The following is a 206,415-nucleotide window of genomic DNA, read 5'->3' on the forward strand; positions in this document are numbered from 1 at the left end:
GCCCCTTCGACACCGCACTCGCCACCGCCGCCGATTACGAATGGATGCTGCGGGCCATCGAGGTTCACCGCGCCCGCCTCAACCACATTCCGCTGGTGATGGTCGACATGGCGATGGGCGGGCGCAGCACCGCCAGCCTCTCGGCGCATGTGCGGCACAATCTGGAGGCCCTGGCGGCGCGGCGCCGCTGGCTGAGGGCCGGCCTCGTCGACTGGGCACTGGTGGCCAAGCCCGCCTCGAAGCTCCGCCAGTTCGCGGGCGTGGGGCGCAGGCCGCGATGACGGTTGTCCTTCCCTATTCCCTCGCCGGCAAGCGCGTCTGGGTGGCGGGCGAGCATGGCATGGTGGGGTCTGCCCTGATCCGCCGCCTGGCGGAGGAGCGCTGCGACCTGCTGCGCCTGCCGCGCCGCGCCATCGACTTCCGCGACCAGGCGGCCACCACGTCGTGGATCAAGGCCAACCGGCCCGACGCCGTGTTCCTCGCCGCCGCCCGGGTCGGCGGCATCGCCGCCAATGCGGCAAGCCCCGCATCGTTTCTCTATGACAACCTGATGATCGCCGCCAACATCATCCATGCCGCACATGAGGCGGAGGTGGAACGTCTGGTGTTCCTCGGGTCGACCTGCATCTATCCGAAACATGCGCCACAGCCCATTGCAGAGGAAGCACTCCTCACCGGGCCGCTGGAGGAAACCAATGAGTGGTATGCCATCGCCAAGATTGCCGGCCTGAAGCTCTGCCAGGCCTACCGGCGGCAACATGGCCGCAGCTACATCGCCTGCCAGCCGACCAACCTCTATGGCCCCGGCGACAACTACGACCTCGAGACATCGCACGTGTTGCCGGCCCTGCTGCGCAAGGCGCACGAGGCGAAGCTGGCACAGGCGCCGCGCATGACGGTGTGGGGGTCCGGGCGCCCGCTGCGCGAGTTCCTGCACGTCGACGATCTCGCCGACGCCGCGGTGTTCCTCGCGCGCCACTATGACGGCGAGACAGCCATCAACATCGGCTCGGGAGAAGAGGTGTCGATCGGCGATCTGGCACGGCTCGTCTGCCGCACCGTGGGCTTCCGCGGCGAACTCGCCTTCGATTCCAGCCGCCCCGACGGCACCCCACGAAAACTGTCCGACACCAGCCGCCTGCGCGCACTTGGGTGGAACCGCGCCCGGCCCCTGGCCGAAGGCCTGGCGGAAACCTATGCCGGCTGGCTGGCCAGCCCGCAACGCGGCGGCTGACGCTTGGAAGTCCCCTTGTAATCCTTTGCAAACAGCCCTCGGCTCGTCTATTGCTCAATCTTGAGCATGGAAAGCATCAAGGGCCCCGCCCAACCAGAGAGTTCCGCCGCGGCTGGGCCTTTTGCGCAGCGCTGCGGCCGCTTTGGAATGAGCACGGCCGGTTACTGATGGCCAGTCGGCGCCCCATCCTGCGCGAGGACGTGACCTTGAGGGCCCTTCGCCTCATCGACGAGAACCCCCGCATCAGCCAGCGCGACCTGGCCTCGCGGGTGGGGATCAGCGTCGGCGCGGCGCATTACTGCCTGACCGCCCTGGCGGAAAAGGGCCTGATCAAGCTGGGAAATTTTTCCGCATCGCGCAACAAGCGCGGCTACATTTACCTTCTCACGCCCGACGGCATCGCCACCAAGGCGCAGCTGACCGTGACCTTCCTCAAGCGCAAGCTGGCCGAGTTCGAAAGCCTGAAGGCCGAGATCGCCGACCTGAAGCGTGAGGTCAGCCCATCCGGCCGCATGGGCGCGACGGACGTCGACGCGTGACGCAGGCACCGGCACAGGCTCCGGCTGCCATGGAAGCCCCGGGCGGGATGTCGGTGCAGGAGGCCTTCCGCAAGCTCTACCACACCATCTCGCCGCGGCGCAGGCGGCTGTTCCTGCCGATGCTGGGGCTGATGCTGGCCGGGGCGCTTGCCGAAGTCATGACACTGGGCGCCCTCCTGCCCTTCCTCGCCGTCATCGCAGATCCCGGCGGCGCCTTCCTGTCACGGCTCAAGCCCGTTCTCGACAGCATCGGTCTCGGGTCGTTCCCGGTGATCTACGTGCTGACGGCGGCCTTCGCGCTGTCGGCCATCGTTTCCGCCACCCTGCGCCTGGCGCTGCTGTGGGCCAACAACGCCTTCGTCAACGGCATCTCCTACGAGCTCTCGACCAAGCTCTACGACACTGCCCTGCATGATCCCTACATCCTGCACACGCGGCGCAACACTAGCGAAACCATCGCCACCATCAACAAGGTGGAGCTGCTGAGCTGGAGCGTGCTGGGCCCTGTCGCCAACGGCATCGTGTCACTCGTCATTGCGGTCTTCATGGTGGCGGGGCTGATCTACATCAATCCCGCGGTGGCGCTGTCCTCGGGTCTTGGCCTGGCGGCGATCTACTTCGCTGCGACCATGACGTGCCGGCGCCAGATGCAGGTCAACAGCCGGGTGATCTCGGCCGCCCAGGGCCGCGCGGTGAAGTCGATGCAGGAGGGCCTCGGCGGCATCCGCGACGTGCTGATCGATCATTCCCAGCCGGTGTTCCTTGCCGCCTACGAGAATGCGCTCGCCGGGCTGCGCGATGCACGCACCCGCAACACCTTCTTCGCCGGGGCGCCGCGCTTCTTCGTCGAGGCACTGGGCATGGTGCTGATCGCGGGCGTGGCGGTGGTCGTCACCGGCCAGCCGGGAAGCCTGACCACGGCCATTCCGGTGCTCGGCACGCTGGCGCTCGGCGCGCAGCGGCTGCTGCCGCTGCTGCAGCAGATCTATCATGCCTGGGCCCAGGTCACTGGCAACCGCCAGGTCATCATCGATGTTGCCGAACAGGTCAGCCAATCGGTGCCCAAGGACGAGGGGGCCGTCACCGCCCTGCCCTTCGAAACCGCGATCCGGCTCGACGGCCTGTCCTTCACCTATCCCGGCGCCAGCCTGCCCGCGCTGGCCGGCATCGACGACGTCATTCCGAAGGGCGCCCGCGTCGGCGTGATCGGCAGAACCGGCAGCGGCAAGTCCACGCTGATGGACCTGCTGCTCGGGCTTCTCGAGCCGAGCGAGGGACGCATCCTCGTCGATGGCGTGACGCTCGACGATGCAAACCGGCGCGCCTGGCAGAAGAACATCGCCCATGTGCCACAGGCCATCTTCCTCGCCGATGCCAGCATCGCGGAAAACATCGCCTTCGGTGTGGAGCGCCACAACATCGACCGCGACCGCGTGGCCAGCGCCGCCCGCCAGGCCGAACTGACCGACGTCATCGCCAACCTGCCGCAGGGCTTCGATACGCGGGTGGGCGAGCGCGGCATCCAGCTCTCCGGCGGCCAGCGCCAGCGCATCGGCATCGCCCGCGCCCTCTACAAGCAGGCCAGCGTGCTGATCTTCGACGAGGCCACGAGCGCGCTCGACAGCGAGACGGAATCCGCCGTGATGGCGGCCATCAAGACGCTCGACCGGCGGCTGACCATCCTCATCATCGCGCACCGCCTGTCGACGCTCGAGGACTGCAACATGATCATCCAGCTCGAGGCCGGCCGCCTGCTCGACCGCCGGCACCTGCCACGCGAACTGCAGCAGGCCCCATGAGGAACCGCCTCGACATGCCGGTGCAACACCAGCGCCTGATGCCGGCGGACAGGCGCATGGCACCGCCCCCGCGCGCGCGGCCCGCCCCGCCACAGCCCCGCAGCCGCCGCGCACCGGCCCTGCTGTGGGCCTATCTGCCGCTTCTGCTCGCCCTGGCGCTGCGCCTGGCGTCAGAGGAAACGGCCGACATCAGCTACCTCGTGCTGGCTGTCTATGCGCTCACCGGGCGCGCCCAGGCCATCCGGGCGCTGGCGATGCTGTGGCTGCTCTCCATGCTCAACCCCGAACTAGCGCCGACGGCAAGCGCGGCCGGCATCGGGCGCTACGCCGTGCTGCTGGGCGCCGGCGCCTCGGCCATGCTGCGCAGCCGGCTGCTGCGCGCCCCGGCCAGGCCCTTCACCATGGCAACCATGCTGCTGGGTGTTTTCATCGCCATTCATGCGCTGCTGTTCAGCGCCATCCCCGACGTGTCGATCCTCAAGGCCGTTTCCTGGACCCTGGCAATGGCCTCGCTGATCTCGCATTGGTGCGGTCTTTCGCCCGCACAGCGGCAGGGCATTGCCGGAGAACTGTTCCTGCTGCTGGTGGCCGTCCTCGCCGCCAGCCTGCCGCTGATCGCCTCGCCGGCCATCGGCTTCAAGGTCAATGGCACCGGCTTCCAGGGCATCCTCAACCACCCGCAGGTGTTCGGTTCGGCAATGGGCCTGCTGGCGGCCTGGGCGACGGCGCGCCTCCTCGGCCTGTCGCGGCCGCCCTACTGGCTGCTCGGCGTCGCCGGTCTGGCATTGCTTGCGGTGCTGATGTCGGAGGCCCGGACGGCCGGTCTTGCCATGGCGGCGAGCATGGTGCTGGGTATTCTCTTCGGCCCCCGGCTGGCCCGCCGTCCTCTGTTCAAGATGCTGCCGGGTCTGCGCAGCGGGCGGCTGTGGACGATGTTCAGCGCGGTCCTGCTGGCAAGCATCGTTGCAGCACCGCTGATCGCCGACAGGTTCCAGACCTACATCACAAAGTCGAACCGGGTGGAGGTGACGGGCATCGTCGAGGCCTTCAACAATTCCCGCGGCGGCCTGATGGCGTCGATGCTCGAGAATATCTACGAGCACCCGTGGTTCGGCATCGGCTTCGGCATCGGCTCGGAACCGGAGATCATGGTCATCGAACGCGATTCGGTGTTCGGCCTGCCGACGAGCGCCGTCGTCGAGAAGGGTGTGACGCCCATCGCCGTGGTGGAGGAGATGGGCGTCTTCGGCGCCCTTCTGTTCGGCATCTGGCTGTTGCAGCTGTTGCGGTCCGCCGCCCGCGGCGGCTTCGAGCCGCTCACCGTTTCGCTGACCATCGTCATGCTCAACTTCGGCGAGGCCACCCTGTTCTCGCCAGGTGGAACAGGGCTTCTCTCGCTGATCCTGCTGGGGTGGGCCTTCTCGTCCGGCGTCACCCGCACCGAGGGCCGCCGTGGCTGAGCCGGTGTGGTTCTGGCAGCGCATCATCACGCCCCACATGGCGGGCCTTGCCAGCGCCATGGCGAAGGCCGGGCATGATGTCACCTATGTCGCCCAGCAGGAGATGTCGGCCGACCGGGCCAGCCAGGGCTGGCAGGTGCCGGCGCTTGGCGGCGCAAAGCTGCTCATGGCTCCGACGCGGGACGCGGTGAAGGCGGCGGCCAGCGCTGCCCCCGCGGGCGCCGTCCACATCTGCCAGGGCCTGCGCGGCAATGGCCTGGTCGGGGCGGCACAGGCAGTCCTGGCGCAGCGTGGCGCCCGGCAATGGATCATCCTCGAGACCATCGATGACCCGGGCCTTGCGGGCATGGCCAAACGGGCGCTCTACCGCCTCCTGATCAATCGCCGGAAGCGCCACATCGAGGGCATGCTCGCCATCGGCCATGACACGCCGCGCTGGATGGCGGCGCGCGGCATGGCACCCGAACGGATCTATCCCTTCGCCTATTTCCTGGCCGACCAGCCGGAGCCGGATGAAGCTGCTGCCGTGGGCGGAGACGTGTTCCGCTTCATGTTCGTCGGATCCTTCATCGACCTCAAGCGCGTGGGTCTTCTGATCGAGGCCTTGAGCCTCATCGCCGAGCGTCCCTTCAGCCTCACGCTGGTCGGGTCGGGGCCGCTCGAGGCCACGCTGAGGGCACAGGCGGCACGGCTGCTTCCGGGCCGTGCGCAGTGGCTGGGGCGCCAGTCCATCGACCGCATCCCGGCCTTGATGGCCAGTGCTGACTGCCTGGTTCTTCCCAGCCGCTACGATGGCTGGGGCGCGGTCGTGTCCGAGGCCCTGATGGCCGGCACGCCGGTCATCTGCTCCGATGCCTGCGGATCGGCCGCCGCCGTGCTGGCAAGCGGAGAGGGCGGGGTATTCGCCGCAGACGACCTCGGCTCGCTTGCCTCTGAACTCGCCCGCGCGCTCGCTGCCGGCCGTCAGACCGCGGCCCGCCGCGCCGCGCTTGCCGGCTGGGCGCGGAAGCTCGGCGCCACGCAGGGTGCTGCCTATCTCTCGGCCATCCTGGCCCATGCCGCAGGCCGCGGCCCTCGCCCGCGGGAGCCATGGTCTGCCGGAGCCTCCGCATGAGGTCCATCCAGACCGTGGCGCATCTCGACACCGAGGCCTCCGGCGTGGCCTACGTGGTTCCCCGGCTTGCCCGCTCCCTTGCCGGCGCTGGCTGCCGAACAGAGGTGTTCGCACTGGCGGGAGAACGCACGATCGACTTTTCCGGTGCTGCGGTTTCCACTTTCGCCGCCGATCGGCTGCCGCTGCGTGGTCTGCGCAAGCTGGGGCGCTCGACCGCCATGCGCGACGCGCTGCTGAGGGCGCCAGCGGAGGTCTACCACGCGCACGGCCTGTGGATGATGCCCAATGTCTATCCGGCCGATGCGGCACGCGCGGCCGGCCGGCCCTTCATTCTGTCGCCGCACGGCATGCTGGGTGCCGAGGCGTTGCAATTTTCGCGGCTGCCCAAGCGCGTGTTCTGGCTGCTGTGGCAAAAGCGGGCGCTGGCCGGGGCGGCCTGCCTCCATGCCACTTCGCAGGCCGAGTACGAAGATATCCGGCGTTTCGGGCTGAAGCAGCCGGTGGCCATCATTCCGAACGGCATCGATCTCCCCGACCTCCGTCCGGTGGCCCAAGGCATTCCCGCTCGCCGGCCCTATGTGCTTTCGCTCGGGCGCCTCCATCCGAAGAAGGCGCTCGACCGGCTGGTCTCGGCCTTCGCCCAGGTGGCTGGTACCTCTCGCGATTGGCAACTCCGTATCGTTGGCCCGGATGACGGACGCACCGGTGCACGGCTTCTGGAGCAAGTGAACGCCTTGGGGCTGGTGGACCGCGTGTCGATCGAAGGGCCGGTATTCGGCGAGGCAAAGCTCGCGTTGATGCGGGAGGCGGAGGTCTTCGCGCTCTCGTCCCTCAACGAGAACTTCTGCATGACGGTGGCCGAGAGCCTGGCCGCTGGCACGCCGGTGATTTCGACACGCGGCGCACCGTGGCCCGACGTCGTCACGCACCGCTGCGGCTGGTGGATCGACCATGGCCCCGACGCCATGGCGGCAGCCTTGGCCGAAGCCATGGCCATGGCCCCGGACGAGCGCCTTGCGATGGGCGCACGCGGAAGGGAGTGGATGGAGCGGGATTTCGACTGGAGGTCGATCGGCAAACGAATGTGCGATGTCTATGAATGGGCGCTGGGGCGGCAAGTAAGGCCGGACTTCGTCATCGGCGGACCTGGCCCCGGAAGCGGATCGCAATGAACCTGTTCGTCATCAACCTCGAAAGATCCGCCACCCGCCGCAGCTTCATGGCAGCCCAGCTGCAGCGGCAGGGACTTGCCCACAGCTTCTTCCCTGCCGTCGACGGTCGTGCGCGGCACGCGGAGTTTGCCCATCATTATGATGATGAGCGTTGCCTGAAATCATGGCGCCGCCCGATGACCCGCGGCGAGGTGGGATGCTTTGCCAGCCACTATCTGCTGTGGGAACGCTGTGTGCAGGTTGGCGCCCCGATCGTGGTGATGGAGGACGACGTCATCCTTGCAGACGGCATCGGCGAGGCAGTGGAGATCGCGCAGCAACTGGTGGCGAACCACGACTTCCTGCGGCTCAGCGGTGTGGTGGACGTTCCACGTGTCACGCTGGCTGCCGATCTTGCGCCGCCGTGGCGGCTCGTCAGGTTCCTTGCCGGCCCACTCGGAACCCAGTGCTATGTCATCGCGCCGCGCGCTGCGCAGGCGCTGCTCGACAAGGCAACGCAATGGCTTATGCCGGTCGACAACTATATCGATGCCTTCTGGCTCCATGGCGTCATTTCGAAAGGCCTCGAACCCTTCCGCGCACGCCATGATGACAGCCAGCAGTCGGAAATCTCCGACACCATGCTCAGCCCCTCGCAGGTGATGAGGGACAAGGTGCCGCGCGTGAAGCGCTTCAGCCGCCGCATGTATGACGAGTTTCGCCGTCATGCCTTCAACTTCCTCCATCAACCACCTTCGGGAGGTGTGAGATGATGCGGCGCTGGCTGTGCAACAGGTTCGTCGGGCTTCTTCCGCCGACGCGCTTCTACCGGCAGAAGGCGGCGCTGTGGCGCCTCGCGGGGGTCGACGCCGCGGCTGACGCCCGGCTGACGTCGAGTGTCGAGATCTGGACCAATGGCCGGGTCAGCATCGGGTCGGACAGTTTCGTCGGCCACCAGACACTTCTCATCGGCGGCATGGCGGAGATCGCCATCGGCGCGCGCTGCGATATCGGCCCCCGCGTCACGCTGGTGACAGGCACGCACGAGGATGGCGGTAAGGAGCGGGCCGCCGGTGAAGGCAAGAGCCTGCCGATCACCATTGGGGACGGCGTGTGGATCGGGGCCAATGCCACCGTTCTCGGCGGCGTGGAGATCGGCGAGGGCACCATCATCGGCGCAGGGAGCCTGGTGAACCGCAGCATTCCGCCCTACTCCGTGGCGGCGGGTATTCCCTGCCGGGTGATCCGCCAGCGTGCCGTTGCCCATGCGTGACGCCGTCGAAACCAGTTCACCCGAAGCCTTCCGCAACGCGCTCGACCGGTTGCTGGAGACGCTCCTTCCTTCAGTGCACGGACAGCCATGGGCCCTGCTCGACTGGCCCGGGCACACCAATGTCGGCGACAGTGCGATCTGGCTCGGCGCACTCGCCGCGCTGGAACGGCGCTTCGGGCGCCCGCCCGCCTTCCTGTCGCGCAGCGCCGAGTTCCCGCATGGCCTGGACGACGCCATGCCGGAGGGCATCGTCTTCCTCCTCGGCGGCGGAAACTTCGGCGACCTGTGGAAATCGGTCCACGAAAGCCGCCTCCGGGTGCTCCAGGGCTTCCGGCATCGCAGGATCATACAGCTTCCCCAGTCCATCCACTTCCAGTCACAGGCCTCCCTTGAGGCAACCCGCAAGGCGGTGGAGCAGCACCCGGACTTCACGCTTCTGGTGCGCGACAAGGCAAGCTTCGCCTTCGCCGAGACTCAGTTCTCCTGCCCGGCATTGCTCGGCCCCGACATGGCCTATGGCCTCGGCAGCCTCGCCCCTCCGGCGCCGGCCGACACCGACGTCTTCTCGCTGCTCCGCACCGACCTCGAGCGCCAGGAAGGCAGCCCGGAGCGGCGTGAGCTGGCACGGTTCGGCCCCTGCGAGGACTGGACGCTGCGGCGCGCGCCGGGCCTGCATCGGGCCGTGGATGCCATGGTCCTCGATCTCTCACCCAGGTCTCCGGCCCTCATGAGGCTGCGCGAGCGCGCCTACCGGCGCTATGCCCGCAAGGAAGTGCTGCGGGGTGCGCGCCTGCTGGCGCGTGGCCGGCTGGTGGTGACCGACCGGCTCCATGCCCACATCCTCTGCCATCTGATGGGCCGCCCGCACGTCGTGCTCGACAACAGTTATGGCAAGATCTTCGGCTTCATCGAAACCTGGCCGCGCGATGGAAACACCTTCATGGCAAAAGGGCTGAAGGACATCGAGGCCATCATCGGATCGCGCAGCAGGCCGGTTCCGGCATCAGGGGGGATGACGCGATGAAGAAGCAGCGCCTGCCCATCGACGGCGGTCCCACCTTCAGCCTCTCGCACCGGCTCTACCGGCTCGGCTGGAACACCACGTGGTTTCTCCTGGCATCTTGGACGCCACCCTTCATGCGCGGCTGGCGCTGCATGCTGCTGCGGCTCTTCGGCGCGAAGATCGGCGCGGGCTGCGACGTGCGGGCAAGCGCGCGCGTCTGGTATCCGCGCAACCTCGTGATGGAGGCGCGCACCACCATGGCCGATGGCGTCATCTGCTACAACGTCGATACCGTCACCCTGCAGCAGGGAGCCCTCGTCTCGCAGCGGGCCTATCTCTGCACCGCCTCGCATGCCATCGACGATCCGAAATTTCCGCTCACCCACCGGCCCATCCGGCTCGAACGCCTGTCATGGATCGCCTCCGATGCCTTTGTCGGCCCGGGCGTGACGGCAGGCGAAGGCAGCGTGCTCGGCGCCCGCGGGGTTGCCTTCGCCGATCTCGAGGCCTGGCAGGTTTATCGCGGGAACCCAGCCCAGCCGCTGCGGCGGCGCAAGAAGATCGGCTAGATGAAACAGCCTGCGCCAAGGGCCGGTGCCCCGAACCTCACCGTCATCATCCTGACGCGGGACGAGGAACTGCATATCGAGCGCGCCCTCGCGTCGGTCAGCGATATCGCCAGCCGCTGCATCGTCGTCGACAGCGGTTCGACCGACCGCACCCTCGCCCTGGCCAAGGCGGCGGGCGCGGAGGTCTGGCATCACGACTGGCTCAACCACGCCGCCCAGTTCAACTGGGCCCTTGCGGAACTTCCTCCTGGCACGGGCTGGGTCCTCCGCCTCGACGCCGACGAGACCGTCACCCCTGCACTGGCCACCGAAATCCGCCAGCATCTCGCCGCACTCGATGGCGCCGTGACGGGTGTCGTGGTGGGCCGCCGCATGACCTTCCTCGGCCGCCCCATTCGCTGGGGCGGGCTGTTTCCCGTCCCGGTGCTCCGGCTCATCCGGCACGGGCACGGGCGCTGCGAAAGCAGGTGGATGGACGAGCACCTGGTGACCGACGGCAGGACCGCGAGCTTCGCGGGCGAGATCATCGACGACAACCGCAAGCCCCTCGGCTGGTGGATCGACAAGCACAACGGCTATGCCGCGCGCGAAGTGGTGGACATCCTCAGCCGCGAACATGGCCTTGGCCCGCAGGACAACCGCGGCGAACTCGAGGGTCACGCACGGGGCAAGCGCTGGATGAAGACCGCCGTCTATGCCCGCCTCCCGTCGGGGGCGCGTGCCGTCCTGTATTTCCTCTATCGCTACGTGCTGCGCCTCGGCTTTCTCGATGGCTACGAGGGCCTCGCATTCCATGCGCTGCAGGGCTTCTGGTATCGCTTCCTCGTTGATGCCAAGCTGTTCGAGGTGCGTGCCTACATGGCGCGGACCGGCGCGCCGCCTGCCGATGCCATCAGAGCCGTTCTGGGAATCGATCTGGCCAAGCGGGGTTGACGCCCCCGCGCTAGAGGCACTCCAGCACGGTGCGGGCGATGCGCGCAGGCGCCAGTTCGCGCAGCAGCTCGTCCCGGATCCGGGCCAGGCCGAACGCCTTCCTGTCCCTGTCGAAATCGAGGCCCCGCAGCCGGTCGGCCAATTGCCGAGGTCCGTCATAGGCCAGCGCGTCGAGGCCGTAGCGGCCTGCCAGCTCCATGTAGGCCGGCGTTGTGGAGGGCAGCGGCACCAGACCCCGCACGATCGACGTCACCATCTTGTTCGGCGACTTGATGATGGTGTTGAGGCTTCCATCGTAGCAGAAGTGGCTGAGCAGCGCATAGCTGAAGGCCTGTGCCCTGACATAGAAGCTGTCCGGATCGAAGTCCTGGTGCGCGACCCCGGGAAGCAGCTGCGATGACGGCGCCGTGATGATGCCGAACCGGCCAGGATCGAACGCCGCCTGCGCGAAGGCGGCGGGCAGAAGGTGGCACATCGACTTGCGGAAGGATTCCGGATAGCCGAACCACAGCAGCCGGTTGGCGTTGCTCACCTCGCTGGCCTGCGGCCCGGGCGGCAGGGCGATGGGATCGACCGCCTCCGGCACATGGAATACCGGCGTCTGCACCGCCGACTGAATGACGTCACGGTGCCAGCGGGTGGGGGCAAGAAACACGTCCACGAACGCGGCGAGCTTCACATAGTCATCGATGCCGTAGACATCGGAGGCAAAGCACACGGCCTTGCACGCCATTCGCCTGCGGGCCTCACGCGCCAGCTCGGCGGAGCGCCGCTCATTGTAGAGAAAGAAGACGTGGCTGGCCCCCTCCAATGCCTGCAGCTGGGCCGCGGCCGTGCCGGTTGCATGCGGGAAGGCGCGCCGCAACAGCCGCGCGGACCGGTTCAGCGGCGGCAGCGTCACCATCGCGGCGTCCTGACCGAGTTCACGCAGTCCCTGCAGCAGCGGAATGGTCTGCAGCCTCGCCAGCGCATGCTGGACGCCATCGCCCGTCTTCAGGATGACGCTGCGCATGCACTCTCCTGCATGAAGCCAACGTCGGGCGCCGCGGCCCTCATGTCCACCTGGCCTTGATGGCAGTCCAGTAATAGCGCCACAGCCGCGCGCAGCGCACGGCGCGCCGCGGCGCCGACATCCGTGCGGCGCGGTCCTCGTCATGATATGCCGACCACACCGGAAATCCGCTGTGGAGGCGCGACGACAGGGGGTCCCACGGTTTCAGGCCGCCGGAAAAATGCAGGATGGAACGCCCGCGTTCGATGCCTGAGAGATCCGAAGTCGGCCACAGCCGCACATTGAAGCGCGGATCGAGTTCGAGGATGTCACGCCACAGCAAGGCATTGAACACGGTTTGATCCGCAGTTCTGAGGCTCTCCGCGTGGCTGGCCGCAAAGCGCAAGGCGCGCTCGGTGAGCCCCTGCCGGCGCCAGGCAGCGGCGTTGAACAGCAAGACGCCCGCGTTGTAGTAGTTCGCGTCGGCGGCAACTCCGGTGCCGATCAGGAACCTGCCTTCGATACTGTCCCCGATGCGCGCCTCCTTCACGGCGGCGAGCGGAGCCTGCGCCATCGGCGTATTCCACAATTCCCAGACATCGGTGTCGGTGATGGTGTCGGTGTCGAGATAGAGGATCCGGTCGGCGCCGATCAGGTCGGGGATCAGCAGCTTGCTGTAGGCGAACCGGTTGCCCACCAGCGGGCACCAGCCTTCGAACAGCCGGGTGTCGACATCGTAATGGCGAATTTCAGCGCGCTTGCCGAAAGCGGCCGTGAACCGCTGTCGCGAGATGCCGCTGCGCAGGTCCGTGAGGATATGCAGCGTGACGGGCCGGCTGCTGTGATTGAGCAATGATCTTGCCGCGGCGAAGAGTCCAACCTCGACATCCGCATCGCCGCAGAAGGCGACGTGAAGCTCACTGCCTGAACCTGGACTCACCACACGACCGCCGGCCTCAATTGCAACCACAGAGATGGACGCGGTATATCGGACTGCGCCGACGCCAGCCAGTGGCCATATTTGGTCGTCGCCTGAAATCATGCGTTGTGATTGCGCTCACGCCGCAGCATGCAAGCATTGCTTCCGGAGTGCCCCGGCACGGCGCTAATATCCCCAAGTTCGAAGAGAGATCGCATGAGCTTCACGAAATGACGGCCTGCCACACGGCGCCCGGACTTGAACGGCGGATCGCTGGACGCGAGGCGCGGATCGGCATCATCGGCCTCGGCTATATCGGCCTGCCGCTGGCTGTCGCCTTTGCACAGGGCGGGTTTCGCGTCACCGGGTTCGATATCGACCCCGGCAAGATCAGCGCGCTTGGCGATGGCCGGTCCTATGTCGACAACGTAAGCTCGGAGGATGTGGCACAGTGCCGGAGCAGCCATCGCCTCGCTGCCACGGGCGACTTCACCCGGCTTGCCGATTGCGATGTCATCGTCATCTGCGTTCCCACACCGCTGTCGCGCCACCGCGAGCCTGACCTGAGGTTTGTCACCGGAACGGCGGAAACCATTGCCGCCCATCTGCGGCCGGGCCAGCTCGTCATCCTCGAATCGACGACCTATCCGGGCACGACCGAGGATGTGGTGAAGCCGATCCTGGAACGTGGCGGCCTCAGGAGCGGAACCGACTTCTATCTCGGCTTTTCACCCGAGCGGGAGGATCCGGGCAACGCTGCGTTCCGCACGGTGTCGATCCCCAAGGTGGCGGCCGGCGACGGGCCACTGGCCACCACGCTGGTCGAGGCCTTCTACCGCACCGTGTTCGCGCGGGTGGTGATGGTCTCCTCACCCGCCGCGGCCGAGGCCGTGAAGATCACCGAGAATGTATTCCGTGCCGTCAACATCGCGCTCGTCAATGAACTGAAGCTCATCTACGGCGCCATGGGCATCGACGTGTGGGAGGTGATCGACGCGGCCGCGACAAAGCCATTCGGATACATGCCGTTCTATCCGGGCCCAGGTCTGGGCGGGCACTGCATTCCCATCGATCCCTTCTACCTCACCTGGAAAGCCCGCGAGTTCGGCCTCTCCACGCGCTTCGTGGAGCTGGCCGGCGAGATCAACGTGGCCATGCCGAGGTTCGTCATCGACAGCCTCGAGCAGCAGCTCGACCGGCGCCAGCGAAAGTCGCTCGGGTCTGCGCGGGTTCTCATCCTCGGCCTCGCCTACAAGAAGAACGTCTCCGACATTCGTGAGAGCCCGACCTTCCGCCTGATGGACATCCTGGCGCAGAGGGGCGCCGCCGTCGATTTTCACGATCCGCTGGTGCCGGTGATTCCGCCCACGCGGGATCATGCGGCCTATGCCGGCATCCGCTCCGTCGCGCTCGGCGCCGAGAGTCTTGCCGCCTATGATGCGGTGATCGTCTCGACCGACCACGATGCAATCGACTACCATCTCGTGGCTCGGGAGGCGAAGCTGATCATCGACACGCGCAACGCCTTCGCCCGCCGCAACATCGCTTCCGCTGCCGTCGTCAAGGCATGATGTGGCTGACGTGGCGGATCAGGGGTTTCGGCTGAAGCGGCAGTCGAAATAGAGTTCGGCCCCGGCGCCATAGCTGTGCTTGTTGGCCGCGCGATTGGGGCTGTTCGCGCCATTCATGTCGAACCACCGCAGGCCTCGCGCATGGGCCCTGCGAATGGCCTGCCACGTCACCCAGGAGGACAGCCCGGACCTCGCATGCGCGTCGCTGGTGGAGCTGAAGATGTTGTTCGCCGTGCCTGCGCCGTCAACGACGATGACGGCCGCTTCCGCCGCTTCGGACCCGTCTGGATGATAGCCCGTGATCGTTCCCGCGCCCGATTGCGCAAGGGCAATCATCCGGCGCAATGCCACATGGCGCCCGGGCGTGATCTGGCCTCCGGTGCGCCGCAGCGTCTGATCATGGAGTTCGATGATGCGCTCCACAGGCACGCGCCCGGACTCGGCCGGCGGTGACATCGACCACTGCGCGATGGCGCGGCGCCGGTCACCGCTCATGCCCTTCAGCAGCGAGGCTTCGTCGGGGTGCCGGGCAAGGTCAATGCGGGCCGAATAACGCGGTGTGATCTCGAAGCCCTTCTCGCCCGGATGATCGAAATTCCACCACGACAGGACGCGCACATCCATCAGTCCCAGCGGCAGCGAAAAGGAGAAGCTGGCGTGTGCGCCGGTCACCGCCTCCACCATGGCACGGAAACTGCCCGTGTAGGCGTTCCATGCGCGGGCCGAGCACATGTTCACCCGAATGTCGCTGAGAAACAGGGGCCCCACATAATAGGTGAAGGGCGGCGGCCCGATGTCCCCGCCGCGCTGCTGCCGGATCAGGGGCCAGGCAGCGATGAGCCTGTTGCCGCGCCGCACGCCCCACCAGTCCACCTCCGCGGCAATGAGCTCGAGATTGGCCGGGCAGGTGAAGGCCGATGCTTCAGTCGAGGCAGACCAGACGTCACGGGCTTCCCCCGGAGTGATGCGAGCAGCCTGGAATGTCATGCCGGTGCTTGCTGTCATTGGTTTTCAGGGCCGACCGGAGCCGGCCGGAGCGTGGCGCTGCTGGTCAGGCCGGTACGCGCTGCACTGAGGCCTTCCGGATAGGAGGAAAAATCGAGCCAGTGCGTGAGGCCCCGCGCCATGCCGCCGAGTTGCAGGCGCTCCGCCGTTGCCAGCAGCCGGGGCGCCATGGCCAGCTTGGCGTTTCGCCGCCAGGCGAAGCCGCCGCGCTCCTCCGGGTCTTCGGGGCCGGGGCGTCCATGCAGCGCGAGCGCGTATCCCGAGAGGTCTTCGAGCTCGTCGGCCAGCCGCAGTGTCACCACGTCGGCCTGCGCCAGCGGACTGTCTTCCAGCCAGCCCCCCGAGGAGTCATCCTCGAGGATCGTATAACGGTGCACGATGTCGTCCACGGCCGCGCCGAAGCGGTCGCTGATCACCAGCCGGCGCGCTGCGGGCGCGAGGCCATTCTCGAAGGGCACGCGGCGCTGGTAGAGCGCATGCAGCATGGCGCCGATCACCCAGTCCTCCGGCTTTCCCGACGCAAGGACCAGGCTGGCCGTGCCGACGAGATGCGCAATGAAGGGCTTGCCCGAACCGCGCACCAGCGAATGCACCTGCCGCAGGGCAAGGTGATGGGCCTCGTTGAGCCGTGCCAGGCTACCGCCACGCCAGCCCATGGCGAGGGCCTGCGCACAGAGCTCGAGGTTGGTCTGGGCGGGAAACAGGAAATGGTCTCTCATTGGCGGTAGATCCGGTCGGCCTCGCGCGGGCTCAGGCAGAGGTCGCCCGAGGCGGCGAAGATCGCGTTGAGATTGGCGAGGTCCGCCTCCGTGTCGACGGCGAAGCTGGGGCAGGCATAGGTTCCAGCGTCTGACGGCACATGGCGGATGTGGAATGCCGCAGGCCTGTCATAGAAGGCAGTGGTGATGTGTTCCTGCTGCGCAGCACTCACGCCGCCTTGCAGGATCTGCTTCAGGCTGCGGGTGCGGACGACCTCGGTGGTGAGGCCGGGGGGAGCGCCCGGCATCGGCAGGGACGTGACGAGGTCCGGCGCTGGCAGGGACTGCAGCATGGCGGCAACGGCAGCCTCCATGGTGTCCAGTGGAAACAGCGGCCGGTCGCCGCACAGGCGCACGAAGCAGTCGAGGCCGAAGGCCTCGGCGGCGAGCACCGCCCGCTCCATGACCTTTGCCTCCGAACCGCGGAACACGCCGGCACCGAGGCCCTCGGCCAGGGCCGCCAGCGGGTCATCGGCGGCCTTCCGGGTGGTCGCGACATAGACCGGCCAGGGCGTGGTTTGCGCCCGCCGGATGACGCGGGCCAGCAGGGCCATGCCGCCCACCTCGCGCAGGGCCTTGCCGGGAAGCCTGCGCGAGTCATGCCGCGCGAAGACGATGATGCCGAGCACTGCGGTCACGTCGCCAGAACTCCCGCCGCCGCCAGCACCTCGAGATCGGGCAGGAAGGCCCAGATCGGACGGTTGCAGCGCTCGGCGATGTCGAGAAGGCGCGTCCTGCCGTCGGCATGCGAGATCAGGTCGAGCCGGTCGCGCACCGGCGCGCTGCTGCCCTTCCGGCTGAGCGGCGGATAGAGGCCACGCCGTCCAAGCTGCGGTTCGCCGAGAACCAGCGCCTGCGGCATGCAGTCTGCCTCGAGGCTTGCCACCAGCGTCTGGTGAAGCGCCAGCGACTGCGCCAGGCCACGCGCCGTGACGACGCGGCCCGGCGTATCCAGCGAGGTGTGGTATTCCGGATAGGTGCCGTATTTCGATCGCATGATCGACACCATGGGGATGTCGATGCCGGGGGCGCAATACATGCTCTCGTCGCTGCCGCGGTCATGCCAGCCATAGGCGTCGAAGCGCCCGACCGCATGGCCAAGGACGTGCCGCGCCATGCGGTCGGCATAGCTGTCGCCGCGGCGCGAGGGCAGGAAGGACCAGGTCCGCTCGTCGCCCACGCAGGTGAGGTTGAAGGCGGCGACGACGTGCGACTGCAGGTGCCGGCGATGCTCCGCCAGCACCGCTGCGGCGCCGATCATTTCCGGACCGAACACGAAGCGGTAGGTATGCCGGCGGCGCGCAAGGCCCGACAGCCAGCGCGCCAGCGCCACCGCCAGTACCGGCCCCGACAATTCGTTGTTGGCCATGGCCGGGTGGCAGCAATAGGTGGAGAACAGGATTTCCTCCTGCGTGTCGCCCGGCAAAACGCACTGCCCGTAGTCCAGCCGTCCTGCGGTGTGGGTGGCGGCGATGTGAACCCGGTAGCGTCCGGGCTCCAGCATCTGCCGCTGCCGTTCGGACAGGCAGAACCCCCAGGTCCGCTCGTAGTAGGAGGTGACATAGGGAATGGCGTCGGGCTGGTCAGGCAGGGAATGCAGCCGCGGCTGCAGGTCCTCGAGCGTCAGTTCGGCATCGATGGCCGTGCTGTAGCCGACGACGTGGAGCATGTTGTCCGCAACGTCGCAGATGCGCCGGCCATCGGGCGTTTCGATATAGGCACTGTCGAGGCGCCACTCGTCGGGAACGATCCAGTCGAGCACCAGCTGGCCCGTCGCCGCACTGCCCAGGCTGAAGCCCGCCATCTCGTCGCCCAGCATGCGAAGCGTCTCGCGGATGCCGGGCCCCATGAGCGAGCGATGCACCGGCCACAGGCGCTGCAGCAGCGCCATCATCCATGCGCCGGCCTCGGCGTCAGGCGCAAGGGGAAGCTGACCGGCCACGCTCATGCAGCCCCTCCGCCGCCGCGCCCGGCCAGCAGGTAGAGCCTGTTGCCGGACGGTCGGATGGCATCGAAATCCAGATGCAGGTCCTTGCCGAAGCGCTCCGCCACACGGGCCATGCAGCCATCTGGCCAGCCGGTGAAATGCTGGATGGCGAGCGGCGCGTCCATGCCGTCGAGGATGATGGCGGCACTTTGCGTTCGCGCCAACAGGTCAGCCAGGAATGCACCCGGCTCTCGCAGATGGTCGAGATACTGGAACAGCCCCACCACGTCGTGGCGCGTGACGCTCGACCAGGAAGCAGCGGCAATGCGCCGGTCTTCCAGCAGCCGTGACAGGCAGTGCGTTCCCTCCTGCCGGCAACCATCACCCCAGTAGTTCGGCTCCTCGCGCCTGAGGAAGACGGCCGGTACCCCCAGCTTCGCCGCATGGGGCAGCAGGCCCCACAGCGGGCAGCCGACCTCGGCATAGCTGCCGATCGGGCCGGCGCGCTCCGCGAGATAGTCCCAGAGCTCGCCCGACCCGAAGCCGGAAAAGCGCTTGAACGCGGCAGGTGCACCGATCGATGACCGGATCGCCGGCATGATGTGGCCGAAGCGCGCAACGTCACGCAGCGTGATGGCGGCAACCGCATCGCCGGGCGCGAAGCCGGACGGCGCGACGATCGAATCCATGATCGACAAGAGTTCACGCTCGCCGCGTCGCACGCCCGGTTCGAAACCTGTGGCGACGGCGTTTGCCCACTGTTGCGCCGAGGCATCGAGACCCGCGGCGGAGAAGCGCCCGGGCACCGTGTCCCAGCCGCGCGGGTGCCGTGCCACGGCGCCGCCGAAAAGAGCCCGCAACGCGGGTGCCGCAAACCACTCACGCTTGTAGATGAGCCCGCAGCCGCTGCATTGCCAGTTGGCATGGCGTGCCAGCAGCTGCGCCTCGCCGGCCTCGAGAAGTTCGGCCAGCTTCTCGGAATAGAGGTTGGGTTCGGGCTCAGACTGGCGGACAGCATCGGCACCGCCGCACAGCGGGCAGTGCGCGACGTGAAGCGTCATCCCCGGCCTCACGCGATCCACTCCCAGTCCAGCGGCTCGTGTGCCGGCAGGGCGCGGGCGGCGCGGCGGCCGACAAGGGCATCATAGTCGCGGGCATCGATGCCCTGGTTGGGCCGCAGCACGCAGAGATTTTCCGGTCCCAGCACCTCGCCCGCGGCAATGTCGCGCGAGGGATAGACGGCACGGCGGAACGAGCGGGGATGGCCATGTTCGCGCTCGATGGCAAGCACCTGCTTGACCGGCGAGCCCTTGAGGCTGCGGATCTCGTCCAGAGCCCTGATGAGATCAAGCAGGTCCGTGGCTTCGAGGGACAGCTGGTGGTCGCGGAAGCTGCGCCCCTCCTTGCGGTCGGTGAAGTGGAACTCCAGCACCTCCGCACCCATGGCGGCCGCCACCTCGAGGGCGCGGCTGCCCAGCGTGTGGTCGGAATAACCGATGCTGACACCAAGCCCGCGGAAGCTGTCCATGACGGCGAGGTTGGCATCACTCATGGCGATGGGATACATGCTGGTGCATTGCAGGACGGCCAGCATGTCGCGTGCCGCGTAGGCCTGGTGGCAGGCGCGGATCTGGTCCACCGCCCATGCGACCTCGGCTGCATCGCTCAGTCCGGTTGACAGGATCAGCGGGCGGCCGGTGCGCGCCGCGGCCCGCAGCAGCGGAAGCGCGGTCAGGTCGCCACTGCCGATCTTGTAGGCGGAGATGACGGGATCGAGCCAGCTGAAGGCCTCCACGTCCCACACCGAAGCGACATAGGCGCGGCCTGCCTCCCGCACCCGGCGGGCGAGCGCCAGGTGCTGGTCGGGACTGAGCTCGAAGCGGCGGAAGTGCCGGTTGCGATCGGGGTCGGCACGCCGCGACACCAGCGTGTCGCCCCAATAGACCTGGAACTTGACGGCATCGGCCCCCGCATCGATGGCAAGATCGGCGAGGCGCATGGCATCATCGAAGCTGCCTTCGTGGTTGCCGCCGATCTCGGCAATGAGCCAGGGCCCGTGGGAACCATGGAACAGGCTCATCCGCCAAGGCTCCCCGGCCTGGGGGCAAGGCCTGCGCGCAGCCGCAACAGGGCGGCGCGGCAGGTGAAGGCGAGGCGCACCGGCGGCGGCAGCGGATCATCCGCCGGCAGGCGCCGGCCGAGGAAGCGGCCCCGCTGGTAGGACTCAGGTTGATAGTGGCGGTAGGGCTCCCCCTGGGTGAGAAGCCAGTAGCCATAGGGCAGGCAGTTCTCCCGCGGCTTGGCGGCGACGGTCGGATCCGCGAGCAGCCGGTCGAGTTCGGCGGGCGAGGAGGGCTCATGGACGCAGTCGAGGCCGCGATAGGCGGCATCGCCCACCAGGATCGAGACCTTGCCCAGGTAGCTCGCCTCGATGCCCATGGTCGAATGGAAGGTCACCACCCTGTCGGCGCTGGCGGCCAGCGCATAGGAATCAATGCTGCTCGCCGCCTCCAGCAGCGTGACGTGGGGGCCCTCGAGGCCGCGCCAGCGCGCCAGCTCGGCTGCAGCCACTTTGCGCAGCCTGGGATGCAGTCGGATGACGAGTTCCGTCCCGGGCCGCGCGCGCACCCAGTCGACCAGCCAGGTGACGGCAGCGAACTGGTCCTCGAACGCCACCGGCGCGAGCCCCTCCTCCACCGCCGCGAATTCATCGATGCTCGAGGCGAAATAGACGATGCGGAACCGCCCGCTGGCAGGCAGGCAATGGCCTTCCTGCTGGGCCGCGAGATAGGGTGCATGCAGGGGCATCACGGCGCCCCGCCCGCGCGAGAAGAAGCCGTGCCCGACCTCCGCCCGGCCGTCGGGCGCCTGCGCCCATGCCGCCTGCAGCATGGCGCGCGCATGCTGCTGGTTGTGAACCGAATGCGGTTCGCAATAGTAGCGCGCATGCGACTTGCTGACCTCATGATACAGCAGGTCGACGCCCGCCAGCCGCGCCGCCTCGGTGATGCCCTTCGAATAGGCAAGGCGGCCGTTGAACACCAGGATGCTGCGCGGCCGCAGCTCGCCGATCAGCTGCCGCGTGGCGGTGAAGGCGCGTTGCGCGGAGACGAGCAGGCGGTCCACCAGGTTGCGGTGGCTTGCCACGTCGGGCGCCGTATCCATGAGGAAGGAGACGAGCGAGGACACGACGCCGACCCCGAGGGCCGCCTCATCCATGCGATAGGCGCGCAGCGCCTCCAGTGTATTGAGCCCAAGCTCGCTTGATCCGCGAGGCGCAGCAGCGGCCTCTGGCCCGGGCGCGATGACGGTCACGCCATGCGCGGCGAGGATCCTTTCCACCGCCCGCACGCGCTTGAGGCGATGCGCGCGGATCAGCCTGTCCATCATGGGACGAGGGTGGATCACCGCGAGATCGAGGAAGACGAAGGCGACGCGCCGCCCGCGCCCTGCTTCGCGCAGGCAGATTTCCGTCGCCGTCTCGAGATGCGGCGTGGTGCTTCGCACCTCCACCGCAAGCAGGTCGAAGCCATGCTCAGGCCGCATCGGCGTCCGCCGACAGGCGCGCCCGCGCCATGAGCGCGGCGAATTCGAGGTCAAGCGCTGTGCGAATGGTGAAGCCCGCCGCTTGGTCCAGCAGAACATGCGACCGGCGTGCCGCTTCGCCGGCAAGCGGGGCAGGCTGGGTCCGCAGCAGCGTCAGGCCGGGGCATTGGCGGTAGAGTTCGTCTTCCTCGCGGCGAACCGACGCCCCGTCGCGCAAGGACTGCAGGCCGGTCCCGTCATGGCGCAGCAAGACGCCATCCTCACGCTGCACGGCCAGCACCTCGCCGGCCTCGAAAAGCTGCATGGCATGGATGGCCTGCTGCATCAGGCCACGGGACAGGAAGGGCGACCGCACATCGAGCTGCAGCACCGCATCGAAGCCTGCGGCAGCCTGTGCCGGTGCTTGCGAACTCTCGCCCGCCTCGACCTGCACCGCCGCGCCATAGCGGCGCGCCGCATGGCGCTGGACCTCGACCTCGGAGGTGCGCAGAACGACCGCGTCAAGGCCTGCGCAGCCCAGGGCCTCGTCGAGGCACCACTCGATCAGCGGCTTGCCCGCAAGCGGCGTGAGTGGCGCCACGGGTGAAGAGGAAGCCCAATCGGCCATCACCACGGCCTTCACGCGGGGCCGCACCAGGCCACGCTTGGCCACGTGCTTGGCAAGGATTTTGCCGCGGGCCGCCATGAGGGCCGCCGTTCCCCGGCTCAGATTGCCAGCGTGCTGGCGGTAATGGACGAGAGGCTCATTCACGGTGAGAACGCGATCCTCGGGCCCGACATGAAGCCACAGGTCAAGGCCGTCTTGGCAGGGAATGGCTTCGTCATAGCCACCCATGCGGTCGAGGAAACGCCGGCGCACCATCACGCAGGCGCCATGCGGCGGGAGATCGGGCGCCGTAGCGCTCCCGGCTCTCGGCCGCGGCAGGAAACTGCCGAGGCTGACGCCCTTCACATCGACCGCGACGTGGCCGCAACAGGCGAGTGCAGCGCCCGGTTCTCGAAGCATCGCGCCCGCCAGCACCTCGATGGCACGGGGTGCGAGGAAATCATCGGCGTCCAGCCGCATCACCAGGCGTCCGTGCGATTCCCGGATGGCGGCGTTGCAGCACGCGGTCAGGCCACGCACCCGGTCATTGCGCAGGATGCGGATGCGCGGATGAGACTCGAAGGCTGCAAGCACGGCCGCGCTTTCATCCTCCGAGGCATCGTCGACCACCACGATCTCGAGCCCCGCATGGGACTGCACAAGAACGCTTTCGATGGCCTGCCGCAGGAACCGGCCATAGTTCCTGTTGACGATGTAAACAGTCACCTCAGCGGCATCCGCCGGCTGAATGTCGCAACCCATCAAAGCTCGCCCCACAACTCCGCGCCAGCCACACGGGCGGCGGCGCAACCCCTTCTAAACTTAAAGGATTTGAGATGCCCGCGAAAATCGTGAGAAATCCCTTTCGCCACGGGGTTTTTCAGCATGACGCAAGGGCCGGGCGCGACAATCGTGCAACTTATGACTGCAAGTACAGCCACAATGTCATCGCTGCTTGGCTCGCGAGCCGCGAGGATGACGGCAAAGCTTCGAGGTGCGTGTGACACTCACCGGGCGAAGCCCCGATCCCGATGAATGATTCAGCGGGTTCCGGAAAGGCCAGCGGTGGGCTACAGCGTTGCTGTCTGAAGGGGAGCAACGCAAGCGATGGGGGCCGATCTGCTTCCGGTGAACATGTTCTGGATGGGCCCGCGGCTCTCCATGCTGGAAACCGGCTGCATGCTGTCGGCCCTGCGGGCGGGGCATGCCGTCACTGTCTTTTCCTACGAGAAGCCCTCCAATCTTCCCGCCGGCATCCAGTGGGAGGATGCCGCCGGCGTGCTGCCGCGCGAAAACTTCGTCCTCTATCGCGGTCAGGGAGCAGCACTTGGTTCCAACCTGTTTCGCTACAGGCTGATGGAGCAGCAGCGCGGGCTGTGGCTCGACACCGACATGCTGGTGCTGAAGCCAATCATCGGAGACGGCACGGAAATCTTCGGCTGGCAGAACCAGGTGCTCATCAATTCTGCCGTCCTCTTTCTCCCGCCGCACAGCTCGGTGCTGCGCGACCTCCTCGCCTTCACCTCCGATCTCCATCCTCGGCCCCCCTTCCTCGACCGGCGCGACCGGCTGAAGATCGGGCTGCGGCGGGCCATCGGCCTTCCCATGCATGTGTCCCGCATGCCCTGGGGCGTGTGGGGACCGAATGCCCTGACGCATTTCATCCGGCGCAATGGCTGCGAAGGCCGGGCACAGCCCTGCGATGTCTTCTATCCCGTGCCCTTCGAGCAATGCGAAACGCTGATCCGTGCGGGCACGGCAGTGGAAGACCGCATCACCCCTGCCACCCGCGCCATCCACCTGTGGAACGAGGGTCTCCGCCGGAGTCCCGGCCGGCAGGCGCGGATCACGGAGCCGGGCGCCGGAATCGATCCGGACAGTTTCGTCGGACGATACTTCATCCGCGAACTCGGAATGGCACGATGGTGAGCGGCGGCACGTCCCATGATGGCGCTCGTCCCGCGTCGATTCACCTGCCGGCCTTCGGCAACGTGGCGCCGCGCCATGGCGGGGTGCGGCGCAGCAGCCAGCTGTGTGAAATGATGTCGGATGCGGGCAGCGAGGTCCTGCCGCCACCCTCGCGCAGCACCGTGCTGAAAGCCCTGCTCGGCTCCCCGCTTTCGCTGCTGATCGTCCTGCCGGCGGCACTGGGCCTCGCCGTCCGCATGACGAGCCTCCGCGGCAGCCTCGCGGCCCTTGTCTACGGGGCCTGGCTGCACGCCGAACTGAAACGCCGCGGCTGGCCGAGGCCGGGACTCGAAATCACGCCCGGGCGCCAGCTGGTGCTGGCGAACATGCTGGTGTCGCTCGGCATCCCGTTCTCGGCCTTCCCGCACAATGTCGAATTCCTGGTGCCGGGCCAGGGCCATCCGCTGCTGCGCTCGCATGCCGCCGGCTTCGCGGCGGAGGCTCGGGCCTATCGCCATGCGCTGGCGGTCCACGCCATCAGCCGCTTCGATGCGGGCGTGATCCGCGCCCTCGGCGCCGCCGATGTCGATGTGATCGCCTATCGGCCCAGCGCCGCGGACCGCGCGGATCTCGCCGCCATCCGCGCCCGCCGCGGCGAGGCAAGGGGCGGCTTCATCCTCATCCTGGGGACCGCTGGCAATCCGCCCACCCGCCGCGGCATGGAGCGCCTGCTCGGCCTCATTGCCCGCGATGCCTCCGGGCGGCGCTACGTGCTCGCCGGATTCGATACCGAGTGCTTCGCCGGCAAGGCACCTCCCAGCGTCGAGGTGCGCGGCGCCGTCCACGGGCAGGACTTCGAGCAGCTGCTGGTGGACTGCCGGGCGCTGCTCGTCTACCAGCCGCCAACCTCCGGCATGCTCACCCGACTGGTCGATGCCGGCTGCGCCGGCATCCCGGCCTATGTCATGGGCGGATACTCCCAGGCCGCCGAACTGGCCAGCGAAGGTGTCAGCTCCATCGATGCTCTCGACGCATTGCCCGCAGCGCCATGACAGGTCCCCTCGTCCATATCTCCTCGACCAGCGGCCATCATCCGAGCTACCAGCAGCTGTTCGTTGGCCTGTGGCGCGGCGCACCGTCCACCGGCTCCATCTGGAGCAGCCGCTTCTGGCGCCTTGTCGCAGCGCCGCAGGTGTTCTTCTGCACCATCGATGCCGACTATGCGGGGTTCATCGCCGTGGCCCTGCTTCGCGCGCTGCGCCGCAGGCCGACGGCGGGCCTCTTCCTCCGGCCGATGCAGTGTTTCGAAACCCGCCGCCCGATCATGTTCCCGCTGAAGCGCCGCGTCTTCCGCTGGCTCTGCGCGGTGCCGGGCCTCACCATCCTCTCGATCATCCCGCATGACATCTACCCCAAGCTGCGCGAGGTGAGTCATGACTGGATCTATGATCCACAGATGTGGGACCTGTGGATCGACGGCCCTCCGGTGCTGCCGGACACGGCCCTGTCACGCCGGGTCGCGGCCGAAAGGGGCGCGCGCCGCGTGCTGATCTTCATCGGCACCGGCAACGCCATCAAGGGCTTTGCCGATTTCGCGGCGCATGCCGCGCAGAACCGCGAGGAGCTGCTGTCCGTCGTCGCCGGCCGGGTCGGGCCGGAATACGGCGCCGAACTGGCGCAGCTCCGTTCGCTTGGCATGATCGTGGAGGACCGGCTCGTCACCGATGACGAGATCCTGAGCCTCTACAAGGTCGCCGATCTCGCCTGGTGCCGCTATGCACCGGATTATGACCAGGCCTCCGGCGTTTTCGGGCGCGCCCTGCAGACGGGCGTCACGCCCATCCTGCGCAGCGGCAGCCTGCTCGACCACATCTTCGCGAAGTTCAGCCCGGAAGATGACAAGGCCGGACCGCCCCCGGCAACGGCCCTGGCCTGGCGCGACCGCAGCCTGGCGGAGCTGAGGAAGTCGCTGCCCGGCGCCTGACCGGCGAGCGGAACCTGTCAGTCCGCCCCGTCCCCGTACCAGGCGCGCGGCAGCACGATGTCAGGCCTGCCGGCAACATTGGCCCGGTCGAGCGGATGGGGAAACGACGTGACGGGCGTCTTGCCCTGCAGCCTGTCCTTGCGCAGGAAGGTGAATTCCATGACCGGCGGAATGACCATGCCATCATGCACTGCCGGCTCGCAGCAATTGTTGGGGTGGATGTGCACCACCTCGAAATCCTGGCGCAGCTTGCGGAAGGCGATGTGGATCAGCTGCTGGCCGAACGGATCGAACAGCCGGTCCAGCCCATGGAACTCGATCACCATGATGCGGAACCGGCGCAGCAGGGCGCGGCTGGTTTCGCAGATCACGCCATATTCCGAGCCCTCGATGTCCATCTGCAGGATCATCTCGGAATCGTCACGCCACTTCCTGTCCACCCAGTCGGCGAGCGACACGGCATTCTGCGCGGCACCCGGACCGATGAAGAGCTTCTCGAAATCGAACAGTGCATTGTCCAGCGCGGGTCGCTCCACCGCATGATCGGCGAGGAAGCTGCGGATGCCACGCTGCGCCAGATCGGCCTCGAAGTCCGACACGCTGGATACGCCGGGCGAGAAGCAGGCACGAATCCCGGCGAGATCATCGGGCACCAGGTAGCCGCCATCGCCATCGCCCCCGATGCGGATGAGTGGCACGCCCGCATCGCAGGGGCGCGCCAGATCGAGCACGGCGTCCAGCACGTCGCGCCCCCCGGTGCGGAACACCATGACGCCGGCGCCGAGTGCGGCCTTCTTCGTCCAGGCCGTTGCCCTGCTCATCGTCTCTCCCCTTGTTCCAGCGCGGTCATGATGGCCTCCAGCTGCCGTGACAGCTGTGGCGTCAGTGCCGGGTTGATGAAATCGTCATGCTCCCCGAACAGCGGATGGAAGCTCACCCCTCCCGCGGCATGCGGTTGCCACACCGCCTTGAGCACGGCGCGGCCACGCGGCGGGCCGATCACATGGGCATGGAGCGGCAGACGCGGCGGCCGGTAGGTGCGCAGCAGGCGGACGAAGAGGTCGCTCTGCTCGGCATCATCCGCCGGGCTGGCGGAGGTGCGGTTCCACACGCGGCGGTGGAGGCGCGACAGCACGCCGCCGGCATAGCGCAGCCGCCCCTCGGCAGCGCCTCCCGCCGCAATGGCCTCCGCGTGGATGCGCGCCCGCTCCAGCCGCTTCAGCATGTTGACGCGCAGCGCCACGGCCGGGTCGATGTCGAGGGCGATGCCGCGCACGTCCAGCATCGCGAACATGCCGATGCGCCCGCCCCGCTTCAGCAGGGCATCGGCAACGGCGTGGGCATACCAGCCGCCGGCGGAATAGCCGGCGATGTGGATCGTGCTGTCACCGCGCGCGAGGATCTGCTCGGCATAGCCTGCAGCCAGTGCCTCGACGCTGGGACGCTCCACGCAGCGAACCTCCTCCACGTCGCAGCCGATTCCGAACACCGGACGGAGCGGGTCGATGTGCAACTCGATGCCGTTGAAATGCGAGATGAAGCCGCCCCAGCCGTGGATGAGGAAGAGCGGCGTCCTCGAGCCCTGCGCCCGCAGGGGGATGATGTTGCCACTGCGCGGGCGCGCGCCCGTTGCATGCGGGGAGCCCCGCCCCAGTTCGGCGGCGAGCTGCTTCAGGTCGGCGGCCTCATAGATCTGCCGCAGGCTCGGCAACACGCCGATGTTCTCCTCGATGCGCAGGATGAGCCGCATCGCCTGCAGCGAGTCGCCACCCAGCGTCTGGAAGAAATTGTCGTGGCGGCCCACGCTCTCCCGGCCGAGCACCTCGCACCAGAGCTGGGCCAGCCTCTCCTCCATGTCGCCCTTGGGTGCTTCATGAATGGCCTGCCCGGCGAGCGGAAGACCGGCGAGTGCGCGCACCGCGGCGCGGTCGATCTTGCCATTGGCCAGCAGCGGGAAGCGGTCGCACAGGATGAACTGCTCCGGCACCATCTGGACGGGAAGAGCCTCGAGCATGTGCCGGCGCAGGTCCGCCACGCCGGGCGCCGTCACCCCGCCAGCCAGCAGGATGCGGGCGGCAAGGCTGCCGGTGGCGCTCGCCGAAACCACGGCGGCCTCGATGGCGGGATGGCGGATGAGCGCTGCCTCCACCTCCGCCGGCTCGATGCGCACGCCGCGGATCTTGATCTGGTGGTCGATGCGGCCGAGGAATTCGATCACGCCGTCCGCCCGCATGCGTGCCAGGTCGCCGGTGCGGTAGAGGCGGGCCCCCGGCTCGGACGAAAACGGATTGGCGACGAACACCCGCGCCGTCTCGGCAGGGTCGTTGAGGTAGCCGAGCCCCACGCAGGCACCGCCAAGGCACAGTTCACCGGGCATGCCGAAGGGCACGAGGCGCATGCCATCGAGCACGTAGGCCTGGACATTGGCAAAGGGCCGGCCGAGCGGAACGGGGTCGACAGGCTCCAGCGGCAGGTCGCAGCGGATGACGCCGATCGAGGTCTCCGTCGGGCCATAGGTGTTGACGATCCGGCACTGCGGCACGATCTCGCGGAAGGCATAGGCGTCGCTCGCCCGCATCGCCTCGCCGCCGACCAGCAGCAGGCGCAGCCGCGGCCAGCCGGGCACGCCGCTGCCGCGCAGCGCATTCACCACATCGGTGAACAGCGAGGGAACGAAGTCGAGAACCGAGATGCCCGCACGGGCCACCAGCGGAAACAGCCGTGCCGGCGTGACGATCACCTCGCGCGGGGCGACGACCACGCGTCCGCCAAAGCACAGCGCCCAGAAGAATTGCCAGACATGGGTATCGACCGTGACCGGCGCCGTCACCAGCACCGCGTCCTCCGCCGGGTCGCCGAAGGCGGTGTTCATCGCGAACAGCCGGTTGACCACGCCGCGATGGGCATTGACGGCGCCCTTGGGAAGGCCGGTGGAGCCCGACGTGAAGATGCAGTAGATCGGGTCGTCGAGGCGTGAGTGCACGTCGGGCGCTCCCGGATCGTCACCCGCCGCCAGCAACGGCAGCACGCAGAACGTGCCAGGCGCATCGTGCTCGGCAAGGATCAGCGGCGCGCCGCCGATGCGCTGCGCCAGCGCCGTCAGCCTCGCCTCCGGCCATTCGGTGCCCACCGGCACGAAGGCGGCGCCGCACTTCATCACCGCCAGTTCCGCCGCGATCATCGCCAGCGACGGGTTCATCCGCAGCATGACGAAATTGCCGGGCGCAACACCCCTCTTTCGCAGCGCCGCGGCGATGCGATTGGCGGCGGCGTCGAGTTCGCGGTAGGTCCAGTCGCGCTGCGGATCGCTGACGGCGACGGCCTGCGGCGTGCGCCGGGCCTGCGCTTCGACCAGCCGGTGCAGCGGTGCCATGGCGGGATAGGCAATGGCCGTCTCATTCCAGGCGAGGATCCGGCCCCGCTCCTCCGCGGACATGGCATCGAATTCCGCCACCGGGCGGTCGGGGTGAGCGAGGGCCGCCTCCAGCAACAGGCAGAACTGCCGGTGAAGCTGTTCGGCGGCCTCATGAGTGATGACCGGAGCGCGGCCGAGGTAGCTCAGCTCGAAACCCTCGTCCACCGCCTGGAAATAGACTGCCAGGTCGCGCTCCGCGAGCGGCAGGAACACCCGCCGCTCGCGGAGCGCCAGCCCCGCCACGTCGACACGCAGCCGCGACGGCAGCCGGGTGAAGGACACCGCCGTCAGCGGATTGCGGGAATAATCCGGACGCGCCGCAAGCTCGCGCGCGGCCACCCGCATCGGCAGCGCTTCGTGCGCCAGCAGACCTTCAAGCTCCTCCTGCACATCGGCCAGCACGCTGCGCAGCGACGCCGCTCCGGCTATGGCGAGGCGCAGGATGCCGGTATGGGCGAAGAAGCCGATCATGTTTCGGCTCATCTCCGTCGGCCGGCCCGATACCGTGGTCGCCAGCACCACCTCCTCGCGCCGCGCGATGCGGGCAAGCAGGGCGGCGAAACCCGCCATGGCAAGGCGGAAGGGCGTGGTGCGCAGCTCGGCCGCAGCCTGGCGAAGGCGCGCCGACAGCGCCTCGCCAAGGGCGAATTGCCCGACCGAGACCGAAGCCCTGGCACTGCCCGGCCCCGTGGCAGGATGCGGCAATTCCCATGGGCCCGACAGGGACCCCAGCAGATTGCGCCAGAAGCTGCGGGCGTCCTCGCCGCTGCGGCCCGCCAGCAGGCGCTCCTGCGCCGCGACATGGCTGAAATAGTCGGCTTCCACCGCGGGCGGTTCTCCGCCCCCCAGCAGCACGGCCAGCTCCGCCGCAAATTTCGGCCACGACACCCCATCGATGACGAGATGATGGAAGCCACACAGCAGCTCATGCGACTGGTCGGTGCGCCGCACCAGGGCGAAACGATAGAGCGGCCCGTGCGCAAGGTCGAAGGGTGCCATGGCGAAGGCCGTGGCGTCGAAGGGTTCATCGACCACCGCAAGCGCCACCGCACCGGCGGGCATGATGCGCACGCCAAGCCGGTCGCCTTGCCAGTGGAACACCGACCGCAGAACGGCATGCCGCGCCACGACGCGGTCGAGTGCCGCGGCAAGCCTCCGTGCAGCAAGCGGCCCATCGAGGCTGATGGTCCACAGGAGATTGCAGTTGCTGGGGTCCTCCGCCGCGTGCGGCGACAGCCACATGCCTTCCTGCAGGATCGATGCGCTGGCCGCGCCAGCATCACTCACCATCGTTCCACTCATTGCGCGCCAGTCAAACCTCAAGCAGCATGCCGTCAGCCCCGCCCTTGGAGGAGGCCATGTACCAGCTATAGCCCGGTCCCTGCCGCCGAACGAGATATCCTTCCCCGTGCAGGGTGCAATTGCAGATTGCCGATACCCTGCGCCACCCGCGGTTGACCTTCGCACCGCGCTGGGCGAACCTTCCCGCCATCTTGCTGCATCTCACGAAAATCGCCGCCGTGTTCGCCACGCCACTGGGCGTTGGCCTGGTCGTGGCGCTGCTCGGCCTGCTGCTCGCCTGGCGCGGCTGGCGGCGCCTCGGCCACAGCTGCATTCTCGTCGCATTGCTCGGCCTGTGGGCGGCGGCCATGCCGCTCACGGCACGCCTCGCGCTCGGTGCCCTCGAGGCGGCCTATCCGGCCCTGCCGCCTGGCCAGTCACCTGCTGCCGATGTGGCCATCGTGCTGGGGGGCGCGGTGCGCGGCGCGCTGCCGCCGCGGCCCGGTCCTGACCTGGCAGAAGCCTCTGACAGGGTGCTCTATGCCGCCGAACTGTTCAGGGCCGGCAAGGTGGCGAAGGTGGTGGTGACGGGCGGCAACCTGCCCTGGGAGAACGCCTCCCGGCCGGAGGCCGAGGTGATCGCCTCGCTGCTCCAGTCCTGGGGCGTGCCGGCCTCCCGCATCGTCAGCCTGGGCAGCAGCCGCACCACGGCGGAAAACGCCGCCGAGGTGAAGGCCGCATGGCCCTCGCTGGGTGCATCTTCCGCCCTTCTCGTCACCTCCGCCGCGCACATGCCGCGGGCCCTCGCCACCTTCCGCAGCGCGGGGCTGCCCGTCACTCCTGCCGCCACCGATGTGCGGATCGTCCGGCAGCCGACGAACCTGCTGGACGTGCTGCCCTCGGCGGATGCGCTGCTGCAGACCAGCGACGCGGCGAAGGAGGCAATCGGCTATTTTGTTTACTGGCTGCGGGGCGATATATGACAGGGCTGACAAGCGCTGCCACATGCCGCGCCACTTTCTTGAAGGACACGGGCTCCAGATGATTCGCAGGATTTCTCTCGCCACCGATCTCTCGCAGGAGGGTGCGCCGGCCTTTCGCGCGGCTCTCGCCCTCGCCGTGGCCTGCAAGTCGCGGCTCGACATCCTGCATGTGAGCAGCCGGGGCGAGCAGCCCGCCTGGGAAAATTTCCCGCAGGTGCGCAGCACGCTGGAAGCCTGGGGCCTGCTGCCGCCGGGCTCGCGCCAGGAAGACGTGGAACCGCTGCTCGGCGTGGGCATCACCAAGGTCACCATTCATGGCCGCGACCCCGCCTCGGGCATTGCCGACTTCGTGGCCAAGCACACGCCTGACCTGCTGGTGGCTGCCAGCCACGGCCGGGCTGAAACCGGCTGGTGGAGCGGCGGATCGGTTGCGATGGAGGCGATGCGCCTGGCGGACCTGCCTTCGCTGCTGTTCGGCCCGCTTGCCCGCGACATGGCCGACCCCGCGACCGGGGCGCTGGCGCTGCGCAGCGTGCTGATGCCGGTCACCGACACGCCGCCGCCGCGCGCCGCGCTCGGCAGGCTGCACCTGCTGCTTGACCCGCGCCCGCTCGACCTGCACCCGGTGCATGTGGCGGCATCCGCCCGCACCGAGGACGAGGTGCGCGCCGTGTTCCCCGAGGCTGCCCGCCTCGAGGGCGAGGTCGTGCCAGCCCTGCTGCAGGCGGCAGACCGCGTGGCACCCGACCTCATCGCCATGCCGACGGCACGCCACAAGGGCCTGCTCGGCGCCCTGCGCGGCAGCACCACCGAAAAGGTGCTGCGCGCCGCCCCCTGTGCGGTGCTGGCGCTTCCGTCCTGAGCGGCGGCAACCGCGGGAGCACCTGCCGGTGACCGTAAATAGACGGGGCTGCTGACTGTCCGTTCACCAGCTGGCAGTGAAAGCAGATTTTTTTATATTTGTGATTCAGTGATTTAACATGCCTGCGCGGGTTACCTAGGTACAAACCCAGGGGCTGCCGGGTGAATCCTACTTATAGCAGAATTATGCCCTGCGCCCTTGATGGCGGGTCCGAGGCCAATCCGGCTGCGGCAATCAGAGTGAGGCAGCACATCATGACCGTCGCCCGCATCATCAAGGACAAGGTCGGCAAGGTGATCACCGCAGCACCGGATGACAGCATCCTGTCGCTCGCGGGCCGTCTGGCGCGCCACCACATCGGCGCCCTCGTCGTGCAGGACAGGGCGGGGGCCATTGCCGGCATGATCGCGGAGGGCGACGTGATCCGCGCCGTGGCCAGCGGGCAGGCCTGCGATGCGGGCGTCACCGCGCAGGACATCATGCGCCCCTGCGTTCTCACCTGCACGCCGGACACCACGGAGTCGGAACTCCTCGACATCATGACCGACAATCACGTCCATCATCTTCCGGTGATCAGCAATGGCCGGCTGGCCGGCATCGTGTCGCTGGGCGACGTGGTGCGCCTGCGCCGCGAGAAGATCCGCGAGATGCTCGCCGATCTCGAGCGCCTTGCCGATGAGGGCCGCTTCACCGCCAACCTGAAGCACCACCGCACCGCGAAGGCGCCATCGCTGCTGGCACGCGCAATCTAGCGCATCGGTGTTTTGGCCGAGGCGGCGGGCCCTGCCCGGTGTTGCCAGTGCGGCCCGGTCCGTGCATCTATGCCCGCAGGATTGGATGACGGGCGGCGGCGGCATGATCAGGCTGGTGATGATACTCCTGTGGGCGGTGCTCACGGCGGGAACGGCAGCGGCGGACGGGCCGTGGAGCGGCGAATGGGAAATCACCTGGGGCAATGGCGGGGCCATCGTCCGGCTCGAGCAGGACGGCGCTGCCGTTGGCGGCAGCTTCGGCAGCGGCCAGATCCAGGGCACGCTGCGTGACGGGCGCTTCGACGGCCAGATCCTGTACAATGGCGACGTCGAGACCGTCACCGCCACGCTGAGCGCCGACCAGCAGAGCTTTGCCGGCACCACCGAATCGGGCGACTGGCTGAACGGCCTGCGCATCGCCCCCGGGGACCCTCATGCCGCCGCGGTAGAGGCTGATCTCGCCAACCCGCGGGCGGCGCTGCGCAGCTTCCTCATGGCGGCCAATCTTGCACAGGCCGACAAGCCCTATGCATTGAATGCCGCAATCGATTCGATCGACTTCGGCAGCGATGCCGGCTGGGCCTCCCGCGAAGCGCGCTTCTCCGGCGCCCGCCAGCTTTTCGACCTGATCGACCGCGCCACCTTCAACCTTGCCGCCATTCCCGACGACACGGCGGAGCAGCGGCTGAGCCTGCAATTGCCCGAGGCCGGCTCGAAGTCGGTGGTCAACATCGACATGCAGCGCGGGGCGGATGGCAAGTGGCGCATCGTCATGCCGCCGCCGGCCAGTCTGCGCGCCGAACTCGACGCCGGCCCATCGCAGACCGCCGATGGTTTCCGCCAGCTGCAGAGCCCGCGCGACACGCTGCGCGCCTTCCTCGACGGCATGCTGCACTGGAACAGCGGCGGCGAGGCGCAGGCCATCGACACCATCGACCTGTCCCGCGTGCCCGAGGTGCTGCGCAAGGCCGAGGGCGCGCTGGTGGCGCAATACCTGGTGCGCATCATCGACAGGGTGGGCCACCACACGCTGCAGAACGTGCCCAACTCCGGCGAGAGCCGGGAGCCCTTCGTCTATTTCGAGCTTCCCGCCGGCCGCATCGCCATCGAGCCCGTGGGCACGGGCAAGGACACGCGCTGGAAATTCTCCGCCGAGACGGCGGCCAACATCCGCAGCCTCTACAGCTCCGCCGAACAGCTGCCGGACAACCACGCGCTGGACCCGGGCTTCATTCCCGCCTCATCCATGTTCGCGCTCCGCGACCAGGTGAAGCGTTATGCGCCGGCCCTGCTGCGCGGCCTGCCGGGCCCTGCCCATGTCGAATACTGGCAGCTCCTCGCAAGCCTCGTCGCGCTGCTGGCGATCGTGCTTCTCACCCTCATCCTGCGCGCCGCCCTGCTCTGGCTGATGAGCCGCAACGCCGTCCGCCGCCATGTCGTCAACCCGCGCCGCCTGGCGCTGGGTCTTGCCATGGGCATTTCCTTCATCATCGGCTCGCGCTTCGTTGCCACCGTCGGGCTGCCGGCGGCGGCGCGGCAATACACCGTGCCGGTGCTGGGCACCCTGCTCATCGTCATCATCGCCTATGCGCTGTGGCAGCTCGTCGTCTTCGTGCTCTCCGTGCTGCAGGAACTGGCCGAGAAGACCGAGACCGCGGTCGACAACATCCTCATCACCTTCGCCGCGGGCGTGGCCAAGCTGTCGATCGTGCTCGGTGCGGTGCTGATCCTCAGCTACCTGTGGTCGCTGCCGACCAGCGGGCTCATCGCCGGCCTCGGCATCAGCGGCCTCGCGGTGGCCTTCGCCTCGAAGGAGACGCTGTCCAACATCTTCGGGGCCGGCATCCTGCTGGGCGACCGGCCCTTCGGCAAGGGCGACCGCATCATCGCGGGCGACGTCAACGGCTGGGTGGAATCGGTGGGCCTGCGCTCCACCCGCGTGCGCACGCTTTACGACAGCGTGCTGGTGGTGCCCAACGGCAAGCTCGCCGACATGGTGGTGAACAATCTCGGCGCGCGGCGCAAGCGCAGCCTGTCGACCACCGTCATCGTCACGTCCGGCGCCACGCCGGCGCGCATGGAGGCCTTCACCCGCGACATCCGCCAGCGCATCGCCGACGATCCGATCTTCGAGGGCAAGTGGGCGGAGGTGAACATCTCGCGCATGTGGTCGGAAGGCATCGACGTCGAGATCTCGTCGATGGTCGAGACCCGCAGCGGGCGTGCCTCGCGCGAGGCGACCCACAAGCTCTACCTGGACATCATGCGCATTGCCGAGGCCAATGGCCTGACGCTCGCCCACGCCACCGACCCGGCCGCCGCGGAGGGCGAGGCCGCCGCAGCGAAGGCGTGAGGCTCAGCGGTCGTAGTCGGGCGGCTCGCGGTCCCAGGCGGCCGGCGTCTGGCCCATCTGGTAGCCGCGCTCGTAGAGCGCCTTCATGTAGGCGGTGTCGAACTCGCTCTTCGCCTTCATGGTGAAGTCATTGGGAATCGAGCTGAGGTAGAAGGCGACGTCGTCCTTCTGCGCCTGGGCATACATCCGGTAGGCATCACCGATCGACTGGTTCTTGATCAGCGTCGAGATCGAGCGCGCGGCGATGGCGAGCGTCTTTGTCTCGGTCTTCTCCGCCTGCGGCGCGAAGGAGCCGTTCATGATGATGTAGAGGCTGCGCTTCCTCGGAAACTTCAGCGCCTTGTCGACGTCCTTCAGCGAATTCTGTGCCGAGACGAGGAAGGCCTGGGTGGTGGTGCCGCCATCGACGTGCAGCTCCTCGTAGAGCTTGCCGTCCGCCGTCACCTTGATGAGCTGCGGCGGGAACACGCCGGGAATGGCCGCGCTGGCCACCAGCACGTCGCGGAACAGCGACAACCGGTCCGGGTTGCTGCTGGCGGCAATCGCCGTCATGTCCCACACCACCGGGCGCTGGGCATCGAGGTTGGTGGTGCCCACCAGCAGGCGCCGCCCCTTGCCATGTTCGACAGCGATCTTGTCGAGCAGCTCCTGCGTCACGTGCCTTGCCACCAGCGCCTTCAGCGGGCTGTTGTCGGTCATCGACGAGCCGAAGACGCCGCTGATGGCGCCCTTCTTCTTCATCACGTCCTTGTCGTTGATGGTGGTGTAGATCTGCTTCAGCTCATCGTCATAGTCGGAGCCGAGGAAGGCATAGGGCGCCGACAGCGCGCCGGTGCTGATGCCGGTCACCACCTCGAACTTCGGCCGTGTGCCGGCCTTGGTCCAGCCATTGAGGATACCGGCGCCGAAGGCACCATCGCCGCCGCCGCCGGAAATCGCCAGGTAATAGGCGTGGTCGAGGGGGATCGAGGGGTCCGCCTTGTGCGCCGCCTTCAGCTCCTCGAGGCGCTGGGCCGAGGCCTCGTTCAGCTTCTTGAGCTCGGCATCGCCCCAGTAGCGGATGCCCTTGTAGCCCACCGGCGTGGCATAGCTGTTGACCGGCGCATCATCGAGGCGCGGAACATTGCTGCCGCAGGCGGCAAGCGTAAGCAGCAATGCGGCGGCGAAAAGTGACCTGAGGATCGAAATGGACATGCGGCCAGTCGTTTGTTGAAGCTTGTGCCGCTTGTCAACCGGCATCGCCAGGTGGCCGGGCGAGGCAGGCCAGCGGCTCAGCGCCGGTTGCGCAGGGTCGAAATGTCGGTGACGTCGCCCCCGCCCCCCTCCGGCTCATCGCCACCTTGCGGGTCCGCCGGGGCGTCTGCCGGCAATAGCGCAAGCTCCTCGTCGAGGCGGTGCAGCTCGCCATGCAGGGCCACCAGCTTGCCGCGCAGGTCGTGGTTCTGGTTGGACATCGTCTCGACGATGCGGTCCATCTGGCGGATGCGCTCATCCTGGACAGTGGCCTCGCTGCGGTAGGTGAGTTCCTCTGCCTCTGCCTGCGCACGCAGTTGTGAAAGCCGGGATTCCGCAACCGAGGCGAGACCCTCGGCCCCCAGTGCCATCACCACGCAGGCCACGCTCATGCCGATTGTCAGCGGCGACACGCCGGTCTGCGCCCACAGATAGCCGGTCAGCGGCAGGGTGACGAGCAGGCCGAACTTGAACAAGAGCCTCAGGCTGCGGCGCGGGTCCGCCATGGCTTTCCCCCTCCCCGGGGTACGAGTGTCGACCCTGCGGCGGCGCAACCCTACAGCCGCCCGGGTTGGTGTGGAGGAATAGGCCCTTCACCCTTGCTTGGCGAGAAAAATAAAAATGCAACGGCAGATGCATGAGTCAAAACAGAAGCAAAAACAACCCTTGATACGCTCAAGCTGATGAACCTCGGCGCAGCGGATACGATTCTTATACGGGTTTTACTTATGTTCGAAACACGTAACGCGGCCTACAAGGCCACCGTCAGGTTTCACCTCGCAATTCCGGAGAAGTTCCGCCGTGATCCGCTACCTTGCCGGCCTCTGCGCCGCCCTTCTGTTCAGCATTGCAGCACCGCTGTCCGGCCAGGCGGCACCCAATGCGGCCTATGCCATCTGCACCAACCAGACCTATGCGCTGTGCGCCGCCGCCTCCGCCTTCGTCTACCAGGAGGTGAGCTATGCCAAGTGCATCATCAAGAACGGCAACTCGATCAGCGCCCCGCCGCTGCGCTACCGCTCCGGCAACCAGATCAAGGACATCTGCGACGTCAACGCCATGGGTGCCAACAACGGCTACATGATGAGCACCTTCAGCCTGCCCGAAGAGGTGAAGAAGGGCGGCAACAAGGCGCTCTACACCTGCCCCGGCGGTTCGACCGGGTCCTACGCCCAGTGCGACGGCGGCACCTGCTTCCGCAGCTCCAGCGGCCAGGTCTTCCCCGGCGTCGGCAAGGTTGCGGCCAACGAGATCATCTGCTCCTGCCCCATCACCAAGTCCGGCACGTCCAACGCGCCCTTCGGCTATCAGTTCATCGGTGCCTATCCCTGCCAGCAGAAGGCCTTCGACGTCTGCGACCAGGAAGCCCACAATGGTGACATCATCCCCGTGGGCTCGCCGCCCGGCGCAGGCCGCGTGCTGACCGAGGCGCTCTACGGCCGCAACTACGAAATCAACGAGTGCAAGCCCAACTGAGCACCTGCACAATACCCTGACCCACACCGCTCGCGAGCCTGCCAACTGCAATGGCGGGCTCGCGATTTTCGTTCTTATGGTGCCTGCCTCCGGTGCCACGATCCTGCGGCGCATGCTGCATTGCCAAACTGCACGCCCGGCGACAGCAAAGTCGTTGATTGCATGCGCTTGCAGCCTGCCTTATCATCCGACCGTTACCGAGGCCGTCCCCACAGCAAGATGAGGCGGCCCGACAGGGTTGGGATGGCTGACGATCAGGATGAGGACGGCGGCATGGCTTCCGTGAAGCCTGACTTTCTCTCGGGCGAAGATGCCGGGGCGGGTGGTGGATTTCTGCCGCCGCTTGAGATCACCGTCGACGTTCCGGATTTCCGCTATGCCAAGCTCAGCCGCATCGTCGCGGAGCACGTGCTGCCGCAGCTGGTGGCGCTGCACGAGCCCCAGCCTCCCGTTCAGCCTGCCGCCGTGCTGCGGACCAGCGAGATTGCCGAACTCGCCCGGCTGGTGATGGGCGCCGACAACGACGATGCCACCAACTACGTCCTGAAGCTCAAGGACGGCGGCGTGTCGCTCGATGATCTCCATGTCGAACTGCTGGAGCCCACCGCCCGCCTGCTGGGCGACCTGTGGAACGAGGACAAGGCGGATTTCCTCGACGTCACCATCGGGGTCTCGCGCCTGCAGCGGCTGGTGCATGTGTTCGAGGGGCTCGGCCAGATTCCGGACTATGACGAAAAGCGCCGAGTGCTGCTGGCCGCAGCACCGGGCGAGCAGCACAGCCTGGGCAGCACCATCGTGCAGAAATTCCTGCGCGCCGGCGGCTGGCACGTGTGGAGCTGCGCATCGCCCGATGCCGGCGAGCCGGCGGAGATAGCGGCCAGGGAATGGTTTGCCGTCGTCGGCTTCTCGCTCGGCTCCGACGTTCACCTGGGGCTCCTGAAAGATGCCATCGCCCTGGTGCGGGCCCGGTCACTGAACCCCAGGGTGGGCATCATGATCGGCGGTTCCGCCGTGTCACGCGATCCGGACCTCGTGCGGAAGGTCGGCGCCGACGGCACGGCCGCCAATGGCCCCGCCGCGGTGGTGCTGGCCAAGAAGCTGCTGGCGGAAGCGCTGGTCTGACCTTGCATCCGCCACGCGCTGCGGCATGCTTGCGCCCATGACGACGCATCGCTTCACGCCCTCCACGCTCCACAACACGCTTGGCAGCCACGCGCCCGCCCTGGCGATTGCCAGCGGCGACACGGTCATTGCCGCCACTGCCGACGCCCACGGTGTCGATTTCCGCGGCGAGAAGATCGGCGACAGGCCGAACCCGATGACCGGGCCCTTCTTCATCGAAGGTGCTGAACCCGGTGACGCCCTGCTGATCGCGATCCGCGACATCCGCATGACGCGCGCCACCGGCTGGACCTTCGACGTGCTGAGCCCCAACGTGGTGGACCCCAACGCGGTGCTGCGCTTGCGCGAAAGGCGCAGGGTGGAATGGCTGATCGATGCGGCGGCGGGCCGCGTGCGGCTGGCGGAGCCGCCGCCCGCGCTTGCGAACTGGTCGGTCGCGGTGGAGCCAATGATCGGCTGTTTCGGGGTGGCGCCTGACCTGTGCCAGGCGATCTCGACGGCCACCAGCGGCCGCCATGGCGGCAACATGGATTACCGCGGCTTCAAGGCCGGGGTGGAGGTGATGTTTCCCGTCTCCGTTCCCGGTGCGCTGTTCTTCTTGGGCGACGTGCATGCCCAGCAATGCGACGGCGAGATCGTGGGCACCGGCATCGAAACAGCCGCCGAGGTGACCTTCACCGCACGCGTGCTGAAGGGCCAGAAGATCGGCTGGCCGCGCGGGCTGAACGAGACGGAGATCTTCACCATCGGCAATGCCAGGCCGCTGGACCAGGCGCTGCAGCATGCGACGACCGAGATGCTCGACTGGCTGGTGGCGGATTACGGCCTCGATGAAGTGGCGGCGAGCCACGTGATGGGGCAGTGCGTGAGATACGACGTGGCCAATGTGTTCAACCCCGCCTATTCGGTAGTGTGCCGCGTGGCGCGCGCGGCGCTGCCGTGAGCCACATCTCATAAAGCCGTCACCCCAGCGAAAGCTGGGGTGACAAGCTTAAGGGTTTCAGGATTTCGCCACCCCCATCAGCCCCTTCAGCGTCTCCAGCGTATCCGCCTCCTCCGCCGGCTTGTCCCAGCGGATGCGCGACACGCGGGGGAAGCGCATGGCGATCCCGGACTTGTGGCGGGAGGATTGCTGGATCGCGTCGAAGGCGATTTCCAGCACCAGCTTCGGAGTCACCGAGCGCACCGGGCCGAAGCGGTCGATGGTGTTCTGGCGCACGAAGCGGTCCAGCGCCGCGAGTTCCTCGTCGGTGAAGCCCGAATAGGCCTTGCCGACGGGCACGAGGAAGGGTTTCCCCTCCTTCTCCGTCCAGGCGCCGAAGGTGTAATCCGAATAGAAGGACGAGCGCTTGCCGCTGCCCTTCTGCGCATAGAGCAGCACGCAGTCGGCGGTCAGGGCCGCGCGCTTCCACTTGTACCAGTGGCCCTTGGGGCGGCCGGCGAGATAGGGGCTACTCTTGCGCTTGAGCATGAGGCCCTCGATGCCCTCCTCGCGGGTCGCCTCCCAGCGCGTCTTCAGCTCCTCCTTGCTGGCAAAGCTCAGCACCTCGGAGAGATCGCTGTACGCGGGGCCGTATTGGCGGTGCCAGGCCTCGAGCCTTTCGCGCCGCGCGGTGAAGGCAAGGCCGCGCAGGTCCTCACCGCCGATCTCGAGCGCATCGTAAAAGCGCACGTGAGCGGGATACTTGGTGACCATGGCACGCGTGACGGTCTTGCGGTTGAGGCGCTGCTGCAGGTCGCCGAAGGGCGCCACCTCGCCATTGCGCACCACCAGCAATTCGCCATCGAGCACGGCGTCGAACTTGAAATGGTCGACGAGTTCGGGGAAGGCCTGGCCGATGTCATCCCCCGTGCGCGAGAACAGCCGCGTGGCGCCCCCCTTGGCGGCGACCTGGATGCGGATGCCGTCCCATTTCCATTCGGCGGCGAAGTCATCGAGCGCCATCGCCTGCCAGTCCGCCTCCTCCAGCGCATGGGCCAGCATGAGCGGGCGGAAGATGGGCGTGGCGGAGAGCGAAGGGCGCTCGGCCCTCTGCTCCAGCCAGTCGAAGAGCTCCGTGTACGGAGGAGAAATGCCATGCCACAGCTCCTCGATGTCATCGACCGATCTTCCGAAGGCGTTCGCCACCGCCTGCTTGGCGAGACGCGCCGAGACGCCGACGCGCGGCGCGCCGCTGAGGAACTTGAGGAGCGCCCAGCGCCCCGTGGCATCGAGCCGGTCGAGCCATTGCGTGAGGAGTGCCGCATGCCCGCCGCGGCCCGCCCTGGAGAGTGCTGCGACGATCTCGGAGAGGCGCGGCGCATCGCCCTCTGCTTCGGTGACGGGCCAGATGAGCGCCACCGTTTCCGCCGTGTCGCCCACGTCGTCACGCGACATGCGGAAGAGTTCGGGGTCGAAGCGGCTCTCGCCGATCTCCGCCAGCACGCGGCGCAGCGGGAAGTCGATGGGGACACCGTCGGTCAGGGCCGCCAGCGCATAGCCGCGGTCGGGGTCCGGCGTTGCGCGGAAGTAATTGCGCATCAGCATCAGCTTGGCATTGCGCGCCGGCGTATAGGTGAGGCGGTCGAGGAGCTGCGAGAAGGCCTTCATTCGCTGTCATCCTCGCGACCGACGAGGCGCAGCGCGCGCGCCGTGATCTGGCGCTTCGAGAGTTCATGCACCAGCGCCTCCTCGCGGCCATGGGTGACCCAGACCTCGCGCGCACCCGTCTCGGTGACGGTGCGGATCAGCTCCGGCCAATCGCAATGGTCCGAGATGATGAGCGGGAGTTCCACGCCGCGCTGGCGCACGCGGCCGCGGATGCGCATCCAGCCCGAGGCGAAGCCGGCGAGCGGATCGGCGAAGCGGCGCGACCAGCGGTCACCCAGGGCAGAGGGCGGCGACAGCACGATCTCGCCCGCGAGCTTGTCGGTGGCGTCCATCGCATTCGGCACCGCGCCAAGGTCGAGGCCGCGCGCGACATAGTAATCCGTCATCGACCGCAGCGCGCCGTGGAGCCAGATGGGGCGGTCATAACCCGCCTGGCGGATGAGCTTGATGAGGCGCTGGCATTTGCCCAGCCCATAGACACCGACCTGGTGCGTGCGCTCGGGAAAGTCGCGCAGCGAGGCGAGGAGCTTCTGCACCTCCGCCATGTCGGGTTCGTGGCGATAGACGGGCAGGCCGAAGGTGGCCTCGGTGACGAAGAGATCGCAGGGCACGAGTTCGAAGGGATCGCAGGTCGGGTCCGCGTGGCGCTTGTAGTCGCCCGAGATCACGGCGCGCTGGCCCTGATAGTCGATGACGACCTGCGCCGAGCCGAGGATGTGGCCGGCGGGCACGAGTGTCACCGTCACGTCCTTCACGGTGAGCGGTTCGCCATAGGCCAGTGCCTGGGTCTGGCCGAGTTCGCCCAGCCTGAGGCGCATGATGGCGAGCGTGTCGGCGGTGGCCAGCACTGCCGCGTGGCCCGGCCTGGCGTGGTCCGAGTGGCCATGCGTGATGATGGCGCGCGGCACGGGGCCTGCGGGATCGATGTGGAAATCGCCCGGCGCGCAATAGAGGCCCGCAGGGCCGGGCCGAAGCCAGCTTTCGAAGGGAGGAGACGCCATGACGTTACAATGTCATGTGCGGGCCCGGGTTTCGCAATGGCGGAAATGGGTGCGGGGGGCCGGACTGCGGGCCCCCCGCAAAACACTGGCACCGGGTACGCAGTACATGATCCCGGATCGCCGTGGCACCGGGACTGCAAAAGTCTCCCTGGCCATGACTCCATCATGGGGCGTTGCGGTTTCCAAACGGTTTAGAGGGTGCGAAGAAAGGCTTAACGCGCGGCGCCCGGGCGTCTCAGCCCGGCACAGGCTCAGGCCAGCCACTGGTCGAGGAAGCGCGAAAGCCAGTCCTTCACCGGCGCATCATGCATCAGGTTGCCCTCGAGATGGGCAGCGGATCCTTGCGCATTGGGCAGCACGAAACGGTGCGCACCGATCACCCCCCAGCGGTGCATGGTGAGCCTCGTAACCTCCGGGTGGAACTGGATGCCAAAGGCCTTGCCGTTGACGCGGAAGGCCTGGTTCTCGAAGGTCTCGCCCGTGGCGAGCCTCACGGCATCCTTCGGCAGGGTGAGGCCCTCGCGGTGCCAGTGATAGACCTTCTGCGGCCAGGGGCCGTGGGCGCTGCCCTCCTCCGTCGGGATGAGGTCGTAGTAGCCGATCTCGACCAGGCCATCGGCATGGGGCCCGACGGTGCCGCCGAGGTGCTTCGACAGCATCTGCGCGCCAAGGCAGACGCCGAGGAAGGGCTTCTGCTCCTTCAGCGGCACGCCGATCCAGTCGATCTCGCGGGCGATCCAGTCATCGCTGTCATTGGCGCTCATCGGGCCGCCGAAGACGATGGCTCCGGCGTGCTGCTCCAGCGTCCGGGGCAGCGGATCGCCCAGGGCATGGCGGCGGATGTCGAGGCGGTAGCCCTTCTGCTCCAGCATGTGGCCGATGCGCCCCGGGGTCGAGGTCTCGGTGTGGAGCACGATCAGGACATCGCGCATCGCGTCAGAGTTCCGCCGGGGCGGCCACCGGCTGGCGGGCGCGGCCTTCGAGCAGGATGATGGCAAGGCCCGAGGCCATGATCAGCGCCATGCCGCCGATCGCCAGCGCATTGGGGAACTGGCCGAAGACCAGGATGCCGGAGAGGCCGGCCCAGATCATGACCGAATAGCTGAAGGGCGCCACCACGCGGGCCGCGGTGCGGCTGTAGGCCATGAAGACGAAGGAATGGCCGCACATCAGGAAGAAGCCGGCGATGAACATGAGCCAGGCATGCTGGAAGGTGGGCATGACCTGCTGCTCGAAGGCCAGCGACAGCACGAGGGCCCCCAGCATCACGACCAGCAAGGTGGAGAAGGTGACGGCGAGAGCCGGGGTGCGCGGCGGCACCTTGCGCGAGAGAATGTCGCGGCCCGCAACCCCCACCGCCGTGAGGAAGCCGAAAATGGCGAAGGGCGAGGCCGCCACCCCGCCGGGCTGCGCCACCAGCAGCGCACCCGTGACGCCGAAGCCGATGAGCAGCAGGCGCAGCCACCCCACCTTCTCGCCGAAGATGAGCCACATGCCGAGCAGCACGACGAGCGGCGAGATCTGGGTGATGGCCGTCAGATCGGCGATCGGCATGTGGGCGAGCGCCGTGATGAAGCACAGGATGGCGAGGAGCTCGCTCGTCGAGCGCAGCACGACCCAGGGGTTGAAGGCCTTGGGGACATGGCGGATCAGCCCCAGAAAAAAGATCACCGGCAGGCACCAGATGATGGCGGCGATGCCGCGCATGACGAGCACCTGGAAGGGCGGCGCATCGGCCAGTGCCAGCTTCATGCAGGTGTCATTGGCGACGAAGCTGCCGGTGGCCACGACGATGGCGGCGATGCCGCGGAGATTGGGAGACAGGGCCATTTGGTCCAGGCGGGTTGACTGATTCGGGCGAGGATAGAGCAGAACGGCGGCGCGGGGTGCCCGCATTTTCCGCAAGTCTCGCCCCCGGTGGCGGCGGGCGATCACTCCGCCACATGAGCCGTCACCCCGGCGTAGGCCGGGGTCCCGCTTCGGGCATCGGCCACGCGGAAAGCTGGATCCCGGCCTTCGCCGGGATGACGGCTTTGAGGGGGAGATCTGAATTAGCAAGTCCTATATTAGGTAAATAGTCCTTGACAGCGCGCGCTCGTTGTGCTATGAAGGAGCATGCTTCCGAAATGGGTCTCCGGACCGCCATCACCAGCGTCATCATCCCCGGGCTTGTCCCGGGGATCTTTTTTGGGGGGCGCGGAGAGGATCGCCGGGACAAGCCCGGCGAAGATGAATTGGTTGCAGGGATGACGAGAGGATGAGGTTGGAGACCAGGACTCGTGGGATGAGTGGCTGAAAACGCGGCCTCAGTTCGGAAGGGTGATCGGCACCCGCAGGTAGTGCACGCCGTTGGCATCCGCCGGCGGCAGCTTTCCTGCGCGCATGTTGACCTGGATCGAGGGCATGAGCAGCGTGGGGGCGGAGAGGGTGGCGTCCCTGGTGGTGCGCATCTTCACGAAGTCGTCCTCGGAGACGCCGTCATGGACGTGGATGTTGTGGGCGAGTTCATCCCCCACCGTCGTCTCCCAGGCGAAGTGCTTGCGGCCATCCTTAGGGAGGTAGTCATGGCACATGAAGAGGCGGGTGTCCTTCGGCAGCGCCATCAGGCGCCTGATGGAGCGGTAGAGGATGCGGGCGTCGCCGCCGGGGAAGTCGGCGCGCGCGGTGCCGTAATCCGGCATGAACAGCGTGTCGCCGACGAAGACCGCGTCCTCGATCTTGAAGGAGACGCAGGCCGGCGTATGGCCGGGCGTGGCCAGCACCTCGCCCGCGAGCTTGCCGATGGCAAAGCGGTCGCCATCCTTGAACAGGATGTCGAACTCGGAGCCATCGCCCGACACATCGATTGCATTGAAGACCGGGCGGAAGATCTTCTGCACCTCCTTGATGCGCTCGCCGATCGCCACCTTCGCACCGGTCCTGATCTTGAGGTAGGGCGCTCCGGACAGGTGGTCGGCATGCACGTGGGTCTCGAGGATGAGGGTGATGGTGAAGCCCTCCTCCTTCGCCCGGCCGAGGATGGCATCGGCGGACGTTACGTTGGCCTTGCCGGACTTGTGGTCATAGTCGAGCACGGGGTCGATGACCGCGGCCTCTCGCGTTTCGGGGTCGCCGACGAGGTAGCTCACCGTGTTGGTGGGCTCGTCGAAAAAGGCGTGGATGATGGGCTTCGGCATGACCGGCATCTCCCTCGGACACGAATTTCCTTGACAGTATATTAGACAATTCTAAATTAGCAAGCATCGAAATGGAGGTGCCCATGGGCACGCTTGAACTCGACCGCTCGCTCGAGGGGTTCGAGGAAAAGGCCACCGAAGCCGCACAGATGCTGAAGGCGCTGAGCAACGAGAAGCGCCTGATGATCCTGTGCAAGCTGCTGGAACACGGCGAGATGAGCGTCAACGCGCTGATCGGCCATGTCGGGCTGTCGCAGTCCGCCCTGTCGCAGCACCTCGCCCGCATGAGGGAGGAGAAGATCGTCGACACGCGGCGTGACGCGCAGCAAATCTTCTACCGCGTGGCCGACCCCCGCGTGCGCGATATCCTCGGTACACTGAAGAACACTTTCTGTTGAGGGACTGACATGACGCTGAAGCACATCAATGCGGCGGAAGCCAAGAAGCTCGTGGACGGCGGCGCCCTTCTCGTCGACGTGCGCGAGGTGAACGAATACCTGGGCGAGAACATCCCCGGTGCGAAGAATGCACCGCTCTCCGGCATGGGGCGCGGCAAGATCGAAGGCGCGCCGGCCGTGGTGTTCCACTGCAAGTCGGGGGCCCGCACGCGGATGAATGCGGCAGCACTCGCGCAGTGCACGGACGCCGAGGTCTATATCCTCGATGGCGGCATCGAGGCGTGGAAGGCGGCGGGATACCCGGTGAAGCGGGGATAGGTCTTCTCGCACTTCCTTTCTGTCGTCATCATCGCCGGACTCGATCCGGCGAAGTTCTTTTGAGGCAACTCCTCGCGTCCGTCACCCCGGCGAAAGCCGGGGCTCAGCTTTGGTTCAGCATGTACGGAAAGAAAGCGGGGTCCCGGCTTTCGCCGGGATGACGAGCCTTGGGGGATCACAGAGCGCGCGTCAGGAACACGCTGTTGGGGTCCGGCCTGTAATCGCCAAACGGCGGGCATTCCGCGAAGCCGTGGGCCTTGTAGAGCGCAACGGCCGGTTCGAAATAGCCGAAGGAACCCGTCTCCAGGCTGAGACGGGTGAGGCCCCTGCTGCGGGATGTCTCGATGATGTGAGCCAACAAGGCGCCGCCCACACCGCGCCGCCTTGCGGCTTCCACGGTATGCATCGACTTCACTTCGCCGTGGCGTTCGTCGAGCGGCTTCATGGCGCCGACGCCCAGCAGCGTGTCGCCCTCCCAGGCGGCCCAGAAATCGATGCCGGGCGCTTTCAGCTTTTCGAGGGTGAAAACATGGGCGCTGCACTTGGGCGTCACCTCATGGCACTTGTCATAGTGGTGGCTGAGGAGTGCCACGATGCGGGTGTCGGTGAGGTCGCCACGGAGGATGTTCATTGTCACACCATGAAGAGGTGGTAGCGCGCGCCGCTGTTGGCGGGCGTTTCGAACAGGCTCTCGCCATGCAGGCGATAGCGCAGGCAGTCGCCCGCCGCGAGGCGGTGGCGGATGCCGTCCACGGTGAGGCTCAGCGCACCGTCGAGCATGACGAGGTGATGTTCGAGGCCGGGGCGCGGCGGCCGGTCATAGGCGATGCGGGTGCCGGGCTTCAGCGTGCTTTCCACCACCTCGCCCGAAAGGCCGGGGGCGGGCGGCGAGACGGCGCGGCGCTGGTAGCCGGTTTCGGGGTCCGCCCAGACCAGCTGGCCGTCGCGCGGCAGGAAGGGCGCGAAGCCCTCCTCGACGAGGACCATGAGGCGTGACAGGGTGAGTTCGAAGGCACCGCAGATCTTGCACAGCACCGCGGCGGTGGGGCTGACCTCGCCGTTCTCGATGCGCGAGAGGGTGGCGCGGGAGACGCCGCTGCGCTGGCTGAGCTCCTCCAGCGGCCACTGGCGCTCGGTGCGGAGCGAGCGGATGCGCTGGGCGATGCGGCGCTCGATGCTGTCGCTGAAAAGGTCGACTTGTTCCATATGTGGGAGAATATCCCACTTGTGAGAGCAGTCAATGGCGAAATTTTATTGCTGATTTTTGGGCTGGCTGATTCCTATCTTGCGCTACGCCCCTCAATCTGGCATACAGAGATAGGACAGTGACCCTGTCCTATCGTGGCAATTCAAGGCATGTGGACCCCCGGATGATCCGGAATACGACCACCAGGACCCTGAAAACGACGGCCAAACCGGCCGGCGATGCCGCCCGGCTGCCCCGCGCTACGCTCCGCAAAACCATCTGAGGGCGAGCACTTGGGGCAAGGATGCCCAGGAGTTCGATCGCCCCGAAGGGTCCGGCGCCACCCGAAGGCCCCGCCCCCAAGGCCCAGGATCGACACCCCTGCGTATCACACGAATGAGACCTTCCGGGTTCATGACGGACCCGGCAGGAGGGATGGGACGCGAGAGGCAAGGAGTTGGCCATGAACATTCAATATCGGCCAGAAGGTCTTCCCGAGGCGCATGGTCTTTATGACCCGCGCAATGAGCATGATGCCTGCGGCATCGGCCTCATCGCCAATATCCACAATGTCAAAAGCCACCGCATGGTGGCCGATGGCCTGTCCATCCTGAAGAACCTCGAGCATCGCGGCGCCGTGGGTGCCGACCCCAAGGCGGGCGACGGCGCGGGCCTGATGCTGCAGATCCCCCATTCCTTCTTCGCGGAGGAGGCCAAGCGCCTCGGCTTCGAGCTGCCCGCCGCAGGCCATTACGGCGTCGCCCAGCTCTTCATGCCGCGCGAGCCCATCTACCGCCAGGACGTGGAGCGCATCTGGTGGGAGACGACGCGCGAAGAGGGCCTGAAGGTCCTGGGCTGGCGCGACGTGCCGGTCGATTCCTCCGTGCTCGGATATTCGGTGAAGGGCACCGAGCCCTTCCACCGCCAGCTCTTCATCGGCCGCGGGCCCCTGATCCGCGACGAGGCGCATTTCGAGAGGAAGCTCTTCGTCTGCCGCAAGGTGGTGTCGAACCGTGTGCTGGAAGTGCTGGGCCAGAAGGCCAAGACCTATTACCCCGTCTCCGTCTCCGCCCGCACGCTGGTCTACAAGGGCCTCGTGCTGGGTGCCGAGCTTGGCGCCTATTACCGCGACCTCGAGGACCCGCGCCTCGAGAGTGCCTTCGCCATGGTGCACCAGCGCTTCTCGACCAACACCTTCCCCAGCTGGCCGCTGGCGCACCCCTACCGCTTCATCTGCCACAATGGCGAGATCAACACGGTGCGCGGCAACTACAACTGGATGGCCGCGCGCCAGGCCAACATGCGCTCCGACATCTTAGGGGAAGACCTCTCCAAGCTCTGGCCCATCTCCTATGAAGGCCAGTCGGATACTGCCTGCTTCGACAATGCGCTCGAATTCCTGACCATGGGCGGCTATTCGCTGCCGCATGCCATGATGATGCTGATCCCCGAGGCCTGGGCGGGCAACCCGCTGATGGACGAGGACCGCCGCGCCTTCTACGAATATCACGCGGCCCTGATGGAGCCGTGGGACGGCCCAGCCGCCATGGTCTTCACCGACGGCAAGATGATCGGCGCGACGCTGGACCGCAACGGCTTGCGGCCGTCGCGCTACATGACGAGCGATGACGGGCACATCCTGCTCGCCTCCGAAATGGGCTGCCTGCAATTCGCCGAAGAGCACATCACCCACAAGTGGCGCCTGCAGCCGGGCAAGATGCTGCTCATCGACCTCGAGCAGAAGCGCATCATTGCGGACGAGGAGCTGAAGAAGCAGCTTTCCACCGCCAACCCCTACAAGGACTGGCTGAAGCGCACCCAGATCGTGCTGAAGGACCTGCCCGCCTCGAAGACGAAGCGGGCGAAGTCCACCGTGCCGCTGCTCGATCGCCAGCAGGCCTTCGGCTATACCCAGGAAGACCTGAAGGTGCTGATGGCGCCGATGGCCCAGACCGGCCAGGAGGCCGTGGGCTCGATGGGCAATGACGCGCCGATCTCGGCACTCTCCGACCGGCCGAAGACTCTCGACACCTATTTCAAGCAGAACTTCGCGCAGGTGACGAACCCGCCCATCGACCCGATCCGCGAGGAGCTGGTGATGTCGCTCGTCTCCTTCATCGGGCCGCGCCCCAATCTGCTCGACCTCAAGGGCACGTCCGCCCACATGCGGCTCGAGGTTGCCCAGCCGATCCTGACCAACGAGGACCTGGAGCGCGTGCGCACCATCGGGGCTGTTTCCGACAACCCGTTCCGCACCGCGACCATCGACATCACCTATGACGTGGCGAACGGCCACCATTACATGGAGGCCGCCCTCGACTCGGTCTGCGCGCTGGCCGAGCGCGCGGTGAAGGATGGCTACAACATCATCATCCTGTCCGACCGTGCGGTCTCGGCCGAGCGCGTGCCGATCCCTGCCCTGCTGGCGACGTCTGCCACGCATCACCACCTGATCCGCAAGGGCCTGCGCACGCAGGTTGGCCTCGTGGTCGAGACGGGCGAGGCGCGCGAGGTGCACCAGTTCTGTGCGCTCGCGGGCTATGGCGCGGAAGCGATCAACCCCTATCTCGCCTTCGAGACGCTGGAGGACATGCTCCCCACGCTGGAAGAGAAGATCACGGCCTACGAAGCGGTGAAGCGCTACATCAAGGCTGTCGACAAGGGCATCCTGAAGGTGATGTCCAAGATGGGCATCTCCACGTACCAGTCCTATTGCGGCGCGCAGATCTTCGATGCGGTGGGCCTCTCCTCCGACTTCGTGAAGAAGTATTTCACCGGCACGGCGACGCAGATCGAGGGCGTGGGCCTGACCGAGATCGCGGAAGAAGCCTTCCGCCGGCACGAGAATGCCTTCGGCGAGAACCCGGTGTTCCGCGCGGCCCTCGATGTGGGCGGCGATTATGCCCAGCGCATCCGCGGCGAGGCGCATGTGTGGAATTCGGAGACGATCTCCAACCTGCAGCACGCGGTGCGCGGCAATGCCAAGGACAAGTACCAGGCCTTCGCCAAGGCGGTGAACGAGCAGTCCGAGAAGCTGAAAACCATGCGCGGCCTGTTCCGCATCAAGACGGCTGAGGAGAAGGGCCGCAAGCCCATCGACATCTCCGAGGTGGAACCCGCGGCGAACATCGTCAGGCGCTTCTCGACGGGCGCCATGTCCTTCGGCTCGATCAGCCGCGAGGCGCATACGACGCTGGCCATTGCCATGAACCGCATCGGCGGAAAGTCCAACACCGGCGAGGGTGGCGAGGAGGCGGACCGCTTCAAGCCGCTGCCCAATGGCGACTCCATGCGCTCGGCGATCAAGCAGGTGGCGTCGGGCCGCTTCGGCGTGACGGCGGAATATCTCGTCAACTCCGACATGATGCAGATCAAGATGGCGCAGGGCGCAAAGCCCGGCGAGGGCGGCCAACTGCCCGGCCACAAGGTGGATGCCACCATCGCCAAGGTGCGCCACTCCACACCGGGCGTGGGCCTCATCTCGCCGCCGCCGCACCATGACATCTATTCGATCGAGGACCTGGCGCAGCTGATCTTCGACCTGAAGAACGTGAACCCGGCGGGCCAGGTGTCGGTCAAGCTCGTGTCCGAAGTGGGCGTGGGCACGGTGGCCGCGGGCGTGTCCAAGGCGCATGCCGACCATGTGACGATCTCGGGCTATGAGGGCGGCACGGGTGCCTCTCCCCTCACCTCGATCAAGCATGCGGGCCTGCCCTGGGAGATCGGGCTTGCCGAAACGCAGCAGACGCTGGTCGCCAATGACCTGCGCGGCCGCATCGCGGTGCAGGCCGATGGCGGCATCCGCACCGGGCGCGACGTGCTGATCGCGGCACTGCTCGGAGCCGACGAGATCGGCTTCGCCACGGCCCCGCTGATCGCGGCGGGCTGCATCATGATGCGCAAGTGCCACCTCAACACCTGCCCGGTGGGCGTGGCGACACAAGACCCCGAGCTGCGCAAGCGCTTCAAGGGCCAGCCGGAGCATGTGATCAACTACTTCTTCTTCGTCGCCGAGGAACTGCGCGAGCTGATGGCGGCGATGGGGGTCAAGAGCTTCGACGAGCTCGTGGGCGAGACATCCTGGCTCGACCAGACCACGGCCATTGCCCACTGGAAGGCGAAGGGCCTCGACTTCTCGAAGATCTTCGCGCGTCCGGACGTCAACGGCCCGATCGCCACCAAGAAGGTGAGCAGCCAGGACCATGGCATCGACAAGATCCTCGACCGCAAGCTGATTGCGGAGGCGAAGCCTGCGCTCGAGAACGGCACGCCGGTGGTGATCAAGTCTGCGATCCACAATTACGACCGCACGGCGGGCGCCATGCTCTCCGGCGAGGTCGCCAAGCGCTATGGCCATGCCGGGCTGCCGGAGGACACCATCACGGTGAAGTTCGACGGCATCGCAGGCCAGAGCTTCGGCGCCTGGGCGGCGAAGGGCGTCACGCTCGAGTTGACCGGCGAAGGCAATGACTATGTCGGCAAGGGTCTCTCGGGCGGCAAGCTGATCGTGCGGCCCAAGGAGAAGATCGGCTTCGTGCCGGAGAAGTCCATCATCGTCGGCAACACGGTGCTCTATGGCGCCATCACCGGCGAATGCTACTTCCGCGGTGTTGCGGGCGAACGCTTTGCCGTGCGCAACTCCGGTGCCGTCGCCGTCGTCGAGGGTGTGGGTGACCACGGCTGCGAATACATGACGGGCGGCGTGGTTCTCGTCATTGGCGAGACGGGGCGCAACTTCGCGGCCGGCATGTCGGGCGGTGTCGCCTATGTGCTGGATGAAGCCGGCGACTTCGCCAAGCGCTGCAACCTCGCCATGGTCGACCTGCAGCCCGTTCCAGCGGAGGAGAAGGCCACCGAGAAGCTGCTGCACGCCACGGGCGACCTGCACAACCATGGCCTGGTCGATGTCACCTCGCACATGGACCGCATGGATGCCGAGCGCGTGCGCGAGCTGCTGGCGCGGCACATGAAGTATACGGGCTCGAGCCGGGCCCGCGACATTCTCGACAACTGGGGCCAGTATTTGCCGAAGTTCGTGAAGGTGATGCCCGTCGAATATGCCCGCGCGCTGCGCGAGCTCGAGGCGGCACAGAAGGACAGCGATGGCACGACGATCGGCGTGAAGAGGAGCGCATAAGATGGGAAAGATCACGGGTTTCCTCGAGATCGAGCGGCAGGACCGGAAGTACACGCCGGCCGCCGACCGGGTGCGCCACTATAACGAGTTCGTCATTCCGCTCTCGGCGGAGGCGGTGAAGAACCAGGCGGCGCGCTGCATGAATTGCGGCATTCCGTTCTGTCACAATGGCTGCCCGGTCAACAACCAGATCCCGGACTGGAACGACCTCGTCTATCTGGGCAACTGGGAAGAAGCCTCGCGCAATCTTCACTCGACCAACAACTTCCCCGAATTCACCGGTAGGGTTTGCCCCGCCCCCTGCGAGGCATCCTGCACGCTGAACCTCGAGGACACGCCGGTCACCATCAAGACCATCGAATGCGCCATCGTCGACCGCGCCTGGGAGAACGGCTGGCTGAAGCCCGAGAGCTTCCGCGAGAAGACCGGCAAGAAGGTGGCGATCATCGGCTCCGGCCCCGCCGGCCTTGCCGCGGCACAGCAGCTGGCGCGCGTGGGGCACAATGTCCATGTCTTCGAGAAGAATGCCAGGGCCGGTGGCCTGCTGCGCTACGGCATCCCTGACTTCAAGATGGAGAAGCACCTGATCGACCGCCGCATCGCGCAGATGGAGGCGGAGGGTGTCACCTTCCATTATGGCGCCCACATCGGCGTCACCCAGGATGCCCAGCAGCTGGTGGACAGCTTCGACGCGGTGATCCTGGCGGGCGGCTCCGAGAAGCCGCGTGACCTGCCCGTGCCGGGGCGCGAGCTCGGCGGCATCCATTTCGCCATGGAGTTCCTGCCGCAGCAGAACCGCCGCGTGGGCAAGGAGCCGCAGCTCGACAACCGCCCGATCACGGCGGAAGGAAAGCATGTCGTCGTCATCGGCGGCGGCGACACGGGGTCTGACTGCATCGGCACCTCGGTGCGCCAGGGTGCGCTTTCGGTGGAGCAGCTGGAAGTGATGCCGAAGCCGCCGGAAAAGGAGAACAAGCTGCTTACCTGGCCGAACTGGCCGCTGAAGCTGCGCACGTCCTCCTCGCACATGGAGGGAGCCGACCGCGAGTTCTCGGTGCTCACCAAGTCCTTCTCGGGCGAGAACGGGCAGGTGAAGAAGCTCCATTGCGTGCGCGTCGACGGCAGCATGAAGGAGATCCCCGGCTCCGAGTTCGAGCTCAAGGCCGATCTCGTGCTGCTCGCCATGGGCTTCGTCAGCCCCGTTCATGAGGGCATGCTGAAGGCGCTCGACGTGAAGATGGACGGCCGCGGCAATGTCGACGCCAATGTGATGAACTACAAGACGTCCATTCCGAAGGTGTTCTCGGCGGGCGACATGCGCCGGGGCCAGTCGCTGGTGGTCTGGGCCATCCGCGAGGGCCGCCAGGCAGCGCACGCGGTGGACCAGTTCCTGATGGGATCGACGACGCTGCCGCGGTGAGATGCCGTTCCCCGCACCTTCCCCTCATCATGGCCGGGCTCGTCCCGGCCATCTTTTTTGCCGACAGCAGAGGATGCCCGGGACGAGCCCGGGCATGATGAGCGAGAGTGGATGGCTTGGCCGAGCGCCCCAGGCCCTAGGGCGCCGGCGCCGTGAAGTCATCCGGCCGCCCGGCCGGCGCTGCCTCCGGGCTTCCCAGCTTGAACAGGCTTTCGGCGCCGCTTCCCGTTGGCGCGATGTCGCGCAGGGTCTTGAGCGCCGCTTCCGGCCCCAGGTCACCCGCCGCCAGCAGGATGGCGTTGGCGGTGACGCCTTCGGGCTGGACGGTATAGGGCTCGGCATCCATCACCGCCTGGCCGAACAAGGGCACGGCCCCCGGCAGGGCCTCGGAATCGGTCTTGCTGGCCTCCGGCACGTCGAGGCGCGAGGTCTTTTCCGCAGCCGGCGCCTCGACCGGCTTCTCACCTTCCTTGATGGCGGCGAGCAGCTTCTCGCCCATCAGGTTGTTGCCGGCCTTGAAGAACGAGATGCCGTCGCGCCCGCGCAGCTTGATGATGTTGGCGGCGCCATCGGTGGTCGAGTCGGTGTAGGTGCCGTCAGGATTGGTGAAGTCCTTGCGCAGGTCGAGGAAGGTCATGCCGCGGGCTTCGACCAAGCCCTTCTGCAGCCCGGCGATGGTCTGCATCGCGGCATCATAGTCGGGGTCGCGCATGGGTGGCGGCGCCACCCAGATGACGCGGGCCCCGGAGGTGGCAAGCTGGTCCAGCAGCTGGTTGGCCCTTGCCGTGTAGGTGGCGGTCCATTCCGGCGTGCCGAAGTCATAGCGCTTGTCGCCATCGCGGATGGTCTGGCGGTCATTGGCGCCGAGCATCACCACGATCACGCCATAGGCATTGCCTTCGAGGATCTTCGGAACCGTGGCGGCCCAGTCATAGACCTCGGGCCGCGCCAGGCCCGATTCCTCGTTGAAGCGGATCGACACGTCATATTCGCCGCCAGGCTCTGTGACGCGGGCCAGACCGGCACCCAGGCCGCCGCCGATGGCATCGCCGATCGTCAGGACTTCCGTGACCTGCTTTTCATCCCCCGCAGGTGCCGGCGGGGCGGCCTCCCCGCTTGCGGCGGACGAGCCCATGACCGGCATGTCCGGGGTCTGCGCAGCGGCGGCAGGAGCCAGCAGCAGGGCAGCGGCGGCAAGGGCAGCATATGGCTTCATCAGCTGTTCTTCTGGATGGATTGCAGCAGCTTCACCGACGGCACGCCATCGAGCGGCAGGCCGTTCTTCTTCTGGTAGGCGAGGATCGCCTCATAGGTGCGGGCGCCGAAGCGGCCGTCATTGCCCCCGGTCGAGAAGCCCAGCGCATTGAGTCGGTTCTGCAGTTCGACGCGCTGCTTGTAGGTGAGGTCATACTCGACGTCGGGCCAGGCGGTGACGAAGGCGCCCCGGCCGCGAATGCGATCCGCCAGGTGGCCCACGGCCAGCGCATAGGAATGCGAGAGGTTGTAGTCCATGATGGCGAGGAAGTTCCTGGTCACCAGGAAGCGCGGGCCCGACACGCCCTGCGGCACCATGACGAAGGCCTCTGCCCCCGGCGAGCCGAACTTGCCGCCATCGGCCCGCTTGATGCCGAGCTTCTGCCACTCCGCCACCGTCTTCCAGTGTGACCGGCCGATCAGCGCCTTGTTGAAATCCTTCGGCAGGATCACTTCCCAGCCCCACGGCCTGTCCATCTTCCAGCCGGCCTTGGCGAGATAGTTGGCGGTGGAGGCGAGCGCATCCTGATAGGTGTTCCAGATGTCCTTCTTGCCATCGCCCGTCCAGTCCACGGCATAGGAGATGTAGGACGATGGAATGAACTGCGTGTGGCCCATGGCGGCGGCCCAGGAGCCATCGAAGTCCTCCGGCGTCACGATCCCTGACTTCAGGATCTTGAAGGCCGAGACCATCTGCTCATAGGCGTATTTCCTGCGGCTGCCGGAATAGGCCAGCGTCGCCAGCGAGCGCATGACGCTCATCGAGCCCTTCATCTTGCCGAAATTCGACTCCATGCCCCAGATGCCGAGCACGATGTAGCGGTCGACGCCATATTTGGCCTCGATCGCATCGAGCAGCTTCTTCTCACCCTCGGCCTTCTGCTTGCCGGTGTCGATGCGGATCGGCGTCACCGCCTTTTCGAGATAGGCGGAGGTCGTGGAGGTGAATTCCGGCTGGTTGTCAGCAAGCTTCAGCACCACCGGGTCGGGCTCGGTGATGCCGGCGAAGGCGGCGTCGAACAGCTTGCGCGACACGCCCGCCGCCTTCATGCGGGGCCAGATGGTGTTCTGGATGAAGGCCACGAATTTCGCGTCATCGGCGCGGGCGGGCCGCGCCAGCAGCGGCGCCAGCAGGAGAAGCGAGGTGAAGATCCGGCGGTCCATGACGTCCCCACGATTCGGGCGCGCCCTGGCCGGGCGCAACTCCACTGTACAGGCAAGCGTTTCAGCCGCCAAATGCGGCTTCAATCGGGCGCTGCGTCACCCGCCGGCGTTGCGCAGCGCCAGCTTGCGCTCCCAGTTGAGCGCGGTTTCGACGATGAAATCGAGGTTTTCGTGGCGGGGCTGCCAGCCCAGCACCTCACGCACGCGGGCGGCCCCCGCCACGATTGCCGCGGGATCGCCCGCCCGGCGCGGAGCATACTGGACCGGCAGCGGCGCGCCGTTCACCCGCTCCACCGCCCTGATGACATCGAGCACCGAATAGCCCTTGCCATAGCCGCAGTTGAAAATGCCGCTGTCGCCGCCCTTGCGCAGATAGTCCAGCGCATCGACATGGGCGGCGATGAGGTCGCTCACATGGATATAGTCGCGCAGGCAGGTGCCGTCCGGCGTGTCGTAGTCGGTGCCGAAAACCTCCAGCCGCTCGCGCTGGCCCAGCGCCGTCTGGCAGGCAACCTTGATGAGGTGGGTGGCGCGCGGCGTCGACTGGCCGATGCGGCCCCTGGGATCGCCTCCCGCCACGTTGAAATAGCGCAGCGCGATGAACTGCAGGCCATAGGCGGCGTGCGAATCCTTCAGCATCTGCTCGGTCATCAGCTTGGAGGCGCCATAGGGCGAGACCGGGGCCGGCGGCCGGTCCTCGAACACCGGCTCTGCCGGCACGTTGCCATAGACCGCGGCGGTGGATGAGAAGATGAAGCGCGGGATGCCGGCCTTGACCGCGCAGGCCATGAGCATGCGCGATTTCACCGTGTTGTTGAGATAGTAGCCCAGCGGGTCGCGCACCGAATCCGGCACCACGATCGAACCGGCGAAATGCACAACCGCATCGAAGCGGTGCTCTGCCATGATGCGGTCGAGCAGCGCCTCGTCGCCGATGTCGCCCTCGACGAGCTTCGCCTCGGGCTGCACCGCCCACCACATGCCGGTGGACAGATTGTCGAGGACGACGACCTGCTCGCCCCGCTCCACCAGCGCCAGCACCATGTGGCTGCCGATGTAGCCGGCACCGCCCGTCACCAGAATGGCCATTGAAATCTCCTGTCGGGTGAGTGTAGCGAAGTTTCCGGAACTGCCAAAACCCCAACTTGTTTGAGGTGCATGGCGGTTGCCATGGTTAATGAAAGGTCAAGCATGGTTCGTCCGATCAAGACTGCCGTCTTCCCCGTGGCCGGGCTCGGCACGCGCTTCCTGCCCGCCACCAAGGCGATGCCGAAGGAGATGCTCACCGTGGTCGACCGCCCGGTGATCCAGCTCGCGGTGGATGAGGCGCGGGAAGCGGGGATCGAGCATTTCGTGTTCGTGACGGGCCGCGGCAAGGCGGTGATCGAGGATCATTTCGACAAGGCCTTCGAGCTCGATACCACGCTCGCACAGCGCGGCAAGACGAAGGAGCTCGACGCCCTGGCCCAGGACCTGCCCAAGGCCGGCCAGGCCAGCTTCACCCGCCAGCAGGAGCCGCTGGGTCTGGGCCATGCCGTGTGGTGCGCGCGCCAGCTCGTCAAGGACGAGCCCTTCGCACTGCTGCTCCCCGACATGGCGATGCATGCCAGCCCCGGCTGCCTGAAGCAGATGATCGACGTCTACCAAAGCCACGGCGGCGGCAACGTGGTGGCGGTGGAGGAGGTTCCCTGGGACCAGGTGAGCCGCTACGGCGTCGTTGGCGCCAGGGACTGGCAGGACAACGCCTTCACCATCACCGGCATGGTGGAAAAGCCGAAGACGCGTGAACTCGCCCCCTCGAACCTCATCATTTCCGGCCGCTACATCCTGCAGCCGGAGATCTTCGGCGAGATCGAGAAGCAGGAGCCCGGTGCGGGTGGCGAGATCCAGATCACAGATGCGATGATCCGGCTGATGGGCCGCCAGCCCTTCCACGGCCTCAGGTATCGCGGCACCACCTATGACTGCGGCGACAAGGTGGGCTTCCTGGCGGCGAACGTGGCGTTCGCGCTGGACCGGCCGGACGTGGGGCCCGGCTTCCGCGAGGCGCTGAAGAGGATATTGGCGGAGAAGGGCGGGCTTTAGGGCCAGCCGCCGGCATCATTCCCCACACTCATCATGCCCGGGCCCGTCCCGGGCATCTTCTTGGTGGCGTCCGGAAAAGATCGCCGGGACAGGCCCGGCGATGATGAATTGTAGGCTCCGCCCAAAAGGTCTATGACCCCGGCCATGCCGAACCGACACCTCACTCCCGTTCCCCTCGGGGCCCAGTGGCGCGAGTCCGCCCGCCGTGCCCTCGTCACCGAAACCGAAGGCATGCAGCAGCTGATCGCGGCGCTGGAGGGCCCGCTGGGCGATGCGCTGGCGCAGTCGGTGGAAACCATCCGCAAGGCCCGGGGCCGCGTGGTGATGACCGGCATGGGCAAGTCGGGCCACATCGCCCGCAAGATCGCGGCGACGCTGGCCTCCACCGGCACGCCGGCAAGCTTCGTGCACCCGGCGGAAGCGAGCCATGGCGACCTCGGCATGATCACCCCGGACGATGTCGTGGTGATGATCTCGAATTCCGGCGAGTCGCCGGAGCTCCGCGACATCCTCACCTATGCCAAGCGCTTCGCCGTGCCGCTGGTCGCCATCACCTCGGTGCCGGACTCGACGCTGGGCAAGGAGGCCGACACCGTGCTGCCGCTGCCGCGCGCCAGGGAGGCCTGCCCCAACGGGCTGGCGCCGACGACGTCGACCCTGCTGCAACTGGCGCTGGGCGATGCGCTGGCCATCGCGCTCTTGGAGGACAAGGGCTTCAGCGCGCATGACTTCCGCAAGTTCCACCCCGGCGGCAAGCTGGGCGCGCAGCTGAAGCACGTGCGCGACATCATGCACGCAAAGGAAGAGCTGCCGCTCGGGCCCGAGAGCATGACCATGTCGGACGTGCTGATCGTGATGACACGGCGCAGCTATGGCTGCTTCGGCGTGGTCGGGGCCGACGGCGCGCTTGTCGGGATCGTGACCGACGGCGACCTCCGCCGCAACATGGCGCCGGACCTGGTGAACCGCACGGCGGGCGCGGTGATGACCAGGGCACCGAAGACGATCGGGCCGGATGCGCTGGCATCGGAGGCGCTGGAGCAGCTGAACTCGCTGAAGATCACCAGCCTTTTCGTGATCGATGGCGAGAAGAAGCCGGTGGGGCTGGTGCATATCCACGACCTGCTGCGGATCGGGCTGGTCTGACCGTCATCCCGATCTCTCCTTCATCATCGCCGGGCTTGTCCCGGCGATCCTTTTGGTGGCGACCGCAAATTATGCCCGGGACAAGCCCGGGCATGAAGAGCATTGAGACTTGTGCGAGAGGGTGCGTGGAAACCCGCTCAGTTCGCCGCCACCACCAGCGTCATGTCGTTCACCGCCGTCACCTTCACGCGCGTGCCCGCGTCCATGTCCGGGCCCTCGATCTGCCAGACCGTGTCCTCGATCGTCAGCTTGCCGCGGCCGTTCACGATCGGCTGTGCGAGCGTGAAGCTGCGGCCGACATAGCCGAACTGGCGGCGGTTGAGGTGGGGGTTGTCCTTGGGCTCCATCGCCGGGCCCTTGTAGAAGCGGCGGCCCACCACCACGGCGATGACCGATAGCACGGCGAAGACCACGAGTTCGCCCTGCCAGGGAAGGTCATGCAGATTGTCGATGACGCCGGTGAGCGCCGCGGCGATGCCGAGCCAGATGAAGAAGACGCCGGGCGAGAGAAGCTCCAGCATCAGGAAAATGCCCGCCGCCACGAACCACACCCAGTTGCCGAGCAAGGGGAAGAGCTGCTCCATGGCGCGCGCCTACTTCGCCGGGCCGATGGGCGGCACGCTGCTGCGGCCCCGCGGCGGCTGCGCCGGCGCGCCGCCGCCGAAGGCTTCCCTGGCGATTTCGGAAATGCCGGCAATCGAGCCGATGACCGAGGCGGCCTCCACCGGCAGCATCAGGACCTTCTGGTTGGGAGAGACGGCGATCTGCTCCAGCGCCTTGATGTAATTGTTGGCGACGAAATAGTTGATCGCCTGCACATCGCCCTCGGCGATGGCCTGAGACACCATCTGGGTAGCCTTGGCCTCGGCCTCGGCCGAGCGCTCGCGCGCCTCGGCATCGCGGAAGGCGGCCTCGCGGCGGCCCTCGGCCTCGAGCACCACCGACTGCTTCTCGCCCTCGGCCTTGAGGATGGCGGCCTGGCGCAGGCCCTCGGCCTCGAGGATGGCGGCGCGCTTGTCGCGCTCGGCCTTCATCTGGCGGGCCATCGAGTCGATCAGGTCGCGCGGCGGGTTGATGTCCTTGATCTCGATGCGGTTCATCTTGATGCCCCAGGGCTGGGTGGCCTGGTCGACGACATTGAGCAGGCGATGATTGATCTCGTCGCGCTGCGACAGGAGATTGTCGAGGTCGAGCGAGCCCATGACGGTGCGGATGTTCGTCATCACCAGGTTGATGATGGCGTTCTCGAGATTGCGCACCTCATAGGCCGCGCGCGCCGCATCGACGCACTGGTAGAAGGAGACGCCATCGACCTTCACCATGGCATTGTCCTTGGTGATGACCTCCTGCGAGGGGATGTCCAGCACCTGCTCCATCATGTTCTGCTTGGCGCCGACACGGTCGATGAAGGGCACGATGATGCCAAGCCCCGGCTGCAGCGTGCCGATGTATTTCCCGAAGCGCTCGACGGTGTAGTTGTAGCCCTGCGGCACGATGCGGATGGCGCGCAGCAGGTAGAAGATCACCACCGCCAGGAATACCAGAACGAAAATGCTCAGGCCTTCATACATCGCTCGTCCCCCGTGATGCCGCTGTCCCGCGGTCAATCAAAGATGGCGATATCGGCGTGGGAGTGCAAGTGGCGCGGCGCGAACCCTCCGACCCATCATGCCCGGGCTGGTCCCGGGCATCCTTTGTGCCGCCCCCAAAACATCGCCGGGACGAGCCCGGCGATGATGCCTCAGAGAGTGGAGTTGGCGGCAAGACCGGAAGTCTTCACACCCAGCCCTTCAGTTCGTTGCGCACGATGGCATCCAGCATGGCGATCGAGGGCTCGCTGTCATTGAGGCAGGGCACGACCGAGAATTTCTCGCCGCCGGCCTCCTCGAAGGTCTCCTTCAGGCCGATCGCCACTTCCTCCAGCGTCTCCACGCAATCGCTTGCGAAGCCGGGGGTGATCATCAGGAGCTTCTTCACACCCTTGGAGGGGAGCTCCTCCACCGTCTGCTGGGCATAGGGCTGCAGCCACTCGGCCTTGCCGAAGCGCGACTGGAACACGACCTGCAGCTTCTCGCGCGGCAGCTTGAGGCGTTCGGCGAGCAGCCGCGCCGTCTTCATGCACTGGCAGTGATAGGGATCGCCCGCCATGAAGTAATCCTTCGGCAAGCCGTGGAATGAGGCGAGGATGACGTCCGGTTCCCAGTCCAGCGTCTTCAGGTGCGCGTCGAGCGACAGGGCCAGCGCCTCGATATGGGCCGGATTGTCGAAATAGGGCGGCACGGTGCGGATGGCGGGTTGCCAGCGCATGGTCTTCAGCGCGTCGTAGGCCTTGTCGAGCGCCGTCGCGGTGGTGGACGCCGAGTATTGCGGATAGAGGGGAAACAGCAGGATCCGGTCGCAGCCCTGGTCCTTCAGCGCCTGGATGCGCTCGGCAGTCGGCGGCAGGCCATAGCGCATGCCCCAGTCGACGATGACGTTGGGAAGGTCGGCAAGCCGCGCCGCCAGCTTCTCGGCCTGGGAGCGCGTGATGGTCTTCAAGGGCGACTCGTTCTTCTCCCGGTTCCAGATCTGCTCATAGGCATGGCCGGATTTCTTCGGGCGGGTCGACAGGATGATGCCGTTGAGCAGCACCCACCAGAGCACCGGGTTCACCTCGATCACCCGGCGGTCGGAGAGGAATTCCTTCAGGTAGCGCCGCATCGGCCAGTAGGACGTGCCCTCCGGCGTGCCGAGGTTGATCAGCAACACGCCGAGCTTGCCCACCTTGAACGGGGGGTGGCCCTGGGGAAGTACATTCATGGAAATCTCGAAATCGTCCTGTTGGCCGAAGCTGCCGCCTGAGGGAGTGACTACCCTGCCGTTAACGGCTTGAAAATGCCAAAAGATCATATTGGGCGGGAATTTGCCTTTTGGCAGGGATATCACGTCCGATGCGCCTTCCAGCCGGGATCGAACCGGAAAAACTGCCTGTTCTGGCGGCACTTGCCGCCGCGGCGGGCTTCACCCTGCTGCTGGCGGGGGCCGTGGCCGTCTATGCCACGGTGGACGGGCTGGGAGCGCTGCTGATCGCGGTGTTCGTGCTCGCCGCCCTGGGGCTGGCGGCGTCCGGCTGGTTTGCCTACTGGCGATCGCTTGCATCCTCATCCCCGTCACACTTCACGGTTGAGCGGCGCTCGCCGCTGCGCAATGCCGGGCAGGACTCCCCCAGCCACCGGCTGCTGGAGGCCGTGGCGGTGGAGGTCAGGTCATCCGCCACCATGCTCAATGGCTTCGCCGAGGTGCTGCCGGCCGCCGGCGATGACGAGGCCCGGCGGCAGCTGGTGGAGGGCAGCCGTTCGCTCCTCGCCTTCGCGGCGCAATTGCATGACTTCATCCGCTTCGAGCGCGGGCGGCTCCGGCTCAAGACCGACCAGGTGGACGCCGCCGAGCTGGTGGAGGCCGCACTTGCCAGATGCAATGGTGCAGCCGAGGCCGCCGGAACCAGCATCGACACCCGCATTCCCCCTGGGATCGAACTCTCCTGCGATGCCGCGCGCATCGGCCAGGCGGTGGAAAGCCTCGTCACCTGGGCCCTGCGCAGCTCCGCGCCGGGAGGATTGATCGACGTGTCCTTTGCCCGGCTTGCCGATGGGGGACTGGCCATCGACATCGCCAGCCGGGCCGAAGCGGCAGGCGCCGCGCAGCCGCGCGACAGGCTGTTCGAGCCGCAGCTGTCGATCACCGGCCTCAAGGGCTTCGCCCTGCCCATTGCAAGGCGGGTGGCCCTCCTGCATGCTGGCGAGGTGACGGCGGTTTCCAACCCCGGCGAGGGCACCAGGGCCCGTCTCACGCTTCCGGCCGCGCGCGTGGCCTGGCCGGACCAGCACCGCACCGCCCGCGCCGCCTGAAGGACTGGTTTCGCCGAGCATGACCGCCCTCACCGCCGTTCCACCCTTCATGGGCGCCGCGCGCGCCACCGGTGCCGCAGGCTTCGATGCCGCGATTTTCGGCGCGCCCCATGGCACCCCCTACCCCGAGATCGACAATTCCATCCACCGCGGCGCCCCCGATGCGTTTCGCAACGCGCTGGCAGTTGACGCCGAATGGCTTGACCATTGGGATTTCGACCTTGGCGGCCCGCTGCTGCGCCATGGCCAGAAGATCTGCGACCTCGGCAACCTGAAGACCAGGCCCTCGGACGGAGCCCACAACCGTGCCCTGATCGAGCAGACGACGCGGCAGATCCTGCAGGCGGGCGCCGTGCCCATCATGTTCGGCGGCGACGACTCCGTGCCCATTCCCTTCATCGCCGCCTATGCGGAGCAGCCTGCAATCGTCATCCTGCAGATCGATGCCCATATCGACTGGCGCCAGGAGCGGCGCGGCGAGCCGATGGGGTTTTCCTCCACCATGCGGCGCGCCTCGGAACATGACCATGTCTGGCGCATCGTGCAGGCGGGCATGCGCGGCATCGGCAGCGCGCGCGAACCGGAACTGCGCGATGCGCTGGCATGGGGCGCGCATATCGTCACCGCGCGCGAGGTCCACCACAAGGGCGCGGGCGAAGTGTTGCGCCACATCCCCGAGGATTGCGACTGCGTCATCTCCTTCGACTGCGATGCGCTGGACGCGGCGGAGATGCCGGCGGTGGCCTATCCCACACCCGGCGGCCTCACCTATACGCAGGTGACGGACCTGATCGCCGGTGTGGCCGCCAAGGCGCGCATCGCCGGCTTCTGCATGGTGGAATTCGTGCCCGGGCGCGACAAGTCGAAGATCGCCGCCTTTACCGCCGCGCGGATTGCGGCGAACGTGGTGGGGCGGATCGGGCGGCGGCAAGGCTAACTCCCACCGCACCATCATGCCCGGGCGCGTCCCGGGCATCCTGTGACGGCGCTCGAAAAGGATAAGCGGGTCAAGCCCGCGCATGATGGTAGACTGATCGGCGAAAAACCCTATTCAGCCGCTCTCCGCACCGGCTCGCCATCCAGCATCGCGAGCAGCTCCGCCTCGCGGGCCTTCGCCTTTGCGACATTCGCATCCTTCACATGGCCGAAGCCGCGGATCATGTCCGGCAGGTTGGCCAGTTCCAGCGCCGTGTTGCTGTGGGCCAGCCCGGGATTGCCGATGAGGCGCTCGACCAGCGCGCGATAGTCGGCGATGAGCCGGCGCTCCATCCGGCGCTCGGCCGTGCGGCCGAAGATGTCGAGCGAGGTTCCGCGCAGGCGCTTCATGCGCGCCAGCAGCCTGAAGGCGCCCATCATCCACGGGCCGTAATCCGATTTCACCGGCTTGCCGCTGAAGCCATCGACACGGCCGCGGATGGGCGGGGCGAGGTGGAAGGTGAGCCTGTAGTTCCCGGTGAACTGCTTCGCGAGCCTTTCGGCAAAACTGCCATCGGTGTAGAGGCGGGCCACCTCATACTCGTCCTTGTAGGCCATGAGCTTGAACAGGTTTCGCGCCACGGCAAGGGCGAGCGGCTCCGACACCGCACGCACCCGGGCCACGACATCGCGGTACTGCGCGGCATAGGCCGCATCCTGGTAGGCGGTGAGGAAGTCGACGCGCCGTGCGATCACCTCGTCCAGCGTTTCGGCCTTCTTCTCCAGCTTCGCACCGATGACGGCGCGCACGGCCGCCTCGTCCACCGCGGCGCGGCGGCCCCAGGCGAAGGCGGCGAGGTTCATCTTCACCGACACGCCATTGAGCTCCACCGCCTCTTCGATCGCCTCGCGCGACAGCGGCACGAGGCCCTTCTGCCAGGCAAACCCAAGCGTGAAGAGATTGGCGGCAATCGAATCGCCCATGAGCTTCGTGGCGATGTCGGTGGCATCGATGGCGGAAAGCCCGCCCTGCTTCACCGCAGCGGCGATGCGCAGCGTGAGGGCAGCACCCTGCACGTCGAAATTCGCATCATGGGTGAAATGCGCGGGCATCACCTCATGGCTGTTGATGACGGCATGGGTCTTGGTGCGCGACGCCGCCGCGAGGATGCGCTCGGAGGCGCTGGTGACGAGGTCGCAGCCGAGGATCAGGTCGGCATGGCCCCGCGCCACGCGTACCGCCGAGATGGCCTCGGGGCTGGCGCCGATCTTGATGTGCGTCACCACCGTGCCGTTCTTCTGCGAGATGCCCACCATGTCGATCAAGGCCGCACCCTTGCCCTCGATATGCGCCGCCATGCCGAGCAGGTGGCCGATGGTGACCACACCCGTGCCGCCGATGCCGGTGACGAGGATGCTCCAGGGCTTCTCGAGCGCGGGCAAGGCGGGCTCGGGAACGGGCGGGAAGGGCACCTTCTCCGCATCGATCGCCGGGCCGCTGCTGCCCTTGACCAGTGTGCCGCCCTCCACCGTCACGAAGCTGGGGCAGAAGCCCTTGAGGCAGGAGAAGTCCTTGTTGCAGCTCGACTGGTCGATCTTGCGCTTTCGTCCGAACTCGGTTTCGACCGGCTGGATCGCCACGCAGTTCGACTGCACACCGCAATCGCCGCAGCCCTCGCAGACGAGCTCGTTGATGAAGACCCGCTTCTGCGGATCGGGGAATTCGCCCTTGCGGCGGCGCCGACGCTTCTCCGCCGCACAGGTCTGGTCATAGATCAGGACGCTCGTGCCCTTCACCCCCATCAGCTCCGTCTGCACCGCCTGCAGCTCGCTGCGGTGGTTGAAGCTGGTGAAGGGCGGGAAGGCGGACCGCGCGGGATATTTGTCCGGCTCGTCGGAGACGACGGCGATGCGCTTCACGCCGATCGCCTGCATCTGCTGGGCGATCTGTTCGACCGTCAGCCCGCCGTCATTGCGCTGGCCGCCGGTCATCGCCACGGCATCGTTGAACAGGATCTTGTAGGTGATGTTGGTGCCCGTGCCCACCGCATGGCGGATGGCCATGAGGCCGGAGTGATTGTAAGTGCCGTCGCCGATGTTCTGGAACACGTGGCCGCGCTTCGAGAAGGGTGCCTCGCCCACCCAGTTCGCGCCCTCGCCGCCCATGTGGGTGGCGCCTTCCGTCTTGCGGCCGGGCACGAACTGGGCGAGCCAGTGGCAGCCGATGCCGGCATAGCCGCGCGCCCCCTCGGGCAGCACGGTCGATGAATTATGCGGGCAGCCGGCACAGAAATAGGGAACGCGGGCCACGAGGTCCGCCTGGTTGCGCGCGGTCGACTGGTCCTGCAGCGCCGCCGCGCAGTCACGCGTTGTGCGGTCCTCGATGCGCGCGGCGATGGCCAGCGCGATCTGGTTCGGCTCCAGCACGCCATGCGGCGCGAACAGCGTGTTGCCCTGCTCGTCACGCTTGCCGATCACCGACGGGCGATTGGCCTCGGCATAGAGGATGTCGCGGAGCTGCGCCTCGACCAGCGCGCGCTTCTCCTCCACCACCATGATGGTGGAGAGGCCCCTGGCGAAGTCCTTCACCACCGTCTCTTCCAGCGGCCAGACCATGCCGATCTTGAGAAGCCGGATGCCGAGGCGGGACGCCCTGACCTCGTCGATGCCGAGGTCGTCCAGCGCCTGGCGCACGTCGAGCCAGGCCTTGCCCGCGGCGACGATGCCGAGTGTGGGCACCTCACCGCCGCGCAGCACGATGCGGTTCAACCCGTTGGCGCGCGCGAAGGCCTTCACCGCGGGGATCTTGTGCATGTGCAGGCGCTCTTCCTGCACGATGCGGTCATCGCTGGGACGGATCGAAAGGCCGCCGGGCGGCGGCGGGGGTTCGGCGGGCGTGACGAAAGCCGCGCGGTCGGGACCCGCTTCGACGACGGCCGAGGATTCGACCGTGTCATGCACGCATTTGAGGCCCATCCACACGCCGGCATGGCGCGACATGGCGAAACCAAGGAGGCCGTAGTCGATGATCTCCTGCACGCCGGCGGGGCTGAGCACCGGGATCAGCGCATCCATCAGCGCCACGTCGCTGGCATGGACCACGGTGGAGGATTCGCCCGAGTGATCGTCGCCTGCGATGGCCAGCACGCCGCCATGGGGCGAGGTGCCGGCCATGTTGGCGTGGCGGAACACGTCGCCCGTGCGGTCAACGCCCGGGCCCTTGCCATACCAGACGGCGAAGACGCCATCATGCCTGCCCTCGCCGCGCATCTCGGCCTGCTGGGTGCCCCAGCAGGCAGTGGCGGCGAGGTCCTCGTTGAGGCCGGGCTGAAAGACGATATGGCGCGGCTCGAGGACCTTCCTTGCCGCAACGAACTGGTTGTCCACCGTGCCCACCGGCGAGCCGCGGTAGCCCGAGACATAGCCCGCGGTATCGAGCCCCGCCTGCCGGTCGCGCTCGGACTGCATCAGCACCATGCGCAGGATGGCCTGCGGGCCGGTGAGGAAGAGGCGGGTGACCGAAAGGTCGTAAAGATCTGCAAGGCTGTGGGTCGACTTGGACATGGCTGCAACTATACTGGAACGTAGCCGTTCGGAAATAGCTTCCCCTGCAGGGGTCCCATCCGTGCAACCCTGGCGCCGCGGGTCCTTGTCCTGCGTTGAGGCCTATTGCGGGCTGGCCAGGCGGAAACCGGCGTCGGCCCCTTCGCGCAAGGGCGAGACCTGCGCGAAGGTGACGCTCTGGATCGAGGCGGCCCCGGCGAAGAAGAAGCCGCCGCGCAGGCCGCGCGAGGCAGAGGCGCTGCCGTCGAGGTCATTCCAGTTGTAGACCGCCCCGCTCTGGTCGAAGGTGCCATAGTGGCTGGGGCTGGCCGAATAGGCCCCGACGTCGAACAGGTAGTTCTGGCCAAGGTCGATGTAGCGCGCCTGCGGCACCGCGTAGAAGTAGGTTCCGTTGTAGTCGTCGATGTAGTTGGCCATGTTGGGCGCAGCGCCGACCTGGTTGCCCGGTGCCGTGTCGCTGGCCGTGGCATAGCGATAATAGCCACCCTTGTTGCCGTTGCGGCGCGGATCGTAATAGGCGGCCTTGTACCATTCGTTCTCGGTCGGCAGCCAGAAGCTGGGCGCGCCGCCGCGGTTGGGGTTCACCCGGTTGCGCGCCACCGCGGCGCCGCCGGTGGCGCCGAGCAGCCGGTAGGCGCCATCCTCCGTCGTCGCCGGACCCTGCGCGCCCGTGGGCTGGCCATTGGCCATCCAGTTGGCGAAGCGCGCCACGTCGAACCAGTTCACATAGGTGACGGGGCGATTCGCGCTGTCGCCTGCATTGTCGAGCGGGGCATAGCTGTAGGAACCATCGGAACCGAGCCGCTCGATCCCCGCGCTGTTGGTCACGAGAGACATGGCCTGGTCATAGAGGCCATGGGGATCGCTCCGGGCGACGGCATTGAGGAAGTCGCAATACTGCCCGATGGTGACCTCGTAGGTGCCGATCCAGAAGGTCCGGCCGACCGCGCCGAAGCCCGTGCTGTCGCGCCGGTTGCCGGGATTGCCGATGCGGCTCAGTGCATAGTCGATGCTGGAGGCATGGCTGCCGCTGGCCGCGAGGCGGAAGCCGACATTGGAACTCGCCGCCGTGGTGGCATTGCCGAGCCGGTAGTCGGACTGCAGGTAACTGTAGTAGGACGTCCAGCCGCCGCCGCGGATGGTGCGCACCACGCCCGGCCGGGCATCCATGTCGGTCAGCTCCCACACACTGCCATTCATGTCATAGGTGCCATAGGGGCCGGGCGTGGCGGTGAAGGCGCCCACATCGGTGAGATAGTTCTGCGCCGGATCGAGGCTCAGCGTCTGGGTCATGGCGAAGAGGCCGCCCCCGGCAACGTAATTGGCCTGGTTGGGACTGCTGCCGGCACTGTTGCCGGGCGTGCTGCTGCTGGCCGTGGCATAGAGCGTGTATCCGCCCACACCCTCATTGAGCGTCGGGTTGTAATAGGCAGCCTTGTACCACTCGTTCTCGGTGGGAATGTAGTGGCTGGGCTTGCGGCGGGTGTTGGGGTTGACGGCGTTGCGCCGCACGGCGATGCCGGCCGCTGCCTTGCGCCCGGTCAGGTCATAGGCGCCATTCTCGGTGGTGCGCGGCGACTGCGGGCCGGTGGGCTGCCCGTTCGCCATCCAGTTGGCGAAGCGCGCCGCATCGAACCAGCTGACATAGGTGACGGGGCGGCCGCCAGCCGTGGCCGCGGCGGACTGCACGGCGCCGGCCGGTTCCATGGCGGTGTAGACATAGCTTCCGGCAGCACCCTCGCGGCGGATGCCCGCCACCATCAGGTCACTCGCCATCAGTGGATTGTAGAGCTGGTGCGGATCATCCTTGGCGACGGCATTGAGGAAGGCCACATAGTCGGCGATCGTCACGTCATGCTTGCTGATCGCGAAGGCCCGCGCCACGCGGCCGAAACCCGTCGCAGGATCAGCGCTGTTGGCGGCATCGCCCACGCTGACCATGTCGAAGGCCAGCGGGTCGGCCGCGGCGACCCCATGAGAGGCGGCGAGGATGGCAATGCCGGAGAGAATGTGCCTGATGTTCACCGGGGTTGCTTTCAGTTGTTCAGGCAACCAACTTAGCCTGTGCGGCGACCGGCAGACAGCAGTCTTTGAGGACAATGCGAAGCCTCGCGCCGGACAATCACTGCTTGCGGAATGGCTAACCCCAGCCCCAGAAATCATTGCCCTCCTTGGCGAGGCTCCGCGCCAGGACCATCTTGTGCACTTCCGAGGCGCCGTCCACCAGCTTGGCGCAGCGCGCATAGCGATAGATCCATTCGAGCACCGTGTCCTTGGAATAACCACGCGCGCCGCAGAGTTGCACGCCGACGTCCGCCGCACGGTTCAAGGTATCGGCGACGTGGATCTTGGCCATGGAGATGTCCTTCTGGGCCTTTGAGCCCTGGTCGAGCTTCCACGCCGCATGCATGGTGAGGAGGCGCCCCTTCTCGATCTCGGCCGCCACCTCGCCCAGCATGATCTGCACGCTCTCGTGCTCGGCAAGCGTCGAGCCGAAGGCCTTGCGCTCCTTCACATAGGCCTGCGCGATCTCGAGGCAGCGCTTGGCGAGCCCCGTCCAGCGCATGCAGTGGGTGAGGCGCGCAGGGCCCAGGCGGATCTGGGTAAGGCGCAGGCCATCGCCCTCCGCCATCAGCCGGTTCTCCTCGGGAATCTCGAGCCCGTCGAACTCCAGTTCGCAGGTGCCGCCCAGTTCATCCGGCCCCATGGTGGAAATCCGGCGGATGATGCGCCAGCCCGGCTGGTCCTTGTGGAAGAGGAAGGCGGAGAGGCCGTTGCGCGGATCATCCGAGGTGCGCGCGACGAGGATGAAGTGGGTGGCGCCATCGGCACCGGAAATGAACCATTTGCGCCCGTGCACGACGTATGTGCCGCCGCGCTTCTCGGCTCTTGTCAGCATCATGCCGCCGGGATCGGAGCCGGAACCGGGATGCGGTTCCGTCATCACGAAGGAAGAGCGGATCCTGCCGTCGATGATGGGCTGCAGCCACTGGTCCTTCTGCGCCTCGGTCTTCAGCACCTTGTTGAGGACGTTCATGTTGCCGTCGTCGGGGGCGGCACAGTTGAAGGCCAGCGGGCCGAAGATCGAGCGGTTCGCCTCCTCGTAGAAGGCGGCCCAGCCAACCATGGGCAGGCCGAGGCCACCGCGTTCCTTCGGCATCTGCGGCGCCCAGAGGCCGGCGGCCTTCGCCTTCTCGCGCAGGGGCGCCAGCACCTCGAGGCGGATGTTCTCATGCGCGTCGTAATTGGCGCGGTCGGCCTCGAGCGGTATCACCTCGCGCTCCACGAAGGCGCGGACCTTCAGGCGCAGCGCGTCGATCTCGGGCGGCAGGGTGAAATCCATCATCTCTCCTCAGGCCAGTGCGTGGCCGCCATCGACATTGATCTCCGCCCCGGTCATGAAGCCCGATGCCTTGGAAGATGCGAGCAGCAGCAGCGTGGCATCGAGGTCGGAGGGCTGGCCGGAGCGGCGCTGCGGCACGCGCTTGATCATCTCCTGCCCCGCGGGGCTCGCCAGATAGTCGTCCGTCATCTCGCTGGAGATGAAGCCGGGCGAGATGGCGTTGACCCTGATGCCGAAGCGCGCCCATTCCATGGCCTGGGCCTTGGTCATGTGCAGCACCGCGGCCTTGCTGATCGCATAGCTCGCCGACGACATGCCCACGCGGCCCGCGACGAGCGAGGCGATGTTGATGATCGCGCCCCCGCGCTTCGCGTCGACCAGGCGCTGCGCGAAGGCGCGGGAGAGATGCCAGACGGAATTGACGTTGGTGTCCATCACGCGGTCCCACTCGGCATCGGGCGTGTTGACGATGCGCCCGCCGCCGGCGATGCCGGCATTGTTGACGAGCAAGGTGAGAGGACCGAAGGCGCGCGCGGCCTCGTCCAGCGCGGTTCCGATGGATGCCGTGTCGGTGACATCCAGCGCCAGCGCCGCGATGTTGGGCGAAGAGGCTGCGAGGTCCTGCAGCCTGTCGGTGCGGCGGGCGGCGGCCACCACCTTGGCGCCATGGGCGGCCAGCACCTCGGCAAAGCGGCGGCCGAGGCCGGAGGAGGCGCCGGTGACCAGGGCCACCTCGCCCGTCAGGTCGAAAAGCTGTTGCGCGGGCGTGATTTGGCTCATCGGTTGGACTTTCCCCCCATGTCCTTGCTATCTAGACGGCAAATCAGCTTTCCCACAAGGTTCGGAAATGTCCTACCTGCCCCTCGTCGGCCTGCCGGCGGATACCTATGAAAGCCACGGCTTCCAGTACCACTCGATCGGCGACAAATATGTGCGCGCAGTGGCCGAGGTGGCGCTGTGCTCACCCGTCATGATCCCCTCGATGATCGACGCGCTGCAGCTCGACGACCTCCTGGAGCATTTCGACGGCATCGTGATGACCGGGGCCGTCTCCAACGTCCACCCGCCGCATTACGGCGAGCAGCCGACGGTGGCGCATGAGCCCTATGACCATGGCCGCGACGCCACCACGCTGAAGCTGATCGAGAAGGTGCTGAAGAAGGGCCTGCCGCTGTTCTGCATCTGCCGCGGCTTCCAGGAGCTGAACGTTGTGCTCGGCGGCACGCTCGAAACCGAGCTGCAACAGGTGGAGGGCCGCCTCGACCACCGCGCCCCCGACCATGACGACGTCGACGTGCGCTATGCGCCGTCGCATGCCATCAACATCCGCCCGGGCGGCCTGCTCGAACAGATCCTCGGCAAGCGCGAGACCATGGTGAACTCGATCCACCGCCAGGGCATCAAGCGGCTGGCCAAAGGCCTGCAGGTGGAGGCCACCGCCCCCGATGGCATCATCGAGGCGGTATCGGTGCGCGATGCCAAGAGCTTCGCCATGGGCACCCAGTGGCACCCGGAATTCAGGGCGCTGAACAATCCGGATTCGGTGAAGCTGTTCACCGCCTTCGGAAACGCCGTGCGGGGCTATGCCGCCGCGCGCGGCAAGACGCTCAGAACGGTGGCCTGAAGCCGCCTATCGCCGCGCTTCGATCGCATCCCAGATGAGTGATGCGATATCGGCACCCCCGAACCGTTTCACTTCACGGATGCCGGTGGGCGAGGTGACGTTGATCTCGGTGAGATAGTCGCCGATCACGTCGATGCCGACGAAGATGAGGCCGCGCGCCTTGAGGTCCGGTCCCAGTGCCTCGCAGATCTCGTGCTCGCGCCTGGTCATGTTGGTCGGTTCGGCCTTGCCGCCCACATGCATGTTGGAGCGGTTCTCGTTCACCGCCGGCACGCGGTTGATGGCGCCCGCCGCCTTGCCGTCGACGAGGATGATGCGCTTGTCGCCCTTCCTTACGTCCGGCAGGTATTTCTGCGCGATGAAGGGTTCGCGGAACGTCTGGGTGAAGAGTTCGAGCAGCGACGAGAAGTTCTGGTCGCCCTCGCCCAGCCTGAACACGCCCGCGCCGCCATTGCCGTAGAGCGGCTTCAGGATGATGTCGCCATGCTCGCGGCGGAAGGCGGCGAGTTCCACGGGGTCGCGCGTGATCAGCGTCTCCGGCATGAATTGCGGATAGTTGAGGACGAAGAGCTTCTCCGGCGCGTTCCGCACCTCCTTCGGATCGTTCACCACCAGCGTCCTGGGGTGGATCGTCTCCAGCATGTGGGTGGCGGTGATGTAGCCCATGTCGAAGGGCGGGTCCTGGCGCATCAGGACGACGTCCTCCTTGCCGAGGTCGCAGCGGCGCTCGTCACCCAGCGTATAGTGGTTGCCTTTCTCGTCGCGCACGGTGACGTCATTGCCGGTGGCGAACAGCGAGCCGCCGCCCAGTGCCAACGCCTTCGTCTGGTAATAGAACAGCTGGTGCCCGCGGCGCTGGGCTTCCAGCATCATGGCGAAGGTCGAATCGCCCGCGATGGTGATGGACTGGATCGGGTCCATCTGCACTGCAACCTTCAGGGCCATCTAGCCGTCTCCCTCGAATGCGTTCTCGATATGCCGGGGCCAGTGGTAGGGGGTCACCGCGACGATGTCAAAACGGCAGGCCTGCAGGGCAGCCCTGCGGTCCTCGGCCATGAACTGGCGCGCGGCGACAGCGATGCGCCGGGCCTGGCGCGGGGTGACGGATTCCACCGCGCTGTCGAGGTTCCTGCGCGCCTTCACCTCGATGAAGGCGGTGACCTCGCCGCGGCGCATGATGAGGTCCACCTCCCCGCCGCGCGTCTTGTAGCGCCGCGCCAGCAGCCGCCAGCCCTTCAGGCGCAGCGCCCACAGGGCGATCAGTTCCGCGCTGCGGCCATGTTCCTCGGATTTGCGCCGGTCATTCGCCATCGCCCTGCCGGCGCGCAAGTATGCGCTGGTAGACGTCGGAGCGGCCCAGGTGGAAACGCTTGGCCACCTCGGAGGCCGCCTTGCTGGCGGGCATCGCGGCGAGTGCTTCCGTGATGGCCGCGTCGAGATCGGCTTCCGAGACGTCCTCTTCGCCCTCGGGCGGGCCGACGAGCAGGGTGATCTCGCCCTTGACGCTGGCGCGGGACTCGAGCTCGGCGGCGATCTCCTCCGGCGTCCCGCGCAGCACCTCCTCGTGCAGCTTGGTGAGTTCGCGCGTCACCGCGACGTGGCGGCCCGGCAGCGCGGCGGAAAGATCATGCAGCGTCTCGATGATGCGGTGCGGGCTTTCGAAGAAGATCAGCGTGGCCTTCAGCCGGGCGAATTCCGCGAAGAGGCGGTTCCGTTCGCCCTGCTTCTGCGGCACGAAGCCGGCGAAGAGGAAGCGGTCGGTGGGAAGGCCCGAAAGTGCGAGGCCGGTGAGCACCGCGGAGGGCCCGGGGCAAGCGGTGACAGGAATGCCCATGTCGACGGCCTCCTTCACCAGCCGATAGCCGGGATCGGAGACGAGCGGCATGCCGGCATCCGAGATCAGCGCGATGGTGGCGCCCTGCTTCAGGCGTTCGAGGATTTCGGGGCGAACCTTCTGGGCGTTGTGCTCGTGGTAGGGAGCAAGGCGGGTCTTGATGGCGAAGCGCTCCATCAGCTTGCCCGATGTGCGCGTGTCCTCGCACAGCACGGTCTCGGCGGCGGCCAGAGTGGCCAGCGCGCGGATCGTCATATCGCCGAGGTTGCCGATGGGCGTTGCGACGACATGGAGGCCGGGCGCCAGGGGCTCCGCATCGAAGCGGTGGGCGCCGATGATGTAGCTGGGTTGGCCGTCGGTCATGTGTGCCGCCTCCCCATAGAGGCCGTCATCCCGGCGAAAGCCGGGACCCCGCTTCCTTGGGGCCGGCAAAGCGGGGCCCCGGCTTTCGCCGGGGTGACGGAACAAGTGGGAGCGGTTGACGCCATTGAACGAAGCGTAGTGTCAGCTCGCCAGTTCCGCAATCACTGCATTGAGCAGCTTGCGGCCATCGGCGGTGGCCATCAGCTGCTGGCCATGCCGCTTGATCAGCCCCATCGATTTCATGCCTGCGAGCTTGGAGGAATCGATCTCCCGGCCGGCCAGCGCGGCATAGCGGTCCATGTCGATCCCCTCGGCAATGCGCATGCCCATCAGCAGATATTCGCCCGCCTGGTCCACTGGCGGCACCACCGTGTCGGACACCATGCCCTGCCCCTGTGTCCGCACCAGTTCGCGCCAGGTTTCGGGGTGGCGCTCGGCGATCAGCGCGCGGCGGTTCTCGCCATCGGCGATGCGGCTGTGGGCGCCTGGGCCCACCCCGGCATATTCGCCATAGCGCCAGTAGAGCAGGTTATGGCGCGACTCCTGACCGGGGGCCGCGTGGTTCGAGACCTCGTAGGTGGCGAGGCCCGCGGATTCCGTCAGTTCCTGCGTGATGTCGTAGAGGTCGGCGGCGCGGTCATCGCTGGGCGTCTGCAGGCGGCCCTTTTCGTAGAGGTCGAAATAGGTGGTGCCTGGCTCAATGGTGAGCTGGTAGAGCGACATGTGACCCTGCTGCTCGGCAAGCGCGCGGGTCAGTTCGGCGCGCCACTGCTCCGGCGTCTGGTTGGGCCTGGCATAGATCATGTCGAAGGAGCAGCGCGGGAAGATTTTCGCTGCGAGGCGGAAGGCGGCGATGGCCTCCTCGGAAGAGTGCTGGCGGCCCAGGGCCTTCAGGTCATCATCGTTCAGGGCCTGCACGCCGACCGAGACGCGATTGACGCCGGCCGCGCGATAGCCGCGGAAATTCTCGGCCTCGATCGAAGTGGGGTTTGCTTCGAGCGTGACCTCCACGTCCGGCGACACCGCCCACAGCTTGCCGATCGTGTCGAGCACATGGCCCACGGCCTGTGGCGGCATCAGCGAGGGCGTGCCGCCACCGAAGAAGATCGAGGTGACGGTGCGGCCCGGCGTGCGCTCCGCGAACCATGCGAGTTCGCTGCCGAGCGCCTCGGCGAAGGACATGGTGTCCACCGCTTCGTGGCGCACATGGCTGTTGAAGTCGCAATAGGGGCACTTGGCCTTGCAGAAGGGCCAGTGAACGTAAATGCCGAAGGCGTCAGAAGAGGTCACGGACGAGGAGTTCCAGCGCGCGGGCGCGGTGCGAGATGCGGTTCTTTTCCTCAGGCGCCAGTTCGGCGAAGGTGCGCGTCTCGCCATCCGGCACGAACATCGGGTCATAGCCGTGGCCCAGGGCCCCGCGCGGCGGCCAGGCGAGCGACCCTTGCGCACGGCCCTCGAAGACGCGCTCCGTGCCATCCGGCCAGATGACGCAGAGGGTGCAGGCGAAATAGGCACGGCGCTTGTCGGGCGTGGTGGCGCCCTTGGCCTGCAGCTTCTCTTCGACGAGGCGCATGGCGCGGTTCCAGTCACGGTCCGGCCCCGCCCAGTCGGCGGTATAGACACCCGGCTCGCCGCCCAGCGCCTCGACGCAGAGGCCGGAATCGTCCGACACCGCAATCAGCCCGCTGGCCTTCATGGCGGCGAGCGCCTTGATGCGGGCATTGCCGGCGAAGGTGCTTTCGGTTTCCACCGGCTCCGGCAGGCCAAGCGCCCCGGCACTCACCGCCTCCACGCCATAGGGCTTCAGCAGCGCGGCGAATTCCTCGAGCTTGCCCTTGTTGTGCGTGGCGATGACGATCTTCTGATCGCGCAGCGTGCGCATCAGGCGATGGCCTCTTTCTGCTTCGCCACGAGCTCGCCGATGCCCTTCTTGGCCAGCGCGAGGAGTTCGCCCAGCGTCGCCTCGGAGAAGGGCTCGCCCTCCGCCGTGCCCTGGATCTCGACGATGCCGCCGGAGCCGGTCATCACGAAGTTCGCGTCGGTACCGGCGGAGGAGTCTTCGGGATAATCGAGGTCGAGCACCGGGGTGCCTCCATGGATACCGCAGGAGATGGCGGCGACGTGGTCCTTCAGGGGCCAGGTCTTGAACATCGACCTCTGCTCCATCCACTTGAGGCAGTCGAAGAGCGCGACCCAGGAGCCGGTAATGGCGGCGGTGCGGGTGCCGCCATCGGCCTGCAGCACGTCGCAGTCGAGCGTGATCTGGCGTTCGCCCAGCGCCACCAGGTCGACGACGGCGCGCAAGCTACGGCCGACGAGGCGCTGGATTTCCTGGGTGCGGCCCGACTGCTTGCCGGAAGCCGCCTCGCGCCTTGTGCGCTCATGCGTGGCGCGCGGCAGCATGCCGTATTCGGCGGTGACCCAGCCCTTGCCGCCGCCCTTCAGCCAGGGCGGAACCCGCTCTTCCAGCGAGGCGGTGCACAGCACATGCGTGTCCCCGAAGCGCACGAGGCAGGAGCCCTCGGCATGGCGGGTGAAGCCGCGGGTGAAGCTGACAGGGCGCAATTCATCGGGTTTCCGTCCGGAGGGACGCATTCTGGTCATTCCTCGTCTGAAAGCGGGCCTTCTACCCCTTCGGTTGACCCGCGCCAACTTGATTCCTACATTGTGGCCATGAGTGTGATCCCGCCCAAGCCATTTACCGAGGAGCGGCTTTCCGGCATCGCCGGGCTCGACCAGCGCTCGCGCGACATCTTCCGCCGCCTCGTGGACACCTATCTCGCCACCGGCGAGCCCGTGGGCTCGCGCACCATTTCGCGCATCCTGCCGCACAATCTCTCCCCGGCCTCGGTCCGCAACGTGATGATGGACCTCGAGGATGCGGGGCTGATCTTCTCGCCCCACACGAGCGCCGGCCGCATGCCCACCGAGCAGGGCCTGCGCTTCTTCGTCGATGCGGTGATGGAGGTGGGCGCCATGCCCACCGACGAGCGCGCCAAGATCGATGCACAGATCGCCGCGTCCAACCGCCAGCGCCGGGTGGAGGACGTGCTGGGCGAGGCGACGATGCTGCTGTCGGGCCTGTCGCACTGCGCCGGCGTCATCCTGGCGCCCAAGATGAACGCGCGGCTGAAGCACATCGAATTCGTGAACCTCGGGCCGGGGCGGGCGCTGGTCATCCTCGTCGGCGAGGATGGCAGCGTCGAGAACCGGGTGATCGAGGTGCCGCGCGGGCTACCGCCCTCGACCTTCGCGCAGGCGTCCAACTATCTCTCGACCCGCTTCCAGGGCCGGACCATCGACGAGGTGCAGCGTTTCGTGCGCCAGGAGATGACACAGCTGCGCACCGAGCTCGACGAGATCTCGGCGCGCATCGTCGAGGCCGGCATCGGACAATGGTCGGGCGAGGGTGACAGCGAGGACAAGACCCTGATCGTGCGCGGCCAGGCCAACCTGATCGAGAACGCCACCGCGGCGGAAGACCTGGAGCGCATCCGCAAGCTGTTCGAGGATATCGAGAACAAGAAGGAGCTGGTGCAGCTTCTGGGGGCGGCCGAGGTGGGCGAGGGCGTGCGGATCTTCATCGGCTCCGAGAACCGGCTGTTCTCGCTCTCCGGAAGTTCGATCATCGTGACGCCCTTCCGCAATGCCGAGGAGAAGATCGTCGGCGTCATGGGCATCATCGGGCCGACCCGGATGAACTATGCCCGCATCATCCCGATGGTCGACTACACCGCCAAGGCGATCGGGCGGCTGCTCACTTGATTTTTTGCGCCGGGCGGCCGATATGCCTGCCAACCCGACAAATCCCAAGGACTGGAAAGCCCTTAGCATGGCCGAAGACAAGAATCCGACCGACGAGCCGAACCCCGACATCGCGCTGGAAGAGGCGCTGGTGGCAGAACTGGACGAGCGCGACCTGGAGATCGCCAGGCTCAAGGAAGAGGCCGCCCAGTTCAAGGACCGGCTGCTGCGCACCGCCGCCGAGATGGACAATCTGAGGAAGCGCGCCGAGCGCGAGAAGGCGGAGGCAACGCTTTATGCCGCCACCAACTTCGCCCGCGACCTGCTGAGCGTCTCCGACAACATGCAGCGCGCGCTCGCCCACCGGCCGGCGGAAACCGCCAGCGACGAGACCAAGAACCTGTTCGCCGGCATCGAGATGACGGAGCGCGAGCTCCTCAACATCTTCCAGCGCTACAACATCCGCAAGGTGGAGACGGTGGGCGCCAAGTTCGATCCCAACTTCCACCAGGCCCTGTTCGAGGTGCCGACCAGCGAACATCCGCCGGGCACGGTGGTGCAGGAGATGCAGTCCGGCTTCGCCATCGGCGACCGCTGCCTCAGGCCCGCCATGGTGGGCGTCGCCAAGGCCGAAGGCTGAGCGGCGCGCCTCACGACAATCGTTTCATCATGCCCGGGCTCGTCCCGGGCATTTTTTTGGGCCGCCGAAAACGAGGGCCGGGTCGGGCCCGGCCATGATGAAGGAGAGGCGCCACCGCCATGGAAGTGACGCCAAGGTTGTGTTATCCTCCCGCCATTCCACGGAGGCCCTCATGAGCGAGAATGGCACTGTCGTCTGGTCGGAACTGATGACCACCGAGGTCGAGAAGGCCAAGGCCTTCTACGGCAAGACCCTCGGTCTGACCTTCGAACCCTTCGGTGAGACGAACCCCGGCTACTGGATCGCCATGCGCGACGGCCGCCCGGTCTGGGGCATCATGGACATGACGGATCGCCCCGGGGGGCCGACCGCCTGGTTCACCTACATGGCGGTGGACGACGTCGATGCGAAGGTGACGGCAGCACTGGAGGCCGGGGCAGACCTCTGCATGCCGGTCTTCGATATCCCCACGGTGGGCCGCATCGCCATCCTGCAGGACCCCACAGGGGCGATCATCGGCTGGATGAAGCCAGAGCCGCGCCCCTCCTGACATTCGTAACGATTGCTTTTGGCCAGTCGCACAAGCAGGTAGCCCCCTACATGGGGGCCGTTAAAAGCCACTCTCCGGTCCGCTCCGGGGCTCCAGCAATGGTCTGGATGCTCGACCCAAAGAAAGCTGGGCCCCGGCTTTCGCCGGGGTGACGTGCTGATCGGGACGAACTCAGGCGGCGGCCAGCGACAGGGCCTTCTCCGCCGCGGCGATGCCCGAGAGATGCGCGCCATGGACCGTCGAAAAGAACGGGATGGAGCAATGCTCGCCGGCCAGCACGATGCGGTCGCCCACCGGCTCCGAGAACCTCAGCCGCGAGACCGCCCTGCCCGGCTTCGCATGTGAATAGCCGCCCAGCGTGTAGGGATCCGAGGCCCAGTGGGTGCGCAGCGTCTTCACCACGCGCGTCCGCATGCCTGCCCCGAAAGCCTCGACCAGCGCCTCCATGGCGAGGTCCATCATCGCGGCGTCGCCGAGCTTCTCCAGTGCGGCCCCATGCGAGCCGCCGAAATGCGAGACCAGCAGGGGGCGGCCGAAGGGATTGAGATGGAGGTTGAAGGGAGCCTTCGACGCGTCCTCGAAGATCACGTCGCCATAGACATGGCCGAAGCCATCGACGGGCCGGTCGAGCAGGATGGCGAGTTTCTCGGAGACGCCCATCGGGCAGTCGTGGAAGGCCTCGACCAGCGTTGCCGGCAGGGCGGGATCGAAGCGGATGCCCCCAGCGATCAGCACGTTGACCGGCACGGCGATGACGATGGCCGAGGCCGTGACCGTACCCCGCCCGGTTTCCACGCGGACCTCGCGCCCCGACCAATCGATGCGGGTGACGGGGGTCGAGAGCGTCACCGGCAGGCCCGCCGCGTGGCGGGCGACCAGCGCGCCGTAGCCGTCCCTGACGGGGAAGTCGCCGCCGTCATAGTCGTAGCGCGAGCCGTCGAGCGTGGAGCACAGTTCGGGGTCGCTGGAGGTGATCTGGCCGATGAGCTGGCGGGTGAGGCTGTTCCATCGGTTCTTCGGGTCCATGACGTCGCTGAAGGCCACGTCGCGGCCGGCGGCACCCGCGCCGATGGCCGCGTTCAGCACCGTTTCGATGTAGTCCGACGCCTCGGCCTGTGCCGCTGCGGGCAGCAGGCCGCCCCTGCCCAGCCGCGTGGCGTGGTCGGGACCGAAGTCGATGTCGGACTTGTAGGCAATGCCGAGCGTGTCGGCGATGGCGGTGAAGGGATTCTGGCGTGCCGAATGCAGCCAGTGGGCGCCCATGTCGAAGGGCAGGCCCAACGTCGCGGTGTCGGTGAAGGCCCGGCCGCCGATCCGGTCGCGCGCCTCCAGCACGATGAAGCTCCTGCCCGCTTTCTGGAGCGTCAGCCCGGCGGCGAGGCCCGCCGCGCCTGCGCCGATCACGGCAACGTCGTAGTGGCTCATGGTTTGGTCACCCGTCTGAGTGTCAGGTTGATTCGCCCGCCGTCCTTCAGCAGGGTGGAGGTGCCGGACAGCACCCGGTCGATGCCATGGTAGCAGAGGCGGGAGGCCCCGCCCATGACGAGCACGTCGCCGGAGGCAAGTTTCAGCGTTTCGGTCTTCCCGCCGCGCTCGGGCCCGCCGATGCGGAACACCGCCGTGTCACCCAGCGACACCGAGACCACCGGAGCCGAGAAGTCCTCCTCGTCCTCGTCCCGGTGCAGGCCCATCCTGGCGCCGCCGGAGTAGAAATTGACGAGGCAGGCTTCCGGGTCGTGGGGGTAGCCCGACACCTGCCGCCACAGCCCCAGCAGAGGATCGGGGATGGCGGGCCAGGGCTGGCCGGTGTCCGGATGGGTGGACTGGTAGCGGTAGCCTGCGCGGTCCGACACCCAGCCGAGCGGGCCCAGATTGGTCATGCGTACGGTGAAGGGCCGCCCCGTCCTCGGCATGACGGGGGTGAACAGCGGCGCTGCGGCCACGGCGCCGCGCAGGCTCCCCACCAGCTGGCGCTGGGCCTCGGCGCCCAGGTGGCCGGGCAAATATCGCAGTCCGGGTTGCATTGGCCGCTCTTCCTAGCCGCCCCGTCCATCGGGGCAAGGCATTTCTCGCGCGGTTGGCGGTACAATCGTTCCCGCCCTGCCCCGACGACGGCGGCCGATCACTTTTGCGTGGGCGAACCGCTTGATAGCCCCGAACCCCCTGCCTATATAGCCCTCGACAGCCGGTCAGCCTGCGGAATCGGGCAGCCGGGACCTAATCTTAATCAGGAGGCGGACCCTCCCCAGCCAAGGGGGGTCGGGCAAGTGCCTAAAGGGCTTTCCCAAGCTCCGCCTGCCAATTGGAGGATCAAGATGGCGAAAGTGATTGGTATCGACCTCGGCACCACCAACTCCTGCGTTGCGGTGATCGAAGGCAAGAACCCCAAAGTGATCGAGAATGCCGAGGGTGCCCGCACCACCCCCTCGATCGTCGCGTTCACCGCGGACGGCGAAACCCTGGTCGGCCAGCCGGCGAAGCGCCAGGCGGTGACCAACCCCGAGAACACCTTCTTCGCGATCAAGCGCCTGATCGGCCGCCGCTTTGACGACCCGATGGTCGCCAAGGACAAGAAGCTCGTTCCCTATTCCATCATCAAGGCCGACAATGGCGATGCCTGGGTCGAGAGCCGCGACAAGAAGTTCTCGCCCTCGCAGATCTCGGCCTACACGCTGACCAAGATGAAGGAGACGGCGGAGCGCTATCTGGGCGAGCCCGTCACCCAGGCGGTCATCACCGTTCCGGCCTATTTCAACGACAGCCAGCGCCAGGCCACCAAGGATGCCGGCAAGATCGCCGGCCTCGAGGTGCTGCGCATCATCAACGAGCCGACGGCGGCTGCGCTCGCTTACGGCCTCGACAAGAAGGAAGCCGGCACCATCGCGGTCTATGACCTGGGCGGCGGCACCTTCGACGTGTCGATCCTCGAGATCGGCGACGGCGTGTTCGAGGTGAAATCGACCAACGGCGACACCTTCCTCGGCGGCGAAGACTTCGACATGCGCATCGTCGATTACCTCGCCGACGAGTTCAAGAAGGAGCAGGGCATCGACCTGCGCAAGGACAAGCTCGCGCTGCAGCGCCTGAAGGAAGCCGCCGAGAAGGCCAAGATCGAGCTGTCGTCGGCGACGCAGACCGAGATCAACCTGCCCTTCATCACGGCTGACCAGACGGGCCCGAAGCACCTCACCCTGAAGCTCACCCGCGCCAAGCTGGAAGCGCTCGTCGAGGACCTGATCACCAAGACCATCGAGCCCTGCCGCGCGGCCCTCAAGGACGCCGGCGTGACCGCGGGGCAGATCGACGAGGTGGTTCTCGTCGGCGGCATGACCCGCATGCCGAAGGTCATCGAGACGGTGAAGCAGTTCTTCGGCAAGGAGCCGCACAAGGGTGTCAACCCGGACGAAGTCGTGGCCATCGGCGCCGCGATCCAGGCCGGCGTGCTCAAGGGCGAAGTGAAGGACGTGCTGCTGCTCGACGTGACGCCGCTGTCACTCGGCATCGAGACGCTGGGTGGCGTGTTCACCCGCCTGATCGACCGCAACACCACGATCCCGACCAAGAAGAGCCAGGTGTTCTCGACCGCTGACGACAACCAGACGGCCGTGACCATCAGGGTCTTCCAGGGCGAGCGTGAAATGGCGGCCGACAACAAGATGCTGGGCCAGTTCGACCTGATGGGCATTCCGCCCGCCCCGCGCGGCGTGCCGCAGGTTGAAGTGACCTTCGACATCGACGCCAACGGCATCGTCAACGTGTCCGCCAAGGACAAGGCGACGAACAAGGAGCAGCAGATCCGCATCCAGGCCTCCGGCGGCCTGTCGGACAGCGAGATCGAAAAGATGGTCAAGGAGGCGGAGGCCAACGCCGCCGAGGACAAGAAGCGCAAGGACCTGGTGGAAGCCAAGAACCACGCCGAAGCCCTCATGCACTCGACCTCGAAGTCGCTCACCGAGTTCGGCGACAAGGTTTCGGCGGCCGACAAGTCGGCCATCGAGAGCGCCATCGCCGACCTCAAGTCGACGCTCGAGAACGGCGATGCCGAGCAGGTGAAGGAAAAGACCAACGCCCTGTCGCAGGCCGCCATGAAGCTTGGCGAGGCCATGTACAAGGCCCAGGCCGGCCAGGCCGAGGCGGACGCGCAGCGTGACGCCCGCGGCCAGTCCGGCGAGGATGACGTGGTCGACGCCGACTTCGAGGAAGTGAAGGACGACGACAAGAAGGCCTGAGGCCTGTGACTTGAGGAACCCCGCTTCACGTCGCGGCGCCCGAAAGGGGGCCGCAGCGCGGGGCGGGGTTCTGCTCTATTCCCTTTCAATTCGTTCCGGTCCTGACGCGTGTCGTGACGCGGAACGGCAAACCACAGCGGTACGCATTCATGGCCAAGCGTGACTATTACGATGTTCTGGGCGTTGGCCGGTCGGCTGACGAGAAGGAACTGAAGGCCGCCTATCGCAAGCTCGCCAAGCAGCTCCACCCCGATGCCAACCCGGGCGACGCCAAGACCGAGGCCAAGTTCAAGGAACTGAACGAGGCCTATGACGTGCTGAAGGACCCGCAGAAGCGTGCGGCCTATGACCGGTTCGGCCACCAGGCTTTCGAGAACGGCATGGGCGGGCGCGGCGGTGCGGGCTTCGGCCCGGATTTCAATTCCTCGATGTCCGACATCTTCGAGGACCTGTTCGGCGATTTCATGGGCGGCGGCGGCGGTGGCCGCGGCCGCCGCGGCGGCGGGCGCAGCAATGGCGCGACGCGCGGCGCCGACCTGCGCTACAACATGGAGATCAGCCTCACCGAGGCCTTCACCGGCAAGAACGCGCAGATCCGCGTTCCCTCCTCGGTGTCCTGCGAGGTCTGCAGCGGCTCGGGCGCCAAGCCCGGCACCTCACCCAAGACCTGCTCGACCTGCGGCGGCCACGGCGCCGTGCGTTCGCAATCCGGTTTCTTCACGGTGGAGCGCACCTGCCCCTCCTGCCAGGGCCGCGGCCAGGTCATATCGGATCCCTGCAACGCCTGCTCGGGCCAGGGCCGCGTCACCAAGGAGCGCACCCTGTCGGTCAACATTCCGGCGGGCGTCGAGGACGGCACGCGCATCCGGCTGGCCAGCGAGGGCGAAGCGGGCATGCGCGGCGGACCGTCGGGCGATCTCTACATCTTCCTGTCGGTGAAGCCGCACGAGTTCTTCCAGCGCGACGGGGCGGACCTGTTCTGCAAAGTGCCCGTCTCGATGACGGCAGCCGCCATGGGCGGCGAGATCGAGGTGCCGACGATCGACGGCAAGAAAGCCCGCGTCGCGGTGCCCGAAGGCACCCAGACGGGCAAGCAGTTCCGCCTGAAGAACAAGGGCATGCCGGTGCTGCGCTCATCCCAGATGGGCGACATGTACATCCAGGTGGCGGTCGAGACCCCCGTCAACCTGTCACGCCGCCAGAAGGAGCTTCTGCGGGAGTTCGAGACGGAAGCGAAAAACAACAGTCCCGAGTCGGAAGGTTTCTTCGCCAAGGCCAAGGCCTTCTGGGACGGGTTCGGGAGCTGAGGCTCCGCATCGCTTCAGACATCCATCATGCCCGGGCCTGTCCCGGGCATCTTTTTGCGGCCACCAAAAAAGGATGGCCGGGACAAGCCCGGCCATGATGAATTCTCGGGGGTGAGACCTACCGCCTCAGTCCACCTTCTCGCCGGGATAGACGCCCCACAGCTGCGTCTGCTGCACATAGCCGTCATACCCGCCGGCGCTGAGTTCGCACCACTCGCCGTCGCAGTGCTCGACTTCGGCCACCACGCCGGAGCCGACCTGCGCCACCACGCCGGCCGCCGGTTTCGGGCCGCTCATCAGCGGCACGTTCTGCCCCTGCTTCCACGGCGCGATCTCCGCCGTGCGCTTGCCGGCCAGCATGTTCTGCAGGATCCAGCCTTCCTCGCCGTCCGAATCGCGGATGCGGCGCCAGTTCTCGAATTCGGCGACGATTTCGACCGGCAGGCCCTTGCGCTGGAACACCCAGGCCACCGGATGATCGCTGGAGGGGCCGCGGCGCACATTCACCTTTTCGGCCTTGAGGGACACGAAGCGCGGAATGGGCAGGCCCGACGGGCCGACCGGCTTGGCGGCCTCCTTGCCGATCGAGCCGGTGACGGCGCCCTTCTCCGCATTGGCCTGCGAATCAACCCGCTTGGCAAACAGCGACCAGCCCACTGCGCCCGCCACGCCGATACAGGCCAAGCTGAGGATGATAGAGCCAAAACGCCGTTTTTTGGCAGGACCTGCCGCCATGATATCCGAATTTCCTCTGCAAGGCCCGGACACCGTCCTCCGGGGAAAGGGCCCCTACGACACAAAGCCAGTTTACACCAGCGACAGCCCCGTGCAAACGAGGGAAACACCGATCATCACCCCGCACGGACCGGTGGCAGGATTGATCCTGCAGGGTTAAGATTGTGTGAGGATTGAGACCGGAGCCAGGATTCCCGCATGACCAAGCGCAAGCCCCTCGTCGTCGTCACCCGCAAGCTGCCCGACGTCGTCGAGACCCGGATGATGGAACTGTTCAACACCCGTCTCAACGCCACGGATGAGCCGATGGGCCGCGCCGAGCTGATCGAGGCCGTGAAGACGGCCGAGGTGCTGGTGCCCACCGTCACCGACCGCATCGACAAGGCCGTGCTGATGCAGGCCGGCGACCAGTTGAAGCTCATCGCCAATTTCGGCAATGGCGTCGACAACATCGACGTCGAGACGGCGCTGTCGCGCGGCATCACCGTCACCAACACGCCGGGCGTGCTGACCGAGGACACGGCCGACTTCACCATGGCGCTCATCATGGCCGTTTCCCGCCGCATCATCGAGGGCGCGAAGGTGATCGGCGCCGACAATTCCTGGGGCGGCTGGTCACCCACCTGGATGCTCGGCCACCGCATCTGGGGCAAGCGGCTGGGCATCATCGGCATGGGGCGCATCGGCACCGCGGTCGCCCGCCGCGCCAAGGCCTTCGGCCTGCAGATCCATTATCACAACAGGAAGCCCGTCCATCACAAGATCGAGGAGGAGCTCGAGGCCACCTATTGGGAGAGCCTCGACCAGATGCTGGCACGCATGGACATCGTTTCCGTCAACTGCCCGCACACGCCGGCCACCTACCACCTGCTGTCGGCGCGACGCCTGAAGCTGATGAAGCCCGAGGCCATCATCGTCAACACCGCGCGCGGCGAGGTGATCGACGAGAACGCGCTGGCCCGCATGCTGGAGAGTGGTGAACTCGGCGGCGCCGGCCTCGACGTGTTCGAGCACGAGCCGGCGGTCAACCCGCGCCTGCTGAAGGCCAGGAAGGCCGTGCTGCTGCCGCACATGGGCTCCGCCACCATCGAGGGCCGCATCGACATGGGCGAGAAGGTGATCATCAACATCAAGACCTGGGTCGACGGACACAATCCGCCCGACCGCGTCCTGCCGTCGATGCTGTGATGCCACCCGCGGCGGCGGTGCTCACACCAGTGCCGCCAGCTTGCCGAGATGGGGGATGAGCGCCGCGGGCTTGCCCGGCAGGCGGTCGTCCTTCCAGCCGAAGCGATCGACCCTCACCACCTGCAGGCCGAACTGCGCGGCGCCATGCGCGTCCCAGGTGTTGGAGGTGACGAAGCAGATCGCCGCCGCCTCGTGGATCTGCAGTTTCTGCATGGCATGACGGTAGACCCGGCGCGAGGGCTTGTAGATGCCCACATCCTCGACCGACAGCACCATGTTGAACAGCTTGTCGAGGCCCGCATGGCGCACCGCCGCATCGAGCATCGAGGGGCTGCCGTTGGAGAGGATGGCGGTGAGCTTGCTCCTGGCCTTCACGGCGGCCAGAGCATCGGCCACCTCCTCATAGGCATCGAGCTTCAGGTAAAGCGCCATGATCTCGTCGCGCAGCCCCGGCTCGCTGACGCCGAACTGGTCGAGCGCATAGTCGAGCGCATCGCCCGTGACGTGCCAGAAATCGGCATGCACGCCCATGAGGCTGCGGAGCCAGCTGTATTCCAGCTGCTTCTGCCGCCACAGCCTGGAGATGTCTTCGGCATGGGGGCCGATTTCCGGTGCCAGCTTGCGCATCGGGCCCTGGACGTCGAACAGCGTTCCATAGGCGTCGAACACGCAGGCCCTGATGCCGGGGAGCTTCTCCATGCCGCTTCCTCTTCCGCCAACCGGCGCTTATGATGAGCGCAAACCGCGAGGCTGACAACATGGCGCATGACGGACATCACCACGATCACGAGGAAGGCTCCGAACTTTCGCCCATCGCGCTGCGGGTGAAGGCACTCGAATCGCTGCTGGTCGAGAAGGGTTACGTCGATCCCCGGGCGCTCGACGTGCTGATCGACACCTACGAGACCAAGATCGGTCCGCGCAACGGCGCGCGCGTGGTGGCGAAGGCCTGGACCGACCCCGCCTTTGCCGACTGGCTGAAGCGCGATGCCACCGCGGCCATCGCATCGCTCGGCTATACCGGACGGCAGGGCGAGCACATGGTGGCGCTGTTCAACACGCCCGACACCCACAACATGGTCGTCTGCACGCTCTGCTCCTGCTACCCGTGGCCGGTGCTGGGCTTGCCGCCGGTCTGGTACAAGTCGATGCCCTATCGCTCGCGTGCCGTGATCGAGCCGCGCGAAGTGCTGAAGGAATTCGGCGTCGACCTGCCGGACGCCAAGCAGGTCCAGGTGTGGGACTCCACGGCGGAGCTTCGCTACCTGGTGATCCCCGAGCGGCCCGCAGGCACCGACGGCTGGAGCGAGGAGCAGCTGGCGGAGATCGTCACCCGCAATGCCATGATCGGCACCGGCCTCGTCACCGCATGAACGGACCGCATGACATGGGCGGCTTCACCGGCTTCGGGCCGGTGCTGCATGAGGCCGACGAACCGGTCTGGCATGACGACTGGGAGCCGCGGGCCTTCGCGCTGGTGCTCGCCATGGGCATGACGGGCTCGTGGAACATCGACGAGGCCCGCCATGCGCGCGAGCGCCTGCCGGCGCTGCAATACTGGCGGTCGAGCTATTACGAGATGCGCCATTATGCACTGGTCCTGCAGCTGATCGAGCTTGGCCTCGTGTCCGCGATGGAGGACGAGCAGGGCCGCATGGCCGTTCCGCCGAAGCCGGTGAAGCGTGTGGCGAGGGCGGAGATGATCCCCGCCATTCTCGCGTCAGGCGGGCCGGCCGACCGGCCGAGCAACCGCCCGCAGGGCTTCGCCATCGGTGAGCGGGTGCGCGCGCGGACGATGAACCCTAGGGGCCACACCCGGCTGCCGCGCTATGCGCGGGGAAAGACCGGAGAGGTCGTGGCCGTGCATGGTACGCATGTATTCCCGGATTCGAATGCCCATGGTGGTGGCGAAGACCCGCACTGGCTCTACACCGTGCGCTTCACCGGCGCCGAGCTCTGGGGGAAGGACAGCCGGGATGCCGTCTGCATCGATCTGTGGGAGCCCTATCTGGAGAAAGCCCCGTGAACGGCGCGCATGACTGCGGCGGCATGATGGGCTTCGGCCCGGTGGTGGCGGAGGCGAATGAGCCCGTCTTCCATGAAGCCTGGGAAGCGCGCATGTTCGCACTGATGTCGGCGGTTGGCGACGTCGGCGGCTGGACGCTGGACGAAGACCGCGCCGCCTGCGAGGCGATGGAGCCCGGCCACTACATCACATCGAGCTATTACGAGCACTGGCTCAGCGGTCTCGAACGGCTGTTGCAGACGCATGGGCTGGCCAGTGCGGAGGAAATCGCCTCTTGCATAGCGTCCGCGCCATCAAGGCCGGTGACACCCACGGCGGCGGACGCCGTGTGGCCTGCCGTCACCGCTGCCGGGAGCTATGAACGCCGGACCGGGGGCCAGCCGCTGTTCAGGCCGGGGGACCGCGTGCGCACGCGGCACCTGAACCCCGCGCACCACACGCGGCTGCCGCGCTACCTGCGTGGCCATGAGGGCGAGATCCTCGCCTGCCACGGCGCCCACGTCTTTCCCGATTCCAACAGCCGCGGCCTCGGCGAAGACCCCCGCTTTCTCTACACCGTGCGCTTCAGGGCTTCCGACATCTGGGGCAATGGCGCGCCGGACCTGATCCATGCCGACCTGTGGGAGCCCTATCTTGAAGCTTGCTGAGTCGGAACGCCTGCCGAAGGATGCCGATGGCCCGGTCTTCGCCGAACCCTGGGAGGCGCAGGCCTTCGCCATGGCGGTAAAGCTGAACGAGGCCGGCGTCTTCGCCTGGAGCGAATGGGCGGAGGCCCTGGGATCGGAATTGAGGGCCTTTCCGCAGCGTCCCTATTACGAAAGCTGGCTCGCCGCGCTGGAGAAGCTGGTCGAGGCCAAGGGCGTGATGTCGGAGGTCGAGCGGCTGGCCCGGGTCGACGCCTGGGACCGCGCGGCCAGGGCCACGCCACACGGCCAGCCGATCGAGCTCAGCCGAGGTTGAGCAGCACGGGGAAGCGCTCGATCAGCCAGTAGGACACGGCCTGCACGCCACCGGTGATGAACATGATGCCGGAGATGACGAGCAAGGCGCCGGCGATTTTCTCCACCAGGCCGAGGTGCTTCTTGAAGCCCGCAAAGAACCCCATGAAGGTGCCGATGCCCGCCGCCGCCAGCAGGAAGGGAATGCCAAGGCCCAGCGAATAGACGGCGAGCAGCCCCGCCCCCTTCATCACATCCTGTTCGCTCGCGGCGATGGTGAGGATGGTGCCCAGCACGGGGCCGATGCAGGGGGTCCAGCCGAAGGCGAAGGCCAGCCCGATGAGATAGGCGCCGAACAGGCCTCCTGGATGGGCCTTGTGCTGGTAACGCACCTCGCGCGCGATCCAGAACATGCGGAAGACCCCCAGGAAGTGCAGGCCCATGGCGATGATGATGAGGCCGGCCACGCTGGTGATCGGGTTGAAGGCGAAGCCGAACAGCGTCACCTGGCGCGCCAGTTCGGACCGCAACAGGCTGCCCAGCCACGAGGCGCTGGCCCCCAGCAGCACGAACACGGTGGAGAAGCCCAGCACGAACAGCAGCGCGGCGAGCATCACCTGGCGCCGCTCCTCCCGCGGCTTCATCCTGTTGTCGACCAGGTCCTCGAGCGAGGTGCCGGTGATGAAGCACAGATAGGGCGGCACCAGCGGCAGCACGCAGGGGCTCAAGAAACTGATGGTGCCGGCGAACAGCGCGGCACCGATGGACACGTCGAGGCTCATTCCCCCTCCTCTGGCAGGTTGGCGGCGGAATCGCAATTCGCTGCGGGGCCGCAGGCGATCACCTGTGCGTCAGGCTTGACGGGCCGGACGGCGACCGGTATGTTATATTATAACATTACATTCGAGAGGTCCTGATGCGCCGCCTGTCCGCCCTGCTCGCCGCCACCCTGCTGACCGCTGCACCAGGACTGGCCGCTCCCAAGGTTGTGGCCTCGGTCGTTCCGCTTCATTCCATCGTGGCCTCGGTCATGGGCGATGCGGGTACGCCGGAGCTCCTGCTGCAGGGCAGCATGTCGGAACACCGGGCTGTCTTCACCCCGGCCCAGATCGCCATGCTGGGCAATGCCGACCTGGTGTTCATCGTGGGCCACGGGCTGGAAGCCAAGCTGGCCCAGATCAGCGGGTCGGATGCGGTGAATGGCAAGCGCTTCGTGGAACTTTCCGATGCGCCCGGTGTCAGGACCCTGCCCGTCCGCCAGGGCGGCGCATGGGAAGCCCACGATCACGCGCATGAGGAGGATGGCGGCACGGAGGCGGAAGGCCACGACCACGATCATGCCGCCGAGGGCGTCCTCGCCTTCGATCCCCATGTCTGGCTCGACCCGGACAATGCCAAGGCCATGGCGCGGCAGGTGGCGGACGACCTGTCGAAGGCCGATCCGGCCAATGCCGCCGCCTATGCCGCCAACGCCCAGGCCTTCGCCACCCGGATCGACACGGCTTCGGCGGGGATTGCCGCCGAGCTGGCACCGGTGAAGGACAAGCCCTTCATCGTCTTTCATGATGCCTACCAGTATTTCGAGAAGCACTTCGGCCTGTCGGGAGCGGGCTCCATTTCGGACGTGTCCGCCCAGGCCCCGTCGGCGGAGCGCCTGGCCGAGGTTCGCAACAAGATCATTGCGGTGAAGGCCGCCTGCGTGTTCCGCGAACCGCAGTTCGACGGCAAGGTCGTGGCCGCCGTGACCGAGGGGACCGGCGCCCGGGAAGGTGTGCTCGATCCGCTGGGGGCGGGCCTGACGCCCGGCCCCGATGCCTACCAGCAGCTCCTCGCCAATCTGTCCACCGCCCTGAAGGACTGCCTCGGCAGCTAGACGGGCCTTCACGATTTTGCCGCATTGGCCCATCATTCCTCGCCTGATTCAGAAGGATGGACAATGCGAACTGCACGCCGGGCGGCCTTGGCCGCCCTTGCCTTTGCTTCCGCGGCCGCGGCGACACCTGCCTCGGCTCACCCCCACGTGTGGATCCAGATGCAGTCCGGGGTGGTGTTCAATGACCAGGGCCAGATCGCGGCCGTGAAACTCGCCTGGACCTTCGATGATGGCTACGCCAGCCTGGCGCTGGACGGCCTCGACAAGAACGGCAACGGCACCTACGAGCCGGAGGAGCTCGAGCCGCTGACCCGCGAGAACCTCGAGTCCCTGAAGGACTACGACTTCTTCACCCACGTCCGGCTGAACGGCAAGGCGCAGGCCCTGGGCGCGCCGACGGCGGCGGGCCAGAGTTACACCGGCGGCAAGCTGCAGCTTCATTTCGAGTTGCCGCTGTCCACCCCGGTGGACCCCACCAGGGGCGAGTTCGTGCTGAAGGTCTATGACCCCGAATTCTACATCGCCTTCGACTATGCCGGCACCACCCCGGTGACGGTGAGCGGCAACATGCCCCCGGCCTGCAAGCCGGTGCTCAAGCCGCTGCCGACCGACGCCGAGCTCGAGCAGACCCGCGCCATGCTCTCCACCAAGGGGCCGGACTGGAAGCCCGACGAGGAAGAGGATTTCGGCGCCCTCTTCGCCCAGCCCATGACCATTCAATGCCAGGCCTGATCAGGCGGATCGCCCTGGGCGTCGCGGCCCTGCTGATCCTGCTCCTCGCGGCGGCGCCGCAACTCGCCGCGCAAACCGCGGGCACCACCGCGCAACAGGCCCAGCCCGAGGTGAAGATCGACCGCCGCAAGCTGCTGGTCCCGCCACGCAATGCCGATGGCACGATCGAGGTCACCCCCTTTCTGGAAGACCCGGTGCTGTGGGCGCGCGACGAGCAGCAGAACTTCTATCGCAGGATGTCGGCCACGCTGAAGGCCATGCGCGGCCCCGATGCCTGGGCCTCCGGCTGGATGCTGATGCTGCTGAGCTTCGCCTATGGCATTTTCCATGCCGCAGGCCCGGGCCATGGCAAGGCGGTGATCTCCACCTGGCTGCTCGCCACCGAAAGCGAACTGAAGCGCGGCGTGCTGATCTCCTTCATGAGCGCCATCATCCAGGCCCTGACCGCCATCGTGCTGGTGAGCGTGCTGTTCCTCGTGGTGGCGAGCGTCGGCTCCACCGCGCGTGACGTGGCCGGTGTGCTGGAGAGTGCCAGCTATGCGCTGATCGGGCTGCTCGGGCTTTATCTCATCTGGACGGCCCTGCGGCTCTTCGCGGCACGGCGTGCCCTGTCCGCACCGGTTGCTGCCAGTGCCGGGGTCAGCACGCGCCAGTCGATCGCACTCTCGGACTTCGCCAGTTTCGAGCCGAAGCGCAGCGCTGCCGCGGTGCCACATGTGCATGGCCCCGATTGCGGCTGCGGCCACGCCCACCTGCCGGAGGCGAGCGACCTCACGGGCGAGTTTTCCTTCGCACGCGCCTTATCGCTTGCCTTTGCGGTGGGCATCAGGCCCTGCACCGGCGCCATTCTCGTGCTGGTCTTCGCCAATGGCATCGGGCTCTATTGGGCGGGCATTGCCTCCACCTTCGCCATGGCGGTGGGGACCTTCATCACCGTCTCGGTCATCGCCGCCATTGCCGTCTATGGCAAGAAGCTGGCCGCCCGGCTGATGCGCGGCAATTCCCGACTGCTCGACTGGGCCGGCATCGGCTTGCGCTTTGCCGGAGGAACCGTGATAGCCTTTCTGGGAACGATTCTGTTCCTCGGCTCGTTGGGCTCTTCCAACGCCATGATGTGAGCACCCATGCAGACCGACGTTCCTCGCCACCAATGGCTCGTTCTGGCGGGCCTCGTCCTGCTCTGCCTTGCGGTCGGCTCCATCGGCGGCTTCGCCACGCAGGACTCGATCGACACCTGGTATGCCACCCTCAACAAGCCGAGCTGGAACCCGCCCAACTGGGTGTTCGCGCCGGTATGGACGCTGCTCTACATCATGATGGGCGTTGCCGCCTGGCTGGTGTGGCGGACGAAGGACCGCATCGGCCCGGCCATGGCCTTGTTCGGCGCACAGCTCGGCTTCAACCTGCTCTGGTCGCTCATCTTCTTCGGACTGCGCTCGCCCGGCTGGGCGCTGGTGGAGGTGGTCTTCCTGGTGGGCTCGGTGGGACTCACCATGCTGGCCTTCTTCGGGCGCCAGGCCACGGCGGGCTGGCTCTTCGTGCCCTATCTTGCCTGGGTGAGCTTTGCCGCCATTCTGAACTTCGCCATCTGGTCCCTGAACTAGGGGTTGCTGTTTGCGTCCGGCCCGCTGCGCTAGGCTTCGCGGCGGGAAAGACGAAGCGATGGCAAGAGTGTTCTTCACCGCCAACCTGCGCCGCCACGTCGACTGCACCAGCATGGAGGCGGAGGGAGAGACTGTGCGTGCGGTTCTCGCGCGCGTCTTTGCGGTGCAGGACCGGCTCGGCACCTATGTCCTCGACGACCAGGGTGCACTCCGGAAACACATGACCATCCTCGTCGATGGCCAGCGCATCCGCGACCTCGAAGCACTCTCCGATGCCGTCGGTCCCCACAGTGAAGTCTGGGTGATGCAGGCCCTTTCGGGAGGATGATCGATGGCAGATCGCATGATGGTGTCGACCCGCAAGGGCCTGTTCGACGTGGAGCGCGGGCCCTCGGGCTGGGAGGTGGCGCAAGGCGCATTCCTTGGCGACAACGTGACACTCGCGCTGCATGACGCGCGTGACGGCACGGATTATGCCGCGCTGAACCACGGTCATTTCGGCGTGAAGCTGCACCGCCGTGACAGGGGCGGGGCGTGGCAGGAAATCGCCGCCCCCGCCTATCCGCCCAAACCCGAGGGCCTCGACGACCGTGACGGCTGGGGCAAGCCGGTGAAGTGGACGACGCAGATGATCTGGTCACTCGAAGCGGGCGGTGCCGACGAGCCCGGCACGCTGTGGGCCGGCACCATGCCGGGCGGCCTGTTCCGCAGCCGCGACAGGGGCGAGACATGGGAGATGATCCGCCCCCTGTGGGACATGCCGGAGCGCAACATGTGGCTGGGCGGCGGTGCGGATATTCCCGGCATCCATTCGATCTGCGTCGACCCGCGGTCGTCGGAAACCGTGCGCGTCGCCATTTCCTGCGGCGGCGTGTGGGTGACCCATGACGGCGGCGAAAGCTGGAAGCAATCGGCGCATGGCATGCATTTCGACGACGGCCCTCCTGAGATGGTGAACAACCCCGACACCCAGGATCCGCACATGATGGTGCAGTGCCCCGCCGCACCCGAGCGCTTCTGGGTGCAGCACCATTGCGGCATCTGGCGCTCCTCGGACGATGCGAAGAGCTGGCAGCGGGTGCACGCCGAACCTTCGAGCTTTGGCTTCGGCGTGGTGGTGCATCCGAAGGACCCCGACACCGCCTGGTTCGTGCCCGGCATCAAGGACGAGAAGCGCTACCCCGTGGATGGCAAGCTGGTGGTGACGCGCACGCGTGACGGCGGCAAGAGCTTCGACGTCCTGTCGAGGGGCCTGCCGCAGAACCACGCCTACGACATCGTCTTCCGCCACGCGCTGGCGGGCGACGACACGGGCGAGCGGCTGGCCTTCGGCTCCACCACCGGGAACCTGTGGGTGAGCGAGGACCAGGGGGAGTCATGGGAGACGGTGAGCACCTCGCTGCCGCCGGTCCATGCGGTGCGGTTCGCGAGCTGACTGCCGTCATGCCCCATTTACCTCATCATGCGCGGGCTTGACCCGCGCATCCTTTTGCCGGCTCACAAAGGATGGGCGGGACAAGCCCGGCCATGATGAGAGTGATCAGCAGGCTGCCGGGTCTACCCTCAATGAAAATCCCGGCTCTTGGGGATCACCCGCGCCTGGCGCGGGTGTCGTGCCGGGGGCTGTTGCTGGTGCGGGTCGGGTCCCGGCCTTGCCACCTCGTCGGCCCGCGCCAGCGGGTTGCGCAGGAGTGCCCCCTCCTCTGTCAGCAGCGCCAGCCAGTCCGAATGATCCTCGATGCTGCTCGCCACCACGTGGATGATGTCGCCCGTGCGCTGCACGCGGCCCCTGATGAGCATCAGACGGGCGCCCATCACCACCGCGCGGTGCGTTTCCAGCACCTGCGGCCAGATCACCGCATTGCACACCGAGAACTCGTCCTCGAGCGTGAGGAAGACGACACCCTTGGCCGAGCCCGGCCGCTGCCGCACCAGCACCACGCCCGCCACGGTGACGGCGGCGCCATTCCTCAGCGTCTTGAGCTTCGCCGTGTCCGTCACCCTGCGCTCGTTGCAGAGCCGGCGGAGGAACTGCATCGGATGCGCCTTGAGCGACAGCTTCAGCGTCTGGTAATCATTCACCACATGCTCGGAAAGCGGCATATCGGGAAGCGACACGTGCCCCTCCTCCCCCTGCTCGCGCGTGTCGGCGAAGGCGAAGAGCGGCAGCGCCTTGGCCTTGGTCAGGGCCTTCACCTCCCACAGCGCCGCACGCCGGTCGAGGCCGAGCGAGCGGAAACAGTCGGCGGCGGCGAGCTTCTCCAACCCCGCTACGGGCACGCCGAAGCCATGAAGAGCGGCGATGGTCATGGGCTTCTTCTGTAAACGGTATTGCAGCAGCAGGGCTGCATCCTGCGCCTTCAGCCCGTCGACTTCGCGCAGGCCCAGCCGCATCGCGGCCCGTTCGCCCCGTGAGGGTGCTTCCATGATCGAATCCCAGCGCGAATGGTTGATATCCACCGGCCGCACCTCCACCCCATGCTCGCGCGCATCGCGCACGATCTGGGCCGGGGCGTAGAAGCCCATGGGCTGGGAGTTCAGGAGTGCCGCCGCGAAGACCTCCGGATAGTGATGCTTGAGCCATGACGAGACATAGACGAGATGCGCGAAGCTGGCGGCATGGCTTTCGGGAAAGCCATATTCGCCGAATCCCTTGATCTGGTTGAAGCAGCGCGCCGCGAAAGCGGCATCATAGCCACGCTCCACCATGCGGCTCACCATCTTCTGCTCCAAGCGCCCGATGGTGCCGCGCCGCCGGAAGGTGGCCATGGCCTTGCGCAATTCATTGAGCTCGCCCGCGGTGAATTCGGCGGCGACCATGGCGAGCTTCATGGCCTGTTCCTGGAACAGCGGCACGCCCTTGGTGCGGCCCAGCACTTGGCGCAGTTCATCAGGCGGGCCGAAATCGGGATGCGGGGCCGGATAGTCCTCCGCCTCAAGCCCGTCGCGCCGCCGCAAATAGGGATGCACCATGTCGCCCTGGATGGGGCCGGGGCGCACGATCGCCACCTCGATGACGAGATCGTAGAAGCAGCGCGGTTTCAGCCGTGGCAGCATGTTCATCTGCGCACGGCTCTCGACCTGGAAGACGCCCACCGAATCCGCCTTGCACAGCATGTCGTAGACGGCCCCGTCCTCGCGCGGCAGGCTGGCGAGCGAGTATTTGAGGCCGTACCACGCCTCCATCATCTCGAAGCTCTTCTGGATGCAGGTGAGCATGCCGAGTGCCAGCACGTCGACCTTGAGAATCCCCAGCGTGTCGATATCGTCCTTGTCCCATTCGATGAAGGTGCGATCCTCCATCGCGGCATTGCCGATGGGCACCGTCTCGTCGAGGCGGCCCTTGGTCAGCACGAAACCGCCAACATGCTGCGAGAGGTGGCGCGGGAAGCCCTGGATGTCGTCGGCGAGCTCGATCACTTTCGCCAGCAGCGGGTCGTAGGGGTCGAGCCCTGCCTCCTGAAGCCGGCCATTGTGCATCTCTTCGCGCATCTGGCCCCAGACGATGCCGGCGAGCGTGGCGGTGACGTCCTCCGACAGGCCCATCACCTTGCCCACCTCGCGCATGGCGGAGCGGCCGCGATAGGTGATCACCGTGGCGGCGAGCCCCGCCCGCTCGCGGCCATAGCGCTGGTAGATGTACTGGATCACCTGCTCGCGCCGCTCATGCTCGAAGTCGACGTCGATGTCGGGAGGTTCCTTGCGCTCCTCCGAGATGAAGCGCTCGAACAGCAGCTCGATCTGGTTGGGGTCGACCGCCGTGATCCCGATGACATAACAGACAGTGGAATTGGCGGCCGACCCCCGCCCCTGACAGAGGATCGGGGGATCCTGCGTCCGGGCGTAATGGACGATGTCGTGCACGGTGAGGAAATAGGGCGCATAGTTGAGTTTCTCGATGAGCACGAGTTCCTTCGCGATGTTCTCCTTCACCTTTTGGGGAATGCCCTCCGGGTAGCGCTCCTTGGCGCCCTCCCAGGCGAGATGCGTCAGGTGCTGCTGCGGGGTGGAGCCCTGCGGGATCGGCTCTTCCGGATACTCGTATTTCAGCTCCTCCAGCGAGAAGCGGCAGGCCTTGGCGATGGCCAGCGTGTTGGCGATGGCAGACGGATGGTCGCGGAACAGGCGCGCCATCTCGTCCGGCGTTTTCAGGTGACGCTCGGCATTGGCTTCGAGCAGGTAACCCGCTTCGGCGATTGTGACGCCCTCGCGGATGGCCGTCACCACGTCCTGCAGCACGCGGCGGGAGGCATGGTGATAGAGCACGTCATTGGTGGCCAAGAGGCCCGTCTGGTTCTTCTGCGCGAGGTCTGCCAGCCGGTTGATGCGCTCGCGGTCATCACCGCGATGATGGTGGCTGACCGCGAGGTAAAGCGGCGCCTTGAGGCGCTTGCGGATCTCGGAGAGATGATCGGCGCCATCAGACACCAGCGCGAAGACCATGCCCGGGGCATGGGCATAGACGTCATCGAGGGTGATCAGGCACTGGCCCTTCTCCGCCCGGCGCTGTCCGAGGCTGATGAGCCGGCAGAGCGCACCATAGGCCTGTCGGTTGGTGGGCCAGGCGAGAAGCGAGAGGCCGGGCTCGGCGAGGTCGAGCCTTGTGCCGACGATGAAGGGCAGCTCCGCATCCTTCGCCGCCGCATGGGCGCGCACCACGCCGGCCAGCGTGTTGCGGTCGGTCACCGCCAGCGCGGCGATGCCCAGGTGCTTCGCCTGCATGGCGATCTCCTCGGGATGGGAGGCCCCGCGCAGGAAGGAGAAATTCGTGGTACACTGCAGCTCGGCGTAGCTGGTCATGCGGATAATCCGTGTACGTACCACTTGGGCTGCTCTTCGCCCGGCTCGCCATAAAGCCCCTCGCGATAGAGCCAGTAGCGGCGGCCCTGCTCGTCCTCGATCACATAGTAGTCGCGCGGCCGCTCGCCGGCGGTGAGCCGCCACCATTCCGGTGCCACGCGTTCCGGCCCCTGCGCCTTGACGACGCGCCGGGTGACGCGCCGCCAGGTGAGGCGCATCGGCGGGCCATCCGGCACGGCGGCAACGACCTTGGCCGGTTCCGGCGCCTCGAAGATCAACAGCGGCCGCGCCGTGGGCGCAGGGCGGGTTGCCTTGGGTGGCAAGGGGCGCGCCGAGGGACGCGGCATCTCGGCGCGTTCGGGGATATGGCTTTCGACATCCTCCAGCGCCAGGAACTGCTGCTCGTGGCGGTTCAGCACGCGGTCATTGAGCTGTTCCAGCGCCAGGGTGCTGTCATCCTCGAGGAAGCCGTGCTGCTGCACCATGGCCCCCGCCGTCTCGCGCGCCTCCAGCGTCATGGCGTCGATGCCGAAGCCGGCATCCACCGTCTCGAGCTTGGGCTTCAGCACGCGCAGCATGTGGCGCGGATCATGGCTCGCCACCGAGAAGCCCGCCGGCAGGTTGGCGCGCGAGCCATCGACGCGGAACAGCTTGAGGATCAGCCGCAGCGCACCCTTGCCCGCCTTTTCGAGGTCGCGGCAGAGCTGGTTGACAATACCTTCAAGAACGATTTCCAGCCCCTCCGCATGAATGACCGGCTCCATCAGCGCGCGATGCGCCATGAAGGAGGTGGGCGGATTGAGCGGGTTCAGCGGCTCGTCACGCACGCCCATCATCTCGTCCAGCCGGATCAGCACATTCTCGCCGATGGTCTCGCCGCGGAAGCGCCGGGCCAGCGAGGCGCGGGGAATGGCAAGCAGTGCACCCACCGTCTTGAGGCCGAGGCGGCGCAGCGTCTTCGCCGCCATGCCGTCGATGCGCAGGGCCTCGACGGGAAGCGATTGCAAATCCTTCGCCTCATAGCGGGCCAGCGCCCAGGCCGCCCCCAGCGTGGCGCCCTGGCCGATCCTGACGCTGAAGCCATATTGCGCGAGGCGCTGGCGAATCTCCGCCATCATGCGCTGCTCGCCGCCGAAGAGATGGGGAACACCGGTCACGTCCAGCAGGATGCCATCGGGCTGGTCGGGCGCCACCCAGGGGCTGTAGCGCTCCATCCAGCGGCACAGCCCCAGGAGGCTGTTCATGTCCTCCTCCGGCTCATGCGGCTCCGTCAGCAGTTCCGGCAATTGGGCACGCGCATCCGCCAGCCGCATGCCGCGCATCAGGCCGAAGCTCCTCGCGGTGGCATTGACGGCGATCAGGCGCAGGCCGGACTTGGACGTCTCAACCAGCGCGAAGGGCAGGCCCTTGGCGGGCGGCTTCCGACCCATCTTGATCCGTGAACGGATGAAGCGCTCGACGGGAAAATCCGGGAACCAGAGAGAAACAAGACTGCGCATGATGCCATTCCAGAATCCAGGCGCCGGGGCGGCCGCCCCTTGCGCGGGTGAGTTCGACGCTCCAGCACGGCGCACCGGGTGCGCTCGCGTCATGTGCGGGGCTGAGCGAGGGCACGGCCGCCGCCGTCCAGCGCGTGTGGCTGGCAGTTGCCGCACAGTCCGGCTTCGCGAAGGTGAGGATCGCCGCCGACTTTCCCGCCCCTGCCGCCAGCGCCAGGCGGCGCGTGGTGGTGAGGTCGGCGTGTGCCGCCTCCGCATCGCCCAGCACGGCGGCGACGGCACCGGACTTCAGTGCCTCCTCCATGGTCCAGAGCAGGCTTGCGGGCTTCTTCAGCGTGATGGTCACGAAGCGGTGGCGCGGCAGGCCGAGGCGCTCGAGGCCATGGCCATAGAGCCGCCCATGCTCGCGTTCATGCGCGGCCAGCCGGCACCACAGCAGCGGCCGGCGTTCGCCCGCGTCAGTGAGCCGCCGGAGCGCCAGCGCCAGCGCGAAGCCCATGGCCGCCGGCTGGTCGCCATAGGCGCGGGGCGACACGTCATGGAGCCCCGCCCGCTGCAGCCCCTGTGCCGGCAGGTGCCGGTCAAGCTCGGCAAGCCCCGTCAGCCAGGGTGCCGCGCGGCTCTTCTGGTGCTCGAACTGCGCATGCCCCTGCTCCAGCCGCGCGATGTGGTCGCGCAGCGTGGCGAGCAGCCGGGAGGCGTCTCCACCACCCGGGCGAAAAGGCGTGACCGCAGCGCAAGCGTTCCCGCTCCGCGCAGCCTGATGTGCCGGTCCCATACGCATGACAACAACATGATCCAGATTGTTCCCTTTTTGTTCCACAAGCCCGGCACAGAGTCAAGCGGAACGGAATCGAAGGTTGGTGCGGAGTCGCAAATCTGCCACAGCGGCCACGCGTAAAGAGGCCATGTTGCACAGACGCCACCTGATCCTCGGCCTCGCGGGGCTCGCCGCCTGCCCCACCCTCGCCCGCGCCCATTCCTATCGCCTGGGCGACATCGCCATCGGCCATGCCTGGACGCTGCCGGCGCAGGTCTCGCGCGAGGGGCAGGCCTTCGTGCCGCTGGTCAACAATGGCAAGCTGGCGGATGAACTCGTCGCGGCGCGTTCGTCCGTATGCGGAACAATCGAGTTGCGGCGGAACAACCGTTACGATGATCCGCCGCTCAGTTCCTTCCTGCTCGAGCCAGGCCAACCTTTGCCGATGAGACCCACGGCGCGGCACCTCCGGCTTATGGGCCTCTCCGCCCCGCTTCTGCTCGACCAGCGCTTCACCATCATCCTGGATTTCCTGAATGCGGGTGAAACAGAAGTCGAGTTCCACGTCGAAGCGGCGCCCGGCGAGTGACTTCAGACCAGTTCGTGAACCTCGGTCTTAACCTCGTCGGCCACTTCGGCGAAGGGCAGCTTCACCGGCTCCATCGGAACGAGTTCCATCGCCACGCCCACGGGGATCTGCTGCAGCGACAGCTCGATGCCATTGGCAAAGCGCAACCCGTCGCGATAGACGCCGGAGTCGAGGCGCATGAACACCGCCTCCTCGCGCTCGGCGAAGCCATGGCGCGCCGCAAGCTCGGCCGGAATGTCGGAGATGGCGAGCCTGGTATCACACGCCATGCACACCGCCGTTCCGGGCTGTCCAGGAGCGGTCAGACCCATCGACCCGCTCGGGAAGCGCGTCGTCACGTAGCGCTCGCCCTCACGGGCGGGGCGCGAGCTGTACATTTCCAGTGAGTAATCACACATAGCTTCCTCCTGAAGCAGCCGCTTCAACGCCAACCAGCCCTGGTTGCCACTCGCTCTAATGCACCGCGGCGAGCTTCCGTTCCCGGCTTTCGCATTCCCTGCCGATGCCGCTTCTGCGCATCGCCGGCGTGGCGCCGCCGCCAAAGTGCTTTGACGCGGCGGCGCCACGCGCTATCGAAGCAAGGAAACCATCACGATGACGGCAGGGAACGCGTGACGACTGATCTGGTGCTGGGAAAAATCGCCGCCGTGAACGGCACGACAGCCACGGTGCGCCTCGGCGATGACATCGCAGGGCGGGAAAACCGGCCCGCGCGGGAACATACGGTTGTAAATAGCGCGGCCGTCGGTTCCCTGGTGAAAATCAAGGTTGAGAAGCTCGTTCTGTTCGGTTCGGTTGGCCGCATTTCGCCCCGCGGCCCGGGCGATGTGATCGAGGCGGAGATCAGCTTCATCGGCGAAGGCGCTGTGTCGGACAGTGGCGAGCTTACGGAGTTCCGCCGCGGCGTCTCGCGCTATCCCTTCCCGGGCGACGATGTCTACGGTACCTCCTATGACGACTGGGCCCGCATCTTCCGGCCGGACGGCAAGTCCACCATCCCGCTCGGCATCGTCCACCCGACGGTGGACATCACGGCGCTGCTCAGCCTCGACCAGCTGCTGAGCAAGCACTTCGCCGTGCTGGGCTCCACCGGTGTGGGCAAGTCCACCTCGGTGGCCGCCCTGCTGCACAAGGTGCTGGAGGCCGCGCCCAACGGCCACGTGGTGCTGATCGACCCGCATGGCGAATATGCCAGCGCCTTCCGCACCAACAGCATCCACCTCGACGTCGACTCGCTGAAGCTGCCCTACTGGCTGATGAACTTCGAGGAACATGCCGAGGCCTTCCTCACCGGCGAAGGCTCCTCGCGCGAGCGTGACCGCGACATTCTCGGCAAATGCCTGCTCACGGTGCGGCAGAAGAACTACCTCAACATCAAGATCGACAAGGTCACAGCCGACAGCCCCATCCCCTATTTCATCAGCGACCTGCTGGAGGAACTGGAAAAGGAGGCGGGCAAGCTGGAGAAGGCGGCCGATGCCTCGCGCTACATCCGCCTCAAGCTGAAGATCGAGGAAATGGTGCGCGACCCGCGCTATGGCTTCATGTTCGGCGACAACCTCATCACCGACTCGATGGGCGACCTGCTCTCCACCATCCTGCGCATTCCCACACAGGCAAAGCCGCTCACCATCATCGATGTCTCGGGCATGCCCTCCGAGATCGTCAGCGTCGTCGTCGCCATGATCGCGCGCCTCGTGTTCGACTATTCCATCTGGTCGCGGGGCGAGCGGCAGGTGCCCATCCTGCTCGTCTGCGAGGAAGCGCAGCGCTATCTGCCGCGCGAGGACTCGGTGATGAAGCCCGCTGCCCAGCGAAACTTCGAGCGCATCGCCAAGGAGGGCCGCAAGCACGGCATTTCGCTGGGGCTGATCTCCCAACGCCCGTCGGACCTTTCGGAATCGGTGCTTTCGCAATGCGGCACGCTGCTGGTGCTGCGCCTCACCACCGAGCGCGACCAGAACTTCATCAAGAGCGCGGTGCCGGACTGGGCCCATGGCGTGGTCAGCAGCATCTCCTCGCTCAGGAACCGCGAATGCATCGTCTTCGGCGAGGCCGTGCCGATTCCGGTTCGCGTCGGCATCGCCTTCCTCGAGGAGTCACGCCGTCCCAGCTCCAACGACCCGCGCTTCACCGAGGCCTGGAATGCCCCGCAGGACGCCGACGGCATGGTGGGCCGCGTCATCCAGCGCTGGCGCAACCAGCGTCACGAACTGGAGTGAGGCCGCCCCGGCGCCCTGCCGGGTTTCGCCTGCACCGGGCTTCCGGCGAAGCCTTCCGGGACGACTAAGGCAAACTGCCCGGGTCAAGCCCGGGCAGGGTGACGTTCGAACCCCAGGCCCGTCACAGGTCGCCGGTGACGCACTTCTTGGCCAGCGCCTTGTACTGCTTTTCTGTGAACTGGATCGGGTTGCCGCCGGCGGAAGGATCCTTGATCGCCATCTTCGCCACCTCGTCGAGGCGCTTGGTGTCGATGCCGATGTCCTTCAGCGCATGGGGGATGCCGATCTCCTTGCGGAGTGCGAGAACCCACTTGAGGAAGCCGTTGAAGCCACCCTTGATCCCCAAGTAGGCCGCGGCGCGCTCGATGTCCTTCTCGATCTTGCGGCGGTTGGCCTTCAGCACATAGGGCATGATGATGCCGTTCAAGAGACCGTGATGCGCGTCGTAGAGACCGCCGAAGGGGTGCGCGAGGGCATGGATGCCGCCGAGGCCGCGCTGGAAGGCGGTGGCCCCCATGGCGGAAGCGACCAGCATGTTGCCGCGCGCATCGAGGTCCTTTGGCTTCTTCACCGCCTTCGCCAGATTGTCCTTGACGAGCCGCATGCCTTCCAGCGCCACGCCCTGCGACCAGGGGTGATAGAAGGGCGCGCAATAGGCTTCGAGGTTGTGGGCAAGCGCATCCATGCCGGTGGCGGCCGTGAGCTTCGGCGGCAGGCCCACGGTGAGCTCGGGATCCAGCAGTGCGATCTTCGGCATGATCGCCGGGTGGAAGATGATCTTCTTCTCATGCGTGATCGGATGGGTGATGACGCCGGCGCGGCCCACTTCGGAGCCCGTGCCCGCCGTGGTCGGCACGGCGATGATGGGCGAGATCAGCGAGGCGTCGGCACGCGTCCACCAGTCGCCGATGTCCTCGAGTTCGAAGATCGAGATCTTCTGCGAATGCATCAGCGCGATCATCTTGCCGGTGTCGAGGCCCGAGCCGCCGCCCAGCGCCACGACGCCGTCATGCTTGCCGTCCTTGAAGGCCTTGCAGCCGGCGAGCACGTTCTCCTCCACCGGGTTCGGGCGCACGTCGGCGAAGAGCGCCGCCTTGAGGCCCGCCGCCTTCAGGTCGGCCATGATCTCGGCCACCATCGGCATGGCGGCGAGGCCCTTGTCGGTGACGACCAGCGGCCGCTTGATGCCATTGGCCTTGCAGAATTCCGCGAGCTCCTTGATGCGGCCCGCGCCATACTTGATGGCGGTGGGGTAGTTGATGTTGCGGTTCGGAATGGCCATGTCGTGTCTCCTGAGTGCCGTAAGTCAGATGTTACGTCCAGAACCTCACCCTTTGATGCCGTCATCCCGGCGAAGGCCGGGATCCCGCTGTGGGCGCCCGAAGCGGAACCCCGGCCTTCGCCGGGGTGACGCCACGAGGGGACGAAAGGGTCAGGCTCAATTCAAGTCTCGTACCTCAATACCTCTCGAAGCCGCGCTTCAGCTCGAGGTCGGTGATGCGGCGGTCGAATTCGAACTGTTCCCACTGCGCGGTGTGGACGTAGTGGTCGATCACGTCGTTGCCCATCACCTTGCGCAGGAAGTCGGACTCATCGAGGATCCGTGTCGCCTCGCGCAGTGTCTTGGGGATTTCGCGCAGCTTGCGCGAAGTGTCGTAGATGTCGCCCGACACCACGGGTTCGAGCTCCATCTTCTTCTCGATGCCGTCAAGGCCTGCCGCGATCAGCGCGGCGAAGGCGAGATAGGGATTGAGGTCCGCGCCGCCGATGCGGCACTCCACGCGGATCGCCTTGGTGTCCGCCCCGCAGATGCGGAAGCCCGCCGTGCGGTTGTCGAAGCTCCACACCGCGCGGGTGGGCGCGAAGGTTCCGGCCATGAAGCGCTTGTAGGAGTTGATGTAGGGCGCGAGGAAGTAAGTGATCTCGCCCGCATGCGCCAGCTGGCCCGCCAGATACTGCTTCATCAAGGGCGACATGCCGTGCTCGCCCTTCTTGTCCATGAACAGGGGCTTGTCGTCGAGCGACCACAGCGACTGGTGGATATGGGAGGAATTGCCCGCCATGCCATAATCCCACTTCGCCATGAAGCAGACGGCCTTGCCGACATTGTAGGCGATCTCCTTGGCGCCGTTCTTGATGATGGCGTGGCGATCCGCCATCTCGAGCGCCTCGGCATAGCGGACGTTGATCTCCTCCTGCCCGGGGCCCCATTCGCCCTTGGAATTCTCGACCGGGATGCCGGCACCGGCGAGGCCGTTGCGAAGGGCACGCATGTAGACCTCCTCCTTGGAGGTCTGCAGGATGTGATAGTCCTCGATGTAGTAGCCCGCAGTCTTGAGGTTGCGGTAACCCTTCTGGTTCGCCACCTCGTAGCTGTCGTCGAACAGGAAGAATTCGAGTTCCGAGGCCATGTAGGCCTTCATCTTCAGCTTCTCGAGCCGCTTGAGCTGGGCCTTGAGGATGGCGCGCGGCGAATGCGGCACGTCCTCATGCGTGTGGTGATCGAGCACGTCGCAGAGCACCAGCGCGGTGCCGGGAAGCCACGGGGTGCGACGCAGCGTCTTCAAGTCGGGCTTCAGCACGAAATCGCCATAGCCCTTCTCCCAGCTCGTCGCCTTGTAGCCGGGCACCGGCTCCATCTCGATGTCGACGCCGAGGAGATAGTTGCAGCCGTGCGTCTCCTCATATCCGCCGTCGGCGAAATACTTGGCATGGAAGCGCTTGCCGATGAGGCGGCCCTGCAGGTCGACCATGGCGGCCACCACCGTGTCGATGGTGCCGGCCTTCACCTCGGCCTTCAGTTGTTCGAGTGTCAGCATGCCTTCGCTCATCGTCATTCTCCCTCAATCTTCTCTTATTTCGTCGCGGCCTGGATCAGCGGCACCGAAAGGCGCTGGGCCCATTCATCCTGGCCCCGCTCGGTGGCGACCAGGTCATTGCGGATTTCGATCATCGCGTGCTGCAGCCCGCGGGCGAAGCCGTGGAGGTTCAGCGTGTGCAGCACGCCGTCCTTCGGGCCATAGGGCTCGTTGAGCCGCGCATCGATGTTGGGAAAGCTCTTGATGAGCTTCGAGGAGAGCGTCGTGTCCCGGTCATGCAGGATGCCGAGTTCGACACTCCGCGGCTTGCCCTTGTAGACGGGCGTGAAGGAATGGATGGAGACGACGAGCGAGCGCTGGCCCTCCGCCGCGCGCTTGTCGAGCACCGCCGAGACGCCGTCATGGAAGGGCCGGTAGATGTCGCGGGCGCGCGCCAGCCTGTCTGCGGCAGAGAGCTTCTTGTTTCCCGGAATCGCGGTGAGCTCGCTCACCTCCGGAATCGAGTCGGGCGATTCCGGCGGGCGGTTGCAGTCATAGGCCAGCCGCGAATAGCGCTGGAGAAGAAGGGGAGCATCCATCAGGCGCGAGAGCAGGCGCGCCACCTTCTCCGCCCCGATGTCCCAGGCGATGTGGCGGGTGAGATCGGCCTCGGGCAGGCCCAGCGTGCCCAGCGCCTTCGGCAGGGTGTTCGAAGCGTGTTCGCAGATCAGCACGAAGGGCGAGCGGCCCTGCGCGTTGACGGCAATGAACGGGCTCTCCTCGCCCTGCTGGAGCAGCGCTCCCATGCACGAATTCTCCGGAAAATCGGTCAGTTGAAGCGATGATTTCAGATTGTGACAAGCCTGTCAAATTCGTTACAGTGGTGTCCAGCAAGGAGAGACGAATGCCACCGCAGCGCGCCACCACGGTTGCCGAACGACTGCGCCTGATGTCGGGCGAACTGACCGCGGCCGAGCGCAAGCTGATGGCCGCGCTCTTCGCCAACTACCCCATGGCGGGGCTGGGCTCCATCTCCGACTTCGCGCGCGAGGCGGATGTCTCCACCCCCTCCGTGCTGCGGCTGGCGAAGAAGCTGGGTTTTTCCGGCTTTCCCGCCTTCCAGGAGGACCTGCGCTCCGAACTCTCCGCCCAATTGCAGAACCCGATTTCCAAGCACGACCGCTGGGCGGCGGAGGCACCCGACACCCACATCCTCAACACTTTCGCCACGGCCGCGATGGAGAACCTGTCGGGCTCCCTCAAGCTCATGGACCACCGGGCCTTCGACGCGATCGTGGCCCTGCTGGCCGACCGGAAGCGGCAGGTCCACATCGCGGGCGGCCGCATCACCGGGGCCATCGCCACCTATCTCTACACCCACCTCCAGATGGCGCGACCGGGGGTGAGCCTCGTGCCCTCCACCCAGTCCTTCTGGCCGCAATACCTGCTCGATATTGGCAGGAACGACGTGCTTCTGTTCTTCGATATCCGCCGCTATGACGCCCGCATGCTCGATTTTGCCGCTTCCGCCAAAGAGCGGGGTGCGAAGGTCGTGCTCATTACCGACCAGTGGATATCCCCAATCGCGAGACTTGCCGTGCATTCACTTCCCTTGCGCATCGAAGCGCCGTCGAGCTGGGACTCGAACATCGTGCCGCTGTTCCTGGCCGAGGCCCTGGTAGCCGCGACCGTCAACGCCTCCTGGCGCGAAACCGAGGCCCGCATCGCGGAACTCGAGGCGCTGTCTGACAGCGGAAAGCGCGGCAAATGAGCGAAACCTTCGACTTCGTGATCGTCGGCGCGGGCTCGGCCGGCTGCGCCATGGCCTATCGCCTGGCGGAGGACGGCAAGAACTCCGTCTGCGTGCTGGAATTTGGCGGCAGCGACCGCGGCCCCTTCATCCAGATGCCCTCCGCCCTCTCCTACCCGATGAACATGAAGCTCTATAACTGGGGTTTCGAGTCCGACCCGGAGCCGGGCCTCGGCGGCAGGCGGCTCGCCACGCCGCGCGGCAAGGTGGTGGGCGGCTCCTCCTCGATCAACGGCATGGTCTATGTGCGCGGCCACGCCAAGGATTTCGACACCTGGGAGGAGATGGGCGCCAAGGGCTGGGGCTTCCGCCATGTGCTGCCCTATTTCAAGCGCCAGGAATCCTGCCCCGACGGCGAGGACGGCTGGCGCGGCACCAAGGGGCCGCTCCACATCAAGCGCGGCCCCCGCGACAACCCGCTCTACCAGGCCTTCGTCGAGGCCGGCCGCCAGGCGGGCTACCCCGTGACGGACGACTACAACGGCCGCCAGCAGGAGGGCTTCGGCCCCATGGAGATGACGGTCCACAAGGGCATCCGCTGGTCCGCCGCCAATGCCTACCTCAAGCCGGCGCTGAAGCGCGGCAACGTGAAGCTCATCACCAGGGCATTCGCGCACCGCGTGATCCTCGAGGGCAAGCGCGCCGTGGGCGTCGAATATGACGTGGGCGGCCAGGTGAGGGAGGTCCGGGCGCGGCGCGAGGTGATCGTGGCGGCTTCCACCATCAACTCGCCGAAGCTCCTCCAGATGTCCGGCATCGGCGCGCCGGAGGTTTTGAAGAAAGCAGGCATCGCGGTGGCGCATGCGCTGCCGGGCGTGGGCGAGAACCTGCAGGACCATCTCGAAATCTATTTCCAGATCAAGTCCAAGGAACCGGTGACACTCTATTCGAAGCTCAACTGGTTCTCCAAGGGGCTGATCGGTGCGGAGTGGCTGTTCTTCAAGACGGGGCTCGGCAGCACGAACCATTTCGAGACCTGCGGCTTCATCCGCTCGGCTGCGGGCATCGAGTACCCGGACATCCAGTATCACTTCCTGCCCGCCGCCATGCGCTATGACGGGCAAGCCGCCTTCCCCGGCCATGGCTTCCAGGTCCATGTCGGCCCAATGCGCGCCAAGTCGCGTGGCTTCGTCCGGGTGCGGAGCGGGCAAGTGCGCGAGGCGCCGCAGATCCTGTTCAACTACCTCACCCACCCCGACGACCTGCCGGAATGGCGCCGCGCGGTGCGGCTGACGCGCGAGCTGTTTCAGCAGCCCGCCATGCAGCGCTTCGCGGCGGAGGAAATCCAGCCCGGGCGGAAGGTGAACGCGGACGCGGAGATCGACGCCTTCATTCGCGAGCACTGCGAGTCCGCCTACCACCCCTGCGGCACCTGCAAGATGGGCGACGCGAAGGACCCGACCGCCGTGGTCGACCCAGAGTGCCGGGTGATCGGCATCGAGAACCTGCGCGTGGCGGATTCCTCGATCATGCCGCAGGTGACCAACGGCAACCTGAACGGCCCCACCATCATGATCGGCGAGAAGGCGTCAGACCACATCCTCGGCCGGCAGCCGATGGCGCCGTCGAACCAGGAGCCGTGGATCAATCCGGACTGGAAGATCAGCCAGCGGTAGGACAGGAACATCCTCTCCCGCTTCAGCGGGAGAGGATGAAAGAAAAAATTCCTTGACTTTTAATCCTAGGTGTGTTACATGCAGGACCGGAAGTGCTTCCTGCTGATTGACATTGTGAATCTGGTTTCAGGGCCCCATGGGTCCGTCATTCCGGCATTCATCGGGGTAGCGGGATGAGGGATGTCATGCCCAACCGTTCATCATGCCCGGGCTTGTCCCGGGCATCCTATGTGCCGCCGCCAAAAGGATCGCCGGGACGAGCCCGGCGATGATGAATTATGGGGGCGCGCTAAGTCCCTAAGCCGTTGCTTCCTTCAGGAACAATTCCCGCAGCTTCCTGACCACGGGGCCTGGCTGGCCGCCGCCGATGCGCTTGCCGTCGATTTCCACGATCGGCATCACGAATTGCGAGGCTGAGGTGAGGAAGGCTTCGTCCGCCGCCAAGGCTTCCTCCACCGTGAACTTGCGCTCGATGATCTCGACACCCTCTTCCTTCGCCAGCCGCATGAGCGCCCGCCTCGTGCAGCCGGCGAGGATCTCGTTGGAGAGGTGCCGCGTGATGACCTTGCCGTCCTTGACGATATAGGCATTGGACGAGGTGCCCTCGGTGACGAAGCCATCTTCCACCATCCAGGCTTCCTGCGCGCCCTTTTCATAGGCCTCCTGCTTGCCCAGCGCCGGGGCCAGCAGCATCACCGTCTTGATGTCGCGCCGCGCCCAGCGCAGGTCAGGCGTGGTGATGACCTTGATGCCTGTCACTGCATTGGGGTTGCTGACGAGGCTCATGGCCTGGGTAAATGCGATGAGGGTGGGCGTCACCTCGCCCTTGGGGAAGTTGAAGGTGCGGTCCGCGGCACCCCGCGTCACCTGCATGTAGATGATGCCTTCCGTGAGCGCGTTGCGCTTGATGAGTTCCGCATGCATCACGTCCAGCTCGTCCCGCGTGCAGGGCCAGGCCATGCGGAGTTCCTTCAGCGACCGGCCGAGGCGCTCCATGTGGGCGGCATAGTCGACCAACTTGCCGTTGATCACCGCGCTCACTTCGTAAACCCCGTCGGCGAACAGGAAGCCACGGTCGAAGATCGATATTTTCCCTTCTGATTCAGGAAGATACTCGCCATTCACGAAGACGGTGCGGACCATGGAAACGGGCTCCTTCATGCTGCACCGCTCTAAGCATGATTCCGGCAATCAAATCCATGGGGGTTGTGGCCGCCATGCCGGGCGGCTAGGAGAGTGGCCAACGTCAACAGTCCAGAAGGATATCATGCCGCGCACCATTCCGGAGCAAGCGATACAGGCCATGCTGAAGCGCGAAGAGGCCCTCTTCACCCAGCGCAACCCCATTTCGAAGCAACTCTCGGAAGACGCGGCACGGAACTGGCTGAAGGGCGTTCCCATGCACTGGATGGTGGACTGGGGCACGCCCTTCCCGCTGTTCATCGCCCGCGCCAACGGCGTGGACGTGACCGACGCCGACGGCAACCACTACATCGACTTCTGCCTCGGCGACACCGGCGCCATGTTCGGCCATTCGCCGCCTGCCGTGGTCGATGCGCTCCAGCGCGAGGGTGCGAATGGCTTCACCACCATGATGCCGTCTCCCGATGCTGCCGTGGTGGGCAAGCTCCTCGAAGACCGCTTCGGCCTGCCCTGCTGGCAGGTGACCGCCACCGCGTCGGATGCCAACCGCGCCGTGATCAAGTGGTGCCGCGCCATCACGGGCCGCAAGAAGATCCTGGTCTTCAACCATTGCTACCATGGCGCGGTGGACGACACCTATGTGACCATCGATGGCGGCACGCCCCATGCCGACCCTGCGCTGATCGGCGAGGTGCGCGATCTCACGCAGTTCACCAAGGTCGTCGAGTTCAACGACATCCCCGCGCTCGAGAAGGCACTTGCCGATCGCGACGTCGCCTGCGTGCTGGCCGAGCCGATCATGACGAACGTGGGCATGGTACTGGCGGATGACGGCTATCATTCCGCCCTGCGCGAGCTCACCCGCAGGACCGGCACGTTGCTGATCATCGACGAGACGCATTGCATGTCCTCCGGCCCCGGCGGCTATACCCGCGAGTATGGGCTGGAGCCCGACGGCATGGTGCTGGGCAAGCCCATTGCCGGCGGCATTCCGGCCGCGGTCTACGGCTTCACGCAAGGTGTGACGGACCGCATTCGCAAATTCCTCGAGACGCGCACGCCCGGCCATTCCGGCATCGGTACCACGCTGTCCGGCTCCAAGATCCAGCTGGCGCTGATGCGTGCCGTTCTGGAGAACTATTTCACCGCGGAGGCCTTCGGCCCCCTCGTGGCGCTGGCCAAGCGCCTCGAGAAGGGGATTGCCGATGTCATCATCAAACATGGCGTGGCGTGGCACGTCGTCCGTGTCGGCGCCCGGGTGGAGTTCATGTGCACTCCCGACAGGCCCCGCAACGGCGGCGAGGCTGCAAGAGTGATCCACCGGCCGGTCGACGAAGCCGTGCATCACTATCTTCTCAATCGCGGGGTGATCGTCACCCCGTTCCACAACATGATGCTCATCTGCCCGGCGACGACCGAGGCGCACGTGAACCAGCTGGTCGAAGGTCTCGACCGCTGCCTCACGGAACTGATGGGCTGAGGAGTAAACAGAATGACACTCGTGTTCCCCCGCCGCGAAGCCGAAGCGCAGGCCTTCCTCGACCAGAACCCGGACATCGAAAGCGTTCATGTCGTGTGGACCGACATGTGCGGCGTTGCCCGCGGCAAGATCCTGCGGCGTGACGAGGTGGTGCCGGCCTGGAAGGACGGCCGCTTCATGCCGATTTCCGCCCTCGTGCTCGACGTCACCGGCCAGGACGTGCCGGAAACCGGCCTCGTCTTCGACGAGGGCGACCGCGACATGCTGCTGTGGCCGGTGCCCGGCTCCATGGTGCGCGTGCCATGGGCCGAGGTGCCGACCGCGCAGTACATTGCCACGGTTCACGACCTCGACGGCACGCCGCATTATGCCGACCCGCGCAACGCGCTGGAAAAGATCGTCAAGCGCTTCGAGCTGGAACTCGGCATGAAGCCGGTGGGCGCGGTGGAACTCGAGTTCTTCCTGATGGATCGGGCCTCCGCACTGGCCGGAAAGCCGACAGCCCCCACCTCCCTCATCAACGAGGCGAAGCCGCAGCACTACCAGGCCTATTATCTTCAGGATACCGAGGATTTCGCGCCCTTCTTCCAGGACCTCTATGCCATGTGCGAGGTCCAGGGCCTGCCCGCCAAGACGCTGATCTCGGAATATGCGCCGGGGCAGATGGAGATCGTGCTGCGCCACCGTGCCGATGTGCTGAAGGCCTGTGACGAAGGCATCATGCTGAAGCGGCTGATCAAGAACGTGGCCGAGAAGCACGGCCTTGCCGCCACCTTCATGGCCAAGCCCTATTCCGCCTGGACGGGATCGGGCATGCACATCCATGTCTCGCTCGGCGACGAGGACGGCAACAACCTGTTCGCGGCGGAGGACCCGACGCAGAACGAGCTCCTCATGCACGCGATCGGCGGCCTCAAGGCGGCGATGGCGGAATCGATGCTGATCTTCGCGCCCAATGCGAACAGCTACCGCCGCTTCCGCCGCAACTCCTATGCGCCGGTCTCGGCCAGCTGGGGCATCAACAACCGCACGGTGTCGCTCCGCATTCCCGCCGGCCCGCCCAAGGCCTGCCACATCGAACACCGGCCGTCGGGTGCCGATGCCAACCCCTATCTCGTGATGGCGGCAATCCTCGCCGGCATGCATTACGGCATCACCGAGAAGGCGGACCCCGGCAACCCGGTGACGGGCAATGGCTATGAACGCCGCGCCAAGTACATCCCGGGCAACTGGTTCGACGCCATCGACGCCTTCTGGCGCGCCTCGATCCTGAAGGAGTATTTCGGCAAGGAATTCGTCGACACCTACTGCACGCTGAAGGAGGTGGAGGCGGACCGCTTCTACGCCGAGCCGACGGCGCGCGACTTCGAATGGTATCTCCGCACGGTCTGAGTTAAACAGGGCCGATGCGCGTCCCGCCCGACTTCATCTATGAGCTGTCACCGCCGGTGCTCTTCCTGGTGGTGCTGGCGGCTGTCGGTGCGGTGGCGCTGGCGATCCAGCAGGTAATCCGCCTGCCGCGGGTGGCGAAGGCAGCGCCGCAGCTGGCACAGATGTCGACGGCGGTCTCCACCATCGCCGGCGCCATCTTTGGCCTGTCGATGACCTTCCTCGCCAACTCCGTATGGAACACCGAGGACAAGGCCCATGACGCGGTGAACGGCGAGGCGCGCGCCGTTCGTGTCATGGACCTTTACATGGATTCGCTCACCGCCCCCGCCTATGACGGCATGGCGAGGCTGATCGCCAACTACGGCGAGGCCGTGAAGGCCGAGTGGGATTCGATGACCGAGGACGACTACGGTTCGCCCGCCGAGGTGGCGCTGCGCACCATCTATGGCGCGGTGATCAAGGGCCTGGCGGAGGGCGAGCAGAACCGCCTTCTCCAGCAGCGTCTTCTCACCTCCCTCGACGAACTTTCCGCAGCGCGGCAGGAGCGGCTGTCGATCGCCGAGAACTACGTTTCGGTGAGCCAGTGGACGCTGGTGACGGGGCTCGGCATCGTGCTGCTCTTCGTGGTGACGCTGAGCCATGCCGCCTTCCCGCTGGCGCGGCGCGTGGCCGTGCTGGCCGTGGTGATGGCGATCAGCATCATGCTCTACGTCATCCTGCTGCATGACCGGCCCTTCATCGGCTATGCCGCGCAGACGGCGGACCCGATCCTCAAGGCCACCGGCGTCGAGCCCTGACATGGTGCGCATCGTCAGGCAGGGCGGACGCTACATCCTCGAGGGCCACCGTGGTGAAGGCTCCTTCCGCGACCTGCTGAAATGGCAGATGGAAGGACAGCGCGCGCGCTGGCCCCGCCGCGTGGAGAACCGCAGCTTTCCGCCGCCGCCCCAGCGCGTCGAAGGTGACGCGCTGAAGGCCACGTGGATCGGCCATTCGACGGTGCTGCTGCAGACTGCGGGCCTCAACATCCTCACCGATCCCTTCCTGTCGGCCCGCGCCAGCCCCGTGCCCTTCGCCGGGCCCAGGCGGGTGCGGGCTGCCGCGCTCGGTCCGGAAACATTGCCGCCCATCGACCTGATCCTGCTGAGCCACAATCACTATGACCACATGGACCTGCCGGCGCTGCGCCGCATCGCGCGGCGGCACCAGGCGCATGTGGTGACGCCGCATGGCAATGGCCGCTGGGTGAGGCGCGCCTCATCCGCCTTCACGATCGACGAGCTTGGCTGGGGCGACGCCGTGGAGCACAAGGGCCTGAAGCTCCACCTCACGCCCGCGCTGCACTGGTCGAAGCGCGGCTTCTTCGACGCCAATGCCGCCCTGTGGGGCGCCTTCGTGATCGAGGCGCCGGGCGGACCCATCTATTTCGCCGCCGACACGGGTTTCGGCACGGGTTCGACCTTCGCCGACGTCAAGGAGTGCTTCGGCGCGCCGCGCCTGTCGCTGCTGCCCATCGGCGCCTATGAGCCACGCTGGTTCATGCACCCGCAGCACATGAACCCCGACGAGGCGGTGAAGGCCCACAAGCTCCTCGGCACACGCGCCAGCCTCGCCATCCACCACGGCACGATACAACTCACCGACGAAGCCATCGACGCCCCGGTGGAAGCCCTGAAGCAGGCGCTCACGGAACATTCGGTTGACCCTGCTTCCTTCCTCGTGCCTGATGCGGGCGAAACACGCGAGATCGACTGAGGACGTGATGACCACGAAACGCGCGGGGCTTGCCGCCGCATTCCTTCTGCTGTCGGCAGCGCCTGCCTTCGCCGCCGAAGGCCTCGACGGCCGCACACTGGGCCTGCCCTGGGCCCTTCCCTTCGTCGGCATGCTGCTGTCGATCGCCATCTTCCCGCTGGTGGCCTCCGACTTCTGGCACCATCACCGCGGCAAGGTGGCGGCCTTCTGGGCGGCTCTTGCGCTGATCCCCATCGTGGTGACGAGGAGCCTCGGCACGGCGGGCGAAGCGCTGGTCCACACGGCGCTGATGGAATACATCCCCTTCATCCTGCTGCTGCTGGCGCTGTTCACGGTTGCCGGCGGCATCGTGGTGCGCGGCAACCTGCACGGCTCGCCCGGCACCAATGCGGGCCTCCTTGCGATCGGCGCCGGGCTCGCCTCGATCATCGGCACGACGGGTGCCGCAATGATCATGATCCGCCCGCTGATCCGCGCCAATGACGACCGCAAGCACAATGTGCATGTCTTCGTGTTCTTCATCTTCCTCGTGGCCAATGCCGGCGGCGCGCTGACGCCGCTGGGCGACCCGCCGCTCTTCCTCGGCTTCCTGCGCGGGGTGAGCTTCTTCTGGCCCACGGTGCACCTGCTGCTGCCCGCACTCCTCATCGTCGGCGTGCTGCTCGCCCTGTTCTACGTCATGGATTCGATCATCTACCGCCGCGAGGGCCACCTGCCCAAGGATCCGACACCCGACAGCCCGCCGCTGCGCGTGGTGGGCGGCATCAACTTCCTGCTCATCGCGGCAATCATCGGCACCATCCTGCTCTCGGCCTCGGTGGACCTCGGCGAGGTGGTGATCTACGGCACGCATGAGCCGATCACGGCGTTGCTGCGCGATGCGGCCTTCCTCATCATCGTCGGCCTGTCACTGGCCTTCACCCCGGCCGAACACCGGGCCGAGAACAAGTTCGACTGGGAGCCCATCAAGGAAGTGGCCCAGCTCTTCGCCGGCATCTTCATCACCATCATCCCGGTGCTGGCGATGCTCAAGACAGGGATGGGCGGGGTCTTCGCGCCGCTGGTGGCGCTGGTGCAGGGGCCTGCTGGCGAGCCCAACAACCTCGCCTATTTCTGGATCACCGGCGGCCTCTCGTCCTTCCTCGACAACGCGCCCACCTATCTGGTGTTCTTCGAGCTCGCGGGCGGCGATGCGCAGAAGCTGATGACGGAGGGGGCGACGACGCTCGCCGCCATTTCGGCGGGTGCGGTGTTCATGGGCGCCAACACCTATATCGGCAATGCGCCCAATTTCATGGTCTATGCCATGGCGCGCGACGCCGGCGTGAAGATGCCGGGCTTCTTCGGCTACATGCTGTGGTCGGGCGCCATCCTGCTGCCGCTCTTCGCCGTGGTGGGCTGGCTGTTCTTCGCGGGATGATGTGACGGGGGCACCCCGCGCATCCTTTTCCCAAGCGTCGAAAGCGGTTGCCCGGATCAAGCCCGGGCAAGGTGGGAGGGCTGTGTCGCCGCGCGAAAGCGCGTTACTCCCCCTTCGACTTCTTGGTGGTGACCATAAGCTTGTCGATATAGGCCAGGAGCAGCGCCGAGATGACGAAGGTCAGGTGGATGATGGTCAGCCACATCAGCTGGCCGTCGGTGTATTGCTGGGCGTTCAGGAAGACCTGCAGCAGGTGGATCGACGAGATCGCCACGATGGTGGAGGCCACCTTGATCTTGAGCGACGCGGCATCGACCTTGCCGAGCCAAGAGATTTCGTTGCCGTCCGCATTGTCGAAGCGGCTGACGAAATTCTCGTAGCCCGAGATGATGACCATGACGACAAGGCTCGCCACCAGCGCGGCATCGATCAGCGCCAGCATCTTGAGGATGGTGTCGGTCTCCTGCAGCACGAAAAGCTTGTCCACGAACTCCCACAGCTTCTTGGCGAAGGAGACGGCATAGAGCAGCAAGGCCAGGGCGAGGCCGAGGTAGAAAACGACCAGCAGCCAGCGCGAGGCAAGGATGATGGCTTCAATCGCGTGTTCGAGCTTCTTCATGAGAGTAGGACCCGCCGTTGGACGGGTCCCCTGATAGCTGATCCTGTGGTTGAGGCAAGAGCCCCCTCATTCCGCCGGGTTGGCGGCTGGCAGCGGCTCCGGCCTGTCGTTGCGGGTTTTCCACAGCGACCAGCCGATGCCGGCAGCCAGCACGCCGATGGTGACGGCGAGCGAGATGGCGGTGTCGATCTTCACGCCCAGCGGGACGAGGAAGATCTTGATGCCGACCAGCACCAGGATGACCGCCAGCGAGTACTGGAGATACTTGAAGCGGTGCATGGCGGCGGCCAGCGCGAAGTAGAGGGCGCGCAGGCCCAGGATGGCGAAGATGTTGGAGGTGTAGACGATGAAGGGGTCCTGGGTGACGGCGAAGATGGCCGGAACCGAGTCCACCGCGAAGATCAGGTCCACGAACTCGACGATGATGAGGGCCACCAGCAGCGGCGTGATGAACAGCGCCATCTTGCCGGTCTTGGGGTCGATCTGGCGGATGGTGAACTTCTCGCCATGCAGCCTGTCGGTGACACGGAAGTTCTTCTTGATCAGCTTCAGCATCCAGTTGTCCTCGAGCGAGGGCTTCTCGTTCGAGGTCTTGAACATCTTGAGGCCGGTGAAGACCAGGAAGGCGCCGAACAGGAACAGGATCCACTGGAAGGACATGACCAGGGCCGCACCCACGCCGATGAGGATGGCGCGGAACACGATGACGCCCAGGATGCCCCAGAACAGCACCCGGTGCTGGTAGAGCCGCGGAATGCCGAGGAAGGCGAAGACGGTGGCGATGACGAAGATGTTGTCCATCGCCAGCGACTGCTCGATCAGGTAGCCGGTGAAGAATTCGAGGCCGGACTGGGAGCCGCGCGCGTACCACACCCAGGCGCCGAAGGCGAAGGCGATGGCCATGTAGCCGCCATAGAGGATGAAGCTCTCCTTGGCCTCGATCTCCTTCTGGCCCTTGTGCAGGAAGCCGAGGTCGAGGACGAGGAGGCCGATCACCACCGAGATGAAGATCAGCCAGAAATAGGCGGGCGTGCCGAGAAAATCGGAGAATAGGAACGTCTGGAGAATTTCCATTGCCGGACCCTGCGTTGGAGTTTGTGGTTGGCAGCTCCGACATCGCAGGATGAAAAAATCCCGCCAGAGGGGCCCGGCGCCGCTCTGGTGAAATATGGCGAAATACGGCAAGTTCAAGTGCTGCGGGCGATAACGAAATCGTGAACTGCCCGGGGAGGACGGAATTTGCGCTCGAAAACGGCAATCCAGGTGATCGGCTGCCACGCCGAGGGCGAGGTGGGCGACGTGATCGTGGGCGGTGTTGCCCCGCCGCCGGGGAGAACGGTGTGGGAACAATCCCGCTTCGTGGCCAGTGACGGACGCCTGCGCGCCTTCGTGCTGAACGAGCCGCGGGGCGGCGTGTTCCGGCATGTGAACCTGCTGGTGCCCGCCAAGGACCCCAGGGCCCAGATAGGCTTCATCATCATGGAGCCGGAGGATACCCCGCCCATGTCGGGCTCCAACTGCATCTGTGTCGCCACCGTGTTGCTCGATGCGGGGATCATTCCGATGACGGAACCCGAGACGCGCATGGTGCTGGAAGCCCCTGCCGGGCTGATCGAGGTGACGGCGCAATGCCGCAATGGCAAGGCGCAGTCGATCACGCTGAAGAACGTGCCCGCCTTCGCCGAGCGCATCGGCGTTCCGCTGGAGGTGGCGGGGCTCGGCACGCTCACGGTCGACACCGCCTTTGGCGGCGACAGCTTCGTGATGGCCAATGCGAAGGCGCTGGGCTTCGCGGTGACGCCGGACGAGGGCCGCGATCTTGCGGTCGCCGGACGCAAGATCGTGAAGGCGGCGAACGAGCAGCTGGGCTTCACCCACCCTGATCTTCCCGAGTGGCGGCACTTTTCCTTCGCCTTCCTGACGGGCGAGCTCGAGCGCGTGGACGGTGCCTTGTCGAGCCGCAATGCCTGCGTGGTGAAGCCGGGCAAGATCGACCGCTCGCCCACCGGCACCGGCTGCTCGGCGCTGATGGCAGTGCTCCATGCCAAGGGCCTGCTGAAGGAGGGCGAGCGTTATATCGGCCGCTCCATCATCGAGAGCCGCTTCATCGGCGAGGTGGCGGGGCTCACCACGGTAGGGAACCACGCGGCCATCATTCCCACCATCACGGGACGCGCCTGGATCACCGGGCAGTCGACCCTGATGCTGGACCCGGACGACCCCTGGCCCCACGGCTACAAGATCGCCGACACATGGCCGATCGATGCGAAGGATTGAGAGGACCCGCACGACATGAAAATCACCGAGATTCCCGTCACCTGCCTGGTCGAGGCGCAGGACAAGCTGGGCGAAGGCTGCTTCTGGGATGCGGCCACGCAGACGCTGTGGTGGCTCGACATCATCGAACCCTCGGCCATCCACCGCCTTCACGTGGCAAGCGGCGCGCACCGCAAGTGGCAGTTCACCGAGAAGGTGACGGCCATGGCCAAGCGCAATGACGGCACGGTGCTGGTGGGAACGCATACCGGCCTGTCGATCTTCAATCCCGAGACCGGTGCGCTGTCGCCCTGGCGCAAGATCGACCCGGAGACCCCCGGCAACCGCGGCAATGACGGGGCCTGCGATGCGCGGGGCCGCTTCTGGTTCGGCACCATGATGAACAATATCGGACCCCGCGGCGAAGACTTGCCGATCACCGCCTCGACCGGCAAGCTGTTCCGCATCGGCCCGACGGGCGAGATCGCGGTGATGGAGACGGGCATTGGCGTTTCCAACGGCCCCTGCTGGTCGCCCGACGGGAAGACCTTCTACTTCTCGGATTCGATGGCGCAGATCATCTATGCCTATGACTTCGATGCGGAGGCAGGCACCATCTCCAACCGCCGCGTGCTGAACGACACGAAGGACTATGGCTACCCGGATGGTGCCACGGTCGATGCCCAGGGCTTCATCTGGTCGGCCCGCTGGGAAGGCTCTTGCGTGCTCAGGATCGACCCCAGGGGCCGCATCGACCGCGTGGTGCCGATGCCGGCGAAGCGCGTGACCAATGTCTGCTTCGGCGGGCCGAAGCTCGACACGCTCTATGCCACCTCCTCGCGCCAGGGCCTGCCGGAGGCCGAGCTGCAGGACCGGCCGCTGAGCGGCGGGCTGTTCTGCTTCGACCCGCAGGTCACCGGCTTCGAAAAACCCGCTTTCGCGGGCTGAGCGGACGGGTTATTCATCATACAAATGCAGTGTTGGGAGATGCCGCGATGAACCTCGTCCAGATCAAAGACCACCTGAAGGGCAAGCGCCGCGTGGGCCTGGTGGCGGCCGACAGGATCGTGCTGCTGAAGAAAGCGGCGACCACGCTGGACCTCGCCCGCATGGCGCTGAGGGAGGGCGTGAAGCTCTCCGCCATGGCCTCCTCGCTCGCCACATCCGCCACCGAGGACTATGCGGCGGCGCTGAAGGAGAAGCGGGTGCTCACCCCCGTCGACCATCCAGACCCCGCCCACTGCATCATCACCGGCACGGGCCTCACGCATCTGGGCTCGGCGGCCGCGCGCGACGGCATGCACAAGAAGCTCTCGGGTGCCAAGGAAGAACTCACCGACAGCCTGAAGATGTTCAAGATGGGCCTCGAAGGCGGCAAGCCCAAGTCGAAGTCGGAAGCCGGTGTCCAGCCCGAATGGTTCTACAAGGGCGACGGCTCGTGGCTCGTCGGGCCCGGCCAGCCGCTGCCGCTTCCCGCCTTCGCCAAGGATGGCGGCGAGGAGCCGGAGCTGGCGGGCCTCTATCTGATCGACGACAAGGGCCGCCCCGTCCGCCTCGGCTTCGCGCTGGGGAACGAGTATTCGGACCACGTCACGGAGCGGCAGAACTATCTCTACCTCGCCCATTCGAAGCTGCGGCACTCGTCCATCGGGCCTGAGATGGTGGTGGGCAACGTGCCCGCCTCGATCGAAGGCATGAGCCGCATCCTGCGCGGTGGCAAGGTCATCTGGGAGAAGCCCTTCCTCACCGGCGAGGCCAACATGAGCCACACGCTGGCGAACCTCGAATACCACCACTTCAAGTATGACGGCTTCCGCCGCCCGGGCGACCTGCACATCCATTATTTCGGCACCGCCACCCTGTCGATCGCCGACAATGTGAAGACCGAGGATGGCGACGTCTTCGAAATCACCGCCGCCCCCTTTGGCGCGCCGCTCCGCAACCCGCTGAAGGCGGTGAAGGCCGCCCACAAGCCGGGCAGCGTGAAGTCGCTGTGATGTGTTTCGCTGCCTCCACACGTGGCGTCACCCCGGCGAAGGCCGGGGTCCCGCTTCCATGTGTGGCACATGCGGACGCAAAGCTGGATCCCGGCCTTCGCCGGGATGACGGCATTTAGGGAGTGGGCAACGTGACCGGTTTCATCGCCCTCGACTGGGGCACCACCTCATTCCGCGCCTATCGCGTGGCGGCGGACGGTCGCGTGATCGAGACCATCTCCGCCCCCGAGGGCATCCTCGCAGTGAAGGGCGGTGGTTTCGAGGCCGCTCTGGAGAAGCAGATCGGCGCCTGGGACGTGACCCTGCCGGTGATGGCCGCGGGCATGATCACCTCGCGCCAGGGCTGGATCGAATTGCCCTATCTCCCCTGCCCTGCCAGTGCGGCGGACCTGGCGCAGGCGCTGCACCATCACACCACCGCGTCGGGCCGCCGCATCGCCTTCGCCACCGGCCTCAGCTACCGCGCGCCCGACGGCATGCCGGACGTGATGCGGTCGGAGGAGGTGCAGGTCTTCGGCTCGCTCGATCTTGGTGTGAAGCATTTCGTCACACCCGGCACGCATTCGAAATGGATCACCACGGAGGGCGACCGGCTGCTGCGCTATGCGACCTATGTGACGGGCGAGGTCTTCGCCGCGCTGAAGGACCATACGATCCTCGGCCGCCTGATGAAGCCGGGGCCTGATGACGAGGAGGCCTTCGCCATGGGCGTGCGCGCCGCGCTTGAGGATCCCGCCGGCTTCCTGCACCGCATCTTCTCCGCGCGCTCGCTGGGGCTGTTCGGCGAACTCGCACCCGAGGCCATCTCCTCCTATCTCTCGGGCCAGGTGATCGGCAGCGAGGTGGCCCATGCCATCCGCGACAATCCGCGCGACGCGGAATATGCCGTTCTGGCCTCGCCCGGAATCGGCGGGCGCTATGTGAAGGCGATCGAGATCGCGGGGCTGAAGGTGCGCTATGGCGACCCGCAGGCCATCGTGAAGGGGCTGGCGATCATCGCAGGAAAGGCCGGGATCATATGATCAGTTTCGAAGAGGCCGCAGAGCACTGCGGCATCGTCGCCATCATCCGCGGCGTGACGCTGGACGAGGTGGCGGGTGTCGGCGACGCGCTTTACGAGGCCGGGATCCGCATCGTCGAGGTGCCGATCAATTCGCCCGAGCCCTTCCGCTCCATCGCGGCGCTGGCCGCGCGCTTCCAGGGCCGCATGGTGGTGGGGGCCGGCACGGTGCTCGACATCGACAGCGTCGACCGCGTGAAGTCGGCGGGCGGACAGATTTCGGTGTCGCCCGACTGCAACCCGCAGGTCATCGCGCGCGCCGTGGAGCGGGGCATGGTGCCGCTGCCGGGCGTGTTCACGCCGACGGAGGCCTTCACCGCGGTGCGCGCCGGAGCAAGGCACCTGAAGCTGTTCCCGGCGGAGGCCGCGAGCCCCAAGACGGTGAAGGCCTGGAAGGCGGTGCTGCCGCGCGACGTGAAGGTCTATGCGGTGGGTGGCGTCACGCCCGCCAACATGAAGGACTGGGCCGATGCGGGCTGTGCGGGCTTCGGCATCGGCTCCAACATTTACAAGCCGGGCCTGAGCCCGCAGGATGTGGGCAGGGCCGCGCGTGATTTCGTGGCGGCGTGGAAGGACCTGAGGGGGAATTGATGAAGGTTGCGATGGTGACGGGTGCCGGTTCGGGGATCGGCAAGGCGGTGGCGCTGGCCTTCGCCAAGGAGGGTTACCACGTGGTGCTGGCCGGCCGCCGTGCCGACCTGCTGAATGCCGTGGCCAGGGAGATTGGCGACACGGCGCTGGCGGTGCCGACCGACGTCTCCGATCCGAGATCCGTGAAGGCGCTCTTCGCGGCGGCGAAGGCGAAGTTCGGGCGGCTCGATGTTCTGTTCAACAATGCCGGCACCGGTGCGCCGGGCACCATCCTGCTCGAGGACCTGTCGATCGAGATGTGGCAGAACGTGGTGAACGTCAATCTTTCGGGCGTCTTCTACTGCATGCAGGAGGCCTTCCGCATGATGAAGGAGCAGAGCCCGCGCGGTGGCCGCATCATCAACAACGGCTCGATCTCGGCCCATGCGCCGAGGCCCAACTCCGCGCCCTATACGTCTACCAAGCATGCGGTGACGGGCCTCACCAAGGCGGGCTCGCTCGACGGGCGCAAGTATGACATTGCGGTCTGCCAGATCGACATCGGCAATGCCGGCACCGAGATGACCGAGAAGATGAAGACCGGCATGCCCCAGGCCAACGGCACCATGGCGCCGGAACCGACCATGGACGTCGCCAATGTCGCGAAAACGGTGATGTACATGGCGTCATTGCCGCTCGAGGCCAATGCGCAGTTCGTGACGGTGATGGCGACGAAGATGCCCTATATCGGGCGGGGGTAAGCAAGGAAAGCTGGATCCCGGCCTTCGCCGGGATGACGCCCGTTGGGCGTCAGTTCCCGTCCTCCGGCAAACGCGGCAGCGGGTGCACGGCGATGCCTTCCTCGATCAGCGCCTTGGCCTCGTCGGGCGAGGTGTTGCCGTAGATGCCGCGCGCATCGCTTTCCTCGTAGTGGATCTTGCGGGCTTCCTCGGCGAAGCGGTCGCCGACATATTCCGCGTTCTCTTCCACATGCCGGCGCATCTCGCGCATCATGGTCATGAGTTCGGCGAGCCGCGGATCGGCGGGAGCGGCCACCATCTTCTGGTCGCTCTTGCGGTTGGACTTCACCGGGATGCCAGGCGCCATCAGCTGCTTCTCGACCTTGGTCGAGCCGCACTGGGTGCAGGTGACGAGGCCCCGGCCCGCCTGTTCGTCATAGGCGGCGCTGTTGCGGAACCAGCCGTCGAAGGCATGGCCCTTGTCGCATATGAGGTCGTAATGGATCATGGCGATGAGGTAACGATTACGCAGTCCGGTTTCAAGACCGTTAAGTCGATGGGCCGGTCGTGGCGCAGCGCCGGGATGCGGGCACGCGCGAGGTCCGCCTGCGCGAGATCAAGGTCGGCAATCACGATGCCGGGCTCGGTTCCGGCCTCCGCCAGCACCTCGCCCCAGGGCGAGACGATGAGCGAGTGGCCATAGGTCTCGCGGCCCGACTCGTGTTTCCCGCCCTGTGCCGCCGCCAGCACGAAGCTCCCAGTCTCGATGGCGCGCGCGCGGAGCAGCACGTGCCAGTGCGCCTGGCCCGTGGGCACGGTGAAGGCGGAGGGCACGGTGAAGAGCTTCGCCCCCGCCTGCGCCAGCGCGCGGTAGAGATGGGGAAAGCGCATGTCGTAGCAGATGGTGAGGCCGATGGCGCCGAGCGGCGTGTCCGCCAGCACGGCGTGCGCACCCCCTTCATAGGCATGCGACTCGCGCAAGGATTCGCCCGTCGGCAGGTCGACGTCGAACAGATGGATCTTGTCGTAGCGCGCCGCGATGAGGCCATCGGGAGCAAAGAGCAGCGAGCGGTTGATGAGTTTCTCGCCGTCGCCCTTCAGCGCCAGCGAACCGATGTTGAGCCAGAGCCCGAGTTCCGCCGCGAGGGCGGAAAAGGCGGCGACACTCGCGTCCTCCGCTTCCGGCCGCGCCAGCGCGCGCAGGCGCGGCCGGTCCGGTTCCAGGATGTTGGTCATCTCCGGCGTCGAGATGAAATTCGCACCCTGGCCCGCCGCCTCGCGGATCAGCGCGGAGGCCGCGGCGACATTGCGCGCCATGTCGGTCCCGGAGCGCAGCTGGATCAGGGCAGCGCGGATCACTGCGCGTTCAGGAGCGGGTCCAGCTGGCCGCGCCGGTCGAGCTCATGGATGTCGTCGGAGCCACCGACATGGGTCTCGCCGATGAAGATCTGCGGCACGGTGTGGCGGCCATTGGCGCGCAGCATCATCTGCTGGCGCAGCGACCGGTCCTGCACGTCGATCTCATCGAAACTGACACCCTTCTTCTTCAACAGCGCCTTGGCGGCGTGGCAGTAGGGGCAATAGGGCGTGGTGTAGATCGTGACTTTCTGCATGATGCCTCAAATATGAGGCTTCGCCGGGAGCTGGACAAGGGCGAAGGTCAGCAGGCTGACACGGGCCGCGCCGGCCTTCTTCAGGGCCAGCGCGCAGGCCTCGGCAGTGGCGCCGGTCGTCCGCACGTCATCGACCAGCAGCACGGATTTCCCGGCCACTGCGGCGAGCCTGTCAGGCCTCACGGCAAAGGCGTTGCGGACGTTCCTGCGCCGCGCTTCCTCGTCCAGCCCCACCTGGGCGCGGGTGGCACGGGCCCTCATGAGCACGTCGTGCCGCCAGGGCGTGCCGCCGGCGAGGGAAATCTGCTGGGCGAGAAAGGCGGACTGGTTGAAGCGCCGGCGCCACAGGCGCCAGCGGTGCAGCGGCACGGGCAGGATCACGTCCGCCCCGGAGATCAGCCGGCGCCCGGCCCGTGCCATCATCCGCGCCATGAGCAGTCCGGCCTCCGGCCGATCGCGGTATTTCAGCGCGTGGACCAGTCTTGCGGCCTCGTCGTCGAACAGTGCGGCGGCCCGGGAACGATCCCAGGCGGGCGGATCGGCGAGTGCCGCGGCAGAGAGCGCCCCCTCGCCCTGGTCATAGGCGAAGGGGGTTCCCAGCGCGTCGCAGACCGGCTCCTCGATCAGCCTGAGCTTGCCCCAGCAGGCCACGCAGAGGCTTGCCGGTTCGCCCACCGCCACGCCGCAGGACAGGCACAGGCTGGGTGTGACGAAGTCCAGCACACCGCGCCAGAGGCGGGCCGGGACAGTGCTCAAGGTGAAAATCATGACCCATCGTAACATGGGACGCGGCAACCGTGGATTCCCTTGCGCGATTGGTCTAACAGCGGCGCGAGCCAACCCGGAGCCTGCCCCGATGTCATTTTCCCGCGCCGATCTCGACCGCCTCGCCGCCATCCTGGCGGAGGCTGCCGATGCCGAAATCATGCCGCGCTTCCGGAGCCTCGAGGATGGCGGCATCCGCGAGAAGACCGGTGCCCTCGACCTCGTCACCGATGCCGACGAGCAGGGCGAATGGCGCATCCGCGACCTCTGCGCCAAGGCCTTTCCCACTGCGCTCTTCGTGGGCGAGGAATCGGTTGCACGCGACAAGGGCCTGCTCGACAGGATCGGTGGCGCCGACCTTTGCATCATCGTCGACCCGATCGACGGTACCTCCAACTTCGCCTGGGGCCTGCCGCTGTTCGGCGTGATGGCCGCCGTGGTGGCGAAGGGCGAGACGGTGGCCGGGCTGATCTATGACCCCGTGGGCCGTGACTGGCGCAAGGGCCTGAAGGGCACCGGCGCCTGGGCCGAGAGCGCCACCGGCCGCACGCGCGACCTCGCCGTGGCGAAGCCGGACGTTCTTTCCGAAATGACCGGCCTCACCTCCTGGTACCTGATGCCGGAGCCGCAGCGGTCCCGCACGGTCGCCAATCTCACCAAGACCAAGGCGAGCTTCAACTATCGCTGTGCCGCCTATGAGTATCGCCTGATCGCCGACGGCCTCGTGCACTTCTCGCTGCATTACAAGCTGATGCCCTGGGACCATGCGGCGGGCGTGCTGATCCATGCCGAAGCGGGCGGCTTCTCGGCGCTGCTCGATGGCAGGCCCTATGATGCGATGACACACGAGGGCGGCATCATCTCCGCTCCCGACCGCGCCACCTACGATCTCATCCGTCGGGAACTGGTGGGCTGATGGCGGGTGCCCCTCCCCTCTTCGACCGTGCGCTCGCCGCTGCGCGCGCGGTACGCCGGCGCGGCGCGGAGCCCAGCATCCTGACCCGCACCATCGCGGAGGAGCTGGTGGAGCGCCTCGCCTTCGTCAACCGCCGCTTCGCGCATGTGCTGCTCATCGCTTCGGAGCCCGAAGCCATCGCGGCCCGGTTGAAGGAAGGCGGGCAGGTGAAGGAGGTGGAGACCAGGACTCCTTCCGCCACTGACGACCTTGGCCTGCCGCAGCAACGTTACGACGCCGTCTTCAGCGTGCTCGACCTCCAGACCTTCAACGACGTGCCGGGCGCGCTGATCCAGATGCGCCGTGCGCTGAAGCCCGACGGGCTGCTTCTCGCCTGCCTCTTCGCCGGCGATACCCTCACCGAACTGCGCCAGTCCTGGCTTGCCGCAGAAGCCGCGATGTCGGGTGGTGTTTCGCCGCGCGTCGCCCCGATGATCGACGTGCGTGAACTCGGCGCACTGCTGCAGCGCGCCGGCCTCGCCCTCCCCGTCGCCGACCTCGACCGCACCATGGTGCGCTATGCCGATGCAATCGCGCTGATCCACGAGATCCGCGAGCTTGGCCTCTCCAACAATCTCGCCGGCCGCTCGAAACTGCCGGTGAGCCGCAGGCTGTTGGGGGCCGCCGTCAACCACTACCAGCAGAATTTCACCGACCCCGATGGCCGCGTGCGCGCCACCATCGAAATCGCCTGGCTGACCGGCTGGGCCCCGCATGACAGCCAGCAGCAGCCGCTGAAGCCGGGAAGCGCCAAGGCGCGGCTGGCGGATGCGCTGAGGGTGGACGAGAAGAAGCTGCCCTGACTTCCGTCCTCCCGGCGAAAGCCGGGACCCCGCTTTCTTTCCGGGTGTGCTGACGCAAAGCTGGGTCCCGGCCTTCGCCGGGGTGACGAGCTTCATGTTCAGAGCAAATCCACCAGGTGCGGGATCAGCGGGATATCCGCCGGTGGCATGGGATAGTCCTTCAGCTTCAGCGGCCTGACCCAGGCGATGGCCTGGCCCTCGGCCCCCACCACCTGGCCCTTCCAGCGGCGGCAGACATAAAGCGGCATCAGGAGATGGAAGTCCTCGTAGGCGTGGCTGGCGAAGGTGAGGGGTGCCAGGCAGGATTCAGCCACGTCGATGCCGAGCTCTTCCTTCAGTTCACGGATCAATGCCGCTTCGGGGCGCTCGCCCGCCTCCACCTTGCCGCCCGGGAACTCCCACAGGCCGCCGAGCTGCTTGTCCATCGGGCGCTGGGAGAGCAGCACGCGGCCGTCCTTGTCGACCAGCGCGACGGCGGCGACAAGGACGATCTTCATGGGTCTAGCTGCGGTAGGAGCCGTTGATGTCGATGTAGGCGTGGGTGAGGTCGCAGGTCCACACCCGGGCCTTGCCCTTGGCAACACCCACATCCGCCTCGATCACGATATGGCGGCCCTTCATGTGCGGCATGATCTCGGCTTCCTTGTAGGCGGGGTCGCGCATGCCGTTCCTGGCGACCGTGATGCCGCCGATCCTGATCTTCAGCTTGTCGCGGATCGCCTTCTCGCCGGCCTTGCCGATGGCCATGACGACGCGGCCCCAGTTGGCGTCCTCGCCGGCCACCGCGGTCTTCACCAGCGGCGAATTGGCAATCGACATGGCGATCCTGTGCGCGGCCTTGTCGTCCTCGGCACCGGTGATGGCGATCTCGATGAACTTCTCCGCCCCTTCGCCATCCTTCGCCACCTGGTGCGCGAGGTCCATGCACAGGCCGTTGAGCGCCTTGGCGAAGCCCTTGAGCTCGTCGCCATCGGCCTTCAGGCCCTTGGTGGAATTGCCGGCCGCACCCGTGGCGAAGAGCAGCACGGTGTCCGAGGTCGAGGTATCGCCGTCGACGGTGATGCAGTTGAAGCTCTTGCCCACCGCCTTCGACAACAGCTTCTGCAGCGCTTTCGCGGGGATGGCGGCATCGGTGAAGAGGAAGACCAGCATGGTCGCCATGTCCGGCGCGATCATGCCCGAACCCTTGGCGATGCCGTTGATGGTGACCGTCCTGCCGCCGAGCTTCACCCTGGCGGTGGCCGCCTTGGGGAAGGTGTCGGTGGTCATGATGGCCCGGGCCGCCATGGCCCACTGGTCCGGCTTCGCCTGTTGGGCGAGCTGCGGCAGGGCATTGGTGATGAAGGAGGGGTCCAGCGGCTCGCCGATGACACCGGTCGAGGCCTGGAAGATTTCGTGCGGCTTGCAGCCCAGCTGCTTCGCGGCCGCCTTGGCCACGGCGGTGACGGTGGCCACACCGGCCTTGCCGGTGAAGGCATTGGCATTGCCGGCATTGATGACGACGGCGCGGGCCGTGCCGCCCTCGAGGCTGTCGACGCACCAGTCCACCGGCGCGGAGCGCGACTTGGAGCGGGTGAAGGCACCGGCCACCGTTGTGCCGGCCGGCATGACGGCGAGCAGCACGTCAGGCCGGTTCTTGTAGCGGATGCCGGTTTCGGCGGCCGCCAGCGTCACGCCCGAAATGGGCGGCAGCTCCGGGAAGGCCGCCGGTGCCAGCGGAGAGACCTGGTGTTGTTGCGCCATGGCGAGCCCCCCTCAGAACTGCACGGTTATGGTGTCGGGTCTTACTGGGCCGGAAGCTGCAGGTCGCCCTTGCCGGAGGCATCGCCGCCGGTCGCATCCTCGCCGGCGGCCGGAGCCGCGGCGCCGCCGGACTGGTCCAGTACCTTCTGCTTGGTTTCCTGGTAGTTCTTGGCGGCCTTGGCGGCCTCCTCGGCATATTTCTTCAGGTCGTCGTCGAGGATCTCGACCTTCGAGGCCTCGCGGATCTTGCTCATCACCTCGCCGACCTTCTGGCGCAGCAGCACGTTGCGGATGGCCTGCTTCACCTGGTCATAGGGCTGGGCGGCGCCCTGCTTCCTGTCCTCGAGGCGGATGATGTGCCAGCCGAAATCGGTCTTCACCGGCTGCGAGGTCTCGCCCACCTTGAGGGCGAAGGTCGCCTTGGAGAATTCGGGCACCATCTCGGCGGCGGTGAAATAGCCGAGGTCACCGCCATAGTCCTTCGAGCCGTCGAGGCTGTACTTCTTGGCCAGGTCCTCGAACTTCTGGCCATCGGCCAGCATCTTCTCGATGTCCTGGGCTTCCTTTTCGCTGGCGACGAGGATCATGCGGGCGCGCACGCGCTCCGTCTGCTGCAGCTTGGCGGCCTCTTCGTCATAGGCGGCGCGGATCATCTCCTCCGTCACCATCGGGCGGATCTTCTGGAAGAAATAGGCGTCGCGCAGCGCCTTGGCCTGGTACAGGGCAAGGCGGCGCTTGTATTCCTCGGTCTCGGCGATGCCTTCCTTAACGGCGTACTGGGCGAGCAGGTGGCGCTCGATCAGGTATTCCACCACGAAGGGGTAGCGCAGCTTCGGCGGCATGTCCGGCAGCTGGCCGATGATGTCGTCCGTCGCCATCTGGACTTCCGACACCCGAATCTCGTGGCCGTTGACGATGGCGATGACCTTGTCGTCCTTGGGCGCCACGTCCTCCTGCGCCCGGGCGGGCATGGCGAGGCTCAGGCCCAGCAGCGCGGTTGCCGCGCAAGACATTAGAAACTTTCGGGAAAACGACATTCAAGTCCACCGTTCAAGAGGCCATCGACCACCCCGGGTGCCATCGGCCGGGCGCTGCTCTTTGTCCCTCAAAGAAGGCAAGAATAAGCCCCCGTCCACGTCGGTCCGGGCCGTCGCAATTCGACCGCACATTGGTCGCGTTGCCACAGCCATGCAAGTGGGCGTGCCACAGATGAAACCCCTGTTGCGCCAATGCAACACATTGAAATTGCGGAGGCTTGGGCCCATGTGGCAGCCGGCGTGATTTTCCCCGCGGCGGCGCATTGCTCCGGCACGGCAACTTGACTAGAAAGCGCCTCGACACGGGGGCGGACGTCCCCCTCCTGAAGGATACGAATCAATGTTCGGATTGCGCGGCATCGCCGCTCGGATTTTCGGCTCCAGCAATGACCGCCAGATCGCCAAGTATCGCGGCCGGGTGGAGGCGATCAACGCCCTTGAACCGGAGTTGGCCGCGCTGTCGGACGACGAGCTCAGGGCGCGCACCGCCATGTTCAGGGAGCAGCTGGCCGGCGGCAAGGACCTCGACGACCTGCTGGTGCCCGCCTTCGCCACCGTGCGCGAGGCTGCCAAGCGCACCTTGGGCCAGCGCCACTTCGACGTGCAGCTCATCGGCGGCATGGTGCTGCACGAGGGCCGCATCGCCGAGATGAAGACGGGCGAAGGCAAGACGCTGGTCGCCACCCTGCCCGTCTACCTCAACGCGCTGACCGGCAAGGGCGTGCACGTCGTCACCGTCAACGACTATCTCGCCAAGCGCGACGCCGGCTGGATGAGCCAGATCTATGGCTTCCTCGGCCTGACCACGGGCGTGATCGTGCACGGCCTGTCCGACGAGGAGCGCCGCGACGCCTATGCCTCGGACGTGACCTATGCCACCAACAACGAGCTGGGCTTCGACTACCTGCGCGACAACATGAAGTACCACCTCGAGGAGATGGTGCAGCGCGGGCACAACTTCGCAATCGTCGACGAGGTCGACTCGATCCTCATCGACGAGGCCCGCACGCCGCTCATCATTTCAGGCCCCGTCGACGACAAGTCGGACCTCTACAATGCGGTGAACCAGTTCATCCCGGCGCTGACGCCCGAGGACTATGACCTCGACGAGAAGCAGCGCTCCGTCACCCTCACCGAGAAGGGCAACGAGCATCTCGAGCAGGTGCTCGGAGCGGCCGGGCTGCTGCGCGGCACCAACCTCTATGACGCCGAGAACGTCACCATCGTGCACCACGTGCAGCAGGCGCTGCGTGCCCACAAGCTGTTCCAGCGCGACAAGGACTATATCGTCAAGGACGGCCAGGTCGTCATCATCGACGAGTTCACCGGCCGCATGATGCCGGGCCGGCGCTATTCGGAAGGCCTGCACCAGGCGCTGGAGGCCAAGGAACACGTGGCGATCCAGCCCGAGAACGTGACGCTGGCCTCCATCACCTTCCAGAACTACTTCCGCCTCTACGCCAAGCTGGCCGGCATGACCGGCACGGCACTGACCGAGGCCGAGGAGTTCATGGACATCTATGGCCTCGAGGTGCTCGACATCCCCACCAACGTGCCGGTGGCCCGCAAGGACGAGGACGACCAGGTCTTCCGCACGGCGCGCGAGAAATACGAGGCGATCATCGACACCATCGCCGAGGCCCGCACCCGCGGCCAGCCGGTGCTGGTCGGCACCACCTCGATCGAGAAATCCGAAGTGCTGTCGGAGATGATGAAGGCCAAGGGCGTGCCGCACAGCGTGCTGAACGCCCGCTATCACGAGCAGGAAGCCGCGATCGTTGCCCAGGCCGGCGTGCCGGGTGCGGTCACCATCGCCACCAACATGGCCGGCCGCGGCACCGACATCAAGCTGGGCGGCAACCTCGACATGCGCGTTGCCATCGAACTCGCCGACATGCCGAAAGGCCCTGAACGCGATGAACGCATCGCCGCCATCCGCCAGGAGATCGAAGCCAACAAGCAGACGGTGCTGGACGCCGGCGGCCTGTTCGTCATCGGCACCGAGCGCCACGAAAGCCGCCGCATCGACAACCAGCTGCGCGGCCGCTCCGGCCGCCAGGGCGACCCCGGCCGCTCGCTGTTCTACCTCTCGCTGGAAGACGACCTGATGCGCATCTTCGGCTCCGAGCGGCTGAATTCGATGCTGACCATGTCGGGCCTCAAGGAGGGCGAGGCCATCGTCCACCCGTGGATCAACAAGGCGCTGGAAAAGGCGCAGCAGAAGGTCGAGGCCCGCAACTTCGACATCCGCAAGAACCTCCTCAAGTTCGACAACGTGATGAACGACCAGCGCAAGGTCATCTTCGACCAGCGCATCGGCATCATGAAGGGCGAGGAAGTCGCCGAGACCATCGACGACATGCGCCACCACACCATCGAGGACCTGGTCCACAAGCACATCCCGCCCAACACCTATGCCGAGCAGTGGGATGCCGCGGGCCTGCGCGAGCGCCTGCTCGAGGTCGTCGGCATCGACTTCCCGGTCGCCGACTGGACCAAGGAAGAAGGCATCGCCGAGGAGGAGATCCTCGAGCGCGTGACCAAGGCCGCCGACCAGCACTATGCCGAGAAGCGCGCCCGCTATGGCGAAGAGGTGATGGGCCAGGTCGAGAAGACCTTCCTGCTGCGCACGCTGGACCAGCTGTGGCGCGACCACATCATCACGGTGGAGCAGCTGCGCCAGGTCATCCACCTGCGCGGCTATGGCCAGCGCGACCCCCTCAACGAATACAAGACCGAAGGCTACAATCTCTTCGAGAACATGGTCGACCGCCTGCGCGAGAACGTCACCGCCCAGGTCATGCGCGTCGAGATCCAGATGCGCGATCCCTCCGAGCTGACGGAACTTCCCGACGCCGACGAACTGCCGGAGATGGTGGCCCACCACATCGACCCGGTGACGGGCGAGGACGAGCTCTCCCAGGCCGCGCTGACGCTGGCCCAGGGCCGGACCGGCATCGACCCCAACAACCCCAAGACCTGGGGCAAGGTCTCGCGCAACGACCCCTGCCCCTGCGGCTCGGGCAAGCGCTACAAGCACTGCCACGGGGCCTTCGTCTAAAGGCTGCGCTGCCGGGAAGAGCCGAGCCTGCCCGGCTCTTCCCGCTCACGCCTTGCGGTTCCACGGGGCCGGGACGAGATGGCCGCGGCGGATGGCGATTGCCAGCAGCAGCGCCCCGGTGATGGTGCAGAGCACGAGGGCAAACACCGACTGCTCCATGCCGAATGAGCCCCCGGTATAGAAGCGTGGCCCCTCGATCCGGACCTGCAACAGGCCGGGCAGCGCCACGCCGCCCGAGACGATGCCGGAGAACACGGCCGACTGCACGTAGTTCCACATCATGTGATAGCCGATGGCCAGCCACAGGCGGCGCGTGACCAGATAGGCGGCCGCCAGCAACAGGCCCGCCTCGATGGCGATATAGACCGCGCCGGCGATCGTGGCATCCGGGTTGAGCAGGTGGATGACGCCGAAGACCAGCGAGGAGACGATGATCGCGATCCAGCTGCCGCCCATCTGCTCGACGGACCTGAACAGCACGCCGCGAAACAGCAGCTCCTCGAAGACCGAGGACTTCACCGCCATCGCAATGGCCGGCACCATGTAGGACAGCGGATTGAAACCCTCGATCCGGTACATGCCGACTGCCATCAGCAGCAGCACGCAGGCGGTATAGAGCCCGACACCGAGCAGGCCGCCGACCGCCCACTCGCGGCCCGCGCCCGAGAGGGAGAGCTCGGACACCGCGCGGCGCTCGATCAGCCGTCCCCAGGCGGCATAGAGCGCCATCACCACCAGCGCCATGCCGAGCGCAATGGCAGTGCCGATCAGCGGATGGGCGCTGACCTCCTGAATGCGCCCCTCCGTCCAGGCCATCAGGTAGAACACGATCCCGCCCAGAATGACAATGCGGCTCACCGGCGCCTGCAGAAGGCGCAGCCAGAGCGGCTGGCGGGGCATTGCGTGTTGCATCATGGCGGCGGAAGCTCTCCTGATCAGGCAGCGGCGGGCCGGCGGGAGTTCGACACTTATACTCAACCGGAAATCGAGGCAATGCGGGTGGCGCGCCCCGATTTTCCTGCTCGGGCACTGGGCGTTGCGCCGGCCTGGGTGTTACACAGGGCCAAGCGGCCCTGCCGCGTGGGGAGTTCTGTTCAGCGCATGAAGTACCGGCCCGATATCGACGGACTGCGCGCGGTCGCGGTCCTGGCTGTCGTGGCCTTCCACCTGAAGCGGGACTGGCTTCCGGGCGGCTTCGTCGGCGTCGATGTCTTCTTCGTCATCTCCGGCTTCCTGATCACGGCGCTGATCCTGGAAGCGCAGCGCAGCGGTACCTTCACCTTCTCGGGGTTCTACCAGCGCCGCATCGCGCGCATTGCCCCGGCCTTCCTTCTCGTTGCCACGGCAACGCTGTTCTTCGCGTGGCTCGTCTATACGCCGCAGGACTTCGCATCGAGCGGTGCCGTCTTCGTTGCAGCACTGCTGTCAGTGGCGAACATGAAGTTCATCTACCAGGGCGACTATTTTGCATTCTCGCCCGATGCGCAGCCCTTCCTGCACTACTGGTCGCTGTCGGTCGAGGAACAGTACTACCTGGTCTTCCCGCTGTTCCTGATGACCCTTCTCGCCGTCGTTCCGCGCCACGCCCGGACGATCGTGGCCGGGGCCTTCGCGGCAAGCCTCGCCCTCTGCATCGTGCTCACCTATCACAGCCCGCAATGGGCGTTCTTCTCGCTGCCCTCACGGGCCTGGGAACTGCTCGCCGGCTCGCTGGCCGCGATGGCCGCCGCACCGTTCCGGCCGGGCCATTTCGGCAGGCTTGGTTCCGGCCTGAGGGCAGCCGGGCTGATGCTCATCATCGGCTCCTGCCTCATCCTCGACGGCAGCATGGCCATTCCCGGCTTCTACGCCCTTCTGCCGGTGATCGGCGCCGTCACGCTGGTCAGCGTGAACCCGGCCGAAGGCGATGTGGCATCGCGCCTGCTGCGGTTGCCGGCCTTCGTGCTCGTGGGTAAACTCTCCTATACGCTCTATCTCTGGCACTATCCGATCTTCTGCCTGGTCGACTATCATTTCTATGCCTCGTCCGAACTATTCCGCACGGCCTGCAAGCTGATGCTGACGGTGCTGGCCGTGGGCGCCACCTATCTCCTGGTGGAGGCCCCGTCCCGCCGCTTCCTCAACCGCCCGGCGAGCAAGCGGCTGTCCTATGCCTTCCTCGTCACCGCCCTCGTCCTGCTGGTGCCGCTGGGCCTGCACATACGTGCCAATTACTACATCAATGCGGACCCGTCCGACGTTGCGTCCGGCGGTCTCGTCTTCGAGCAACGGCCATCGCGCGGAACAGTGGTGCTGATGGGCGACAGCAACGGCTCGATGTATGGCTACACGCTGCGGGAGATCGCCCGGGAGCTGGGCCTGACCCTGGTCGTCGCCAGCGTCGCCTCGGGCGACCCGCTTCCGCCCGTCGGCGCTGCCGAGACCACGCTGTGGGCAGACAGCCTTGCCGTCATCCGCAAGACCAGGCCGGATTTCGTGATCATCGGCATGGAATGGCGCGAGAAGCTGAAGCATCACCCGGGGCGGCTGGACACCGCCCTTGCGGAAATAGGCCCGCACACCGGAAAGATAATCATCATGGACCAGATCCCGTCGCTGCCCCCTGTCGCGTCGCGCGAGGGGATTCGCAAGGGCATCAGGCCGCCCTTTGGCGAGGACGTCCGGCAGGCCGCAATACGGCAATCGGTCAACCGGTTCCTCCACGCCCATGCATCGGACAAGGTCGTGGTGATCGATACCGCCGCGAAGCTTGTCGGCCCGGACGGCGATGTCCGCTTCGCCGACGGCGCCGGGCGGGAAACCTACAAGGACGAAAAGCACATTTCGACCGCAGGCGCCGCCCTGTTCGCGGACGACATCAGGCAGGCGCTCGGCGCGCCGCCACATTGACCTCGCGGGATCGGACCGTCCGGGTTGGCAGGACCAAGCGGCTGCTTGACGCCGCGCATCGGCGAGGGGCATCCTGCCGCGCATGTCGGGGCGTTTCACGGTCTTTCTGCTACTGCTTCCCGCCCTGCTGGTGATGACGGTGAGCGGGGTCGTGCCGGCAGGCTTCATCGCCTTCTATTCGCTCCATGACACCTTCGCCGGCAACAGCTTCGTCTGGGTCGGGCCGCAATGGTATGTGAGCGTCCTGTCCTCGCCCGAGTTCTGGTGGGCGCTGGCGCGCAGCCTGGGTTATTCCGCCCTGGTCCTGCTCATCGAGGTGCCGCTCGGCATCTACATCGCGCTGCGCCTGCCGGCGGCGGGGCCATGGGCAGCGGTGCTGATCGTGCTGCTGGCCATTCCACTCCTCGCGCCGCAGATCGTCGTCGGCTACTTGTTCAAGGTGATGACGATGCCGCGCATCGGTCTTCTCCACGCCATCTTCACCGCCATGGGCCCCGGGCTGGACATGAACAACAAGGCAGTGGTGTGGGCCGTCCTGCTGCTCATGGACGCCTGGCACTGGACCAGCCTCGTGGTGCTGCTGTGCTATGCGGGGCTTCGCGCCATTCCGCAGGCCTATTACCAGGCAGCACGCATCGACGGGGCGGGCCGCTGGGCCATCTTCCGCCACATCGAGCTGCCACGACTGCGCCTCGTGCTGCTGATCGCCATCCTGCTGCGGCTGATGGACAGTTTCATGATCTATGCCGAGGCCTATGTGGTGACCCGCGGCGGCCCCGGCGTCTCCACCACCTTCCTGTCGCATGAACTGGTCCAGACGGCGACGATCCAGTTCGACCTGGGCGAGGGCGGGGCCATGTCGATCCTCTACCTGCTGATCGTCGTGGCCATCTCCTGGGCCTTCTTCAGCCTCATCGTTCCGCGCCGCGAGCGGCCGGCATGAAGGGCCGCCTGTCGATGGCCCCGCTGGTCTATGTGGCCCTGCTGATGACGCCGGTCTACTGGCTGCTGGTGATGAGCTTCAAGACCAATGCCGAGATCGGCGGCGGCCTCACCTTCCTTCCGCATGCCGTGAACCTCGAGAACTATGCCCTGATCTTCAGCGATCCGGACTGGTACATGGGCTATGTCAACGCCGTCATCTACGTGCTGCTCAACGTGGCGATTTCGGTGATGGTGGCGCTGCCCGCCGCCTATGCCTTTTCGCGGCATGATTTCTTCGGGCACCGGGGGCTGTTCTTCGGCCTCCTGATGTTCCGCATGATGGCGCCCGCGATTCTGCTCGCCCCCTTCGTCCAGATCTTCTCCGACCTGGGGCTGATCGACACTCACATCGCGGTGGCCATCGCGCATTGCTTCTTCAACGTGCCGCTGGCCATCTGGATCCTCGAGGGCTTCATCTCCGCGATCCCGCGCGAGATGGACGAGAGTGCGCGCATCGACGGCCACGGCATCTTGTCGTTCATGGGGCGCATCCTCATTCCGCAGATCGCACCGGGCATCGCGGTCGCCGCCTTCTTCTGCTTCATGTTCTCGTGGATCGAGTACATGCTGGCCAATGCGCTGACCACCATCGATGCAAAGCCCATCGCCGGCATCATGACGCGCGCCGCGGGGGTGATGACGGGTGATCTTGCGCTGCTCTCCGCCGCCAGCGTCCTCGGCTTGCTGCCCGGCCTCATCCTCATCATCTTCATGCGGAAATATCTCGCCACCGGCTTCTCGATGGGGCGCGTGCTCTAGTGCGGCGCGCTATGCCGCGCCGGCACCCAGCGCGGCGAGGAAACGCTGCTTGATCGCCTGCGTCTGCGCCGGATCGGTGAGCTTGACGGTGTCCTGCGCCGGCGCCAGCACGTCCAGCCCGGCTATGCCGAGATGGGCGGCAAGCCGCCCCAGTTCCGCCGCGGGGCTCGCCACCACGTCCTCATAGGCGAGTTCCAGGAAAGTGATGGCGCAGTCATGCAGCAGGCTGCGCCAGGCATATTCCTCGGCGACCTGGCGGCTCATGATGTTGGCGAGGAGCGGAATGTCGTCGTCCGAGAGCGCCGCGCCGGCCCGGCCGGCGGCGGCCCGGTCGCCGGTGTTCCACAGCTCGGACTTGGTGGCCAGAAGCTCGGAAATCGCCTGCAGGATCTTGTCGCGGCGAAACACCAGGACATGCCTGTCGAAGCTGCGCAGGAAGCTGACGCCGCTCGGCATGCCGATGCGCTTGCCGCCAAACACGTTGTGGAACTGGTTGAAGTGCAGCTTCATGCCGAACACGCCATTGGCGGATGTGTTGGCGGCGACCACGCGCTCGTAATAGGCGAGCATGCTGGGCTTCGCCTGTTCCGGGTGTCCCTGTTCGGCCAGCGTGCTGGCGTGAAAATACTCCTTCACCCGGCCAGCCCGTCCGGTGGCGTTGAGGGCCGCGGCCAGCATGGTGCTTCCCGTTCGGGGACTGGACAGGATCAGGTACTTCATCGGCGCGCCGCTCTTCGGACTTCACTGGGGCGCGAACTTACGGTCGCGCCCCGCGAAAAGCCAGACCGGCGGCGTCAGGCGGCGCTGGTATAGCCCACCGTGCCCATCATGCCCGAATTCATGTGATAGGCATGGTGGCAATGGAACGGCCATGAGCCGGGATTGTCAGCATCGAAGACGATGGTCACCGACTCCATCGGGGGCACCAGCACCACGTCGCGCAGGGCGCCGTCGATGACGGTCTTGCCGATGGCCATCACCTTGAAATAGTGGCCATGAAGATGCATCGGATGCGCCATGCCGGTCATGTTGTGCATCATCACCGCGATGCGCTCGCCCTGGCGCATGGTGAACAGCGGCTGCGCCGGGTCGGCCTCGCCGTTGAGCCCCCAGAGATAGTTCGTCTCGCCGCCCGTCAGCATCAGCATCTCGGTGCGGTTGACCGGTTCCTGCGGAAGCTTGGCCACCGCGCGGTAGAGCAGTTCCTGCGACAGGTCGAGGGCCGGCGCCATGTCGCCCTCCCCCGCCAGCCTGGGGATTGCCGCGCCCTTGCTGGCGACGATGATGCCGGTCCGTGCCCTGACTCCTTCGGGGCGGAACAGAACGGGGAAGGCACCGCCTTCGGCCGGGATCGTGAGCCGGATATCGGCGCGTTGCGCCATGGCGAGCGGGAAGAGGCTGCCCTTCATCGGGTAGATGGCATTGCCGTCCACCGCCACGAGTTCGCCCTCCATGGCGCCGAGATCGACCCACATGTTGGATGCGGCAGCACCATTGATGATGCGGAGCCTCAGCGTCGTGTTCTTCTCCACGGTGACGACCTCGGGGTCATCGAGCGTCCGGTCATTGGCGAGATAGGCATCGAACACGATGTCGTTCAGCATGCCGGCGCCCCCCATCATGCCCGCCATGCCCTGCATCATGCCGCCGCCTGCATTGGAGCCGGAATGGTTCATCTGCGAATGGTCCATGCCCTGCGAGGAGCCATGCATCGTGTGGCCGGCATGTGCACCGCCGCCACCCTGCAGTTCGGCGAGGATCTCCTGCGGGTTGCGGAAGGTGAAGTCATGCAGCATCACCACATGCTCGTGGTCATCGAACACCGGCTGCTTCACCTCGTTGACGATGAGGGGGGCCGCCAGCAGCTGCTGCTCCTGCAGGCCCATGTGGGAATGCATCCAGTGCGTACCGGCGCGGGTATTGGCGAAGTCGTAGTCCTTGCTGGCGCCGGGCGCGATGGCGGGCTCGCCATACATGGCCACGCCATCCTGGCCGAAGGGCGGGGTGAGGCCGTGCCAGTGGATGATGGTGTCGCTGTCGGTGTCGTTCTTCACCCGCACGCGGAAATGTTCGCCGAACATCATGGAGAGGCCCGGCTTGCCGTCGGGCCCGGTGAGACCATAGACGGTGGCGGCCCGTCCCTTCACCTCCAGCACGCGCTTCGACACGGTGAGGAGCTTCGGCTCGGGCTCGGCCACGGCAAGGCGCGGCAGGCCCATGAGAGAGGTGCCGGCAAGGCCGGCCAGCAGGATTTCGCGGCGATTCATCATCCGTCCCTGTACGTTCATCGCCCCTATGTGGATGCGATTTGCGGCAGGAAGCGGGCAGACCTCTGGCTGCTAGAGGTTGCGGCCGATGGCGAGGAACTTCTCCCGGCGCTGGCTGCGCAACGCATCGGGCGACAGGCCCTCGAGGCTGGCGAGGGCCTTGCCGATGGCCACCCCGGTGGCCGAAATCGCCTCGGACGCCGCGCGGTGCGCACCACCCTTGGGCTCCGGGATGATCTCGTCGATGACGCCGAGCTTCTTCAGGTCCTGGGCGGTGATCTTCATCGCTGCCGCCGCATCCTTGGCGCGCGCCGCGTCGCGCCACAGGATGGAGGCGGCACCCTCGGGCGAGATGACGCTGTAGATGGCGTGTTCCAGCATCATCACCACGTTGGCCGTGGCAATCGCGATGGCGCCACCGGAACCACCCTCGCCGATCACCACCGAGACGGTGGGAACGCCAAGCGCCAGGCAGCAGTCGGTCGAGCGCGCGATGGCCTCCGCCTGGCCACGCTCCTCCGCATCGATGCCGGGATAGGCGCCGGCGGTGTCGACGAAGGAGATGACGGGAAGCCCGAAGCGGTCGGCCGTTTCCATGAGCCTCACCGCCTTGCGGTAGCCCTCCGGGCGCGCCATGCCGAAGTTGCGCTTGAGCCGGGAGGCCGTGTCATTGCCCTTTTCCTGGCCCAGCACCATGACGGGCTGGCCCTGGAAACGGCCAAGGCCGCCCACCACCGCGAAGTCCTCGGCGAACTTGCGGTCGCCGGCCATGGGGGTGAATTCGGTGATCAGCTGGCCGATGTAGTCCACCGCATGCGGGCGTTCCGGGTGGCGCGCCACCTGGGCCTTCTGCCAGGGTTCGAGGCTGGCATAGAGGTCGGTCAGCTGCTTGGCCGCCTTCTTCTCCAGCCCCTTCACCTCGTCCGAGATCGAGACGGTCTTGTCGCCGGTGGCCAGCGCGCGCAGTTCCGCGATCTTGCCTTCCAGTTCGGCGAGAGGGGCTTCGAAATCGAGATAAGTGGGCATTGGGCCTCGAAACGGGTCAGTGTTGGCGCGGAAACTGGCCGTGCTCAGTCAGGAAGTCAACTTTTCTTGGCAAGCGGATGGTGGGTCTCCACCACCTCGCGCAGCCGCTCGGCCTGCACGTGGGTATAGATCTGGGTGGTCGAAATGTCAGCATGGCCAAGCATTTGCTGGACGGCGCGGAGGTCTGCCCCACCCTCCAGCAGGTGGCTGGCGAAACCATGGCGCAGCACGTGGGGCGAGAGTCTTGCGGTATCGAGCCCGGCCTCCCGGCCCAGGGCCTTGAGCTCCAGTGCGAAATGCTGCCGCGTCAGGTGCCCGGCGGCGCCCGAGGACGGGAACAGCCATTTCGACCCCGCGAGGCCGGTTTTGCGGAGGGTTGCGAGATAGTCCGTCAGCGCCTCCCGCGCCGTGGCGGAGACCGGCACCAGCCGTTCCCGCCCGCCCTTGCCCTTGACCAGGATGAAGTCCTTCTCCGCACTTGCCGCCTGTGCCGTGAGGCCGACGAGTTCGGAGACGCGCAGCCCCGTCGCATAGAGCAGTTCGATCAGGCACAGCATCCGCTGCGCCTTGACGAGCTGCCTGCCCTCGGCCTTCCCCACCCGCGCCCGGGCGGCCCCCGCCAGCGCCTCGACGTCGGCCTGCGAGATCATCTTGGGCAGCGGGCGTGCGGCACGCGGGCTGTCGATCGCCGTGGCGGGATTGTCCTTCGCCAGCCCGTCGCCATGCAGGAAGCGGTGGAACTGCCGGATGGCGGAAAGCTTGCGCGCTGCCGAGGAGCGGGCAAGGCCCAGGGTCTCCAGCGTTTCGAGGTGCCGGCGGATATCCTCCGGCCCTGCCGCCTTGAGGTCGGAGATGCCCTCGGCATAGGCTTCGAGGTCGCGGCGGTAGGCGGCAAGCGTGTTCCGCGATGCGCCGCGCTCGGCCGCCATCATTTCGAGGAAGCGGTCGATCAGGCGCTGGGAGACGCTATTTGGCACGCAGCTTCTCGCTGGGCAGCGGCTTCACGATTTCCGTCTGCTCGGGCGGAAAATGCGACAGCGCCCAGGCGCTGCCATAGACCGCCCCCACGAGAAACCCCACGACCAGAACGAATTTCACCGTATCGGGCATCGATCACCACCACAGAAGGCCAGTGTAGCGGTTCGCTTCCGCTTCGGAAAGGCTTTGCGGCGGAACACCTTGCACGATAGAACCGGCCGGAATTGAGGAGACCGGATGGCACGCCGTTCGATTGCAAAGGAGACCGAATTGGTCCGGCAGCGGCTGGGGCAACGCCCCATCGTGCTCGTCGGTCTGATGGGGGCCGGCAAGACGAGCGTGGGCCGCAGGCTGGCCGAGAAGCTGCGCATCCCCTTCGTCGACGCCGACCACGAGATCGAGGCGGCGGCCGGCAAATCCATCAAGGACATCTTCGCCGACCATGGCGAGCCCTATTTCCGCGAGGGCGAGCGCCGGGTGATCCAGCGTCTGATCGGCAATGGCGCGCAGGTGCTCGCCACCGGCGGCGGTGCCTACATGAACGACGAGACCCGGCAGCGCATCCAGGAGAGCGGCATCTCCGTCTGGCTCAAGGCCACGCTGCCAATCCTGATGAAGCGGGTGATGAAGCGGCAGGACCGGCCGCTGCTCCAGAACGAGGACCCACAGGCGGTGATGCGCGCCCTGATCGACAAGCGCTACCCGGTCTATGCGCTGGCTGACGTCACGGTGGAAAGCCGCGACGTGCAGCACGGCCAGATGGTGAACGACGTGGTCCGGGCGCTGGCGCAGTGGGACGGATGGGACAGCAAGAAGAAGACCAGTGATGAGTGACCTCAATGCCGCCGAACGGCGCGAAACCGTGCCCGTCTCGCTGGGCGACCGCAGCTATGACATCCACATCGGCGAGGGCCTGCTGGCCCGGGCCGGCGAGGTGGTGGCGCCCTTCCTGAAGCGCCCGCTCACCGCCATCGTGACCGACCAGAACGTCGCCGCCGCGCATCTCGCGACGCTTGAGCGCGCGCTGGCGGCGAAAGGCATCCGCTCCACCGCCATCGTCATGCCGCCGGGCGAGAAGACCAAGAGCTACCAGCACCTCGCCGAACTCTGCGACAAGCTGCTGGCGGCCGGCATCGAACGCCGCGACCGCATCATCGCCTTCGGCGGCGGCGTGATCGGCGACCTCGCGGGCTTTGCCGCCGCGATCCTGCGGCGCGGTGTGGACTTCATCCAGATCCCGACGACGCTCCTGTCGCAGGTGGACTCGTCCGTTGGCGGCAAGACCGGCATCAATTCGCCTTATGGCAAGAACCTGATCGGCGCCTTCCACCAGCCGCTCGCCGTCATCACCGACATCGCGCTGCTCGACACGCTGCCGAAGCGCGAACTGGCGGCAGGCTATGCCGAAGTCGCCAAGTATGGCCTGCTGGGCGATGCCGATTTCTTCGAATGGCTGGAGGGTGCGGCCCCCGCCATCATGCGCGGCGATTCACAGGCGCGAATCCATGCGATCCGCAAGTCCTGCGAGGCCAAGGCGCAGATCGTGGCGGAGGACGAGCACGAGACCGGCGTGCGCGCACTTCTGAACCTCGGCCACACCTTCGGCCATGCGCTCGAATCCGCCACCGGCTATTCGCAGCGCCTGCTGCATGGCGAGGGCGTCTCGATCGGCATGGTGCAGGCCTTCCGCTTCTCCGAGCGCCAGAAGCTCTGCCCGCCCGGCACCGCGGACCGCGTGGCCAGGCACCTGAAGTCGGTGGGCCTGCCCATTCACGCCTCGCAGATCCCGGGCGAACTTCCGCCGCCCGCCACGCTGGTCGAGATCATGCGGCAGGACAAGAAGGCCCAGGGCGGCAAGCTCACCTTCATCCTCGCCCGCGACATCGGCGAGGCCTTCATCGCCAGGGATGTGAACGAGCATGACGTGCTGAACTTCCTGACGGAGGACCTCCGCCAGCGATGAGCCCCGACCCTGGATTAACCAGCGCCGCGATCCTCGCCCTGCTCGTCCTTTCCGGCTTCGCGGCGGCCCTCCGGGCGGCCCTGTGGAATGCATCGCGCACGAGGCTCGGCGAACTCCAGAAGCGCGGCATCCAGGGTGCTGCGACGGCGCTGAAGCTGCTGGAGGACGAAGACCGCACCATGGGCGCGCTCGCGCTGGCCAAGCTGCTGGCGGCCATGCTGGCGGCCGGCCTTGCCGCCTTCCTGCTGTTCCACATTTTCCCGCTGCTGCAGGCGAGCCTCGCATCCATCGCGCTGATCGTCGTCTTCGCCTTCCTTGGCCTGGTGCTGCCCGATGCCTTTGCGGCGCGCCGTGCGGACCGTGCGGCGGTGATGCTCTCAGGGCCCGCATCCCTGCTGGTGGCCGTGCTCGGGCCTCCTGCCGCGGCACTCGAAGCCGCCGCGCGCGGGCTCCTCACGCTGACCGGCTCCGGCACGGCGGACGAAACCCATACCATGCATGAGGAACTGCGCGAGGCGATCGACCTCCACGCCAAGGACGGCACGGTGGTGAAGAACGACCGCGACATGCTCTCCGGCATCCTCGCCATGCAGGACCTCGAGGTCGCCGACATCATGGTCCACCGCACCAAGATGACGATGCTCGACATCGAGGAAGACCCGAAGGAGATCGTCAACACCGTGCTGAAGAGCGGCCACACGCGAATCCCGGTGTGGAAGGACACGCCCGACAACATCATCGGCGTGCTGCATGCCAAGAACCTCTTCGCAGCACTCCAGAAGCACAATGGCGATGCCGCGAAGGTCGACATCGAGGACATCCTTCTGCCGCCCTGGTTCGTGCCCGATACCCGCGCCATCCCCGACCAGCTCAATGCCTTCCTGAAGCGCAAGAGCCACTTCGCCATCGTGGTCGATGAATATGGCGAGGTGCAGGGCCTGGTGACGCTCGAGGACATCATCGAGGAGATCGTCGGCGACATCAAGGACGAGCACGATGCAGTGGCGTCCGGCGTGCGGCCGAAGCCCGACGGCTCCTATCTCGTCGATGGCTCCGTCGCCATCCGCGACCTGAACCGCGCCTTCGACTGGGCACTCCCCGACGATGAGGCCAACACCATCGCCGGCCTCGTCATCCACGAGGCGCGTATGATCCCCGAAGTCGGCCAGGCCTTCGTCTTCCACGGCTTCCGCTTCGAGATCCTGAAGAAGCGCCGCCACCAGATCACGGCGCTGCGCATGAGCCCGGTGAAGCGCGAGGGCGAGGCGGCCCCGGAAGCCAATTAGCCGTCCAGCGAAATCCCACATCCATCATGGCCGGGCGTGTCCCGGCCATCCTTTCACGGCGGCAAAGAGGATCGCCGGGACAAGCCCCGCGATGACGATATCAAGACTGCGCGTGAAGCAGGCCCCTTACGCCGCCGAGGCCTGGATCGCCAGCGCGTGCACGCGCTCCTTCAGCTCCTCCGCCAGCGCGGCATTCACCATCCTGTGCTGCTCGACCCGCGACTTTCCTCGGAAAGCCTCCGCCACGATGACCACGCGGAAATGGCTCTCGCCATCGGGCCGCGATCCCGAGTGCCCCGCGTGGTGGTGGGACTCGTCGATCACCTGAAGTGCCGCCGGCGCGAAACTTTCGCTCAGCTTCTTGGTGATTCTTTGGCCAACGGGGCCGAGATCATGGGATGGCGTCATTTGGTCCCTCATGCGCACGAGGCTTGCTTGGGCGCGGCTCTATCACCATAATTGGCAGCGATGAAGCTCGATTCAAAATACTTCGACAAGATCCGCGTGAAGCCTTCGACCGACAAGAAGAAGGCGGCGGAGACGATTCCCCAGTGCGACTGGCCGGATTGCCCGCGCCCGGGCCGCCACAAGGCGCCCATGGGCCGCGGCCACGAGGGCAAGTTCTACAATTACTGCACCGAGCATGTGCAGGAGTACAACAAGTCCTACAACTACTTCCAGGGCATGAAGGACGACGAGATGCAGGAGTTCCAGAGGAACGCCCGCCTCGGCGAGCGTCCGACCTGGAAACTGGGCCAGAATGCCACCCCCAATGCCTCCGCCGTGCGCCGCCGCGGCGCCCAGTTGCGGGATGATCCCTTCGGGCTTGCCGCCAAGGCCGGCAAGCAGCCGGGCCGCCACCCGTCCGGCCGGGCGCTCCGCTCGACCGAGCTCAAGGCCCTGCAAACGCTGAATCTGGACGATACCGCCACGCCCGAGCAGGTGAAGACCCAGTACAAGACCCTGGTGAAGCGTCTTCACCCAGACGCGAACAATGGCAGCCGGGCCAACGAGGATACGCTGAAGGCGGTGATCCAGGCCTATGACCACCTTCGTTCAAGTGGGTTCTGCTAGCTCATGTCCCGCCCAGGCGGCCCCACCTGAGCGATAAGGACATGCGCCCACTCAAGTTCTGGGCGGCGCAAAGCCTTGCCCGGCAGGGCCCGACCGTCTAAAACCCGCCCGCGTAACCCCGGAACATGAAGATCTCCTGACATGATTGCGAAGGCCCCTGCAGAGTCGAACGGCATGCCCGACACCAAGGCGTCGGTGAAGCAGCTCTTCGGCTTCGACTCGAACATGGAAGTTCCCGCCTATTCCAAGGCCTCGGAACATGTCCCGGACCTCGATCCGGACTATCTCTTCAACCGCGAGACCACGCTCGCCATTCTCGCGGGCTTCGCCTACAACCGCCGCGTCATGGTGACGGGCTATCACGGCACCGGCAAGTCGACCCACATCGAGCAGGTCGCCGCCCGCCTCAACTGGCCCTGCATCCGCGTCAACCTCGACAGCCACATCTCGCGCATCGACCTGATCGGCAAGGACGCGATCGTGCTGCAGGAAGGAAAGCAGGTCACCGAGTTCCGCGAAGGCATCCTGCCCTGGGCCTACCAGCACAATGTGGCGCTCGTCTTCGACGAATATGACGCCGGCCGCCCGGACGTGATGTTCGTGATCCAGCGCATCCTCGAAAGCTCCGGCAAGCTGACGCTGCTCGACCAGTCGCGCGTCATCCGCCCGCATGCCGCCTTCCGGCTTTTTGCCACGGCCAATACGATCGGCCTTGGCGACACCACGGGCCTCTATCACGGCACGCAGCAGATCAACCAGGCGCAGATGGACCGCTGGTCCATCATTACGGCGCTCAACTACCTGCCGCATGCGCAGGAGGTGGGCATCGTTGCGGCGAAGTCGAAGCACTTCGACAACGAGAAGGGCCGCAAGATCATTTCCAACATGGTGCGCGTGGCGGATTTGACCCGCAACGCCTTCATGCAGGGCGATCTCTCGACCGTCATGAGCCCCCGCACCGTCATCACCTGGGCGCAGAATGCCGAGATCTTCGGCGACGTTGGCTTCGCCTTCCGCGTGACCTTCCTCAACAAGTGCGACGAGCTGGAGCGCAGCGTGGTGGCCGAGTTCTACCAGCGCTGCTTCGGCGAGGAGCTGCCGGAATCCTCCGCCCACATCGCCATTGCCTGAGTGATGTAAGGTGGCGAAGGAGAAGGACACACCTTCGAACGAGTTCAAGCGCGTCCTCACCGTCGCGATGAAGACCATTGCCGAGGACCCGGAGCTCTCCGTGGCCTTCGGCAACGAGGCGCCCTCGCTGGCGGGCAACCGCGCCAAGCTCCCCCAGGTCGGCAATGAGCTGAAGGCCTCCGACATCGCCATCGTGCGCGGCCTGTCCGACAGCTTTGCGCTCCGCCTCGCCAACCACAACGACAAGGTCCACGCCCGCTACCAGCCGCAGGGCAAGAATGCCCGGGCCGTCTTCGAGGCCGTCGAGCAGGCGCGCATCGAGGCCCTCGGCGCCAATGCCATGCAGGGCATGAAGACCAACCTCGCGGCCATGCTGGACGACCGCTACCGCAAGAAGGACGTCGCCCGCTACACCGACCGCAAGGATGCCCCGCTCGACGAGGCCGTGGCGCTGATGGTGCGCGAGGCGCTGACCGGCGAGAGGCCCCCCGAGGGGGCGCGCACCATGGTCGACCTGTGGCGGCCGTGGATCGAGGACAAGGCGCACGACCAGCTCGCGCACCTGATGGACAACATCCACGACCAGGCGGCCTTCGCCCGCATGTCGCGCGACATCATAGCCGCCCTCGACATGGCGGAGGAGCTGGGCGAGGACCCCGACCAGTCGGACGAGAACGACGAGTCGAACGAGCCGGAAGAGGATTCCGGCGAACGCCAGGAGACGCCCGACAGCGAGGAGCAGGAAAGCTCCCAGCAGTCGATGGAAGAGATGCAGGACGCCGAGGGCGAGTCCGAGGCCGCCGAGATGGACGCCCAGCAGATGGACGTCGAGGACCAGGCCGAGGACCAGGATGGCGAGGAAGAACAGGACGGCGAGGAGCCGTGGAAGCCGCAGCTCCCCTTCTCGTCGCTCTCCAACGAAGACTTCTACAAGGTCTTCACCAACCAGTTCGACGAGGTGATCTCGGCCGAGGACCTGTGCGACGCCGAGGAACTCACCCGCCTTCGCAACTATCTCGACAAGCAGCTCTCGAACCTGCAGGGCGTCGTGGCGCGTCTCGCCAACCGCCTGCAGCGCCGCCTCATGGCGCAGCAGAACCGCAGCTGGGACTTCGACCTCGAGGAAGGCGTGCTCGATGCCGCCCGCCTCACCCGCGTCGTCATCGACCCGATGCATCCACTCTCCTTCAAGGAGGAGCAGGACACCGAGTTCCGCGACACGGCGGTGAGTCTGCTCCTGGACAATTCGGGCTCGATGCGCGGGAGGCCCATCACGGTCGCCGCCACCTGCGCCGACATCCTCGCCCGCACGCTGGAGCGCTGCGGCGTGAAGGTGGAGATCCTCGGCTTCACCACGCGTGCGTGGAAGGGCGGCCAGGCGCGCGAGAAGTGGCTCGCCTCCAACAAGCCGTCGAACCCCGGCCGCCTCAACGACCTCCGCCACATCATCTACAAGTCGGCCGACAGCCCGTGGCGCCGCGCGCGCCGCAATCTGGGCCTGATGATGCGCGAGGGCCTGCTGAAGGAGAACATCGATGGCGAGGCGCTGATCTGGGCGCACAACCGCCTCTTGGCCCGCCGCGAGCAGCGCCGCATCCTGATGGTGATCTCGGATGGTGCGCCGGTCGATGATTCAACGCTCTCGGTCAATTCCGGCAATTATCTCGAGAAGCACCTCCGCCAGGTCATCCACGACATCGAGCAGCGCTCGCCGGTCGAACTGATCGCCATCGGCATCGGCCATGACGTGACACGCTACTACAAGCGCGCGGTGACGATTGTCGATGCCGAGGAGCTTGGTGGGGCGATGACGGAGAAGCTCGCCGAGCTGTTTTCCGAGAAGGCCGCGCCGAAAGTGGTGGCAAAGCCCGCGCCAAGGAAGCGGGCGTCGGCGTAACGGCCGCAGGCCGACCTCCCCCACTCTCCAATTCATCATACGCGGGCTCGTCCCGCGTATCCCTTTGATGCCGTGCAGAGGATGCCCGGGACGAGCCCGGGCATGATGGGCATGAGGAGAGTGTGCAGACCTTCGTTGGCCTTGGGCCTTCAACGGGGCGCATGCTTCGCGAGAAACGCCTCCACCGACAGCGCCCGCATGTCCTCGACCGCCTGCCCCAGCCGCTCATGCTCCCAGTCCCACCAGGCGAGCCGCAGGATGCGTTCCGCCACTTCCGGCGCGAAGCGCCATTTGAGGAAGCGCGCCGGCACGCCCGCCACGATGGCATAGGGGGCCACGTCCTTCGTCACCACGGCACCCGCCGCAACTACCGCGCCGTGGCCGATGGTGACGCCGGGCAGGATGATTGCGCCATGGCCGATCCACACATCATGCCCGATCACCACCTTGGCGGCGATGCGCTGCTCGCGGAAGGCCTTGTCGAGCTTGGCATGCGCGAAGAACTCGTTGGGCCGATAGGTCATCTTGTGCTGGCTGATGCGCTCCGTCGGGTGGTTCAGCGCATTGATGCGGCACTGCGCGGCGATCGCCGTGAACTTGCCGATCTGCGCGTAGATCGCCTCCGAGTCCCGCTCGATGTAGGAATAGTCGCCGAGCGTCGAGTCGAGGAACTGCACGCGCTCCTTCAACTCGGTGAAGCGCCCCAATTCGGCATTGCGGGTGACGGCCGAGCCGTGGATGCGCGGTGCGCCGTCACGCGGGCCATTGCCGCGCCTGCTTGCTTTCTCTTCGCTCATCGCCTGACCCATAAAGCAAAAGCCGCCCCGGTTGGAGCGGCTTTCGAATTCAGAACCGACCGAAGGATCAGGCGGCCTTGGCGGCTTCCAGCTTCTTGGCGATCGAGCGCTTGAGGCGCAGCGCCTTGTCCGAGAGCTTGGCGCTGTCGGCCTTCATCAGGAAGGCGTCGAGGCCGCCCACATGCTCGACCGACTTCAGCGCGATCGCGGAGATGCGCAGGCGATAGGTCAGGCCCATCGCATCGCTCATCAGGCTCACGTCGCACAGGTTCGGCATGAAGCGGGTCTTGGTCTTGTTGTTGGCATGGCTGACCTTGTTGCCAACCAGCGCGTTCTTTCCCGTCAACTCACAACGGCGGGCCATGGGCTTAACTCCACAATAAGAATGGGCACCGGTCGGCAGGATGCCCCCGGTTCGGATGGCGGGTCTATAGTGGCAGCAGGCCACGGGGTCAAGCCGGAAGCACCCGATATCCCGGCGGGTCCAAAGCCTGTCTTCGCGCCTCTGCCCTCACCGGAAAGGAGCTGGCTGTCCCGTTCTGGCACAATCGGGTTAACGCCTCGCCCCGCCGCAACCGCGCTGCGAGCAGAATTCTCCTGTGCTCTTGTAGGCTTAGCTGAGCCGCAACACAACATCTTGCGAGAACAAACCACGAAAATCGGCCCTTCAGCGATTCGGGCGCGATCCGTTCCGGGGATGGTCCATTCCGTTAAGAACGTCGGCTTGCCGGTCGCGAGGTCAGCTGGAATTCGTCAACCATGGGGCGCACGGCGTTAAGACTTTCGGCTCCACCTCCGCCATGGATGGCCGCCCCGGTGTTCCGGCGCATCAGGCGCCGCCTTCCGGAACCCCAGCAAATCCGGCACAAGCCCCTGGGAACAAACCCGGAAAAGCCAGTCAGCAACGATTCGGGCCGTGTTCGTTCCGCTTTGAATCCAATGCTTAACGGGGCGGTTCAGAACGGGCCGATAATCCTTGACCGCGGGGGACCCGCGCCCCAAGTCTGGAGCTCACGAAAGTCCCGTAAAGCCGCCTTAGATGCCCGCCCAGAAAACCGTCACTGCCGTGCTTGGCCCCACCAACACCGGCAAGACCCACCTCGCGGTGGAGCGCATGCTGGGGCACGGCGGCGGCATGATCGGGCTTCCCCTTCGCCTTCTGGCCCGCGAGATCTTCGACAAGGTGCGGGCGCGTGCGGGCGATGCCGCCGTGGCGCTGGTCACCGGCGAGGAGAAGATCATCCCCGCCGCCGCGCGCTACTGGATCTGCACCGTCGAGGCGATGCCTTCCGACGTCGACGTGCCCTTCCTCGCCATCGACGAGGTGCAGCTCTGTGCCGACTTCGAGCGCGGCCACATCTTCACCGACCGCGTGCTGAACCGCCGGGGGCGCGACGAGACCATGCTGCTGGGGGCCGCCACCATGCGCCCGCTGCTCGAGCGCCTGCTGCCGGGAACGACCTTCGTGGCGCGCCCGCGCTTCTCGCAGCTTCTCTACGCGGGCCAGAAGAAGCTCACGCGGCTTCCCCGCCGCTCGGCCATCGTCGCCTTCTCCGCCGACATGGTCTATGCGACGGCCGAGCTGATCCGCCGTCAGCGCGGCGGCGCGGCGGTTGTTCTCGGCGCCCTCAGCCCGCGCACCCGCAATGCCCAGGTGGCGCTCTACCAGTCGGGCGACGTCGATTACATCGTGGCCACCGATGCCATCGGCATGGGCCTCAACATGGATGTCGACCATGTGGCCTTCGCCTCCACCCGCAAGTTCGACGGCTTCCAGTACCGCCACCTCAACCCCTCCGAACTGGGCCAGGTCGCGGGCCGCGCCGGGCGCTACATGAACGACGGCACCTTCGGCGTGACGGGCGAGGCAGATCCCTTCGAGCAGGAAGTGGTGGAGCGCCTCGAGTCGCACAATTTCGATGCCGTGCGCATGCTGCAGTGGCGCAACCGCGAGCTGGATTTCGGCTCGCTGGAGCGCCTCAGGCAGTCGCTCAACATGCTGCCCAACCAACAGGGCCTCACCCGCGCCCAGCCCAATGCCGACCTGCTCGCGCTGGAAGCACTGGCCCGCGACCCCGCCACGCGTGACTTGGCCACGTCGAAGAAGGACGTGGAGCGGCTGTGGGAGGTCTGCCAGATCCCGGACTACAGAAACATTTCGAACTCGGAGCACGCCTCGATCGTTTCGAAGATCTACCAGTATCTCCAGACTGGAGACGGGTTCATCGATGAGGACTGGTTCGTGCGCCAGCTGAAGTTCTGCGAGAACACCCAGGGCGATCTCGACACGCTGTCGAACCGCATCAGCCACATCCGCACCTGGACTTTCGTGGCCAACCGGCCGGACTGGCTGAAAGCACCTCTCTATTGGCAATCCTACGCGAGAGAGATAGAGGACAAGCTGTCGGATGCCTTGCATGAGCGGCTGACACAGCGTTTTATCGACCGCCGTACCAGCGTGCTGATGAAGCGCCTGGCCCAGAAGGAAGAATTGATGTCGACTGTTGAAGAAGATGGCGCCATCCACGTCGAGGGCGAGTATATTGGCCGGATCAAGGGCTTCCTCTTCGTGCCCGATGGTGCGACCGAGGGTGCCGAGGCCCGCGCCCTCAAGGCCGCCGCCATGTCCGCCGTGGCTGCCGAGATCACGGCGCGCGCCAAGGCGGTCGCCGCCTCAGCCGACACCGACCTGAAGCTCACCCGCGATGGCCAGATCATCTGGAACCATGCCCCCGTGGGCAGGCTTGAGCCTGGCGCCACCCTGCTGAAGCCGCGCGCCTCCGTCGTCGCCGGCGACCAGCTCTCAGGCGCCGAGCGCGAGGAGGTGCAGCAGCGCCTCCAGAAATTCACCGACCGCCACATCGCCGCCGTGCTCGAGCCGCTCCTGAAGCTCGAGGAAGGCGAGGGCCTCGAAGGCATCTCGCGCGGCATCGCCTATCGCCTGGTGGAGACGCTGGGCGTCCTGCCGCGTGACACCGTGACGGAGGAAGTGAAGGGCCTGAGTCAGGATGATCGCGCCAAGCTCCGTGCCTTGGGCGCCCGCTTCGGCGCCTTCAACGTCTATGTGCCAGCCCTCTTGAAGCCCGCCCCCACCGAGCTCCGCCTGCTGCTCTGGGCCTTGAGCCTGCAGAAGGAAGGCAAGCTCGACCCCGCAGCGCTGCCGCAGCCGCCGGGCCAGGGCCTCACCTCGGCGAGCTTCGACCGCTCTACCCCTAAGGGCTTCTATGGCGTCTGCGGCTACCGCATCTGCGGCTCGCGCGTCGTCCGCATCGACATGCTGGAGCGTCTGGCCGATGTGATCCGCGACCGCGTGTTCTGGCGCCCGCGCTTCGCCGAGGAACCGCGGCCCTCGGGTTCCGTCGAGGGCGGCGGCTTCACCGTGGTGCCGGACATGATGTCGCTCGTCGGCTGCTCAGGCGAGGACTTCCTCGGCATCCTGAGGAGCCTCGACTACCGCATGCAGAAGAAGACGGTGAAGCGCCCCGTGGCCGCCGCCGCTGCGGCGCCGGGCGCCCCGCAGGAACTGCCGGGCACCGCGCCCGCCGAGGTTCCGGCCCTCGCGCCGCAGGAAGCGCCCGCCCCCGCCGAACCGGTGACGCCGGAGCCGGGCGAAACGCCCGCCGAGCCCGCCACACCGCCGGAAGCGCCCGACAGCCCGGTCGAGGTCCCCTCCACCCCCGCCACGCCTGCGGCGGAGGGCGAGGCAGACGCCGTGGCTGAAGCCGCGCCCGCGCCCGAAGTGCCGATGGAAGAGGTGGAAATCGAGATCTGGTGGCCCAAGGACACCGGTCCCTTCCGCCATCGCCCCGAGCGCCAGCAGAACAACCGCCGCCCGCAGCAGCGCGGCGCCAAGCCGGCCGAAGGCGGCGAGAAGCCCGAGGGCGAACAGCAACCGCGCCGCGAGGGCGGCCGCCCGCACCGCCAGCATGGCAAGGACAAGCGCCGGGAAGACCGCGCCGAGGGCCAGGAGGGTCGGCAGGACCGCAGGCCGCGCCGGGAGGACCGCAAGCCGGAGGCCCCGGAGCGGAAATCCCGCCCGGAAAAGCCGATCGACCCCGATTCCCCCTTCGCCGTGCTGGGGGCGCTGAAGGCGAAGCTTGGCGGCAAGTGACGAGGCGCCGGGGCGCCAGCGCCTCGACAAGTGGCTGTGGTTCGCCCGGGTGGTGAAGACCCGGGAGGCCGCCTGCTCCCTCGTGGAATCCGGCCATGTCCGCCTCAATGGCCAGAAGACGCTGAAGCCCGGCCACGGGGTGAAGGCGGACGACGTTCTGACCATCGTCCTCAATTCAAGGGTGCGGGTCCTGCATGTCGCGGGGCTGGCCGAGCGCCGCGGTCCCGCCGAGGCGGCGCGGCGCCTCTATCGTGAGCCGGGCATGTCCACGCTGGATGAGGAAACGCCGTAAAATGTGGTGCAAGCCCCGCCGGAAATTGCTAGGAAGCGTTCGGAATAAAGAACGGTTGAGCCTATGACCTATATCGTCACCGACAACTGCATCAAGTGCAAGTACATGGATTGCGTGGAAGTTTGCCCCGTGGACTGCTTCTACGAGGGCGAGAACATGCTCGTCATCCACCCCGACGAATGCATCGACTGCGGCGTCTGCGAGCCGGAATGCCCGGCCGAGGCGATCAAGCCTGATACCGAGCCCGGCCTCGAATCCTGGCTGAAGCTCAACACCGAATATGCCGCGCAGTGGCCCAACATCACCACCAAGAAGGACGCCCCGGCGGATGCCAAGGAGTTCGACGGCGTGGAAGGCAAGCTGGAGAAGTATTTCTCCCCCAATCCCGGCGAGGGCGACTGAGGGTTTTCCATGCCCTGCGCGCAGGCCGGGCATGCATCCCCTTCCGGGCATTAACCTTTTTCCGCAAGATTCGTCCGTGTGCGGCACAAGATTCCGCCGTACACGGACGTCTAGCCCTTTAAAAATGCTTAAACTTGTGATATTTAGGGCATCATGAGTATGTAATCCGAGTTGGGTGAAGGAAACCGGGCCAAGGGCTCGGGTTTTTTTATGCGCGTGCCGGCAATCCACAGACAGCGACAGGGGCCCGAGGGCGCCCTTCGGGTGGGAGGGCAGACAGGCACCGGTTACGGGAACTGGACGAAGAGGCAGGTTGCGCAGGTCTTTTGGCCAGCGCCGCGCGTCACCCCGTTTCTCGCCAACGGACCGCATATTCCAGAACACATTGGGCAAAGGGCGAAGGACGAAACATGACGAAGACCAAGACGAAGGCAGCGGCCACCAAGAAGCCCGCCGCCAAGGCCAAGACCAAGACAGCCCCGAAGAAGACCTCGAAGCCGGTGACCGCCGCCAAGGCCAAGCCCGCTGCCGCCAAGGCCAAGCCCGCCGCCGCCGCCAAGCCGGCCCCCAAGGCCGTTGCCGCCAAGGCCCCCGCCAAGCCCGCCGCCGCCGTAAAGCCGGCTCCGGCTGCAAAGCCGGTGGCCGCCGCCAAGCCCGCCGCCGAGGCCAGGAAGCCTGCCAAGGCTGCGGCCCCCGCCCCCGTTGCCAAGGCCGCTGCCCCGCAACCCGCCCCCGCCCCGGCCCACAAGCCGGCGGCTGCCGCTGCCGTGGTTGCCCCGCCCGTGGCGCGCAAGCTGGTGTTCAAGGTCAATGAACTCGTCGTCTACCCCGCCCATGGCGTGGGCAAGATCTCGATGATCGAGGAGCAGGAAATCGCCGGCGTGAAGCTCGAGCTCTACATCGTCGAGTTCGAGAAGGAGAAGCTCCGCCTCAAGGTGCCGACCAGCCGTGCGGAACAGAAGGGCATGCGCCGCCTGTCCGACAAGGCGCAGATCGAATCGGCGCTGAAGGTGCTCAAGGGCCGCGCCCGCATCAAGCGCACCATGTGGTCGCGCCGGGCGCAGGAATATGATGCGAAGATCAACTCCGGCGACATCATGGCCGTGGCCGAGGTGGTGCGCGACCTCTACCGCTCGGAGCGCCAGCCGGAACAGTCCTATTCCGAACGCCAGCTCTTCGAGCAGGCGCTGGACCGCATGGCCCGCGAAATCGCCGCCGTGAAGAAGATCGACGACGACCAGGCCGTGAAGGAACTCGAAGAGTTCCTCTCGAAGAACGCCAAGCGTCCCGCCGCCGGCGAAAAGCCCGAAGAGGACGTGGCCGCCGACGAAGCCGCCTGATCTCTCGTCATCCGATCTGCAAAGGCCCGGCCGCACGCCGGGCCTTTTCCGTTTCTGACGCCTTCCCAAAGCGGGCGCGGACCGTTAGAAAGGCCACCGGCCAAGTCCCGGTAGCTCAGCCGGATAGAGCACAGGTTTCCTAAACCTGGGGTCAGGGGTTCGAATCCCTTCCGGGACGCCACTCATTCACCTTCATTCCCACCCCCTCCGCCAGCGCCGACGCGGGGGCAGGCCCGCCGCGCCCGCATCCGGGCATGGTCGGAGCACAGGCGCCCCGGCACCTCTCCACGCCACCAAAGAAAGCCTTGCAACGGCCCGGCAGCGGTGTTACTCCTAAATCTCTATCAATTAAGTATGGTATAGACGATGCGCCGCCAGCTCCCCCCGCTCAATGCTCTCCGGGCCTTCGAGGTCGCTGCCCGCCACATGAGTATTTCGCAGGCGGCAAGCGAGTTGCGGGTGACGCCCGCCGCAGTGAGCCACCAGATCCGGCTGCTCGAGGATCACGTGGGCCTGCCGCTCTTCGTCAGGAACGGCCGCGGCCTGGCCTTGACCGATGCCGGAACGGCCGGGCTGCGCGACCTGCACGAGGCCTTTTCCCGCCTCTGTGCCGCGATGGACGCGATCGATTCGCTGGGCGAGGCGGGCGTCCTGTCGGTCAGCGTGGCGCCCTCCTTCGCCTCGAAATGGCTCCTGCCGCGGCTCGAACTGTTCCAGAACGCGCATCCGGAGATCGACGTGCATGTCCAGGCCTCGATGCAGATCTCCGACTTCGCCAAGGACGGCATCGATCTCGCCATCCGCTATGGCGCGGGGCGCTACTCGGACCTCGCGGTGGAAAGGCTCATGGCCGAGAGCGTGGTTCCGGTCTGCAGCCCGGAATACCTGATGCAGCATGGCCCCTTCTACATGCCCTCCGACCTCACCGAGGCAACCCTGCTGCATGACGACAGCCCCGACAATGATCCCTCCTGCCCCAATTGGGAGATGTGGCTGAGCGCGGCCGGCTCGCCGCACGTCGATTCGACGCGCGGCCCGCGCTTCAACCAGTCGAGCCTCGTCATCGAGGCGGCGGCACTCGGCCGTGGCGTGGCCCTGGCCAAGACGGCCCTTGCCGCCCGCGACCTGCGCCAGGGACGGCTGGTGCAGCCCTTCAACTCGACGACGGTGAAGGTCGACTTCGCCTATTACCTTGTCGCCCCCCGCGCCAAGTTGAACCTGCCGAAGGTCTCCTACTTCATCGACTGGCTGCGCAGCGAAGTGACCCGCGAAGAACAGCAGCTGGCCGTGGCCTGACGCGCCGGAAGGGAGGAACGCCATGTCCGCGAAGATCCAGATGCTGAGGGCGCCGGCCGCCCGGGTGCCCGCCTTCGAGCTCGGCGGCATCGTCGCCGAACTCCGCTACTCGCGCGAGGTCAGCCACAACATCCGCCTCGGCGGGAAGGTCACCGAGGCGCCTGCCGCGGCAACGGTCGCCGAAATCATGGACAGCGTGGTCACCGCACTCTTCCCCACCCATCTCGGTCCGCACGGGCTCAGCCATGACCGGGTCGACCTCTTCGTCACCAATGCGCTGTCGACGGCCTTTACCCGGCTGGGAGACCAGCTGGCGCGCGGGCTGCAGTTCGATGCCAACGGCCTGTCGCCGCTCGAGGCGAAGCGCCGCGCCCAGGCGATCGTGCAGGGCTTCGCGCGGCAGCTTCCCGCCATCCGCGCCCTGCTGGTGAGCGACCTCAAGGCCGCCCAGCAGCGCGATGCCTCGGCCGAGAGCCTGGCGGAAGTGCTGATCTGCCATCCCGGTTCGCGCGCCATCATCCACCACCGGCTGGCGCATGCCCTGCACGGGGCAGGCGCGCGCCTCGTCGCGCGCATCGTCGCGGCGCTGGCGCATGCCACGACGGGGATCGACATTCACCCGGGCGCCAGCATCGGCCCGGGCTTCTTCATCGCCAAGGGCACCGGCGTCACCATCGGCGAGACGGCGGTCATCGGCGAGAATGTCTGCCTGCACCAGGGCGTCACGCTGGGCGAGCACGCGGCAGAAGGCGCCGCGCCGCCCCGCCGCCGCGTGCCCCGCCACCCGATCATCGAGAACAACGTGACGATCCATGCCGGCGCCACCATTCTCGGCCGCATCACCATCGGCGCGGGTTCGGTGATCGGCGGCAATGTCTGGCTCACCCGCAGCCTTCCGCCGGGCAGTTCGGTCACCCAGGCGGCGCATGCCGTGAGTCCCATCCACAGCCTCGACTGAGCCATGCTGCCCCGGCAGCGCGGCGCGGGGCCGCGCGCTACTGCAGAACGGGTTCCTTGAAGGTCACGCGCAGCGCCCGGTTGCCGTCTCCCTCGATGCCGAAGTCCGAGTCGTTGAACACGATCATCTCGGTGGGGCTCATCACCGCCACGCCCTCGACCTTCTTGGGCATGCCCTCGACGTCGTCGGAGTCGAGCAGCAGGGTCTTGGCCACCGGCGTGATGCCCTTGGCCGCAAGGTCGGCGGCACTCAGCTGTTCGAGCGAAGGCAGCATGGCGGCATCGTCCCAGCTGGCGTCGAGCGGGCTCGCCGCGGCAAGGTCGACGGCATGGAACTTCGAGGTCTTGCCGATGCGCTCCAGCACCAGCAGCTTGTCAGGCCCGAGGAACACCATCTCGCTCATGCGCACGGCATTCTGCTTCTGGGCTTCCTTCTTGTTGTCGGCGCGGAAGCTCGTCGCATCGTCCATCACGTAGACGAACTCGCCCAGCAGCTTGCCGGTGGCGCGGTCGATCTTCCACAGGCGGGTGTTGGCGCTCTTCTTGTAGGCATCGCTGTCCGGGTTGGCGAGCGGGCTCTGCATCAGCACATAGATCGTCGCGCCGTCGGGCGAGACCGCCACGTTCTCGATGCCGCGGTTCAGGTAGCGCTTTGCCATGATGGCGGGCAGGCTTCCCACCACCTCGACCTCGTCGTTCTTCAACGCGCCCTCGAGGCCGGCCGGCACGTGGCGCCGGGTCACCGTTCCGTCGGCTGCCACCTCGATGAGCGACGGACCATATTCCTCGCCGATCAGGAAGCTGCCGTCCGGCAGCCGCGCCAGCGTCTCGGTGTCGAAGCCGTTGACCGTGCCTGCCAGCAGCTTGCCATTGACGTCATAGGCGGCCTCGGTCCTGAAGCCCTCGGCCGAGAAGGGCAGGCCGCCCACCGGCTTGCCGGACCTGGTCTTGAGCGAGATGGTCTCGGTCACCGCCGCCACGTTGTCAGCACCCGTCTCGACCTTCTGGATGGTGATGGTGAAATCGGGCTGGGGGAAGTTCTTGGCCTTGCCGTCGCCGGCGCACAGCACGTCCATGCCAAGGCCGGTCAGCTCCTCGATGCCCTCGCAGTCGAGGTTGGGCCCGCGGTCGGTGATGGTCCACACCACGCCGGGCGGGTCCTTCGGGTCGCGGAAGGCGGCCGAGCCGATGCCCCGGTTCAAGGTCAGCGTCTTGCCGCCGGGATAGGTGACCTGGCCCATCGGCAGGTCGGGCAGCTTGATCTCGGCAACGGTGGCATCCGCCGCCAGGGCGGCGGTGGCCGAGAGGGCGAAGACGGTGCTGAGCAGGACGGCGCGCATGGGGATCTCCTTGCTGACTGGAAGGAGGGATGAGCTAGTGGCCGCGTCTGACAGTCTTGTGACGGCCTGGGGCCTCAGGCGAAAACCGCTCCGGCCGGCCGGGCGATGACGCCGCCATCCGCCGCGCGGGTGAGGAACAGGGCGCTCAGCCCCTGCGCCGCGGCCATGGCAGCACCCTGCTCCGGCCCCAGCACCATCAGCGCCGTGGCCCAGCCATCGGCCTCGGCACAGGTCCTGGCAACGACACTCACCGAGGCCGGGCTTGCCGCCAGCGGCGCGCCGCGGCGCGGGTCCATGGTGTGCGACAGGCGCCGGCCGCCGACATCGACGAAGTGGCGATAATCGCCGGAGGTGGCCACCGCCGCATCTGCCAGCGCCAGCACCGAATGCGCCGCGCGCCGCGCATGGTCCGGCATTTCAACCGCGATGGTCCAGGCCTCGCCATCCGGCCGTAGACCGGCGGCGCGCATCTCGCCGTCGATGCCGGCGAGGAATGAGGTGATGCCGAAGGCCTGCAGCGTCTCGGCCAGCCGGTCGACGCCATAGCCCTTGGCGATGCCATGGAGGTCGAGGGTGATGGCCCCATGCTTGCGAAGCCTGCCCTCGCCCAGTTCGATGACCTCGTAGCCCGGCCGCCGCGGCGCAGAAAGCGCGATGCGGATGCGCTCGCCGCTCGCCGCCCCGGGCCCGAAGCCCCAGGCGGTGACGGCATCGCCCAGCGCCACGTCGAAGGCCCCGCCCGAGGCCTTGCCGATGGCCAGCCCCAGCCGCAGCACCTCCATCAGGTGCCGTGGCGCCTCGATCCACGTGCCAACCGGTGCCTGGTTGATGCGCATCAGGTCGCTGTCGGGCTTCCAGCCGGACATCTGCTGGTCAACCTCCGCCACCGCGGCCTGCAACGCCTGCTGCAGGGGGGCCGGGTCGAAGCCCGCCGGGGTGAAGAACAGCGCCGACCAGCGCGTGCCCATGGTGGGGCCGTTCAGCGCATGGCGCATCATGTCAGTAGACGTCTTCGGCATAGCGTCCCTCCGCCCTGAGCAGGGCCGGCGTCAGCCCGGCGGGGGCGAGGATCTGGGCCAGCGCCTCGCTCACGCCCGCCGCCATGTCGCGCCCGCCGCACACCATGATGCGCGCCCCCTGCTTCACGAGGGCCAGCACCTCGGCGGCCTCGGCGCGCAGCGCGTCCTGCACGTAATGCGGCCGCCTGCCGCGCGAGGCCGCGGTGACGAGGCGCGTCAGCCGGCCTTCGCCATGCCACTGCGTGAGTTCCTCGCCATAGAGGAAATCGCTCGCCTGATGGCGCATGCCGAAGAACAGGTGGATGGGCCGCGCCGCCCGGTTGGCGCGGATGAAGCCGGCCAGCGGCCCGATGCCGGAACCCGCGCCGATGAGGATCAGCGGGGCCGCGCCACCAGCGGGGCGGAAGGCGGGGTTGGGCCGCAGGAAGGCCTGCACCGTCTGGCCCGGCTCCAGCGCGGTGAGCTGGCCGGAGCACAGCCCGCCCGGCTGGCGCCGCACCACGATCTCGATGAAGCCGTCGGCGGCGCCCGAGGCCAGTGAATAGAAGCGCGGCACGCTGGATCCCTCCGGTATCACGCCCAGAAGGTCGCCCGCCACGAAGGCGCCGAAGCCGCGGCCCGTCAGGCGCTGCCACAGCGCCACCTTGGGCAGGCTGAAGCGCAGGATGGCACTGGGCGCCTGCACCTCGGCGCCATGGTCGCGGCGCGACACGAGCGTCAGCGCCAGCGCCGGCGGCGCCACCGGCTGGTGCACCAGGTCGAGCGGCAGGCCCAGCATCGTGCCGAGGTCGCTGCCCCAGCGCGCGAAGTCCTGCGGCGACTGGCGGTCGACCGTGGCCATGTCGAGAAGCTGGCCCCAGCCCTTTGCCGCGGCCAGCGTCGCGATGGTCCGCGCATAGCCGCAGAAGGAGGGGAAGCTCGAGTCACCAAAGCCCAGCACGGCAAGCGTCGCGGCGGGCGGCGTGTCGAGCGCCGCCAGCTTCGCGAGGAAGCCCCTGGCCGAGGCCGGCTCGTCGCCATTGCCATAGGTGGCGGCGAGGATGATGACGTGCCGCGCCTGGTGCAGCCTGTCCGCGTCAAACTGCGCCAGGGCTGCAGCATGAACCTGTTGTCCCGCCTCGCGCAGCGCCTTGTGCAGCGTCGCGGCGAAGCCCCAGGTGCTGCCGCCCTCGCTGCCCACCAGGATCACCGTTTCGGCGCTGGCAAGCGGGGAATTGTGCTGGATGCGCGGGCGGCCGCGGCGGCCGGCCAGCCACACCAGCGTGCCGGTGGCGGCCATCAGCGGCACGCCCAGCGCCAGGAGGCCGAGGATCAGCCCCAGTGCCGCCGCACCCTGTCCGGTGTGCAGCATGTAGATGGTCTCGGACAGGCGCTGCCAGCCAGAAGACTTCTGCCACGCCAGCAACGCGCCATTGCCCTGGTCGATGAAGCCCTCGCCGTCGCTGGTCGCGAGGGTGAACACGTCTGCCGGGTCATCGGCGGCGGGGAAGGAGAGCTGCCGCAGGCTGCTCGCCGGCACGCCCTGGAGGAAGTCGATCTGTCCCACGGCGGCACCGGTCTCGCCGCTCACCTGGGCGGGAGCGGCAAGCGCAGCCGGGGCCTCGGGCGTCAGCCCGAAGGTCGAGGCCGTCATGTACAGCGCCGTCACGGATGACAGCATGAGGCCCGCCACCGCGATGCGCGCCACCTCGACGTGAAGGCGTCCGGCCAGCGGGCCCTTGAGGCCTGAGAACCAGCGCCGCCAGCCGCCCGCGCGCCGTGCCACCAGCACCATGCCGGAGACGGAGAGCAGCAGCATCGCCACCGCGCCAAGCGCCATCACGATGCGCCCGCCATCATCGAGGAACAGCGAGCGGTGGAAATTGGTCAGCCAGCGCTGCACCGGGTTGGGGTCGGCAGAGGCCACGGCCTTGCCGGTGGCAGGGTCGATGGTCGCGGCCTCGGCCACGTCGCCGTTGAACCAGTAGGCGGTGAAGCGGCCGGAGGGCGAGCGCTTGATCTGCTCGACGCCCGGGTGCTGCGCCGCCACGCGGCTCGCCAGTTCGGCCACGCTGAGGCCTTGTTCCGCCTGCGGCGCGGTGAGGCGGTCCGCCGCCGGAAACACCGACAGCGCCGCGCCGCTCAGCGCCAGCAGGACAACGAGCAGCAGGGCGGCAAGGCCCGGCCAGCGGTGCAGCAGACGGATCATTCCCGGATGGTCCTCACATGCCGTAGGTCAGGGTGGACACATAGCGGCGGCCCTTCACGGGCTTTCCGGCGCCGGCCGTGGTGAGCGGCACCTTCACGTCGTTGGCGCTGTCGCGCATGTCCTCGACGGCGCCATCGACGTGCAGCGTGTAGCCCGCGTCGAACAGCGCGTCCTTGAGGTCGAGGGTGATCTCCAGCGTGCGGCCGGCCCCCACCGAGGCGCCGGTGATGCCGTTGATCTGGCCCGTGTCGCCGCCCGTCGCCTGGTACCAGTTGGCCAGGTGCTTGTAGTACTTCGTCTTGCTGCCCGCCATCCACAGGCTGCCGGCATAGGCGCCGGACTTGTCGGTCACATAGATGGCGAGATAGGCGCCGTTGCCGCCATAGTCCTTCAGCGTGGTGGTCAGCGTCACCGGCTTGGCCATGGCCGCGGCGGGAAAGCCCAGCGCGGTGGTCAGCGCCAGCACGGCGAGGAATGATTTCATCATGTCACTGTGTCTCCAGTTGGCTGCGGGCGGTCACTTCACCTGCACCTGCGGGGTGCCGGTGCCGAACAGGCCGTTCTGCGGCGGCGCCACGCTGCCGGCCGGGGCGGCGGCCGGCGTGCCGGCGCCGCAGCTGCCGGCGTCGTCCTCGCAGTCGTCATCATCGTCATCATCTTCGCCCTCGTCGTCGTCGTCCGACTTGCGGCGGCCCACGCTGCCGCCCTCGTCATCGTCATCGTCCTCATCGTCGTCGACGAGGATCAGCCTGGCCGCCGTGTCGCCGCTGTCGGCCAGCGTCGCCAGCAGCGCCGCCGCGCCGCCCTGGGCGGGCGCCTGCATGGCGCTCCACGCCGGAACGCCAAGGGCGGCGGTCAGCGCGGTGGAGGCAACGAGGATCATCAGTGTCTTGCTCATGGCAGGGTCTCCTGTTGGTGTGTCCCGCAAACTGGCCGCGGCAACTGAGGCCTTCCTGACGGCGCTGCAAAATCAGCTTCAGCTTGCCGTCAGCTTGGGCCCCGCCCGGGACCGGTGCCTTCGGCAACGAGTCATCGCCACCGGGGCGAAGGCCCCGATGGCGGCGTTGGATGCAATGTCCGAGAATGCCCCCTTATACCCCAGCCAGCGCGCGCTGTCAAGGATTTTCTTCCTTATATAAGAATGACCGGATGAAGCCTCAGTCGTCGTCCTCGCCGTGCCCGGAGTCCTCGCTCTCGATGTCGATCACCTCCAGCGTGGCGGGGTTGACCGTCACCTCGATGCGCTTGCCCGCCTGGTCCTTGCCGTCGATCTCGTAGCAGCCGTCATCGATCTTGATGCGCCGCACCGTCCAGCCCCTGGCCTGCGCCAGCTTGGCCACCGCCTCGCGCGGCTGCCAGTCGGCCATCGGCACGAAGCAGCCCTCCTCGGCCAGCGCCGCGCTGGCCGGAAGGCACGCCACCAGGGCAAGGATCATCAGTGTCTTCCGCATCGGGCGCTTCCATGTTACGGCCAGTCTCGCCGCACCATGCGGCGCCAAGCTGACAGCAGCCTGAAGCCCGCCACGGCGGGTCGTCAGGCGGGCGTCAGCCGCCGGGCACAGAAGGAACACCATGCGAATCCTGCTGATCGAGGACGACACGGTTCTGGGCGCCGCGGTGCGCGACCAGATCGCCGCCGACGGCCACTCGGTCGACTGGATGACGCGCCTCGACCAGGCGCGCGACGCGCTGGCGGGTGCGGCCTATGACCTCGTGCTGCTCGACCTCATGCTGCCGGACGGGCTCGGCCTGCCCTTCCTCAAGGCGCTGCGCATTCGCGGCGACGTGACGCCGGTGATCATCCTCACCGCCCTCGACCAGGTGTCGGACCGCATCGACGGCCTCAATGCCGGGGCCGACGACTATCTCGTCAAGCCCTTCGACCTTGCCGAGCTGTCGGCCCGCATCGGCTCGGTGGCGCGGCGCTATACCGGCAACCCCAATCCCATCATCACCCACGGCGACCTTGAAATCGACCGCGCGGCGAAAAGCGTGCGGCGCGGCGGCAAGCCCGTTGCCCTCACCGCGCGCGAATGGGCGCTGTTCGATGCCTTCCTGGCGCGGCCCGGCCAGCTGCTCTCCAAGGCGCAGCTCGAAGAGAAGCTCTATGCCTTCGATGCCGAGGTCGAGAGCAACACCATCGAGGTGCATGTCAGCCGCCTGCGCAAGAAGCTCGGCAACGAGGTGATCGCCACCGAGCGCGGCCTCGGCTACCGGCTGGGCACGCCGTGACGGCGCCGCGCAGCCTGCAGGCGCGGCTCGGCCTCTGGCTCGGCCTGCTGCTCACCCTGCTGTGGGTCGCCGCGGCCTCGGTCACCGCGGTCATGCTGCGCAAGGAGATCAACGAGGTCTTCGATTCGGCCCTGCAGGAAACCGCCCAGCGCCTGCTGCCGCTCGCCGTCATGGACATCGTCGACCGCGAGGATGACGGCGCCACCCAGCGCCTCGGCGCCCTGCGCGGCCATGACGAGTATTTCACCTATGTGGTGCGCGACGCGCAGGGCCGCGTCCTGCTGCAGTCGCACGCCGCCGACCCCGCCGTCTTTCCGCCCTATGTGAAGCCGGGCTTCAGTCAGACCGCGCAGCATCGGATCTACAGCGACGAGGCGCTGAAGGGCAGCCTGCGCATCTCGGTGGCCGAGCCGCTGGCCCACCGCGCCAGCGTGCTGCGCGAGATCGTGCTGGCACTCGGCCTGCCGCTGCTGCTGGTCATTCCGGTTGCCCTCCTCACCATCGTGCTGGTGGTGCGGGCGAGCCTCGCGCCGCTGCGCCGCTTCAGCGCCAGGCTCGCCTCGCGCGGCGGGCGCGATCTCTCCGCCGTGCCGGCCGACGGGCTTCCCGCCGAGATCACGCCGGTCGCCGCCGCCCTCAACGACGTGCTGGCCAGGCTCAAGGCCGCCTTCGAGGCGGAGCGCAGCTTCGCCTCGCATGCCGCGCATGAACTGCGCACGCCGCTGGCCGGCGCCATCGCCCAGGCCCAGCGCCTGCGCGGCGAAACCGCCGACCCCGCCGCACAGGCCCGCGCCGCCGGGATCGAGGCGACGCTGAAGCGCCTCACCCGCCTGTCGGAGCGGCTGATGCAGCTGGCCCGCGCCGAGGGCGGACGGCTCAGGCTCGATGCCCCGCGTGACCTGCGGCCCGCCGCCCGCATCGTGGTGGAGGATGCCGCGCGCGGCAGCCCGGGGCGCGTCAGGCTGACGCTTCCCCAAACACCCGTGCTCTCCGACCTCGATCCCGATGCCTTCGGCATCCTGCTCCGCAACCTGGTGGACAACGCGCTCCGCCACGGCAAGGAAGATGGCATCGTCGAAGTCGACCTCGCACCCGGCGGCACCCTGCGCGTCGTCAATGACGGGCCAGTGGTGCCGCCCGAAACCCTGTCGCGGCTCACCGCGCGCTTCGAGCGCGGCACGGCGGGCAATGAAGGCAGCGGGCTGGGCCTCGCCATCGTCGCGGCCATTGCCGACCGGCTGTGCAGCAGCCTCGTGCTGCGCTCGCCCGCCACGGGGCGCGACGCAGGCTTCGAGGTCGCGATCGCCCTTCCGGCCGAGCCCGGCCTTGCGGCAGATCAAACCGCGGCCGGCCGGACCGACGCATAGACAATCAGGCCAATACCCACCCCGAGAGGACCCCTTCATCATGAGCGGCGGCAAGACCGAACTTCCCTACCAGTCGGCCCACGAGGAGCTGCACTACATCAACCGCTCCGGCTGGCTGCGCGCCGCGGTGCTCGGCGCCAATGACGGCATCGTGTCGGTGTCCTCGCTGGTGGTCGGCGTCGCCGCCGCCGATCCTTCGCCCTCCGCCGTGCTCATCGCGGGCTTCGCCGGCCTCGCTGCCGGTGCGATGTCGATGGCGGCCGGCGAATATGTCTCCGTCAGCTCGCAGTCCGACATCGAGCAGGCCGACATCGCGCGCGAGCGCCAGGCCCTCATCGACACGCCGGAAGCGGAAGAGGCCGAGCTCGCCTCGATCTATGAAGCGCGCGGCCTCACGCCTGCCACCGCGGCCCTCGTGGCGCGCGAGCTGACGGCGAAGGATGCGCTGGCCGCCCATGTGCGTGACGAGCTCGGCCTGTCGGAGGTGCATGCCGCCAACCCGCTGCAGGCGGCACTGGCCTCCGGCCTCACCTTCTGCGTTGCCGCTGCATTGCCGGTGATCGCCGCCATCCTCGCGCCGCCCGGCCAGATCATCCTCACGGTCGTCATCACCACGCTGGTGGCGCTGGCGGGCCTCGGCGCGCTCGGCGCCCATGCGGGTGCCGCCCCCAAGCTGCCCGCCACCCTGCGCGTGCTGTTCTGGGGCGCGGCCGCCATGGCCATCACGGCGGGCGTGGGCCACCTCTTCGGGGTCAGCGTCTAGGCGCCGAAAGCCCGCCAGTCGGCCCGACACAGCACTGTCATATCCCGCGCCTAGCAACGCGCCTGCCGCCGCGATCGACCGCGCGCGGCCAGGCAACACAACAGGATATGATCATGACATTCTCCACCCGGCTTCTGCATTCCACCATGGCACTGGCCATGCTTGCGTCGGCCGTTCCTGCGCAGGCTGGCGCGATGGAAGACCTCGTGGCCGCCGCGCAGAAGGAAGGCGAGCTCACCGTCATCGCGCTGCCGCGCGACTGGTGCGGCTATGGCAAGGTGATCGACGGCTTCAAGGCCAAGTACAATCTCAAGGTCAACGAGCTCAACCCGGATGCGGGCTCGGCCGACGAGCTCGAGGCGATCCGCGCCAACAAGGACAACAAGGGCCCGCAGGCCCCCGACGTGATCGACGTCGGCCTCGCCTTCGGCCCGCAGGCCCAGAAGGAAGGCCTGCTGCAGCCCTACAAGGTCATGACCTGGGACGAGATCCCGGCCGACGTGAAGGACGCCGACGGCCACTGGTATGCCGACTACTACGGCGTCATGGCCTTCGGCGTGAACAAGGACATCGTCAAGACCACGCCCGCCGACTGGGCCGACCTGCTGAAGCCCGACTATGCCAACTCCGTTGCCCTGACCGGCGATCCGCGCGCCTCGAACCAGGCGATCCTCGCCATCATGTCGGCCGGCATGTCGCGGGGCGCCCAGCCCGGCACCGAATCGGGCGAGAAGGGCCTCGAACTGATGGCCGAGCTCAACAAGGCCGGCAATTTCGTGCCCGTCACCGGCAAGTCCGGCACCATCGCCCAGGGCCAGACGCCGATCGTGGTCGCCTGGGACTACAACCTGCTCGCCTGGCGTGACAGCCTGAAGGGCAACCCGCCGATGGACGTGGTGATCCCCGCCTCCTCCTCGCTCGCCGGTGTCTATGTGCAGGCGATCTCGGCCTTCGCACCGCACCCCAATGCTGCCAGGCTGTGGATGGAATACATCTACTCGGACGAAGGCCAGCTCGCCTGGCTCGAGGGCTACTGCCACCCTGCGCGCTTCAACGCCATGTCGGCCGCCGGCAAGATCTCTCCCGAGCTGCTGGCCAAGCTGCCGCCCGCCGAAGGCTATGCCAAGGCCGTGTTCCCCACCGTCGCGCAGCAGGAGGCCAACAAGGCCGCCGTCACCGGCGGCTGGGACAAGGTCGTCGGTGCCAACGTCCAGTAGCGGCGCAGAAGCTCCCGCAACGCGCTCCGTCCCGCTGCCGCGGGACGGAGCCTTCCATTGGAACACCGAGCATGAGCGTGACGGCACCGCCGCGGCGCAGCGAACATCCGGTCCTCAAATGGCTCGGCGTGGCGCCCTTCGCGCTCTTCGCCCTGCTCTTCCTCATCCTGCCGACGATCCGCATCGTCATCGCCTCCTTCCAGACGCCGGAGGGGCGCTTCACCCTCGGCAACCTCGCCGGGCTTGCCACCCCCAGCATCCTCGACGCCGCCATGCTGTCGCTGAAGCTGAGCCTCGTCACCGCCTTCTTCGGCGGCCTCATCGGCCTCGTCATCGCCGTCGCGGTAACGCGCGGCGGGCTGCCGGACTGGCTGCGCGGCGGCATGCTCACCTTCTCGGGGGTTGCCTCCAACTTCGCCGGCGTGCCGCTGGCCTTCGCCTTCATCGCCACGCTCGGGCGCCTTGGCCTCGTCACCGTGCTGCTGCGCGACTGGTTCGGCATCAACCTCGCCGCGCTGGGCTTCAACCTCATCAGCTTCACCGGGCTTGCCGTCACCTATCTCTATTTCCAGATCCCGCTGATGATCCTCATCATCACGCCGGCCCTCGACGGCCTGAAGCGCGAGTGGAACGAGGCGGCACAGACGCTGGGCGCCAGCAACGCGCAATACTGGCGCATGGTGGCGCTCCCCGTGCTGTGGCCGGCGCTGCTCGGCTCCTTCGCGCTGCTCTTCGCCAATGCCTTCGGCGCGGTGGCCACCGCCATGGCGCTCACCGGCTCGGCACTGTCGATCGTGCCCATCATCCTCTTCGCACAGATCCGCGGCGACGTGCTGAACGATCCGCATCTGGGCTACGCGCTGGCCTTCGGCATGATCGTCGTCACCGGCATCGCCAACCTCATCTACATCCTGCTCCGCGTGCGGGCGGAAAGGTGGCTGAAATGACGCCGGGCAGGGTCTGGGCCTGGGTCGCCGCGGGCTTCGGCGCAATCTACTTCGCGCTGCCGCTCATCGGCACCTTCGAGTTCTCGCTGCGGGCGCGGCGCGGCGTCTATTCCTTCGACGCCTACCGCAGCGTGCTGGCCGACCCGCAGTTCCAGGCGACCTTCCTCTATTCCGTGGTCATGGCGCTGCTCACCATCGTCATGGGCGTGCTGATCGTGACGCCCACCGCATTCTGGGTCAGGCTCAAGCTGCCGTCGATCCGGCCGGTGGTCGAGTTCATCACCCTGCTGCCGCTGGTCATCCCGCCCATCGTGCTGGTCTTCGGCTACATCCGCCTCTACAACACCGCGAGCGTCCTGCCGCTGACCGGTTCCACCCTGGGCACCAACCTGCTGCTCATGCTGGGCTACACCACGCTGGCACTCCCCTACATGTACCGCGCCGTCGACACCGGGCTGCGCACCCTCGACGTGCGCACCATCACCGAAGCCGCCCAGATGCTGGGCGCGGGCTGGCTCACCATCCTCGCCCGGCTGATCCTGCCCAATGTGCTGGTGGCCGTCTTGTCCGGCGCCTTCCTCACCTTCGCCATCGTCATCGGCGAATATGTGCTGGCTGCCCTTCTCAACCGACCCGCCTTCGGGCCCTACATGGTGTGGATGGGGTCCAACCGCGCCTATGAGCCGGCGGCCCTTGCCGTCATCGCCTTCGCCGTCACCTGGGGTTGCCTCGGGCTGATCCAGCTCGCCACCCGCCTTGCCCCGCATACGAGAGCCAGACGCTGATGTCCTTCATCCAACTCAACGGCCTCGCCAAGCAGTTCGGGCCAACCAGGGTCGTCAACGACTTCTCGCTGTCGATTCCCAAGGGCGCCTTCGTCTCCCTCCTCGGCCCCTCGGGATGCGGCAAGACGACCGTGCTGCGCATGCTGGCGGGCCTCGAGCAGCCGAGCGCAGGCTCGATCACCATCGACGGCAAGGACGTCACCACCCTCAAGGCCAACCAGCGCCAGATCGGCATGGTGTTCCAGGCCTATGCGCTGTTTCCCAATCTCACGGTGGCTGAGAACGTGGCCTTCGGCCTGCGCGTCGCAGGCAGGCCGCGCACCGAGATCGACAGGCGCGTTGCGGAAATGCTGGAGCTGATCGGCCTTCCCGATCTCGGCGCCCGCTATCCCTTCCAGCTGTCGGGCGGCCAGCAGCAGCGCGTGGCGCTGGCCCGCGCCATTGCGCCCCGCCCGCGCGTGCTGCTGCTCGACGAGCCGCTGTCGGCACTCGACGCGAAGATCCGCGTGAGCCTCCGCAGTGAAATCCGCGCCATCCAGCGCGAGCTCGGCATCACCACCGTCTTCGTCACCCATGACCAGGAAGAGGCGCTCAGCATCTCCGACCAGGTCGTCGTGATGTACAAGGGCATCGCCGAGCAGGCTGGAACGCCCTTCGAGATCTACAATGCGCCGAAGACCAGCTTCGTCGCCACCTTCGTGGGGACATTGAATGTCCTGCAGGGCGAGGTCGAGGATGGGGCTGCGGGCACCGTGCGGGTGGGCGAGGCACGCCTGCCCCTCGCCGCGCCGATTGCCGCCGCAAAGGGCGCGCGCGTGGCGCTCGCCGTGCGGCCCGAGAGCGTGCGGCTCAAGGGGGCCGAGACCTGCGACATCGAGGTCCCGGCCGACATCCAGGATGTGTCGTTCCTCGGCTCCGTCATCCGCATCCGCGCGGCCATGCTGGGCACACGCGTCGAATTCGACATGTTCAACCAGCCCGACATGCCACCGCCTGCGCCCGGCTCGCGGGTGACCGTCGGCCTCAACAGCCGCGATCTTCTGCTGCTCGCCGACTGAGAGCGACGGCGACGGCGTCGCCGTCGCTTGACTGTCACAAAACCCGTCGATAATTCCCGACATATGAAACAGGATCTTGCCATCGAAGCCTTCTCGGCCCTGTCCCAGCCCACCCGGCTCGAGGCCTTCCGCCTTCTGGTGAAGCAGGAGCCGGACGGCCTTCCGGCAGGTGAGATCGCCCGCAGGCTGGACGTGCCGCACAATACCATGTCGACGCACCTGGCCATTCTCAGCCGCGCCGGCCTCATATCCGCCCAACGCCACAGCCGGAGCATGATCTACCGGGTCGAGCTGTCAGCCGTCCGGAAGCTCGTGATGTTCCTCCTGAAGGACTGCTGCAACGGCCAGCCCGAGCTCTGCGCCCCTCTCATCGACGAGATTTCCAGATCCTGTTCAACCTCCGGAGCTTGCTGTGGCTGACCGAAACTACAATGTCCTCTTCCTGTGCACCGGAAACTCCGCCCGTTCGATCTTCGGAGAGGCGATCCTGAACAAGGCCGGTCACGGCCGGTTCACCGCTTTCAGTGCCGGAAGCAGACCGGCAGGCGCCATTCATCCCTATGCCGAAGACCTGCTTCGTCAGCTGGGCTACCCGCTCTCCGGGCTCCGCTCCAAGGGCTGGGACGGGTTCTCCGGTCAAGACTCCCCAAAGCTCGACTTCGTCTTCACCGTCTGTGACGATGCCGCGGCGGAAACATGCCCGGCATGGCCGGGGCAGCCCTTGTCCGCACATTGGGGCGTCCCGGATCCCGTCAAGGTCACGGGCACCGAGGCAGAAAGGCGGCTCGCCTTTGCCGACGCCTACCGGATGCTCAACAACCGCATCTCCGCCTTCATCAACCTTCCCATCGCCTCACTCGACCGGCTCAGCCTCAAGAACCGGCTGGACGAGATCGGCAAGCTCTGAGACCCCTTCACCAATGTCACTCTTCGAACGCTACCTGACCCTCTGGGTCTTTCTCTGCATCATCGCGGGCATCGCGCTGGGGCATTTCCTGCCCGGCCTCTTCGGCGCCATCAGCGCCATGGAAGTGGCGAGGGTCAATCTGCCCGTCGCCCTCCTCATCTGGCTGATGATCATCCCGATGCTGGTGAAGATCGACTTCGCGGCCCTTTCCCAGGTGACGCGGCACTGGCGCGGCATCGGGGTCACGCTCTTCATCAACTGGGCCGTCAAGCCCTTCTCCATGGCGCTGCTCGGCTGGTTCTTCGTCGGCTACCTGTTCAGGCCATGGCTGCCCGCCGGCCAGATCGACAGCTACATCGCCGGGCTCATCCTCCTTGCCGCCGCGCCCTGCACCGCGATGGTCTTCGTCTGGAGCAACCTGACCCGCGGCGAACCGCACTTCACGCTCAGCCAGGTGGCCTTGAACGACGCGATCATGATCGTCGCCTTCGCGCCCATCGTCGCCCTGCTTCTCGGTCTCTCGGCCATCACGGTCCCATGGGAGACGCTGCTCCTGTCCGTCGCGCTCTATATCGTGGTGCCGGTCATCGTGGCCCAGGTCATTCGCCGGGTGAAGCTTGCATCGGGTGGCGAAGCCGCTCTCCAGAAACTGCTCAAGACGCTCCAGCCCCTTTCCCTCCTGGCGCTGCTCGCCACGCTCGTCCTGCTGTTCGCCTTCCAGGGACAGCAGATCCTCGCCCAGCCCGCCGTCATCGCGCTGCTTGCCGTACCGATCCTGATCCAGGTCTACTTCAATTCCGGCCTTGCCTATCTCCTGAACCGCTGGGCGGGCGAACAGCATTGCGTGGCCGGCCCCTCGGCGCTGATCGGCGCCTCGAACTTCTTCGAACTGGCGGTGGCCGCTGCCATCAGCCTGTTCGGCCTCAACTCCGGTGCGGCGCTGGCGACCGTGGTGGGGGTCCTGATCGAGGTCCCGGTCATGCTCTCGGTGGTGTGGATCGTGAACAATTCCAGGCACTGGTACGAAAGCGGCCTGAAGGCCAAGTCCTGAAGCAATCAAAGTCGCGGAGCAGGTCATGCGTGTCGGAATCAACGGAATGGGCCGCATCGGCCGGCTGGCCCTGCGGGCAGCCCTCGGGGCAGCCGCGCGCGGCGATGATGACCCGCGCCGCGCAAACCGCCTCGAGGTCGTCCACCTCAACGAGATCAAGGGAGGCGCTGCCGCCACGGCCCATCTTCTCGAGTTCGATTCCGTCCAGGGCCGCTGGCGCGGCGGCATCGGCGCGGACGGCGAAGACACGATCCGCATCGGCGACCGAAGGCTTGGCTTCTCGGCCCATCCTGCTGCGGCCGACATTCCGTGGGGAGACCTCGGCGTCGACCTGGTGCTCGAATGCAGCGGCAAGTTCCTCAACCACGCCACGCTCGACGGCCACCTGAAGCGCGGGGCCAAGAGGGTGGTCGTCGCCGCGCCGGTCAAGGAGCCCGACGTCCTCAACGTCGTGGTGGGCGTGAACCATCACCTCTACGATCCGGCGAAGCATCCCATCGTCACGGCCGCCTCCTGCACCACCAACTGCCTTGCCCCCGTCGTCAAGGTCGTGCACGAGGCACTCGGCATCCGCCATGGGCAGATCACCACGATCCATGACCCGACCAACACCAATGTGGTGACCGACGCCCCGCACAAGGACCTGCGCCGCGCCCGCTCCGCCATGCTGTCGCTGCAGCCGACGACCACCGGCAGCGCCACGGCCATCGCCCTCATCTATCCGGAACTCAAGGGCAAGCTCGACGGCCATGCCGTGCGCGCCCCCGTGCTCAACGCGTCCCTCACCGACTGCGTGTTCGAACTGGCGCGCGCGACGACGAAGGAAGAGGTCAACGCCCTGTTCACCGAAGCCGCCCGGGGGCCGCTCGCCGGCATCCTCGGCTACGAACCGCGCCCGCTGGTGTCGATCGACTATGCCGGGGATACGCGCTCCTCCATCGTCGACGGGCTTTCGACACTGGTGACCGACGGCACGCTCCTCAAGGTCTATGCCTGGTACGACAACGAAATGGGCTATGCCTGCCGCATGGTCGATCTCGCCTGCCACATGCGCGTGGTGGGGATCTGATGACGCCGGGGGCGCGCAACTACGCCATCGTCACCGCGGCCTACTGGGGGTTCACTCTCACCGACGGCGCGTTGCGCATGCTGGTGCTGCTGCACTTCTTCCACCTGGGCTACTCGCCCTTCGTGCTGTCCTTCCTCTTCCTGCTCTATGAAGCGGCAGGCATTGCCGCCAACTTCATCGGCGGCTGGCTCGCCACGCGCTTCGGCATCACCCGCATGCTGACCGTCGGGCTCTCGACCCAGATCCTCGGCTTCCTCATCCTCTCCGCCCTGTCGCCCGATTGGACCGCCGCCGCCTCGGTGGCCTGGGTCGTCATGGCGCAGGGCATCTGCGGTGTCGCCAAGGACCTGACCAAGACGGCCTCGAAGTCCGCGATCAAGGTGGCCGAGAGGGAAGCCCGCGCGGAGGATTCCGAAGGCCGCCTGTTCCGCTGGGTCGCGTGGTTCACCGGCTCCAAGAACGCCATGAAGGGCCTGGGCTTCTTCCTCGGCGGCGTTCTCCTGCAGGTGCTGGGCTTCCGCCTTTCGCTCTGGCTCATGGCGCTGATGCTGGCGCTGGTACTCGTCGGCGTCATCCATTCGCTGCCGCCCATGATGGGAAAGAACAAGGCCAGTTCCTCGGCGCGGGAACTGTTCGGCAAGTCGAGGGGTGTCAACCTCCTGGCCGCGGCGCGCATCTTCCTGTTCGGGGCGCGCGACGTGTGGTTCGTCGTGGGCGTTCCGGTGTTCCTCTATGCCAATGGCTGGACCTTCACCATGGTCGGCGGCTTCATGGCGCTGTGGACCATCTTCTACGGCCTCACCCAGGCCGCCGCCCCCGCCATCGTCAGGCGCAGCCCGGACGGCCTGTCGGCCGAGGTGCCTGCGGCCCGCCTGTGGTCCGCCCTGCTGGCGCTCGTCCCCGTCCTGATCATCCTGGCCCTGGCGGCCAATGGCCCGGTGCGGCCCGACATCATCCTGGTCGTCGGGCTTGCCGTGTTCGGGGCCGCCTTCGCCGTCAACTCCTCCGTCCACTCCTATCTTATCCTGGCCTATGCCGGATCGGAGAAGGCGGCGGAGGACGTGGGCTTCTACTATGCCGCCAATGCGGCAGGCCGTTTCGCCGGCACGCTGCTGTCCGGCCTGCTCTATCAGTGGGCCGGGCTCACGGCCTGCCTCGCCGGCTCCGCCCTCATGCTGGCCGCCTGCTTCGCGACCACGCTGCTGCTGCCGCTGTCGCCGCGCGACGGCAGCTAGCCGTTCAGTCCTTGCCGAGCTTGGGGCGGCTTTCCAGTTCGCGGACGATGAACACGCCATCCGCCTCCGCGCCGCTGCGGACGCCGAGCCTGGTGCCCCCGGCATGGGCAGCCAGCACCAGATGCGCCATGGCGTTCATGGCGAAGCCATCGGCGCTGTCGAAGCGGAAGCTCATCCGCTTGCCGTGGCGACCCTTGAGGCAGAACGTGAAGCCCTCCGGCCCGGCGCCGCTCTTCACCACCAGGCTCTCGACCTTGCCGACGAAGTCGAAACCGTGGTCGGGCCTTGCCGGCTTGTCAGCCCTGGAGCGTGCGGTCTTGGCCTTCGCCTTGGCCTTGCCCCCGGTCTTTTCGGCGGCCTTCTTCTTGGATTTCTTGCCGGGCTTCCCGGCCGTGATCACCACGGTCTCGGTGCTCTCGATCGTCTCGCTGTCGCTCATCACACACTCCGTGCGGATGGCCTGGCTGCCTCCGCCCGCAATTCTAGAGCCAAAAGCATTGTCACAATCAACCGGAATAACGCGCCCGGTGGCGGGCCTTGCAGCGTCACAAAAGCTTTGCACAAATCAGGCCTAAGGGGGCGACGAGGCCACAAGGCAGAGAGATGCTCGAGACCCCCACCACGCCCCGGCACTATCGCGCCATCTTCATCTCGGACCTTCACCTCGGCACCAGGCGGGCGCAGACGACGGCACTGCTCGACTTCCTGCGCGCCACCGAGTCGGACCAGCTCTACATCGTCGGCGACTTCATCGACAACTGGTCGCTGCGCAAGGCCTGGTACTGGGACCAGCAGCACAATGACGTGATCCAGAAGCTGCTGCGCAAGGCCCGCAAGGGCACCAAGCTCGTCTACATTCCGGGAAACCACGACGAGAACTTCCGCAACTTCCTGAACCTGCGCTTCGGCCGCGTCGCGGTGCTCGAAGAGACCGTCCACATCACGGCGAGGGGTAAGCGCTACCTCGTGCTGCACGGCGACAAGTTCGACGGCGTGGTGCGCTTCGCGCCCTGGCTCGCGAAGCTGGGCGACACCGCCTACGAGGTGTCGATGGACCTCAACAAGGTGCTGAACGGCGCGCGGCGCTTCCTCCGCCTGCCCTACTGGTCGCTCTCCGCCTATCTCAAGAACCGGGTGAAGAAGGCCGTCGAGTTCATCTCGCATTTCGAGGAGGCGGTGGTGCGCGATGCCCGCGCGCGCAACTGCGACGGCGTCATCTGCGGTCACATCCACACTCCCGACGACCGCATGATCGACGGCATCCACTACCTCAATGACGGCGACTGGGTGGAAAGCTGCACCGCCCTCGTCGAGCACCGGGACGGGAGCTTCGAGATCCTCAACTGGAACAATCCCCGCATCGCCCAGATCACGGAACAGACCCATGCGCATCCTGATCGTGACCGACGCCTGGTCCCCGCAGGTTAACGGTGTCGTCCGAACCCTCAATGCCCTGATCTGCGAACTCCGGGCCAAGGGCCACGACGTCCGCACCATCAACCCCGAGGGCCGCCCGTCACGCCCTTTGCCGCTCTACCGCGAGATCACGCTCACCCACACCAGCGTGGCGGCGATGGAGGCCGAGATCGCCGCCATCGCGCCTGACGTCATCCACATCGCCACCGAGGGGCCGCTGGGCTGGACGGCGCGACGCGTCTGCCTGCGCGCGGGGCTGAAGTTCACCACGGGCTTCCACACGCGCTTTGCCGAATATGCCGCGGCGCGCATTCCGCTGCCCGGCGTGCTCAGCCTCGGCTGGCAGGTGCTGCGCCGCTTCCATGCGCCGAGCCAGGCGGTCATGGTGCCGACCAAGTCGATCGGCGCCGAACTCGACCGGCGCAACTTCACCAATGTGAAGATCTGGACGCGCGGCGTCGACCACGGCCTGTTCAGGCCCTACCCGCGCGACCACCTCGGCCTGCCGCGCCCCATCATCCTCTATGCCGGACGCCTGGCGGTGGAGAAAGGGATCGACGACTTCATCGCGCTCAGGGTGAAGGGCACCAAGGTGCTGGTCGGCGACGGCCCGGAACGCGCGCGCCTCGAGAAGCTGGCGCCCGAGGCCCGCTTCCTCGGCTTCCGCCACGGCGAGGATTATGCCCGCACCCATGCCGCCGCCGACGTCATGGTGTTTCCGAGCCGCACCGACACCTTCGGCCTCGTCATGCTGGAGGCCATGGCCTGCGGCACGCCGGTTGCCGCCTACAATGCGCCGAGCCCGCTCGATGTCGTCGACAACGGCGTCACCGGCATCATCGCCGGCCGGCTGGAGGATGCGGTGGAGCGCGCCCTCACGCTGGACCGCGGGGTGGTCGAGCAGGGCTCGCGCGCCTTCAGCTGGAAGACCTGCGCCGACCTGTTCGAATCCTGGCTCGTGCCCTGCGGCACCATCACGCCGCGCCGCCGCCGGCAGGGCCTGGCCTATGCCACGCTGCCGCGATGACGGCGGAGCGACACCGTCATCCAACCGTCAATCGCCCCGGGTAGCGGGAATTTCATGTCTGTCATCGGATTCGCCTGCCTGGGCCTTGCCACCGCGGCCCTCGCCATCCAGATCATCTCGAGCGTCATCGCCATGTGGCGCTGCCGCAGGAACCGCCCCGCCGCAGCGCCGCGGCACCGCCCGCCCATCACCGTGGTGCGCCCGCTGTGCGGGCTCGAGCCCTTCTCGCGCCAGACGCTGGGCTCGAGCTTCGCCATCGCCTACCCGGACTACGAGATCCTGTTCTGCGTGGCAGATGCCGCCGACCCGGTACTCCCTCTCGTGCGCAGCCTCCTGGCAGAGCACGAGGGCCGCGCCGCCCGCCTGCTCATCGGCGAGGATGCGATCGGCGCCAACCCCAAGCTCAACAACATGGCCAAGGGCTTCCACCAGTCGAGCCACGCCCATGTCGTCTTCGTCGACAGCAACGTGCTCACCCCGCCGGACTATCTCGACCAGCTGGTCGCGGCCCTCGAGGCCGGTGCCGGCATGGTGTCCGCACCGCCGGTGGGCCTCGCACCTGACGGCTTCTGGGCCGAGCTCGAATGCGCCTTCCTCAATTCCTACCAGGCGCGCATGCAATATGCGGTGGACACGCTGGGCCGCGGCTTCGCCCAGGGCAAGACGCTGTTCTTCCGCCGCGCCGACCTCGACCATGGCGGCTTCGCGCAGCTCGCCTCGGAACCCGCCGAGGATGCCGCCGCCACCCGCATGATGCGCGCCAGGTGCCAGCGAATCCGCCTCGCCGGTCCTTTCCCGCAGCTCGTCGGCCCGCGCAGCGCCCGCCAGGTGTGGAAGCGCCAGGTGCGCTGGGCGCGGCTGCGGCGCGCCAGCTTCCCGCTGTTCTTCGCGCCCGAGGTGCTGGCGGGCAGCCTGCCGCCGCTCGCGGCCCTGCTCGCGGGGCTTCACCTCCTCGGCCTCGCCGCGCCGCTCGCCGCGCCGCTCTTCCTCGCGCTGTGGTACGCGCCGGAACTGCTGCTGCTGCGCATCGCCGGCTGGCCGCGTTCCATCGCCGCCATCCTGCTGCGTGATGCACTGCTGCCCGTCGTCTTCATCGCCGGCTGCGCCGGCTCGCGCTTCGAATGGCACGGCAAGGCGATGACGGCAGCGCGCGCGCCGGCCCCGGCGCCGCGCTTCGCGCGCATGCATCCGAAGCTCATCTGGGCAAGGCTCGCCAGCCGCAACCCCTTCGCCTGATGCGGGGTGGCGCGGCACCTGCCGCGGTCACTGGCCCGGCGCGTGGCTTTGGGCTAACCTCACCCGACGACAGGCAGCACGGCGAGGCAGGACGGGGTGAACGGGCAGGCTGACCACCAGGCAGACGCCATCGCAGCGGTCGCGGAGGAGGCCGCAGCGGCCACCGGCCACGACCGCCACCGCCTGCTCGACATGCTGCTCGCCATCCAGGAGCGCTGCCGCTGGATTCCACCCGCCGCGGTGGAGCGCCTCGCCGCCAGCCTCGGCCTCACCCCGGTCTTCATCAGGGGTGTCGCCAGCTTCTATTCCTTCCTGTCGCTCGAACCGAAGGGCAAGGTCATCATCCGGCTGTGCGATGACATCATCGACCGCCATGCCGGCCTCGACGCCGTGCTCGCCGCCGTCACGGACGAGCTTGGCATCAGCGCTGGGGAGACCACCGCCGATGGCGCCGTGTCTCTCGAGGTGACGCCCTGCATCGGCCTCTGCGACCAGGCGCCGGCGGCCATGGTCAACGACATCGTGCTCACCTCCCTCACGCCCGAGACGGCCCGCCACGCAGCCCGCCACCTGAAGGCGGGCAAGCCGCTCCATGATCTCGTCAGCCCGCACTTCGCGGGCCTGACCCCGCAGCAACGCGTGCATGCGCAGGTGGCGAGCAACATCCGCGCGCCCGGCGCGGTGCTGCTGGGCGAGGTGCCGCGCGAGGCGGGGCTGCGCCGTGCGGCGACCATGGAACCGCGGGCGATCATTGCCGCCATCATCGCCAGCGGCCTCCGGGGCTGCGGCGGTGCGGGCTTCGCCACCGGCCGCAAATGGGAGATGGCGGCACGCGAGGAGGCCTCGCGCCGCGTCGTCATCTGCAACGCCGACGAGGGCGAGCCCGGCACCTTCAAGGACCGCGTGCTGCTCACCGAAAGGCCGCACCTGCTGTTCGAGGGCATGACGATTGCCGCCCGCGCCATCGGCGCAGCCGAGGGCATCCTCTATCTGCGCGGCGAATACGTCTACCTGCGCGACCATCTGGAGGCGGTGCTGGCCGAGCGCCGCGCCGCGGGCCTGCTGGGCCACGCGATCCTCGGCTGCGGGGGCTTCGACTTCGACATCCGCCTGCAGCTTGGCGCCGGGGCCTATGTCTGCGGCGAGGAAGGCGCCCTCATCAGCTCCTGCGAGGGGCTGCGCGGCGAACCGAAGACGCGCCCGCCCTTCCCCGTGCAGCGCGGCTATCTGGGTTTCCCCACCGTGGTGAACAATGTCGAGACGCTGTGCCACGCCGCGCGCATCCTCGACCTCGGTCCGGACTGGTACTTCGCCATGGGCACGGCGGGAAGCCACGGCACCAAGCTGTTCAGCGTATCGGGTGATTGCCGCGCGCCGGGCGTCTATGAACTGCCCTATGGCATCACCGTAGGCGAACTCCTGGCGCTCGCCGGGGCGGAGGACGCGGCGGCCGTCCAGGTCGGCGGTCCCAGCGGCGTGATGATCGGGCGCGACAGCTTCCACCGCCGCCTGGGCTTCGACGACCTCGCCACCGGTGGCGCCATCATCGTGTTCAACGGCAGCCGCAACATCCTCGAGATCGTCGACTACTACCTCGCCTTCTTCGTGCACGAGAGCTGCGGCTACTGCACGCCCTGCCGGGTGGGCAACGTGTTCCTGCGCCAGGCCATCGCCAAGTTCCGCCACGGCCACGCCAGCGCCGAGGACGTGGAGGAACTCCGCACCCTCTCCGCCACCATCATCGAAACCAGCCGCTGCGGGCTCGGCACCACCTCGCCCAACCCCGTGCTGTCGACGCTCAGCCATTTCCCGCTGGTCTATGCCGCCGTCACCCGGCCGGCGCAGGACGGCCAGCAAGCGAGCTTCGACATCCAGTCGGCAATCGAGACGGCGCGCGGCATCGCGAGGCGGCGCTCCTTCGTCTATGACCGGGACTTCAGCCAATGACCGACAAGGACTTCACCTTCACCATCGACGGCGCCAGCGTCACGGCGCAGCCCGGCCAGACCATCATGGAGGCGGCGGATGCGGCGGGGATCTACATCCCGCGCCTCTGCGACCATGAAGGCCTGCGCCACCAGGGCTCCTGCCGGGTCTGCACGGTGAAGGCGGCGGGCCGCAGCGTGGCCGCCTGCACCCAGCCGGCCGCCCCGGGCCTCGTTGTCGAAAGCGAGACGCCGCACATCCAGGCGATGCGGAAGAGCCTCGTCGAGATGCTGTTCCACGAGGGCAACCACATCTGCCCGGTCTGCGAGGCGAGCGGCAATTGCGAGCTGCAGGCCATGGCCTATCGCCTCGGCATGGTGGAGCCGACGAAGCTCCCCTATCTCGAGCCCACCCGGCCGGTCGATGCCAGCCACCCCGGCATCGCGCTCGATACCAACCGCTGCATCAGCTGCGGCCGCTGCATCCGCGCCTCGGAGGATGTCGATCACAAGGGCGTCTTCGGCTATTGCGGCCGCGGCATCCACCGCCGCATCACGGTCAATGGCGAGGACCTCGCCCACACCGACGCCGCGGTGAGCGACCACGCGATCTCCGGCGGCGTCTGCCCGGTGGGCTGCATCATCGTCAAGCGCGTCGGCTTCCGCCTGCCCATCGGCGCGCGCGCGTTCGACCGCCAGATCATCGGCGAGGCGATCGAGGAGAAGCGCCGGTGACTGCGCCGCGCAAGGCCCGCGTCGCCACCGTGTCGCTCGCCGGCTGCTTCGGCTGCCACATGGCGCTGCTCGACATCGACCTCCGCCTCGTCGAGCTGCTGAAGCACGTGGAGTTCGACCGCTCGCCGCTGAACGACCTCAAGCACTTCACGCAGCGCTGCGACATCGGCATCATCGAGGGCGGCTGCTGCAACGAGGAGAACGTCCATGTGCTGCAGGACTTCCGCCGCAACTGCGACGTGCTGATCGCACTCGGGCAATGCGCCATCACCGGCGGGCTTCCCGCCATGCGCAACGCCATCATGCATTCCGACGACCCGCTGCGCGAATGCCTGGAGGAGGCCTATGTGCTGAGCCCCTATGTCGAGAACGCCACCCACGTCATTCCCAACGACCCCGCCCTGCCGCTGCTCCTCGACAAGGTCTATCCATGCTCGGCGGTGGTGAAGATCGACCACCAGATCCCCGGCTGCGCACCCTCGGGCGACATCATCTACGAGACGCTGGTGCAGCTGCTGGCGGGGAAGTTCGAGGGCTTCGACCCGCACATCGTCCACTTCGACTGAGAGCCCGCCATGGCCGAACCCCGCCTCATCGAGATTTCACCCGTCACCCGCGTCGAGGGCCACGGCAAGGTGACGATCCACCTCAACCGCGACAACGAGGTGGAGGAGGCGCGGCTGCACGTCGTCGAGTTCAGGGGCTTCGAGCGCTTCATCCATGGCCGCTTCTACTGGGAGGTGCCGGTCATCGTGCAGCGCCTCTGCGGCATCTGCCCGGTGAGCCACCATCTCGCCGGGGCGAAGGCGATGGACCAGATCGCCGGCGTCGACGTGCTGCCGCCCACGGCGGAGAAGATGCGCCGCCTGATGCATTACGGCCAGGTGATGCAGAGCCACGTGCTGCACTTCTTCCACCTCGCCGCCCCCGACCTGCTGTTCGGCTTCGAGGCACCCGCCGCGCGGCGCAACATCTTCGAGATCCTGCGCGAGCAGCCGGAACTGGGCCGCCGCGCAGTGTTGATGCGCCAGTTCGGCCAGGAGATCATCGAGGCCACGGCCGGCAAGAAGATCCACGGCACCGGCGCCATTCCGGGCGGCATCAACCGCAACCTTCCGATCGATGTCCGCGACCGCCTCCTCGCCCGCATCGGCGAGATGACGGCCTGGGCGCAGGAGGCGCTTGCCATCGCCCGCAACTATACGCTGGACCATGCCGCACTGGTGGCGGATTTCGGCAGCTTCCCGTCGAACCACATGTCGCTGGTGCGCGAGGGTGACGGCGCACTCGACCTCTATCATGGCCGGCTGCGCGCCATCGACGCAGAGGGCGGCAGCCTGTTCGACGGCGTCGACTATTGCGACTACCACAAGCTGCTGGTGGAGGACGTGCGCAGCTGGTCCTACATGAAGTTCCCCTTCATCCGCGAACTGGGGCCGGAGAGTGGCTGGTACCGCGTCGGCCCGCTGTCGCGCATGAACACCGCGCGCTTCATCGACACGCCGCTCGCCAACGCCGCGCACCGTGAGCTGCGCGCCGTCACCGGCGGCGCGCCCAACAACGCGACGCTTGCCTCGCACTGGGCCCGCATGATCGAGGTCGTTCATTGTGTCGAGAAGATCCACGCGCTGCTCATCGACCCGGACCTGCAGGGCACCGACCTCGTCGCCACGGGCGAGCGCCGCTGCGAGGGCATCGGCGTCATCGAGGCGCCGCGCGGCAACCTGATCCACCATTACCGGGTGGACGAGAACGACCAGATCACCTTCTGCAACCTCATCGTCTCGACCACCCACAACAACGAGGGCATGAACCGCGCCGTCAAGGACGTGGCGGTTAAGCATCTCTCCGGCCGGGAGAAGATCACCGAGGGCATGCTGAACCAGGTGGAGGTGGCGATCCGCGCCTATGATCCCTGCCTGTCCTGCGCCACCCATGCGCTGGGCCAGATGCCGCTTGCGGTCGAACTCCTCGACGCGTCCGGCCAGCTCGTCGACCGCGCCACCCGCGGCGCGTGATGGCGGCCGGCACGCTGCTCATCGGCTATGGCAACCCCGGCCGCGGCGACGACGGGCTGGGCCCCGCCCTCGCCCGCCGCATCGCGGCGCGTGAGCTTCCCGGCGTCACCGTCGAAATCGACTACCAGCTCACGGTGGAGCATGCCCTGCTCATCGCCTCGGCCGCCACCGTGGTCTTTGCCGATGCCGCACTCGATGCCGATCAGCCCTTCTATTTCCGCGCGATCGAGGAGGCCGGGGGCCAGTCGCTGGGAAGCCACTCGGTCAGCCCGCCGGATGCGCTGGCGCTCGCCCGGCTGCTGTTCGGGGCCCGCACCAGGGGCTTCGTCCTCGGCCTGCGCGGCGCCTGCTTCGGCGAAATGGCGGAAGGCCTCAGCCCCACGGCGCTCCGCTCCCTCGCCGCGGCGGAGTCCTTCTTCCTCGGCTGGCATGAGGCGGAAGGCCAGGGCCTGCCGATCAGCGGCTGATCTCGTAGACGAAGAAGCCCTCATCCGGCACCGCCGCCTCGCCCGAGGCGAAGGCCAGCCGCACCTTCAGCCCCGGTGGCGCCAGGTCGAGCGCGCGGTTGGCGATGAGGAAGATATGGTTGGTGGCGTCGAGCCGCGCCACCAGCGCGGCGGGCAGGGTCACGTCCCTGACCGGCTTGCGCCGGTTGTCCCAGCGCACGAAGGTGCCGAAGCTGCCGGACTCGAGGTAATGGACCGGCCGGTGAAGATAGCCCGCCACGGCGGAGGCGGCGGGCCCGGCGGCGCCGACGAGCATGTCGGCGGGTCCCGCATGCTGGCTGATGAAGCCCGCCGTGGCCTTGGCCTGCGAGAAGGGATAGCGCCAGTCGAGCAGCGCCGCGGTGAGGCCCGCTGCCGCCTGCCCGGCGAGGATCAGCAACAGCAGCACCGCGCTGGCGCGCTGCCACCGGCCTGCGGCCGTGCCTGCGCCGGTGGCCGTGCAGGATGGCGCGATCCACAGCGCCACCACGAGCGCGATGAACACGATGCCGTGGTGGCGCACGCTTCCGGGATATTTCACATAGAAGAATGCCAGGCAGGCGATGGTCGCCAGCAGGAAGGCCACCAGGGCTGCCGGTCGGCGGCGCAGCCCTGCGATGAACACGGCCATTGCCAGCAGCACCGCCAGAAGCGCAATCGCCCCGAGCGCCGGGTGCGCACGCATGGCAACCTCGTTCCAGTAGCCAGGTCCTGGCAGCGGGAACGGCAGGTAACCGTCGATCAGCGCCACGAAGGGCAGGCGCAGCCGCTCCGTCTCGAAGCCGAAGTACCATGCAGTGGCAAAGCCCGAATCCGCAGGCGGCCGCAGCTGCACCACGGCCAGCGCCAGTCCCGCAAGGATGATCAGCGCCGCCGCGGCCACGCGTGGCGTGAGGCGCCAGGCCCTGCCTGCGGCCTGCCTGGCGAGCAGCTCCTCGACCAGCAGGGCAGCACCCAGCGCCGCCGCAAGGAAGGTGCCGAACACGCTGGTCTGCGCCAGCAGGAACAGCAGGGCGGCCAGCGCCAGCACATGGCGGCGGCGCGCCGGAAACAGCGCGCAGAAGGCAAAGGCGAGGAACACGCCCGGCGCATAGTTGCGGGCCAGCTGGGCATATTCATAGAACAGGAAATAGCTAAGGCAGAGCAGGACGCGCACCACCAGGCCGAAGGGCGCATGGCGCATCACGAGGTAGACCGTGCCGGTGGCGATCAGCACGTGCAGCACCTGCATGGCTTCGGGCCCGTCGGACAGCCGCGTCAGCGGCATGAGCAGCAGGTGCCACAGCGCCGGGTGGCCCTCGTAGCGCAGGTTCTGCAACAGCTCGGTGAGGCTGGCGCTGTCACGTGCCAGCATCCAGGCCTGCAGCTCGTCTCGCCACATCTCGTGCTGCCCGGCGAGGATGACCTGCACGGCGAGGAACAGCGCCGCCGCGGCAAGGGCCGGCACCAGGGCATGGGGCGCAGGCGGGCGGGCCGCCGTCACGGCTTCACTGCGCCGCTTCCGCCGCGGGCCGGAACACCACGTATCTGCGGAAGGCATAGACAACCACGAAGCTCACCAGCGTGGCCGCGATCTTGGCGGCATGCAGATTGTCGGCGATGAGCCCGACATAGGCCTCGGTAATGGCATAGCTCAGCACCACGCCGATCAGGCCCGATACCGCGAAGAGTGCGACCTCGGCCGGCTTGCGGCCGGCAAGCCAGCCGCCACGGAACAGCCGCGCCGACATCAGCACATAGGCCAGCACCAGCCCGCAGCTGTAGCCCACCGCCGCGGCCAGCCCCACGCCGAGCCTGCCGGAGGAGGCCAGCATCCAGTAGACGCCATAGTCGAGCACCAGCGCCAGCGCGCTGATGGCGGTGTAACGCAGGAAGATGGCGAGTGACTGGGCCTTCATGGGCCCAGCTGCAGGCCGGTCGCGGTGATGCGGCTTGCCTCCTGGTACTCGTAATCAGTGTTGAGCGACCACAGGTCGTGCCGGGTGCCGCTGGCGACGTTCTCGGCGGCGAGCAGGCCCATCAGGATGCTGTGGTCCTGGTTGTTGTACTTGAAGGCGCCATAGCGGCCGATGGCGGTGATGCCGGGCACGCCCGAGAGATAGGCCTCCACCGGCTTCAGGTGCGCCTTGTAGCCCCGCGCATAGACCGGGTAGCACTTCGGCACGCGCAGCACGTGGCCGGCCGTCACCTGGCTTGCCGCCGCGAGGCCGGTCGCGGCGATCTCGCGCGTCGCCAGCGCGATCAGCTTCGCGTCATCCTCGCGCCAGATCGGGTCTTCGTCATAGCACCAGTATTCGAGGCACAGGATGGTGTCGGCCTCGCCCTGCCGGATGCCGGCCGACCAGTTGCTGAAATTGGTCACCCGCCCGGTCTTGAGTTCCTTGGCGTGGATGTAGATCCACTGGTCGGGGAACAGCGCCGCCGCGGCCACGCGCAGATAGACCAGGATGGTGTTGCGGAAACGCAGCGCGCGGGCATGCGCAACCACCTCGTCCGGCGCCCCCATGCGCTGCACCAGCAGGGTCAGCGGCATGGTGGAGATCACGTGGTCGAAGCTCCGCTCCGTGCCATCGGCGAAGCGCAGCCGGGGCCGCTCGTGGCCCTCGCCCTGCGGCAGCACCGCCTCGACCGGGGCACTGAGGTGAAGCTTGCCGCCCAGCGCCGCCAGCCTTTCGGCCATGCGCTCATACAGCATGCCGGCACCCAGCCGCGGATAGGCGAACTCGTCGACGAGGGTCTTGTGCCTGCCGCCCTTGCCGCCGCCGAAGGCCGAGCGGATCGCCTCCGAGAGCGAGAATTTCTTGATGCGCTGGGTGGCGAAGTCGGCGTCGAGCTGGTCGCAGCCAATGCCCCAGAGCTTCTCGCTGTAGGATTTGAAGAAGATCTCGAACAGCCGCCGCCCGAAGCGGCTCGTCACCCAGCCGTCGAAGCCCGAGGTATCGGCCGGCGGGCTTATGCGGGCGCTGAGATAGCTGGCGACACAGGCAGCGGCCTCGACCGGCCCGAGCCCGGCCAGTGCATTGAGCGGCTTCAGCGGATAATGGAAGAAGGTGTGGTCGTAATAGATGCGGGTGAGCCGGCTGATCATGTCATAGTCGCCGGCCAGCACCTCGAGCCACAGCCGGTTGACGCGCGGATCGCTGCTGAAGAAGCGGTGCGGCCCGAGATCGACGATCTGCCCCCACAGCGGGATCGAGCGGGCCATGCCGCCCACCGCGTCCCCCGCTTCGAACACCTCCACCGCCACGCCCGCCTTGGCGAGCTGATAAGCCGCCGTCAGGCCGGCGGGGCCGGCCCCGATGACTGCGACCGTCTTTGTCATTCACGCACTCACTATATGATCAACCCGCCTGTCCATGGCGCGGCGGAATCCCAGCTTCGTTTTCGCATCAAGTCATGAAGCAAGGGTTGCAGATAAGTCTGCTCCGGCGCAACTCACACGGTCCGATTTTCCAAGAGATTCAGAAAAACTGTCCTGCATGAGGAAATGTCTCAAGCGAGATGAGAAATACTCGCCCCGAAATATCGATTTCGACGTGACAAACATTTTTTTCTCGGGCAATTGCCCGGCGATTTCCGCGATTTGACTGGGTTTTAAACGTCAGTTCAATGTAAAATTACTTAAGATTGATTGAACATAATACTTAAGTGGCTTACGAATGTGCAGCATGTGGTCCCGGAAAGGAGAACACCATGGAAAGCTTCCCTGCCAATCCCGTTCGCCACCTCGCCATGCGCTTTGCCGAAATCGTGGATGAGGTGGGCAAGCGCCTGCATGTCGGTTGTGTCATGGCGGCGGGCCAGGACTGGGTGGAGGTGAGCCTTCCCGAGCACACCCGGCTGGGCAGCGGCCTTCAGGTGCGCTTCCTGCCCTCGCTTCTGTCGCACAACGTGCAGGCGGGCTGGCGGGCGAAGGACCGGGTCGGCTTCACCTATGTGAGCGGCGGCCCGCCGGAGGACCAGTTTGCTGGCCTGCCCGGCCTGCAGGACCCGCGCCCCGCCTCGCTCAGGCTGCCGCGCTGACGCGGGGGCTGCCCGTCAGCCCTTGCCGCCGGAGAGCATGACGGTGAACCACCGCATGGCGGGGATCTGGCGGCACACGGTCATCACCGCCACCAGGATGGGCACGCCGATGAAGGCCCCGGTGAGGCCCCACAGCATGCTCCACAGGAACACCACGAACATCACCGCGAAGGGCGAGATCGACAGGGTGGAACCGGTGAACACCGGCTCGAGATAGCTGCCGATGACGAACTGCACCACGGTGAGCGCCACCAGCACCACCACCGCCACCTGCAGCGATTCGAACTGCACCAGCGCAAACACCGTGGGCAGCAGCGTGGCCACCAGCGGCCCGAGGAAGGGGATGTAGTTGAGGGTGAAGGCGATCGCCGCCCAGGCCGCCGGATGCTCGAGCCCCACCGCCCAAGCGACGAGCCACACCGCGGCACCGGTTGTCACGCTGGCGATGCTGCGCACCACCATGTACTTGCCGAAGTGCCCCGCCGTCTCGCGCCCCGCCGCCACGATGTCGATGCCGCCGAAGCGGCGTCCTGCCTTGTTCAGGCGGCTGGCGAGGTTTTCCACCTCGAGGAGGCCCAGCACGGCGAAGGCGAAGACCAGCGTGGCGAAGCCGGCAAGCCCGTTCAGCCGGGCGGCCAGCGACTGCACGAAGCGCACCACCCAGGTCATGTTGAAGGTGTCGGACACGGCACCCGCCAGCGCGATGCCGTGGCCCTCGAGCCAGTCGGCCGCTGCCTGGTAGATGGTCTGGAAGCGCGCCGCATTGCCCACCAGCCACTGGCCGATGACGCTGATGCCCCAGGCGAAGACCAGCAGCAGCAGGGCGATCGCCACCAGCGTGGCGGCAATGGTGATGAGCATCGCCAGCATGCGCGGCATGCGCGCCTGCAGCCAGGCCTGCATCGGCCACACTGCCATGACGATGAATATTGCGAAGGCGGCCGGCGCGAACACCATCTCGCCCCATGACAGGGCGGCGAGCACGATGATCACGGTGGACACCAGCAGCATGCCGCCGCTGGCCGAAAGCCCCTTGCCGGTGCCGCTGCCCGCCCCGGTCATCGGTTACTGGCCGAGCTGCTGCTTGATATCGGCGATCTTCTTCTGCACGGAGGGATTGTTGGGCACGCGCTTGGCCGCCTCCTCGAAGCTCGCCAGCGCCTGCTGCAGGTCGCCCTTGGCCTCATAGGCGCGGCCCTGGCCGTAATAGGCCTTGGCGAAATCCGGCTTCAGCTTGATGGCCTGCGCGAAGTCCGCCAGCGCGCTGTCATAGTCCTGCTTGTCGACATAGGACAGGCCGCGGTTGAAGTAGCTCTGGGCATAGTCGGGATTGAGCTTGATCGACTGGGTGTAGTCGGCGATGGCGCCGTCATGGTCGCCATTGTCGTCGAAGGCATTGGCGCGGTTGAAATAGGCCACCGCGAGGGCCTCCTCGCTGGCCTTGCCGCCCTGGATCAGCTGGGTGCAGCCGATGATCGCGGTGTCGGGCTGGTCGCTGTTGCAGTCGCTGATGTCGTCGGCCTGGGCCGCCACCGGCAGGGCGATGAGCGTGGCGAGGGCGAGAGCGAGGGTGGTGGCGCGCATGACGGGAAAATCCTTGCTTGCAGGGTCGTTGGGTCGGTGTCGGGCCGCCTTATACAGGCTTCATCCCGCAGTGCAAAATCCCGTGCCAATGCGGCAGAATGGCGATCAGCCGCCGGTTGCCTGGGCCGCCGACTCGCGCGCCTGCTGCGGCGAGGTGGCCAGCGCCGGATCGGGGCCCACGTCCAGCGTCCAGCCGCCGCCCAGCGCCTTGTAGACGTCGACCAGGCTGGAGAAGGCGCGGAAGCGCGTGTTGATGGCCTCGAGCTGGGCTGAATAGAGGTCGTTCTCGGCGGTCAGCACCGTGGTGTAGCTCTCCTGGCCCTCCTCGAACTTGAGGAAGGACAGCCGCACCGTGGTCTTGAGCGCCGTCACCGCGCGGTTGCGCGCCGCCAGCGACTGCAGCGACTTCTGGTAGCCGACGAGCCCGTCGGCCACGTCCTGGAAGGCCACGTGGATGGTCTTCACGTAATTGGCAAGCGCCGCCATCTTCTGCGCTTCCGTCGCCTCCACCTGGCCCTTGATGGCGCCGCCATCGAAGATCGGGCCCATCAGGTTGGCGGCAACGGCCCACACGCCGGCAGGCCCCGTGAGCAGGTTGGACAGCGCACCGCTGGCCACGCCCAGGCTGCCGGTGAGCGACACCTGCGGATAATACTGCGCCATGGCCGCGCCGATGCGGGCATTGGCGGCAATCAGCTCCTGCTCGGCCTGGGCGATGTCGGGGCGCTGGCGCAGCATGTCGGAGGGCAGGTCGGAGGGCACCTTCGGCAGCCTGATGGCGGCAAAGGGCACGCCGCGCGTGATGGCATGCGGATAATCGCCGACCAGCACCGAGAGCGCGTTCTCGGTCTTGGCGATCTCCTCCTCGATCAGCGGGATCGAGGCAGCCACCGTCTCATACTGCGCGGTGATCTGCGCCACCACGACTTCCGACACCTGGCCATATTTGAAGCGCTCGCCGAACAGCTTCTTCAGCTTGCCGTAGTTGGCCAGCGTGCCGCGCGACACGACGAGCTGCGCATCGAGCGCGCGCAGCTTGAAATAGGTGGTGGCAACCGCCGAGGCGAGCGTCAGGATCACGCCGCGGCGTGCTTCCTCCGCGCCCACGAGGTTCGCCTGTGCGGCCTCCTGCTGGCGGCGGATGCGGCCCCACAGGTCGATCTCCCACGAGGCGGTGAACAGCGGCTCATAGAGGTTCTGCGGGTTGGGCGAGATCTTCGAGGTGGCGCCCGCCAACTCGTCCGACAGGCGCTCGCGCTGGGCGATGCCGCTGTAGCCGACCTGCGGATAGAGCGGCGCCCCGCGGGTGACGAGGATGCCCGCCGCCTCGTTGACCCGCGCCGTGGCGATGGTGATGTCCCAGTTCTGCGCCAGCGACTGGTTGACCAGCCTGTGCAGCACCGGGTCGCTGAACAGCTGCCACCAGCCTTCGTTGGCATAGCTCTTGCCGGTCTTGATCTGGTAGCGGAAGGTCTCCGGCGAGGCGACGTCAGGCTTGATGTAGTCCGGCCCCACGGTGCAGCCGGCGAGGGCGAGGCCCAGCAGGCCGAGGAACGAACGGCGCGCGATCATCATGCGGGCGATCCTTCCTGCGGTGCTGGCGGGGGCGGCGGCTGCTCTTCCCTGAGGATCTCCGCCTCGCGCTTCTGCCAGCCCTTCTTGAACAGGTAGAAGAAGATCGGCACGAAGAGCAGCGCCAGGGTGGAGGCGCCGACCATGCCGCCGATGATGCCGGTGCCGATCGAGTGGCGCGCATTGGCGCCCGCCCCGGTGGCGATGGCCATGGGAATGGTGCCGAAGATGAAGGCGAGCGAGGTCATGATGATGGGGCGGAGCCGCAATTCGCCCGCCTCCACCGCGGCCTCGGTGACGGTCCTGCCCTCCTTCAGCTTCTCCACCGCGAACTCGACGATGAGGATGCCGTTCTTGGCGGCAAGGCCCACCATGAGGAGAAGGCCGATCTGGAAATAGACGTCATTGTCGAGCCCGCGGCCATAGGTGGCGATGAGCGCGCCCAGAACGCCGAAGGGCACGGTGGTCATCACCGCGGCGGGCAGCGACCAGGATTCATACTGCGCGGCGAGGATGAGGAACACGAGGATGATGCCGAACATGAACACGATGGCCGATGAATTGCCCGCCTCCTCCTGCGAATAGGCAAGGCCCGACCAGCCATAGGTATAGCCCTGCGGCAGCACGTCGGCCGCCACGTCCTTCATCGCCTGCAGCGACTGGCCGGAGGAATAGCCGGGTGCGGCGTCGCCCGTGATCTGCGCCGCCTGGAAGCCGTTGAAATGCGACACCAGCGTGGGTGCGGGCTCGTAGTCGAGCGTCACCAGTGCCGAGAGGGGCACCTGCTGGCCCTTGTCGCCGGTCACATAGGCCGTGGTCAGGTCAGCGGGTGTCGCGCGATATTGCGAGTCGGCCTGCACGATGACGTTCCACACCCGGTTCAGTTCGGTGAACTGGCTCACCGTGGCCGAGCCGAACAGCGACTGGATGGTGAAGTAGAGGTCGCCCAGCGGCACGCCCAGCAGCAGCGCCTTGTCGCGGTCGATGTTGAGCTTCAACTGCTGCCCGGTGGCGCGGTAGCCGGTCGACAGCCCCGCCAGTTCCGGCCGCTGCTTCGCCGCCGCCATGAATTTCTGGGTGACGTCCTGCAGTTCCGCCGCCGTCTGGTCGCCGGTGCTCATGAGCCAGAAGTCGAAGCCCGCCTGGGTGCCAAGCCCGGGGATCGAGGGCGGGTTGATGGCCAGCGTGAAGGCCTTGTCGATGCTTCCCGCCTTGGCCATGAAGCGCTTGATCACCGCATCGGCCGAAAGGTCGGGAGTCGGACGCTGCTCGAAGGGTTTCAGCTGCACCCACATGGTGCCGTAGTTGTTGCGGTACTGGCTGTCGACGAGCGAATAGCCGGCAATCGAGATGCGGTAGAGCACCGCCGGGTCGTCGGCGAACATCTTGTCGATGTGCTGCGCCATGTCCTGGGTGCGGTCGAGGCTCGCGGCGTCCGGCAGGGCATAGATGGTCAGCACATAGCCCTGGTCCTCGTTGGGCACGAAGCTCGTCGGCAGCACGCGGAACAGGTCGACCGTGAAATAGATCATGCCGCCGAACACCAGGAGGCCGGCGAGCCAGCCGCGGATGCCCAGCGCGATGGTCTTGCCATAGCCCTTCTCCAGCTTCTTGAAGCCGGCGTTGAACCAGGCGAAGGGCCCGCGCTGCACCGGCTTGCCGGGCTTCAGGAACAGGGCGGCCATGGCGGGCGTCACGGTGAGCGCCACGAAGCCCGAGATCGCCACCGAGACCGCGATGGTGATGGCGAACTGCTTGTAGAGCTGTCCCGTCGGGCCGCTGATGAAGGCCGCCGGCACGAACACCGCCGCCAGCACCAGCACCGTGGCGATGACCGGGCCCGTCACCTCCGCCATGGCCTTGTGCACCGCCGCCTGCGGGTCGTGCCCGCCTTCCTCGATGTTGCGCGTGGCGTTCTCGATCACCACGATGGCGTCGTCGACCACCAGGCCGATGGCCAGCACCAGCCCGAACAGGGTGAGCAGGTTGAGCGAGAAGCCCAGCACCAGCATGCCGGCGAAGGTGCCGGTGATCGAGATGATGATCGCCGTGGTGGCAATCGCCGAGGCGCGCACGCTCTGCAGGAAGACATACATCACGATGATCACCAGGATCAGCGCCTCGAACAGCGTCTTCACCACTTCCTTGATGGAGAGCCGCACGAAGTCGGTGGTGTCCAGCGCGATCGTGTAGTTGATGCCGGCGGGGAACAGCGGCTTGAGGTTCAGCAGCGTCTGGCGCACCTGGTTCGACACGTCGATGCCATTGGCGCCCGGCTGCTGGTAGACCACGATCAGCGCGGTGTTCTGGCCGTTGATCTGGTTGGTCGAGAGATATTGCTGGAAGCCCATCTCGGCGCGGCCGACGTCGCCCAGCCTGACGATGGCGCTGCCGTCGCCGCTGTTGGCTCGCAGGATCAGGTTCTCGTATTCCGACGGCTTGGTGAACTGCTGCTGCACCGTCATCGGGAAGGTCTGCACCACCGGCTTGTCGTTGGGCGGCTGGCCGAGCTGGCCCGCGCCGATCAGCTGGTTCTGGTTCTTGATGACATTGGCCACCTGCGGCGCCGAGATGCCGAGCGAGGCCATGCGGTTGGGGTTGAGCCAGATGCGCATCGCCTGGTTCGGGTCGCCGAACATGGTGGCCTGGCCCGCGCCGTCGATGCGCTGGATGGCGTTCAGCACCTGCAGGTTGGCGAAATTCGTCACATAGGTCAGCGGATAGCGCCCGGCATCGGCGGTGATGGCGATGATCATCAGCACGTTCGACGACTGCTGCTGCACGGTGACGCCATAGGTGTTGACCGAGGCCGGCAGCTGCGGCGTCGCCAGGTTGACGCGGTTCTGCACCAGAACCTGGGCAATGTCGGGGTCGACCGATTCCTTGAAATAGACGTTGATCGTCATCTGCCCCGACGCGGAACTCGTCGACGTCATGTACAGCATGTCGGGCACGCCGTTGATCTGCGCCTCGATGGGCGCTGCCACCGAGGCCGCCACCGTTTCGGCATTGGCGCCGGCATAGACGGTGGTCACCTGGATCTGCACCGGCGCGATCGTCGGGTATTGCTGGATCGGCAGGCCGAATACCGAGATGCCGCCCACCATCACGATGATGATGCCGAGGACGGTGGCGAGAACCGGGCGCTTGATGAAGATGTCGGACAGCATGCCTCAGCGCCTCACGGGGACGCTGCTGCGGCGAGCGGCTTGCCGGAGACGTCCGTCTTGGGCGCGAAGACCAGGCCGTCGACGATCACCTTCTCGCCGGGCTTCAGCCCCGAGGTGATGAACCAGTTGTCGCCCTGCCAGTCTCCGGGCTCCACCGGGCGGAACTCGGCCATGTTGTCCTTGTCGATCACCCACACGAAATGCCCCGTCTCGCCCTGGTGCACGGCGCGCTGCGGGATGAGGATGGCATTGGGCCGCGAGAAGCCCTTGACCCGCGCGGTGACATACTGGCTGGGCTTGAGAGCCGCGTCGGGGTTGTCGAAGGTGCCGCGGATCTGGAAGGTGCCGGTCTGCGGGTTGTAATAGGGCGCGGTGAAGGTCACCTTCGCCTGGTGCGGGAAAGTCTTGCCGTCGGGCAGGATCAGGTCGACGGTGATGTCATCCGTCGGCGGCCAGCTGAGCGTGCCGGCGAGCCTCTGGTTGCGAAGGTCGAGCAGCTGGTTTTCCGACAGGCTGAAGTTCACCCACATCGGCGTCACCAGCGACACCGAGGTGAGGTTGGCATTGGCCTGGCTGATATAGGTGCCCACCATCTGGTTCGCCGCCGCGGCGAAGCCGTCGATCGGCGAGGGAATGATGGTGTAGGACAGGTTCAGCTTGGCGCGGTCCACCGTCGCCTGCGCCCCGTCCACCGTGGCGGAGGTCTCGTCGAAGCGGCCCTGCGCATCGTCGAGGTCCTTCTGCGACAGCGCGTTGAGCTTGGCCAGCGGCCGCACCCGGGCAAGGTTGGCGCGCGCCACCTCGCGCGCCGCGATGTCGCGCTGCAGCGCCGCTTCCGCCTCCTGCAGCTCGGCGATCTGCGGCTTCTGGTCGAGCTTGAACAGCACGTCGCCGGCCTTCACCAGCGCGCCGTCGGCATAGTTCTGGCTGTCGAGGAAGCCATTGATGCGGGCGTAGATCTGCACCTGCTGCGAGGACTGCGTCTGCGCCACGAAATCGAAGGTCACGGGCACGTCCTCGGCCTTCGTTTCCACGTAGGTGACCGGCACCGGCTGCTTTTTCGGCGCCTCCGTCTTCTTGTCGTCGCAGCCTGCCAGCAGCGCGACCAGCGCCAGCCCCAGCAGAACGGAGCGGCCTACGCCCGTTGCCATCCTACACCCCTTAACTTCACGTACAGGTCGTTCTACCCGCTCTTGCCGCGCGGTTGCAGCGCGAAGCGGGGCCGCGGGCGATTCAATCCACCGGATTCTTTCGCCGCAGGCCCCGCGTTCGCCTTCGGTTCTATTGCATGAACCAGCCGTGGCTCACCACCAGCGACTGGCCGGTATAGACGTTCGACGTGGCGCCGGCGAAGAACAGCACCGCATTGGCCACGTCGTCGACGGTGGTGAACTGGCCGTCCACAGTGTCCTTCAGCATCACCTTCGACACGACGTCGGCCTCGGAGATGCCGAGCGCCCTGGCCTGTTCGGGGATCTGCTTTTCGACCAGCGGGGTCATCACGAAGCCGGGGCACACCACGTTGGCCGTCACATTGTGCTCCGCCCCTTCCTTGGCCAGCACGCGGGCAAGGCCCAAAAGGCCGTGCTTCGCCGTCACATAGGGCGCCTTCAGCTTCGAGGCCTCGTGCGAATGCACCGAGCCCATGTAGACGACGCGGCCGTAATTGGCCTTGTACATGTACTTGAGGCAGGCCTTCGTCGTCAGGAAGGCGCCGTCGAGATGGATCGACAGCAGCTTCTTCCATTCCGCGAAGGGAAAATCCACCAGCGGATGCACGATCTGGATGCCGGCATTGGAGACGAGGATGTCCACCTTGCCATATTTGGCAACGGTATCGGCCACACCCTTCTCCACCTGGTCTTCATCCGTCACGTTCATGGCAACGGCGAAGGCCTGTCCGCCCTTCGCCTTGATCTCCTCCGCCGTGGCATTGGCCTGGTCGAGGTTCAGGTCGGCGATCACCGGAATGCCGCCGGCCTCAGCGTGGCGGAACGCGATCTCCTTGCCGATGCCGCTCGCCGCACCCGTGATGATCGCGACCCTGTCCTTCAGATCCATGTTCTTTCTCCTACTTCAGATAATCATGCACCACCTTGCCCAGCCCCAGCGTCAGGTCGGCAAGGATGTGGGTGGCGGAAACGACTTCCAGCACCGGCAGCTCGGCTACCGGCGCCAGCGCGTGGTGGAACAGCTCGAGCTGGGCCGGCCCCGTCCACGCACCCTTGAGGTTGATGTCGGTGAGGTAATACTCCACGATCTCGCAGATGCGCGGGGTTCCGTCGACATGCGGAATGATCTTGAGGAGCCAGTTCGGCACCTCCATCGAGGCCTTCACCGCCGCGAGGTCGGCCTCGCGGTGCTTGTAGCCCATGGTGCCCACCGCCACCGGCAGCGGGCCATAGCGCAGCTCGCCGATCAGCGTGTCGGTCGCCACCTTCAGCTTGGGATTGGCGAGTTTCTTGGGGAAGCCCCACAGCTCGCGCCCGCCGGCAATCGGCGGATGGTCGTCGAGGAACATGCAATGCGTGTAGCCGCCCTTGCGGCCTTCGAAGCTCACGGGGATCACCTGCCCGCTTTCGGTATAGTCGCCGAAGCCGGTCGAATCCGGCATGCGGATGAACTCGTATTTCACCAGCGGCTCGTCCACCTTCAGGGGCTCCGGCACCACGGCGCGCAGCTTCTCGATGTCGGTGCGGTAGGTGATGATCAGGTATTCGCGATTGTAGAACTTGTAGGGCCCGATCGGGTAGGCCGGGCTCGTCAGCGGCATGGCGAAGGCGCGGGCCTTGACGTCGTCTTGCTTCATGATGGTCTCCTCGGAAAGGCTCAGGGTGTGGAGAAATCGAAGACCTGCACGCCCTCTTCGCGCGTCGGACGCTTCAGCACCTCCGGGTGCTGCATGGCGCGCAGGGCGTCGCGGTAGCCGGCCTCCCAGTGCTCCTCCATGGTGCGGCGGGAGAATTCGAAGTCCTTCGAAATCCCCTCATAGCTCCGCGTGTGGTAGATCAGCTGCACGATGTTGCAGATCTTGTCGTCGGCCTCCGCCGCCAGCAGCTTCACCTCGTCCGCATCGCGCAGCTTGGGCGGAATGTGCTTCAGCACCTCGGCCACCGCGAGGCGCAGCTTCTGGGCACGCTTGTACTGGTCGGTGGCGGCGCGCGTGCGGCTCGAATAGCGGATGTCCTTCACGCGTGAATCCGCCTCGATCACGTCGCGCGGCAGCTCGCCCCTGGCACTCCACAGGTCGATCTGCAGCGCCAGCGTGTCGAGCCGCGGGCGCTGGTCGAGCATCCACTGCAGCGGCGTGTTGGACACGAGCCCGCCGTCCCAGTAGAACTCGCCATCGATCTCCACGGCCGGAAAGCCCGGCGGCAGTGCGCCCGAGGCGATCACGTGCTGGGGCCCGATCTTCGTCGTCGCATTGTCGAAATAGATGAAGTTGCCGGTCTTCACGTTGACGGCGCCGACGCCGAAATGCATCTCCTGCGCATTGATGCGGTCGAAATCGACGAGGCGTTCCAGCGTCTCCTTCAGCGCCGAGACGTCGTAGTAGCTCACCTCGCCTGCCTGTGTCGTCGGCAGGAAGGGCATCATCGGCGGGCGTGGCGCGAAGAAGCCGGGGGCACCCATCATCATGATGCCGAAGGCCCGCGTCTGGTTCAGCAGGCGGTGGGTGTGCTCGTCGAGGTTCTTGAGAAAGGGGTTGTAGGGCAGGCCGAAGGCGCCCAGCGGCGGTGCCGTCACCGTCTCCCAGAAGTCGCGCAGCCGCTCCACCCGGCGCTCGGGCGCATTGCCGGCGATGATGGCGGAGTTGACGGCCCCGATCGAGATCCCGGCGACCCAGTCCGGATGCACCTTGCCCTCGGCCATCGCCTGGTAGACGCCCGCCTGGTAGGACCCCAGTGCACCCCCACCCTGCAGCAGCAGGGCGACGCGCTCGAAGGGAAGGTGGTGGGCGGACCGGCGGGCCATGCGAAACTCCTCTGCCACAAACCTGCGGACCGCGTCCGCCCCGGGCAGGGTCGTTCTATGCAGCAACCTGCTGCATGTCACACATTACCGACGGTTGCCGCCCGGTTCGCGCACCATACTGCAACACGGACGTGAATCAACGGCCCGCCGCAACCCCGTGGCGCGGTGCCGCATCAGCGGATGCGCGGGAAGACCAGCTCCGGCCTGTAGCTCTTGAAGCTCTCGAGCTTCTGGGCGTTGCATTCCCTCTGCCAGCGGCTGCCCTGCACCACGCCGGAAACGCAGCGGTACTTGGCGCGATAGGCATCGGTCGCCGCATTCTCCTCGATCGCCACTGCCGCGAGGCCCACTACCGTGCCGCCCTGCCGCTCGACGAGGCGGATGGCGCCATCCATGGTGCCGCCGGTCTCGACCCACTGGTCGACGAGCAGCACCTTGGTGCCCTTCGCGAAGGCGGGTGTCCGCATCTCCATGTCCTGGGTGCGGCCGGAGTAGTTGGAGAAGCTCACCTTGTCGGTGTCCACACAGAGCTTGCCCGCCTTGCGGATCGGCAGGAAGCCGACGCCGAGCCTGGTGGCCAGCGCCGAGCCGAGCACGAAGCCCATGGCGTCGAGCCCGCCGACCACGTCGATGGTCAGCCCCTTGAGGTCCGCCACGAGATCGTCGAGCAGGTCATGGAAGGCCTCGCCATTGATGTAGATCGAGGTCGGGTCGAGCCAGGCGAATTTCGGCCCCTTGGTATTGGGCGCCATGAGGTTGAGGTACCAGCGGTCATCGCGCGGGCCCTTCTCGTCGGCGGTGCTGCGGCTGTGGACTGCGCTCATGACTGGGCTCCATAGGTGCGGGTGAGTTTGAGAAGGCGGGCGAGCTTCGCGGGCTCGATGTTGTAGAAGTCGCCGTCGCGGTTGATGCCGGTGGCCACCATGAAGCCGTCGACGTCGGCCATGTAGAGATGCGCATTCTCCGGCGTGATGCCGGAGGCGAGCGTCATCGCCTCGTCCCCGATGGCGCGCCGGAAGGTCTCGATCTTGGAGAGGTCCACCGCCTTGCCGGTGGCGACACCCGAGGTGCACACCGCGTCCATGAAGCCGGTGGCGAGCCGTGCGGAATATTCATAATGTTCGGGCGCCACCTCGCGCTGCTTCTTGAAGCAGGTGCCGCCGGTATAGAGCCCGTCCCAGCCGGAGGCGGCCAGCGCCGCATCGATCTCCTGCGCCTCCACCTGGTCGTCGCCTGAGCGGCGCTCGTCGATGCGCGCGTCATCCGCCCAATAGCCATCGACGGCCACGCCCTCGGCAGCCAGTTTCCCCAGCACCGGGAAGGCATCCCTGCCCGTCACCGCGAGGAAGTTGACGCCCATCCACAGCGCGGGAAAGCGCGCCCGCACATGAGCGATGATGGGGAGGAAGCGCTCCACCCCGAAATCATGGTTGATGAGGAAGCAGCCGGGGGCACCCTCCTCCACCAGAACGCGCACGTTGCGCGTGGCCTGGTCAGTGTCGGTCACGTGGATCACCGGCAGCACGGCCGGACCCACGGACTTGAACAGCTTGCGGAAATCGTCGCGTTTCATGGCCCCGAAATTACGGCCTTGTACGAATTACGGAAATTTATAATGATGATGCCAGCATAAGGAGGGGCAATGCGGTCCATCAACCTTCCCACCGACCTGCTCAGGGCCTTCGTCAGCGTCATCGACCTCGGCGGCTACACCCGCGCGGCGGATGCGCTGGGCCGCACCCAGCCCGCCATCTCCCTGCAGATGAAGCGGCTGGAGGAACTGCTCGATGCCAAGCTCCTCGCGCATGAGGGCCGCGAGCTGAAGCTCACCGAACAGGGCGAGGCGCTCGCGCTCTATGCCCGCCAGCTGCTGCGGCTCAATGACGAGGCGGTGGCCCAGCTCAAGGGCCGCTCCGCCAAGGGACAGCTGCGTGTCGGCCTGCCCACCGACTTCTCCGTCTCCTTCCTGCAGGAGGCGATCGTGGGGTTCGCCGGCGAGCAGGCCAAGGTCACGCTGTCGATCACCTGCGACCTCTCGCGCAAGCTCCTCGACCTGCTCCATGCCGACGAGCTCGACATCGTCATTGCACTGCTTGCGCGCGAGAAAAACCCCTATCTGGTGCGCAGCTGGGAGGAGCGCCCGATCTGGGCCGTGGCCAGGGACTTCACCCTCAACAGGCAGGCGCCCGTGCCCCTCGTCACCCACCCCGAGGGCTGCGAATACCGCCGCCGCATGACGGCGGCGCTGCGCGCCGAGGGCCGCGACTTCCGCGTCGCCTACACGACGCCCGACATTGGCGGGCTGCAGCGGGCGGTGAGCGCGGGGCTGGGCGTCACGGCACTCACCCGCAAGACGCTGCTCGCGGACATGCGCACGCTGAGCTCGCGGGACGGCTTCCCGGCCATGGAATCGATCCGCATCGGGCTGTTCTACAAGCACCAGCGCCTCTCCGGCGCCGGTCTCATGCTGGTTGATTCGCTCATCGCGCGGATGGACGAGGCTGCCGTTCCTGCCCCGTCCCGGGCAACCGCAGCGCGATAAGCGGGCATCATGCATCCATTAGCAGCATAAATTTCCCGAATGCCCGGGAGAGGACTAGCCTCTTTCATGACGCGCTGGACCTCGGCACCAAGACATGATGGCATGCGCAGTCAGGAGTGGGAAACAAACCGCCGGCAATCCTCCGGCTCCTAGGGAGACAAGACGCATGCCAAAGATCCTCAAGCCCAATGTTCTGAAGCCAACGCGCCGCGACGTGCTGAAATACGGCGCCGCCGCGGCCACCACCGCACTCTGCACACCCTATGTGAGCCGCGCCTGGGCCGACACTGTCGAGCTCAACATGCTCGCCTGGTACGGCCATGGCGAGCCCGACGTGGTGGGCGAGTTCGAAGCCGCCAACAACGTGAAGTTCAAGCCCAAGTATTACGCGGGCGGCGACAACATGATGGCGCTCATCTCGCAATCGCCCCCCGGCACCTATGACGTCATCCTGTCGGACGCGGAGTTCGTGCAGCAGCTCAATGCGGCTGGCTACATCGAGGAGCTGAACCCGGCGGATTATCCCTTCGACGACATGCTCTATGCCGACTTCAAGCAGTTCCCCGGCCACTGGAAGGACGGCAAGCTCTATTCCATGATGGTGCGCTTCGGCCACCTCGGGGTGAGCTACAACACCACCGCCATCTCGGACGAGGAGGCGCAGAGCTACAAGGTGTTCTGGAAGCCGGAGATCAAGGGCAAGCTCGGCCACTTCGACTGGCACCTGCCGAACCTCGGCCAGATGAGCCTCACCAACGGCAACGGCGCAAAGCTGTGGGACCAGGACGAGGCCGGCTGGGACAAGATCAAGGAAACCACCATGTCGCTCAGGCCGCAGGTCGGCGGCTTCTTCGATTACGGCGGCACCTTCAACGGCCTCAAGAACAACGAGATGATGGCCATGGCCGGCATCGGCGACTGGATCACCGGCGTGCTGGAGCGTGACGGCGCCCCGGTGAAGTCGGTCGTCCCCAAGGAAGGCGGCATCCAGTTCACCGAGTCCTGGTCGATCGGCAAGGGCACCCAGAAGGCCGACATGGCCAAGAAATTCATCCAGTACATGATGTCGCCCGATGGCCAGGTGCACTCGGCCCGCATGCTGGCCTATCCGGCCTTCTGCGTCACCAAGGGCGGCCGCGCCAAGCTCAACCAGGTGGACCCCAAGGAGGCCCAGCGCACCGGCCAGGTCGACGGCATGCCGAACGACCCGATCACGCTGATCAAGGATGGCCGCATCCACTACCGCAACATCCCGCAGCAGCAGAGCCTCGAGGACTGGAACGAGTTCTGGCAGGAATACAAGAACGCGTCGTAACGCCTCCGCTCATCATGCCCGGGCTTGTCCCGGGCACCCTTTTCCCTTTCGACCCCGCAAAGGATGGCCGGGACACGCCCGGCCATGATGAAACTGGGAGAGGCCCGTTGATGCATTTTGATCTTCAAACCTCCCAGGGCTCATCATGCCCGGGCTTGTCCCGGGCACCCTTTTCCCTTTCGACCCCGCAAAGGATGGCCGGAACACGCCCGGCCATGATGAAACAGGGAGAGGCCCGTTGATGCATTTTGATCTTCAAACCTCCCAGGGCTCATCATGCCCGGGCTTGTCCCGGGCACCCTTTTCCCTTTCGACCCCGCAAAGGATGGCCGGGACACGCCCGGCCATGATGAAACTGGGAGAGACCCGTTGATGCATTTTGATCTTCAAACCTCCCAGGGCTCATCATGCCCGGGCTTGTCCCGGGCACCCTTTTCCCTTTCGACCCCGCAAAGGATGGCCGGGTCACGCCCGGCCATGATGAAAATGGGAGAGGCCCGTTGATGCATTTTGATCTTCAAACCTCCCAGGGCTCATCATGCCC

Annotated in this window: 192 protein-coding genes and 1 tRNA gene (1 of these 193 cut by a window edge); 105 read left to right on the forward strand and 88 right to left on the reverse strand. The window is 66.7% G+C overall.

Annotated elements, in window-relative coordinates:
• The 12 genes from DK847_RS03020 to DK847_RS03075 all read left to right on the forward strand — a co-directional run.
• A protein-coding gene (locus DK847_RS03020) for a glycosyltransferase (RefSeq protein WP_111196112.1) crosses the window boundary here: on the forward strand, positions 1-281 show its end. Its footprint begins 493 nt before the window's first position; only the last 281 of its 774 coding nucleotides appear in the window; its start codon lies off the left edge, out of view; the stop codon is at positions 279-281.
• Positions 278-1,234: a GDP-L-fucose synthase family protein gene (locus DK847_RS03025; protein WP_111196113.1), complete on the forward strand. Its 957-nt coding sequence runs from the start codon at positions 278-280 to the stop codon at positions 1,232-1,234. The genes DK847_RS03020 and DK847_RS03025 overlap by 4 nt, the downstream gene beginning before the upstream one ends.
• A gap of 167 nt (positions 1,235-1,401) precedes the next feature.
• Positions 1,402-1,773 (forward strand): MarR family EPS-associated transcriptional regulator, encoded by a 372-nt coding sequence (locus tag DK847_RS03030; protein WP_111196114.1) that lies wholly within the window; start codon positions 1,402-1,404, stop codon positions 1,771-1,773.
• Positions 1,770-3,572: an ABC transporter ATP-binding protein gene (locus DK847_RS03035; protein ID WP_245414501.1), complete on the forward strand. Its 1,803-nt coding sequence runs from the start codon at positions 1,770-1,772 to the stop codon at positions 3,570-3,572. Before DK847_RS03030 ends, DK847_RS03035 begins: the two co-directional genes overlap by 4 nt.
• Positions 3,569-5,032 carry an O-antigen ligase family protein gene (locus DK847_RS03040; RefSeq protein WP_111196115.1) on the forward strand — a complete coding sequence of 488 codons (1,464 nt, stop codon included), beginning with the start codon at positions 3,569-3,571 and terminating at the stop codon, positions 5,030-5,032. The genes DK847_RS03035 and DK847_RS03040 overlap by 4 nt, the downstream gene beginning before the upstream one ends.
• Positions 5,025-6,146, forward strand: coding sequence for a glycosyltransferase family 4 protein (locus DK847_RS03045; RefSeq protein WP_111196116.1), 1,122 nt, complete (start codon positions 5,025-5,027; stop codon positions 6,144-6,146). The genes DK847_RS03040 and DK847_RS03045 overlap by 8 nt, the downstream gene beginning before the upstream one ends.
• Positions 6,143-7,318 carry a glycosyltransferase gene (locus tag DK847_RS03050; RefSeq protein ID WP_161957121.1) on the forward strand — a complete coding sequence of 392 codons (1,176 nt, stop codon included), beginning with the start codon at positions 6,143-6,145 and terminating at the stop codon, positions 7,316-7,318. The genes DK847_RS03045 and DK847_RS03050 overlap by 4 nt, the downstream gene beginning before the upstream one ends.
• Positions 7,315-8,070 (forward strand): glycosyltransferase family 25 protein, encoded by a 756-nt coding sequence (locus DK847_RS03055; RefSeq protein WP_161957122.1) that lies wholly within the window; start codon positions 7,315-7,317, stop codon positions 8,068-8,070. Before DK847_RS03050 ends, DK847_RS03055 begins: the two co-directional genes overlap by 4 nt.
• Positions 8,067-8,570, forward strand: a complete 504-nt coding sequence (locus tag DK847_RS03060) for a DapH/DapD/GlmU-related protein (RefSeq protein ID WP_111196118.1) — start codon at positions 8,067-8,069, stop codon at positions 8,568-8,570. Before DK847_RS03055 ends, DK847_RS03060 begins: the two co-directional genes overlap by 4 nt.
• Complete coding sequence (locus DK847_RS03065) at positions 8,563-9,594, forward strand: polysaccharide pyruvyl transferase family protein (protein ID WP_111196119.1); 1,032 nt, start codon at positions 8,563-8,565, stop codon at positions 9,592-9,594. Before DK847_RS03060 ends, DK847_RS03065 begins: the two co-directional genes overlap by 8 nt.
• Complete coding sequence (locus tag DK847_RS03070) at positions 9,591-10,142, forward strand: LbetaH domain-containing protein (protein ID WP_111196120.1); 552 nt, start codon at positions 9,591-9,593, stop codon at positions 10,140-10,142. The genes DK847_RS03065 and DK847_RS03070 overlap by 4 nt, the downstream gene beginning before the upstream one ends.
• The gene (locus tag DK847_RS03075) at positions 10,143-11,075 is read left to right on the forward strand and encodes a glycosyltransferase family 2 protein (RefSeq protein ID WP_111196121.1); all 933 of its coding nucleotides are present in this window, start codon (positions 10,143-10,145) and stop codon (positions 11,073-11,075) included. It abuts the gene before it with no gap.
• A gap of 10 nt (positions 11,076-11,085) precedes the next feature.
• On the opposite strand, the gene DK847_RS03080 is transcribed toward DK847_RS03075, so the two are convergent.
• A complete protein-coding gene (locus DK847_RS03080) occupies positions 11,086-12,087 on the reverse strand; it encodes a hypothetical protein (RefSeq protein WP_111196122.1) in 1,002 nt (333 codons plus the stop codon).
• A gap of 40 nt (positions 12,088-12,127) precedes the next feature.
• Entirely contained in the window at positions 12,128-13,108 is a 981-nt protein-coding gene (locus DK847_RS03085) for a glycosyltransferase family 8 protein (protein ID WP_111196123.1), read from the reverse strand.
• Positions 13,109-13,215: 107 nt separating this feature from the next.
• Here DK847_RS03085 and DK847_RS03090 point away from each other — a divergent pair, with 107 nt between their 5' ends.
• The gene (locus tag DK847_RS03090; RefSeq protein ID WP_111196124.1) at positions 13,216-14,556 is read left to right on the forward strand and encodes a nucleotide sugar dehydrogenase; all 1,341 of its coding nucleotides are present in this window, start codon (positions 13,216-13,218) and stop codon (positions 14,554-14,556) included.
• Between the two features lie 18 nt (positions 14,557-14,574).
• On the opposite strand, the gene DK847_RS03095 is transcribed toward DK847_RS03090, so the two are convergent.
• From DK847_RS03095 to DK847_RS03130, 8 genes are read right to left on the reverse strand one after another with little or no spacing between them, the layout of a single operon-like run.
• Positions 14,575-15,543: a GNAT family N-acetyltransferase gene (locus DK847_RS03095; RefSeq protein WP_161957123.1), complete on the reverse strand. Its 969-nt coding sequence runs from the start codon at positions 15,541-15,543 to the stop codon at positions 14,575-14,577.
• Positions 15,544-15,557: 14 nt separating this feature from the next.
• On the reverse strand, positions 15,558-16,280 hold the full coding sequence (locus DK847_RS03100; RefSeq protein WP_111196126.1) for an HD domain-containing protein: 723 nt from the start codon (positions 16,278-16,280) through the stop codon (positions 15,558-15,560).
• Positions 16,277-16,957, reverse strand: coding sequence for a cytidylyltransferase domain-containing protein (locus tag DK847_RS20520; protein ID WP_161957124.1), 681 nt, complete (start codon positions 16,955-16,957; stop codon positions 16,277-16,279). The genes DK847_RS03100 and DK847_RS20520 overlap by 4 nt, the downstream gene beginning before the upstream one ends.
• Positions 16,954-18,267: a DUF4910 domain-containing protein gene (locus DK847_RS03110; RefSeq protein ID WP_204508213.1), complete on the reverse strand. Its 1,314-nt coding sequence runs from the start codon at positions 18,265-18,267 to the stop codon at positions 16,954-16,956. The genes DK847_RS20520 and DK847_RS03110 overlap by 4 nt, the downstream gene beginning before the upstream one ends.
• Entirely contained in the window at positions 18,264-19,307 is a 1,044-nt protein-coding gene (locus DK847_RS03115) for a hypothetical protein (protein ID WP_111196128.1), read from the reverse strand. The genes DK847_RS03110 and DK847_RS03115 overlap by 4 nt, the downstream gene beginning before the upstream one ends.
• Before the next feature lie 8 nt (positions 19,308-19,315).
• On the reverse strand, positions 19,316-20,326 hold the full coding sequence (locus DK847_RS03120) for an N-acetylneuraminate synthase family protein (protein ID WP_111196129.1): 1,011 nt from the start codon (positions 20,324-20,326) through the stop codon (positions 19,316-19,318).
• A complete protein-coding gene (locus tag DK847_RS03125; RefSeq protein ID WP_111196130.1) occupies positions 20,323-21,792 on the reverse strand; it encodes a hypothetical protein in 1,470 nt (489 codons plus the stop codon). Before DK847_RS03125 ends, DK847_RS03120 begins: the two co-directional genes overlap by 4 nt.
• A complete protein-coding gene (locus DK847_RS03130; RefSeq protein ID WP_161957125.1) occupies positions 21,782-23,104 on the reverse strand; it encodes a glycosyltransferase family 2 protein in 1,323 nt (440 codons plus the stop codon). Before DK847_RS03130 ends, DK847_RS03125 begins: the two co-directional genes overlap by 11 nt.
• 381 nt (positions 23,105-23,485) lie before the next feature.
• On the opposite strand from DK847_RS03130, the gene DK847_RS03135 reads away from it, so the two are divergent.
• From DK847_RS03135 to DK847_RS03145, 3 genes are read left to right on the forward strand one after another with little or no spacing between them, the layout of a single operon-like run.
• Positions 23,486-24,307, forward strand: a complete 822-nt coding sequence (locus tag DK847_RS03135) for a glycosyltransferase family 32 protein (RefSeq protein ID WP_111196132.1) — start codon at positions 23,486-23,488, stop codon at positions 24,305-24,307.
• Entirely contained in the window at positions 24,301-25,338 is a 1,038-nt protein-coding gene (locus tag DK847_RS03140) for a hypothetical protein (protein ID WP_111196133.1), read from the forward strand. The genes DK847_RS03135 and DK847_RS03140 overlap by 7 nt, the downstream gene beginning before the upstream one ends.
• Positions 25,335-26,270 carry a hypothetical protein gene (locus DK847_RS03145; RefSeq protein WP_111196134.1) on the forward strand — a complete coding sequence of 312 codons (936 nt, stop codon included), beginning with the start codon at positions 25,335-25,337 and terminating at the stop codon, positions 26,268-26,270. Before DK847_RS03140 ends, DK847_RS03145 begins: the two co-directional genes overlap by 4 nt.
• Positions 26,271-26,287: 17 nt before the next feature.
• Here DK847_RS03145 and DK847_RS03150 read toward each other — a convergent pair whose 3' ends face one another.
• A complete protein-coding gene (locus DK847_RS03150; protein WP_111196135.1) occupies positions 26,288-27,091 on the reverse strand; it encodes an FkbM family methyltransferase in 804 nt (267 codons plus the stop codon).
• The gene (locus DK847_RS03155; protein ID WP_161957126.1) at positions 27,088-30,975 is read right to left on the reverse strand and encodes a non-ribosomal peptide synthetase; all 3,888 of its coding nucleotides are present in this window, start codon (positions 30,973-30,975) and stop codon (positions 27,088-27,090) included. Before DK847_RS03155 ends, DK847_RS03150 begins: the two co-directional genes overlap by 4 nt.
• 131 nt (positions 30,976-31,106) lie before the next feature.
• Between DK847_RS03155 and DK847_RS03160 the strand changes: the two genes are divergently transcribed.
• The 4 genes from DK847_RS03160 (at position 31,107) to DK847_RS03175 (ending at position 35,916) form a co-directional block, all read left to right on the forward strand.
• The gene (locus DK847_RS03160) at positions 31,107-31,949 is read left to right on the forward strand and encodes a YdcF family protein (RefSeq protein WP_146256032.1); all 843 of its coding nucleotides are present in this window, start codon (positions 31,107-31,109) and stop codon (positions 31,947-31,949) included.
• A 58-nt stretch (positions 31,950-32,007) separates the two neighbouring features.
• Positions 32,008-32,811, forward strand: coding sequence for a universal stress protein (locus tag DK847_RS03165; protein WP_161957127.1), 804 nt, complete (start codon positions 32,008-32,010; stop codon positions 32,809-32,811).
• Between the two features lie 254 nt (positions 32,812-33,065).
• Entirely contained in the window at positions 33,066-33,563 is a 498-nt protein-coding gene (locus tag DK847_RS03170) for a CBS domain-containing protein (RefSeq protein WP_161957128.1), read from the forward strand.
• Positions 33,564-33,648: 85 nt separating this feature from the next.
• Entirely contained in the window at positions 33,649-35,916 is a 2,268-nt protein-coding gene (locus DK847_RS03175; RefSeq protein WP_111196140.1) for a mechanosensitive ion channel family protein, read from the forward strand.
• A gap of 3 nt (positions 35,917-35,919) precedes the next feature.
• Here DK847_RS03175 and DK847_RS03180 read toward each other — a convergent pair whose 3' ends face one another.
• Entirely contained in the window at positions 35,920-37,110 is a 1,191-nt protein-coding gene (locus DK847_RS03180; protein WP_161957129.1) for a patatin-like phospholipase family protein, read from the reverse strand.
• Positions 37,111-37,187: 77 nt separating this feature from the next.
• Entirely contained in the window at positions 37,188-37,655 is a 468-nt protein-coding gene (locus DK847_RS03185; protein ID WP_111196142.1) for a hypothetical protein, read from the reverse strand.
• 295 nt (positions 37,656-37,950) lie between these two features.
• Between DK847_RS03185 and DK847_RS03190 the strand changes: the two genes are divergently transcribed.
• From DK847_RS03190 to DK847_RS03200, 3 genes are all read left to right on the forward strand, one after another.
• Positions 37,951-38,625 (forward strand): hypothetical protein, encoded by a 675-nt coding sequence (locus tag DK847_RS03190; protein ID WP_111196143.1) that lies wholly within the window; start codon positions 37,951-37,953, stop codon positions 38,623-38,625.
• A 243-nt stretch (positions 38,626-38,868) separates the two neighbouring features.
• Positions 38,869-39,747: a cobalamin B12-binding domain-containing protein gene (locus DK847_RS03195; protein WP_161957130.1), complete on the forward strand. Its 879-nt coding sequence runs from the start codon at positions 38,869-38,871 to the stop codon at positions 39,745-39,747.
• Between the two features lie 37 nt (positions 39,748-39,784).
• The gene (locus DK847_RS03200) at positions 39,785-40,690 is read left to right on the forward strand and encodes an acetamidase/formamidase family protein (RefSeq protein ID WP_111196342.1); all 906 of its coding nucleotides are present in this window, start codon (positions 39,785-39,787) and stop codon (positions 40,688-40,690) included.
• A gap of 57 nt (positions 40,691-40,747) precedes the next feature.
• Here the strand turns inward: DK847_RS03200 and DK847_RS03205 are convergent, their stop codons facing one another.
• The 5 genes from DK847_RS03205 to DK847_RS03225 form a co-directional block, all read right to left on the reverse strand.
• The gene (locus tag DK847_RS03205; RefSeq protein WP_111196145.1) at positions 40,748-42,337 is read right to left on the reverse strand and encodes a cisplatin damage response ATP-dependent DNA ligase; all 1,590 of its coding nucleotides are present in this window, start codon (positions 42,335-42,337) and stop codon (positions 40,748-40,750) included.
• A complete protein-coding gene (locus tag DK847_RS03210; RefSeq protein ID WP_111196146.1) occupies positions 42,334-43,338 on the reverse strand; it encodes a ligase-associated DNA damage response exonuclease in 1,005 nt (334 codons plus the stop codon). The genes DK847_RS03205 and DK847_RS03210 overlap by 4 nt, the downstream gene beginning before the upstream one ends.
• A gap of 251 nt (positions 43,339-43,589) precedes the next feature.
• On the reverse strand, positions 43,590-44,270 hold the full coding sequence (locus DK847_RS03215; RefSeq protein ID WP_111196147.1) for a glutamine amidotransferase: 681 nt from the start codon (positions 44,268-44,270) through the stop codon (positions 43,590-43,592).
• A gap of 4 nt (positions 44,271-44,274) precedes the next feature.
• Positions 44,275-45,168, reverse strand: coding sequence for a DMT family transporter (locus DK847_RS03220; protein WP_161957131.1), 894 nt, complete (start codon positions 45,166-45,168; stop codon positions 44,275-44,277).
• Between the two features lie 476 nt (positions 45,169-45,644).
• On the reverse strand, positions 45,645-46,514 hold the full coding sequence (locus DK847_RS03225) for an MBL fold metallo-hydrolase (RefSeq protein ID WP_111196343.1): 870 nt from the start codon (positions 46,512-46,514) through the stop codon (positions 45,645-45,647).
• Positions 46,515-46,597: 83 nt separating this feature from the next.
• Between DK847_RS03225 and DK847_RS03230 the strand changes: the two genes are divergently transcribed.
• Both DK847_RS03230 and DK847_RS03235 read left to right on the forward strand, forming a co-directional pair.
• Positions 46,598-46,912 (forward strand): ArsR/SmtB family transcription factor, encoded by a 315-nt coding sequence (locus DK847_RS03230; RefSeq protein ID WP_111196344.1) that lies wholly within the window; start codon positions 46,598-46,600, stop codon positions 46,910-46,912.
• A 9-nt stretch (positions 46,913-46,921) separates the two neighbouring features.
• On the forward strand, positions 46,922-47,230 hold the full coding sequence (locus DK847_RS03235; RefSeq protein ID WP_111196149.1) for a rhodanese-like domain-containing protein: 309 nt from the start codon (positions 46,922-46,924) through the stop codon (positions 47,228-47,230).
• Between the two features lie 175 nt (positions 47,231-47,405).
• Here DK847_RS03235 and DK847_RS03240 read toward each other — a convergent pair whose 3' ends face one another.
• Positions 47,406-47,861, reverse strand: coding sequence for a GNAT family N-acetyltransferase (locus tag DK847_RS03240; RefSeq protein WP_111196150.1), 456 nt, complete (start codon positions 47,859-47,861; stop codon positions 47,406-47,408).
• A gap of 2 nt (positions 47,862-47,863) precedes the next feature.
• A complete protein-coding gene (locus DK847_RS03245) occupies positions 47,864-48,436 on the reverse strand; it encodes a helix-turn-helix domain-containing protein (protein ID WP_111196151.1) in 573 nt (190 codons plus the stop codon).
• Positions 48,437-48,879: 443 nt separating this feature from the next.
• On the opposite strand from DK847_RS03245, the gene gltB reads away from it, so the two are divergent.
• Together gltB and DK847_RS03255 are read left to right on the forward strand one after the other, a co-directional pair.
• Entirely contained in the window at positions 48,880-53,553 is a 4,674-nt protein-coding gene (gltB, locus tag DK847_RS03250) for a glutamate synthase large subunit (protein ID WP_111196152.1), read from the forward strand.
• 1 nt (position 53,554) lies between these two features.
• The gene (locus DK847_RS03255; RefSeq protein WP_111196153.1) at positions 53,555-54,973 is read left to right on the forward strand and encodes a glutamate synthase subunit beta; all 1,419 of its coding nucleotides are present in this window, start codon (positions 53,555-53,557) and stop codon (positions 54,971-54,973) included.
• 136 nt (positions 54,974-55,109) lie between these two features.
• On the opposite strand, the gene DK847_RS03260 is transcribed toward DK847_RS03255, so the two are convergent.
• The 3 genes from DK847_RS03260 to galE all read right to left on the reverse strand — a co-directional run bounded on the left by DK847_RS03260 (position 55,110) and on the right by galE (position 58,480).
• Complete coding sequence (locus DK847_RS03260) at positions 55,110-56,189, reverse strand: SGNH/GDSL hydrolase family protein (protein ID WP_111196154.1); 1,080 nt, start codon at positions 56,187-56,189, stop codon at positions 55,110-55,112.
• The gene (locus tag DK847_RS03265) at positions 56,189-57,391 is read right to left on the reverse strand and encodes a lytic murein transglycosylase (protein WP_111196155.1); all 1,203 of its coding nucleotides are present in this window, start codon (positions 57,389-57,391) and stop codon (positions 56,189-56,191) included. The genes DK847_RS03260 and DK847_RS03265 overlap by 1 nt, the downstream gene beginning before the upstream one ends.
• Before the next feature lie 96 nt (positions 57,392-57,487).
• Entirely contained in the window at positions 57,488-58,480 is a 993-nt protein-coding gene (gene galE / locus DK847_RS03270) for a UDP-glucose 4-epimerase GalE (protein ID WP_111196156.1), read from the reverse strand.
• 102 nt (positions 58,481-58,582) lie between these two features.
• Here galE and DK847_RS03275 point away from each other — a divergent pair, with 102 nt between their 5' ends.
• Both DK847_RS03275 and DK847_RS03280 read left to right on the forward strand, forming a co-directional pair.
• Entirely contained in the window at positions 58,583-59,476 is an 894-nt protein-coding gene (locus DK847_RS03275; protein WP_111196157.1) for a UTP--glucose-1-phosphate uridylyltransferase, read from the forward strand.
• A 144-nt stretch (positions 59,477-59,620) separates the two neighbouring features.
• Positions 59,621-60,622 carry a KpsF/GutQ family sugar-phosphate isomerase gene (locus tag DK847_RS03280; protein WP_245414502.1) on the forward strand — a complete coding sequence of 334 codons (1,002 nt, stop codon included), beginning with the start codon at positions 59,621-59,623 and terminating at the stop codon, positions 60,620-60,622.
• A gap of 137 nt (positions 60,623-60,759) precedes the next feature.
• Here the strand turns inward: DK847_RS03280 and DK847_RS03285 are convergent, their stop codons facing one another.
• The 3 genes from DK847_RS03285 to hemH all read right to left on the reverse strand — a co-directional run bounded on the left by DK847_RS03285 (position 60,760) and on the right by hemH (position 63,421).
• A complete protein-coding gene (locus DK847_RS03285) occupies positions 60,760-61,206 on the reverse strand; it encodes an NfeD family protein (RefSeq protein ID WP_111196159.1) in 447 nt (148 codons plus the stop codon).
• Between the two features lie 9 nt (positions 61,207-61,215).
• Positions 61,216-62,193, reverse strand: coding sequence for an SPFH domain-containing protein (locus tag DK847_RS03290; RefSeq protein WP_111196160.1), 978 nt, complete (start codon positions 62,191-62,193; stop codon positions 61,216-61,218).
• 205 nt (positions 62,194-62,398) lie between these two features.
• Positions 62,399-63,421 (reverse strand): ferrochelatase, encoded by a 1,023-nt coding sequence (gene hemH / locus DK847_RS03295; protein WP_111196161.1) that lies wholly within the window; start codon positions 63,419-63,421, stop codon positions 62,399-62,401.
• A gap of 131 nt (positions 63,422-63,552) precedes the next feature.
• Between hemH and DK847_RS03300 the strand changes: the two genes are divergently transcribed.
• Positions 63,553-64,509 carry a sensor histidine kinase gene (locus tag DK847_RS03300; protein ID WP_111196162.1) on the forward strand — a complete coding sequence of 319 codons (957 nt, stop codon included), beginning with the start codon at positions 63,553-63,555 and terminating at the stop codon, positions 64,507-64,509.
• A gap of 19 nt (positions 64,510-64,528) precedes the next feature.
• Positions 64,529-65,446: an arginase family protein gene (locus DK847_RS03305; protein ID WP_245414503.1), complete on the forward strand. Its 918-nt coding sequence runs from the start codon at positions 64,529-64,531 to the stop codon at positions 65,444-65,446.
• 110 nt (positions 65,447-65,556) lie between these two features.
• On the opposite strand, the gene DK847_RS03310 is transcribed toward DK847_RS03305, so the two are convergent.
• The 4 genes from DK847_RS03310 to DK847_RS03325 all read right to left on the reverse strand — a co-directional run bounded on the left by DK847_RS03310 (position 65,557) and on the right by DK847_RS03325 (position 73,111).
• On the reverse strand, positions 65,557-68,988 hold the full coding sequence (locus DK847_RS03310; protein ID WP_111196163.1) for an indolepyruvate ferredoxin oxidoreductase family protein: 3,432 nt from the start codon (positions 68,986-68,988) through the stop codon (positions 65,557-65,559).
• Positions 68,989-69,090: 102 nt separating this feature from the next.
• Positions 69,091-71,013 (reverse strand): formylglycine-generating enzyme family protein, encoded by a 1,923-nt coding sequence (locus DK847_RS03315; RefSeq protein ID WP_161957132.1) that lies wholly within the window; start codon positions 71,011-71,013, stop codon positions 69,091-69,093.
• A 115-nt stretch (positions 71,014-71,128) separates the two neighbouring features.
• On the reverse strand, positions 71,129-72,331 hold the full coding sequence (locus tag DK847_RS03320) for an acyl-CoA dehydrogenase family protein (protein WP_111196346.1): 1,203 nt from the start codon (positions 72,329-72,331) through the stop codon (positions 71,129-71,131).
• A 9-nt stretch (positions 72,332-72,340) separates the two neighbouring features.
• The gene (locus DK847_RS03325) at positions 72,341-73,111 is read right to left on the reverse strand and encodes an SDR family NAD(P)-dependent oxidoreductase (protein ID WP_111196165.1); all 771 of its coding nucleotides are present in this window, start codon (positions 73,109-73,111) and stop codon (positions 72,341-72,343) included.
• 67 nt (positions 73,112-73,178) lie between these two features.
• On the opposite strand from DK847_RS03325, the gene DK847_RS03330 reads away from it, so the two are divergent.
• Entirely contained in the window at positions 73,179-73,955 is a 777-nt protein-coding gene (locus DK847_RS03330; RefSeq protein WP_111196166.1) for a gamma-glutamyl-gamma-aminobutyrate hydrolase family protein, read from the forward strand.
• A 6-nt stretch (positions 73,956-73,961) separates the two neighbouring features.
• Here the strand turns inward: DK847_RS03330 and gshB are convergent, their stop codons facing one another.
• The 6 genes from gshB to rph all read right to left on the reverse strand — a co-directional run bounded on the left by gshB (position 73,962) and on the right by rph (position 78,747).
• Positions 73,962-74,900 carry a glutathione synthase gene (gene gshB, locus DK847_RS03335; RefSeq protein ID WP_111196167.1) on the reverse strand — a complete coding sequence of 313 codons (939 nt, stop codon included), beginning with the start codon at positions 74,898-74,900 and terminating at the stop codon, positions 73,962-73,964.
• Positions 74,901-75,266, reverse strand: a complete 366-nt coding sequence (locus DK847_RS03340; protein ID WP_111196168.1) for a YraN family protein — start codon at positions 75,264-75,266, stop codon at positions 74,901-74,903.
• Positions 75,256-76,152, reverse strand: a complete 897-nt coding sequence (gene rsmI / locus DK847_RS03345; RefSeq protein ID WP_111196169.1) for a 16S rRNA (cytidine(1402)-2'-O)-methyltransferase — start codon at positions 76,150-76,152, stop codon at positions 75,256-75,258. Before rsmI ends, DK847_RS03340 begins: the two co-directional genes overlap by 11 nt.
• A 141-nt stretch (positions 76,153-76,293) precedes the next feature.
• Positions 76,294-77,529, reverse strand: coding sequence for a radical SAM family heme chaperone HemW (gene hemW, locus DK847_RS03350; RefSeq protein WP_111196170.1), 1,236 nt, complete (start codon positions 77,527-77,529; stop codon positions 76,294-76,296).
• Positions 77,429-78,034 (reverse strand): RdgB/HAM1 family non-canonical purine NTP pyrophosphatase, encoded by a 606-nt coding sequence (gene rdgB / locus DK847_RS03355; RefSeq protein WP_111196171.1) that lies wholly within the window; start codon positions 78,032-78,034, stop codon positions 77,429-77,431. The genes hemW and rdgB overlap by 101 nt, the downstream gene beginning before the upstream one ends.
• Complete coding sequence (gene rph, locus DK847_RS03360; RefSeq protein ID WP_111196172.1) at positions 78,034-78,747, reverse strand: ribonuclease PH; 714 nt, start codon at positions 78,745-78,747, stop codon at positions 78,034-78,036. Before rph ends, rdgB begins: the two co-directional genes overlap by 1 nt.
• Before the next feature lie 78 nt (positions 78,748-78,825).
• On the opposite strand from rph, the gene hrcA reads away from it, so the two are divergent.
• The 3 genes from hrcA to DK847_RS03375 all read left to right on the forward strand — a co-directional run bounded on the left by hrcA (position 78,826) and on the right by DK847_RS03375 (position 81,086).
• Entirely contained in the window at positions 78,826-79,917 is a 1,092-nt protein-coding gene (gene hrcA / locus DK847_RS03365; RefSeq protein ID WP_111196173.1) for a heat-inducible transcriptional repressor HrcA, read from the forward strand.
• A 22-nt stretch (positions 79,918-79,939) separates the two neighbouring features.
• A complete protein-coding gene (gene grpE / locus DK847_RS03370; protein WP_425358675.1) occupies positions 79,940-80,536 on the forward strand; it encodes a nucleotide exchange factor GrpE in 597 nt (198 codons plus the stop codon).
• A gap of 172 nt (positions 80,537-80,708) precedes the next feature.
• Entirely contained in the window at positions 80,709-81,086 is a 378-nt protein-coding gene (locus tag DK847_RS03375) for a VOC family protein (RefSeq protein ID WP_111196347.1), read from the forward strand.
• Positions 81,087-81,257: 171 nt separating this feature from the next.
• Here the strand turns inward: DK847_RS03375 and DK847_RS03380 are convergent, their stop codons facing one another.
• Complete coding sequence (locus tag DK847_RS03380) at positions 81,258-82,511, reverse strand: flavin monoamine oxidase family protein (protein WP_111196175.1); 1,254 nt, start codon at positions 82,509-82,511, stop codon at positions 81,258-81,260.
• On the reverse strand, positions 82,508-83,110 hold the full coding sequence (locus tag DK847_RS03385) for an alpha-ketoglutarate-dependent dioxygenase AlkB family protein (protein WP_111196176.1): 603 nt from the start codon (positions 83,108-83,110) through the stop codon (positions 82,508-82,510). Before DK847_RS03385 ends, DK847_RS03380 begins: the two co-directional genes overlap by 4 nt.
• Before the next feature lie 291 nt (positions 83,111-83,401).
• Here DK847_RS03385 and dnaK point away from each other — a divergent pair, with 291 nt between their 5' ends.
• Complete coding sequence (dnaK, locus tag DK847_RS03390; protein WP_111196177.1) at positions 83,402-85,315, forward strand: molecular chaperone DnaK; 1,914 nt, start codon at positions 83,402-83,404, stop codon at positions 85,313-85,315.
• A 149-nt stretch (positions 85,316-85,464) separates the two neighbouring features.
• Positions 85,465-86,622 carry a molecular chaperone DnaJ gene (gene dnaJ, locus DK847_RS03395; RefSeq protein ID WP_111196348.1) on the forward strand — a complete coding sequence of 386 codons (1,158 nt, stop codon included), beginning with the start codon at positions 85,465-85,467 and terminating at the stop codon, positions 86,620-86,622.
• Between the two features lie 126 nt (positions 86,623-86,748).
• Here the strand turns inward: dnaJ and DK847_RS03400 are convergent, their stop codons facing one another.
• Positions 86,749-87,306: an SH3 domain-containing protein gene (locus tag DK847_RS03400; protein ID WP_245414505.1), complete on the reverse strand. Its 558-nt coding sequence runs from the start codon at positions 87,304-87,306 to the stop codon at positions 86,749-86,751.
• Between the two features lie 249 nt (positions 87,307-87,555).
• Between DK847_RS03400 and DK847_RS03405 the strand changes: the two genes are divergently transcribed.
• Positions 87,556-88,545, forward strand: a complete 990-nt coding sequence (locus DK847_RS03405) for a 2-hydroxyacid dehydrogenase (protein ID WP_111196179.1) — start codon at positions 87,556-87,558, stop codon at positions 88,543-88,545.
• A gap of 21 nt (positions 88,546-88,566) precedes the next feature.
• Here the strand turns inward: DK847_RS03405 and DK847_RS03410 are convergent, their stop codons facing one another.
• Entirely contained in the window at positions 88,567-89,244 is a 678-nt protein-coding gene (locus DK847_RS03410; protein WP_111196180.1) for a haloacid dehalogenase type II, read from the reverse strand.
• Positions 89,245-89,276: 32 nt separating this feature from the next.
• Here DK847_RS03410 and nthA point away from each other — a divergent pair, with 32 nt between their 5' ends.
• From nthA to DK847_RS03430, 4 genes are read left to right on the forward strand one after another with little or no spacing between them, the layout of a single operon-like run.
• On the forward strand, positions 89,277-89,918 hold the full coding sequence (gene nthA / locus DK847_RS03415; RefSeq protein ID WP_425358676.1) for a nitrile hydratase subunit alpha: 642 nt from the start codon (positions 89,277-89,279) through the stop codon (positions 89,916-89,918).
• Positions 89,915-90,571, forward strand: coding sequence for a nitrile hydratase subunit beta (nthB, locus tag DK847_RS03420; RefSeq protein WP_111196181.1), 657 nt, complete (start codon positions 89,915-89,917; stop codon positions 90,569-90,571). The genes nthA and nthB (DK847_RS03420) overlap by 4 nt, the downstream gene beginning before the upstream one ends.
• Positions 90,568-91,218: a nitrile hydratase subunit beta gene (gene nthB, locus DK847_RS03425; protein WP_111196182.1), complete on the forward strand. Its 651-nt coding sequence runs from the start codon at positions 90,568-90,570 to the stop codon at positions 91,216-91,218. The genes nthB (DK847_RS03420) and nthB (DK847_RS03425) overlap by 4 nt, the downstream gene beginning before the upstream one ends.
• Complete coding sequence (locus DK847_RS03430) at positions 91,181-91,531, forward strand: nitrile hydratase accessory protein (RefSeq protein ID WP_111196183.1); 351 nt, start codon at positions 91,181-91,183, stop codon at positions 91,529-91,531. The genes nthB (DK847_RS03425) and DK847_RS03430 overlap by 38 nt, the downstream gene beginning before the upstream one ends.
• Here the strand turns inward: DK847_RS03430 and DK847_RS03435 are convergent.
• Positions 91,518-92,291: a cytochrome c biogenesis CcdA family protein gene (locus DK847_RS03435; protein ID WP_111196184.1), complete on the reverse strand. Its 774-nt coding sequence runs from the start codon at positions 92,289-92,291 to the stop codon at positions 91,518-91,520. The genes DK847_RS03430 and DK847_RS03435 overlap by 14 nt on opposite strands.
• 134 nt (positions 92,292-92,425) lie before the next feature.
• Here DK847_RS03435 and DK847_RS03440 point away from each other — a divergent pair, with 134 nt between their 5' ends.
• The 6 genes from DK847_RS03440 to DK847_RS03465 all read left to right on the forward strand — a co-directional run bounded on the left by DK847_RS03440 (position 92,426) and on the right by DK847_RS03465 (position 97,153).
• Positions 92,426-93,382, forward strand: coding sequence for a zinc ABC transporter substrate-binding protein (locus DK847_RS03440; RefSeq protein WP_111196185.1), 957 nt, complete (start codon positions 92,426-92,428; stop codon positions 93,380-93,382).
• Positions 93,383-93,445: 63 nt separating this feature from the next.
• Positions 93,446-94,114, forward strand: a complete 669-nt coding sequence (locus tag DK847_RS03445) for a DUF1007 family protein (RefSeq protein WP_111196186.1) — start codon at positions 93,446-93,448, stop codon at positions 94,112-94,114.
• Positions 94,102-95,232 carry a nickel/cobalt transporter gene (locus DK847_RS03450; protein WP_111196187.1) on the forward strand — a complete coding sequence of 377 codons (1,131 nt, stop codon included), beginning with the start codon at positions 94,102-94,104 and terminating at the stop codon, positions 95,230-95,232. The genes DK847_RS03445 and DK847_RS03450 overlap by 13 nt, the downstream gene beginning before the upstream one ends.
• A 6-nt stretch (positions 95,233-95,238) precedes the next feature.
• Complete coding sequence (locus tag DK847_RS03455; protein ID WP_111196188.1) at positions 95,239-95,718, forward strand: TspO/MBR family protein; 480 nt, start codon at positions 95,239-95,241, stop codon at positions 95,716-95,718.
• Between the two features lie 58 nt (positions 95,719-95,776).
• Positions 95,777-96,046 carry a MoaD/ThiS family protein gene (locus DK847_RS03460; protein WP_111196189.1) on the forward strand — a complete coding sequence of 90 codons (270 nt, stop codon included), beginning with the start codon at positions 95,777-95,779 and terminating at the stop codon, positions 96,044-96,046.
• 3 nt (positions 96,047-96,049) lie between these two features.
• Entirely contained in the window at positions 96,050-97,153 is a 1,104-nt protein-coding gene (locus tag DK847_RS03465; protein ID WP_111196190.1) for a WD40/YVTN/BNR-like repeat-containing protein, read from the forward strand.
• 128 nt (positions 97,154-97,281) lie between these two features.
• Here the strand turns inward: DK847_RS03465 and DK847_RS03470 are convergent, their stop codons facing one another.
• Genes DK847_RS03470 through DK847_RS20525 form a run of 3 tightly spaced genes read right to left on the reverse strand, consistent with a single transcriptional unit; the run spans position 97,282 to position 102,801 of the window.
• The gene (locus DK847_RS03470) at positions 97,282-100,518 is read right to left on the reverse strand and encodes an error-prone DNA polymerase (RefSeq protein ID WP_111196191.1); all 3,237 of its coding nucleotides are present in this window, start codon (positions 100,516-100,518) and stop codon (positions 97,282-97,284) included.
• Positions 100,515-102,017, reverse strand: a complete 1,503-nt coding sequence (locus DK847_RS03475) for a Y-family DNA polymerase (protein ID WP_161957133.1) — start codon at positions 102,015-102,017, stop codon at positions 100,515-100,517. Before DK847_RS03475 ends, DK847_RS03470 begins: the two co-directional genes overlap by 4 nt.
• Complete coding sequence (locus DK847_RS20525; RefSeq protein ID WP_161957134.1) at positions 101,902-102,801, reverse strand: ImuA family protein; 900 nt, start codon at positions 102,799-102,801, stop codon at positions 101,902-101,904. Before DK847_RS20525 ends, DK847_RS03475 begins: the two co-directional genes overlap by 116 nt.
• 124 nt (positions 102,802-102,925) lie before the next feature.
• On the opposite strand from DK847_RS20525, the gene DK847_RS03485 reads away from it, so the two are divergent.
• On the forward strand, positions 102,926-103,366 hold the full coding sequence (locus tag DK847_RS03485) for a copper chaperone PCu(A)C (protein WP_111196194.1): 441 nt from the start codon (positions 102,926-102,928) through the stop codon (positions 103,364-103,366).
• Positions 103,367-103,368: 2 nt separating this feature from the next.
• On the opposite strand, the gene DK847_RS03490 is transcribed toward DK847_RS03485, so the two are convergent.
• Positions 103,369-103,764 (reverse strand): hypothetical protein, encoded by a 396-nt coding sequence (locus DK847_RS03490; protein ID WP_111196195.1) that lies wholly within the window; start codon positions 103,762-103,764, stop codon positions 103,369-103,371.
• Between the two features lie 213 nt (positions 103,765-103,977).
• On the opposite strand from DK847_RS03490, the gene DK847_RS03495 reads away from it, so the two are divergent.
• Positions 103,978-105,588: an ATP-binding protein gene (locus tag DK847_RS03495; RefSeq protein ID WP_161957135.1), complete on the forward strand. Its 1,611-nt coding sequence runs from the start codon at positions 103,978-103,980 to the stop codon at positions 105,586-105,588.
• Between the two features lie 121 nt (positions 105,589-105,709).
• Here DK847_RS03495 and DK847_RS03500 read toward each other — a convergent pair whose 3' ends face one another.
• From DK847_RS03500 to DK847_RS03510, 3 genes are all read right to left on the reverse strand, one after another.
• Entirely contained in the window at positions 105,710-106,870 is a 1,161-nt protein-coding gene (locus tag DK847_RS03500; RefSeq protein WP_111196197.1) for an iron-containing alcohol dehydrogenase, read from the reverse strand.
• Positions 106,871-107,045: 175 nt separating this feature from the next.
• Positions 107,046-108,419: a glutamine synthetase family protein gene (locus tag DK847_RS03505; RefSeq protein ID WP_111196350.1), complete on the reverse strand. Its 1,374-nt coding sequence runs from the start codon at positions 108,417-108,419 to the stop codon at positions 107,046-107,048.
• A gap of 23 nt (positions 108,420-108,442) precedes the next feature.
• Positions 108,443-109,192 carry an N-formylglutamate amidohydrolase gene (locus DK847_RS03510; RefSeq protein ID WP_111196198.1) on the reverse strand — a complete coding sequence of 250 codons (750 nt, stop codon included), beginning with the start codon at positions 109,190-109,192 and terminating at the stop codon, positions 108,443-108,445.
• A 98-nt stretch (positions 109,193-109,290) separates the two neighbouring features.
• Here DK847_RS03510 and DK847_RS03515 point away from each other — a divergent pair, with 98 nt between their 5' ends.
• The gene (locus DK847_RS03515; RefSeq protein ID WP_111196199.1) at positions 109,291-110,157 is read left to right on the forward strand and encodes a MurR/RpiR family transcriptional regulator; all 867 of its coding nucleotides are present in this window, start codon (positions 109,291-109,293) and stop codon (positions 110,155-110,157) included.
• On the forward strand, positions 110,154-111,812 hold the full coding sequence (betA, locus tag DK847_RS03520) for a choline dehydrogenase (RefSeq protein ID WP_111196200.1): 1,659 nt from the start codon (positions 110,154-110,156) through the stop codon (positions 111,810-111,812). Before DK847_RS03515 ends, betA begins: the two co-directional genes overlap by 4 nt.
• A 297-nt stretch (positions 111,813-112,109) precedes the next feature.
• Here betA and DK847_RS03525 read toward each other — a convergent pair whose 3' ends face one another.
• Entirely contained in the window at positions 112,110-112,955 is an 846-nt protein-coding gene (locus DK847_RS03525) for a D-amino-acid transaminase (RefSeq protein WP_111196351.1), read from the reverse strand.
• 124 nt (positions 112,956-113,079) lie between these two features.
• Here DK847_RS03525 and DK847_RS03530 point away from each other — a divergent pair, with 124 nt between their 5' ends.
• Genes DK847_RS03530 through DK847_RS03550 form a run of 5 tightly spaced genes read left to right on the forward strand, consistent with a single transcriptional unit; the run spans position 113,080 to position 119,002 of the window.
• Positions 113,080-114,435: an aspartate aminotransferase family protein gene (locus tag DK847_RS03530; protein ID WP_111196201.1), complete on the forward strand. Its 1,356-nt coding sequence runs from the start codon at positions 113,080-113,082 to the stop codon at positions 114,433-114,435.
• Positions 114,436-114,447: 12 nt separating this feature from the next.
• On the forward strand, positions 114,448-115,827 hold the full coding sequence (locus DK847_RS03535; protein ID WP_111196202.1) for a glutamine synthetase family protein: 1,380 nt from the start codon (positions 114,448-114,450) through the stop codon (positions 115,825-115,827).
• A gap of 14 nt (positions 115,828-115,841) precedes the next feature.
• Entirely contained in the window at positions 115,842-116,624 is a 783-nt protein-coding gene (locus DK847_RS03540) for a bestrophin-like domain (RefSeq protein WP_111196203.1), read from the forward strand.
• Position 116,625: 1 nt separating this feature from the next.
• Complete coding sequence (locus DK847_RS03545; protein ID WP_161957136.1) at positions 116,626-117,582, forward strand: MBL fold metallo-hydrolase; 957 nt, start codon at positions 116,626-116,628, stop codon at positions 117,580-117,582.
• A 7-nt stretch (positions 117,583-117,589) separates the two neighbouring features.
• Positions 117,590-119,002: a sodium:proton antiporter gene (locus tag DK847_RS03550; RefSeq protein ID WP_111196205.1), complete on the forward strand. Its 1,413-nt coding sequence runs from the start codon at positions 117,590-117,592 to the stop codon at positions 119,000-119,002.
• A gap of 103 nt (positions 119,003-119,105) precedes the next feature.
• On the opposite strand, the gene DK847_RS03555 is transcribed toward DK847_RS03550, so the two are convergent.
• Both DK847_RS03555 and DK847_RS03560 read right to left on the reverse strand, forming a co-directional pair.
• Positions 119,106-119,621, reverse strand: a complete 516-nt coding sequence (locus DK847_RS03555; RefSeq protein WP_111196206.1) for a TIGR00645 family protein — start codon at positions 119,619-119,621, stop codon at positions 119,106-119,108.
• A gap of 66 nt (positions 119,622-119,687) precedes the next feature.
• The gene (locus DK847_RS03560; RefSeq protein WP_111196207.1) at positions 119,688-120,695 is read right to left on the reverse strand and encodes a TerC family protein; all 1,008 of its coding nucleotides are present in this window, start codon (positions 120,693-120,695) and stop codon (positions 119,688-119,690) included.
• A 165-nt stretch (positions 120,696-120,860) separates the two neighbouring features.
• Between DK847_RS03560 and DK847_RS03565 the strand changes: the two genes are divergently transcribed.
• From DK847_RS03565 to DK847_RS03590, 6 genes are all read left to right on the forward strand, one after another.
• Positions 120,861-121,898 carry a trans-3-hydroxy-L-proline dehydratase gene (locus DK847_RS03565; protein WP_111196208.1) on the forward strand — a complete coding sequence of 346 codons (1,038 nt, stop codon included), beginning with the start codon at positions 120,861-120,863 and terminating at the stop codon, positions 121,896-121,898.
• Positions 121,899-121,913: 15 nt separating this feature from the next.
• A complete protein-coding gene (locus DK847_RS03570) occupies positions 121,914-122,825 on the forward strand; it encodes an SMP-30/gluconolactonase/LRE family protein (protein ID WP_111196209.1) in 912 nt (303 codons plus the stop codon).
• Positions 122,826-122,872: 47 nt separating this feature from the next.
• Positions 122,873-123,874 carry an AraD1 family protein gene (gene araD1, locus DK847_RS03575; RefSeq protein ID WP_111196210.1) on the forward strand — a complete coding sequence of 334 codons (1,002 nt, stop codon included), beginning with the start codon at positions 122,873-122,875 and terminating at the stop codon, positions 123,872-123,874.
• 131 nt (positions 123,875-124,005) lie between these two features.
• The gene (locus tag DK847_RS03580) at positions 124,006-124,896 is read left to right on the forward strand and encodes a 2-dehydro-3-deoxygalactonokinase (protein WP_161957137.1); all 891 of its coding nucleotides are present in this window, start codon (positions 124,006-124,008) and stop codon (positions 124,894-124,896) included.
• A complete protein-coding gene (locus DK847_RS03585) occupies positions 124,893-125,525 on the forward strand; it encodes a 2-dehydro-3-deoxy-6-phosphogalactonate aldolase (RefSeq protein ID WP_111196212.1) in 633 nt (210 codons plus the stop codon). The genes DK847_RS03580 and DK847_RS03585 overlap by 4 nt, the downstream gene beginning before the upstream one ends.
• Positions 125,525-126,265 (forward strand): SDR family oxidoreductase, encoded by a 741-nt coding sequence (locus DK847_RS03590; RefSeq protein ID WP_111196213.1) that lies wholly within the window; start codon positions 125,525-125,527, stop codon positions 126,263-126,265. The genes DK847_RS03585 and DK847_RS03590 overlap by 1 nt, the downstream gene beginning before the upstream one ends.
• Positions 126,266-126,314: 49 nt before the next feature.
• Here DK847_RS03590 and DK847_RS03595 read toward each other — a convergent pair whose 3' ends face one another.
• From DK847_RS03595 to DK847_RS03610, 4 genes are read right to left on the reverse strand one after another with little or no spacing between them, the layout of a single operon-like run.
• The gene (locus tag DK847_RS03595) at positions 126,315-126,752 is read right to left on the reverse strand and encodes a DUF1178 family protein (protein ID WP_111196214.1); all 438 of its coding nucleotides are present in this window, start codon (positions 126,750-126,752) and stop codon (positions 126,315-126,317) included.
• Positions 126,749-127,603: a carbon-nitrogen hydrolase family protein gene (locus tag DK847_RS03600; protein ID WP_280956371.1), complete on the reverse strand. Its 855-nt coding sequence runs from the start codon at positions 127,601-127,603 to the stop codon at positions 126,749-126,751. Before DK847_RS03600 ends, DK847_RS03595 begins: the two co-directional genes overlap by 4 nt.
• Positions 127,600-127,857, reverse strand: a complete 258-nt coding sequence (grxC, locus tag DK847_RS03605; RefSeq protein ID WP_111196215.1) for a glutaredoxin 3 — start codon at positions 127,855-127,857, stop codon at positions 127,600-127,602. Before grxC ends, DK847_RS03600 begins: the two co-directional genes overlap by 4 nt.
• A gap of 6 nt (positions 127,858-127,863) precedes the next feature.
• Positions 127,864-128,625 (reverse strand): ComF family protein, encoded by a 762-nt coding sequence (locus tag DK847_RS03610; protein WP_111196216.1) that lies wholly within the window; start codon positions 128,623-128,625, stop codon positions 127,864-127,866.
• Positions 128,626-128,713: 88 nt separating this feature from the next.
• Between DK847_RS03610 and DK847_RS03615 the strand changes: the two genes are divergently transcribed.
• Together DK847_RS03615 and DK847_RS03620 are read left to right on the forward strand one after the other, a co-directional pair.
• On the forward strand, positions 128,714-129,538 hold the full coding sequence (locus tag DK847_RS03615; protein WP_111196217.1) for an inositol monophosphatase family protein: 825 nt from the start codon (positions 128,714-128,716) through the stop codon (positions 129,536-129,538).
• Entirely contained in the window at positions 129,538-130,380 is an 843-nt protein-coding gene (locus DK847_RS03620) for a methyltransferase domain-containing protein (RefSeq protein WP_111196218.1), read from the forward strand. Before DK847_RS03615 ends, DK847_RS03620 begins: the two co-directional genes overlap by 1 nt.
• A 98-nt stretch (positions 130,381-130,478) precedes the next feature.
• Here the strand turns inward: DK847_RS03620 and mutT are convergent, their stop codons facing one another.
• The 3 genes from mutT to DK847_RS03635 are packed head-to-tail and all read right to left on the reverse strand — an operon-like array spanning position 130,479 to position 133,136.
• Positions 130,479-130,877 carry an 8-oxo-dGTP diphosphatase MutT gene (mutT, locus tag DK847_RS03625; RefSeq protein ID WP_111196219.1) on the reverse strand — a complete coding sequence of 133 codons (399 nt, stop codon included), beginning with the start codon at positions 130,875-130,877 and terminating at the stop codon, positions 130,479-130,481.
• 4 nt (positions 130,878-130,881) lie between these two features.
• Complete coding sequence (argJ, locus tag DK847_RS03630) at positions 130,882-132,123, reverse strand: bifunctional glutamate N-acetyltransferase/amino-acid acetyltransferase ArgJ (RefSeq protein ID WP_111196220.1); 1,242 nt, start codon at positions 132,121-132,123, stop codon at positions 130,882-130,884.
• A gap of 41 nt (positions 132,124-132,164) precedes the next feature.
• Positions 132,165-133,136 carry a peptidylprolyl isomerase gene (locus DK847_RS03635; RefSeq protein WP_161957138.1) on the reverse strand — a complete coding sequence of 324 codons (972 nt, stop codon included), beginning with the start codon at positions 133,134-133,136 and terminating at the stop codon, positions 132,165-132,167.
• A gap of 364 nt (positions 133,137-133,500) precedes the next feature.
• On the opposite strand from DK847_RS03635, the gene secA reads away from it, so the two are divergent.
• On the forward strand, positions 133,501-136,221 hold the full coding sequence (gene secA / locus DK847_RS03640; protein ID WP_111196222.1) for a preprotein translocase subunit SecA: 2,721 nt from the start codon (positions 133,501-133,503) through the stop codon (positions 136,219-136,221).
• A gap of 45 nt (positions 136,222-136,266) precedes the next feature.
• Here secA and DK847_RS03645 read toward each other — a convergent pair whose 3' ends face one another.
• Positions 136,267-137,136, reverse strand: coding sequence for a CPBP family intramembrane glutamic endopeptidase (locus DK847_RS03645; RefSeq protein WP_111196223.1), 870 nt, complete (start codon positions 137,134-137,136; stop codon positions 136,267-136,269).
• 186 nt (positions 137,137-137,322) lie between these two features.
• On the opposite strand from DK847_RS03645, the gene DK847_RS03650 reads away from it, so the two are divergent.
• The 3 genes from DK847_RS03650 to DK847_RS03660 all read left to right on the forward strand — a co-directional run bounded on the left by DK847_RS03650 (position 137,323) and on the right by DK847_RS03660 (position 140,853).
• Positions 137,323-139,110 (forward strand): acyltransferase family protein, encoded by a 1,788-nt coding sequence (locus DK847_RS03650; RefSeq protein ID WP_161957139.1) that lies wholly within the window; start codon positions 137,323-137,325, stop codon positions 139,108-139,110.
• Between the two features lie 82 nt (positions 139,111-139,192).
• Positions 139,193-140,053 (forward strand): carbohydrate ABC transporter permease, encoded by an 861-nt coding sequence (locus DK847_RS03655; protein ID WP_111196225.1) that lies wholly within the window; start codon positions 139,193-139,195, stop codon positions 140,051-140,053.
• Positions 140,050-140,853: a carbohydrate ABC transporter permease gene (locus DK847_RS03660; RefSeq protein WP_111196226.1), complete on the forward strand. Its 804-nt coding sequence runs from the start codon at positions 140,050-140,052 to the stop codon at positions 140,851-140,853. Before DK847_RS03655 ends, DK847_RS03660 begins: the two co-directional genes overlap by 4 nt.
• 9 nt (positions 140,854-140,862) lie before the next feature.
• Here DK847_RS03660 and DK847_RS03665 read toward each other — a convergent pair whose 3' ends face one another.
• The 5 genes from DK847_RS03665 to DK847_RS03685 form a co-directional block, all read right to left on the reverse strand.
• Positions 140,863-141,573, reverse strand: a complete 711-nt coding sequence (locus DK847_RS03665; protein ID WP_111196227.1) for a Stf0 family sulfotransferase — start codon at positions 141,571-141,573, stop codon at positions 140,863-140,865.
• A gap of 74 nt (positions 141,574-141,647) precedes the next feature.
• Positions 141,648-143,120 carry a multicopper oxidase family protein gene (locus DK847_RS03670; protein WP_111196353.1) on the reverse strand — a complete coding sequence of 491 codons (1,473 nt, stop codon included), beginning with the start codon at positions 143,118-143,120 and terminating at the stop codon, positions 141,648-141,650.
• Positions 143,121-143,192: 72 nt separating this feature from the next.
• Positions 143,193-144,146 carry an acetyl-CoA carboxylase carboxyltransferase subunit alpha gene (locus DK847_RS03675; protein WP_111196228.1) on the reverse strand — a complete coding sequence of 318 codons (954 nt, stop codon included), beginning with the start codon at positions 144,144-144,146 and terminating at the stop codon, positions 143,193-143,195.
• 56 nt (positions 144,147-144,202) lie between these two features.
• Positions 144,203-145,123, reverse strand: a complete 921-nt coding sequence (locus tag DK847_RS03680) for a site-specific tyrosine recombinase XerD (RefSeq protein ID WP_245414507.1) — start codon at positions 145,121-145,123, stop codon at positions 144,203-144,205.
• Complete coding sequence (locus DK847_RS03685) at positions 145,113-145,256, reverse strand: histidine kinase (RefSeq protein ID WP_111196230.1); 144 nt, start codon at positions 145,254-145,256, stop codon at positions 145,113-145,115. Before DK847_RS03685 ends, DK847_RS03680 begins: the two co-directional genes overlap by 11 nt.
• Positions 145,257-145,361: 105 nt before the next feature.
• On the opposite strand from DK847_RS03685, the gene DK847_RS03690 reads away from it, so the two are divergent.
• From DK847_RS03690 to DK847_RS03700, 3 genes are read left to right on the forward strand one after another with little or no spacing between them, the layout of a single operon-like run.
• On the forward strand, positions 145,362-145,958 hold the full coding sequence (locus tag DK847_RS03690; RefSeq protein ID WP_111196231.1) for a shikimate kinase: 597 nt from the start codon (positions 145,362-145,364) through the stop codon (positions 145,956-145,958).
• Positions 145,951-147,087: a 3-dehydroquinate synthase gene (gene aroB, locus DK847_RS03695; RefSeq protein WP_111196232.1), complete on the forward strand. Its 1,137-nt coding sequence runs from the start codon at positions 145,951-145,953 to the stop codon at positions 147,085-147,087. The genes DK847_RS03690 and aroB overlap by 8 nt, the downstream gene beginning before the upstream one ends.
• On the forward strand, positions 147,084-148,373 hold the full coding sequence (locus DK847_RS03700; protein ID WP_111196233.1) for an HlyC/CorC family transporter: 1,290 nt from the start codon (positions 147,084-147,086) through the stop codon (positions 148,371-148,373). Before aroB ends, DK847_RS03700 begins: the two co-directional genes overlap by 4 nt.
• A 126-nt stretch (positions 148,374-148,499) precedes the next feature.
• Here the strand turns inward: DK847_RS03700 and DK847_RS03705 are convergent, their stop codons facing one another.
• Positions 148,500-148,781, reverse strand: a complete 282-nt coding sequence (locus DK847_RS03705) for a BolA family protein (protein WP_111196234.1) — start codon at positions 148,779-148,781, stop codon at positions 148,500-148,502.
• 60 nt (positions 148,782-148,841) lie between these two features.
• Between DK847_RS03705 and DK847_RS03710 the strand changes: the two genes are divergently transcribed.
• The 3 genes from DK847_RS03710 (at position 148,842) to cobT (ending at position 152,475) form a co-directional block, all read left to right on the forward strand.
• Positions 148,842-149,447, forward strand: coding sequence for a J domain-containing protein (locus DK847_RS03710; protein WP_111196235.1), 606 nt, complete (start codon positions 148,842-148,844; stop codon positions 149,445-149,447).
• Positions 149,448-149,588: 141 nt separating this feature from the next.
• Positions 149,589-150,578 (forward strand): cobaltochelatase subunit CobS, encoded by a 990-nt coding sequence (cobS, locus tag DK847_RS03715; protein WP_193548172.1) that lies wholly within the window; start codon positions 149,589-149,591, stop codon positions 150,576-150,578.
• Positions 150,579-150,588: 10 nt separating this feature from the next.
• Positions 150,589-152,475: a cobaltochelatase subunit CobT gene (gene cobT / locus DK847_RS03720; protein WP_280956374.1), complete on the forward strand. Its 1,887-nt coding sequence runs from the start codon at positions 150,589-150,591 to the stop codon at positions 152,473-152,475.
• 149 nt (positions 152,476-152,624) lie between these two features.
• On the opposite strand, the gene DK847_RS03725 is transcribed toward cobT, so the two are convergent.
• A complete protein-coding gene (locus DK847_RS03725) occupies positions 152,625-153,272 on the reverse strand; it encodes a DapH/DapD/GlmU-related protein (RefSeq protein WP_111196236.1) in 648 nt (215 codons plus the stop codon).
• A gap of 67 nt (positions 153,273-153,339) precedes the next feature.
• Positions 153,340-153,636, reverse strand: a complete 297-nt coding sequence (rpmB, locus tag DK847_RS03730; protein ID WP_111196237.1) for a 50S ribosomal protein L28 — start codon at positions 153,634-153,636, stop codon at positions 153,340-153,342.
• 675 nt (positions 153,637-154,311) lie between these two features.
• On the opposite strand from rpmB, the gene DK847_RS03735 reads away from it, so the two are divergent.
• The 7 genes from DK847_RS03735 (at position 154,312) to DK847_RS03765 (ending at position 161,671) form a co-directional block, all read left to right on the forward strand.
• Positions 154,312-157,383, forward strand: a complete 3,072-nt coding sequence (locus DK847_RS03735) for a helicase-related protein (RefSeq protein WP_146256035.1) — start codon at positions 154,312-154,314, stop codon at positions 157,381-157,383.
• Positions 157,370-157,675: an RNA-binding S4 domain-containing protein gene (locus DK847_RS03740; RefSeq protein WP_111196238.1), complete on the forward strand. Its 306-nt coding sequence runs from the start codon at positions 157,370-157,372 to the stop codon at positions 157,673-157,675. The genes DK847_RS03735 and DK847_RS03740 overlap by 14 nt, the downstream gene beginning before the upstream one ends.
• Positions 157,676-157,738: 63 nt before the next feature.
• Positions 157,739-158,077, forward strand: a complete 339-nt coding sequence (gene fdxA / locus DK847_RS03745; protein ID WP_111196239.1) for a ferredoxin FdxA — start codon at positions 157,739-157,741, stop codon at positions 158,075-158,077.
• A 410-nt stretch (positions 158,078-158,487) separates the two neighbouring features.
• Positions 158,488-159,417 (forward strand): CarD family transcriptional regulator, encoded by a 930-nt coding sequence (locus tag DK847_RS03750; protein ID WP_111196240.1) that lies wholly within the window; start codon positions 158,488-158,490, stop codon positions 159,415-159,417.
• Between the two features lie 104 nt (positions 159,418-159,521).
• Positions 159,522-159,598, forward strand: a tRNA-Arg gene (locus tag DK847_RS03755).
• Between the two features lie 185 nt (positions 159,599-159,783).
• Positions 159,784-160,713 carry a transcriptional regulator GcvA gene (gcvA, locus tag DK847_RS03760; protein ID WP_111196241.1) on the forward strand — a complete coding sequence of 310 codons (930 nt, stop codon included), beginning with the start codon at positions 159,784-159,786 and terminating at the stop codon, positions 160,711-160,713.
• A gap of 22 nt (positions 160,714-160,735) precedes the next feature.
• Positions 160,736-161,671 (forward strand): serine O-acetyltransferase, encoded by a 936-nt coding sequence (locus DK847_RS03765; protein ID WP_245414508.1) that lies wholly within the window; start codon positions 160,736-160,738, stop codon positions 161,669-161,671.
• Between the two features lie 37 nt (positions 161,672-161,708).
• On the opposite strand, the gene DK847_RS03770 is transcribed toward DK847_RS03765, so the two are convergent.
• From DK847_RS03770 to DK847_RS03795, 6 genes are all read right to left on the reverse strand, one after another.
• On the reverse strand, positions 161,709-163,010 hold the full coding sequence (locus DK847_RS03770) for an esterase-like activity of phytase family protein (protein WP_111196242.1): 1,302 nt from the start codon (positions 163,008-163,010) through the stop codon (positions 161,709-161,711).
• 74 nt (positions 163,011-163,084) lie between these two features.
• Positions 163,085-164,029 (reverse strand): FAD:protein FMN transferase, encoded by a 945-nt coding sequence (locus tag DK847_RS03775; RefSeq protein ID WP_111196243.1) that lies wholly within the window; start codon positions 164,027-164,029, stop codon positions 163,085-163,087.
• Positions 164,010-166,217 (reverse strand): PepSY domain-containing protein, encoded by a 2,208-nt coding sequence (locus DK847_RS03780; protein ID WP_111196244.1) that lies wholly within the window; start codon positions 166,215-166,217, stop codon positions 164,010-164,012. The genes DK847_RS03775 and DK847_RS03780 overlap by 20 nt, the downstream gene beginning before the upstream one ends.
• Positions 166,218-166,230: 13 nt before the next feature.
• The gene (locus DK847_RS03785; protein ID WP_111196358.1) at positions 166,231-166,701 is read right to left on the reverse strand and encodes a DUF2271 domain-containing protein; all 471 of its coding nucleotides are present in this window, start codon (positions 166,699-166,701) and stop codon (positions 166,231-166,233) included.
• Positions 166,702-166,734: 33 nt separating this feature from the next.
• On the reverse strand, positions 166,735-167,115 hold the full coding sequence (locus DK847_RS20530; protein WP_161957140.1) for a hypothetical protein: 381 nt from the start codon (positions 167,113-167,115) through the stop codon (positions 166,735-166,737).
• A gap of 259 nt (positions 167,116-167,374) precedes the next feature.
• A complete protein-coding gene (locus DK847_RS03795) occupies positions 167,375-167,668 on the reverse strand; it encodes a PepSY domain-containing protein (protein WP_111196245.1) in 294 nt (97 codons plus the stop codon).
• 121 nt (positions 167,669-167,789) lie between these two features.
• Between DK847_RS03795 and DK847_RS03800 the strand changes: the two genes are divergently transcribed.
• The 12 genes from DK847_RS03800 (at position 167,790) to arsJ (ending at position 178,848) form a co-directional block, all read left to right on the forward strand.
• Entirely contained in the window at positions 167,790-168,449 is a 660-nt protein-coding gene (locus DK847_RS03800) for a response regulator transcription factor (RefSeq protein ID WP_111196246.1), read from the forward strand.
• On the forward strand, positions 168,446-169,816 hold the full coding sequence (locus DK847_RS03805) for an ATP-binding protein (RefSeq protein WP_111196247.1): 1,371 nt from the start codon (positions 168,446-168,448) through the stop codon (positions 169,814-169,816). Before DK847_RS03800 ends, DK847_RS03805 begins: the two co-directional genes overlap by 4 nt.
• A 40-nt stretch (positions 169,817-169,856) precedes the next feature.
• Positions 169,857-170,579 carry a VIT1/CCC1 transporter family protein gene (locus tag DK847_RS03810; RefSeq protein WP_111196248.1) on the forward strand — a complete coding sequence of 241 codons (723 nt, stop codon included), beginning with the start codon at positions 169,857-169,859 and terminating at the stop codon, positions 170,577-170,579.
• Positions 170,580-170,689: 110 nt separating this feature from the next.
• Positions 170,690-171,796: an ABC transporter substrate-binding protein gene (locus DK847_RS03815; protein WP_204508233.1), complete on the forward strand. Its 1,107-nt coding sequence runs from the start codon at positions 170,690-170,692 to the stop codon at positions 171,794-171,796.
• Between the two features lie 71 nt (positions 171,797-171,867).
• Positions 171,868-172,743, forward strand: a complete 876-nt coding sequence (locus DK847_RS03820) for an ABC transporter permease (protein WP_111196250.1) — start codon at positions 171,868-171,870, stop codon at positions 172,741-172,743.
• Entirely contained in the window at positions 172,740-173,528 is a 789-nt protein-coding gene (locus DK847_RS03825) for an ABC transporter permease (RefSeq protein ID WP_111196251.1), read from the forward strand. Before DK847_RS03820 ends, DK847_RS03825 begins: the two co-directional genes overlap by 4 nt.
• The gene (locus tag DK847_RS03830; protein WP_111196252.1) at positions 173,528-174,586 is read left to right on the forward strand and encodes an ABC transporter ATP-binding protein; all 1,059 of its coding nucleotides are present in this window, start codon (positions 173,528-173,530) and stop codon (positions 174,584-174,586) included. Before DK847_RS03825 ends, DK847_RS03830 begins: the two co-directional genes overlap by 1 nt.
• A gap of 63 nt (positions 174,587-174,649) precedes the next feature.
• Positions 174,650-175,006 (forward strand): ArsR/SmtB family transcription factor, encoded by a 357-nt coding sequence (locus DK847_RS03835; protein ID WP_111196253.1) that lies wholly within the window; start codon positions 174,650-174,652, stop codon positions 175,004-175,006.
• Positions 174,999-175,493 (forward strand): arsenate reductase ArsC, encoded by a 495-nt coding sequence (locus DK847_RS03840; RefSeq protein WP_111196254.1) that lies wholly within the window; start codon positions 174,999-175,001, stop codon positions 175,491-175,493. The genes DK847_RS03835 and DK847_RS03840 overlap by 8 nt, the downstream gene beginning before the upstream one ends.
• Before the next feature lie 13 nt (positions 175,494-175,506).
• On the forward strand, positions 175,507-176,544 hold the full coding sequence (gene arsB, locus DK847_RS03845) for an ACR3 family arsenite efflux transporter (protein ID WP_111196255.1): 1,038 nt from the start codon (positions 175,507-175,509) through the stop codon (positions 176,542-176,544).
• Positions 176,545-176,569: 25 nt separating this feature from the next.
• Positions 176,570-177,613 carry an ArsJ-associated glyceraldehyde-3-phosphate dehydrogenase gene (locus tag DK847_RS03850; protein WP_111196256.1) on the forward strand — a complete coding sequence of 348 codons (1,044 nt, stop codon included), beginning with the start codon at positions 176,570-176,572 and terminating at the stop codon, positions 177,611-177,613.
• Positions 177,613-178,848: an organoarsenical effux MFS transporter ArsJ gene (gene arsJ / locus DK847_RS03855; RefSeq protein WP_111196257.1), complete on the forward strand. Its 1,236-nt coding sequence runs from the start codon at positions 177,613-177,615 to the stop codon at positions 178,846-178,848. Before DK847_RS03850 ends, arsJ begins: the two co-directional genes overlap by 1 nt.
• Before the next feature lie 4 nt (positions 178,849-178,852).
• Here arsJ and DK847_RS03860 read toward each other — a convergent pair whose 3' ends face one another.
• Positions 178,853-179,287: a hypothetical protein gene (locus tag DK847_RS03860; protein WP_111196258.1), complete on the reverse strand. Its 435-nt coding sequence runs from the start codon at positions 179,285-179,287 to the stop codon at positions 178,853-178,855.
• A gap of 164 nt (positions 179,288-179,451) precedes the next feature.
• On the opposite strand from DK847_RS03860, the gene DK847_RS03865 reads away from it, so the two are divergent.
• The 8 genes from DK847_RS03865 (at position 179,452) to DK847_RS03900 (ending at position 187,672) form a co-directional block, all read left to right on the forward strand.
• On the forward strand, positions 179,452-180,276 hold the full coding sequence (locus tag DK847_RS03865) for a UDP-2,3-diacylglucosamine diphosphatase (RefSeq protein ID WP_111196259.1): 825 nt from the start codon (positions 179,452-179,454) through the stop codon (positions 180,274-180,276).
• Positions 180,233-181,291 carry a glycosyltransferase family 4 protein gene (locus DK847_RS03870; protein ID WP_111196260.1) on the forward strand — a complete coding sequence of 353 codons (1,059 nt, stop codon included), beginning with the start codon at positions 180,233-180,235 and terminating at the stop codon, positions 181,289-181,291. Before DK847_RS03865 ends, DK847_RS03870 begins: the two co-directional genes overlap by 44 nt.
• Positions 181,292-181,345: 54 nt before the next feature.
• Positions 181,346-182,527: a glycosyltransferase gene (locus DK847_RS03875; protein WP_111196261.1), complete on the forward strand. Its 1,182-nt coding sequence runs from the start codon at positions 181,346-181,348 to the stop codon at positions 182,525-182,527.
• Positions 182,528-182,623: 96 nt separating this feature from the next.
• On the forward strand, positions 182,624-184,474 hold the full coding sequence (locus DK847_RS03880) for an NAD(P)H-dependent oxidoreductase subunit E (RefSeq protein WP_204508221.1): 1,851 nt from the start codon (positions 182,624-182,626) through the stop codon (positions 184,472-184,474).
• Positions 184,471-185,187, forward strand: a complete 717-nt coding sequence (locus DK847_RS03885; protein WP_111196262.1) for a 2Fe-2S iron-sulfur cluster-binding protein — start codon at positions 184,471-184,473, stop codon at positions 185,185-185,187. The genes DK847_RS03880 and DK847_RS03885 overlap by 4 nt, the downstream gene beginning before the upstream one ends.
• Positions 185,184-185,753 carry an NADH-quinone oxidoreductase subunit B family protein gene (locus DK847_RS03890; protein ID WP_245414509.1) on the forward strand — a complete coding sequence of 190 codons (570 nt, stop codon included), beginning with the start codon at positions 185,184-185,186 and terminating at the stop codon, positions 185,751-185,753. Before DK847_RS03885 ends, DK847_RS03890 begins: the two co-directional genes overlap by 4 nt.
• A 9-nt stretch (positions 185,754-185,762) precedes the next feature.
• Positions 185,763-187,205 carry a Ni/Fe hydrogenase subunit alpha gene (locus DK847_RS03895; protein ID WP_111196263.1) on the forward strand — a complete coding sequence of 481 codons (1,443 nt, stop codon included), beginning with the start codon at positions 185,763-185,765 and terminating at the stop codon, positions 187,203-187,205.
• Positions 187,205-187,672: a hydrogenase maturation protease gene (locus DK847_RS03900; RefSeq protein ID WP_111196264.1), complete on the forward strand. Its 468-nt coding sequence runs from the start codon at positions 187,205-187,207 to the stop codon at positions 187,670-187,672. Before DK847_RS03895 ends, DK847_RS03900 begins: the two co-directional genes overlap by 1 nt.
• Here DK847_RS03900 and DK847_RS03905 read toward each other — a convergent pair.
• From DK847_RS03905 to DK847_RS03915, 3 genes are read right to left on the reverse strand one after another with little or no spacing between them, the layout of a single operon-like run.
• Entirely contained in the window at positions 187,662-189,173 is a 1,512-nt protein-coding gene (locus DK847_RS03905) for a hypothetical protein (RefSeq protein ID WP_111196265.1), read from the reverse strand. The genes DK847_RS03900 and DK847_RS03905 overlap by 11 nt on opposite strands.
• 4 nt (positions 189,174-189,177) lie before the next feature.
• A complete protein-coding gene (locus tag DK847_RS03910) occupies positions 189,178-189,588 on the reverse strand; it encodes a GtrA family protein (RefSeq protein WP_111196266.1) in 411 nt (136 codons plus the stop codon).
• A complete protein-coding gene (locus DK847_RS03915) occupies positions 189,585-191,012 on the reverse strand; it encodes an FAD-dependent oxidoreductase (RefSeq protein WP_111196267.1) in 1,428 nt (475 codons plus the stop codon). The genes DK847_RS03910 and DK847_RS03915 overlap by 4 nt, the downstream gene beginning before the upstream one ends.
• Before the next feature lie 371 nt (positions 191,013-191,383).
• Between DK847_RS03915 and DK847_RS03920 the strand changes: the two genes are divergently transcribed.
• Positions 191,384-191,713 (forward strand): hypothetical protein, encoded by a 330-nt coding sequence (locus tag DK847_RS03920; protein ID WP_111196268.1) that lies wholly within the window; start codon positions 191,384-191,386, stop codon positions 191,711-191,713.
• A 15-nt stretch (positions 191,714-191,728) separates the two neighbouring features.
• Here DK847_RS03920 and DK847_RS03925 read toward each other — a convergent pair whose 3' ends face one another.
• The 10 genes from DK847_RS03925 to DK847_RS03970 all read right to left on the reverse strand — a co-directional run bounded on the left by DK847_RS03925 (position 191,729) and on the right by DK847_RS03970 (position 203,587).
• Positions 191,729-192,775 (reverse strand): AI-2E family transporter, encoded by a 1,047-nt coding sequence (locus tag DK847_RS03925; RefSeq protein WP_111196269.1) that lies wholly within the window; start codon positions 192,773-192,775, stop codon positions 191,729-191,731.
• Between the two features lie 3 nt (positions 192,776-192,778).
• A complete protein-coding gene (locus DK847_RS03930) occupies positions 192,779-193,297 on the reverse strand; it encodes a tetratricopeptide repeat protein (RefSeq protein WP_111196270.1) in 519 nt (172 codons plus the stop codon).
• 105 nt (positions 193,298-193,402) lie between these two features.
• Positions 193,403-194,872 carry an efflux transporter outer membrane subunit gene (locus DK847_RS03935; RefSeq protein ID WP_111196271.1) on the reverse strand — a complete coding sequence of 490 codons (1,470 nt, stop codon included), beginning with the start codon at positions 194,870-194,872 and terminating at the stop codon, positions 193,403-193,405.
• Positions 194,869-198,039: an efflux RND transporter permease subunit gene (locus DK847_RS03940; protein ID WP_111196272.1), complete on the reverse strand. Its 3,171-nt coding sequence runs from the start codon at positions 198,037-198,039 to the stop codon at positions 194,869-194,871. Before DK847_RS03940 ends, DK847_RS03935 begins: the two co-directional genes overlap by 4 nt.
• A gap of 11 nt (positions 198,040-198,050) precedes the next feature.
• Positions 198,051-199,190 carry an efflux RND transporter periplasmic adaptor subunit gene (locus DK847_RS03945; RefSeq protein ID WP_111196273.1) on the reverse strand — a complete coding sequence of 380 codons (1,140 nt, stop codon included), beginning with the start codon at positions 199,188-199,190 and terminating at the stop codon, positions 198,051-198,053.
• A gap of 130 nt (positions 199,191-199,320) precedes the next feature.
• Positions 199,321-200,100 (reverse strand): 3-hydroxybutyrate dehydrogenase, encoded by a 780-nt coding sequence (locus DK847_RS03950; protein WP_111196274.1) that lies wholly within the window; start codon positions 200,098-200,100, stop codon positions 199,321-199,323.
• A 10-nt stretch (positions 200,101-200,110) separates the two neighbouring features.
• The gene (locus DK847_RS03955) at positions 200,111-200,848 is read right to left on the reverse strand and encodes an acetoacetate decarboxylase (protein ID WP_111196275.1); all 738 of its coding nucleotides are present in this window, start codon (positions 200,846-200,848) and stop codon (positions 200,111-200,113) included.
• Positions 200,849-200,868: 20 nt separating this feature from the next.
• On the reverse strand, positions 200,869-202,014 hold the full coding sequence (locus tag DK847_RS03960) for a patatin-like phospholipase family protein (protein ID WP_111196276.1): 1,146 nt from the start codon (positions 202,012-202,014) through the stop codon (positions 200,869-200,871).
• Between the two features lie 173 nt (positions 202,015-202,187).
• Complete coding sequence (locus tag DK847_RS03965) at positions 202,188-202,838, reverse strand: phosphoribosyltransferase family protein (protein ID WP_111196277.1); 651 nt, start codon at positions 202,836-202,838, stop codon at positions 202,188-202,190.
• Positions 202,835-203,587, reverse strand: coding sequence for a BtpA/SgcQ family protein (locus tag DK847_RS03970; RefSeq protein WP_111196278.1), 753 nt, complete (start codon positions 203,585-203,587; stop codon positions 202,835-202,837). Before DK847_RS03970 ends, DK847_RS03965 begins: the two co-directional genes overlap by 4 nt.
• A gap of 69 nt (positions 203,588-203,656) precedes the next feature.
• On the opposite strand from DK847_RS03970, the gene DK847_RS03975 reads away from it, so the two are divergent.
• On the forward strand, positions 203,657-204,556 hold the full coding sequence (locus tag DK847_RS03975) for a LysR substrate-binding domain-containing protein (RefSeq protein WP_111196279.1): 900 nt from the start codon (positions 203,657-203,659) through the stop codon (positions 204,554-204,556).
• Positions 204,557-204,722: 166 nt separating this feature from the next.
• A complete protein-coding gene (locus tag DK847_RS03980; protein ID WP_111196280.1) occupies positions 204,723-205,871 on the forward strand; it encodes a polyamine ABC transporter substrate-binding protein in 1,149 nt (382 codons plus the stop codon).
• The last annotated feature ends 544 nt before the right edge of the window (positions 205,872-206,415 follow it).

This window comes from Aestuariivirga litoralis (genome assembly GCF_003234965.1).
In the GTDB taxonomy this organism is placed as follows: domain Bacteria; phylum Pseudomonadota; class Alphaproteobacteria; order Rhizobiales; family Aestuariivirgaceae; genus Aestuariivirga; species Aestuariivirga litoralis.

Excerpts from the sequence above, each read along its gene's own strand:
- DK847_RS03025 (WP_111196113.1), top strand. The coding sequence starts at position 278 with ATGACGGTTGTCCTTCCCTATTCCCTCGCCGGCAAGCGCGTCTGGGTG.
- DK847_RS03030 (WP_111196114.1), top strand. The coding sequence starts at position 1,402 with ATGGCCAGTCGGCGCCCCATCCTGCGCGAGGACGTGACCTTGAGGGCC.
- DK847_RS03040 (WP_111196115.1), top strand. The coding sequence starts at position 3,569 with ATGAGGAACCGCCTCGACATGCCGGTGCAACACCAGCGCCTGATGCCG.
- DK847_RS03050 (WP_161957121.1), top strand. The coding sequence starts at position 6,143 with ATGAGGTCCATCCAGACCGTGGCGCATCTCGACACCGAGGCCTCCGGC.
- DK847_RS03055 (WP_161957122.1), top strand. The coding sequence starts at position 7,315 with ATGAACCTGTTCGTCATCAACCTCGAAAGATCCGCCACCCGCCGCAGC.
- DK847_RS03060 (WP_111196118.1), top strand. The coding sequence starts at position 8,067 with ATGATGCGGCGCTGGCTGTGCAACAGGTTCGTCGGGCTTCTTCCGCCG.
- DK847_RS03065 (WP_111196119.1), top strand. The coding sequence starts at position 8,563 with ATGCGTGACGCCGTCGAAACCAGTTCACCCGAAGCCTTCCGCAACGCG.
- DK847_RS03070 (WP_111196120.1), top strand. The coding sequence starts at position 9,591 with ATGAAGAAGCAGCGCCTGCCCATCGACGGCGGTCCCACCTTCAGCCTC.
- DK847_RS03075 (WP_111196121.1), top strand. The coding sequence starts at position 10,143 with ATGAAACAGCCTGCGCCAAGGGCCGGTGCCCCGAACCTCACCGTCATC.
- DK847_RS03080 (WP_111196122.1), bottom strand. The coding sequence starts at position 12,087 with ATGCGCAGCGTCATCCTGAAGACGGGCGATGGCGTCCAGCATGCGCTG.
- DK847_RS03085 (WP_111196123.1), bottom strand. The coding sequence starts at position 13,108 with ATGATTTCAGGCGACGACCAAATATGGCCACTGGCTGGCGTCGGCGCA.
- DK847_RS03090 (WP_111196124.1), top strand. The coding sequence starts at position 13,216 with ATGACGGCCTGCCACACGGCGCCCGGACTTGAACGGCGGATCGCTGGA.
- DK847_RS03095 (WP_161957123.1), bottom strand. The coding sequence starts at position 15,543 with ATGACATTCCAGGCTGCTCGCATCACTCCGGGGGAAGCCCGTGACGTC.
- DK847_RS03100 (WP_111196126.1), bottom strand. The coding sequence starts at position 16,280 with ATGAGAGACCATTTCCTGTTTCCCGCCCAGACCAACCTCGAGCTCTGT.
- DK847_RS03110 (WP_204508213.1), bottom strand. The coding sequence starts at position 18,267 with ATGAGCGTGGCCGGTCAGCTTCCCCTTGCGCCTGACGCCGAGGCCGGC.
- DK847_RS03115 (WP_111196128.1), bottom strand. The coding sequence starts at position 19,307 with ATGACGCTTCACGTCGCGCACTGCCCGCTGTGCGGCGGTGCCGATGCT.
- DK847_RS03120 (WP_111196129.1), bottom strand. The coding sequence starts at position 20,326 with ATGAGCCTGTTCCATGGTTCCCACGGGCCCTGGCTCATTGCCGAGATC.
- DK847_RS03125 (WP_111196130.1), bottom strand. The coding sequence starts at position 21,792 with ATGCGGCCTGAGCATGGCTTCGACCTGCTTGCGGTGGAGGTGCGAAGC.
- DK847_RS03135 (WP_111196132.1), top strand. The coding sequence starts at position 23,486 with ATGGGGGCCGATCTGCTTCCGGTGAACATGTTCTGGATGGGCCCGCGG.
- DK847_RS03140 (WP_111196133.1), top strand. The coding sequence starts at position 24,301 with ATGGTGAGCGGCGGCACGTCCCATGATGGCGCTCGTCCCGCGTCGATT.
- DK847_RS03145 (WP_111196134.1), top strand. The coding sequence starts at position 25,335 with ATGACAGGTCCCCTCGTCCATATCTCCTCGACCAGCGGCCATCATCCG.
- DK847_RS03150 (WP_111196135.1), bottom strand. The coding sequence starts at position 27,091 with ATGAGCAGGGCAACGGCCTGGACGAAGAAGGCCGCACTCGGCGCCGGC.
- DK847_RS03155 (WP_161957126.1), bottom strand. The coding sequence starts at position 30,975 with ATGGTGAGTGATGCTGGCGCGGCCAGCGCATCGATCCTGCAGGAAGGC.
- DK847_RS03165 (WP_161957127.1), top strand. The coding sequence starts at position 32,008 with ATGATTCGCAGGATTTCTCTCGCCACCGATCTCTCGCAGGAGGGTGCG.
- DK847_RS03170 (WP_161957128.1), top strand. The coding sequence starts at position 33,066 with ATGACCGTCGCCCGCATCATCAAGGACAAGGTCGGCAAGGTGATCACC.
- DK847_RS03175 (WP_111196140.1), top strand. The coding sequence starts at position 33,649 with ATGACGGGCGGCGGCGGCATGATCAGGCTGGTGATGATACTCCTGTGG.
- DK847_RS03180 (WP_161957129.1), bottom strand. The coding sequence starts at position 37,110 with ATGTCCATTTCGATCCTCAGGTCACTTTTCGCCGCCGCATTGCTGCTT.
- DK847_RS03185 (WP_111196142.1), bottom strand. The coding sequence starts at position 37,655 with ATGGCGGACCCGCGCCGCAGCCTGAGGCTCTTGTTCAAGTTCGGCCTG.
- DK847_RS03195 (WP_161957130.1), top strand. The coding sequence starts at position 38,869 with ATGGCTGACGATCAGGATGAGGACGGCGGCATGGCTTCCGTGAAGCCT.
- DK847_RS03200 (WP_111196342.1), top strand. The coding sequence starts at position 39,785 with ATGACGACGCATCGCTTCACGCCCTCCACGCTCCACAACACGCTTGGC.
- DK847_RS03205 (WP_111196145.1), bottom strand. The coding sequence starts at position 42,337 with ATGAAGGCCTTCTCGCAGCTCCTCGACCGCCTCACCTATACGCCGGCG.
- DK847_RS03210 (WP_111196146.1), bottom strand. The coding sequence starts at position 43,338 with ATGGCGTCTCCTCCCTTCGAAAGCTGGCTTCGGCCCGGCCCTGCGGGC.
- DK847_RS03215 (WP_111196147.1), bottom strand. The coding sequence starts at position 44,270 with ATGCGCGATGTCCTGATCGTGCTCCACACCGAGACCTCGACCCCGGGG.
- DK847_RS03220 (WP_161957131.1), bottom strand. The coding sequence starts at position 45,168 with ATGGCCCTGTCTCCCAATCTCCGCGGCATCGCCGCCATCGTCGTGGCC.
- DK847_RS03225 (WP_111196343.1), bottom strand. The coding sequence starts at position 46,514 with ATGCCGAAGCCCATCATCCACGCCTTTTTCGACGAGCCCACCAACACG.
- DK847_RS03230 (WP_111196344.1), top strand. The coding sequence starts at position 46,598 with ATGGGCACGCTTGAACTCGACCGCTCGCTCGAGGGGTTCGAGGAAAAG.
- DK847_RS03235 (WP_111196149.1), top strand. The coding sequence starts at position 46,922 with ATGACGCTGAAGCACATCAATGCGGCGGAAGCCAAGAAGCTCGTGGAC.
- DK847_RS03240 (WP_111196150.1), bottom strand. The coding sequence starts at position 47,861 with ATGAACATCCTCCGTGGCGACCTCACCGACACCCGCATCGTGGCACTC.
- DK847_RS03245 (WP_111196151.1), bottom strand. The coding sequence starts at position 48,436 with ATGGAACAAGTCGACCTTTTCAGCGACAGCATCGAGCGCCGCATCGCC.
- gltB (WP_111196152.1), top strand. The coding sequence starts at position 48,880 with ATGAACATTCAATATCGGCCAGAAGGTCTTCCCGAGGCGCATGGTCTT.
- DK847_RS03255 (WP_111196153.1), top strand. The coding sequence starts at position 53,555 with ATGGGAAAGATCACGGGTTTCCTCGAGATCGAGCGGCAGGACCGGAAG.
- DK847_RS03260 (WP_111196154.1), bottom strand. The coding sequence starts at position 56,189 with ATGAAGCCATATGCTGCCCTTGCCGCCGCTGCCCTGCTGCTGGCTCCT.
- DK847_RS03265 (WP_111196155.1), bottom strand. The coding sequence starts at position 57,391 with ATGGACCGCCGGATCTTCACCTCGCTTCTCCTGCTGGCGCCGCTGCTG.
- galE (WP_111196156.1), bottom strand. The coding sequence starts at position 58,480 with ATGGCCATTCTGGTGACGGGCGGTGCCGGCTACATCGGCAGCCACATG.
- DK847_RS03275 (WP_111196157.1), top strand. The coding sequence starts at position 58,583 with ATGGTTCGTCCGATCAAGACTGCCGTCTTCCCCGTGGCCGGGCTCGGC.
- DK847_RS03280 (WP_245414502.1), top strand. The coding sequence starts at position 59,621 with ATGCCGAACCGACACCTCACTCCCGTTCCCCTCGGGGCCCAGTGGCGC.
- DK847_RS03285 (WP_111196159.1), bottom strand. The coding sequence starts at position 61,206 with ATGGAGCAGCTCTTCCCCTTGCTCGGCAACTGGGTGTGGTTCGTGGCG.
- DK847_RS03290 (WP_111196160.1), bottom strand. The coding sequence starts at position 62,193 with ATGTATGAAGGCCTGAGCATTTTCGTTCTGGTATTCCTGGCGGTGGTG.
- hemH (WP_111196161.1), bottom strand. The coding sequence starts at position 63,421 with ATGAATGTACTTCCCCAGGGCCACCCCCCGTTCAAGGTGGGCAAGCTC.
- DK847_RS03300 (WP_111196162.1), top strand. The coding sequence starts at position 63,553 with ATGCGCCTTCCAGCCGGGATCGAACCGGAAAAACTGCCTGTTCTGGCG.
- DK847_RS03305 (WP_245414503.1), top strand. The coding sequence starts at position 64,529 with ATGACCGCCCTCACCGCCGTTCCACCCTTCATGGGCGCCGCGCGCGCC.
- DK847_RS03310 (WP_111196163.1), bottom strand. The coding sequence starts at position 68,988 with ATGTCCAAGTCGACCCACAGCCTTGCAGATCTTTACGACCTTTCGGTC.
- DK847_RS03320 (WP_111196346.1), bottom strand. The coding sequence starts at position 72,331 with ATGGATTTCACCCTGCCGCCCGAGATCGACGCGCTGCGCCTGAAGGTC.
- DK847_RS03325 (WP_111196165.1), bottom strand. The coding sequence starts at position 73,111 with ATGAGCCAAATCACGCCCGCGCAACAGCTTTTCGACCTGACGGGCGAG.
- DK847_RS03330 (WP_111196166.1), top strand. The coding sequence starts at position 73,179 with ATGTCCTACCTGCCCCTCGTCGGCCTGCCGGCGGATACCTATGAAAGC.
- gshB (WP_111196167.1), bottom strand. The coding sequence starts at position 74,900 with ATGGCCCTGAAGGTTGCAGTGCAGATGGACCCGATCCAGTCCATCACC.
- DK847_RS03340 (WP_111196168.1), bottom strand. The coding sequence starts at position 75,266 with ATGGCGAATGACCGGCGCAAATCCGAGGAACATGGCCGCAGCGCGGAA.
- rsmI (WP_111196169.1), bottom strand. The coding sequence starts at position 76,152 with ATGACCGACGGCCAACCCAGCTACATCATCGGCGCCCACCGCTTCGAT.
- hemW (WP_111196170.1), bottom strand. The coding sequence starts at position 77,529 with ATGGCGAGACGCGCACCTTCGCCGAACTGGCGCCTGAGGAAAAGAACC.
- rdgB (WP_111196171.1), bottom strand. The coding sequence starts at position 78,034 with ATGCGCACGCTGCGCGATCAGAAGATCGTCATCGCCACGCACAACAAG.
- rph (WP_111196172.1), bottom strand. The coding sequence starts at position 78,747 with ATGCGTCCCTCCGGACGGAAACCCGATGAATTGCGCCCTGTCAGCTTC.
- hrcA (WP_111196173.1), top strand. The coding sequence starts at position 78,826 with ATGAGTGTGATCCCGCCCAAGCCATTTACCGAGGAGCGGCTTTCCGGC.
- grpE (WP_425358675.1), top strand. The coding sequence starts at position 79,940 with ATGCCTGCCAACCCGACAAATCCCAAGGACTGGAAAGCCCTTAGCATG.
- DK847_RS03375 (WP_111196347.1), top strand. The coding sequence starts at position 80,709 with ATGAGCGAGAATGGCACTGTCGTCTGGTCGGAACTGATGACCACCGAG.
- DK847_RS03380 (WP_111196175.1), bottom strand. The coding sequence starts at position 82,511 with ATGAGCCACTACGACGTTGCCGTGATCGGCGCAGGCGCGGCGGGCCTC.
- DK847_RS03385 (WP_111196176.1), bottom strand. The coding sequence starts at position 83,110 with ATGCAACCCGGACTGCGATATTTGCCCGGCCACCTGGGCGCCGAGGCC.
- dnaK (WP_111196177.1), top strand. The coding sequence starts at position 83,402 with ATGGCGAAAGTGATTGGTATCGACCTCGGCACCACCAACTCCTGCGTT.
- dnaJ (WP_111196348.1), top strand. The coding sequence starts at position 85,465 with ATGGCCAAGCGTGACTATTACGATGTTCTGGGCGTTGGCCGGTCGGCT.
- DK847_RS03405 (WP_111196179.1), top strand. The coding sequence starts at position 87,556 with ATGACCAAGCGCAAGCCCCTCGTCGTCGTCACCCGCAAGCTGCCCGAC.
- DK847_RS03410 (WP_111196180.1), bottom strand. The coding sequence starts at position 89,244 with ATGGAGAAGCTCCCCGGCATCAGGGCCTGCGTGTTCGACGCCTATGGA.
- nthA (WP_425358676.1), top strand. The coding sequence starts at position 89,277 with ATGAGCGCAAACCGCGAGGCTGACAACATGGCGCATGACGGACATCAC.
- nthB (WP_111196181.1), top strand. The coding sequence starts at position 89,915 with ATGAACGGACCGCATGACATGGGCGGCTTCACCGGCTTCGGGCCGGTG.
- DK847_RS03430 (WP_111196183.1), top strand. The coding sequence starts at position 91,181 with ATGCCGACCTGTGGGAGCCCTATCTTGAAGCTTGCTGAGTCGGAACGC.
- DK847_RS03435 (WP_111196184.1), bottom strand. The coding sequence starts at position 92,291 with ATGAGCCTCGACGTGTCCATCGGTGCCGCGCTGTTCGCCGGCACCATC.
- DK847_RS03440 (WP_111196185.1), top strand. The coding sequence starts at position 92,426 with ATGCGCCGCCTGTCCGCCCTGCTCGCCGCCACCCTGCTGACCGCTGCA.
- DK847_RS03445 (WP_111196186.1), top strand. The coding sequence starts at position 93,446 with ATGCGAACTGCACGCCGGGCGGCCTTGGCCGCCCTTGCCTTTGCTTCC.
- DK847_RS03450 (WP_111196187.1), top strand. The coding sequence starts at position 94,102 with ATGCCAGGCCTGATCAGGCGGATCGCCCTGGGCGTCGCGGCCCTGCTG.
- DK847_RS03455 (WP_111196188.1), top strand. The coding sequence starts at position 95,239 with ATGCAGACCGACGTTCCTCGCCACCAATGGCTCGTTCTGGCGGGCCTC.
- DK847_RS03460 (WP_111196189.1), top strand. The coding sequence starts at position 95,777 with ATGGCAAGAGTGTTCTTCACCGCCAACCTGCGCCGCCACGTCGACTGC.
- DK847_RS03465 (WP_111196190.1), top strand. The coding sequence starts at position 96,050 with ATGGCAGATCGCATGATGGTGTCGACCCGCAAGGGCCTGTTCGACGTG.
- DK847_RS03470 (WP_111196191.1), bottom strand. The coding sequence starts at position 100,518 with ATGACCAGCTACGCCGAGCTGCAGTGTACCACGAATTTCTCCTTCCTG.
- DK847_RS03475 (WP_161957133.1), bottom strand. The coding sequence starts at position 102,017 with ATGCGCAGTCTTGTTTCTCTCTGGTTCCCGGATTTTCCCGTCGAGCGC.
- DK847_RS20525 (WP_161957134.1), bottom strand. The coding sequence starts at position 102,801 with ATGCGTATGGGACCGGCACATCAGGCTGCGCGGAGCGGGAACGCTTGC.
- DK847_RS03485 (WP_111196194.1), top strand. The coding sequence starts at position 102,926 with ATGTTGCACAGACGCCACCTGATCCTCGGCCTCGCGGGGCTCGCCGCC.
- DK847_RS03490 (WP_111196195.1), bottom strand. The coding sequence starts at position 103,764 with ATGTGTGATTACTCACTGGAAATGTACAGCTCGCGCCCCGCCCGTGAG.
- DK847_RS03500 (WP_111196197.1), bottom strand. The coding sequence starts at position 106,870 with ATGGCCATTCCGAACCGCAACATCAACTACCCCACCGCCATCAAGTAT.
- DK847_RS03505 (WP_111196350.1), bottom strand. The coding sequence starts at position 108,419 with ATGAGCGAAGGCATGCTGACACTCGAACAACTGAAGGCCGAGGTGAAG.
- DK847_RS03510 (WP_111196198.1), bottom strand. The coding sequence starts at position 109,192 with ATGGGAGCGCTGCTCCAGCAGGGCGAGGAGAGCCCGTTCATTGCCGTC.
- DK847_RS03515 (WP_111196199.1), top strand. The coding sequence starts at position 109,291 with ATGCCACCGCAGCGCGCCACCACGGTTGCCGAACGACTGCGCCTGATG.
- betA (WP_111196200.1), top strand. The coding sequence starts at position 110,154 with ATGAGCGAAACCTTCGACTTCGTGATCGTCGGCGCGGGCTCGGCCGGC.
- DK847_RS03525 (WP_111196351.1), bottom strand. The coding sequence starts at position 112,955 with ATGGTCCGCACCGTCTTCGTGAATGGCGAGTATCTTCCTGAATCAGAA.
- DK847_RS03530 (WP_111196201.1), top strand. The coding sequence starts at position 113,080 with ATGCCGCGCACCATTCCGGAGCAAGCGATACAGGCCATGCTGAAGCGC.
- DK847_RS03535 (WP_111196202.1), top strand. The coding sequence starts at position 114,448 with ATGACACTCGTGTTCCCCCGCCGCGAAGCCGAAGCGCAGGCCTTCCTC.
- DK847_RS03540 (WP_111196203.1), top strand. The coding sequence starts at position 115,842 with ATGCGCGTCCCGCCCGACTTCATCTATGAGCTGTCACCGCCGGTGCTC.
- DK847_RS03545 (WP_161957136.1), top strand. The coding sequence starts at position 116,626 with ATGGTGCGCATCGTCAGGCAGGGCGGACGCTACATCCTCGAGGGCCAC.
- DK847_RS03550 (WP_111196205.1), top strand. The coding sequence starts at position 117,590 with ATGACCACGAAACGCGCGGGGCTTGCCGCCGCATTCCTTCTGCTGTCG.
- DK847_RS03555 (WP_111196206.1), bottom strand. The coding sequence starts at position 119,621 with ATGAAGAAGCTCGAACACGCGATTGAAGCCATCATCCTTGCCTCGCGC.
- DK847_RS03560 (WP_111196207.1), bottom strand. The coding sequence starts at position 120,695 with ATGGAAATTCTCCAGACGTTCCTATTCTCCGATTTTCTCGGCACGCCC.
- DK847_RS03570 (WP_111196209.1), top strand. The coding sequence starts at position 121,914 with ATGAAAATCACCGAGATTCCCGTCACCTGCCTGGTCGAGGCGCAGGAC.
- araD1 (WP_111196210.1), top strand. The coding sequence starts at position 122,873 with ATGAACCTCGTCCAGATCAAAGACCACCTGAAGGGCAAGCGCCGCGTG.
- DK847_RS03585 (WP_111196212.1), top strand. The coding sequence starts at position 124,893 with ATGATCAGTTTCGAAGAGGCCGCAGAGCACTGCGGCATCGTCGCCATC.
- DK847_RS03590 (WP_111196213.1), top strand. The coding sequence starts at position 125,525 with ATGAAGGTTGCGATGGTGACGGGTGCCGGTTCGGGGATCGGCAAGGCG.
- DK847_RS03595 (WP_111196214.1), bottom strand. The coding sequence starts at position 126,752 with ATGATCCATTACGACCTCATATGCGACAAGGGCCATGCCTTCGACGGC.
- grxC (WP_111196215.1), bottom strand. The coding sequence starts at position 127,857 with ATGCAGAAAGTCACGATCTACACCACGCCCTATTGCCCCTACTGCCAC.
- DK847_RS03610 (WP_111196216.1), bottom strand. The coding sequence starts at position 128,625 with ATGATTTTCACCTTGAGCACTGTCCCGGCCCGCCTCTGGCGCGGTGTG.
- DK847_RS03615 (WP_111196217.1), top strand. The coding sequence starts at position 128,714 with ATGTCATTTTCCCGCGCCGATCTCGACCGCCTCGCCGCCATCCTGGCG.
- DK847_RS03620 (WP_111196218.1), top strand. The coding sequence starts at position 129,538 with ATGGCGGGTGCCCCTCCCCTCTTCGACCGTGCGCTCGCCGCTGCGCGC.
- mutT (WP_111196219.1), bottom strand. The coding sequence starts at position 130,877 with ATGAAGATCGTCCTTGTCGCCGCCGTCGCGCTGGTCGACAAGGACGGC.
- argJ (WP_111196220.1), bottom strand. The coding sequence starts at position 132,123 with ATGGCGCAACAACACCAGGTCTCTCCGCTGGCACCGGCGGCCTTCCCG.
- DK847_RS03635 (WP_161957138.1), bottom strand. The coding sequence starts at position 133,136 with ATGTCTTGCGCGGCAACCGCGCTGCTGGGCCTGAGCCTCGCCATGCCC.
- secA (WP_111196222.1), top strand. The coding sequence starts at position 133,501 with ATGTTCGGATTGCGCGGCATCGCCGCTCGGATTTTCGGCTCCAGCAAT.
- DK847_RS03645 (WP_111196223.1), bottom strand. The coding sequence starts at position 137,136 with ATGATGCAACACGCAATGCCCCGCCAGCCGCTCTGGCTGCGCCTTCTG.
- DK847_RS03650 (WP_161957139.1), top strand. The coding sequence starts at position 137,323 with ATGAAGTACCGGCCCGATATCGACGGACTGCGCGCGGTCGCGGTCCTG.
- DK847_RS03655 (WP_111196225.1), top strand. The coding sequence starts at position 139,193 with ATGTCGGGGCGTTTCACGGTCTTTCTGCTACTGCTTCCCGCCCTGCTG.
- DK847_RS03660 (WP_111196226.1), top strand. The coding sequence starts at position 140,050 with ATGAAGGGCCGCCTGTCGATGGCCCCGCTGGTCTATGTGGCCCTGCTG.
- DK847_RS03665 (WP_111196227.1), bottom strand. The coding sequence starts at position 141,573 with ATGAAGTACCTGATCCTGTCCAGTCCCCGAACGGGAAGCACCATGCTG.
- DK847_RS03670 (WP_111196353.1), bottom strand. The coding sequence starts at position 143,120 with ATGAATCGCCGCGAAATCCTGCTGGCCGGCCTTGCCGGCACCTCTCTC.
- DK847_RS03675 (WP_111196228.1), bottom strand. The coding sequence starts at position 144,146 with ATGCCCACTTATCTCGATTTCGAAGCCCCTCTCGCCGAACTGGAAGGC.
- DK847_RS03685 (WP_111196230.1), bottom strand. The coding sequence starts at position 145,256 with ATGCCCGATACGGTGAAATTCGTTCTGGTCGTGGGGTTTCTCGTGGGG.
- DK847_RS03690 (WP_111196231.1), top strand. The coding sequence starts at position 145,362 with ATGGCACGCCGTTCGATTGCAAAGGAGACCGAATTGGTCCGGCAGCGG.
- aroB (WP_111196232.1), top strand. The coding sequence starts at position 145,951 with ATGAGTGACCTCAATGCCGCCGAACGGCGCGAAACCGTGCCCGTCTCG.
- DK847_RS03700 (WP_111196233.1), top strand. The coding sequence starts at position 147,084 with ATGAGCCCCGACCCTGGATTAACCAGCGCCGCGATCCTCGCCCTGCTC.
- DK847_RS03705 (WP_111196234.1), bottom strand. The coding sequence starts at position 148,781 with ATGACGCCATCCCATGATCTCGGCCCCGTTGGCCAAAGAATCACCAAG.
- DK847_RS03710 (WP_111196235.1), top strand. The coding sequence starts at position 148,842 with ATGAAGCTCGATTCAAAATACTTCGACAAGATCCGCGTGAAGCCTTCG.
- cobS (WP_193548172.1), top strand. The coding sequence starts at position 149,589 with ATGATTGCGAAGGCCCCTGCAGAGTCGAACGGCATGCCCGACACCAAG.
- DK847_RS03725 (WP_111196236.1), bottom strand. The coding sequence starts at position 153,272 with ATGAGCGAAGAGAAAGCAAGCAGGCGCGGCAATGGCCCGCGTGACGGC.
- rpmB (WP_111196237.1), bottom strand. The coding sequence starts at position 153,636 with ATGGCCCGCCGTTGTGAGTTGACGGGAAAGAACGCGCTGGTTGGCAAC.
- DK847_RS03735 (WP_146256035.1), top strand. The coding sequence starts at position 154,312 with ATGCCCGCCCAGAAAACCGTCACTGCCGTGCTTGGCCCCACCAACACC.
- fdxA (WP_111196239.1), top strand. The coding sequence starts at position 157,739 with ATGACCTATATCGTCACCGACAACTGCATCAAGTGCAAGTACATGGAT.
- DK847_RS03750 (WP_111196240.1), top strand. The coding sequence starts at position 158,488 with ATGACGAAGACCAAGACGAAGGCAGCGGCCACCAAGAAGCCCGCCGCC.
- gcvA (WP_111196241.1), top strand. The coding sequence starts at position 159,784 with ATGCGCCGCCAGCTCCCCCCGCTCAATGCTCTCCGGGCCTTCGAGGTC.
- DK847_RS03765 (WP_245414508.1), top strand. The coding sequence starts at position 160,736 with ATGTCCGCGAAGATCCAGATGCTGAGGGCGCCGGCCGCCCGGGTGCCC.
- DK847_RS03770 (WP_111196242.1), bottom strand. The coding sequence starts at position 163,010 with ATGCGCGCCGTCCTGCTCAGCACCGTCTTCGCCCTCTCGGCCACCGCC.
- DK847_RS03775 (WP_111196243.1), bottom strand. The coding sequence starts at position 164,029 with ATGCCGAAGACGTCTACTGACATGATGCGCCATGCGCTGAACGGCCCC.
- DK847_RS03780 (WP_111196244.1), bottom strand. The coding sequence starts at position 166,217 with ATGATCCGTCTGCTGCACCGCTGGCCGGGCCTTGCCGCCCTGCTGCTC.
- DK847_RS03785 (WP_111196358.1), bottom strand. The coding sequence starts at position 166,701 with ATGAAATCATTCCTCGCCGTGCTGGCGCTGACCACCGCGCTGGGCTTT.
- DK847_RS20530 (WP_161957140.1), bottom strand. The coding sequence starts at position 167,115 with ATGAGCAAGACACTGATGATCCTCGTTGCCTCCACCGCGCTGACCGCC.
- DK847_RS03795 (WP_111196245.1), bottom strand. The coding sequence starts at position 167,668 with ATGCGGAAGACACTGATGATCCTTGCCCTGGTGGCGTGCCTTCCGGCC.
- DK847_RS03800 (WP_111196246.1), top strand. The coding sequence starts at position 167,790 with ATGCGAATCCTGCTGATCGAGGACGACACGGTTCTGGGCGCCGCGGTG.
- DK847_RS03810 (WP_111196248.1), top strand. The coding sequence starts at position 169,857 with ATGAGCGGCGGCAAGACCGAACTTCCCTACCAGTCGGCCCACGAGGAG.
- DK847_RS03820 (WP_111196250.1), top strand. The coding sequence starts at position 171,868 with ATGAGCGTGACGGCACCGCCGCGGCGCAGCGAACATCCGGTCCTCAAA.
- DK847_RS03825 (WP_111196251.1), top strand. The coding sequence starts at position 172,740 with ATGACGCCGGGCAGGGTCTGGGCCTGGGTCGCCGCGGGCTTCGGCGCA.
- DK847_RS03830 (WP_111196252.1), top strand. The coding sequence starts at position 173,528 with ATGTCCTTCATCCAACTCAACGGCCTCGCCAAGCAGTTCGGGCCAACC.
- DK847_RS03835 (WP_111196253.1), top strand. The coding sequence starts at position 174,650 with ATGAAACAGGATCTTGCCATCGAAGCCTTCTCGGCCCTGTCCCAGCCC.
- arsB (WP_111196255.1), top strand. The coding sequence starts at position 175,507 with ATGTCACTCTTCGAACGCTACCTGACCCTCTGGGTCTTTCTCTGCATC.
- DK847_RS03850 (WP_111196256.1), top strand. The coding sequence starts at position 176,570 with ATGCGTGTCGGAATCAACGGAATGGGCCGCATCGGCCGGCTGGCCCTG.
- arsJ (WP_111196257.1), top strand. The coding sequence starts at position 177,613 with ATGACGCCGGGGGCGCGCAACTACGCCATCGTCACCGCGGCCTACTGG.
- DK847_RS03860 (WP_111196258.1), bottom strand. The coding sequence starts at position 179,287 with ATGAGCGACAGCGAGACGATCGAGAGCACCGAGACCGTGGTGATCACG.
- DK847_RS03865 (WP_111196259.1), top strand. The coding sequence starts at position 179,452 with ATGCTCGAGACCCCCACCACGCCCCGGCACTATCGCGCCATCTTCATC.
- DK847_RS03870 (WP_111196260.1), top strand. The coding sequence starts at position 180,233 with ATGCGCATCCTGATCGTGACCGACGCCTGGTCCCCGCAGGTTAACGGT.
- DK847_RS03875 (WP_111196261.1), top strand. The coding sequence starts at position 181,346 with ATGTCTGTCATCGGATTCGCCTGCCTGGGCCTTGCCACCGCGGCCCTC.
- DK847_RS03885 (WP_111196262.1), top strand. The coding sequence starts at position 184,471 with ATGACCGACAAGGACTTCACCTTCACCATCGACGGCGCCAGCGTCACG.
- DK847_RS03895 (WP_111196263.1), top strand. The coding sequence starts at position 185,763 with ATGGCCGAACCCCGCCTCATCGAGATTTCACCCGTCACCCGCGTCGAG.
- DK847_RS03900 (WP_111196264.1), top strand. The coding sequence starts at position 187,205 with ATGGCGGCCGGCACGCTGCTCATCGGCTATGGCAACCCCGGCCGCGGC.
- DK847_RS03910 (WP_111196266.1), bottom strand. The coding sequence starts at position 189,588 with ATGAAGGCCCAGTCACTCGCCATCTTCCTGCGTTACACCGCCATCAGC.
- DK847_RS03915 (WP_111196267.1), bottom strand. The coding sequence starts at position 191,012 with ATGACAAAGACGGTCGCAGTCATCGGGGCCGGCCCCGCCGGCCTGACG.
- DK847_RS03920 (WP_111196268.1), top strand. The coding sequence starts at position 191,384 with ATGGAAAGCTTCCCTGCCAATCCCGTTCGCCACCTCGCCATGCGCTTT.
- DK847_RS03925 (WP_111196269.1), bottom strand. The coding sequence starts at position 192,775 with ATGACCGGGGCGGGCAGCGGCACCGGCAAGGGGCTTTCGGCCAGCGGC.
- DK847_RS03930 (WP_111196270.1), bottom strand. The coding sequence starts at position 193,297 with ATGCGCGCCACCACCCTCGCTCTCGCCCTCGCCACGCTCATCGCCCTG.
- DK847_RS03935 (WP_111196271.1), bottom strand. The coding sequence starts at position 194,872 with ATGATGATCGCGCGCCGTTCGTTCCTCGGCCTGCTGGGCCTCGCCCTC.
- DK847_RS03940 (WP_111196272.1), bottom strand. The coding sequence starts at position 198,039 with ATGCTGTCCGACATCTTCATCAAGCGCCCGGTTCTCGCCACCGTCCTC.
- DK847_RS03945 (WP_111196273.1), bottom strand. The coding sequence starts at position 199,190 with ATGGCAACGGGCGTAGGCCGCTCCGTTCTGCTGGGGCTGGCGCTGGTC.
- DK847_RS03950 (WP_111196274.1), bottom strand. The coding sequence starts at position 200,100 with ATGGATCTGAAGGACAGGGTCGCGATCATCACGGGTGCGGCGAGCGGC.
- DK847_RS03955 (WP_111196275.1), bottom strand. The coding sequence starts at position 200,848 with ATGAAGCAAGACGACGTCAAGGCCCGCGCCTTCGCCATGCCGCTGACG.
- DK847_RS03960 (WP_111196276.1), bottom strand. The coding sequence starts at position 202,014 with ATGGCCCGCCGGTCCGCCCACCACCTTCCCTTCGAGCGCGTCGCCCTG.
- DK847_RS03965 (WP_111196277.1), bottom strand. The coding sequence starts at position 202,838 with ATGAGCGCAGTCCACAGCCGCAGCACCGCCGACGAGAAGGGCCCGCGC.
- DK847_RS03970 (WP_111196278.1), bottom strand. The coding sequence starts at position 203,587 with ATGAAACGCGACGATTTCCGCAAGCTGTTCAAGTCCGTGGGTCCGGCC.
- DK847_RS03975 (WP_111196279.1), top strand. The coding sequence starts at position 203,657 with ATGCGGTCCATCAACCTTCCCACCGACCTGCTCAGGGCCTTCGTCAGC.
- DK847_RS03980 (WP_111196280.1), top strand. The coding sequence starts at position 204,723 with ATGCCAAAGATCCTCAAGCCCAATGTTCTGAAGCCAACGCGCCGCGAC.